Source organism: Salinithrix halophila (assembly GCF_042650125.1).
Classification (GTDB): domain Bacteria; phylum Bacillota; class Bacilli; order Thermoactinomycetales; family DSM-45169; genus Salinithrix; species Salinithrix halophila.
Window position 1 is genome coordinate 514137 of record NZ_JBHSAP010000009.1, and the last position, 229530, is coordinate 743666.

A 229530-nucleotide genomic window follows, 5' to 3' on the forward strand; every position below is an offset into this window, starting at 1 on the left:
TCTCTTCAAAGCGCTCCAACTCGCCCGACAGCAGTTTCCAAACGATGGCCACCGCTGCAGCATCATCTACATAACCCATGACCGGGATAAAGTCCGGCAACACATCACTCGGTATAATGAAATACAAGAGAGCTGCTCCCGCAAACGCTTTTTTTACACGACTGGTCCCAGGGTGTCGAAAATAGTCAAACAGGAGTTTTAATTTGTGGATGATTTGTTGGATGCCTCCTGCTCTCTTCACCTTGGAATTGAATTCGTCAAGGATCTTGCGAGAGCCTTCCGGGGTATCCGCTTTTCTCCCCAAAGGAACGAGCATGTTCTTCACTTTTTTATTCAGATCCTTGGAAGCCATCCTCTCACTCTCCTTTTAAGGGTCTCAACCATAAATCGGTTGCCTGCAATGCGGACAAGCCGACGTCTCTTCCCTCACTTGCTCCTGGCATCGAGGACACAAGAAAATCGCTCGACCCTCCCAGGCATCCCAGGAAGCCTCGTCCTTCTCTGCCGGTTGTTTTTGTCGGGCGTCCACAAGGGTATGTCCTGGCGGGAGGGCGGGGTGGTTGGTTCCATTTGGCCGGGAGGGATCCTGGGAGGTTTCAACCGGGGAAGTAGCCACTTCCTTTTTCAATTCAGTTAATTGTTCTTCTAGTTCCTCTATTTTTTCACGTACTGCCTTGATGTTTAACAAAACGGCACGGGTACGATCCGTAAGTTCTACCTCCCCGGTCTGTGTCCACCGCTGGTAGATCGACCGTCCCAGTTTCGCATACAATTCGTTTTCATTTTCTCTTTTCCCGCGGATCAGAAAGGTCAATCGGCTGATTTCCAGCATCATTTTCGATTTCTGACCCGTCGTTTCTATCCCCTTTTCCAGTTTCTGTTTCAGCCCATTGAAAATGCCCACGGCTATTCGCTCCTTTGGCTGGTTCAGCGCTGGATTTAATCTTATTGTACGGGATTTCCACGTTTTCTTCCACTGGTGTAAAGGCTTGTCCGAATTTTTCAGAGGGGAAAACTCCGAAGAGGAGTTTTCCCCTCCCTCGGGCTTTACCAGACATCGGGATCCGGGCCATAGGGGCCAGGTCCATAACCGTCCTCCCAAGGTCCGTCAAAACCGTCCAAACCAGGGCCTGGGATCGGGCCGGGGCCTGGGGGGGGACCAAAGAAGGGACCTCCAGGTCCGCTAGGTCCGCCAGGTCCGCCAGGTCCGCCAGGTCCGCCAAATCCGAAGGGCCCACCCAGGCAACCGAAGCCCCCACCTTTTCCAAGCCCTTTCTTCCCGAAACCAAACCGCCTCGGCCCAGGTCCGCATCCAAAGGGCCTCCTTCTAAATAAACCCAAAACCAGCACACTCCTTCCTTCATATCCGCGTCTCAGATCCGCCCGGACGCGGTCCTGCCCTATATTCCTATTCCGCATACTGCTGATCTGGCTGGACATCTCCGCCCCGACACCCGCGGAATTTCGCCATGAAAAACCCCCAGTCTGTGACCGGGGGTTAGACAGCAGTAAATCACTGGGCAGACGATATCTTGCGGGATACTGCCGATTTCGTGGTAGAACCTTGTTTAGCCTGGGTCAGACCGGTTTTTAACCACCATGCTCCGATGAACAGCATGATCGCTGTCACCAGGAACAGGCCCCGGATTCCAATGATACCGGACAAGAAACCGCCAGTAATCGGACCCAACATATTTCCCAGAAAAGTAGCACTGGTGCTATAACCGTAGGCCGTGCTTTCCTTTCCTGTTGGCGCGTTTTTCCGGATCAAGGTATGAAGGGAAGGTAATAGACCCCCGACACAGAGACCCAGCAGAAAACGGAAAGCCAGCAACTGCCATACATCGGTAACCATCGCATGGGGAACAAAGAACAAAGCGGCCCCTAACATAGAAAAAAAGAGGACCCGTTCTGCCCCGTGCCGGTCACCAAACCGCCCTAGGAAAGGAGATGCCAGCATATTGGCGATTCCTGTCACCGCCGTTACAAGGCCCGCAAAAAAAGCGATATATCCGCCAGGGGCTCCTAAGTCTGATACAAAGAGGGACATTTGCGGCATGGGAGCCAGCATAGCGAATTGAAGCATAAAGCCGACGGAAAACAGAACCATCAATGGTTTTTGATGCAAAATGAAGGAACCGTCAGCGAAAAAGCCAGCCCGTGGCTTATCGGGATCAGGTTTTACCCCTTCCTTCACCAGAAACAGGACCACACAGGTAGCGAGAAAGATGATTGCGCTGGTAAGGAAGAAGATCGTTCGAAAGTCAACCACTTCCGCCAGCACCCCGCCGATAAAGGGCCCCATGATACTTCCTGCGACACCGCCGGACTGAAGCATTCCTAAGGCATAACCCGACTTCTTCTTCGGGGTGTTGGTTGCCGTAAGGGAGATGGAAGCCGGAATAAATCCTGAGACCGTCCCGTTAAGCAGCCGAAGGAACAATAATTGCAACGGACTGGTTGCCAGGCCTGTTAAAAGGATGACTACAGACATTCCGAAGCCGGAACGGAGAACCATAATTTTGCGGCCTACTTTATCGGCCAAGCTTCCCCACACAGGAGCCACCAAAAAAGCCGAGAGAAAATTGATTCCGAAAATCAGCCCTGCCCAAAGTTGGGTCTTTTCCGGGTCAGTCATCCCCATTTCCCTCAGATAAAGGGGGAGAAATGGGATGATCATACTCATTGCACCCATAACCAAAAATTGAGACACCATCAAAATGTAAAGATTTCGTTTCCAAGTTTCCATAACTCTGTTCGCTTCCCCTCCTAGTTTCTCTATAGCCAAAAATTTCGCTTACCGAAATATAAGACCCAAAAAAACTGCCTTACAGGTTCTGGGCAGCGGCCAAGTATCAACGAGACAATCCCCGCCTAGGTAGTCGGGGATTGTGCCGGTTTATGGAATTCGGTCGCCAGCTCACGACGAAGAGATCGCTCTACCCTGGTTACATAGTGCATCCGTTCAATCCGTCGAATGGTTTGGTCGGCTTTCCGTCCGTCGATATATAGGAACACATATTTTAATCGTTTCGACACGTAATGGATGTTTCCCATGCGTCCTAATGAACGAGCAGCCTTGAGATCCTTCACCCATACAGCCAATCCGAGCCGTTCTGCAATATCCATCGGCATGGAATGTATCTCCTTTACAAAGGGTTCAGCGACTTCCCAAGTGTCTCATAAACGAGTTTTTGCCCGTGCTTTTAAAATACCAAGGACTTCCCGCTCGCAGTCTATAATGGAGGGGATTTCCACTCCCAATTATTGTAGCATGCTTTCCCCTTCAAAGCAAACCGTCGACTTCCGCCCCTTCCAAGCGAAGCCCCATGATACAATGGGTTTCGGAGGTGAAGGATATGGCAGAGACTCTGGACGAACATTTCCTCCGTCAATTAATCTTAGGAGAGGGTTGCCGGGAAGCCTTCCTACGAAACTATGCCGGGGTACAATTTCTTTATATCCTTCCGGCAACCGCCGTAAACCACAAAGAGATCCGTTGCCTGATCGATGAAAAGGCGACGGATCTCACCCGAAACAGTGCTCGGTTTCACGAGTGCCAATATGTGAGGCAATCCCGCGGATGGTTGGTCTTCCGGTTCCGGTTCCGGTTTCCGGATGAAAAGAGTTTTTGCTGCGGTAACCAATGTATCGATTGCGTTCTGTTGCACAGAGGTCGTAAACGTTAACCGCAGCTTTTGCGGCGGCCCCCTTCAACCTTATCCAATTCTTGTGCATCGACCGGTACTTTGATCTCCTCGGAGACGGAACGAGCCAGCGTGCGGCTCACCTCACCCAACAGCCGATCCAGCTTCTCCTCCACCTCGAGGTATTCCCGGATGAGAGGATGTTCCCGCAATCGGCTGCTAAAATCCTCCGCAGCCTCTTTGGCGGCATGGTAATCCGGGTGAAAATGGCCAAATCGCTGGGCCTCCTCAAACCGCTCTTTCTTCTCCTGAAATTGACGGATCAACCGCTGGGCTTCTTCATCTTCGCCCAGCTCCCGTTTTAGATGAATGTAGCGCTTCGCTTCATCGGAATCCGTGATCCGGTCAGCCAGGTTATATGCTTCAGACAGCAATTCTGCCATATCCAGAGAATTCATGTAGATCCCTCCACGTTTATGGTAACACATATTCTTCTTCTCCGCTCAGTAATCGCCCTCCATCCAGGGAAGAAGAACCTGTACACGGCTGATATCGGACAATTTCACATGTTGCGGACGACCTTCCATATCCTGTCCCTCGGCCATCCATACCCCCCCGATGCAGGTTACCCGCCCCGGGATAAAACGCTGGATGCGCTTCCGGTTGTCCGCCCATTTGAGATCCACCTGCAGTTCCGCTGCTTTTCGGAGGATATGCTGCAAAGTGGACGGATGGTAGGAGCGCAGGGAAGAGGTCCACATCTGAGGCAGGCGATTCAACCCTGGAACCGAATCCTCTAGTGAAGGGAAGCGATCCTCAATCGTTAGGGTATGAGCGCTTCTCTTTTCTTCCTCACCGACCGATTCCCGCGAATGGACCTCCCCCTTCCACCAGGGTCTCCCGCTCTCATTTTCCATCGGTTTCATCGCAGAATAACCCAGATCTTTCAGTTGTTCTCGCAAGGTGGAAAGGCTGGAGGGATGGACAAGAAAAGCTGTCGGACCTACCCGTTCCCCGATTTGGTCGGCCAGTTCAGGGACTGCCTCCAGATCGTCGGCCAATCGTTCGTCTCCCGTTCGGAGGAGAAGGGCCTCCTTAAAAACAACCCGGCTGTACTGTTTTGCCCATTGCCATAGGCTGATTCTCACATTTTCCGGCAGAGGGCTCGCAGAGAGTTCTTCCAAGATCCTTTCCATCTCCTCAGCCGATAAACCCCGCTCGACACCGCGTTTTACGGAAGCAGTATTGATTTCATAGGTAATCAGCTGTTCTCCTCCCATGTAATCAGTGAATTGAGCCAATATCCACCGCTTTTTCCAAGGCGTGAAGATAGGGATGAAGATTTCAAAATCTGGCTTTACATAAGCGGGGAGGTCGGGAAGCCCGCGGAAGACCGGAGGAGCCCAGGGAGACCAGGCCCACCATCCCCCTTTTTCCAGGCTGGCAACCACCCATCCCAAGGCGACCAAGGGCTGGAGCCATGCGCCTTCCCATTCCTCCAGCGATACACGTGAGCCAGCAGCCGCCTTCCAGGATAGAAAAGTATCCGTGAGAGCCACTGGGGCGTCCCCTTGGCGTTCCATCCACCACCACAGACTCTCCCACTCCGGACGCTCCTCTAAGAGCCGCCGACGGACAAACCCGAACAATCGCCCTAAAAGGACCGGCCAGGAGCAGGCGGACCAGGCTGCGAGAGCCCCTTCCCGTAACTGAAGGCTTCCTTCTCGTTCTTCAACCAAACCCTCACTTTGAGCTAAGTCGATCAGAAGTCGGAGCTCTCCCGGCGTTTTTCCTTGCCCCCAAAGCGAATCGGTAAATCTGTGATCCTCCACATCCAGATCTAATTCCGCTGCGAGTTTCCGTATCATCCGCCTCTGTACATCCCCCTGTTGTGTCAGGGAGATCCCTTCTCGTTCTACTACGATCAAAAAGTGAAAAAAACGGTTCCACAAACCCGCCGCCATCCTCTCCCCTGCAACAGACACATCCTCCCTGCTGTCCCCTCTCTCTGGCAACCAGACGGCAAGGCAGGCTTGCCGGATTTCCACAGGGCACCAATAGCCGGGCTTTCCCCAGGAACGGCGAACAGCAAAGAGAAATCCCTTCCGCTGCAACATCGTCCATCCCATCCGGGCCTGGGAGGGAGTAAGTTTGGTCTCTCCTTTATGACCGGCATCCGGTGGAATAAGATTGCAACCACAAGTAAAAACCGCATAACGGAGCAAACGGTGCTCAAGCCGATCCGGCTCCCCCTCGGCTACCTGCCGAGCCGCTTTCACCAGCCGTTCTGCCAGTTCCGACAGCTCCACATTTCCATCCCACCCGTGTTCTTCGCAAATGCGGGTATGCACATGGGGGGATAAAGACTCAAGGCACTCCACTAAGGTTTTCATTCGACCTCCTCCCACTGCTCTGCATCCATAATCGTGTACCGATATCCCTGCTCAACGAGGAATAACTGCCGATTGAGGGCATACTCCTGATCCACGGTATCCCGGCTGACAAGATTATAAAAGTGGGCTTTGTTTTCTCCGGCTTTGGGCCGAAGAATCCGTCCCAAACGTTGCGCTTCTTCCTGCCGGGAGCCGAATGTACCGGAGATCTGGACAGCTACCCGGGCATCAGGCAGGTCAACGGCGAAGTTGGCTACCTTGGAAACAACCAGCACCGGTACTTCCCCTCGGCGAAAAGCGTCATAAAGCTCCTCTCGCTTTCGTTGCTGCGTTTTTCCGGTCAGGAGGGGAACTTGGAGCCTGGCTGCAATTTCTTCTAATTGGTGTAGGTACTGGCCGATCACCAGCACTTTTTCTCCCTTGTGTCGTTTGAGAATGTTCTCCAAAACGAGGATCTTGTTTGGATTCTCAGCCGCAATGCGGTACTTCTGCTTTTGTTTCGCATCGGCATATTCTCGGCGTCGTTCTTGATCCATCGGTGTCCGAACTTCGGTGCATGCCGCTTGGGCGATCCATTGCTCTTTCTCTAACTCCTTCCATGGGACATCCACCTTTTTAGGACCGATCAGACTAAACACATCCTCTTCCCGCCCGTCTTCTCTGACTAAGGTGGCTGTCAGACCAAGGCGGCGCTTCGCCTGCAGATCCGCTGTTGCTCGGAAAACTGGGGCCGGGAGAAGGTGAACCTCATCATAAATAATCAATCCCCAATCACGGCGGCTAAACAGATCCAAATGGGGAAACTCCCCCCTTCCACCACGATGGGTCAAGATCTGGTAAGTAGCTACCGTAACCGGCTTCACTTGTTTCCTCTCACCGGTATATTCCCCTACCTGATCCTCAGTCAGTTCTGTCTTGTCGAGAATTTCGCGCACCCATTGACGGACGGAAGTCGTGTTGGGAGTCAGGATGAGGGCAGCCCGACCTACCCGCGCCATGACAGCTAATCCAACCACCGTCTTTCCTGCTCCGCAGGGAAGGACCAACACCCCGTTCCCTCCGTGATTGCTTCCTCTGCGATAAAAGGCCTCAGCTGCCTGTCGCTGGTAGTTCCGCAGCCGGAAAGTTTCCCCCGAATAAGTCTGCTCTCGCAACCGAATGGGAAGAGTTTCCCCCTCGCTGTACCCGGCCAGATCGCGAACAGGCCAACCCAGCTTCATCAACTCTTGTTTTACCAGACCGCGAACCTCTGGAGCGATTCTCCTGCATCCGTTTCTCCCCTTTTGGAGCCATGCTTTTAGCCCAGATGAGCGACCGAGCTCATCCAGTAGAATTGGGTCTGTACAACGAAGGACGAGCATACCTTCCTCCCGAATCAGCTCGATCCGACCGTATCGGGAAATGATTTCATCCATTTCCTTACAAAGAGAATCCGGAAGGTCGAACTTGCTCCGCTCCCGCAAGAATCGGAGGATTTCCGCCGCTTCTACTCCGCTTGCAGCCGCATTCCAGAGGGACAAGGGGGTCATTCGATATGTATGAATATGTTCCGGGCTTTTCACCAGTTCCGCGAAGGCCGACAACTTGTCCCGAACCTCTTCAAATTCTGGATGGCACACCTCTAGAAGGATCGTCCGGTCACTTTGTATAATTAAAGGTTGGTTCGCTTGATATCCCATCGGCAACTCTCCTTTTTTTCCGTTAGTTTTCCATCATAGGCGGGAAAACATGACGAAGAAGTGTGGTCCATGGTAGAATATTCAAGAAGAGGCTCTGTTCGTAAAATTTTTCGCAACCTTCCGTCTTGCGCTGACGTCTAATTCAGTGAAAAAGTCTTTGATGGGAGGATATGCGGATGCGAAATCGGCAGGTGATACGATTCATGTTCGTTTTAACGCTGTGGTTCAGTACCACTGGCTGTGGCAGTTCCTTTTTCGCTTCGGAGGACAGTCGGGGAGACTCTTCCTCCCCTGGTAAGGAACGCATTCTTCCTTTCCGACAGGAGTCGCTGGAAGATCTACCCGGCAACGTGAAAAGCGAAATACAACGCGCCGAAAAACAAGAAGTCCGTGTAGAAACCGGGGAGGACGGTAGGACGTATCTGATCCTTTCCCTTGGGAAACGTCCCACAGGCGGCTGGTCCATCCGAGTAAATCAAGTGGTGCAAAACAACTCCACTGTACGGGTAGACGCTGAAGAAGTTCCTCCGCCATCATCATCGTTCAATACCCAAGTGATCTCCTCCCCAATCACCGTCATCTCGCTAAAACCGGAAGGGGAAGTCAATTATGACCTCAACCTCCAAAAAGCGGAGAAACCGAAAAAAGGAGATTCCCCCAAAGACTCTCCTCCATTGGATGACCCCGGTGGAAAACCTCTTACCTACAAGGTAGAGGTGACCCTTGACCTCCCCGAAACCGTCAAGGCCAAGGCGGGAGAAGTTAAGCGTTCAAAAGGCACCGAAACAAGCATCTCCCAAAAGGATCGAACGTACCTGATTATCGGTCTTGGGGAACGACCAACCGGTGGTTATCGGGTGGATGTGGAAAACATCATCAAGCGGGGAGAAGAAATCCATGTCTACGCCAAGGAAATCGCCCCGACTCCGGGAACGATGGTCACACAGGCGATCACCCATCCCGTTCAAGTGGTTTCCATCCCCCGAACGGATGAATCCCGTGTCCATTTCCACGTAAAGAGCCGCTCTTCCTCTAAGGACGAACCCAAGCGCTTTCAGTAATGGCGCTGGAAAAAGCCTCGCAGTGTTTAGACTGCGGGGCTTTTCCATGAAGAGCGATGATGACTTCCGACGGGAAACTCATAATCCGGCTCAGGCAAATTTCCGTTCATCTTCCCGGTCTTCCCGACGGCGTTTATCCGGGTCCTCTCCCCGATCCGGTTGTTCCGGAGCAGTGGTTAGGGGTTCACGGGGAGTGGTGATCTCCGGTTCACGGCGAGGTGATACTTCAGGGATCCGCATCTTTATCCGTTTCCCTCCTTCCGGTGCCCGCAGGCAATCCTAATTTCCCCCTAATACCGAGAAACTACCCGTATCGGCCTTCACCTCTTTTTCCCTTTTCAAAAAAAGACCTTCCGATAAACGGAAGGATCATGGCAAGGAAGGGAGGAAACCCTTGAAGGGCCCCCATAAATTCCTATGAAAAAGTTACCCCATTCATGCCTCCAATCACCTTATCAACGGTTCACTTTTTCCATCCCGAAGCACACTAAAAGGAAACTCATGAGGTCATTTGTGCGGACAGGCTCGACATAGCAGGAACTGGAATATTTGGTACGAGTCAGAAATTCGGCTCTCGCCCCCGCGTTGGTTCTTATCATCAACCTTACACTCATGCGTCCTCACTTTCATCCTCCGGGTTCATAAACCAAGGGGATTCAGGGGATTCCGGCGATTCCCACAAAGGATTTACCGATTGGGGCCATGCTCGCTTTGCTTGTTTACCCTCAGGAGTCCCTTGGGACATCCTCCCAACCCCTGAAAACGAATCCCCCGGCGGCGGCTGATAGGGACCGCTCCTCTCTGTCATTCCTGCCCGGATAGCGGGATACCCATGATACGGATACCACGCCCCCTCCCCGGGAGGCAATACCGGATACGGTGCCGGCACAAGTGGGGGGGTCGGATCGGTATGCCTCCAAGGGTAGTGGAAAAGCTGGAATGGGTAAGATCGATACATGGGTATCCCTCCGTTCATTAAACGCTGTTCCATTCATTTATATGGCTGCCAGCCCTGTCCTAGTGCTTTTGGCAAAAACGAACGGATCAGAGAAGGTTCTGGGACTACCCTTTCCCTCCGTTTCCAAAGGCACGTCGATTTGTTATGATGATGGAGGTCTTGATTCCCTGGAGAAAGGGGGAAAACCTTGTGGCAGAAACGGAAGAGCGGCGTCACGAAATCGACTTGGACGCCATCCGAATCGCTCTGCAAAAAAGAGAACGAAAATATTTGCGCCCCCTGATCGAAGAATTGCAACCGTATGACCTAGGGCAAATTTTTTTCCGTCTCACCGGTATTTACCGCACACACTTTCTTAACCTTCTCGAAGCGGATGAAATTGCCGATCTCCTAGAAGAGCTGGAATCGGAAGAGCAGCAGGAAATTCTCGTTAACCTCGGACCGGATAAAGCATCTCGGGTACTCAACCAAATGTCTTCCGACGAAGTGGCTGACTTGATGGGGGACCTGGAAGAGAGTAACGTACAGAAGCTTCTTAAATCGATGGAGACGGATGAGGCCGACAAAGTTCGAGCCCTTCTTCACTACCCCGAAGATACCGCTGGCGGTAAGATGACCATGGAGTACGTCAGCGTCTACGACTATTATACAGTCGAAGAGGTGATTCAATATCTGCGGAGGGAGGCGCCGACCGCTGAAACGGTCTACTATGTCTACGTCATCGATGCAGACGACAGGCTGGTGGGAGTCGTCTCCTTGCGGGAGTTGCTGATCGCCCAGCCAGGAACGGCCATCACCGAGATCATGTATGAGCGGATCATCTCCGTTCCCGCTGATATGGACCAGGAAGAAGTGGCCAAACTGATGGAGCGGTACGACTTCCTCGCTATTCCTGTCGTTGACGACGAAGGACGCCTACTGGGAATTATCACCGTCGATGACGTCATCGACGTCCTGATTGAAGAAGCCCAGGAGGATATATCGAAGCTTTCTGCCGTCGGGCAGACGGAAATGGACATCCTCACCCATCCGTTTTCATCTGCGCGACGCCGCATTCCGTGGCTTGTTCTCCTCCTTTGTATCGGTATGATGACTGCAAATTTACTGGGGTTCTTCGAGCACACGATTGAAAAAGTGGCTGTGCTCACCTTCTTCATGCCGATGATCGCAGGTATGACCGGGAATACCGGTACCCAATCCCTCGCCCTTGTCATCCGCGGACTCGCCACCGGCCAGCTGACACGAAGTCAATATTTAAGGATTTTACGGCAGGAAGGTTTTGTCGGGATTATTATCGGTTTAGTCTGCAGCGTGCTGATCTTCGGTCTGGTGACGTTATGGCAGGACAACCTGGTGCTGGGCCTTGTCGTGGGAGGATCTCTCTTGTGCACTCTCATCCTGGGTACACTCGGAGGCACACTGATCCCCTTGCTCCTCCACATGTTGAAAGTGGATCCCACCGTCGCTTCCGGCCCGCTGATCACCACCATCAACGACGTATTTTCCCTTTTGATCTACTTCGGATTCGCCACCATGTTTCTCCATTACCTTTGATACCCCTCCTTGATGGGAGAGGGATTTTTTTATCGCCAAACAGAACTTACCCCGGCCCCGGTAAGAGGGTGAGCTCTATACAGAGACCTGGCTTTCTGATAAGCTTTGAAGTAACTACAAGTATTTCCGACAGGTTCCGCACACCCTATTGGAGCGGACCAAACTTTTTCAGGAGGTCGTTGTTCGCTTGGGAAGTATCATCGAGATCGCCTGGAACCTTTTCCTGGTGGTCTTCCTCGTCTTTCTTAACGGTTTCTTCGTTGCCTCGGAGTTTGCCATCGTCAAGGTCCGGGCCACCCGGATCGCCCAGTTACGTGAAGAGGGGGACCGGCGGGCCAATATGGCAGAGAAGGTAATCCGCCAAATGGACGCCTACCTTTCAGCCACTCAGCTCGGCATCACCCTGGCTTCTCTAGGTCTCGGGTGGATCGGGGAGCCGGCAATCGCCCATTTGATTGTGGAGCCCCTGCTCAAGGCACTTCCCTTGAGTGTACCGGCATGGCTGATTTCAACACTTGCTTTCGCAATTGCCTTCGCTGTCATCACCTTCCTGCACATCGTCCTGGGTGAGATGGCACCAAAATCGCTGGCAATCCGACAGGCAGAAGGAACCACCCTATGGACGGCCACTCCTCTTAATTGGTTTTATCGGATATTCTATCCCTTCATCACTGTGCTGAACGGAGCCGCAAATTGGTTTTTACGGCTGGTAGGTGTGGGTGAAATGATACCGGAACACCAGCAGGGACACACCGAAGATGAAATTCGCATCATGCTGGCACAGAGCCAGAAGAGCGGACATATCGACGAAACGGAACTCTCCCTCTTCGATAACATCTTCGAATTTACCGACCGGGTTTCCCGGGAGGTAATGGTGCCACGGGTAAACATGGTCTGTCTTTACACCACCGACTCCTTCGAGGAAAACCTGGAAATCATAAAAGATGCGCGCCACACTCGTTTTCCTCTTTGCCGTGAGGATAAAGACGACATCGTAGGAATCGTCCATATCCGTCACGTATACGAAAAAATGCTGAACGGAGAGACGCCAAATTTAGAGGAATTAACCCGTCCTGCTGTCATGGTCCCGGAGACGATGGAGCTCAAAGACGTATTACGGGTTCTGCAGAAAAACCGATCCGAAGTCGCCATCGTCGTCGATGAATATGGCGGAACCGCTGGCTTGGTAACCACCGAGGACATCATCGAGGAAATCTTCGGCGAAATTCAGGATGAATTTGACGACGAACGTCCATTTTTCCAGAAAACCGGTGCCGCGACCTCCATCGATGCTCGTCTCCTCATTGAAGAAGTCAATGACTACTTCGGTTCGGAGATCATCGATCCGGACAACGACACGATCGGCGGCTGGGTCTTCTCACGGCTTCAGGAAGTCCCCGAAGTCGGGGATGTCGTCACTTTTGAAAACTTGAAATTCACGGTCCAAGAGATTGATCAGCGAAGTGTCAGCCGTCTTCTGGTCAGTAAGGTGGCAACAATGGAGGATGGCAAAGACACGGACGCTGCAGTCAACGGGCCATAAAAGAGGGATCGTGCCTCGTAACGGGCACGACCCTTTTCTTTCCCGGTACCAGAAAAGTACCGAGATACATACCTATGAAAATGACTAACCATGACCACCGTTTTAAGGAGGAGATTGCCGACATGCGGATATTGGACGGATTGGAACCGGGTACTTTTGACCTGCATCTCCATACCACCGCCTCCGACGGAGCCCTCCCCCCCGCTGATTTAGTAAGAAAAGCGAAAGCAGCCGGTCTCAGCACGATCGCTGTGACAGACCATGACACGTTAGCGGGTGTAGAGGAAGCGATAAAAACCGGGCAGGAGATCGGTGTCCATGTAATCCCCGGGGTTGAACTGAGTACAAGACTACAACGTACCAATATCGACATCCTAGGCTACCATATCCAGGAGCGTCAGCAGCTTCACGACGAACTAGCTGCTTTCCGAGACGATCGGAAAACTCGTGCCATCGCTATCATCGAAAGATTCAATCATCTAGGCATGCCCCTCACGCTAGAGGATGTTCGTTCCTTTAGCGGAGACGGCGTCATTGCCAGACCTCACATCGCCCAGGCTATCGTACAAAAAGGCTACCTACCCAATGTACAAACCGTATTTGACCAGTACCTCGCCGACGGCAAACCGGCTGCTATCGAGAAAAAGGTGCTGACTCCCGAAAATGGTATCCGCATGATCCGCCGGGCTGGTGGGATAGCCGTGCTGGCCCACCCTGCCCTGATCGGAGATGATGGAATCGTAAGGCGGGTACTCGAAGTGGGACTCGATGGTATTGAGGTATGGCATCGAAAACATACGAGAAAAGATGCCCGTCGTTATTTGCGGCTGGCCGCAGAATTCGATCTCCTCGTCACGGGAGGATCGGATTTTCATAACGATGAACACACCCTCGGTGCTCCCATCTGATCAAGAACCCCCGTCAGATACCCCCAGCTTGCCGCTTCATCGCGTTTGCTTATTCATACGAACCTGGAGCACCTGAATCAGCGACCGCAATCGAGCTTCGTAGGTATGATCCTTAAGGGTTCGCTGATAAGCCCTGGCGGCAATCCGCTCCCGCTCTTTGTCATGAGCGAGATAATATTCGATTTTTTGCTTCAAATCCTTGATTCCTTTAAACGCGATCACCTCCTCCCCCAACCGGTAATAACGGCCCAGCTCCTTCCGTTGGGATACCAGTTGAAAGGATCGACAAGCAGCGATGTCGAAGGTACGATTATTCGGCGTGAAGGCGGGAATGCCAAAAGGATTCCCCTTGACGTCATTTTTTGTGCGATGAATATTCAACACAATCTTGGCTCCATTATAATATTTCGCTGTCTCCGAGGATGGGATCGTCTGGTTGATAATTCCATGATTCAATTGCTTATAATGTTTTAACCTCTCCCACCATCGACCGACGATAACAAATTTCTTTTTCCGTAGAAAATCAACCATCTGATCGAAGGTGTGCAGACGGGCAGGCAAAGCGCTTCCGACGAAACAGATATCCGATTGGTACTTCTCAGGTACACGCTCCGGATGGTACGTCGCTTCGTTAACACCCAATGGAAGATGAATACAGGGTTTTTTTCGCTTTCGATAAAACGAGAGGCAGCTGGATTCTTGTGTCACCATAAAAGTATAGGGCGGGACCTGCCTACTGTGATAGCGGAGTAGATAGGGGTCATCCACCACAAATAACCCGACCGGAATGCCCATTTTCCTCAATTGGGTGACCCTCTCCCCAGATATTGCCCCCCGCAAGGATAAAATCACATCGGGGCGAAAGGATTGGACCCGGTTGAACAATGTTGCGATCGGTTCAACCCGTGGCCGATAAAACTGAAAGTGGAAGTCTTTCAGCTTTTTTTCCAATCGACGAAAGGCCTGGATGAGATTTGGGTCCAGTTCTGCGTAAGAAGGACCTCCTGAAGTGATATACAGTAACTTCATGAACGATCTTCCTTTTCATTCATTTCTGTCGTCTGGAAGCCTTATCGCCGCGACGTCGATTTGTCAACAGAAAATGTTCTAGGATCTTAACCAGATGGCGTACCCTTGAATCGTATGTGTGTTGGCGAAGAGTACGATGGTAGGCCCGTGATGCAATACTTTTTCTCTCTGCCTCGTTGGCAAGGTAATAGTCCATTTTTCCCTTTAAATCCTGAGCTCCATTGAAACAGATGATTTCTTCGCCCAGCCGGTAAAATCTACCCAAATCACGTCGTTGGGAGATGAGTTGGAATGAGCGGCATGCGGCAATATCGAATGTACGGTTATTCGGTGTAAAGGCGGGCAAGTTTAAAGGATTTTTCTTAATATCGTTACACGTACGGTGAATGTTCAATACAATTTTGGATCCGTTATAATATTGGACCACTTCCGATGGCGGGATATTTCCATCAATAATATGGGGCTTTAAGCGAGAATACTGTTTCAGGCGCTGCCACCATTTACCGATGAGGATGAATTTTTTTTGCAGCAGAAAAGGAGCCAGCTGATCGATGATATGGAGACGTTCCGGAAAGGCGTTGCCAACAAAGCAAACATCCTTGCTGTAATGTTCTTTCACCTGTAAGGGCAGATATGTTTTAGGATTGACCGCCAAAGGGAGGAAATAGGCCGGTATCTTCCTTTTCCGATAAACAGGGACACAACTGGACTCCTGGGTAAGAACAAATTGGTAAGGCCGTGCAATACGTAAGCTGTCAGACAGGTGATAGGGATCGTCTGCCAACCAAACACCGACTGGGACTCCCAGGGAACAAATCTTGCTTACCAAATCCCTCGGTACAGCGAAACCTCTCATCACTAACGCTACATCCGGCTGGAACAATCGGATTTTTCGAAAGAGGCTTTTTGGCCCCTCCCGCTCAAGATCGAAAGAAATAAAACAAAAAGACTTTTTTTCGTTTTGCATCCGACGGAAAGCTTCAATTACGTTAGGGTTGAGATGAGCCAGGGAGCCCACCCCTTTTGTAAGGAAAAGTAAACGCATAGACACCCGCTCCGTTTGATTTCGGAATCCATCCGGTCAACATGACGAGCAACAAAGTCCAACGGGTGAACTACGGATACCTGCCTAGGAGACGAACACCCACTATTCGTACGAAACGGCGTAGCCGTTCAAGGTACGTATGCTCGCGAACCGTCCGTCGATAAGCCCGAGTAGCGATTCCTTTCCTTTCCCTCTGGTGATTTAGGTAATAGGCAATCTTCTGCCTCATCTCATCCGCTCCTCTGATGGAAACGATCTCCTCTCCCAATCGGTAAAACCGTCCCAGATCCCGGCGGTGGGTAACCAGTTGGAACGATCGGCAAGCGGCGATGTCAAAGGTCCGGTTGTTGGGAGTGAAAGCGGGGATCTCCAAAGGGTTGCGACGGACATCGTTTTTAGAGCGATGGATATTCAACACAATTTTTGCCCCATTGTAATACCGAGCCACTTCCACTGGAGAAATCGTCCGGTTCATAATGCCATGTTTCAACTTTTCGTAATGCTTTAACCGATCCCACCATCGCCCGATGAGGAGGAACCGTTTTTGGAGCAAAAACTCCGCCATCTGATCGATATATTGTCGACGAATCGGTGTGGCGCTGGCTATGAAACAAATATCCGACTTATATCTCTGATTGACTCGAAGCGGATGGTATAACTGCTGGTTCACGGCGAGAGGCAAGTAAAAACACCTTTTATTTTGCCTTCGATAATAGGGTAAACAGGCGAAATCCTGGGTGATCATGAAGCTGTAGGGTTGCATCATCACCGAGTGTTCCGAAAAGGAATACGGATCATCCACGATATACAATCCGATCGGAATTCCCGTTTGACGGACCTGATCGACGACTTGCCGAGGGAGGGCGCCCCGCAGCGAAATAATTACATCTGGCCGGAAAGAATAAATTTTTGAAAACAGGGTGGTGATTGACTCCTTCCCCGGATGAAAGGTTAAAAAGTGGAAATGTTCCTCTTTCTTCTCCAATTCGGTAAATCCGCTTATTAAGTTAGGGTCCAGGTGGGCAAGAGAATGAATTCCCGAAGTAATATAAAGCAGTCGCACATCCATCACCTTTTTTGTCACTTTATATTTTTCAGGACCTGCTTCGCAAAAACCGATGCATGATATGAATGAGTTGGCGCATCCGGACGGTATAAGTGTGATCTCGGAGTGTGCGCCGGTAAGCCCGGCCAGCAATCTCCTCCCTTTGCTTATCGTGAATCAGATAATAGTCGATCTTTTGTTTCAAATCCTTTAGGTTTTTATACGTGATTATCTCTTCTCCCAACCGATACAACCTCCCGAGATCCCGACGCCTGGAGACTAACTGAAACGAGTGACAAGCAGCGATGTCAAAGGTTCGGTTGTTGGGTGTACAGGCGGGCAAATGATAGGGATTTTTGTTGATGTCATTAAGAGGACGGTGAATATTTAAAACGATTTTCGCACCGTTATAATAGCGGGCTGTCTCGGAGGGTGGAATGTTCCGGTTGATCATGCTTTTCTTCAAGCGGGAATAATGCTTTAGCTTCTCCCACCCTTCCCCAACGATAATCACTTTCTTTCCGGAGAGAAGAGGGATCAGATGATCCATGAGACGAATCCGATCCGACCAAGCACTACCGACAAAGCAGACATCCGATTGATAATCCCGCTTCACATTTCCCGGAAAATAGTGGGTAGGATTTACCGCAAGGGGAAGGTGGAAGGCGGGTTTGTTCCTTCGGTCCCTGTAAAACGGCAAACAGCCGGAATCCTGCGTGACCATGAAGTCGTAGTAGGGTACCATCCACTCATAATCCTGGATATGATAGGGATCATTAACCACCCACAACCCAACCGGAACCTTTGGCGCCCATTTTCGTATATCGGAGTTAACCGCATGGGCTTCCTTACAAAAAACCAAGATGATGTGAGGATGAAAAAAGCGGATTCGCTGGAACAGCTTTTCCCTTGATTCCAGTTTTGAATAGTAGGTCTGGATGTGAAAATTGCCTAGGCTTCGCTCTAATCGCCGAAAAGCCCCGATCACATTTTCACCCAAGCGGGACAAAGTTTTCATACCGGAATAGATGAGAAGTAACCGCATTCTTCATTTTCTCCGTTCTTTGCGTACTCGGCTATCACCCTATCTTATTTTTGGTCGGCTCTTGCTGTTCGCCCGATTTTTACGAATGATAAAAACCACACATTTGTACCTTCACTGCCATTCCAGGCTCCTCATAAAGTAAAAAAAGCAACTACCGAGGAGGTTGGAGCTTCATTGGCTACGTCGCCAAAATCCCAAGCAATTTGTGTCCTAGGAATGCACCGCAGCGGTACATCGCTGATTACTCGTGCTGTCAATCTACTGGGCGCGGATGTGGGTCATGCAAATAAATTGCTCCCCCCGCATCAAACAAATCCCACTGGTTTTTGGGAACATTCGGAGATCGTACAAATCCATAATCAAATTCTTAAAACCCTCAACCGATCCTGGGACACAACCAAGCCCCTTCCTCACAAATGGTGGCTTTCTCCCCAGATCCAACCGATGAAAAAGAAATTGAAAGAATTAGTGAAACAAAACTATGCTGGTAAGCCTCTTTGGGTTTGGAAAGATCCACGAACCTGTCTCCTGCTCCCCCTTTGGAAACAGATTCTGAACGAGATGGGTACGGAGTTAAAATGTATCTTGGTGGTTCGCAACCCCTTGGACGTAGCAGTCTCCCTGAAGAAGCGAGACAACTTTTCTCCGAATAAGTCTTTCAAGATGTGGACGCTAAATACATTGAATTCCTTCCTCTGGTCCAAAAATACAAAACGGGCTCTCATCCATTACGACCACTTTCTCAATGACTGGGAGAAGACCCTGGAACGGATGGCAAACCAATTGAACCTCCCATGGCCAAAAGAGAGCAAACCCCTGGCACAGGGGATCACCCGCCTCATCAACCCCGATCTTCGCCACTCCAGTTCTAACCTAGAGGATCTGGCGACAAAAGGAAAAGCCAGCTCTCTGCTAATACGGGCTTACCGGCTATGCCTGATCACTGATCAACACCCGGATCGGCTGAACTCCCCCTGGATCACGAAAAATGTAAGACATCTATATGTAGACTACGCCCAGGGAAAACCGGTCGTTCTCAATCACCAGTACCACCGATATCGAAAAAAAGCCAAGCTCTGACGGGAACATAGCTGAGTGTCGTAAATCATTGATAAAAGAGGGGGAGATTATTTACAATGAAAATCCTCGTCATCGGGGCAACCGGGATGGCTGGTCATATGATCCGTGATTACCTGTTGCGAGAAACCAACCATGAAATTTGGTCCACGGCCCGAGTGAACCGCGAAAAAGCGGATCGTTATTTATTTCTCAATGTGCAGGATGGGCAAGAGGTTACCAAGGTGTTGACAAGAGTTAAACCGGATGTGGTCGTCAACGCCGTCGGGATCCTGAATCGAAACGCAGACCAACATCCGTCCCTAGCGGTGGAGGTAAACGGAAAATTCCCCAAACTTCTGTCCCGACTCGGCCTGGATTTGGGATACCGCCTGATCCACATCAGCACCGATTGCGTTTTTTCCGGAAAGCGGGGAAACTACACAGAAACTGATATCCGAGATGCAACCGGTGCTTACGCGGAAACGAAAAAGATGGGGGAAGAAATCGATTCCCAACACCTGGTGATCCGAACCTCCATCATCGGGCCGGAATTGAAAGAAGGAATCGGTCTGTTTCATTGGTTCATGCAACAAAAAGGCACCATCCGAGGATATCGCCAGGCCTGGTGGAACGGTGTTACCACCCTTGAGTTGGCCAAAGCGGTCAAGTCGGTATTGGAACAGCCAGTGAAGGGACTCGTTCACTTGTGTCACCCCGAAAAAATCTGCAAGCACGACCTGTTACTTCTGATCCAACAGGTTTTCGGACAAACGCAGGCAACTGTCGAACCCGATGACACCTTCCACTGCGATAAAAGTCTCGTCAACACTCGTTCGGATTTTCCTTACGTTCCCCCCAACTACTCTTCCATGTTGGAAGAATTGAGAAATGGGATGAAGAAATCTTCAGAACCTTATAACCAATATGGAATCGGAACGACCAAAGGGTGACCCGGTCACCTGGACCCCTGATGAACGAAAAAACGGTCAGCTCATTGAACCCGGGAGTGTGGTTCAATAGCCGACCGTTTTTCCTTTCAAACCCTCATTGGTTAGCATTGAATAAACCGACTATCTTCCAAAGCACGAACGAGCTTTTCCAATCTAGCTGCATAGGTGTGTTGGCGGAGAGTTCGCCGGTAGGCTCTTTGGGCGACCTGCTGCCTTATTTCATCATGAGCTAGATAATAACGGAGCTTTCGTATCAAATCCCTGGGTCCCCGATAACAGATCATTTCAGAACCCATCCGAAACATCCGGGGAAATCCAGGTCTACGCGTAGCTAGTTGGAAGCTTCCGCAGGCCGCAATTTCAAACGTGCGATTGTTCGGTGTCTGAGCCGGAAGATTCAGGTGATTACGGTTTCTAGCCACCGTTTCATTATGAGAGGCGTGAAGGTTAAGCACAATTTTTGCTCCGTTGTAATACTTAACAGCTTCGCTATGCGGCATCCAACGATTGATGATGTTGGGTTTCAGTTGGTCATAATGTTTTAGCCGATCCCACCATTTGCCCATTAAGAGGACGTTTTTTTTCTGAAGATAAGAAGCGATGGCGTCTATCAGGCGAACTCGGCTTGGAAATGCATTTCCGATAAAACAAATATCGCTCTCGTACTCCTCGGAAAGTCCCGACCCAAGCGGTCGATAGCGGAGAGGATTGACTCCCAGAGGGATATGAAAGCTTGGCTTGTTGAACCTGCGATAAAATGGGAGACAACTGGTCTCCTGTGTAACGACAAAATCATATGGCTGGACCAACCGCTGGGATCGGTACAGATCATAAGGATCGTCGACGACCCATACCCCCGTAGGTACATTGATTTTTCGGAGACGAGGAAGAACCAGTTGAATGATGTGGGAGTTTTTCCCGATGAACACTAAAATCACATCGGGCCGAAAGGCCTGGATTTTCTTCGATAGCTGATTGAATGGGGTTTTCCCCGTCCGGAAAAAACCAAAATGAAAGTTTTTTTTCTTCTTTTGCAACTCCCGAAATCCATCGATCACATCTGGGTCCAGATGCGATAAAAAACTCCCGCTTCCCGACGTAATAAAAAACAGTCGCATAATCCCCGTTCCTCCCACCATGACAACAAGACCTCTACCCATCCGATGGCAAAAAATTTTCAATACCGAGGTGAAGAACCCTATGCCCAGGACCGAAAGATAAACCCGACTTATCCCGCTCCCGGCGCCCGTAACCGTTCTCTTCCTAAACCATCCGATTCGTCATTTTTTTGATAATGAAAGCATCCGTCCAAGTCTTACCCATTTCTATCGCTGTTTCCGTTTGCTTTGAACCAAACCTGCACCATATAACCGGGTCGGTCCCAAAGGGATCGCTCGAAGGATCAAACGCCGTCGGATGGCGTAAGCGGACAAGCCTTGTTGTTTAAAGATAGCCGCCACTCCTGTTACATGAGGAGCCGCCTGAGAGGTACCCGAAAAGATGGCGTAGCGACCACCGGTATAGGTGCTGGTAATATTGACGCCGGGCGCTGAGATATCGAGGGAAGGGCCGGTCGAAGAGAATGAAGCGCGCCGGTTTTTCCTAGTGAGAGCAGCTACAGCCACCACCGAGGGGAGCCGACCAGGAACCTGAACCGTATCCCCGCTACCTGAAGCATTGCCGCTGTTACCAGCGGCCACCACCACCAGAATGCCTCTGTTGGTCGCGGCTTGGATCGCCCGAGCCAAACCAGCCGACACCGTCCGGCCTCCGCTGAGGCTGAGGTTGAGGATATGCATACCGTTGTCGATCCCCCAGTCAATACCGTGGATCAGAGAGGTAAGCGTTCCCATTCCACGCTTATCGAGGACCTTAATCGCATACAAACTGGCGGAGGGAGCGACTCCGACCACACCGAGCCGGTTATCCCGTGCTGCGATAATGCCGGCGATATGGGTTCCGTGTCCATTGTCGTCATGAGGAAGCTTACCGGGAGTAACCAGGTTGATCCCCCCCTTGATATTGGCAGATAGGTCAGGATGGGTCAGATCGATCCCCGTATCGAGCACCCCTATACGCACTCCTTTTCCGCCGCGGGAATACGGGCTTCCCCGCCACACCTGCTTGATATTCCAGGGTAGGATTTGTTGAGTGGACCTCACTCGCTTTCGTCCTGACTTACTCGGGAAGATTTCGATCACCTTTGGTGGAGGAAGAGCAACTTGCTGCTCCGCCTCGGCAAATATCAATTGGGGATCCTCAAGAAGCCGTCTCAGTTCCCGACGAGGAACCATCGCCGATACGATCCCGCTATGACGGCTTTCGTAATAGATAACACCTCCTACCTCCTGAATTCGGCCCTTAAGAGATAGGTCACGGGAGAGGAATGTGTAACACACCAGATCCAAGGGTTTCACTCTCATCACCTCGTATAGACAAACTATGAGAGTGTCAACCTGACTGCTTGGACCCCTGTCCGGAAGCATTGATATTTTTTGAGAGCCAAAAAGGACTAGTAAGAATAGAAGTCCATGAAAAAAGCGAGCAAGTAGGGTACTTGCTCGCTTTTACAATACCTCCGTCGGTGATACATAGATGATCGCATCCCATCGGACATGGTATTTCCGTTCTTCTTTTTCCAGGATCATATGATCCGGATGGATAGAGACGACATCTCCCTCTAACTTGCCGACGTAGGTTTCGACCTGAACCCGTTGACCAACCAATTCGGACATCTGCTGGGCCAGAATTCCCCTGCCTCGACGCCGTAACCTTCCAAAGGGAAGCTTGAATAGCCCCTTTCCCTCTCTACGGCCTCCTTCCGGCTGCATAGGCTGAAAAAAGCCCGGCCCCTCGAACGGTGGCATCATTCCATCCATGAACTCGGGCGACATCGGCATCGATCCCGGGTAACCCGGCATTCCAGGACCACCTCCCGGGTAGCCCGGCATTCCGGGACCGCCTCCCGGGTAGCCCGGCATTCCAGGACCACCTCCCGGGTAGCCCGGCATTCCGGGACCACCTCCCGGGTAGCCCGGCATTCCAGGACCACCTCCCGGGTAGCCCGGCATTCCAGGACCACCTCCCGGGTAGCCCGGCAGGCACTGGAGCGGACGATGGCCAAACTGATTATTCACAGAGCTCCCCCCTCACGGATCTGCACTCCTATACCCTATGCAGATGCCCCAGTTTGGGAACTCAATCATGTGCTTAATCATCGATTACGAAAGGGCTCTAATTCCTCCATCATCGATTGGAAATTTTCAAAGGTCAGAGACTGAGGACCGTCGGAAAGAGCCTCTTCCGGTCGGGGATGAATCTCTACCATCAGGCCGTCTGCTCCCACTGCGAGAGCAGCCCGGGACATTGGAGCTACATAGCGCCAGATTCCCGTTCCATGGCTCGGGTCAACGATGATCGGCAAATGGGACAGATGTTTGACCACCGGTACAGCCGACAGATCCAACGTATTGCGGGTTGCTGTTTCAAAGGTACGAATCCCGCGTTCACATAAAATCACGTTCGGATTGCCTTCGGACAAGATGTATTCTGCCGACATCAACCATTCCTCAATGGTGGCCGAAAGCCCCCGTTTCAACATTACCGGTTTATTTGTACGCCCGATTTTCTTCAGCAGGTGGAAATTCTGCATGTTTCGGGCACCAAGCTGGAGGATATCGACATATTCCGATACCAGTTCAAGATTTTCAGGATCCATCACCTCGGAAATGATCGGCAGCCCCGTCTCTTCCCTCGCTTCAGCCAACAATTGAAGCCCTTCTTCCCCCATCCCCTGGAAGGAGTAGGGAGATGAACGAGGTTTAAAGGCTCCCCCACGCAGGATGTCTGCTCCCGCTTCCTTGGCCACCCGGGCAGTGGTGAGGATCTGCTCCCGACTCTCAACCGAGCAGGGACCGGCCATGATGATGGGTTGATCCCCTCCGATTTCGACATTCCGGACACGAATCCGACTGGGTTCAGGATGAAAAGACCGACCTGCAAGTTTAAAAGGTTCGCTGACATGAACCACTTTCTCCACACCGGCAAATCGTTCAGCGGGCAACTGGCTGAGGGTCTGCTTGTCGCCGATCAGGCCGAGGATCGTTTTATCGACCCCTTTGGAATAATGGACTTTCACCCCCTTATCTTCCAATGTCTTCACGATTCGATCCACTTGTTCCTTGGTTGCTTGCTGTTCCAATACGATAATCATTTGACGCCCTCCCCCTGGAATGTGTAGATAAACAAAAAAACCCCATCCGATAAGGGACGAGGATTCTCGCGGTACCACCCTTTTTGAACTGTTACGGTTCCACTTAGGTGCACAATCAGCGTGCGGTCCGGTTAACGGCGGACAGCCGGATGTCCGTCCCGAAGGACGAACCTCTCTGCTCCAAGGTGTAATTCAGGAAAGGGTCCGATACCGGTTTTCAGCCCCACCGGCTCTCTGAGATCGGAAGATCCATCCCCTACTAATCCTCTTCAACGCGTTTAAGCGTATAAGCAATAAAGTAATTGTTGATAAATTAGCATGAATCTGGTCAGGAGTCAACCGTTTTTTCCATATTAGGCTCTTCCCTTTCCGAGTAAGCCCCGACGAGACGGCAGCTGGTGCACAAATCTTTCCAGACTTGTAACCCTGCCTGTACTCGGGGATCCCGATCCGCACCTGGCCTTTCCAACCAGGAAAATAGCTTAACAGCTACTTCAGCCTGTGCATGGAACAACCGGAGTCGAACCCATTCCATTTCTTCATTGTTGTTTCTCATCGGTTTCTCTCCAACCTGTCGCTTTTCCAATGAAGAGCCGGGTGGTTTTGGTCGAAAAAATGGAGGATCTGTCCGCTTTTCCCTCTCTGTCATGTGTATCCCCTGCCTTTTCGCATATCACAAGATATGGGCTCATCAGCTAAAAGGTGCTTTCTCCCGACAGATCCATGTACAATAGATAGAAAAGGGGGAAATGAGATGGATCGACCTTGGCTCTCTTTTGATCTCGATCATACCTTAATGATCAATCCTTTTCGGCGCTGGGTCTTTCCGGAGATATCATCCTGGCTGGCTCCCTTCCTCGGCCCGGGCGACCAACCGATGGAGCGCTTCATCGCCGAGCGAAAAAAACGGCTGGAGGCACAACAATTGTCTGCTTCCTACGATTGGGACGACATCTTGCTTACCGTCTCTGCTGAACTGGGTGTCCACCCCCCTTTTACCATCGAAAAGCTTGTACGTCAGCATTCTGCAACGGGAAAGATTTGGCTGTTCAGCGATGTTCTCCCCGGACTTAGTTCTCTTCAGACAAAAGGAATTCCCATGGTCGCCGCTACCAACGGCTTCGCAAAGTATCAGCGGCCCGTAACCGATCACCTAGGGCTTACTCCGTATTTCAAAGACTTCCACACTCCCTGCAGTGTAGGCTTTGCCAAACCGGAACCACAATTTTTCCGATTTGCCGAACCCTACTCCCTCATCCACGTCGGAGACCGTTTGGATCAGGATATTCTCGGTGCTAACCGTGCCGGTGCCATTTCCGTATGGATCGATCGTGACCTTCCGGCTGAATGGCACGAGTTATCCCCAAAGGAGCGTTGTTTTCACCCCCTCTTTCGCTCCAGAGTGGAAGAAAAATTGGCACGAGAAGGGTGGCATTCCCCCATAACAGAGGAAAACCTCCCTAATTATCTCATTGTATCGATTAAGGAAGTCCTGACTATTTGGAAGAACCATCACTAAAAAACAGCCGCTTATGGCGAGCCGTTTTTTGTCAGGCCATCGATTCCTGGGGAGAGGGTGTCGGTTCGGGTGGAGGTGATTTCTCCGGAACGGTGGACAGAAACAAACGAGCTAGTTCATCATAACCTTGTTGATTCGGATGGACATCATCGGCAAAATAATCCTTCCGATGAAGAAAGTGTTCAAAAGGATTGACCAACTGCACCTCATATTTCCGACATAATTCGCTGTAACTGAGATTCATCGTTTGAACAGCCCGGGACGCCATGGCCAAGCCGAGTTCATAAGCCGGTATCGGCAAATAAAACCCCAACATTTGAACGTCCCCATCCGGATTGGACTTACGCACAAGGGACAGGATCTTTTCCGCTTGGTTCCTCACCCGCCGCATCGTTTTAACCAATCCCATGAGATTAGCCCCTTCTTCAAACCACTCGATGAAGTCACATCCCCCGGTTGTGATGGTAATATGAGAAACGCGAGGCAACAACTTCATTAATGCGGGAGTCTGAAGCAATTCAAACAGCTCCCTAGAAGTAAGACCCGAAATTCCCCAATTCTGTACCCTGCATTGTTCCGTTTTTCGGAGGTAATCAAAAACCTGGGCAACCAGATGACGATCAGGACCATCGGCTCCGATTCCTTCGGTCAGGGAATCTCCTAAGGCCAGATAGGTAACCGGTTGTTTCAGCCCATTCACCCTTTTTCGCCCCCATTTCCTCCCCCTGGCATTTCCAAGGTGACGGCATGGGCGATACAGGGAATCGATTCCCCTTGCTGGTAGGACACGGGGTTCATCAGCGCCCCCGTCGCCACCACCATCACTTTTGATAAGCGCCCTTGCATCATTTCATCGATGATGTGTCCGTAGGTAACCAGGGCGCTGCTGGCACAACCGCTCCCTCCGGCAAATGCCTGCTGGTCATTTCGAAAGATCATCAATCCACAGTCCTTAAACTCTTCTCCGGTTTTAAAACCTCGCTTCTCAAGCAGGTCCGCGGCGATCGGATGGCCGACACCAGCCAGATCTCCGGTCACGATCAAGTCATATTCCCCCGGTTTTTTTCCGATATCCCGCAAGTGTGCTTCCATGGTGTCAGCCGCTGCCGGCGCCATGGCAGCCCCCATGTCAAAAGGGTTTTTTAACCCCATGTCCACCACTTTACCTAGAGTGGCATAGCGAACCCGTGGGCCCTTCCCCTTCTTACCGAGGACACCGGCTCCGGCTCCAGTTACCGTCCATTGGGCGGTATCCGGTTTCTGGCCGCCATATTCCGTTGGATAGCGGTACTGTCGCTCTGCCGTACTGTTATGACTGCTCGCTGCTGCGACCGTATAGTTACAAAAACCGGCTTCCACCAGTATGGCAGCCGTAGTCAATGTTAACATCGAGGCTGAACATGCTCCGAACATACCCATATACGGGATTTGGTGGGTCCTCGCGGTAAAGGAAGCACTGATGTTCTGATTAAGGAGATCCCCAGCGATAAAAACATCCATCTGATCTGTGGACACTCCGGCCTTTTCCACCGCCAGACTCACGGCGTCCTCCATCATTTTCCGTTCGGCCTTTTCCCAAGAATCCGCCCCGGCATAGTTATCCGGATAAATCCGGTCATAATCCTTCTTGAGCAGTCCTTCCCCTTCTTTTGGCCCGGCCACAGCGGCGGAAGCAACCACTCGTACGCCGCTATTAAATTCAAAGGTCCGCTGTCCGATTCGTTTTTCTGCCACCTTTTTCCCCCCTTACGTCAACATATGGAGCAATGCCCGGACAATCCCGATGATGAAAGCGGCCACCACACCAAAGACAATGACTGAACCAGCCAATTTAAACATGTTGCCACCCACACCCAATACATAGCCTTCGGATTGGTGTTCTAGAGCAGCTGAAGCGATGGAGTTGGCAAACCCTGTTACGGGTACCGCCGTTCCTGCGCCGGCCCATTGGCCAATTTTGTCGTAGACCCCCAAGCCTGTTAGCAGGCAGGAAAGAAAGATCAGGGTCGCTACAGTCGGATCCCCTGCCCGTTCCTGTTGGAAACCGAACACCTGGATGTACAACATCTGCAACAACTGACCCAAGACGCAGATGAGCCCACCAACCAGGAACGCTTTTAGGCAGTTGCCCAAAATTTTGGGTTTCGGCTGGTATTTTTGAGCTAGATCCTGGTATCGTTTTTGTTCCTTCTGCTTTTGTATCTCCTGCCTCGACTTCCCCTTGGATGAAGTCGCCTGGGAGGACTCATTTTCTTGTCCCATTTCACCACTCCCGACAAACACTAATTGCTTTTTTTAGGCTTCGATGAATGGGAAAAGTTTATACACGGATGAAAAGAAGAAAACCCCGCCTCAGCGGGGTCTATTCAATCCTGCATCCCATGCCAGATATAAGGCTTCACCCTTTGGAAAAAAACCTCTTTCGCCTCTTTCAGATCCCTGCATTCCACGAAGTCAATCTCCTCCTGGCCACCGCTTGTTTCCCGGATCCGCTTCACCTGGTATTTACAGGTGTCCGTGACCGGCATCTCCTTAATCGTCACTGTGACCCCCTGATGCCGATCATGATAGCAAAGCAGGAACTCATACACCCCGTCTCTTCCTTTCATGCGGCCTCACCGACCATCTGTTTATTGGTCACAACAGCAAGAAACCGAGACTGATCATCCCCCGGTATGGACCGCCTATTACCCTCCCGACAAACAAAACAAGTTCAACTGGCAGTTAAAACCTGAACAGAAAGAGGGTGAATTCGGCTCCTTTCCCTAAAACCAGAAGTACCATCGCAAAAACGATGTAGGAAGGATTACCGCCAGAATAGGTAAACCTGCTGCAACTTGATCACTATTTCGACCAATTCGGCGTATTTTTACTATTTCCTCTTCCCCTTCGGATTCCTGCTGGAAATGTAAAAAGGAGGGCTTTCTGCGCCCTCCTTTTTACCGGCGAAGGGCTGCATTGAGCCCTCCTAACAGAATATGAGCCAGTCCGAAACTGAAGACCCCCCAGCCCAGGGCCTGGCAAAGCCGACGCCTAGCTATGATCCTTTCTTCCCGAAACAACAGAGACATTCCTGCCAGGGAGATGACCGCCCCCAATAAAAAGGCGACTTTTCCCATCCGCATCGGGATCCCCCCTTTCTGCTTTTAATGTGGCCACCCGGAGACTGATTCTTGAGTGGAAGTTTTACCCGCTATCCAATAGCTGTAGAGCACCTCCTCGCATTCACTCCGAATCCACTCATTCATATAGCGCTGCGTGTAGATAAATCCCCGAAATTTAGCTGTCACTTCCCGACAGTCCTCAAGCTGCCTTACCCGAATAATTTCTCCCCCCGTTTGCCTGAGAAATCGGCGTGTATCCGATAGTTCCGATTGTACCCATTCCAGAGTGTCCCCCAACCAACGGCGCATAAGTCGCCACAACTTCAAACGCGGCTCTTCTAATTGCCTTCCATCCAATCTCAGGACACTTTCCAGCACTTCCAAAAGAATCACCCGTTTCACTTGTCCCGCAAAATCCTGATACTCCTCGGGATAAACAAGCAATTGGCCCTTTCCCCTTCCGTTCAAAAAAGTCTTTACCTCCATTATATGCAAACGTATGTTTCGTTTCTTTTCCTTTTTCTTCATAAAAAAAGCCCCGCCCAAAAACAGGCGAGGCTGGTCTTCCTACATCAGGGTTTGTTGGTCCCCGGGCTCCGGATCAGGAATGTTACTGGAAATGTTACTGAGAGCGACGCCAGCTTCACCGGCGTGTTGCTGCCGTGCCGCTAGATCCCCCAGAGCAACGATACCGACTAGTTGGTTATTTTCCACAATCGGCAATCGGCGAATCTGCCTTTCGGCCATCAGTCGGGAAGCTTCATCCACAGTCATAGTGGGGTCTGCGGTAATGACATCGGTGGTCATCACTTCCGCCACAGTGGCTGCTCCATTATTGTCGGCCACAGAGCGGAGAACCAGATCCCGGTCCGTGACTACCCCCCTCAGCACACCGTTTTCTACCACAGGAATCACACCCACATTGTGCTGCTTCATCAGCCCGGCTGCCTGCTGGATATTATCCTGAGGCGTCACCGTTGCCACCTGGGTCGTCATGATGTCTCGCATTTGGTTCATCGAATAGTTCCCTCCTTTTTCTCCGCTTATGGTTTTTCTTTCCGGTCCATTTTATTCCTTTTCCCCAGGGCTTTTCGTTTCAATGATCCGATAAAAAGCAAAGATATCCTATTGACACCCTTTTTGTATGAGTGTATGATGTCGTTAATACAATATTGTATTAGAGACTTAGTACACCGAGACATAAGGGATAACCATTCATTCCCCTACGAAAGGAGACCGTCAGACCATGCGACCTTTTTCCGCCTTATTGCGCAAGGATGTTCGACAGATCCGATTCTTTGTTCTGATCGGTGTGTTGATCGTCATCCTGGGAGATCTTTTCTTCGCTTGGAAAGCCATGTCCGACTCCGATTGGTTGGGGGCTTCCATCATCTTTCCTACTCTACATCTTTTCTACCTTCCCTTCTTATTTCTTTACAGTTTGATGCAAGAAAAAAACCAGCTCCACTATTGGCTTCACACCCCCCGTCCGGTCTGGCAGCTGACCCTCTCGAAATTGCTCAGTGCGACCGGCGCCTTCATCATCTCGATGTCTGTCAGCGCCGCCCTCCCCTTTTACATGCTGATCACTCAGGCGGAGTGGCCGCACTTAGATGAACAGTTAAGTCAACTGAAGCTTCTCGTCAGCGGAGCAAGCTGGTTCTTTTCGATTTCTTCCTTCTATCTCTGTGCTATGATCCTTCTCATTTGGGCGCTCTACTATTGGCTGCGAACCTTTGCCGGGAAGTGGGTATGGGTACCGGTGGTCCTCCTGGTCTCCGGATTAAACTACGCTTTATCTTACCTCTCCGGGACATCCGCTTACCAAGCTGTCACCCGCTGGGGAGCCTTTGGCTTCGCGTCTGAAGAATTGAGAGTAAACCCAGGGATTCCTGAGTTTGCGAACCTGGGCTTCCTCTACACCGGAGAGTGGATAGCCGGAATCTTGCAGGTAGCTCTTATCTTCTGGCTCGCATGCTGGCTGTTGGATAAAAAGGTGGAACTCTAACAGAAAAAACGTCGCTTTCAGGAGGTTGTGAATGAAAACATGCCATTGGTTGCCTTGATAAAAAAAGACTTCCGTCTCCTGATTCCCTGGTTCATAGCCGCGGCCGGGCTCACTGCTGCCAGAGGGATATGGTTGGGGATCGGCTTGGCTCAGGAGGAGGCACCGGTATCGATGATAACGATCGTTTCTGCTGGCCATTCCTATCTGGCATCTGCCAACCTGTTCTTTACCGGGCTAGTGAATGTTCCTTTCAAGTATCAACATACCATCCCCGACCACCTATTGCAGATCGGGCTTCAGGCTTCCCTCATCCTCTGGGCTACTCTCAACCTCAGTGCCTTCCTCATCTTTCTGAGTAGCTTCTATGGCTGGTTAAAAAGCTACATGGGGATTCCATGGAGCAGGGCAATAAGCGGTATCAGCACCTCGACCGTTATTTTTCTGATCGGGTATCTCCGCACGACTGCCTTTTGGGGGGCTTTGACAAAATGGGGACCCGAACTCCCCTTCCAAGATCCCATCGGGGTAAATGGACACTTTCTACACCTGGGAGCGATGGTCTTCGATCTAATCATCATGGGATTATTCCTTTTCGTATCCATTCAGTTAAACGAAAAACGAGCGGAGGTGTGATGGATGGTCGTCCAATATCAAACATCCAGCCCGATCTACCTCCAGTTGGCCGAAAGGATCCAACGCAGGATTCTCAGGCGGGAGCTGAAGCCGGGGGACAAAATGCCTTCGGTTCGGGAGATGGCTGTACAATCCAATGTAAATCCAAATACCGTACAACGAACCTACAGCGAATTAGAGAGGATGGGGATCGTGGAAACCCGTAGAGGGCAGGGAACTTTCATCACGGAGAACGAGGAACAACTAGACCGCCTCAGACACGAAATGCGAAACGAACAGATACGCTCCTTTGTAAGAGGAATGGAAGAGATGGGGTTTTCGCCACGGGAAATTTTATCGGGACTAAAAAATTACCTGGAAGAACAAAGCGAGAGGGGGGAAGATGAATGATCCGGTTCAACAACGTGACGAAACGTTACCTGAATAAGACTGCACTGATGGATGTGAATTTGGAGCTTCCTAGCGGTAAAATCATCGGGGTCGTTGGGGAGAACGGCAGCGGTAAATCTACGATGCTGAAGCTGATGGCCGGCCTCGTCCGACCCACTCGGGGAACGGTCACCTTCGACGGCCAGCCGGTAACCCGGCAGATCGCAGACCAAGTGGCCTACCTATCGGAATTGGAGAGCTACTATCCCTTTTTCACCGTGCAGGAGACGATCGACTGGCATGCTTCTCAGTTTCCAGACTTTAATCGGGAGACCGCAAAGGAAATCCTAGCATTTATGCGTCTCGATCCTCATGCCAAAGTAAAAAATCTGTCCAAAGGAAATCGAGGGAGGGTCAAAATCCTCACGACGCTCTCCCGAGAAGCCCCCTTGATCCTGATGGACGAGCCCCTCTCCGGGTTGGACCCGATGGTACGGGACTCGATCATCAAAGGGCTGATCTCCTTTATCGATCTCGAGAAACAGACCGTCCTGATCACCACCCATGAAGTGAATGAAATCGAATCTCTCCTCGATACGGTGATCGCCGTCCGAGACGGGGAGATCATTTTGAAGGCTGACGTAGAGGAATTACGTCTAACCGAAGGTAGAGGCATCGCTCAGTGGATGACAGAAGTATACGCAGGCAACGCCTGCCGTTAAATCAAAGGAGGACTGAAAAATGAAAAGAGAACCGGTACTCCGCGTTCGGAGGCTAACCAAACAAATCGGTAAAAAAAAGATTGTGGAGGGGGTGGATCTGGACATCTACCCCGGGGAAGTATTCGGTTTCTTGGGCCCCAATGGTGCCGGGAAAACCACCACCATCCGGATGCTGGTCGGACTGACGAAGATCTCTGAAGGGGACGTTTCCATCTGCGGGATTAACCTGAAAAAGAATTTTGAAGAGGCGATCACCCACGTAGGGGGAATCGTGGAAAACCCGGAAATGTACAAGTTTTTAACCGGGTACCAAAACCTTGTCCACTTCTGGCGCATGTGCAAAAAGGTTCCCAAAAGCCGTATTGATGAAGTGACTCGCCTCGTCGGGCTGGAAAAAGCGATTCATAACAAGGTGAAAACCTATTCCCTGGGAATGCGGCAACGCCTCGGCCTGGCTCAGGCCCTGCTTCACTCCCCTTCTCTTCTCATCTTGGACGAACCGACAAACGGTCTCGACCCAGCCGGTATTCGGGAGATTCGGGAATATTTACGCCGACTTGCTCAGGAAGAAAACCTCGCCGTTATGGTTTCCAGCCACCTTCTCTCCGAGATGGAATTGATGTGTGACCGGATCGGTGTCATCCAGAACGGTCAGGTCATCGAGGTTAAGGATATGCGGGACTTCGTCGATGAAGGGGCCACCCGCAACGTTGTCATCGACGCCCAACCGGTGGCCGAGGCTCAACGGGTGTTGGAGCAATTGCTAGAGGGCGGGATCAGAAAAGAAGCGGATGGGTTGCTCCTCGATCTGGAACGGGATCAAATCCCCTTTATTAACGCCCATCTGGTAAGCGAAGGGATCCGGGTCTATTCGATCCGAACCGTGAACCGCACCCTAGAAGATCGATTCCTTGAAATGACAGGAGGGGACACCATTGGTTAATTTCCTACGTTTGGTTCAAAACGAAAACATGAAGATCTACCGCCGCGTCGGTACCCTCGTGATGATCGGATTGCTCATCCTTGCAGCCGTCGGATTTGCCGCCATGCAAAAAAATTCCGATGCCGGCAGTATTTTCGGTCCCGTTAAGCAGCAAAAAGATTGGAAAGCCGGACAGGAAAAGCAAATTGCCGAAAATAAAAAAATAATGAAAGAAAAAGGATTACCTGAAGACTTTAAAGACAGCCTCAAAGAAGAAAATGCCATCAGACAGCACCGCATCGATCACGATATCCCTCCTAACCACGCTACCTTATGGGGGTTCATGAGCCGCACAGATGGTATCACTCCGCTAGTGACACTGCTTACCGTGATTGTGGGCGCCACGAGTGTCGCCGGGGAATTTTCCTGGGGAACGATTAAGCTTCTCCTGATCCGATCCGCCCGCCGCTCCAAGATCTTGCTGGCCAAGTACATCGCCACTTTGGGTTTTGCCATCGCCATGCTACTGCTGCTTTTCCTCGTTTCCCTGGTAGTCGGCCTGATCCTTTACGGAGCTGACGGTTTGACTTCCCCCTATCTTACCTATACGGACGGCAAAGTCGTCGAGAAAAACATGATCGGGCATATTTTCACCCTCTATGGACTGAAAAGCATCAATCTGCTGATGATGGTCACCTTCGCCTTCATGATCTCCACTGTCTTCCGGTCCAGTTCGGTGGCGATCGGGGCTGCTATCTTCCTGATGTTCGCCGGCACGACCCTCGTGGGGATACTGGCAGCGAATGGACAAGATTGGGCAAAGTACCTTCTGTTCGCCAACACGGACTTAAATCCTTACTTTGACGGGGAACCCCTGTTTAAAGGGATGACCCTCTTCTTCTCCGTCACTGTGTTAGCCGTTTATTTTACGGTCTTCAACGCCATCTCCTGGATCTTCTTCAACAAGCAGGATGTGGCCTCCTAATAGACCATTCCCACGAAGAATCCCCCTCGAGGAGCCGACAGCTCTCGAGGGGGATTCTTTATGAACAGAATCGCTGTGGACAATCAGGACGATGGAGCGGATTCCTTCTCACAGCCTGCGGATAAATAGGCGAGGCTACTCCGGCCCAACAGTTTCGCAGCCACCTTCATCGCCTGTTCGTCAAAATCGAATTGGGGATGGTGATGGGGATAAACAAAGCCTTTCTCTCGGTTGCCCGCCCCCACCAAACAGAAGGCTCCGGGTTTTTGTTGCAGGTAATAGGCGAAATCCTCTCCCGCCATCACCGGAAGGATCCCCCACACCTGTTCATTGCCGAGCAGGCTGCGGGCGACCTCCGCCATGCGATGGGCCTCTGTTCGGTCATTGATCACCGGGGGATAGCCCCACCCGTATTCATAATCACAGCGGGCACCAACCATCAGGCATGTCTGTTCCGCCACTTCACCAATGCGCTCCTGGATATATTGGCGAAGCTTAGGATCAAAGGTTCGAACCGTTCCTTCCAGACTGCAGTGCTCCGCGATGATATTAAAGGTACTGCCCCCTTGAATACGGCCGACAGAGATCACCCCCGATTTAAGCGGGTCTAACTGGCGGCTGACGATCATCTGCAGGTTTACCACCAAGTGAGAGGCGGCAGCGACGGCATCAATCGCTTCATGGGGGAGCCCACCGTGGCCCCCTTTCCCGATGATATCGATATGGAAGGAATCGGCGGCAGCCATCAGAGCTCCCTCTCTCAAACCCACCACCCCAGAAGGAAGCGGCGTCCAAAGGTGTACTCCGTAGACGGTATCCACACCTTCCAGGGCACCGTCCTCAATCATTTGTCGTGCCCCACCGGGAATCACTTCCTCGGCATGTTGAAACAAAAAGACGATTCGCCCCGCAATCGCTTCCCGCATTCCGGTAAGCACCTCCGCCAGTCCCAAGAGGGTCGCCATGTGGCCGTCATGGCCGCAGGCATGCATGACGCCTGGGATGCGGGAGCGATAGGGGCAGGATTTTTCATCTTGGATCGGTAGCGCATCCATGTCGGCCCGCAAGGCCACCGTCTTCCCCGGCTTCGTTCCGTCGAGTACGGCCACCACGCCCCTACCTCCGACCCCCTCCCGCACCTTCATCCCTAACCCCTTGAGAAAGTGGGCGACTCGGGCCGGTGTTTTCTCTTCATGAAAAGAAAGTTCGGGAAATTGGTGAAACTCTCTTCTCCATTGGACCATTTTTGGAAAAACAGCCTCAATCCCTTCGTCCAGTCGTGGTTCGTACTCGTCCATCCGTTCCTCTCCTCCCTTTCTCCTATGATACCAGAAGGGGCAAAACCGGGCATCCTCCCCTATTTGTGCCCAAACTGCCACCGGCGGCAATATTGCGCTTACATAGGGAAAATACTATGATAAATAGGGATCACGATGGGGAGACGCAAAGGAGGAGTGAAACCACATGGTATTGACTGACGCTGGAATCAAAGGAAAGACTGGCTCTTACGGTGAGATGAGAAAAACGATGGAAAAAGTGGGCTTCGTCCGAGGAGGATCCTGGGATTACAACAAAGTCAACTTCGACATGAAATTTTCCGATGAGAACTCGGATTACTACCTCCGAATCCAGGCCTTTGTCACCCAGGGGGTTCTAGAAAATCCGAAGGCGAAGGTAGAACTGGACAACCCTGTCTTTCTACGCCACATCTTCCCTCACGGCCTGAACGGCGATATCGAGATCCCCGAACAATTCCAGGAACGGATTGACAACGTGCTTGCAGAGTTGAAGAATAACCTTTCCTAACACCCTCTAAGGAAACGAAAAAAAAGAGCCGGCGACGACCGGCTCTTTTTCTGTGGAAATCGATAACTCCTATTTAACCAGACGATCCAAGTCGACATGCTCTTCCTTAAAGCCGACCCCTTCCACCTTGACGTTGACCTCTACCACCGACAGGCCCGTCATCGTTTCCACCGCTTCTTTGACATTTTGCTGCAACTCCCTGGACACCTCATGGATTTTGACCCCATAATCCACGATCACTCGGAGATCGATCGCCGTCTCCACCTGTCCCACTTCAACGGACACACCCCGGGTCACGTTCTTGCCGCTGACGCGCTTGGCCCACCCTTCCGTGATCCCACCGGACATACCGGCGATCCCTTTGGTTTTGGTGGCTGCCAAGCCGGCGATGACGGCGACCACATCATCGGCGATGCGAACAGCTCCTTCCGAACTGTATTCGGCCATTTCCATACCTCCCTTTGTTGTCACGAGGACTTACCATGCCCCCGTTCACCAGAAGAGTGGATCCGGTGATATATGTATGGGTTCCGGATACCGAAAATGCGGTGACACGGGTCAATGTCTACACCTGCTAATCAGGGTAGAAGTTGAGCCTTTCACCCGGAATAGGTCGGAGCCTTCGTAATTCGTCCCGAAGCCAGACCGTCGTAGAATTTTATGCCCTTTCCAGTTCTAGAACAAGGACCTTTCCCAGTCCGGGTTTACCCGCGGCGAGACTATGGGGATTGGCTGCTTCTCGTAACACATGGTCGCTTTATTATATCATGATGCCAGGAGCTCCCCAAGTTTGAAAAAACCGTCTTATTCGGCACGGACAGCCGTATAACGTCCACCCTCTACCACACGGTAACCAGCGATTCGCAACACCTTACGCACCTGAGGATGTTCCATATTCACGCGGTACCCATAATAGATATTGGAATCAACCGTGATCTCATAAGGTTCCAGATACTTGCCCTGGACCAGCTTATTGAAGAGGGAAGCCGCCTCCTCCTCATGGAGATTGAACTTTTTCACCATGTCCTTCCTAATCCAACTCGACCCGTAACTTTTTCCGCTGTTGTTGGGATCATCGTACCATTCATAGATCTGAACCAGTGCATCATGAAGCATCCGATCCATCTGAGAAAGATTCTGAAACTGCCGGATGTGAAGAAAATCAAACAGGTTATGTACTTCGTCACAAAAATCCTCCATCCGGGCTGTCTTGGACCAACTCTCATCTTGGAGGCAGAATAACTCGACTCGTTTTCCTCGTGTCCAAAGCCGATCCATCAGTGGAACCATGTCCTGGTCGGCGCTAACAATGACGAAAGTGGAAAGCTCCGGTACTTGATGCAAAAGATCCATCGCATCTAGACATAGCTGAATGTCGGCGGCGTTCTTCCGTTCATCGCCGCCGCGTCCGTTTCCGTAGACCTGATGAATATGGACGCGCTTTTTCTGAAGGCTATGCATGGATATCTCCTTGTTCAATACTTCAAAATCTGCGTAGGCCTCTACCATCCGCACCGCAGTACGTCCGTAATGTTCCAGGAGACGGAGGAACAGATTGTGGCGGGATTCAGGGTGGTCCGGATCTACATGGTATTTTTTTAAACCGTAATACACATTCTCATAGTCGATGAAAATCGCAATTGAACGATCCGGATACGGCATCTAACAGTCCTCCTAAGCGGGCCAAAGACGAGCATAACTCCAATATTCTACATCAAATCCCGTAATCCTTTGGAAAAAGACAAACTTCGACGGCTCTTCTATTCGCTTTCTCCTATAAAAAGCCTCTTCCAGAGAAAGAGCCCAACAGGTCTCGTCCGCCAAAATCAGTCGGTTCTCACTCACCCTTGTCCTTTGCTGCCCAGAGCAACCATCCCCCCACCGCCAAAAATGCCATCGCCATCATCATGGAACCGTGCGATTTACCGCCACGAATGGTACGAGGTTCCGAAGACCGTGCAATAATCCGAAGGGTTTGGCCCCCCATTCCTTCTACTTTGGCCAGATCTCCCAGACCCACGATCCCGGTCAACCGCCCTTTCTCAACAACGGAGAGCCAGGGGTCACCGCATCTTTCCATCAAACGAAGCGCCTTCTCTACAGATGCATCCGGAGAGATCGTCACCGGTCGGCGGTCCATGACCTTTTTGACTGGCTTGCGATAGGTTTTCCCGACAATGCCTGACAACATAATAACCCGAGGAGTGAGTACCCCTTTAAGCCGGTCGTCCTTGCAAACCGGTAAATAATCGATTCCCTGTTCCGCCATCTGGAAGGCCACGGTGCTGATCCGTTCTGAGGGACTGCACACCACCGTCTCTTTACGCATGACGTCTTTTACAAGGGTGGTCATCCCTCACCGCTCCCCTGTCGCCCCGTCTCGTTTGCCGCTATGCTGCCGCTCACTGCACCTAGGATGACTCCCCTACCCTTCATGACTTTCCTTTGCCTCATCATCCATGCCTCCTTATGGATCGATAAAAAATAAAGAAGTGTAGAGCTTCAAACCTTCTATGTGCCCCTGGTTGACGGAAAAGGCATCCTTCCGGGGGAAGAATGCCTTTTCTCTGATGGATTCAACTTTGAAAAAGAGAACCCCAGCCTTTTTTCCGGATTTTTTTGGCCGTCTTTTTACCATTATCCGTCCGCAGATATGCAGCAGCTCCAGCGGCAGCGGAAGCTAAACCCCCGATGGCGATGCCCGTCGTCTTCAGCCAGTTCGTCTCTTTTTTCCTCTTCTGCTTCTTTAACCAATTTTTCCCTTTCATTATATCACTCCCCCATCAATGGTGATCTATTGAAGGGTTACCCGTTCCAGAGGGATCGGAAACACGTTTAGCTCCCCATCAAGGAAGTTCCCTCCCAGCTGGGGCCGCCCTCACTTAGCCCTCCGGATCCACGGATCGCTCTAAGCGTTGGATACGATTTTCCAAGCGACGATTCTCTTCCTGAAGCTGACGGTCGGCCCTGGAACTTAGATAAGGATCGTTCTCCCACCAATCCATTCCCATTTCCTTCGCTTTATCCACGGAAGCAACGATCAGCCGGATCTTGATTTGGAGCAATTCGATGTCAGCGAGGGAAATCTTAATGTCGCCGGCGATGACTACCCCTTTGTCCAGGATCTTTTCCAACACCTCTACCAGATTGTTCGATTGCACCGGATGTTCCATGGACATGACACATCCCCCCTCGGCTTACAATAAGTTTCCGAGAGGCCCCAGATGAATATTGAGGTCCTCATCAGTAAAGCCGAAAATCTCCTTCATCTCCTCCATTTTGTTCTCAAGACTCATTAGGGCCACTCCCAATCGTTCAATCTCCTCGTCCGTCAAACTGCCTCCCTCTACCCGGCGCATGGCGTGCCTCTCCACCAGTTGCCGGATCAGTTCGATCAATGTCAGCACCAACTGAGAAAGACCCTGTTCTACGTTGTCCGGATCCAAGTTGATCCGTCCTTCGCTCCCTCGGTTCACCCGCTCAAGAGAACTGGTTCCGTTTCCCATCATTCACTCTCTCCTTTGTGTGTTTCCCGAGATTGGATCAACGTCTCTACCGATGTGACTAACACCCTGAGATCGAGGTAGACTAAATCGATATCCGCAATAGAGATGACCAATTCCCCTCGAATCGCCACTCCCTTGTCCAGAATCACGTCTAGAATATCCAGGAGAGAAAGCTCCTTATTTTGAAACCGTTCTTTCTCCAGTCCCTGCACCGGCGCCTCCCTCCTTCGGCTGAAGGCTCGCAAAGTGGTAGCTAGGCCAGGGACCGGATGGTTCGATCGACAGGCCGATAGACCGGTACTCCTCCCGGCAGGCCTCCGCTTTTTCCAGGAAGGCGGATCGTTGCTTCGTATCCAACAGATATACGCTGTTCCAATGCATGGCCTCCTTCCTGCCTGACATCTCCCGGTCCCAGTTTCTCTTCACAGCACTCTCAGCGCTCAATTCCTTCAGGCCCTCGTGAATTTCGCCGCACAACCGAGCGATTTCCCGATCCATCTCCTCTTCCACCATCTGGTCCAAACGCTTTTTTTCAAAAAAACGACGGCCAGGGGACAAGCTCTCCAGCTCTTTTCGTTTCTCTTCCACAACCGGATGGTTTTGCGTCACATATTCTCTCAATTGGATCTCATCACAGAAGATCTTGATGTTCCATTCGACCGTTCCCGTCAGTTTGCCGAAGAGTGAAAGAACTCGCTCCCGATTCTCCTCCACGACCTGGGAAAGACGGTCTTCCCCTTGAAAGAGAGTGCAAAATTTCAAGGGGATTACCGTATACTCCTCATTCAACCGAAGGAGGGAATGATGATGATGGAGGGCCTTCTCCTGTAACCAGGACAAGTCGTTCATGCGTTCTTCCAAAGATTTTTCGGAGTAGACGGTAGAATCGACTGGGCAGACGACAGCGGTGATTCCTCCCATCCGTTTGGCGTAAGCCTTCTTCCCATCGATTCCTTCGAAAGACTCAAGGGGCGTGTGTTGCTCTTCCACCTCTGGAATCAGCGCGTACAGATAAAGAAATGATTGATCAGGGCCCACCATTTCCCTCCTCCTCATCTTTCCCATGGATGTAGTCCCAGCGCTCCTGCTGTTCCAGCTCCTTTGCTCGTTCAAAACGACGGATTAGCTCCTCTTCCTTCACCTTGTAGACCTCCTCCCCGATCTCGTTCATTTCAAACCGGATTTGGAGGCTCAACAATTCCTTCTGAATATGGTTCAGGTCATACCATTCTTTGTCCACTTCCTCTTTCACTTTCTCCCCGACCGAAATCACCAGGTTGAGAGGAGCGGTGAATAGCTTGTGGATCATGTCGGCTCCTCCACCTTCAACCGGATGTTCACGAAATTATAAGCCGGCCAAGGACCTGTATATTGAAAGTCCACCCGTTCGCTCCATTGTTCGTACAACTCGTTTACTTTCCGGTCGAAGGCTTCTTCCTGATCTCGGTCGATCAGGAAAGCGGCGTTAAGGAGCATTTTCTCTCCGACCGTTTCATTGAGCTTAGCCGCTTCTGCTTCTTCCACCAAAGGTTGGAAAATTTCTTCTTCCAGCTGTTTGCGGAGTTGCAAGAAAAATTTCTGCGCCATTTCCCCCAGGCGGATGCGGTCATAATAAGCCGCGGCTTCCGATTTTCCTCGCACAGCTTCCTGTACTTTCTCGACCTGAGGATCTTTGCGGATTTCTTCCTCCAACCATTCCTTTTTACCCATGATCTTCAAGCCTACTTCCATCTTGCCATCGATTTTTGGAAACAGTTCTTCAAACTGTTCGGATAAAGCCTTCATCAGAACCTCGAGATCCCCCTCCGAATGGAACACATTCCCGAAGCTGAGGGGGAGTACCGAATACTCTTCCATCACCCGGTTGACCGTATCTTGATGAAACCGGAGGTTTTCCCTGAGAGGGGGGTAGATTTTTAGAGGCGCTTTGGCCACCACCATCGCTGAATTTCCCTGATGAACAGTAAAGAGCTTGCGGGGCTCTCCCTCGATCTCCACTTCTCCAAATTCGCGGGGTTCGGTTTCTCTAATCGCGCAAAAAGCATAAATACCCATTCGGTTCATCCCTTTTTCCCACCTTTCACCTCTTTCCTAATCGCTTCCTGGATATCCCACCTAACCTGTTGTTTTTTCATCCCCTTGCCTCTTCGGTAGACGGATAACCAGACAGCATCAAGACACAAGGCATGGAATGCTTGGTCGGCTGGATCGATGGGGATATCGCTTTCCTTCGCGATTTGTGCGATCATAATCGCTGCCCGTATGCTGGGTCCGCCCCCATCCGCGTTGTCATTTTCCTCCTCTGTATAGAGCTCACGTACCGACTTGACAAGACGGTGAACGATTGCCGCTTTCCTCGGGTCGACTCCGGCTTTCTTCGCAATGATTCCTGTTTCCGTCTCTTCGTCCAAAAAATCCATATCAATGGTAAGCATGCGATCCAAGAGAGCGTCCTGGGATTGATAATTGCCCACATATTCTTCCGGGTTGCTGGTGAAGAGGATAGAGAAATCCGGGTGAGCGCGGACAAAAGTCTCCCCTTCTTTCTTTCCGTAGAGGGGCAGGACGCCTTCTTCTAAAAGCGAGAGGAATAGATTGTTGGTTTCCGGTCGAGAGCGGGTGAATTCGTCATAAACCACGGTATGGCCCTTTCGGACCGCATGGAGGAGCCTTCCGTCCTGCCAATCTTCCCGCATCTCTTCTTCCGCCTTGTAGACTGTCCGGATATAGTTATCCACCATTTTTCGGCGCGTGTACCCTGTAAATCCACCGATCAGGTCTCGGTTGTTCATTTCGTGATTGCCGTGGATGAAGGTAACGGGCCGTTCCCGTTTGCGGGCGACATCGAGGGCTACCGACGTTTTCCCCACTCCCGAGGGCCCGGTGAGATGAACCGGAAAACCGGCGGAAAGGTAATGGAGAGATCGACTGACCACCCCTTTGATGAAAGGAGAAAGGAACAAATCTTTCTTTGGAGGAGAACTCTCTGGGTTCTTTTTGCTCCGACTTCCCCATGACGGTTGGTGTCTCTCTTTTACACGCACCCGCTTCCCTCCTCACTCAGCATCCAAACGTGCGGAAGAGCGGGGACGCAAGCTCTTCCGTTCGAAATGTCTGACCTGAAAATCTTTGTCAAGCTCTACTTCGTATACACCGATCAACTGGTCCTTAGCATAAGCTTTCATGTACTCTTTTTCCTCGATCACTTCCACCACGGCTCTCCATCCCTGCCCTTTTTCTTTAGGTTGAAGGGTGGTCACTTTGTGGGGTGGAACGAGGTATTCGCTGAAGAAATCATGGATTGCTTCTATCGCCTCTTTAATTTTCATCGTTGACAACCTCGATTCCATCTCTCTGAATATAAAGGAAAAAAAGGGAACCAAGGCATCCCATATGCCCTGGTTTCATCCACGCCTCAGGAGGTGACTTCTTCCCTCCGCTTCATATAATCCTCGTCATACCGGGGGATGTCCGGCTCCTCCTGCAGCAACCCTACTGCCTCAGCATAACGAAGCCAAGTGTCAACACTGGCGATCACCACTCGCGCCTCCACCGTGATTAATTCAATCCCAACGACAGATACTTTGGCATACAGGTCGATAACGATCCCTTTGTCAAGAATTCGATCAATCACTTCCGCCAAACTGGAACTATCGGTACTCTTCTGGATAGCAGCCATTTCGGCTCACTCCTTTTGAGTATCGGTATAGTGGGGAATGTCATCCGACTTGGGGATGTCCCGGACGCTTTTCATCCCATGAACCCCTTTGATGTCGTTAACCCCCCGCAGATGGTTGGCTCCTTTCGCTCCTTTTTCCGAATCATCAGACTTTAGCTTCTCTGAAATAGACTCTCCCGCTTCCTTGGCTTTCTTTAATTTTTGTCGGGCTTTTAACAGTCCATCTCGAAGTTTCTGCTCCAACTCCTCCCCTTTGCCATGAGCCGTTCGGGTGGCCTTCTCCTTTGCTGACTGCAAGTTTTCGGCAGCCTGGTCCCCTTTATGGCGGGCCTTCCGCTTCACCTGTTTTCTCCCCTCATCTACAGCTTTTTCCCGGAGCTTTTCCTTTAAGCCTTCCGGACCGCCTCGTAAACGGTACAGAGAGATACCCCCGATAATTGCTCCCCCAAGGGTTAACGCCTGGAACCACTCTGATTGCAGGATCTTCTTCCAGTTAGGAACCCGTTGTTTTCTCCTGAACATGGCCAGCCCACTCACTCATCTTTGAAAACCCCTTCCTGGTTGATGGACTTTCCACCCTATTTCCCGACTCGGTCACGATAAAACTTCCGATTGAGACATCGTCCCCTAGATGGATCAACGCCTGGATTTAAGAGCAAGCCAGACGCCGGTTCCCAAGAGCATCCCGGCAGCCGCCAGACCGAACGAGAGGGAAGTCCCCGGCGGTTGTGAACCCCTGGAAATGCGCCGGTACGCCCGACCGGCTTCCCAAGACAGCGACTTTTCTGCCGCTAAGTCAGCGAGGGTGACCAATCCCACCCACTTGCCGTCCTCGAATACGGGGAGGCAAGAGATTCCATGCTTCTCCATCACCTGAATCGCCTCCCGAGCTTGCCAGTCGAGCTTTCCCACCGCTGGTGCCTTTTGCATCCACTGGGCAACAGGAGAACGAGCAGCCTTTTTTCCACCACTGGCCAGCGCCTCCAAGAGGTCTCGGTCCCTTACCATCCCGACCAGTCTCTCTTTTTTGCAGACCGGCAGATATTCCAGTCGCTTCCTGTTCATTTTTTTCAGCACGCTTTGCGTCTTGTCGGAAGGTTTACAAGGCTCTATGCGGGTATCGATAAACTCCCGTAAACGGAGGTGTTCCCGGTCATTTCGTGAAAAACCCCGGCCTACAGACTTCCCGTTCATTCCGATTCGTCCTTTTTCGCCACCGCTTTTTTCCCATTTCCTTTTGTGGTTTTCTTCTTCTCTGCCTCCTCCTGACCTTCTTCTCCCCCTGTGCTTTCTTTAGCTTCTTTGGTTTCTTTGGACTCCTCTTCCACGTAGGGATCCTTAGGTAAGGCGATCCCCGATTCTTTCAGGGAAGTGACTTTCCCGCAGAGATCTTTCGAAGTGTTTTTCACTTTGTTTCTGATTTCAGGATTAAGGAGCATCGCCGCACCGGTGGCTAAGGTTCCTACAGCCACTCCCAACATGACGCTGTTTCCGTTCACATTCTGCTTTTTTCTCCTCAACATGGTAAATCCTCCTCTATAATGTTGATTTGCTGAATATATACCTTCCTGTAGCAGGATTAAAACACTCTTTGCTTTCCAATAGAAACCAAAATATTGGAGAGACCTCTCCACTGGGGGCTACAAACCCTTCAGCCATTCACGTCAAGTGTTTCAGCCCTTTCCGGATGGGAGGCAATTCCACTCTTCCATTTTTAAATAGCCGCTTGATCATATGCTTTGCGTACCCAGCTGCCTGTGCGTAGGTGATCTTCCCCGGCAACGGTGGCTGATCTTCTATGCAGACATCCACCAGAGCCGGTTTCCCGACAGCAGCTGCCTGCTCCAAAGCGGGGGCAAGCTCGCAGGAATTTTCCACCCGGAAGCCTATACCGCCGCAGAGCTCAGCAAAACGGGCAAAGTCAAACCCTTCGAGCTCCGTGCCGAACTCCAGGTTTCCCATGACCTGTTGCTCATACTGGATCATCCCGATCTTCTCGTTGTTAAGAACCACTACAAGAATCGGCAATTGGTATTTTACGGCAGTTAGAAAATCCTGCATCACCATGGTGAACCCCCCGTCCCCGCAAACGGCCACCGTCTGACGCTCCGGCCAGGCTATCTTACCCGCAAGGGCTCCGGGAAGGCCGCAACCCATGGTGGCCAACCAACTGGAAATCACCCATTTCTGGTCGCTAACCGGGAAATGACGAGTCATCCAAACCGTGACATTCCCTACATCGACCGACAACACCGCGTCGCGGTCCACCACCTTCCGAAGTTGGGCAATCACTTGTGCCGGTCGGATCGGCGACCCTTCTTCTAACGCCTCGTCCTCGGCCAGCCCTTTCCGCCAATCGGCCATCCGCTTCTGGCACTTCTCCAGGAAGTTTCGTTCCTCTTTCCTCTCTAGATGGCCTGTCAACCAACGAAGAGTGGTTCCAGCGTCCCCCACCAAGCCCACCTCGACTGGGTAACGTTTGCCGATCTGAGAGGGGTCGATATCGAGCTGGACTGCCAAAACATCTTCCGGAAGGTATTCCCTGTAAGGGAAGGAGGTTCCCAAAAGGAGCAACAAATCCGTCTCCTCCATCGCCTCGTAAGCAGGTTTTGTACCGATCTGCCCCAACTGACCGAGGTTATAGGGGTGCTCATCGGGAAGGGCCCCCTTCCCGGCCAATGCCAGGATCACCGGAGCCGCCGCTTTTTCTGCGAAGGCGTCCAGTTCCTCCTGGGCACCGAGACACCCTTTTCCAGCCAAAATCAGGGGCTTTTTCGCACTGCGGATCATGCCGAGCGCCTCGGTCAGATCCTCCTCCTGTGGGATGGATACACTTTCGGTGTAAGTAGGAGATGTAGCACGGGGGTTCCGTTTCCCTTTCTTCCCAGGCAGATCATCCGGGATGGTCAAAATCGCCACCCCTTTCTTTGCATACGCGGTCCGGATCGCTTGATTGAGCAGTTCCGGCAGTTCTTCCGCCGCAGCTGCTCGCTCGTTGTAAACTGATACATCGGCGAACATCCGCTCCAGGTGTACTTCCTGAAAGTCATCCCGCCCGAGATGAGGGGTCGATATCTGCCCCGCCAACACCAAAACGGGCGCCCCGTCGGCTTTGGCATCGTACAATCCGTTTAAGAGGTGAATCGCCCCCGGCCCGGCAATGGAGAGGCAGACGCCGACTTTTCCCGTCAGTTTGGCATAAGAAGAAGCCGCCAGAGCGGCTGTTTCCTCATGGCGAACCTGGATGAAGCGGATTCGGTCCTTCTCTTTTCGGAACTCTTCCATCAGATTATTAATGGAATCTCCGGGAAGCCCGTAAATATGATCCACTCCCCAAGCCAATAAATTTTCCACCAATCCTTTTCCTGCTGTTTTGGCAAACATGCCATCTACCTCCTCTCTGATCTATTTTCACTTCCTGATCTCTCTCAAACAAAAGCTATAAAAAAAGACCCCATCCCTGGAGCCTTCCATCAAGCGATATGGTATATGAAAACTTAGATCAGCCCTGCTTCGGGGAGGGAAGAACGAGAGAATAGAGGTGAGCCAATTTTTGCTCCAGTTCACTGATAATCTCCCTACCTTGCGCACGGTTGATCAAACCGGCACGCACTGCGAAGTCGATTTCACGGGAGAGACCGAACATCTGTGTATCCAACACTTCCTCATAAAGAGGACACTTTGGAGCAGTCAGGTTTTCTAGCTGTACCGCAATCAGCTGTTCGATCTTATTGGCGTCCTCCCGGAGAAGCTGTTCGGCTCGCTGGGTCAGGTCGGTTTGAGTAGGCGTAGTCAAGGATACCCCCCCATTCAACAGTTTGGAAGCCAAACTGTTCACATGCATTCAAGGTAAGTGTAACACGACCCTTTTCCATTTGCAAAGACCAGCATTGCCTCTCCCGTCAGAAGATACTTAGTTCCCACTCCCGGCAAAGCTCTTTCAAGAGGCGAACACCGGCAATACTATTTCCTTTTTCGTCCAGGGACGGCCCGAAAACACCAATGCCCATCCGCCGGGGGACGGAAGCCAGAATCCCGCCGGAAACACCACTTTTTGCCGGAATGCCTGCTTGGATGGCGAATTCGCCTGAAGCGTTGTACATCCCGCAAGTGACCATGAATGTCTTAACCAGCCTTGCCAGGGAATGAGGAACCACCTCCTCTCCATTTTCGCTGCGGCCATAGCGGGCAAGGCAGAGGCCGATCCGTGCCAAATCGTCACAAGTAACGGAAATGGCGCAGTGTCGTAGATAAAGTTCCAGGGTGGCATCCACATCCCGGATGCTGCCAAATTCCTTGAGCAAATAGGCCAATGCCCGATTTCGATCCCCGGTAGCCAACTCGGAGTGGTAAACCGCCTCGTCTACTTCGATCTCGGGATTTTCCGCCATATCACGCACCAGCTGAAGAATCCGTTCCATCCGTTCTTCGGCCGACTCTCCCTTAATCATGGAACTTACCACCAGGGCGCCTGCGTTGATCATCGGGTTCAGAGGCTTGCCGGGCTTCGTCGTCTCCAGTTTAAACAAGGAGTTAAATGGATCTCCCGTAGGCTCCATTCCTACCTTGTCAAAAACAAAGTCGGGACCATGGTCCATCAGTGCCAGAATCAAGGTGATCACTTTGGATATGCTCTGAAGCGTAAACGAAACGGGGCAATCTCCAGCGGAGTACACCTTTCCTTCACAGGTGCGGACTGTTACGCCGAGAGCGCGAGGTTCCTGCTCCGTCAATTGGGGGATGTACTCGGCCACATTTCCCTCCACCGTGAGATCCCGGTGTTTCTTCACCAACTCTTCCAAAAATGATTGCAATCGGATTCCTCCTCACAGACTTACGGACACCGTACCTTCTATTTTTCTCATGAAGCCCCTGATGTATAATAGGGGAGAATTAAAACCAGTTCAATTTCGGTGTCCTTCCTGGAGTCCACATCCCCAGGGAGAAAGCTAGTCCTGTGTGGCTGGAAGGAATATCGGAAATGTCAGGAGCGTTATCGATGAGTCCAATCATTCTTATCACCGGCAACGTAACATATCAGATTAACCTGGACCCGACCATCTGGATCGTTGACGAGCGCCGCTTTGACATGGGATCGCGCTTTCCCGGAATCGATGGACTGGGAATCTCCTTCGCCCCTTTTTTAGCGAACGCGGAACCCGCCCCCGATGCAACGCAGGTAATTTTGCACCGGCGGGGTAAAGAGACGGTGACCCTCACCATGGCGGAGGCCAAGGAGGCGATCTTCCAGTTTGCCCGGGAAGGAAAGCCGATTCATCCTGACGGCCCCGCCCTCCTCTTCCTTGCGGACGGCAGCAACCGGGACCAACCCATCGACTTCATCGAAAAAATAGAAGTGGTATAGGTTGCATATAACGAAAAGAACCGGGGATGCGTCCCTGGTTCTTTTTTATACAACCGGTCGATCCTGTCTCTTTCACCGGCTTGAGGCATGAACCGGCCAAGTCTGAATGGAAAAGGTACCGGTGGTAAGAGCAATCAGTGTCCCCCGTTCGTTCTCCACTTGACAGTCAGCCACCGCCAAGGTCTGACCCAGCCGGATCAATCGTGCGGTGGAGATCAGTTCTTTACCCCGGCCCGGTTGGAGGAAGTGTGTTTTCATCTCCACCGTTACGGCAAATTGGCTCTTTGGCAGACTTTTGTTGATGAGGGAACCCATCGTCGAATCCGCCAGGGTAGCTGTAATCCCCCCATGAACGATCCCGCCCCGGTTCAGCATATACGAGGTGATCGGGATGCGGAAGCGGTATTCCCGCTCCCCGATAAACGCACCCGAAAGTCCCAGAAAACCTGAGGGGTATGCGCTTCCCCGTTCCCGTTTTTGCCGGATAGCCTGTAGAGCGAGCCTAAGAACCTCTTTCTCTTCTTCAGTTCCTGTCTCCAAAACATCGAGAAGATCGTTTTTCAGCTGCAAGAAAATCCTCCGTCCATGGAATATTGAAGGGGAAAAATCAAAGCGAATCGGTTTGGATGTATTGGTACAGCAGGCGATAAGTATTGACGAGTGCTTCCGTATGGGTGCGCTCGAAGGCATGGGAAGCATCCACCCCGGGACCGACCAATCCGTGGATGAGTTCATGCCCGGCTCTCACGGCTGCGCTAGCATCGGAATTATAAAACGGATAGATATCTACCTGATAATGAAGGTTCTCCTTCTCGGCAACCTTCGTCAATTTTTTTCGAAGCCCATAGTGATAAGGGCCGCTGGAGTCTTTGGCACAGATAGAAACGCAGTACTCATCGGTGGCCAGTCCCTCTCCGATTGCTCCCATATCGACGGCGAGATATTCTCTCACTCCTTCCGGAATGCTGGAGTTGGCTCCAAAACCCACCTCTTCATAGGTGCTGAAGTAAAAATGAGTGGTAACCGGGAGCGTTATCTCCTTTTTCACCAACTCTTGAATCAGTTCGACAAGGATCGCGGCACTGGCTTTATCATCCATATGCCGTCCTTTGATGAAGCCCGCCTCGGTCACTTCCAGCCGCGGATCGAAAGAGACAAAATCTCCTACGGCGATCCCCAGTTCACGAACATCCTCCGCATTTTCCACCCGGGCATCCAGACGAACCTCCATGTTGGCTTCCTTTCGTTCCTGTTTTGCAGCATCCCTATATACATGAACCGATGTATGAGTGGCCAAAACGGTCCCAGTTACACGGTTTCCGGTACTGGCCTCCACGGAGCAGTATACCCCTTCCACGGAATTCCAGGATAAACCGCCAATGTTGGTAATACGGAGGCGACCGTTGGATTTAATTTCTTTCACCATGCCACCCAAGGTATCCACATGGGCGGTCAATAAGCGTCCACATGTATCATCTTGTCCGGGAAGGGTAGCGATCAATCCTCCTTTGGCTGTCCGTTTTAGACGCAGGTGATTAGCATAAGGAGAAAGCCGCTCTTCCAAGTAGTGAACCGCTTCCCCTGCGTTTCCAGTCGGGCTGGGGATGTTGATCAGTCGTGCTAACGTATTGACGATAGACTCCTGTGGTACGTTCATCATGTTGTTTTCCACTCGCTTTCTCCACTAACTTTCGAGCTTATCCCGTACAAAAAATATAAAAAAGGAAGCCGATCCAGGCTTCCTGAAACAGGCGATTAAGGGACCGAAAAAGGGATGGGGAGTCGAGGCACTTCTATCAGGGGGTGTGGCAATCACTATTCTCTCCCGAAGCTTCTCTGAGGCTGAAAAAATACGGATCCTCAATCGACCATTGGAGGAATCGTTCGATCATCCAAGACACTTCCGGGCTGAATTAAGTACCCTCCATCGCTGAAGCCAGTTCATTCAAGCAATCTTCGCACACATTCCTATTCCGGTACTGGGTCACCTTGTCCACCTGTCCGCAAAAGATGCAGGAAGGACTGTACTTCTTCAGAATTACATTGGATCCGTCTACATATATTTCCAAGGGGTCTCTCACATCGATATCCATCGTACGCCTTAGTTCCACTGGCAAGACAATTCGCCCCAACTCGTCTACTTTCCGTACGATACCCGTCGCTTTCATGTTCCCACCTCCGTTTCGCGGGATTATCCCTTATATACCACGCCCATCCTACGTAAAACCACCCCCGCATCCCCCCTTCCATAATGAACGCAAACAGGAAAAGGATTATCCCCTTTCAACCTCGAATATAGAAAAACGTTCCTATATATCGATATTCGTCTCCTTTTATAATAATTTGGAAAGGTGAGTGCCATGATGATGGATTGGATTAATAAAGTGAACGCGTTCGTCTGGGGTTGGCCCACGCTGATCCTGCTCATCGGGACGGGGATCTACCTGACAGTCCGCCTTCGCTTCCTTCAGTTGTATACCCTGCCCTACGCGCTGAAACTGGCCTTTTCACCCACCCGTCAGGACAAACGCTCTACCGGGGACATCTCTCACTTTCAGTCCCTGATGACGGCCTTAGCAGCCACCATCGGAACCGGGAACATCGTCGGGGTAGCTACAGCTGTCACCACCGGCGGACCGGGCGCTGTCTTCTGGATGTGGATCACGGCTTTGTTCGGAATGGCGACCAAATACGCTGAAGCCATTCTGGCGGTCAAGTATCGCGTCGCCAACAATAAGGGCGAAATGTCCGGCGGTCCGATGTACTACATCGAACGAGGGCTGGGATGGAAGTGGCTGGCTGTATTGTTTGCCCTCTTCGGTTCCATCGCCGCTTTCGGAATCGGTAACATGGTTCAGTCCCACTCTGTCTCCAGCTCTCTGCTGGAACTATCCGGCGGAGCGGTACCCGGCTGGGCCACCGGACTGGTGCTCACCCTTCTGACGGGGATCGTCATCTTGGGCGGAATTCGGTCAATTGGGAAAATCTCCTCTTATCTGGTCCCGTTCATGGCTATCTTCTATATTCTGGGCGGAATAGCGGTAATCCTCCTTCATATCGACAAAATTCCCGCCGCCTTTGCAACGATTTTCTCCGATGCTTTTACCGGTCACGCCCTGGCTGGTGGAGCGCTTGGGGCTGTGATCAAAGCAGGGGTTTCTCGAGGCCTTTTCTCCAACGAAGCCGGCCTCGGGTCAGCACCGATTGCCGCCGCTGCAGCCAAAACCGACCTTCCCGGACGCCAGGCCCTGGTTTCCATGACCGGTACTTTCCTGGATACGATTGTGGTTTGTACCATCACTGGGCTGAGTATTGTTTTGACCGGGGCTTATAAGGAAGGGCTGGAAGGCGCCCCTCTCACAATGGCCGCTTTCAATTCCGCCTTGCCTACGATTGGAGGATGGATCGTCTCATTGGGCTTGATCTTATTTGCCTATTCCACCATCCTTGGTTGGTCTTATTATGGAGAGAAATGCTTTACCTACCTCTTCAGTGACAAGACCAAAATTCTCTATCGGCTTATCTTCGTTCTTGCTGTTTTTGTCGGTTCTCTGCAAGAGATCCAAGTGGTTTGGGGGATATCAGACACGATGAATGCTCTGATGGCCCTGCCTAACCTAGTCGGGCTGATCCTTTTATCCGGAGTGGTCGTATCCGAGACCGATGCTTTCCGAGATCAGATACGATGGGAAAAAATGGGCATTAAAAAACAACAACAGCAAAGCGGCTGATAAAAGGCAAAAACCCCGCAATGGCGGGGCTTCTTTTTATGGGGGCTCCTACCTGGATTCATCTCGGCTCTTCTCAATCCATCCCATGAAGACCCGAATTCCTCCTAGAAAGGCTGAGAAGAGGAACCCTAAAAACGCAAACCAGGCAGTGAAACCGATGACACTCATCCAGTAGAGCCTGGGGGAGACAGGAAGCAGTTCCTCAGTATGATCCGCTCCTCCCTGCCACTGAATCGACGAAGGGGTAATCGCAAGACTGATTACTAGGGCCAACACCACGCTTACCAACGTTCCCGCCCTAATAAATTTCCAAAAGATCCAATACAGGGACCGCCTGCTCATCCTACCCTCCCCCCCTTCCTCAGAAACCTCTTGTACCATCCTATTTTCCTTTTCAGGAAATGATGATGGCTTCTAGAAAAGGGTCTACAGGATTCTTACCCCCGTAGATTCTCCGGATTGAGAGGAACCAGCTCCTCCGTAACGAAGAGACCGTCCTTGCGGATCAGCTCACCATCAAAGTACATTTCGCCCCCGCCGTAATCCGGACGCTGAATGTTGACGATATCCCAATGGATAGCGGATCGGTTACCGTTGTCGCTCTCCTCATAAGCGCGACCCGGAGTAAAGTGGAAGCTCCCATTGATTTTCTCGTCGAAGAGGGTGTCTTTCATTGGATGGTGAATATCCGGGTTAACCCCGATCGCGAACTCCCCGATGTAACGAGCCCCTTCATCCGTATCCAGAATTTCGTTCAGCCGCTCCGTACTGTTGGCGGTGGCGTGAACGATTTTGCCATTTTCAAACTCGAAGCGGATGTTTTCAAAGGTACTGCCCTGATAGACACTGGTTGTATTGTAAGTTAGGACCCCGTTGACGGAGTTTTTGACCGGAGCGGTGAAAACCTCCCCGTCCGGGATATTGCTGATGCCTGCGCAAGGGATAGCCGGCATCCCTTTGATGGAAAAGGTTAGATCGGTACCTGGCCCTTTGATATGCACCTGATCGGTCTGTTCCATCCGATCTACCAGGAGTTTCATCGCCTTATCCATCCGCTGATAGTCGATCGTACAGACATCGAAATAAAAATCCTCGAAAGCTTCCGTACTCATATTGGCCAATTGTGCCATAGAGGAGTTGGGGTATCTCATCACGACCCAGCGGGTGTGGTTGACGCGATGACCATGAACGAGATTTCCATAGTTATCCGAGTAGAGCTTCATCTTGTCCGCCGGCACATCGGCCAGTTCACTAACATTTTCACTCCCACGGATCGCGATATAACAATCCATCTCTTTCATCCGCTCAAACTCGTAGCGGGCGATCCGATCCATATGTTCTTCGGTCATATCCAGCAATTGGGCCCTCAGGAGAGCATGATTGTTCAACTGGATATGAGGGTAGCCCCCCGCCCGGTAAATCTCGGGGATCAGCGCTCGAGCTAGATCATGAGTTTCCCCGAAGATGTCGACCAAGACGTTGTCGTCTTTTTTCACGGAGAGGGAGTGATGGACCAATAACTGAGCCAGCTGAATAATCCGTTGATCACGCATGTTGTCCGCTCCTTTTTGTATGTATTCGACCGAGCGATAAAGCCCGACCGTTCTTCTTTCCATTCTATCACGAGGGCTGGGCCCTGGTCAGGAAGGAGATGGAATCGATTGTATATCTGGTAATTTCCCGATAAAATAAGAACAGCTTGCTGATTCCCGTAAAAGTGATGATGGAGGATGTCCATATGTTACCATTCAAACAGGTGGAAGGAAACAAAGAAGCCCAGTATTCCCTGCTGTTGAACCAGGCAAAGAGCCTTTTTGTACAAGAGCGGGACTGGCTGGCCAACCTAGCCAATGGCGCCTCCCTACTCTACCATTCACTGGACCAGATCAACTGGGCCGGCTTTTATCTGATGCGCGATGGGGAATTGGTTCTGGGCCCCTTTATGGGTATGCCGGCCTGCATCCGCATTCCTATCGGTAAAGGAGTCTGCGGTACGGCTGTCAAGGAAGACTCGACGCAGGTGGTAACCGACGTACTTCAATTTCCCGGACACATCGCCTGTGACGCTACCACCCGGTCGGAAATCGTCATCCCAATACGGATGGACGGGGAAATTGTGGGCGTACTTGATATGGACAGCCCTGTCACAGAACGTTTCGATGCAACGGATAAAAAGCATCTGGAAACCTTCGTCCAAATCTTCCTCGACAACACGGATTGGCCTTCCCTGAGCCGTTAAAAAAACCCCCGTTGGCGGGGGTTTTACTGTTCTTTATTCCATATAGATCCGGTAGGCACGGCGAATTTCCTCTTTCATCCACTCCGGGTAGGGGGCATCCGCCAGTTCACCCACAGGGGTCCAACGGTAAATCTCGTGCTCGGCGCTGAGACGCAGCTGGCCCTGGGGCTGATGGCAGGCGAATTTAATGATAATCAGGTGCTTTTCCTCCTGAAGGTCATCATAGATATAGGCTGGCCCCACCACTCTAATCGACAAACCCGTCTCTTCCTTCACTTCCCGATAGAGAGCCTCCATCAGCGGTTCCGAAGGTTCCAGTCCGCCTCCGGGAAAATCCCAACCGTGGTTATCCCGCGCGCTCCGCTCACCCGGCGATTTCCGAAGGACGAGTACCCGGTCCCGGTCAAAGATAATCGCTTTGGCCGCAATCTTGTAAGGTTTTTTCATTTCTGATCCTCTCCACTTCCGTTGGTGCGAGGACAGTCAGCTCTGGCGGAAAAACGTACTGGATGCCCGTGCGATGAGTTTTCCCTGCTCATCCTTGACTTTGGTCTCCATGACGATGATCGTCCGCCCTTTTTTGATGACCTCCGTATGGGCGGTAAGCCAACCTTCCGACGCCGGCTTCAGAAAACTGACATTCAGGTCGAGGGTGACCGAACGACGATCCTCTCCTACCTCCTGAAAGACGGTGGATCCCATCGCTGTATCGATGAAGGTGGCCGTTACACCGCCATGCAGGATCTGGTAGCGATTTTTCAGCTCATCCGTCACAAGCATCCGGTGCACGTATACACCCGTTTCGGCATCAAACCCCAGAGACTGAAAGTTCATCATCTCTTCGATATAAGCCAGAGGGCTGACCCGCGTCCGCTTCAACGCCTGCACCTGTTTATGGATCGTCTCCACTTCGTTTGGGTTCAAATCTTGCAGTTCTTTCCACAAACCGTCCAACGTCATGATCTCCATTCCTCTTTCCAACATCTTGTTTTTCAGTAATTGCCGATCCACGTACCGGCAGAGCAAGGGTAAAGCTTTCTTTCATAACATAACACAAACCCCTCTCCCAGGAAACAACCGCCCCATGGATGACCCTTGCCCATATACCGTGAAAGGACTCCTGCCTTTTGTAGGAGTCCTTTCACGAGATTTACTTAGCGGTCGACATCCTCTCCCTTCATTAACCATACATACCGGTTCAGTTGTTCAAATTCCACGGCCATCCCCGCGCACCGGAACAGTTCACCGACTTCCGACAGCAGGGGAAAGAACTCTTCATCCAAGTCTCTTACCACTTTATCAAAGCCTTGTTCAAAGGCTTCCAACCGGATCTTCCGCTTTGATGTTGTATCCAAGAAAGCCGTATCCGTGATCACGATCCTCCCTCCAGGGCGAAGAAGATGGCGGATTCCTGTCAGTGCTTCTCCTTTCTCCTTCTCCGTCAAGTGATGAAACGCATAAGTGCTGATCATTCCATCATAGGTCTCCTCCGCCGGAAGCTGAAGAAAATGCCCGTCTCTCAGATCCAGATCAGGGAGTTTCCCCCTCGCAATCCGGCGCATTTCACCGGACGGCTCCACCCCAGTCACACGATAGCCGGTTTCCCTTAACAATTGGGTGAGATTGGCGGTTCCCACCCCGATCTCCAATACCCGGCTCCCCGGTGGCAACCCTAGGGCTAAAACCGACCGCGTCAGAATCTCTCTGTATCCGGCGAAGACCTCCCGGTATTGGGGATCTCTCCCTGCGACCACGCTGTCATAACTGTCCGCCCACTCGTCAAACCTTGGATTAAAGCGCGCCTCGTTCATTTCTTGTTCCTCTATCTCCTTAAAATCAGATATGTTCTATCTGTATTGGTATGGAACAGGAAAAGTTCCCTTGATGGCATAGAAAAGGGGAGATGAATGGGTTCGCACCGAAAAATCTGGGAACTCTACACTTGGAGGAAAACCCGTCCGGCAGGTAAAAGTACGAGCCTTTTCTGTTACGTAGGTGCGTCGTATCCGGTTCCTTGTCATTTTTTTTAGGGAAAAGGGACCCTATCCACATGTTGAATATCAACTATTACCCGGAGAAAGGAAGGGCGTTCATGAAACGGGTCGAATTAATTATGAACCCGGCTGCCGGAAAAGGGCAGCTGTTAGATCTTCTTGACACCATCACCGAACGATTGCAGGAACATATCGAAGACGTGCGCGTATACCAGACCACAAAACCGGGAGATGGAGCCGCACGTGTGAAAGAGATCGGCACCGACACCGACTTGATCATCGCTGCCGGCGGAGACGGAACCGTTCACGAGCTAGTCAACGCTGTCTCCGCCCTGGAAAAACGGCCCGTATTCGCCATCCTGCCAGGTGGCACCTGCAATGATTTTTCACGGGCTTTGGGCCTTTCCCAAGAGCCGTTGGACGCCCTTGATCAGATTCTTGCCATGCGTACCAAGGTTGTGGATGTGGGTTGCAGCAGTCAGGGACGTTATTTCCTCAACTTTTGGGGGATCGGTCTCATCACGCAGGTATCCCTGGATATCACGAGCCAGGACAAGCAGCGATTAGGTAGGCTGGCCTATTATTTCAGCGCAATCCAAAATCTTTGGGAAGCTCGTCCCTTCCATTTGAAAGTGGAGACGGAAGAAGGACCCCTTTTCGACGGGAAAGCCGCTATGATGGTGGTAGGCAATGGTTCCTTCATCGGAGGGGTGCAGGGATTTTTCCCGCAAAGCCGGTTGGATGACGGACATTTCGACCTCCTGATCGTCAAGGAGGCCACCTTGGAAGGGGCCTGGTCCATGCTGGTCTCCAATATGACCAAGGAGTGGCCGGAGAGCGAAAACCTCCTCTATTCCCACGCTGCATCGGTCTCCATTACCGCTTCCCCGCCACAGGAGATCGACTGTGACGGAGAGAAAGGTGAATTCACCCCGGTGGAACTGACCGCCCTGCGGAATCACCTGACGATGGTTGTCGGTCAAATGCCTCCAAATCCTTAAGCTAAAAGGACCCTTTGCCACCAGATGGTCACAAAGGGTCTCTCTTTTACAGGGCCCTTTTTTCCCGCTTTCTTTTATAATGGCGATACCCCTCGCTGACGGCGATGCTCTGAAAGACCATGATCGCCCCTGCCATATACCCGGCAGCCACATCGGTCGGATAGTGGACGCCCAGATAGATTCGGCTCCAACCGATCAGCAGGATCAGCAACACCCAGCCTACGGAAAGCACTCCTTTGATCCGCGGAGCTAACCGGCTCTTGACTGTCAGGTACCATAATAATCCGTAGAAAGCTATCGAGCCCATCGCATGGCCGCTGGGAAAACTGTAGCCATCGACTTGCACCATCGGATTTTCTTCAGGACGCGCCCGGGCATAGGCGTTTTTCAGAACCATGTTCATAGCCGCAGTACCGGCCATCCCTACCATGACGACCATGGCGTAGCGGATTTTCCGCCTCTGAAGCAAAAACACAACCGTCACCACAGTACCGGCTGTCAACCACCAGACAGAACCCAACTCCGTCACCCCTTTCATCAACCCTGTCAAAGCCGGGGTATGCAAAGTTGCCGTCCATTGGATCAGGCTTTGGTCCACCACCCTGCTCTCCCGTTCGGTGACCTCCTCCGCAATTTCCAGAAACCCGTCTACAAAGGTCAGGGTAAGACTGGTCATGAGCACCATACCGATCAGAAGTGGCCACCATTTTTTCATTCTTCCAACCATCCTTTATTTCGAGCCTCCCTTTAGTCTTTTTTCCACTCTACCCTGAGAGAAGGAGTTGTAAGCAGGTGGACAATCTCACCCACGGTCTGCTGGGCTATGCCGTCTATGCTGCCCGGGACAATCGCCGTTGGACGAAAAAAGAGCGGTGGGGATATGCCACCGCAGCAATCGTCGGGGGAGAAATACCCGACATCGAAGGTTTTACCACCTTTATGGGCCAAGCCGTTTACCTTACCTGGCATCGAGGATTTACCCATTCTCTCCTCTTCGCTCCGGTTATGGCCCTTCTAGCTGTGGGTATCGTCTGGCTCTTCAATCGTTCGATCCGTTTAAGGACAGCTTATCCCCTAGCTCTGTGCGGCGTTTTCCTCCACATCTTCACCGACTGGTTCAACACGTGGGGGACTGGCCTCTTGGAGCCCCTCCACAGCGACAGATATTCCCTCGGATTTCTTTTCATCGTAGACATCGTCATCCTTTCGGCCTTTTTGCTCTTTTTTCTATTGCGGAGAAAATACCCCGGACCACGGGTCTTCCGGACCTTATGGGTCTTCCTCTTTCTTTATATGGCTTCTCAGGCAGGCCAGGCTTGGGTACTGCACCATCAGCTGATCGGTGATTATGACAGGGTAACTGTTTCCGCTGACGCGATCCCCACTCGATTCCGCATGGTCGCCCACAAAGGGGATGAATTCCATTTTTACAAGGGGTCTGTCTTTACTCCCCTTAAAAAAACGGGAGAAGCAAAAAACCAGCACCATCCGGTGGTAAAGGAGGCCCTAAAAGATAAAGAGGCCCGAGCACTCGTCCGTTTCCTCCCTTCCTATGGAACAGCGATCGAGGAAACAGCGGAAGCCTACCGGGTTACCATCTATGACCCCCGTTTTCGTAAAGTCCAGCCTTCACTCTTGTCTACCGTGGTGGAAGTCTCCAAGAAAAACGTGGGAAAAGGGGAAGAAAGATAATGCCCATCAAAAGAAAAAGTCCGGAGCCTCGATGGCTCCGGGCTTTTTACAGTGGTTCAGACGGATGGGGTTCTGCCGGAGGGGCTTCCAAGTGAGCGGCACAATTGACTTGTTTTACATGCCAGCCGTGTTTTGGCTGGAAAACCAGATGAGAGACGGCGGTATTACGAATCCGGGTCCGACCCGGACCGTGGACACCCTCACTCACCTCCTCCAAGACGCCGTTGATGGCCCCCCCGTGGCTGACGACAACGATCCGTTCACCAGGATGTCTCACTATCAGCCTCTGTAACTTAGCGATCATCCGATCTTTAACCTCTTCCGTACTCTCTACTCCGTATTTGCCTCCCCGGTGCCAGACTTCTTCCCATTCGCCGGGATGACGCTTTTTCACTTCAGCGATCAGAAGACCTTCCCAGTCACCCATGTATCGTTCACGAAACTCAACCATCCGGCCTACGATAAGAGTTCGGTCTCCAGCAACATACTCCGCGGTTTGGACTGCCCGGGTCAGATCGCTGGAATAAACAGCTGAGATCTCCTGCTTTGAAAACCGTTGACCCAGCCGGCGGGCCTGTTCTTCTCCTGCTGAGGAGAGCGGCATATCCTTGTGCCCTTGTACTCTCTTTTCCTTATTCCATGCGGTTTCTCCATGGCGAATGAGATAGATGTGGGTTTCCATCGGGTCGACTCCTCTCATTTCTCAGATATCAAGTGAAATCGTTGATCGTCGGGATCCCAAGCCAATTCATAAGTTCGTATAAGCTGATCCCTGCCGTCCAACTGATCGACCGTCAAGATCCGCTCCTCCTGGCCGTCTCCGCTCTCTCGGCATGAAAGGATGACTCGGTACCGCAATTCTTTTCCCCGGGGGATTCCTGGGTCGACCAATACCTTCTCATCCCGTACAAGCCCCGCGCTGTTTCCTCTGAACCAAACCTTCCCTTTCCCGTCAAAGAGGATAAAGCGGCTGACGGTTCCACGATAAGGGGTTCCGTCTCGGGTTTGGAGCACATCCGATTCTCCTCGCACGGCCAACAAACTATCCGGTCCTCGAGAAGTCGAATTACCCCAGTAAACGATACGAGCATGGGGACCCAAAAGACGCTCCGTCTGATCCCGCAAATGCGATTCGGACCAGGACGGAGCCAGGGTGGATCGGTCCACCGTATGAACCAGGGGAATCACCTCGCCGTCCTGCCTCTTAGCATAAGCGACAGCCGTCCAACGGCCTTGGGAGCCGGGCAACTCCGTCAACAGCCAACCAGCCCCTATTCGTTCTCCTTCTTCGAGAGGGGTTTGCCAAACATGCCAACGATCCCTTTTTCCTTTTACCGTCAGAGAGACCCCTTTCTCCTGATGATCCAAGACCAACTGCCACTTCCCATCCTTATCTCCGGCAACGCTTCTTTTTAAGGAACTCTTCTGTGGATGGAGGGGGACTTTGATCCGATAGCCCAGGTCCAAGGTTTCCTGACTCAACCGAAGCATCTCCTCAGCGTCGTCCGATTCCCTCTTTCCTTTTTCGCCGCTAATCCGTTCAGATACGGGAGCGTAAACGGCCTCTTCCAGACGGTTTTCTTCTGTATGATAAACGCCGATTCGGTACGCTCCTGCTTTTTTCTCATAGACCACGGTTGCCAGATAAGTGCCATCATAACTGGCACCCAGTATGTAGGGTGCTTTGGAAACGTATTTTCGGAATCCTTTAGTGGACACCAACTCCTTCAGCCGCGGAACGACCACTTCCTGGTATGGATGGAAGGAGGAAGATTTTTTCTCACCGTTCTCTCTCTCCGATGCATGGCTGCGATCCTCCGGCTGACAGGCGGCTAGGGTGAGAGTCAGCATACCACATAAAAAAACGTTCCATTTTTTCGCCATCCCATGCCCCTTCTCGTCTGTTATCCTCTTCTTATCTTACCGGATTCAGGCTAGACCGGCCAACCACATCTTCGCGCATAGCGCCTCTGGTACCGCTGCATCCTAGGGAAAAAGGAAGGAACCCGACGATCCATGTTGACGCTGACTGCCGGTGAAGATCTTTGCCTTATCCTGTTTAAGCAGGAACACGCTCGTCCCCTATTCCGTTTGTTGGAAGAAAACCGGCCTCTCCTTGAGCGCTGGCTGGATTGGATGGTGAAGATCCGAACTTCTGAGCAGATGGAAGCATACATCCTCCGCTCCCTCGCTGCTTTCGCCTCCGGTAGTCAGGCCCATTTCGGCATTTGGTCCAGTGGGGTGTTGGCCGGTTCCGTTACCGTGGAGCGCTTCGATTCCCATACCCGGACGGCTGAAATCGGATACTGGTTGGGGGAGTGTCACAGCGGTCGCGGACTGATGACGCGGGCCGTCCTTTGCACCGCCAACTGGCTGTTTCAGGAACGCGGGGCCAACCGAATTGAAATTCGCTGTGAGGCGGACAACCGTCCAAGCCAAGCCGTTGCCCTCCGAGCTGGGTTCACTTGGGAAGGAACCCTTCGTGAGGCCGGTTTCCGCCAGGGACAATTTGTCGACCATCTTATCTACAGCCTGTTGCACAAGGAATGGGAAGAAACGATTCCTTCGACCGTCAATAGAAAATCCTAAACGCAAAAAGGTTCCTGCGCCCTGCCAGGAACCTTTTTTTGCTGAATTCCTTCTAGTGAGATCTCCATACCCTGACGCTTGGGGGATCGTTTACTCCCCTGGACTTCCGGATCCAACGGGGCGGAACACCCACCAGCCGTCTTTGTTTTTGTCAGCCAGGAAGACGGCAGTATCAGGTGTGAGCGGGGTGGTGACAGGGAGAAAGTCGCCATTTTTTCGCTTGTGTTTGACATGGCGGACCACCTCATCTCCTTGGACAAAAACCAGCAGATTCAGCCCTTCGTCACCCTTCAGGTCCCGGATGACATCGCCCGCTTCCTCCCACTTAAATCCGAGACTTTCGTTGATCGACTTTGCCGTGGAATAAGGGCCGAAAATATACAACTTGTCCCAAGAAAAGTTACCCGCGACATAATTCATGCGGATCAGGCCATTCCCCTGCCCCCCGTCGGCCCCTTCTTTCACTTTTTTAACAGCGGCATTGAGATCTTCTTCAAGGCTGGGCTGAGGGGTACAGGCAGACAACAACAAGAGGCCAGCCGCCACCAGGAGTACCAGCGCTTTCCTTCCATTCATGAGGAGTTCCTCCTTCTCTTCCACAAAGGGGCGCGAACATAGATACGGCCCCGCCTAAAGACTTGATGCCCTCCCATTATACCGGAGAAGAACCAAGGACGGACAGAAGGGTTTTGAACGAACAAAAACAGATTGGATGAGACTGCTGACAAAGTCCTACTGCACTCCGGAGGGAGCAGAGCAGACATCCCCCCACATCTGCGGGAGGAACATCTGGCGCGGACTCGGAAATCCGGCTCTTCACTCCTGCTCCGGGGTTTGTCAATAACCTCATAGATGCTCAATCTGCTTTTGTACCGGTTCACGTCCCTTAGGAAGAAAGGGGGATTGTGCTCTCACGGACAATCAGCGAATGTTCCAAGGTTTCCGCAGTCTGTAACGATTGATTCCCATGGAGCATCTCTGTCAAAAGGGTTGCGGCACGGCGCCCCATCTCAAAGGGGGAATGTCGGATCGTGGTCAGGCGAGGGTGTATAATCGAGGCCAACTCCTCATCATCGAAACCGATCACGGAGACATCCTCCGGCACCTGTAACCCCTGGCCTTCCAAGTAGCGGATGGCTCCAACCGCAATCCGGTCACAGGCACAGAAAACGGCAGTGGGAAGCTCCGGGGCTGAATGGAGGATTTCCATCCCCTTATACCCATCCTCCACAAGAAACCCTTCTCCTTCCGACACCCATTCCTCTCTGCAAGGGAGAGCCCGGCTGGCAAGGGCGTCCCGAAAGCCTTGGTAACGTTCTTGTCCAGAAGCCACATCCCAAAAGGGACCGCCGATCATGCCGATTCTGCGATGGCCCAGTTGAATCAGATAATCCGTCGCTTCAAAGGCGGCTTTCCAGTTGTTGATCACGACAGAGGGGGCTTTCAACCCCTTCACCCGCTGACCGATCACGACACAGGGGATTCCCAGACGGGCGAGGATCTCTTTCTGGTCTTCCTCAAGTCGAGCCGCTGCCAGAATGATCCCTTCCATCTGTCGGGAGCGATAAATCTGCAGAAGTTCCTTCTCCCTCTCCGGATCTTTCTCTGAGACAGATAACATCAGGTGATACTGAAACTCTTTGGATACTGATTCGATTCCTTCAACAAGACCGGAAAAATAGGGGTTGAAAATCTCGGGAATGATCACACCGAACAATCCCGTCCGTTTTTGAATCATGCTGCGGGCAACGGCATTGGGCAGGTATCCGGTCTCCTCTACTGCGTCCATTATCCGCTTCTTCAACTCGTCGCTGACAGGTTTCGACTTATTAAGAACCCGGGAGACCGTGGCAATGGAGACCCCTGCACGTTTTGCCACGTCACGAATCGTCACGATCATGGATTATCACCTGCGTTTCTCTTTCCACAGAGCCCGTTTTTATTCCTTCACTGCCCCGGAAGTCAACCCAGCCACGATCCGCCGCTGGAAGATGAGGACCATGATCACCAGCGGGATGGTGACGATGACGGATGCCGCAGCGATCTCTGCCCAGGGAATGCTGTACTGCCCCCGAAAGAGAGCAATTCCCACCGGTACCGTCCGCATCGATTCTTCGGTGTTAATCGTAAGCGCAAAAAGAAATTCGTTAAAAGAGGCGATAAAGACGAGAATCGCTGTGGTAAAGGTCCCCGGTACCGCTAATGGAAGGATCACCTTCCAGAAGGCCTGCATCGTGGATGCCCCATCCATCTTAGCCGCCTCTTCCAAGTCGAAAGGGATTTTTCGGAAAAAGGTGGTTAGATTCCATAGGGCTAATGGCAGAGCAAAGGTGGTATAGGGGATGATCAGGCCCAGATACGTGTTGGTCAACCCAAAGGTCTGCATAAATAGAAAGATCGGAGAGATTGTGGCGATCTGCGGGAACATCGATACCGCCAATACCACACCCAAGATGATGCTTTTCCCGCGAAATTTCAGGCGGGCGATAGCGTAGGCGGCAATCGCCGCGATAAAGACAGAGTAGAGGGTAGTAGCGCCGGCGACGATAGTGCTGTTGACGAGGTATGTGACGAAAGGCCGCTGAGTAAATACCTTTTCGAAGTTTTCAAAAGTGGGGTTTTGCGGCAGTTTGAACGCACTATCCCCGAAGAGCTCCCCCGGCGGCTTTAAAGCCGTCACGAACTGCCAGAGAAAGGGGAACAAGACGACGATCAGGAAGCCGGTCAAAAAGATGTAAAATAACGGGCCTGCTTTCTTGGACATTTGGTTTCACCTCTCCTCACAGGAAGTGTCCAGTGTCTCAGTTTTTATCACTGATCAGGTCACGTCCGAGCAGTTTGACAAACAGGATACTGATTGCAGCGACACAGAGAAATACGATCACCGACAGGGCGGATCCGGCGCCGAAATTCATCTGGGCGAACATCACTTTGTAAGCATACATGGAAATCGACTCAGTTGCGTTGGCCGGGCCGCCCCCTGTCAGCACAAAGATCAGGTCAAAGACACGGAAGGCATCCAAGGTACGGAACAGGAGAGCAACCAAAATCGTTGTGCGGAGCATCGGCAAGGTGATCTTGATAAACTGCTGTACCTTACCGGCTCCATCCACCTCCGCCGCCTCATACAGGCTCTGGGGGATCGTTTGGAGACCGGCGAGGATCAAGAGCGCCATAAAGGGAGTGGTTTTCCAAACATCAGCAAAGATGACAGCAAACATCGACCAAAACGGCGTGGTCAAAAGCGTCCCCATATTGGATATCAATCCGACCTTCTCGAAGATCATCGCCAGAATCCCATTTTGACCGTCAAAGAGAAATTTCCACATGAGAGCGGCCACCGCTGTCGGCAACGCCCAGGGAATCAGGACGGCCGCCCGAACCGCCCCGCGTCCAAAGAACTCTCGGTTGATAACCATCGCGATCCAGAGGCCGAAAATCAGTTCCAGGGTGACAGAGACGAAGGTGAAAATAAAGGTATTGTTCAGGGAGGACCACATGCGGTTATCGTTGAAATACTGCGTATAGTATTTCAGTCCGATGAAGTTGGGTTCAATAAAGGAGTCCAATGTCCCTCTGGTCAGTCCGATCACCTTTTTGGGGTGAGCCAGCTTCCCTGCTTTATCGAGATTGGTCAGCCGATTTTTGACCTTCACAAGCTTTTCGGAAGCGGAACGGGCTTTCTCTTCATCCACGTCGACGATTTTGATCGCTTCAGGAATCGCCTCACCTTCCAGCAGGATCTCATCCACCTGATCGTAGTTCTTTTTCAAGTCGGGGTCGCTCTCGAGGGCAGCAGTGACTTCCTGTACCTGATCCCTAAGGTGGGTCAGTTCCTCCTGGGTCGTCCCCTTCGCTTTTCCGATTTCCTCTTCGAAGGCAGATGCCAAGAGAGGGGCGTTTTGCGCATAGAGTTCCAGGTTGATCCCGTAACTAGAGTAAGCTTCCTGCTTGGTGGGATCGTTTAGCCGGATATCGTACATGCTGATAAAAAAGGAACGGGCCACAGGATAAATCGCGATAACAAGGATGAGCAACAATGCGGGTAAAACGAGAAGGTAACCCGTTTTCCTATCGGAAAGCCCGTTCTTGTTTCCTCTTCTCACACATTTCACCACTTTTCGCGTTGGAATGAACAGCCTTCCCCCATGAGGAGAAAAAGGCCCCGGCTCGATGAACCGCGGCCCCATACCGGTCAGATAGAACCTTTCTTCCATCCTTTTATCGGATGTTTCTTTTCTTGCCGTGCTTTTATCCCCTTCGGGAAGATGGGCGGTCCTTCCCCGAAAATTTTGTCAGTTTCCCCTTCGCGAGTCGTTACTGAATAATTTCTTTCAACTTCTTGTCCATCTTTTTGATAGCTTCTTTTGGAGATTGCTTGCCCGCCAGCGCCTTGGAGACTTCTACCTGGATCGTATCGGAGATCTTGGGGTACTCCGGAGAAACCGGACGGGAAATAGCCGCTGCGATCCCTTTCACATATTCGTCTTTTTTGAACAAGGGGTTGGCTTTTTTGACATCGCTATCCTTATAAAGAGGGAGGTAGGTGGGGGCCAGGCCGCCATCGACGGCGGAGATTTTCTGCCCTTCTGCTCCAGTCATAAACTTGACGAATTCCCAGGCTTCTTTTTTATGCTTGGAGTTTTTGTTGATCCCGGCCATCCATCCTCCCAAGGTAGCGGCGGTGCCTTTTTCCCCAGCCGGAAGGGAAGAAACACCCACTTTACCTTTCACTTTAGATCCCTCTTCATTCATCTTTGCGTAGTGGTAAGGCCACTGGCGGTCGAAGACAGCTTGTCCCTCCCCATAGATGGCATCCGTTTCCACTTCAGTGATAGCAGTTAGGTTCCCTGGCACATAGTCGGATTTCGCAATCTCTACCATCTTCTTCAGACCCTTGATGGAGCCTTCACTGTCGATGGCCACTTTACCTTGCTTATTCAACACCTGTCCACCGTAGGCACCGATGAACTCAATAAAGTTACAGACTAGTCCTTCATACTGTTTGCCCTGCATTACATACCCGAACTTTGTCCCTTTCTTGCCCTTCAAGTCAGCCGCCTGCTCGGTCAATTCATCCCAAGTTTTGGGCGGCTCCTTCACCAGGTCTTTTCGGTAGTATAAGAGGCCCGCGTCCATGAATTTGGGCATTGCCCATTGTTTCCCGTTGTAGTTGCCCGCATCAACGGCCCCTTCCACATACTGATCCATCTTGATGCCGTCTTTCTGAATAAAACGGTCCAGGGGTAGAATGTAACCCGCTTGGGCAAATTCCGCTGGCCAGATCACGTCCATGTCAAAGACGTCCACTTCGTCGGATTTGGCACTAAACATCGTCACGTATTGGTCATGGCTTTGGCCGGTATCTGAGGGCATCTCCTTGAGCTTCACCTTGATATTCGGGTGTTTCTTCTCAAATGCTTCGATCAGTTTGGTTGTACCTTTGCTTGTATCCTTCCCCCGTGCATAGGTCAGAGTGACCTTGTCTCCTTCTCCTCCCTGCTCATCTCCGCCCTGCCCACAGGCTGCCAGGGTCAATATCATGGAAGACGCCACGCCGATCGATAACCACTTTTTCCAGGTTTTCATTGGATCCTTCCTCCTCGTATGGGATGGGAGAAACACATGACGGACGACAATCCTTTATGTTCGAAATTTTCGGTAGCCACCCCCCTCCATGATTAATTCAGGGTAACCAAGCTCCCTGTGCGGGAGGACTCGTAAATCGCGTCCAGTACGCGGAGGACATCGATTCCGTGTTCCGGGCGGCAAACCGCCTCAGACCGGTCCTCCGCCGCATCGAGGAAATTGCGAATCAGAAGCAACCGCTCGTTTTGCTTGGGAGGATGCAGGATGGAATCCGACGGAACCCCAGCCTCTTCGTGATAAAGGACGAGTTGATGTTGACGGAAATCCAGCGAAGCGCCTCCATCCTCCCCGTATAAGTCGACAAAGGTCCGCTCTTCCCGGATATGGGAAGCCCAACTGGCATCCAGGGAAAGACTGGCTCCGTTTTCAAATCGAATCATAGCGACAGCCAGATCTTCGACGTCGTAGCTCCCCTCAAGGTTGGGAGTTCCCCAGGAAGACAGCCCCTTTTTCCGGGGACCAAACCGGTCATAAGTCTGCCCAAAAACGGAAACCGGACGGGGAAAGCCCATCAACCACAGAGTGAGATCGAGCATATGAACCCCCACATCAATCAGAGGACCACCGCCGGCCTTCTCCCGGCTGGTAAACCAGCTCCCCCAACCAGGAATTCCCGACCGTCTCACCCAACCGGTTTTGGCATGGTAGAGCGCTCCCAACTTTCCCTCTTCAACCAAACGTTTCAAAAGCAGCGTATCGCCATGGAAACGATTGTTCTGAGCGGGCATCAACAAGCGGCCCGCTCTCTGTGCCTTGTCAGCCATCTCTTTTGCCTCGCGGCTGTTCATAGCCAGGGGCTTCTCACACAGGACGTGCTTGTCCGCATCCAGGGCGGCAAACGCCGCTTCTTTATGCAGAAAATTGGGAAGGCAAAGGATGACGGCGTCGATCGTCTCATCGGCGAGCATATCCCGATAGTCGGTGTAAAACGCCTTCACTCCATAAGGGGCCCCCCGTCCCTGGGCCAGCTTTTTGTCAAGGTCGGCAATGGCCTTCACCCGAACACGGGGTTCCAAAGCTGCCGCCTGTAGGTGGGCTTCGGAGATTCCCCCGGCCCCGATGATCCCGATATTCCGTATGGGCTTATCCATCCTTTGCTTTTCCTCCGATCATTCCGGCTGGACTCCGGCAGCAGAACCAACTGGGACGACACGTTTTTCTACCGATGCTTCCAGAGCTGCCAAGATGACGTCGAGGGATCGCATCCCCTCTTCTCCTGGAATGAGAGGATCCACATCACGGAGGATGGCGTCGATGAAAGCTGCGATCACACCAGAGTCTGTCTGGCTGCCTGCCTCATTAGTGGCAATCCCCCCCACCTGATATTTTTCGACGCTGCCGTCGGTCCTCTGTACAATCACTTGATCTTGGGGATCTTCTCCGATCCGCATCAGACCTTTCTCACAGTAGAGAATCGTACTATTGTCCTCTCCTGGTTGATGGGTCCAGCTGGCGGCAAGGGTTCCGATAGCCCCCTTCCCCGTTTTTAGGAGGAGAAGGGCGTTGTCGTCCACATCCGTCCCTTCTTTCTGAAGGGTACCGACGAAAGCACTCACTTCGACTACTTCGTCGTCCAACAACCAGCGAACCAGGTCGGTCTTATGGACTCCCAGGTCTCCCATCGCCCCGATAAAAGCTTTTTCTTTTTGAAAAAACCAACCGCCCGGCCCTTCGACACTCCAACCCTCGGGCCCCCCGTGGCCAAAAGCGGTTCGGAAGGTGAGAACCCGGCCCAGGGTACCCGTCGACAAGATTTCCTTAGCTTTCACATGAGGCGGCATCAAGCGCTGGTTATGACCGATCATCAGCTTCACACCCGATTCTCTCGCCGCCCGAATCATCTCCTCCGCCTCCTCCCGAGAGGTGGCCATCGGCTTTTCGCATAAGACATGTTTACCAGCCCGGGCCGCCGCGATGGAAATTGGGGCGTGGTAGGCGTTCGGGGTACAGACGCTGACTGCATCCAGCTCCTCCAATTTGCACAGCTCTTCGTAATCCGTGAATACACGGCCACCGTATTCCATCGCCGCTGCGGTCGCTCGTTCTCGATCGGTGTCACAGAAAGCGACCAGTTCAACATGGGGGTTGTTGGCGTATTCAGGGATATGACGGTGGATAGCGATACTGCCGCATCCGATCACGCCCACTTTGATTTGAGTCATGCTCGTTCCCTCCTGCATGGGGATGATTGGCGGGTCAGACCCACCACATGTCGGTCAGCTTCTCCTTGGTGATGATGGAAGAAAGGTTCCGAACGGCTTTTTGGAAGCCCTCTTCCACGGACATCAGAGCGTCTTCGTGTTCGATACTGACCACATAGTCGTAACCGACCAATCGCAACGCACTGATCATATCGGTCCACGTCTTCATGTCGTGGCCGTACCCGACTGTACGGAAGAGCCAGGCCCGATCCTGCATATTGGCGTAGGATTGGGCATCAGTGAGACCGTGCATATTGACGTTGTCCGGATCAATATAAGTATCCTTAGCGTGGAAATGGTGGATGGCCCCTACTTTCCCCAGGATCTTGATCGCTGCTACCGGGTCGATCCCCTGCCACCACAGGTGACTCGGGTCCAGGTTGGCCCCCATCACTTCCCCTACTTCCTCTCGCAAGCGAAGCATAGTGGCCGGAGTGTGAACGGAAAATCCTCCGTGTAGCTCTAGCGCTACTTTCACATGATGGTCGGCGGCAAACCGGCCCCACTCTTTCCAGTAGGGAATGATCTTTTCTGTCCATTGCCACTCTAACACTTCCCGATATTCATGAGGCCAGGGTGAGATGGGCCAACTGGGATACTGAGCCCCTTCATGGTCTCCTGGCGTACCGGAGAAGCAATTGACAACGGGGACTTCCAACCTTTCAGCCAGCTCCACGGTCTTGACAAAGGTTTCATGGGAGCGCTTGGCGAAATCCCTATCCGGGGTCAGGGGGTTACCGTGGCAAGAAAGACCACTGATACTCAGTCCCCGGTCTTCCACCGCTTTTTTGAAGGCTTGTAAGCGCCCCTTGTCAGAGAGCAGCCTATCCGGATCACAGTGGGCATTGCCTGGGTAATTGCCGGTGCCCAACTCTACGGCTTCCAGCCCTGCCTCCTTCACATAATCCAGCATATCTTCAAATGACTTTTCGGAGAAAAGGACCGTAAATACACCGAGTTTCAATACCGTGACCTCCTTGGAATATGGATGTGAATCCGCTTTCAATTCAACGGCAGGAGAGAAGTAGCACTGCAAAGGAAAGGAATCTTCAACCAATTTTGAATGCATTTTTTCTGAAGACAAGGAAAACGTTTTCCTATCTATGAGGATAGGCAATTTTGCCTCCCAGCGCAAGACTGAATTATCTTCCATTTCATATCGAGGGAGGTTTTCCTGATTGTACGATAATGCAACCGTTTGCACAAGGGGGTAAAAAGAGGAATATCCCAAGGCCTCTCAAGAGTTCCCTTCTCTCCTGAAAATTGGGATACCGGTGCAAAATCGCCCCCCAGTGAGGGCTTTGTTTCTCCCTTGCCTCTGCAGCTATAATTAGGATGGGCGAAAGCACCCAGCGAAGCCGATTCCGATCAATGAAGGAGATAACCATGCGATTGCGACGCAAGCCCCAAGCCCAACAGATGGTACGGAAGCACCCCAGAGTGATTCTGGATCCTGAACGGGTCCGTGGATACTGGAAAGCTTTTTTCGGAAATAACCACCCCCTTTTCCTGGAACTAGGCACCGGCAAAGGGCAGTTTCTGTCTCGGGCCTGCCAACAACATACGGAAATCAACTGGATTGGTGTAGAACGGATCGAAGAAGTCCTCCTCCATGCCCTTCAGAAAGCCGATGAAACGGGCTGTGGTGGCAATCTTCGTTTCCTTTGGCTCGATGCCAAAAAACTGGACGAGGTCTTTGCCGAAGGAGAGGTAGACCGCATCCATCTCCATTTTAGTGACCCCTGGCCTAAAAAGCGTCATGCCAAACGGCGGCTTACCGATCGCCGCTTCCTTGAGCAATACCGACGTATGCTGAAAAAAGACGGCTTTCTGCAGCTAAAAACAGATAATGAAGACCTTTTCAACTTTTCTCTGGAGGAATTGGCCAAAGGTGGCTTTCAAGTGACAGACAGCACCTCAGATCTGTACGACAGTTCCTTTGACCAAGAGAATATCCCCACAGAGTATGAGGAGAAATTCACCTCTCAGGGTATGCCGATCCACTTTCTTCGAGCCCGACACATGTAAGCCGACTCTCCTATTGACTTTTATTTCAAAACCGCTATAATATAGGTTTGTATGGCTCCACGTGTTCCTTTCTTGGGGGAACGTGAGGATAGCTTAAGCAAAGAACGGTGATGGAATCACCCTCACTGATCCGCCCTGCAGGGGCCGCGGCTGCATTCCCCTGCAGGTGTCCTGCTTTTCGCCGCTATCCGGAAAGTGCGGGCAAGTCGGCGGATCAGCCATACCCTGTTGTTTGCAACCTTCATTTTGCAAATTTGAAAGGAGCAGGTTTACTATGGCACGTTATACCGGACCTCGTTGGAAACTGAGCCGCCGTCTGGGGATCTCCCTCTCCGGCACCGGCAAGGAGCTAAAGCGCCCTTACCCGCCGGGACAACACGGTGCAAACCAACGGCGCAAACTCTCCGAATTCGGCATCCAATTGCAGGAAAAACAAAAATTGCGTTTCATGTACGGCCTGAACGAAAAACAATTCCGTACACTATTTGATAAAGCCGGCAAAATGAAAGGGGTTCATGGTGAAAATTTCATGAAGCTCCTGGAAGCGCGCCTGGACAACGTGGTGTACCGCCTCGGCTTGGCACGTACCCGCTCCCAAGCCCGCCAGTTGGTGGTTCACGGCCACGTCACCGTCAACGGCAAGAAACTGGACCGTCCGTCTTACCATGTGCAGATCGGTGATGTCATCGGCTTGCGGGAGAAGAGCCGCAACCTGGGTATCGTCAAAGAAGCCCTGGAAGAGCGCACCTACATGCCAGAGTACTTGTCTTTTGACGATAACAAAGTAGAAGGTACCTTCTCCCGTCTGCCGGAACGGGATGAACTGCCTGCCGAAGTCAACGAGCGTCTAATCGTTGAATTCTACAGCCGTTAATCGGCTTCCCTTCAACTAAACAAAAAAAACCCCTTCCTGTTGCGGGAAGGGGTTTTTTTATCTGCGCTTCGATGATAAAGGAAACCCGCTTGATGAACGAGTAATGGTGGTTACTTATTAAAACCCAAGGCGGGTGATAAGATCTCTGCTCGTTACTCTCCCCCCAACCTGACGATTCGAAGAGAAGCGTTGACAATTGGGGCACAATCGATGGATTCTACTAACACATCCGTGCTGGTACCACTCTTCTCCCGCTTCTTCAAAAAGCAAAATGACCGCCCTCGAGTTAAAAGCAACGATATCCTAGCGCTATTTTTCAAGAATCCTCCATAGACCACGATTTGTTCACAAAAAAAAGCTGCTTGTTCAGCAGCGTGATAAACCTACTCTTTTATCCCAGCTTTACCTTAGCAAATTTCCGTTTTCCTACCTGGACGACCATCCCGTCGGAAAGTTGGATTTGTGCATCGACATCAGTCACTTTTTCTTCGTCGACTTTGACCGCCCCCTGCTTTACCATGCGGCGAGCTTCTCCATTGGAGGGAACCAGTCCCAATCGAGAGAGAAGATAGACCACCCATAGACGGCCACCCTCCAAGTCAGAAGTGGCGATTTCCACCTCAGGGATATCTTGGGGTAGTGCTCGTTGCTGAAAAACCCGTTTAAAGCCGGCTTCCGCCTCTTCCGCACGTTCTCGGCCGTGGTACATCTCCACCAAACGGCGAGCAAGACCCATCTTCGCATCCCGCGGATGGAGGGTGCCCTTTTTCACCTCGTTCTGAATTTGGTTCAGCTCTTCGATGGGCAGATCTGTCACCAGCTCATAGTACTTCAGCATGAGATCGTCGGGGACTGACATCGCTTTTCCGTATATTTCTCCAGCGGGTTCGTTGATCCCGATGTAGTTGCCCAGGCTTTTAGACATTTTCTTAACACCGTCGAGTCCCTCCAAGAGCGGCATCGTAAGGATCACTTGTTCTTCCATCCCGTATTGGCCTTGAAGCTGGCGCCCCATTAGGAGGTTGAAAGTCTGGTCGGTCCCTCCCAGTTCGATATCGCTCTCTAAGGCGACGGAATCGTAGCCCTGCATCAGAGGATAGAAAAATTCATGGACACTGATCGCCTGACCGCTATGGTAGCGTTTGGAAAAGTCATCCCGCTCCAGCATCCGTGCCACTGTGGTCTTGGCGGCCAGATCCACCACCGCAGCGAAGTCCAGCGGAGAAAGCCAACGGCTGTTAAAGTGGATTTCCGTCTTCTCCCGGTCCAAGATCTTAAACAACTGATCGGCATAGCTTTTGGCGTTTTCCTTCACTTCGTCCTCAGTCAGTTGTTTTCGAGTTTCCGACTTCCCTGTGGGATCGCCGATCCGCCCGGTAAAATCCCCGATCACCAATTGAACGAGGTGGCCCATGTTCTGAAACTGCCGCAATTTGTTGAGTACCACCGTGTGGCCGATATGAATATCCGGAGCAGAGGGATCCAATCCCAGTTTCACTTTCAGAGGTTTTCCCGTCTCCACCGCCCGGCGCACCTTCTTTGCCAGATCCGCCTCCGGGATGATTTCAGCGGCTCCTCGTCGGATCACCTCCAGCTGGTGTTCCACTTCTTTTTGGACTTCTGATGTCATTTCCTGTTCCTTCTCCATCTTACCCACCTCACCTCTTCCTGCTCATTTCCCCTACCTTTAGTAAAAAAAGCGGGAATTCCATAAAATAACCCCGTCCCCAAAAAAGGGACGGGGAAGATTTCACCCGCGGTACCACCCTTGTTGAAAGCTACACGCTTTCCGCTCGTCACATAACGGGAAAGGGCTCCCGTCGTCCACCCACCATGGGGGGAACGAAGCTCCCAGGTTGTAATTCGTCCGTGCGGGGCCGCTGGTTTGCACCGTCCACCAGCTCTCTGTTTGTACCCTTACCCGGCTACTTAGACCTGTTCGTCGCCGTTCGTTCATTTGATTGACCCGGTCCAGCCGGGAACTCGATACTGCGATATCTCCATCTTACCCAATAACCGGGGGGTTATCAAGGCTATGGCTCGTCTTCCTTCGTCCAACAACCATGAATTTTCCCGCCTGCGCCGTTTCTGGCGCGGCCTGTTTCGAGGCGTCCTCCTGTTGTCCATCGTGCTCCCTCTTCTCTTTCTGGCCGGTGTGGGCGGGTTAGCAGGTTATTTCGCATCTCTGGCTAAAAAGGAGCCGGTCCGAAGCCGGTCTCAATTCACCCAACAGCTGGACAACCTCAGTCAGACCAGCCACGCTTTCTTTCGTGACGGTACACCGATCGGAGCACTTCGCTCCGAAGCCGACCGCCGGATGGTCCGGTTAGATGAAATCAGCCCTCACCTCATTCAGGCCTTTTTGGCCGCTGAGGACAAGGACTTTTACCGCCATCCGGGTATATCCCCCCGCGGAATCCTTCGAGCGGCCCGGGACAATCTAAGCCGCCAGCGGGTCGCCAGCGGCGGTAGTACCATCACGCAGCAACTGGTAAAAAACATGGTGCTGCAAAACCGGGAGAAGGTATTGGAACGGAAGCTGAAAGAAGGGTTGATCGCCTTGCGTTTGGAGCGGGTATTCACCAAGGATGAGATCCTCACCTTCTATCTGAACAGCTTATATTTCGGCAAAGGGTCCCACCGGCGCAACATGCTGGGGGTAGAGGCAGCCTCCCGGGGAATCTTCGGGAGGAACACCCGACATCTCACCCTTGCCCAGTCTGCCTATCTGGCCGGAATGATCCAACGACCAGCTGCTTACGACCCTTATCGTTCCGATACATTCGCCGCTGGGAAACGACGGATGAAAACCGTCCTGAACCGGATGTTGAAAAACGGTCAGATCACTCCTGCAACCTATGAGGAAGCGCTGGCCTCCAACCTAGAGGATACTTTAGTCAAGCCCCACCGGGAAAGTGCTTACCACCGGCACCCCTTCCTCATGGCAGCGGTAGAGGAAGAGGCCGCCAAACGGCTGATGGATGCCGACGGACTCAATCCATCGGAACTTTCTGCCCAGGGCCTGTACCGAACCACTCTGGAACAGTACAGAAAACGAATCTTGACCGGCGGCTTGCGGGTCGAAACCACTTTGGACAACCGCTTAGATGCAGCCGTCAACAAAACCGCGGCGAATCCACACCTCTTTGCCAAGCCGATCACCTATACCGTTCGTTACGGCTCAAAGAACCATGTCGTAAAAAATGCCCCAGAAGAAGTAGGAGCAGTCCTACTCGACGTAAAAACCGGGGGAATTCTCGCTTTCGTCGGGGGCCGAAACTTTGAGACTGCCCAGACGAATCACGCCCTATCCGCCCGCCGTCAGCCCGGTTCCACCATCAAGCCCCTTCTTGACTACGGACCGGCCCTGGATCAAGGCATGATCACCCCAGGAACAGTCCTGGTAGACGAACCTCTCACCGTCAAGATCGGAAATGGGGAGACGAAAACCTACAAAAACCAAAACGAAGCATACCAGGGTCCCGTAACCGCCCGTCATGCCCTCAAATGGTCCCTTAACATTCCCTCCATCAAACTTCTGCGGAAACTCGGAAAAAAAGAGGCCTTCCGCTATCTGGAGGCCATGGACTTCCCCATCCATCCCAGGGACGGCGAAGCCTCTGCAATCGGCGGTTTCACCCGTGGTTTCACTGTGGCGGAAATGGTCGGAGGTTATGCCATGCTGGCTCGGGGCGGTATCTGGGAGCCACCGCATCTGGTCGAGAAGATCACCGACGGAAAGGGCCGAGTTTTGTATGAACACCGCCCCTCTCCAAAACGAATCCTTTCTCCAGAAGGGGCTTTTCTTACCGTTGACATGCTGCGGGATGTCATAAAGTCCGGAACTGGCCGCCGGGTGGGTTCACGGATGCCAGGCTATGACCTAGCCGGAAAAACCGGTACCACCCAAAACGGCCATGATCTCTGGTTCATCGGCACCACTCCCCAGGTCGCACTCGGCGTCTGGATCGGTTATGACATCAACCATCCTCTCCCCGATAGCCGGCGGGCCAAGGATGTCTGGTCCCGTCTCTTCCGTTCAACACTCCGGACCCGACCGGAGTTATTCCCGAAGGGAGAAGCCTTCCTCCCCCCCGAGACTCTGGAGCAAGTCGAGCTCTGCACCGTGTCCGGACAAAAGGCGACCGAGAATTGCCGGAAGGCCGGGGAAGGTAAAACGGATTGGGTACGGAAGGGGGAAGAACCGGAAGACCTGTGCTCCCTCCATGCTGTCGCCGACATCGTCCATGGAGGAGATAAGGACTATCTGGCCGACTCCCGCACTCCCGCCGATTTTGTGCTCCAACAGTCGGGGGTCCAGTTCCCACCGGATTCCTCCGAAGCTCGTTGGTATCCCGGAAAACAACTGCCGACAGAAACGGACCCCAGAGAAAGCCAAGGTATTCCCGACCCTCCCCGGGTGTTTGCCACTCCCGCTCCCGACGGCATCCGCCTCACCTGGTTCCATTCCGGAAAGGAATCCCTTGTCGGATTTCGGATTTATCGGGACGGCTCGCATATCCAAAGTATCCCATCTGGACAGCCGACTCGCTGGAATGGGCCGCCGGGAAACTATGCCGTAACCGCTGTCGATGTGGCCGGACTGGAGTCAAAACAGGCCGTCCCGCCTGCAATGACTCCCCTTCCTTCCACTCCCGCCGGACTGACCGTTTCCCATTCAGCAGGCGTGACCCAACTGAGCTGGCATGACGTTGTCGGCACCGATCAGTACCGTATCTATTCCGCTTCCAAACCCGACGGCCCCTATCAACTGATAGGCCAATCCAGCCGTCCGACCGCTGCCTTCTCCACCGGCGATTCTAACCGCTGGTACCGGGTTACCTCCGTTAACCCCCAGGGTGAATCTCCGCCTTCCAAGCCTGCAAGCTAACCAATACCTTAAAGGGTTTACAACGGCGCCCCTTTAAAACTTTCCACTTGTGTGCGGATCGCTTGTTCCGTTGGGAGGCGTTCGATACTCGATGCACCGAAAAATCCGGCAACCCCCTCGGTTTTCTCTAGAATGAGGCGAACATCTTCCGGTTCAGCGATCGGGCCTCCGTGACAGAGGATCAGAATCTTGGGGTTTACCTCTCTGGCTGCATCAGCCATTGCCTGGATGCGGACTGCCGCATCCTCTAGGGTCATCGTCGTTTCGGCACCGATCGAACCTTTCGCTGTCAGTCCCATATGCGGAACCAACACGTCAGCCCCTGCCTGTGCCATCGCCACAGCTTCTTCTTCGTTAAAAACATAGGGGCATGTCAACAGATTTAATTCCCGGGCTTGCCGAATCAATTCCACTTCCTTGTCATACCCCATCCCGGTTTCCTCCAGGTTCTTTCGGAAAAACCCGTCGATCAAACCGACCGTGGGAAAGTTCTGGACGCCTGCGAAGCCCAATTCCTTCAATTGCCGCAGAAAAACCGGCATCTGGCGGAAAGGATCTGTTCCGCATACCCCAGCCAAGACCGGTGTATGCTTCACCACCGGGAGGACTTCCGACGCCATGTCTGTGACAATCGCGTTCGCGTCCCCGTAGGGCATCAATCCGGCCAGAGACCCCCGTCCGGCCATTCGGTAGCGCCCGGAATTATAAATAATAATGAGGTCTGCCCCGCCGGCTTCGGCAAACTTAGCGGAAATACCCGTTCCCGCCCCGCAGCCGATAATCGGGTGTCCTTGTTTCACTGAATCCATCAGTCGGCTTACAATCGCCTTCCTTGCCACCGAGACACCGCCTCCTTTGTATATGGATCGCTATTGGCAACCACCCGGTTTAGATGAAATATGCGATCAGAGGTTACTCGCTGTCCTCCGCGATCAATTCCAATAGTTTATCCGCCATCGCATCGGAGAAAGCCTGGTCATTGATATTCAGATCCAACTCGTAAATCGGCAGGTCCTTTCGGATATGGCGTTTGATACTATCAAACAAAGCCTCATCCGCTTCCGGCCACCAAAATTCTTTACCGGGAGCATCGAGGGCGGAAATGCCCTTTAACGGCAAAAATACAGCAGTCGGGCCGGTGGACCGATTCACCTTTTCCGCAAAAATACGACCCAGCGCCTCGTTCTCCTCGGGAGTGGTACGGATCAAGGTAATATTGGGATTCCACTGATACAAAATCCGGTCCCGCAAATCCTCGGGCACCGTGTCCAATCCCCAAAAATTCACCATATCCAAACATCCCGGGGCAGCCACTTGTGGAATTCCCCATTCAGCGGCTGCATCCATTCGCTGGGGACCTGCAGACAGAACCCCGCCTACCAGCTCATCCGCCAGTTCGGTGGTGGTGATATCCAGCATCCCCGTTATGTATCCTTCTCGAACCAAAGTCTCCATCGTTCGACCACCGGTTCCCGTCGCATGGAATACCAGGACCTCATACCCGTTTTTCTCCAGCGAATCCTTACACTGGTTGACAGAGGTGGTCGTATTCCCGAACATGGAGGCCGTAATTAAGGATTTCCCCACTTTTGGGGGTGGCTCAGTCTCCAGCATACCGACCAGTGCACCGACTGCATTAGCGTAGATCCGGGCGCTGAACATATTGACCCCCGACACGTCAAGAATGGAAGGGAACATCACCACATCGGTAATGCCTACATAGGGTTGGGTATCACCGGAGGCAACCGTGCTGACCATCACTTTCGGGGCCCCCAACGGGAGCTCCCTCAGTGCAGCCGTTCCGATCACGGTTCCGTTGGAACCACCCATGGAGATCCCTGCATCGATCACCCCTTCCTGGTACAGGTCTCTCATGATAAGGGCGATGCCACGGGTCATGACACTCATGGCTAGGGATTTGTCCCCTTTTTCCTTGAGTTCCCTCAATTCAACCCCGCTCGCCTTCGCCACTTCCTCTGCCGAAATGTCAGGCCGAAAATGAGGTTCACCAAGGATGCCCGTATCGATGACAAAAGCCTTGTGCCCCCTCTTCTCAATCTCTTGCTTCACATACGCATAATCCTTCCCCTTTGTATCCAGGGCGCCAATGACAGCCACTGTTTTCGACATCGACTCACCTCTTTTTCAAAGCAATTTTTTCTTTCATGATTGCAACGACATTTTACCATTAATTAACCCTTGTTTTGTCGATTTCTCTCGAAATCAACTCCTCCCCCAGTTGAATCATCCCAGTGCTGCTCACCCAAAACAACGCCCCTCTTTGATCCCCCCACCCTATCCTTGAGCACGGTCGATTCGGAAAGCGAGACCAACACAAAAAAGCCCGGGGCTCTGGACCCCAAGCTTTGTTCGATTCGATTCAATCTTCCATCGTGGACAGGTCCCCCGTCGGCAAATCCAGTTCCCAGGCTTTCAGCACCCGTCGCATGATTTTTCCGGAACGGGTCTTGGGTAGTTTATCCTTGAACTCGATCTCCCTGGGGGCAGCATGGGCAGCCAACCCTTCCTTGACGAAAACGCGGATCTGTTCTTTCAGCTCATCGGAAGGCTCATGCCCTTTGCGCAGAGAGATGAAGGCCTTGATGATCTCACCGCGTACCGGGTCGGGTTTGCCGATAACACCAGCCTCGGCGATGGCTGGGTGTTCCACCAGTTTGCTTTCCACTTCGAAGGGACCGACCCGCTCCCCAGACGTATTGATCACATCATCGATCCGCCCCTGGAACCAGAAATAACCGTCCTCGTCCCTATAGGCAGAATCACCGGAAATGTACCAGCCGGGGATCCGGAAGTATTCGCTGTACTTCGCCTCATTCTTCCAGATCTTCCGCATCATCGACGGCCACGGGGTACGAATGGCCAAGTTGCCCATCCGCATAGGGGGCAGCTCATTTCCCTGATCGTCGATGATCGCCGCCTTTACTCCAGGGAAGGGTTTCCCCATTGAACCGGGTTTCACTTCCATCGCGGGGTAATTGGAAATCAGGATCCCACCGGTCTCCGTCATCCACCAGTTGTCATGAATCCGTTTGCCGTAGGTCTCCAATCCCCAGCGGACCACCTCGGGATTTAGAGGTTCACCCACACTCAACAGGTGGCGAAGCTTGGACAGATCAAACTGTTTCACCACATCGGCTCCGGCGCCCATCAGCATCCGGAAAGCCGTCGGTGCGCTGTACCAAACGGTAACCCCATTCTTTTCCAGCGTCCCGTACCAGTCTTCGGGGCTGAAACGTCCGCCCCGGATCACATTGGTCACACCATTCAGCCAAGGGGCGAAAATACCATAAGAAGTCCCCGTCACCCAGCCCGGGTCTGCCGTGCACCAGTAAATGTCGTCTTCTTTTAGATCCAGTACCCATTTTCCTGTCTGGTAATGTTGGAGCATGGCGTTGTGTACGTGGAAAACCCCTTTCGGTTTCCCTGTCGAACCAGATGTGTAGTGGATCAGCATCCCATCTTCCCGATCCACCCACTCCATCTCCAGTTCCGTCGATGCTTCCGCCATCTCCTTCCTAAAGCTGCAAAAGCCCTCTTCTAACTGGTAGAAGCCCTCATCCAACTCCCCTTCACCGACAAGGATGATATGTTTGAGGGCAGGTAGCTCTTTGTGGGGGACACGAGAGAGGAGTTGAGGTGTAGTCACGAGGGCGACGGCTTCACTGTCCTCCAGGCGATCTCTTATCGCCGCCTCCATAAAAGCTTCAAAGAGAGGACCTGCGATCGCCCCCACTTTCAGGATACCGAGGAAACTAAAATAAAGTTCCGGTGTGCGGGGCATGAAGATGAAGACACGGTCACCCTTCTGAATTCCTAGCTTTTTGAGCACATTGCCAAAACGGTCGGACTGCTCTTTCATCTCTCGGAACGAATACCGCTCTTCCCGTTTCGGATCGGAGTAAAGAAGGGCGGTTTTATCCCCCTTGCCCGAATCGACATGCCGGTCGATCGCTTCGTAAGCTGCATTCACCTTCCCCGTCTCATACCAGGAAAAGGCCTTTTCCATATCTCTCCAATCGAAATTTTCACAGGCTTTTGCGTAGGATTTCATGTTATGGCCTTCAGTCATCACTTTGATCGGTTCCGTTTCCTTCATTTCGGATGCCCTCCTCTGACAGCTTTTCAGCTTATAAATCGGTCCTGCCGTAGGTGGGAAGCCCGGAAATCAGGGGTCCCCCGACTGACTTTTCGGGAAAAAGGCGTTGAAAACGCCTTCATTACCGGCTAAACGATGGACTGACGGCTGGGAAAGGCTCCAATGCCCTCTCCAAAGCATCACGCGTGTCCAAACGGAAATGCGAGTGCCCAAACCTCTCCGACCGTTTTCTTCCGGGTCGAAAAAAGATGCTCCGAATGTTACTGCACTCTTCTGTTTAATTGTAACAAAAAAGCTGCAGGCTTGCGAATCGTTCCGATATTCACCTTATTTTGTCCATTTGCCCCCAAGGGTCCCAGCCGCCTATAATGAGAGAGCAGACAGGAAAGGGTTGGCCCCGAGGGACATCCTTGTCGATGGAGGTGAAAGCAGCCGCATGGAGCATAAGAAGCGGGCTTACAGCGAGACGTTGGAGACAGAGGAAGGCGAATTGGTGGTGGAAGGCCCTGTCCCGCCCGAAACCTTGGAAAGGTACCCCTTTCACCCTGGATTGGTTGCCTTCCGTCCCTCTGAGGACCAACGGGAAGCCATTATCGGCATCTCCCGGCTTCCCGAAGGACGGATTGTAATCGTGCGAACCGAGGATACGATCGTCGGCTACGCCACATACCTTTACCCCGACCCGATGGAGCACTGGTCCAAGGCTCAGATGGACAACCTGCTGGAACTGGGAGCCATCGAGGTCGCTGCTCCCTACCGCAAATACGGAGCTGCCAAGACGTTGTTGCGCGTATCTTTCCGTGATCCCTCCATGGAAAACTACATTGTGATTTCGACCGAATATTATTGGCATTGGGATCTGAGGGGAACAGGCCTCACCGTCTGGCAATATCGGGACGTCATGGAGAAGGTCATGGGCAGTGCGGGGCTGGAGTGGTTTGCCACCGACGATCCGGAAATTACCGCCCACCCGGCCAACTGCCTGATGGCCCGTATCGGGCAAAATGTTTCAACGGCATCTATCGAAAAATTCGATGCCCTCCGCTTCCGTAACCGGTATCTGTACTAGTTCCCGCACTCGTTGGAAGGAAGCGTCGGTGTACGGCTTCGGCCTTTATCCTCCGATGGAGGAGCTCGGACCAGTAGCCGATGCGACGATCTGCCGCGACCGGGTGTCTAATTGAAGGCAAAGGGGGGATTTTTCCATGTTGGTTGAACAAATCATGCATCGGGCTGTCCATACCCTTCCACCTGAGCTGCCGATCAGAGAAGCCATCCAATTGGCACGAGAACACCGGGTTCGTCATCTTCCCGTCGTTGAAGACGGTCGGCTCATCGGACTGGTAAGCGACCAAGATCTCCGGGCTGCTTCCCTATCAGAGCTGGGTCCCTCTGAGGTTTGGGAACGATCGTCTCAACCCGTCTCAACCATAATGGCCCGCAGAGTGATATCCATCCATCCCCTGGACTTCGTGGAGGACGCCGCCCGTCTCCTTTATGAAAATCGAATCGGCTGCCTGCCCGTCTTGCGGGGGAACGAGCTGGTCGGCATCCTCACGGAAACGGATATTTTGTACCGGCTGGTGGAAATCTTTGGAGTCCATCGACCCAGCCAGCACTTCGAAGTGGAAGTAGAGGACAAGATCGGCATCTTAGCCCGGGTATCCCGGATTTTCGGTGATCACCGGATCAATATACACAGCGTATTGGTGGAACGTGGAGACGATCCCCGCCAACTTAAACTGGTCTATCGCGTTCAGGCCAAAGACCTGAGGGGTGTGGTGAAAAGTATGAAAGCAGCCGGATATCGAGTGGTCTGGCCCCATAAGGAGCCTCGATTCAGGGAGAAAGGTCCCCGATGAATGACCGCTCCCTCCTCATCCATAGCGACGATTTCTTAACCTATCGTTTTAGCGACACCCACCCCTTCAACAATCGGCGGTTGGAATTGACACTGGATTTAATCCGTTCCTTGGACCTCCTTTCTGACGAGGAATTGATCGCTCCTCGCCCAGCTAATGACAACGATCTGTCCCTCGTCCATGACCCGGATTTCATCGAAACAGTAAAACAGGCGGATAGCGGAAACCTCCCGATCGAACGATTGGAGTCGTATGGCCTCTCCACCGAGGATAATCCGGTTTTCCCCGGGATCCATGACGCTTCCGCTCTCGTCGTCGGCGGTACCTTGACAGCGGCGAAAGCTGTCATGTCTGGACAGGCCGACCACGCCCTCAACTTATCCGGTGGATTGCACCACGCCCTTCGCGGCAAGGCGTCGGGTTTCTGCATTTATAATGATGCTTCCGTAGCTATTGCCTGGATGCGAAAAGCCTATGACGCTCGGGTGATGTACATCGACACCGATGCCCATCACGGGGATGGCGTCCAATGGTCTTTCTATAATGATCCTAATGTGCTCACGCTGTCGATCCATGAGACAGGCCGCTACCTATTCCCGGGAACCGGCCATGTCTATGAACGGGGCCACGACATCGGCCTCGGCTCTTCCATCAACGTTCCATTGGATGCGTTTACAGAGGACGCTTCCTTTTTAGATACCCTCCACCGTGTGGTACCGGAGGTAGCACGGCACTTTAAGCCTGACGTCATCTTGTCCCAGAACGGCTGCGATGCTCACCACTACGACCCGTTGACCCACCTTTCCGGTACGATGCGGCTATACCGGGAAATCCCGAAATTGGTCCATGAACTGGCCCACGAATGGTGTGATGGCCGCTGGATCGCCGTCGGAGGGGGAGGGTACGATATCTGGCGAGTTGTTCCGAGGGCCTGGACCTATCTCTGGGCAGAGCTCTCCCACCGTCCCCTGGATAAGACCTCCTTACCCAAAGCCTGGCTGGAGCGCTGGAAGAAAGAAAGTCCCGTCGACCTTCCCGCCACCCTCCACGATCCAGACGGTCTCTTTGACCCCATTCCTCGTCGGGAAGAGATTACACAGAAGAACGCCTTAATCGTGAACCAGGTATTGCAATTTTTCGAGTGATCCTTTCTATAAGAAAAAGGCAACGCCCGCCAACATCACGGACGTTGCCTTTTTTTGGAGGGAGGGATGATTGCTATGAGGATTGTTTCCTCCGCCGGCTGTACATATCTAACCAGACAGCAAAAATCAGCACACTTCCCTTGACAATATACTGCCAAAAGCTCTCCATATTCATAATGCTCATCCCATTGTCCAAGGAGGCCATGACCAGGGCTCCGATCACCGCTCCAAAAATCGTGCCCGCTCCTCCCATGAGGCTGGTTCCGCCAATAACACAGGCAGCGATCGCGTCCAATTCATACATGGTCCCCGCCCCGATCGTGGCGGCATTGACACGGGAGGTTAACACAATTCCCGTGATGGAAGCGAGCAGGCCGCTGAGAACAAAAACCCACATAATCCGTTTACGGACATGGATCCCCGATAGTCGGGCTGCATCCTGGTTTCCTCCGATGGCATACACATGCCGGCCAAACCGGGTTTTTTTCGCAATGAATGTGAACAAAACCGCCAGCATCAATACCAAAACGATGGGGAAGGGAATCCCTTTGTAACTGTTCATCACACCGACAAACGTACCAACCAACGCAACCGTCAACAAAACCTTTCCGACATCGAGAGCAAGCGGATCCAGAGCTAACCCGTAACCCTTTCGTGAACGACGCCGATTCCACGTGCTGAAAGCGGCCACCACCGTTACGAGTGCTGCCAATCCCCATCCGATCTCCATGGGAAGGTAAGAAGAACCGATCGATTTGAAGCTGTCGGACAAGGGTGCGATGGTGGACCCTTCGGTGATTCCCATGAGAAGCCCCCGAAACGCCATCATCCCCCCCAGCGTAACAATAAACGCCGGTACTGCTTGGTAAGCGACCCACCATCCCTGAAACAGTCCAATCAACACACCGACGAGCATCGTGACCAACACCGCCGGAACCGTATCCCAGTCATACCATACCTGGAGAATGGCAGCGACACCGCCGGTCAAACCGACGACAGAACCGACGGATAAATCGATATGGCCCGCCACGATAACCAGGAGCACCCCAATCGCCAGAATCGAGGTTACCGACATCTGTAAAAAGAGATTGGAGAGATTGCGCGGAGATAAGAAATATTCATTGGACAGCGAAAAAAGAACCCAAATACCCAACAATGCAGCGATCATCGTATAGGCCCGCAAGTCCATTTTTCCTATCAAGGCCAATCGTGTCTTTTTGACGGGGGTGTGGGAATCGGATTCAACACCCTGATTTTGCACATTGACGTCCATACCCTCAACGACCTCCTGTAGCAGCATGCATGATTTTTTCCTGTGTGGCTTCTTCCCTCGACCACTCGGCGGTGATACGCCCTTCATACATGACGTAAATTCGATCACTCATCCCGAGGATTTCCGGGAGTTCGGAGGAAACCATCAAGATCGAAACACCTTCAGCGGCCAGCCGGTTCATGATCTGATAGATTTCAAATTTGGCCCCGACATCGATCCCCCGAGTCGGTTCATCCAAAATCAACAGTCGCGGATGAGTCATCAGCCATTTACCCAGCACGACTTTTTGCTGGTTTCCTCCACTCAGCGTTCCCACTGTCGTTTCCATGGATGGTGTTTTAACGCGAAGCTCCTCAGAAGATTGTTGCACTCGATGAATCTCTTCATTGTCCCGCAGCACCCCAAACCGGTGCAGATGATCCAAATGAGCCAGGGATGTATTGGTTTTGACATCCATCCCTAGCACCAACCCCGTGCGCTTCCGATCCTCTGTCACGAAAGCCAACCCATGGCGAATCGCATCTTTGGGAGAACGGATCCGTATTTTTTTCCCATCCATCCGGACTTCACCTGTGCTTTTCCCTGGATAGGCACCGAACAGACTTGCGACCAATTCTGTCCTCCCAGCTCCCATCAACCCGGCAATGCCGACAATCTCCCCCCTTCTTACGTCAAGAGAAACATCTCGGATCCTTTCTTTTCCATCCACAGGATTGTAAACCGTATAATCGCGAACGGTTAAAACCTCATCCCCTGGGCTTCTCTTTGTCTCCGGAAAACGGTCGGTCAGTTCCCGCCCCACCATATGGGCAATCACCTGGGCTTCTGACAATTCATGGGCCGGATAGGTTCCAACTGTTTTTCCATCCCGCAATATGGTGATGGAATCCGAAATTTCGAAAACCTCATCCAACTTGTGCGAAATGTAGATACAGGTCACACCCCGCTCCTTCAACTGCTGCAAAAGCCGCATTAAAACCTGCACTTCCGTCTCGGTCAAAGCGGCCGTCGGTTCATCCAAGAGAAGGATATCCGCCTTTTTAGAAATCGCCTTGGCGATCTCGACCAGCTGCTGTTGTCCGATACCGAGGTCACCGACCGTTTCTTCCGGCCCAACCTCTTTCATCCCAACTTCCTGCAACAACCGGTTGGCTTCCCGAAACACACGGTCCCTATCTACCATAGGACCGATCGTCGGCTCAGCGCCGAGGAAAATATTTTCGCCGACGGTCATTCCCTTAACCAATGCTAGCTCTTGGTGGATAATAGCAATTCCCGCCTTTTCGGCATCTCGAATCCCGGAAAACGCTCGCTCCTGACCATTAATCCGAATGGCACCGTCAAAGGTTCCTGCTGGATACAAACCACTCAAAACTTTAATCAACGTGGATTTTCCCGCCCCATTTTCTCCACACAGAGCGTGAATCTCTCCTTTTTTAACACGTAGATTAACACGATCCAAAGCTTTGACACCGGGAAACGTTTTACTGACATCCTTCATTTCCAAAGCGTAAACCATCGCCGGTCCCCCCTCTCTCCGTGAATAAAGCGGGGCAGGTCTTATGGGCCTGCCCCCCCTTTGGTATTATCCTTTTTTCGGCCACTTGCTCTTGGGAACGTTCTTGTACACTTTTTTCATGGGATGATAGCCGTCCTTGATAATCGTGTCGGCCATATTTTCCTTCGTCACGGCGATAGGCTCCAGCAATATCGAGGGAACATCCATTTTCCCGTTATTCACTTTTGCATCCGGCTTCGGCTTTTTCCCTTTCCCCATCTCGACGGCAACTTCAGCCACCTTATCTGCCAGCTTTTTAATCGGCTTATATACGGTCATGGTCTGTGTTCCTTCGACCACCCGCTGACATGCGGCCAATTCAGCGTCTTGTCCGGAGACAGGGACTTTACCGGCTAACCCTTGGGCTGCTAATGCGCGGATAGCCCCACCAGCTGTTCCATCATTGGCAGCCAGTACCGCATCAATGTCGTTCTCATTGGCCGTCAATGCATTTTCCATGTTCTTCAAGGCTACTTCCGGTGTCCATTCTTTGGTCCACTGATCGTAGACAATATCGATTTTTCCTTTCTTTACCATAGGCTTCAACACGTTCATCTGGCCTTTCTTGAAGAGGTGGGCGTTGTTATCCGTATCCGCCCCTTCAATTAGAGCGTATTTTCCTTTGGGTACGATTTTCGTAATCGCTTCCGCTTGCATTTCTCCGACCCGTTCGTTGTCGAAGGAGACGTATAGATCCACGTCAGCATTACGGATCAAACGATCGTACGAAATGACGGGAATGTCTGCTTGGTGGGCTTTGTCCACGATGGCCGCTGCCGCTTCGGCATTATGGGGTACCACCACCAATACATCGACCCCTTGCGTAATCAGGTTTTCTACCTGAGAAAGCTGGACGGCGTCATCACCGTTGGCTGCCTGAACTTTCACTTTGGCACCTAGCTTTTCTGCCTTCTTTACAAGCAGATCACGATCTCGTTGCCATCGCTCCTCTTGCAGGGTATCCATCGAAAAGCCGATGACCACCTCATCATCGGAGCCCTTACTCGCGCCACCTCCGGAGCTGCAAGCAGATGCGATGACACTGAAAAGAAGTGCAATTCCCATTAAAATGGCCCAACGTCTATGTCTTCTCATCGGTATTGCCCCCTTTGTAAAGAGATTTGCAATCGCTTTCAATTAAGAATGTACCATTCCTAAAGGGGTCACCGGCGTGTAAATGCCTTCACTTTTTTTGAAATTGCTTCACTCTTTTGCACTCTCCCCTCCGAATCCTGTATCTCGATAAAGCAACACAGATGGGTAGCACTTTTTTGTTATTCCCTATCCGATCTTGCACATCTTTCGGCGTAGTCCAACCTTACGTGAGAGAATAGCGGCTCGGTGGAACTCCTGTCACCTTTTTGAACACACGGCTGAAATAATTCGGATCATGGTATCCCACCGCAAAACAGATCTCTTTCAGGCTCAATTCTCCCTCTCCAATCAGTTGTTTGGCCTTTTCGATTCGGACATGGGTCAAATAGTCAATAAAGGTGATTCCACATTCTTCTTTCATTAATTTGCTGAAATAATACGGCGTCATCTTCACATGCTCCGCCACGGACTCCAATGTCAGTTGGTCAGGATAATGCTCCCGGATATAGGCCTTTGCCCGTTCCAGTCGTTTCTGTAGCCGGGACCGTCTTTGATTTCGTACACCATGGACCAATGCCAGCAAATACTGGCGGCCCAATTCGCGCAGTTCCCCGATCGTCTCCGAGCTTCGCAGCCGTTCCCACTCCAATCCGTCTGTTCCGGGGCCACTCATTCCCCGGTGCAGGAGGATCAGCAGTTCCATCAACCGGTTGCGGCAATCGTTCACCTTTCCCTTTGTTTCCAAAATGACCTTCTGAAAATACCGATCATACCGGTACAACAATTGTTCGGCATCCGCTTCGCCCACCGCCTCCAGAACTTCTTTCTCAGCATCCAGCAAGGCCGCCCGGCCGGTGGCTACTTCACCGGATAAATCCTCAAACAACGCATACCTCGCAGGTAAGCCAGGGTCCCGGGAAGCCATCAAGGCTTCGAAATAAGACCTCCGCATCCCTTCCACTTTTCCCGAAACCGTTCCCGCACCGATGAACAATTCCTGATTCACCGTCTGTCTCAAGACCTGCACCATATGTCTGACGATACCGAGAATCCGTGCTTTGGCTGAAGGGCCCCCCGATCCCTCCAGTTCTTCCCAAACCACGAATACCGGAATCTGCCTACCCGTCATGGGCCCAACGAAACAACGGGAGTCTTCCTGCTTCACACGATCTTTGATGATCTCACAGGTTTGGCGAAGCTCTTCCATCGATGGATTTTCTTCTTTACCCGGCAAAAGGGAAATAACGAAAGCGAAACCGGCACCGATGCGAACTTGCAACAACCGAGATAATTCCTCCCAACTGATATCGGACACGCGATCCAGCAAGAGGGACGCCACCAATTCCGTCTCCACCAAAGGTTGTACACGCATCCATTTATCCTTTAAATCCAATTCCGTTTCTCGGCGGGACCGTTCCGTTTCGATTTCTCGAATGATTCGTTCGATCGCCTCTGCAACTTCCTTTTTAGACGCGGGCTTCAAAATATATTCCTTCACCCCTAGCCGCATGGCTTCTCGGGCGTACTGAAAATGGTCATAGGCTGTGATCATAATAAAATGAGTGTCCGGCTTTTGACGGCGGATTTCCCGGACGGCCTCGATCCCGTCGATGCCGGGCATTTTGATATCCATCATGACAATATCCGGCTGTTTTTCTTCTGTCTGACGAATGGCAACTCGGCCATTTTCCGCTTCCCCCACTACCTGAACCCGGTTAGGGAGAAGACGTTGAATCATGACCTGCATCGCCTCTCTTTCAATCGGTTCGTCATCCGCTATGAGCAACGAGTACATGGTGATCGCTCCCTTCATCCGGATAAAAAGGCATACGGAGGCGGACGAGCGTTCCCTTCTCCTCCTCTGATTCAATCGTCATCACATCGTCTCGGGAATAAAACAGACAGAGACGCTTCAACACGTTTTGGACCCCCAGCCCGGTTGAATGCCCGGATGGACGAACGTTTCCTTCCGTTGCCGGATGCAATAAGCGGTGGACCGTTTCCGCATCCATCCCTTTCCCATTGTCTTTGATTTCCACCACCACATCTTCATGCTTTCGGTAGATGCGAACACCGATCTCCGCTCCCGATTCACAATCCTCCACCCCGTGTATGAAGGCATTTTCTACCAGTGGTTGCAGGGTAAGAACGGGAAGGATGTGGGAAAGGCACGACTCTTCCACTTCCATGGACATCTGGACCCGATCCCGGAAGCGCGCCTTTTGGATGGCGAAATAATGCTGGACATGCTGAGCATCTTCTCTCAGAGCAACCGGGCGATCCATCCTTCTCAAATTGTAACGGAACATGCGGGAGACCGATTCGATCAGTCCACTTGCCTGTTCCGCCCCCTCCAAGTAGGCCAATTTGGAAATGGTATTAAGCGTGTTAAACAAAAAATGGGGATGGATCTGGCTCTGCAATGCTTTCAGTTCCATTTCTTTCAACAGGTTTTGGACTTCGAGGTTTTTCACCCGCTGTTGTTGTAACGCCTTTTCCAGAGCAGCTTTTTCTTTCATTTCCTGGATCAGTTCTTTCAACCGCTGGCGCATTCGGTTGAAGGTTTCAGCCAGATAATAGATTTCATCCCGACTTTTCACCTGGATGTCCTTACCGTCCAGGTTTCCACGGGAAATCTGTTTAGCCTCTCGGACTAACCGTTCGATCGGACGGGTGATCCCACCCGCAAACCCGTAAGTAAACAATCCCGCTGTCAACAGAATGGAGATAAAAATAGCTGTGCTCATTGACTGCAACTGTCGGTTTCGTTCCACCATCCCGGCATAAAAAGGATAATATTGGGTCAATTCACTATCGATTAGATCCTGTGTCGTCTGAAGAATGAACTGGGAAAGCTGTGCAGCTTGCTCGTAATGATAGGCCGATTGCGCATCATCATTCAGCCCTGAATAGCTCAATGCCAAGTCAGACTCTTTCAAAAAATTACGAATCATGTTGGAGTAATTACCTAACAATATATAATTCTTCTGATGCTGAATTTCCGGCACCAGACGTTCCTGTAGATCCAGCAGTTTTTCTCGGCGAAGTTGGTAGATCGTTCGGGTGTTCGGGGATTTTTCGTTTAGATTGGTGTTCAAAGCCTGTAAAACCTGGTCGGTTTGTTGCGAGACGTCATTCAACAACAAGAAGCGCTTAAAATTCCGGTTATATTCCTCTACGGATTGCTGACTGCTGTCATATAGAACATAAGCCACTCCGTAAAGCAAGAGGATCACACAGAGAAAGAATGCCCACAATTTCGTTCGGAGGCGGATCACGGCGTCTCCTCCTTTTTCCGAAGGTCGTCCGATGTCTGCAACCGGACAGAGGTATGCATGTCTCGGTTCGGTTGCTTTCCTTTCAGGAGAGCCAGCATCGATGTCACGGAGCGATATCCCATTTCATAGGGCTGCTGGACAACAACCACCTCTAACTTCCCTTCTTCCAGGTACCGCAGCGTCTGGGGAAGATCATCGAAGGCCATGATCACGACTTCTCCGATTTTCCCCCTTTCATCGGCCACTTCCACCAGACCGGAAGCATCGGATGCGCTGGTTCCGAAAAAACCCTTTACATCGGGATGAGCGTTGAAAATCTCCCCCGCTTTTTGGGAGGTCTTCTTCAATAAATGGGTCTCTTCCACCGCCACAATCCGAATCTTGGAGTGCTGACGAACGGCATCTTTGAACCCCTCAATCCGTTGTTTCATATTGTTTACTTTCTCACTGCTCGTGACGATCCCAACGTCGCCCTCTCCTCCCATCGCCTCCGCCATCTTTTCTCCTGCCAGATATCCGGCCCGATAGTTGTCCGTACCGACATAGGCGTATCGCTTGCTTCCCTTTATATCCGAATCCACCGTCAGCACTTGGATACCCCGATCCACTGCTTTGTTAATAACGGGAGTAAAATCTTGGTCAGTCAGCCCCTGAGTAATAATGCCATCTACCTGCGAGGCAACAGCCCTTTCGATCAATCCGACATGTTCTTCGATATTGGGACGTGCCGGGGCCTCAAACTCAATGACGACATCGTGGTCTGCGGCCGCTGCCCTCGCTCCTTTCTCCACTTCCTTCCAATAGAGACTGCCCATCTCTTGGGAAATAAACACCAAGTGGAACTCTGGGTGATGGTGGATCGGTTTTCGATCCTGTGGCTTGTCCGCTTGTATGGCTTCTTGTGAAAAATAGACAGCGAAGCCCAAGGATACTGCCAACATCGTGACCGTGAGCACCAACAATCCTCTTCTGACCATGACCCGATCCCCCCGAATGCCAGCTGTGTAGAAATCGCACTTTTTCCAGTATTCCGCTCCTTTAATTATATCCAAACACGCGTGGTCGTCTAAATTGAAACATATTCCAAGGGTGGGAGAACGGGAATAAACACCACTCCCCCTGCCGGTACCCTTCGGCAGGGGGAGTGTATAATCGGATGGCTTAACACCCATAACAAAGCTTTTTTCCCGGACTTCAACCCTCTGCCAATTTGAGAAATTGAAGGTCGGGATTTTCTTCTTCCAGTGTAGACAGGTAGAACTCCGAAGTGAACAAAACCACCAACCGATCACGTGAGTCTTTGACACAACGGGTATGGCCACGGTAGACGAGACGGGAAGGATCCGCCACTTCCCCTTTCAACCAACGGGCGAAGCGGAAGGGCATTCGGTCAAGGATCAAGTCAACCCCATACTCGTTTTTCATTCGATACTCAAATACTTGAAATTGCAATTCCCCGACGGCACCGATATAAATCTCATCCATTCCTTCAAGGAATGTACGGTACCGCTGGATCGCCCCTTCTTCCACCAGTTGAACAAGCCCCTTCTGGAATTGTTTGTAGCGCATGGCGTTTTTGTTGGAAACCCGCAAGAAGTGTTCCGGTGGAAACTGAGGCAGCCGTTCAAAACGGAAGCGCCCCCTTTCGCACAGGGTATCCCCCACCTGAAAGTGGCCCGGGTCAAAGAGGCCAACCACATCACCAGCGTAAGCCTCCTCCACAGCAGAGCGGTCCTGAGCCATAAATTGCTGGGGTAGGGCCAACTTAATCCCTTTTCCCGTTCGCACATGATTCACCGTCATCCCACGCTCATAACGACCGGAACAAATGCGAAGGAAGGCGATTCGGTCACGGTGAGCCGGGTTCATATTGGCTTGAATTTTAAAAACAAACCCGGAAAAACGCTCGTCTTCCGGATTGATAGATCCCTGATCCGAAGAGCGGGGGCCTGGGGAGGGAGCTAGGTCGAGGAACGTATCCAGAAAAGTCTCGACACCAAAGTTCGTGATGGCACTTCCAAAGAAAACGGGTGTCAGCTTCCCGTTTCGTACCGCTTCCATATCAAAAGGGTCACCGGCAATGTCGAGCAGCTCAATCTCTTCCTCCAGCCGGTCAGCGAGAACATCTCCCACTTCCTGGCGGATGCGGCTATCTCCAGCCCCCTCCGTATCGATCTTCCGTGCCTCGGCTCCCCGTTCATAACGGATCAGCCGTCGATTGTCCCGATCATAGACGCCGCAGAAATCAGCTCCCATGCCGACAGGCCAGTTCATCGGGCATGAACGCATACCGAGAACCTCCTCAATCTCTTCCAGGAGCTCAAGGGGATCTTTCCCCTGCCGGTCCAGCTTGTTGACGAAAGTAAAAACCGGAATCCCCCGCATCCGGCAAGCCTCGAAAAGTTTGATCGTCTGAGGTTCCACCCCTTTGGCGCAATCGATTAACATCACGGCGCTATCCGCTGCAGCCAGGGTTCGATAGGTGTCTTCACTAAAATCCTGGTGTCCGGGAGTGTCCAGGATGTTAACATGGCAATCTCGGTAACGGAATTCCAGCACACTGGATGTAACCGAGATTCCCCGTTTTTTTTCAATTTCCATCCAATCGGATGCGGCATGTTTACTCGCCTTTCGTCCTTTCACCGTACCGGCTTCCCGGATTGCTCCACCGAAGAGAAGGAGTTTTTCCGTCAATGTGGTCTTGCCGGCGTCGGGGTGTGAGATGATAGCAAAGGTGCGCCGCCGCCCGACCTGATCCGAATATCGTCCCATGATCCGTTCCTTTCTGTCGCGAAATCTTCCACCACTATACCATACCCGGTCTCCCCCATCACGGTTTCCTTTTCTTAGAAAAGGTTCATTCAAAAAAAGCCCGCACCGACAAACTGCCAGTGCCAGGCTTTTCCTTTCCTTATCAGGTACGGAGCAACTTTCGATACACCCGTAAATAAAGCCATGCAAAACAGAGGGCCAAGATCAGCAGGTCGACCCAAAAAACAAACGGGATCAAAAAAGCAATCTCCACCACTGTCGCTAGGGCAAAAAACTGAAGGTACATCACCCATTTGTTCCCCTTCGTAATCGAACGTCCGGGAATCTCCACCCCTAAACCGATGAGATAAAAACAAACATAGGCGATGATCGCTTCGGAAAGCAATGGTAATTTCCCCGGATCGATAACGACCTGCAACGACAAGACCAATGCGGCCAGTATCCACAGTAGGATCCCATGGGCGATATCGAGACTTAGGCGTTCCAGCAACCGGAGAACGGGGAAATACTCCAGGTGATGACGCTTTGTCAAGGAAAACTCCAAACGGAGATTGTAAAAGCCCAACAAAGAAATGAAGAAAGAAAAGTAGAGAAGGTCGTCTTTTCCGCCCAAATGTTCGGAGGACCCCAGCCAATCCTCTAGAAAAAGGGTGTTGATACTGGAGAAAATAAAGACGATGATCCCCACACCCAGAAGCTTGTTGATGTATTCGGGATCGCGAATCAATCGAACCATTTGCATACGCACTAAAGTAGACAGGCGGCTGGGTGGATTGAAGAGCTTTCCTGTCACGGAAGCAAACCAACCCGTAAAGGGAACATAGGTCGAGGAATTGTGCTCTCTCCCGTCAATCAACATGCCTTTTATCACTACAGGATAAAAGAGGCTTGCAACCAGGCAGCCGGATAGAAGCAAAATATCGAGCACCAGATAAACGTCCCCCACCACAACAGGCCCGATCAAACCGGTTCCCACGAAAATTTGCATCAACATGGCGAAACCAAATATGGAAACGGACCAGGTGACCGCATTGATCTTGACTTTATTCGCAAACGGGATAAAAAGATCGAGAAAAACACGGATAAAATTAATCGCCTGCAGACGGAGATAAAGCATCAAAACCTCCATCCCACTGGCACCATAATGCAAAAGGGTAAGGGAAACAACCCCGATTTCCACAAAAAAAGAAACCGAAATCCCTGAACACAAGAAATGATAGAGAAAGATCTTCCGAACAGTGATCGGTACATGGCGGAGAAAACCCATTATCCGATTAGAGGTTTCGTACAATTGCGTGGTACTAAACAAAAATAACAGGTCCATGATGATATGCAAAGCCAAGTAGACTCCGATCACGGTCCCAGGATCGACATTGAATGTACCTAAAACAAGGGACAGGATCAAAAACAGAACTAAAGCAAACAAAAAGTGCTGAGCAACCTCTTTCCACTGCAGCCCCTTCGGTTCACTTTCGTCCATTGCTTTTCGATAAAGTTTTCGATAGATCGCGAAGTCCATGATCCATTCTATCCCCAATCAAAATCTCTGATTTGCCCGTCCTCCAACACATACCGTTTGCTAGTGGTTTTCATCGCATACTGAGCGATGTGGGTCGTAAACAGGGATGACTGGCCTTCTCTCTGTCGTCGATCGAAAACCGCGATGACGTAATTGACTGCATCGCTGTCCAACCCTTCAAAAATCTCATCACATACGAGAAGCTTCGGCCTGAAGAGCAGAGCACCGATCAGTTGGATTTTCTTTTTTGTACCAAAGGATAGACCTGAGAAAAGCGAATCCATCTCCCTTGACACCTGAAGATCATCGCTCCATTGCTGAATGAGGGCTGTCGCTTCCTCTTTGGGAAGCTGATATATTTCCTGAACGAAGGAGAAGTATTCCCTCGGTGTAAACAGATTTAAAAAATCTTGATGATCAGAAGAAATGAATGCAGAGGTGTTTCGTATATGGATGCGATCCGTCAACGGATGTCCATCAATTCGCACTTCCCCCTGGTCAGCCTGGAGAAAGCCCAGGATACAATTTAAAAAAACGCTTTTTCCCACCCCGTTTTTCCCAAAAAGAACCGCGGTGGTACCTTCATGTAACTCGAAATGCAGATCACGCAACACTATTTTGTTCCCAAAACTTTTCCTCAATTGATTGGCATAAACAAGTGGCAAGTCGTTTGACATGGTGTTACCCTGCCTTTATTATAAAAAGTGGGTAAAGCTAAAGGCGACTTCATGTTTTAGTGAAGTGCTATTTCGTCTTTTTCCCTAGGACTCGTTGACGTTAATCCACGTCGCCCAACGTGTAACAATAACGGTCAGCGAGTCTTTAAATTAAGCCTGCACTTTTAAGTGCATCATAGATGGCGCCCAAAGCGCTCGTGTTCTTAACCAACCACCAGGTCAGGTGGACCCAGCCTTTTGCCTTCGCAGCCATGAAGCTGTCGTAGACGCTTCTTGCCCCTTTTTTGATGGCTGCAATAGCCTTGGGACCATATTTCTTAATGGCGGAAACGACTTTTTTCGCTTTAAAAATCCAGCCCATTTTTCTACCTCCCCCGCCTTTAACTTTACCCAATAAAATCCTATCATTTCGTTCAATCTATCGTCAATAGTAATGGTTTTGCGCTTTTACGCAAGGGTCCTCTATTTTAACAACATAAAATGATCCTCCTATAGAGATTTTCCTCCTGCTTCTGAACGAACACCTTCGCCTTTCTATAAATGATGGACTGCTCTCTGTTGTACCATCGAAGAAAAGCCCGCTGTCAGCGGGCTTTTCTTTGATGGCAGGGGGCTTAGTGGCGAGCACTGGGTAAGAAAACAAGGGCTTCCACAAGTACCCCGCCCGATGTAAATGGCGTCCCTATCGAGCATTGCGCTAGAAACGGACACACTCCTCACTGTTCACGCTACAGTTTCCTCTCCTTTCGCTGTTTTCTGTCGGATAAGGCGTTTGCACTTGGATGATTCCTTTTTGAATCGCACGCATCACGGCTCCTAACCGTGTGGATGTTCCCATTTTTCGCATGATGGTCGTGATATGGTACTCCACCGTTCTTTGGGGCATGCCCAAGAGATCAGCGATTTCTTTATTGGCTTTTTCCTGAGAGATGAGTTCAATGATCTTCGTATCCGTTTCACTCAAAATTTGATTGGTCCTGTTGTTTTCCATACAGACCCTCCTATCTGATCATTGCTCTTCCGAAGACATCATCGCCATAACCAGCCTCCCCAATAACCCGATCGCTACCAGTACGGCAGAAGCGTATAGCAATACCTTCGGCTCTCCATCTAAGGCTAGTTTGGTTAAAAGGTATCCGATAACACCGATTCCGGTTAAAGCTTCAAACACTTTTTTCATTCTCTTTCCACCCCTTGATTAATCGTGAAAACAATACTATTATATAGTAAACTATCCCTTTTATCAAATTAAATTTCTATCGAAAAATAAAATGGGTCTCTATTTAAATAAAAAAAGCCCGTCATCCGATAACCGGACGGACTTTTTTCTCTTCCTTTACTGAGCGCTTTTCGCTTGTCTTCTGTTCAGCATCTCTTGCACAATCCCGTTGGATCGCCGGGCAGAGGCTACGGCAAAGTCGGCGAAGTTGATATCGGCGCTATGATCGGCCCGGTCGGACATGGACCGAATGACCACATAAGGGATGCGATGAAGGTGGCAAACATGGGCGACAGCCGCCCCTTCCATCTCAACACAAACTCCACCCAGGGAGTCTCTTAATGCACGGACCGCATCAGCGTTAGCGATAAACTGATCCCCCGAGAGGATCTTTCCTTTGAGGACTTTACCTCCGGTCCACCCCGCGGCTGCTTCCTCAGCCAGACGAATCCATTTCCGGTCAGCTTTGAAAATCGACGTCTCCTGAAAGGGGATCGTACCTTTCGGCAACCCGAGGGCGGTTGCATCCACGTCATGTTGCTGACAGGCGGTGGAGACGACGATATCCCCGATGTCCAGGGAAGGATCTAGAGCACCCGCTACCCCGGTGAAAATTACCGCCTCCACCCCATACTCCCGGATGAGATTCTGGGTGCAGACAGCAGCGTTTACTTTGCCGACACCGGATTGACAGACCACTACTTCGGTCTCGTTCAACCGTCCCGTCGTATAGGTGATATCGGCAAGCTCTCTGGTCGCTTCTATTTCCATCTCCTCAAGAAAAAGAGCGATCTCTTCCGCCATCGCTCCAATTAAACCGATCGGTCTTTGCATTTCTGTCTCCCCTCATTGGCTCTATCCGGCCTTAAAATTCCTTCAGCCGAGTAGAGTCAGCCAGTTCGAGCCTGTATTGCAGGAGAACCCGGTTGTCTTCAATACTCTCGTCATTCATATACTTGGTCAACAGACGCATCGCCACCGCTCCGATATCGTACATGGGAACAGCAACCGTCGATAAAAGCGGTCGCACTTGGGCAGCCAGAGGAATGTTGTCAAAACCGATCACGGATACATCCTCCGGAATCTTTCGACCCAGGTCCTGGGCAGCGTGAATAACACCGACAGCCATCTCGTCATTGACGGCGAAAATAGCTGTGGGAGGATGGTTGGAGGAGAGGAGTTCCTCTGCAGCCTTTACTCCCGAGTCGTAGCGAAGGTTACCTAGACGTACGAGGTTTTCGTCTATGTTCAGTCCTGCTTCTTCCATTGCCTCTTTATACCCCTGGTAACGAGGGTAACCGATGATCGGATCATCGAGGGGGCCACCGACTAAACCGATCCGGTCATGACCTTCCTTGATCAAGACCTGCGTCGCATCCTTGGCCGCCTGAACTTGGTCAATCGTAACAAAAGGGCGTTCCTCATCGACGTCATCCCTCGTCCCAGCCAAGACGATTGGGACCTGAGCACCAGCAAAGATCTCCCGATGTTCCTCCGTCACTTCCCCCCCAAGAAAAAGAAGCCCGTCCACCTGCTTCTCTAGCAGGGCTTCGATCAATTGAAGTTCTTTATCCTTTTTGAGGTCGGAATTGCACAAGATAATGTTGTAATGATACATATTGGCAATATCTTCAATCCCCCGCGTCAGTTCGGCGAAGAACGCGTACGAGATATCCGGGATTACCACACCCACGGTGGTCGTTTTTTTGCTCGCCAGGCCACGGGCGACAGCATTAGGACGATAACCCATTCGTCGGATCGTTTCCAGCACTTTTTTACGGGTAACGGGTTTTACATTCGGGTTCCCGTTGACAACACGGGATACCGTCGCCATGGACACACCAGCTTCACGAGCGACATCGTAGATCGTAATCGTTTCCTTTTTTTTCCCCATCTTTTCCACACCTAATTTCCGTAGTTCGTTTTTCATAGGGCTGCTACGAGACTGGTTCTTATAAGGATATTACAAACGAAAACCATTTGCAAAGGGATACATAAGCAGCTCCTCAAGGCTTGGGAATCATTGGTGATCTGTTCCAGTACGAATCGTATCCTTCATAGGATATCCACGGAAAACAAAAAAGAACCGGTTTCACCAAACCGGTTCCTTTGATTTCCAAGTTATTCAAACGACAGGTGTTTCTTCGGATTTTTTGAAAAGCCCAGTAGAACGCATCTCGTTCATAAAGGTCTCGAACTGAGGGATATCAATCTGTTGGTTGGCATCCGAAAGGGCCACCGACGGATCAGGGTGGACTTCCAGCATCAGGCCGTCCGCTCCCGCTGCCAGTGCAGCTTTGGCCACAGGCAACTGGATATCCCGCCGCCCCGTGGAATGGGTAATGTCCACGAAAACCGGAAGGTGGCTCTCCTGTTTGAGAAGGGGAACTGCCGAAATATCGAGGGTATTACGCGTCCATTTCTCATAGGTACGAATGCCTCGTTCACACAACATCACTTGGGTGTTTCCTTTGGAAGCGATGTATTCAGCGGCAAAAAGGAACTCTTCCACAGTCGCCGACATTCCCCGTTTGAGAAAAACGGGCAATTTGGCGTCACCGGCGGCTTTCAATAGTTCAAAGTTTTGCATGTTGCGGGCACCGATCTGGACGATATCCACATAGCGGGCAGCCCGTTCCATATCGGCCGGGTTGACAATCTCACTGATCACTTTAAGGCCGTATTTATCCGCCGCCTGGCGCAGGATCGACAGACCGGTTTCACCGAGGCCCTGAAAGTCATAGGGGGAAGTACGCGGTTTGAATGCACCGCCCCTTAATAACTTCAAACCCTGTTCTTTGAGAGAGCGGGCCACCTGGAATACCTGTTCTTCCGTCTCTACCGAGCAAGGGCCCGCAATCAACGTTTTACGACCATCGCCGATGACGACATCTCCTACGTGAACCACTGTATCCTCGGGGTGCCGTTTGCGGCTGACCAGAAGGGCTTTTTTATGATCCTTCTGCTGTAGATCGAGGGAAGCTTTGAAGATCTGTTTGAACAAGTGACGGATCGTATCATTATCAAAGGGACCGGGATTAGCCTCCACAATACGGTCCAGCATATCTCTCTCCCGCACGGGATCAAATCGGTTAACCCCCTGGGCCTTTTTCACATCGCCGATTTGCTGGGCCAGCTCTGCACGGCGGCTCAGGAGTTCCAAGAGCTGGGTGTTGATCCCGTCGACCTGTTCCCGCAGCTTGTTCAATTCCTGACTCATATCTCACAACTCCCCTCTTCCGAAATTTTAACGCTTATTATAACCGAGTTCGATAAACCTGTCACCGTTTTTTTTCGGAAATGGCAAGGGGATGGAAAAAAGATCCAACCTGTTAGAAAAAAGGGGCCCGTTTCCTCTGTGTTGAAACGGGCTCAGTGTATCGCCGGAGTCGCTGCCATTTTGTCAAACCAGCGGGAAATGTTTTTTTCATTATCCGGAAAATCGAAGATTTCCACCCGAGGTTTCTCCCCCGTTGTCAGGATTATGGAAGCGGGAAAAGAACCCTTCTCCACGCCACCCTTCCCTTCGACCTCCAAAGGAATTCCAGCTGATGTTAGCAAGGTGCGGAAAGTTTCGTTGTCAGGTACTTTGACGAAGACCAGCCGCTTGATCTGCTTCACCCAGTCATTTTTTGTTTCGGCCAAGGCGGGGATGGCGCTAGGATAAACCCAGGCGGTATCCATCTCCATCTTTTCTCCAAGATTTCGCGGTCGCATCACTTTGATATAGCCGCTATCCGGAATATGAAGTTTTTCCTTTTGGGTGGCCAGCACCATCACTTCCCGATGAGACGTCCTCGGGTCGACGGGAACCGAAGAGGTACCTTGGGACCCTGCCTGTTCTCCGTCGACGGAGACAGGGCGATGGTCCAACAAAGACGGGCCGAATGTGACGAAAAAGAGGATGGCTGTATAGACAGCCGCCCATTTGATAAGGTTGTTTATTACTGTGGCAGGGCGACCCGGATCTCTGTGACTCCGGATTTCCTCCAGGGACCGAACGAGGGTGATCATCTCGGCTAGGCTCTGTCGGCAGAGATCACACTCAGCCACATGTTTTCGCAAGCGCTCATGCCCCTCGTTGTCGATCTCCTGGTCTACGTAGAGTTGGATCAATCGATCCATATCCCTGCAAGACATTCGCCGATCCCCTTACTTTTTGGAGAGTCGTTCCTTCAGCATCTTCCGAGCACGGAACAGCTGAGTTTTTACCGTCCCCTCAGGGATGTCCAACGCTTCACTGATTTCGGTGTAGGAATATCCACGGAAATGACGGAGGAGGACTACCCGCCGGTAGATATCGGGCAGTTCCTGAATCTCTTCCTTCACCCGTTCCAGCATCAACCGTTGTTCCACCTGTTCTTCAACGGACAGCCTATCCACAGAATGAGGGGGCTCTGATTGTATAAACGCGTCTTCCAGTGCGACCAGTTTCAAGCTTTTTTTCCGTTTTTGATCTCGGAATCGATTCGTCATCATCGTACGGAGCCATGCTTTCAGGGATTTCTCATATACGTATTTATTGGATTTTCGGTGAGCTTGCCAGATCGTTTCTTGCATCAGGTCTTTAGCGTCTTCCGTGTTACCTGTCAGTCGGTAGGCGATGTGGTACAGGTAACGCCGATGCTGTTCCAGACGTGCCAAAAATTCATCCGTCATCGATTTTCGCGGCGTATCTTCCACACTCATATGTACCTCCTGCTCCATCGGCTCGAACCTTTTGTTCGTGCCGAAAATTGTATAGCAAACAAATTCGTTTCACTTCATGTTTTATGGACAGCAATCCTATGTCTCAGGAGAACACGTCCGAAAAAAAAGCACAACCCACCCAATCCTGGATGGATCGTCCCAATGTCCCATATACTCTTGATTCCTTTATAAAATAAACGAATTTGCAGTTAATCGCTAAGAAGAACCACACCGGCCGCTACCATTAGAATCCCAGCCATTTTAGCAAAGGTTACCGACTCACCAAAAATAAACACCGAAAGGATAAAAGCCAATACCGGAAAACTGCCAACTACTGGCATCACCTGGCCTACTTCCCCGAACTGAAGCGCTTTAAAATAAAAATATTGGGCAAATAGGACTCCAAACACCCCGCCAAGCAGAATATAGACAAGGGATTTCCCATCAGGTACCCCCCACCCTGCCCCCCGGGTGCTAAACAGCAGGTAAACCGACACGAGAAGTGCTGTTACCGATGCCCGCAAAAACAGGGCCATTGTCGGTTCCGTCCGGGCAAGACCCAACTTTTCGAAGATGGGAGCAACACCAAAGCTAAAAGCCGCCAGCAATGCATAGATGATTTCCCTGTTCATGCCAGCCTCCCGTCCGATTCCGTAGTTTGTCCCATGTATATGTGACAAGCCCCCTCGATAGACATCAAGGACAAAAAAAGCACCCCGTTCTCGGGGTGCGGTTCGGTCTGGTTAAGACTTCAATTTAGCGGCTGTTCTTTCACTGATTTTTTCCAGCTTCCTGCCCGCTTTCTCTTTTGCTCCTTCCACCGTAGAAGCCACTTCTTTCACGGTGTCAACGGTGGATTCACGGATGTCGATCCATCGGTCAGTTGCAGCGTCTTTCACTTCGACTGCTTTGCGGGAGACCTGTTCGCTCTGGTCACGTAGGTTATCCCGGGCGGTCTCCAAACCCTTGTAAAGGTCCTTACGGGTTTCTCGCCCTGACTTCGGAGCCAACAAGAGGGCGGCTGTAGCACCGATCACTCCACCAATCACCGCTCCGATGAAAAGGTCTTTCCCGTTCACACCGCTATTTTTACCCATCGACCCATCTCCTTTTTTTTATTTTACTCGAGTGACGCTTTTCTTATTAGACCGCTTGTCGGACCGCCATTTTCGGAACATGTCCAAACCGGAGCTGACAAGCGCACTTACGTTGCTAAGGCGTTCCTTCTGGATGACAGCAGTTTTGGTGAGAGTCGATGATAATTCCTGTAGCCCGTGACCCACGCTGTCCACCGTCTGGAACAGAGCATTTGTCTTTTGGCTCTTCGCTTGGAGATCTGCCAGAAGCCGATTGGTTTCGTCAAGGGTGGACTTAGTACGGTTGATCACTTCCTCCACCTGAGGCTTCATCTCCTCCAGCGTTCGATCCACTGAGTCCAACGTATGGTTCACTTTATTTAGGGATCTCACCAGAGCGACCACAAGTGTGACAAATGCGGTAGCGGCTACAGCCGCACTGATTTGGATGACCAAGGGTTCCCCTCCTCCATAGTTTGCCTTTACCCACGCTTCCATGCATTAAAACGCTGGAAAACCTGCATGGAGTTTTAAACCTCTGCCATATTGCTACCTTTCGTCGGCGTACCCCAAGGGGTACATTCCTGGTACACGGACAGGAAGCTTTCCTTCCGCTCGGGCACGGCCGGCAATAACACGGGCAGCAGCCCGCATCGATACCGGTTGGGAACTGTAAAGGGCAAGATAGGTCTTCACCCCGCTGGCCGCCATCAAATCATAAGGTGTATCCAACCCTAGGACGATTAGAGGTTTTCCCGTCTTTTTCAGTTCAGCAGCCAACTTCGCCTGGGCATCATTCACCCGCCACTGGAAAGCTCCTAGTATCACCACGTCAGCGGAAGCGGCATCGTGCACCAGCTGTTGGACCTCTTCAGGCTTCGGTTGCATGGAAATGGATCGGACTCCGGTTTGGAATCCTTCCCCCTTCAGCGCTTTCCCCAGTTCTTCTGCACCGGTGGGAGAGACGGCCAATATCTCCCCCGATAAACGGGGATCCAAGGGTAGGACCCCCCGCTCATTCCGCACGGGGGTAATCGCCATTTGCGCCGCCTGGGCAGCCCATTTCCGATTCTCCGGTGTATTCACCTTCCCGGCCATTTGATCCGTTCGGCTCTTCGGTTGATGCAAAATGGCATGTTCACCCAATTTTTTGGCCTTTAACCGCAGAATTCGCTGTAGGGAGTGGTCAATCCTTTTTTCCGAGATCTCTCCTTTTTTTACAGCATCGATGACAGCGTGAATCGATTGTTGTTGCCGAGTGAGATCGTGACAGACGAGAACAATGTCTGCACCGGCTTTTACCGCCCGTACCGCAGCTTCCGCTGAACCGAAGTTCTCGACAATCGCCCCCATTTCCATATCGTCGGTCATGATGACTCCGTCATAACCCAGCTTCTCTCGCAACAGACCGGTTAACACTTTTTTTGACAAGGTTCCTGGGAGACCTGGCGTATCATCGATGGACGGAAAGGTAATGTGCGCCGACATGACTGCGTCCACCCCCTCCCTGATCGCCGACTTGAAGGGAACCAGTTCAACTCGGTTCAATCGGGAGAAGGGATGATCCACTGTCGGCATATCGACGTGGGAATCCATGGACGTATCGCCGTGTCCGGGGAAATGTTTGATGACAGATAATACATTCCCTTCTCTGTAGCCCCGTAGATTAGCCTTTGCCATAACCGAGGTGAGGGATGGATCTCCAGAAAAAGAACGGACACCGATGATGGGGTTGGCTGGGTTATTATTTACATCCAGAGAAGGAGCTAAATTCATGTTGATCCCCATCGCCCGCAGTTCTTCTCCGATCACTCTACCCGCTTGATAAGCCAATTCCTCGTCGCGAGCAGCTCCTAAAGCCATATTACCCGGAAAGTTTGTCACCCCTTCCCGGATACGGGCCACTTTTCCCCCCTCCTGATCCACAGAGACGAAGAGAGGAATTTGCGGCGAAACAGCCAAAGCCGTGTCCTGTAATTGATTGGTCAAATGCCCCACCTGTCGGGGGGTTCCGATATTACGATCAAATAGAATGATGCCGCCCACATGATCTTTACGGATAAGAATGTTCGCCTGTCGATTCATTTCGCGGGCTGGCCGATCCCCATTCTGGAAACCGACGATAAACATCTGGCCCACCTTTTCCTCGAGCGTCATCTGTTCGATTTTCTGGTCGATCCAATCTTTCCCTTTTACATCCGGCTGGTCCCTTAAGTTTATAACAGCAGGGTCGGATGAAGGCAAACTAACCAGAAAGAGACACAACAAAATCAAAGTCAAACCCTTCCCCGCCGGGAAGTTCTTCAATTCATACCACTCCTTATTTTCTCTCCGAAGAATCATAGCTTTTTCATTATAACGTACAATGACGGTTCATCTTCAGTATAAACGGGGGATTTCAGTAATCGCCAAGGGTTTGTCATATTTTCGAATCTTCAGTCGTGTGGTATGAGCCTTCCCTTCTCGGTATAATGGGGGAGGACAAAAACCCATGAGGTGATTATTTTGGAGGACAAGAAAACGATCGTGGTCCTGGAAGGGGATCAGACCGGCCAGGAGCTCCTGGAAGAATCACTCCGGGTACTCGCACCCGAAGTGATCGGTTTCGATATCGATTTTAAACACTTCGATCTGAGTCTGGAAAATCGGCGCAACACAAAGAACGAAGTGGTCTTTGAAGCTGCCCGTGCCATGAAAGAAGGAGGATACGGACTGAAGGCAGCCACCATCACCCCTGAAGAAAAAGGAGATGTAGGCAGCCCCAACGCTATCCTTCGCAAGGAAATCGACGGGAAAGTGATCATCCGAACCGGCCGCCGGATCCCCGGAGTCGTTCCGATCGCCGGCACCTTCGCCCCCATCTCCGTGATTCGAATGGCAGTTGGTGACGCTTACGGTGCCAAAGAATGGCGAGAGGGGGAAGGGGTCAACGAGGTTTCTTACCGGACGGAAGCGATCGACCGTAAGACTTGCCGTGCCGTCGCCGAATATACCTTTCGACACGCCAAAAAAACCCGCGCCAAGGTCTTTGGCGGACCCAAGTATACCGTAAGCCCGATCTATGAGGGAATGTTGAAAGAAGAGATGGACGAAGCCAGCAAACGTTACCCCGATGTCCCTTATGAACCGCAACTGATCGATGCAACCTATGCGCTCCTTCTCAACAACCACGGTGACCCGCTGGTCATTCCTGCCCTCAATCGGGACGGCGACTGCCTAAGCGACATGGTCCTGCAACTTTTCGGCTCCATCGCCGGTTCCGAGTCCATTCTGATGAGTTTTGACGAAGACTTTAACCCGCAGGTAATTATGGCGGAAGCCCCCCACGGTACAGCACCCGGCCTCTTCGGCAAAAATATCGCCAACCCGATGGCGATGATCCTGGCCAGTGCCTCCCTTCTCTCCCATCTGGAACACCCTCAAGCCCCCGCGGCTTCCCGCGCCATTTACGAAGCGACCATCGAAACGGTGAAGGAAGGGACCCGTACAGCCGACCTGGGCGGAAGCTCAACCACCTCCGATTTCACCAATGAAATCATCGACAAGATCCAGACCAAACTGGAAGTGTGGACGAGCCTGCAGATGTAATAAGTAGGAGAAATCCCGTGCTGCCACGGGGTTTTTTTTTGCAAAAAAGTTTCTGTGTTTTCTTCATGCATATATCAACGGTAAACATTTCCCTGTATAATGTCCCTATTCCAAACCATACATAGGAAGGAGGACCTCTGTGTCTTTCAAAGAGTTGCGACCCTTGGAGAAGATCCTGTACCGAGCTCCCGAGGGATTTCTGCTTGCCGGCCTTACGGGATTAGGCTATTTTGCCGCCTACCTGAGTGAAATCGGTTACAAATCCTATTTTAAGATTCCTTCCATGTTTATCGAAATCAGTATCAACTCAGTCATCTTGGCTGTCTGCCTGCTTATCTTCATGCTGTTGATCGCTTATCTATCCATTTCGATGACGGGATTTCAACGGTATGGGAAAATCATTTTCGCTCTATTAATTCCCGCCGGGGTCGCTGTCATCATCGGGATGAAATTGGGCTTCACCTTTCAGGGAGACCGGCTTTGGCCCTATTTTCTGGCCTTCACAGCCCACGCTCTCCTATTATTTCTCTTTTTTCATTTCGCCCAGAAGAGGACACGCGCTTCCACCAGTACTGCCGTGGTTTTGCTCCTTGTTCTGGTCGTGTCCGTAGCCGTCACCAGCGGGCACATCATTGCGAAAAACCAGTCGTATTTCCTGGTATCGGACGGCCCCAACCCCCTTGTCGTGGTGGATACCTACAAAGACGCCCTGATCGTTGCCCCCTTCAATCCCGAAACCGGTACCATAAAGCCCTCCTATCATTTTCTTCACCTGGAATCCGGGATGAATGAAAAGCTGAAGTTCAAGATGAAAGCAGTTGGCCCCTTAAAAGTGGTGCCTTAAATCTACCCTACTTACGTGACGTCGCCCACGGCTAAACCCGTGGGCTTCTCGGATCATTGGGTACGGCAACCCGCTACCCTCTCCCGAAGGCTCCGCCCGAGCCTAAAAAAGGGAAAGTTCTAACTGTCCCATCGTGGGTTGTGGGGCATAGCCCATCGCTCGATGAAGGATATTTCGCGCCGCGTTGATGTCCCGATCTTCTGTATAGCCACAGCTACAGGAATGAACACGAATCGAAAGATCCTTTTTCACGATCTGACCGCATTCCGAACATGCTTGAGACGTGTTGTAAGGATCGACCAACTTCACTTCTTTACCGGCCCATTCTGCCTTGTAAGTGGTAAAGTCAATCAATTGTCTCCATGCGGCATCCGCAATCTTCTTTGCTAAGGGACGGTTCTTCACCATCCCTTTTACGTTCAGCTTTTCAAACGCGATGAGATCATAGCGATCCACGAGGGAGCGGCTGATTTTGTGAGCAAGATCCTTTCGCTGGTTGGCCACTCGTTCATGTGCCTTCGCTAACCATGCCACCGCTTTCCTTCGACGATGGGACCCTTTTTTCCGACGGGAAACGGTCCGTTGCCACCGTTTGATATCCCGTAGTCCCTTTTCCAAAAAGCGCATCGCCGGGAAGAACTCCCTGTCAGAAGTGATGGCAAAATGTTTCACGCCCAGGTCAATACCCACCTGCTTTCTGCTGAAAGGGATCGGAGAAGGTGCCACCTCACAGGTCACCATCACATAGTAGCGACCATTCTTTCGCTTAATGACCAGTGTTTTGGGACTCCCATTCATATGGCGGTGCATCTTCACCCGGACGTCTCCGATTTTGGGAACCCGAATGAACTTCCCCTGGAACATCGACGCTTTTGCTTGGGGATAGGAAAGGGAGTCGAACCGATTTTTCCCTTGAAAGCGGGGAAACCCTGGCTTTTCTCCTCGTTTTATACGACGGAAAAAATGTTGAAAAGCCAGGTCGAGGCGCTTCGCTACTTGCTGAAGGACCTGGGAGTGAACCTGTTTAAATGCGGGGATTTCCTTTTTCAACGAAGGAAGTTCGGTGGCTTGCTTATGATAGCTCAAGGAGAGACCTCGTCTCTTATAAGCGAAGCGACGTTGTTCCAGCATGGCATTGTATAGCCATCGGCACATGCCCAGACCCCACTCAATCTTCTCCCTTTGCTCGGTGGTGGGCACTAACTTGAATTTATAGGTACGGATCACTGAATCACCTCCTTTTAACCATATTCTACCTTGGAATTGTCGGACTTGCGAGAGGGGGGGCAAGCCCTCCCTCGTCCGACGCTCGCTTTCATCCCAACTCTAAAGGGCTGGGTTTTCCCGCTCGCATTCTATAAAAACCGCCTGCTCCCTTCTGTCCTGGGAACAGGCGGTCTTTCATGCCGGAAGATGCAAGGAGCTTTGTCCATCAACAAGAGGGTAAGGTGCGCCTGCGTAGTTCCTGGCGAAGAAAGGCCAGAAAAAGATCCATGGCCTTGGTCCGGAAAGAGGTGGCCCTAGTTAGTGTGTAGAAATGACGCCGCATCGGAACATCCTGCACCCGGAGGGAGCAGAGAGTGCCGAGGAGCAGCTCTTTCCGGATGGACCAAGAAGAGAGTACCGCGATCCCTAGCCCTGTTTCCACCGATTCTTTGATGACCTGAGTACTGCCGAATTCCAGAATGGTATCCGGTGTGAGTTCAGCACCCCGGAACAGCCGATCCGCAGCTTCTCGGGTTCCGGAACCGGGTTCCCGTAGAATCCACCGTTCCCCTCTCAGCTCACTGGCCTTGACCTCCTTCTGCTCTGCTAGGGGGTGATTGGAAGGAACGACAAGGACCAATTCATCATCCGCAACGGGTTTCATCTCCAGTTGGGGATGGGACAGTTCCCCTTCCACGATGCCGATATCCATCTCCCTGCGAACGACCCCCTCTCCGATTCGTTTCGTATTATGAATGGTCACTTTGGGGTCAATCTGTTCATACCGTGTACAAAACGAGGAGAGGATCCGTGGCAGCACATATTCCCCGAAGGTGTAACTCGCCCCAATGGAGAGAGGGCCGCTGGCGGAATGGGTCAAGTCCTGGATCAATCGCTCCATTCGGGCATATTGGTTCAATATCTCTAACCCCTCACGGAGTAGAATCTCCCCTGCAGGGGTCAATTGGACTGATTTGTTATTCCGTTCCAGCAACCGAGTATGGTACCGGTTTTCCAGGGAGCGGATCTGTTGGCTTACCGCTGGCTGGGTCATATGCAATTCCTCCGCCGCCCGGGAGAAATGACGGGTTTTGGCGACGGTGATGAAAACACGTAGACTCTGTTCCAACGCATACACCTCCCGTGCCGAACCATTATAAGCAATACTAATTGATAGTATAATATAAATCAATTTTCCTTATTTAAAAACCCGGAGTAAACTGGAATCAAAGGGGGTTAACGACCCATGAAGGCACCCTCGGTAAGAATCAGCAGAGGGGAAAAACCGAATTCCTCTCTAACGATTGGTTTACTGCTAACCTTTTCCCTGGCTGGTACCGCTTTTTTATTGGCGGAATTACCAGGTGTCCAAGTAGTGGGCCCCTTAATCACGGCCATTTTTCTGGCCGCTCTCTGGACTCATGCAATGGGATGCCCCGCACAGGCAAAAGCGGGGATTCAATTTTCATCCAAAATACTCTTGCGTACGGCTATCATCCTATACGGGTTCCGACTCGATATGATCCAAGTGCTCACCATGGGACCGGGATTACTCCTGGGAGATATCGCCGTAGTCTTTCTGGGAGTAACCACGGTTTGGGTGTTTGCCCGCTGGCTGAAGGCGGAGCCCACCCTCGCCTTTTTACTGGGTGCTGGAACGGGGATTTGCGGGGCGGCGGCCATCGCTGCCGTCTCCCCGATCATTCAGGCGAAAGATGATGATACGGCTACTGGAGTCGGAATGATCGCCCTGACAGGTACGTTGTTTACACTGGCCTACACCGCTTTACGGCCTTTCCTGCCCTTTTCTTCGGAACAGTACGCCATCTGGGCCGGGCTCAGCCTCCATGAACTGGCACACGTAGCAGCTGCTGCGTCTCCGGCGGGCTCCGGCGGCATGGCCGTTTCCCTCCTGACAAAGATGGGGCGCGTTTTGCTTCTCATTCCTTTCTGCCTTTTCCTCCTCCTGTGGAACAAACTGAGACAAGGTCGAAGAGAGGGGTCATTCCGTGTGGAATTTCCTTGGTTTCTCGTTGGCTTTCTAGCAACCAGCCTCCTCGGGTCCCTATACCCTTTGCCTGAACCTTTCTCCCAAGGGGTAATCCATTTAGGTACCTTTTTGCTGACGGTGGCCATGGCAGGGTTGGGATTTACCATTCACCTTCACTCGCTGAGGAAAAAAGGGCTACGCGCCCTTGGTGCCCTACTGGCCGGCTCCCTTCTCCTCTCTCTGACAGCTGCCTGGTTGGCAACCCTTTAAAAAGGAGCAAAAGGTCCGCCGAACAGCGGGCCTTTTGTTCGGAAAGCGAATGTATAAAGACATCAGACGGAAATCCCGTTAAAATAAAGGGAACATCGACAATTCCCCCGCAAAGCTATCCTGCCTGGGGAATCATGAAGGGTTGAACCAGGTAACAGCATAGGAGAAAGCAGGGGATATCCATGACAGACAACTCAAGGAAGAATGTAGAGTGGATGACAGTGGAAATTCGGGGTTGCCTGGGTCATATCTTATACCTACAGGTAGAAGGAGACTCCGCCGGACCCCTCCGTGCCAAGGTAAAAAAGAGAGGAATGTGGGATTGGGAAATTTACCTAGAATCAGAACTTTCCGCAGGGGGCAGGATGACCAGGGGTTGGATGTTATTCGGAAGGGAAATCTTCAAAGATCGGGCGATCGAAGAGGCGCGTATGCTCCTCCTCCACAGTCTTGAGCGCGGAGACCTGCCTTCCCGGCCCACCGCCCTTAACCGCCGTTACCCATTTGCACGTTTCCGACTTTTCGCCAAAGGAGGCAGATGACCATCGATGTCGACAAGTTGCTGCGAGAGACTTTCGGCCCCAGTACAGATACTCATTCAGCAGTCAAGGTAGAGGATGATGTGGATCAAGTCGTTTGTCTTCACTACCGGGAAGATATCGATGTCACCCAGACTTCCGTCAAACCCACCTTCCAGGAGGAAGAAGTATTTTTAAGGCCTATAGGGAAATCCTCACACCCTGGGATAAGAGCAGGAAAATGCCCGGTCTGCAATAAAGTATATTTTCTTCTGGTCCCATAAAAAAAGCCGGGTTTCCCCGGCCTTTTTCGTGTGCGTATGTAAGCAGGTCAGCGGGCGACCGCCTGTTCACCCTTAGCTTCTTTCCAACCGTTATCGATTCCGATGACCACCTCTTCCAGCGTCATCTGATCTTCCAAATACAACTGAATCAATTCATAGACCACATCTGTCTTCTCTTCCGGATATTCAACAGCTTTCAACATTTCATTAAGGGGATCATAAGACCGGGAAAGGATTTGCACACTGCCGGAATTAAGCACCTCTTCCAATTGGACGGTCTTTTGGTAGACCTCTTTGATAGTACGCAAAACGATCGCCATCAGATTTTTCTTTTGCTCGTCCATGGATTCCATCCTTTCTGGAAAAAGTTGATCAAAAAAATAGTGAAGCCTTTGACACTATGATGAAAATTATGCCATCCATAAATAATGGCAACAAGGTATTTCTATTGTAACCCCTAAACAAAAAAATAGAAAAGCGTTTTTTCACAGAAAAAGGCCCCGAAACTGTCGGCGCTGGGGATCGATAACGAAAAAGGGGGTGATTTCCTCCCATCAAAAAAGAGCCTCCCGGCTCTTAGAAATTATCGCTTGCCCTTTGGCACATTCTTTTTTCCCTGGAGCATATCCATGCCCATTTGAGGATTTTTCTTCACGGAGTCGGCAAAGTTCTCCAACTCCTTCGCATCCACGTCGGCCTGGGTCACCTTCATCAAGTATTGTAATACCGCACTCATTCCGCCGCGCTCATTGGCCCGCTTCGCACCCTCCAGTATTTGGTTGAGTTGTTTCTCTGTCAAGACGTTATGACCCAGGATGTTGTTAATCAGCTGGGTCATCTCCTTCGTTGAAGGCCCTTTGCCCGCCATGTGCACATCCCTCCGGGTTTCGGATCATTCCCTTCAACATATGTTCCCGGCGGATCGACGGGACGGGCAAATGCCCGTTCTTTTTTGATTTGGGCATTTTGGGCCCCGTACCATTTCCTGATCTGGGCCGATACTCAGGCAGGGAATATTTCTTGTGAATAAGCTGAATAGGAAACCATCACGCGGTTGGAAGATTCGTGACGAAAGGATGAAGTGAGTGTTTAAACCCACCTGTCGTTCAGGTGCCCCTGGCCCGTACGAATTCGGTAGTGAACCGGATGAGATGCAGCGGCTCCTCCTGTTTCTTCTCATCATCCCCACGATCTTTTGGTATGCCGGAGCCTTGGATGATATCTAGACGCTTGACCATTTTGCCTGACCGAGATATCCGCCTGTACACTTCAAACGCCCTTAGCATAATTTGTACCAACACATGAGGGAGGGGGCCGAGGCTCGGACAGTTGCGACAGCTCTTCTTGTTGGTACTGTCACACAGTCTCTTTCTGGAGTGCGGTAATCGCAACTCCCTTCCCTGGCGTTTCCTTCCGTCCTCAATCTTGAAAGGGGGGAAAATCATGTCCGGTTATGGCTACGGTTATGGCTTTGGTCTTCGCCGCCTTCTGATCTTCCTATTGGTCATCGCCACCATCTTCGCCCTGATCTGCTAAATCCCTCCGAGGAACCTAAACTTCCAACTGCACCCTTTATTAGGGGGGAATGTTCGACGATCTTCCGGAAACTACCCGAAAGGAGGTGGGATTCATGGGCTACGGTTACGGATATGGTTTCGGCCTTCGCCGCCTTCTGATCTTCCTGTTGGTTATCGCAACCATCTTCGCCCTCGTCTGTTAGTAGAGGGGTCTCCATGACTCCGACTGAAAACTGCAGATTCATTCCGATGTAAAAGCCATATGAATCCGCAGTTTTCCATTCTTTCAACTAAGACCGAAACTTGCCTCCACAATCACCACTTTTTCAACCTAAGGAGGGGTATTCATGAGCTATGGATATGGGTATGGCTTCGGCCTTCGCCGCCTTCTGATCTTCCTGTTGGTTATCGCTACCATCTTTGCTTTGGTCTGCTATTAAGCCCCGACGTGGGCCTTCCCGTCCCTGTTGCCCCGGGAGGGGCTTTTTTTTGGCAAAAGCAACCCTTCCGCTAGGCAGGCTACTACCTACTTCTTCAGGGTGTACGGAGGGCCTCCGCTAAGGCGCTCTTCTTGATGTGCCAATGGGAAGTGTTCCATACCGGTTCCCGGTTTTTAACCAGGATCGTTTGGGGAGACTGGTGCTTCACTCCGAGGTCCTCGGCAATTCGATTGGAGACATCCCGGGACTCGATCACCTTGATCTGTATGTAATCCACCTCTTCACTCGGAGAGTCGGCAGTGTAGGCTTGACATTCTTTCCAAGCATCCGCACTAACCGGGCATCGGGTACTGTGTTTCATGACCAACACCAGACGTTCATTGGATCGTTCCAGGATTTCTTTCCACTCATTCTCGGTCGTAATTTCTTTCCATTGAGCCAACGTTTTCACTCCTTCACTGTTAAAACCCATTAAATGTCTTTTGTAAATCGACAGCCTCCTGGACAGCAGAAGAATTCAACCGAACCGGGAAACAATCGTTACCGTCTCGTATTATCATATCTTATTTTACCCTTCGCTTCAGCCTGAATGACAAAACAAAAACCCCTGAGGGGGTTCAGAGATGCTGCAACCTTGGTTTGGGATTTTTCTTATTCATCAGGCTGACCAAAAGATTGTATTCTTCCAAAAGCATTAGTTCAAAAAATTTCATCTCCTGCCGGAGTTTCCTGTTCTCTCGAAGGAGATCCCCCAATTGGGTCTGCCCCTCCTGAATCGTGTTTTCTAGTTGACGAATCTTTTCTTTCAGAGCCATTTGTTCCTGCTCTAGTTCTAACCACTTTTTTGGCCGTGTTGAGTGAGTCGTCATTTCTTCACGTCGTCCGACTAATCTTTTCCATCGATTTAAACAATCATCCTCACTTCTTACCATTTTGTTCGCGACAAAAGCAAACGTCTGACCTCGCGGGAATCCCTTTTTTTTGCAGGAAGCCACCAGGGAAAGTAGCTTCCTGTCCTCCTCGGTAGTCCAGGCACGGGACAAGCTATGCACCCTCTTCCTGTTGCCGACTGTAAGGTTATTTTATGAATTCGTCTCTTGTTTCGTATCCACCGCTGTCCCGCTTTTCTCATAATCCACTTTCTCCGTACCGAACTCTTCTCCCTCCGGCATTTCCTCTTTCATTGAACGGGCGGTCTCCAACATCTTCACCAGGGTGGAATAACGATCCTTGATTTCTGTCTGGAAATTTTGGAACGCTTCCCATTCCTCTTTCAACCGTCGGTTTTCCTGGGCGATATCACGTAGAGCTCGTTCTTTCGCCTTCCGATCTACTTCCAGACGATGAAGATGCTCCCGGCTCTTCCGATACTCATCCTCGAAGGTTTTCAAATAACGAACCACATCTTTTAGAGAAAAGGGAGGCTCTTGTTTTCGTTTTAGCTGGCTGACCACCCGCTGTTTTTTCGCCATCTGGAATGCTTCCGCTTCTCTCTTTCGTACCACAGCGTTCCAGCGAAAACCGCAGGCCCCGGGAGTTCGACCGATTTTTCGGGACACTTTCTCAAAGGCATCCAGTTGATTGCCTCCCTCACGGACCGCTTGCAGAACCGTCTCGGCCAGCAGCTGATCCTCCTCATCTGTCCAACAACGCCCTTTCATCCCGACCCCTCCTTTAACCCAATCTATCGTGAGATGTGCGGTAATACGAGTAGGTGATGGTCGATCTGCCTTTCGAGGTTATTTTATGGCACAGCCCAGCAAGTGTGCCTGTTATTCACAGATTTGTTTATGCTATGTTCAAAGTCACAGGAACCATAAAGACATTGACTCCTTGGTTTCGACACGCGGTAAGGTGGTATTGGTTCTTCGTACGGAAATAGTTTCCATGCCAATGCGAACGGTTTCCCTATTTCATCATGTCCGATAAAATAGAAGTATCGACCATTGAAATTCGAAAGGAGTTATCCAGTGAACCAATTGAATATTCACGAAATCGGTGAAATCATACGTAAAATCAGAAAAGAACGCGGGTTTCGACTGGAAGATTTAGCAGACGTGAACATTTCCCCCGCTACAATCAGCAATATTGAGCGGGGTGTCGCTCATGTTAAGCAGGATAAGCTGATTTATTTGTTAGAAAAGTTAGACATTTCCATGGACATGCTTCCGCAAATTTTGCAACGGGAACAACAAGAGCAAAAAGACCTCAAATTTCGCCTAACAGCGGCAGAATCTCTGGAGCGAATGGGACAGTCGGAGCAGGCGCTTGTTCTGCTCAACGATATGGAACTGGCCGATAACCATCTTTACGCCCCCACATGGCATTGGTTAAGAGGGGGTTGCTATTTATTTCTGAGAAAACTTCAAAAAGCGGAAAGGGAACTATCCACTGCCGTTCGGCTTTCAAGTCAGAATCAGCCAACCAAAACGGACAACATCGAAGCCTATAGTTTCAGTGACCTAAGTTTGGTCAGCTATTATCAGAATGATTTGCAACAAGCGATCTACTACGTTGAAAGGGGGTTAGAGGCCTATACACCCGAGGGCGGACGAAAGGTCGTGAAATACCTATTGCTTCGGAACAAAGCCATTTATCTGGAGCGCTTGGGGAGGATTGTTGAGGCTCTGACCGTAGTACAGGATGTATGGAACGAGCTGGCACAGATCGAACAGGAGGAGACCGTTCTAACTTTTTATTGGCTGAGAGCCGAATTGCTTAGGAAAAGCGGTTCGTTGGAAGAAGCGATCCAATATGCTCAGGAGGGAATCGATCGAGCCGGTCTTAACTACGATTACAAAATGACCTTTGATTTATGGAGTGTCCTTGGCAGTATTTATACCACTCAGCAGGATTGGGAAAAAGCGGAGACTTGCTTTAACATCGCTATGGGGATCCCCAAAAAATTAGTCAGCGAAAACCGGTTTATCCGAAATTTGATCCACTTAGGGCGTTTATACATGGAGCAAAAAAAATGGGATCAAGCAGAACAACAATTGACCCTGTCCATTCGTGAAGCAGAAAAGTCAGATTCCGCCGCTTACCTGACGGATGCTTTGCTCGCCGCCGGAAAACTCTACTATTTACAGGGAGAGACAGAGAAGGCTATCCCCCACTACCGTCGAGCAGCCGAAATAGCCCAAAGACGTCGATACAAAGAAAAAGAGTATCAAGCATGGTACCACTTAGCCAAATGCTGGAGAGAGAATAACGAACAGGAATTCAGACATTGCACAGAAAATATGTATAGAGTACAAGACGAGAGATATAAAGAAAAAGAAGCGGGTGATTTTCATGAAGGTTGGTAAGCTATTCATCATCACCACCCTGACCCTGTCCATTTTCGGTCTACTGACCGGTATTTGGACCCATACTTCCCCTCAACCTGACACAGTTCATGTCATAGAATTGGCGGATAGTGAGCCAGGACGTTAATCAAATAGACGTTGTTCGATATAAAAAGCCGAGGTTCATGAACGCCCCCCGGCCTAACAACGTTTCATATCACCGCTTTCGGAAGCAGAGTCTACCCATCGACAATTTCAGGCTCTTCGCTTCCGATTTTCATTTTTCAAACCTTCGGCTCCTCAACAAAACTGGGGAAGCGGGCAGATTCCAAGCCCCAATCTTGACACCTTTCCCGGCTCCACTCGAGCAGGCTCCTCGGGCAGTTCCCTCAGACACCCGTGAAGCCATTCAATCACCTTGGCTACATCCACCTCGTCTCTGAGGGGGAGAGAGGGTGTGAGGTAACCGATTGCCGTCACGGCCAATTTACGGGCTCCCCTCACCTTGCCTCGTTCTAATTGATGCATGATCGCAGCCACTTGAATCAGGCCATGGTAGAAATCGTTATGTCGCTCAGTCTGCCATAGCTCTTCCAGCACTTCGTGGGCCTCCCAATATTCTCCCGCATGGTAGCGGCGAAAAAAATCAAGATAGAGAGGCTGGTACTTCCGGTATACGGTCATGACAATTCTCCCCTCCAACACATCCCATACACTTCCCAAATGATTCCCTGACCAGGTAAGTCCCCCGCTTCCTTGGCCCAAGAATGAGGAACCCCGAATCACTCATCCGTCAATAAGCATACGGCTTTTTTTAAAGATAGGTTTGAACCGATGAGATGCCGGGAAAAGTCGAAATACAAACAAAAAAGAAAAGACCAGGCAACTACCTGGCCACATGAAAGAGGGTCAAGATTAAGGAGTTAAGAAGCGTGGTAGCGTGACATGCTCCCGTCTCCAAACGGGAGCTTTTCGCTTCATTGAGCGAACTCTCCACGATGGCTTCGTCAAAGCCTCAGCAAGGAGGTCAACCTCGCTGACAAATTCATTATACCACAATGTTCGAAATTTGTCGATGTATGGCTTTATTTTTTTTGAACATTTGCTTTACATATTTCAACAAGATGCTGGCGGTATTTCATCTTTGATTTCCGCCAGTTACCCCTTGGACCAAACCCGCCGGATCACTTCGGCGAAGGCGGGTTTAGCCCGATTTTCCCGCTTTTGGGCACGCATAGCACGCTTGAACTGATTCCGCGCTCGACTTCCGGCGTTGTTAACCAAAGCTGTCTGCAAATGGTCAGTCTCGATCCCATCTTCGCAGATCCGGGTTACCAATTTGGCAAACAGCTCATAGAACCGGATATCCTCCATGGGGTAGCGAACAGCGATCTCAAGGTGAAGAAGCGCCTGTCGGGCTCGATTCGTCCGAGTGTATATCTCTGCTAGTAGAACATGGGCAAAGGCATCCTGCGGGTTGATCGCTAATCCGTTGAGAAGATGGGTTTCAGCCATGGCCAATTTTTCTTCCTGGAACAGCAGAAAATGGCCGAGCTCCCTGTAGGCCAAGCTACTATCCGGATGCTCCTCCAACGCCCGCATATAAGCAGCTCTGGCTTCCGCCACCTTTCCCATTCTCTTCAGAATCTCTGCATTCAACATTAGGCCTTCCCCGTGGAAGGGATCATGTTCCAACAGTTCTTCAACGGCATTCAAAGCCTCAGCAAATTTCTTTTTTTCGAGCTTATTGCGTACCAATTCATAACATTGCGTCAGATTGGCGTCCATTTCCGCATCCCTGGGATACGGGAGTCGCTTTTCCGGGTATGAGGCTTCCATCTTTTCCACCGTCCCCGATCCGGTCATCTCGATTCCCCCTTCTCTTACTTCCATGCAGGAAAACCTTTGAGGCACCGATCCATCACCGATTTGATTTTATCGTATTCGACATATTTTGTCACGTTTTTTCGACAAGATACGCATGAATAAAGGCGGAGTCAGACACTCCGCCTTTCATCGTTTGTATATCCTCAGCCCGTTACGTAGTACTGATCCGCGGCTTTTGCATACGGATACGGGTAATGTAGTCCGTCTCATAATATTCCAGTTCATCCCTAAGGACTTCGAAGTGCTTAGACAGGCTGAAGGTGATTTTCTTGAGGGAGTCGGGCGGTTCCTGCCGGAATTGAATGGCGTCATGATTGGTGTAGGAGTATCGGCCGTCCTCTTCGTAGACCTCGTTTTTGGGATAGTAGAAATTATGGATACAGGTGTGAACGATCTCATTCAGCACCCTTTCCGCGAAATCTTCGTTGAACTTGGCCCTTCGCAGGACAAGGCTCACCTTTTCATATCCCTGTTCACAAGAGACCAAAAGACGCCTGAGGTCCGACAGATAATCTTTCAGATATTGTTTCTGTCCCTCCCCATTCTCCCCTTCTTCCAACAAATTTTGGATATTCGTGGAATTCAGGAACTCCTCCAACACCTGGTTCGTCTCCGACAGCTTATTCCGGGTCAGTTTACACAGATCTTTCGTTTGCTCATGAGGCATGCCCTTTGAGTACCCCCTTGAATTTACAACCTGGCTCTCGGAAATCCATTGCCAGTATAGCATGCTTCTAGAAAAAGCGTCGACTCCCCCCTGCCTGGATACAGTCCTTCCTATCCTTCTCTTCCCTCTCTTTCTCCAGAACTCTCTTTTATACCGCAGTTCCGATTTTCGCATACCGCTACAATCCCTCGGAAAAAACGGGAAACAGACTCTGTCAAGAATTCCGCTCCCCGTTTCTGGGCCTCCTTTAGAGGGACAGGGCCCGGTACAAGGGTATATACCGCTTGAATTCCCTCCTCTTCCAACCTGTGCGCACCTTCACCGATGAAACCGGTGAAAGCGATGGCGGGTGTTCGGTACCGGACGGCAAGACGACCCACTCCGACAGGGGCTTTACCGCGCAAAGATTGACTGTCAATCTGCCCCTCTCCGGTAATGATCAGGTCGGCTGTGGCAATTTTCTGCTCCAGATGGATCCGATCTGCCAACAGGTTAAAACCGGACTGAAGGAGAGCCCCGCACGCGGCAACCAGCGCTGCTCCCAGTCCACCCGCCGCTCCCCCGCCTGCCTGCGTGCCAACGTCGCTTCCGACCGCCGTCCCCAGGAGACGGGCATAGTTTTCCATTCCTCTCTCCAGCCTCTCTACCATTCCGGGATCAGCCCCTTTCTGGGGCCCAAAAATCCTCGCCGCTCCCGCGGGACCGAGCAGAGGATTGTCTACGTCCACGGCGGCGATGATCCTCGTTTCCCAAAGCCGGGAATCTAAACGAGAGAGATCGATCTGAAAGACTTGTTCCAGGGCCTGTCCTCCAAGGAGAACTTCTCGCCCATCCTTGTCCAAAATACGACCACCAAGAGCCTGGAGAAAACCAATCCCTCCATCCACTACGGCACTCCCCCCCAAACCGATCAGGATTTCCTTCGGTTTCAGATCGAGAGCAGCACGGAGGAGTTCTCCGGTACCCCGGGAAGTGGCTACCCAAGGGTTTCGCTTCTCTTCCGGTATCAGGGGGAGACCCGAGGCAGCAGCCGCTTCCATCACGATGGTTCCACCAGGCAAGACTCCCAAAATCGATTCTACCGGATCCCCCAATGGCCCTGTCACCCTTCGGATTATTTTTTTACCTCCCTGTACAGCTAGGAAGGCATCAACGGTACCCTCCCCTCCATCCGCAAGAGCCACCTGTTCGATTACAGCATGGGGCAAAACCCGCCGAATGCCCTTCTGAATCGCTTGACCCGCTTCGGTGCTCGTCATGCTTCCCTTGAATGAATCGGGGGCCACTAGTATTTTCACGTTTTTCTCTCTCCCTTCCGCACCGGGAATCCTTGGAGGCCGATCCGCTAAAACCATATTGGCCCCGCCGTAGGAAACGGGGGGCCGGTTAAAACCGATTCGGTCAATGATAGGGCGGACGATGATGGTGTTTGATCGCCTGCTCAATAATTTCGCTCAGATCCTCCCGGTTCAACAATCGAATATCCGGGACGATCACTTCAGATTCCAGCTCCTCCTTCCGGAGTAGCTCGTACAGATCAGGGGAGACAGTCAGAACCAGGGTGGAGAGTTTCATCGTTTCCACGGCCATCACCTCTCAGGGAGAGAATGGGATCCGACGTGCAATTTGCGATGTCCCTTTCTTCTTATATTATGATTCGACCACTCCCCCTATTGTCAATCCGAGACACCCAAAAGCAAAAAAGGCGGGGGTTATCGCCCCCCACCCAGCAAGACAGCGTGATCCACTTTGAGACATCGGTCCATAACGACAGTCAACCCAGCTTTCTCCGCAATAGAAGCGGCTTCTTTGTTCACGATTCCCGACTGGAACCAGAGAACCTTGACTCCGGCGGCAACAGCGTCTTCAGCAACGGGAAGACAGTGTTCACTACGTCGAAAGACGTCGACAATATCGACGGGCTCAGGGATGTCCTGCACCGATGCGTAGGGCTCCTCTCCCAGCACCGGGCCCTTCAGAGAAGGGTTGACCGGAAAAATACGATAGCCTGCCTCCTGCAGGGCTTGGGCGATCATGTGGCTGGTGCGATCCTTTTTGTCGGAAAGTCCGACTACCGCAATGTTCTTTGCTTCTTTTAATAGGCGACGGATCTCTTCATGGCTTGGATTTCCGTGCATGGATGTTCACTCCTCTGCGGTAGAGATAAATTTTTATCGATCCCCGACCAGATCTTTAACTGATCGACACGCTCTCCTCCCCAGGGCGAATATCGGAGGGAATGAAAGATCGCAGGACATCTTCCAAGGAATAGACGGCTCCTCTGCCGTCCTTGTATACGACATGGCAGCGGTCAAACTGAACAGGGGACTCCAGCCCTGCCGATGCAGCAATGCGGAAGAGACCCTTCCTTAAGGCGAGAATGTAATTGGTCACCCGAAACTTCTTTTCTTCCACCACTAGGGCCCGTTGCAGCTTGGGATCCGTCGTAGCTACTCCTACGGGGCATTGATTCGTATGGCACCGTAGAGCCTGGATGCACCCGACGCTAATCATGAATCCGCGAGCAATATTGACCAGGTCTGCCCCCATCCCGAGGGCGACTGCGATCCGGTCAGACGTGACCAATTTCCCTGACGCAATTAATTTCACCTGATCTCGCACGCCATACTCCCGTAGCACAGTATCAGTAATCATGAGTGCAGACTTATTAGGCAAACCCACTCCGTCAGCCAAATCTTGGAAGGAGGCACCCGTGCCCCCTTCTGAACCATCCACCGTAATGAAATCAGGGCCCCGGCCCGTTTTTTTCATTTCGTGAGCCAATTCCGCAACCGGCCCCCATCCGCCGACGACAATTTTGATCCCTGTCGGCTTTCCGGTATAATCTCGAATTTTCGAAAGGAAATCCAGCATAGACGGCACGTCATGAAATTCTGAGAACCGGTTAGGACTGTCGATAGTTTCCCATGGTTTCACCTGGCGAATTGAGGCAATTTCAGGGGAGACCTTCTTACCGTCCACGTGACCCCCACGGATCTTAGCCCCTTGTCCCATCTTCAGTTCAAAAGCCCGGACTTGCGGGAGCTGGGCTTTTCGTTTCAGCTCATCCCAATCAAAACGCCCTAAATGATCCCGGACACCGAACAAACCAGGGCCAATTTGCATGATAATCTCCGTATTCCCTTTTAAATGGTAGGGAGTCAGCCCCCCCTCACCAGTGTTCATCCAGGTTCCCCCAGCCTTACCTAGACCCAGAGAGAGCGCGGTCAAGGCATGATCGCCTAATGCTCCGTAGCTCATGGCCGACATCCCGATCAACCCTTTTAACCGCCAGGGCTCCCGACAATTTTCACCCAGGACCACCACATCGGAATCCGCGAGAAGGTATGGATTTTGTTTCTTTTCTTCTCGCTTCTCTTTACGAGAGAAAAGGCCCTCCTGTTGGATTTGGTACCTTTCTGTCGTGACGGGTGAACGATTGTCCATTCGTTGTTCCTGTTCCTGCAGGGGAAGCATGGCATTGGCGATATACCAACCCTCTTCTTCGAAATCCCGCACCGAGCCGTAACCGATCTTATCGGAAAGATATTTCCCCCGCTTCACAACGGATTCATATTCCCGACGAGAAAATGGCATTCCTTCGTTATCATTTAAAAAGAGATACTGACGAAGCTCCGGACCGATCTTCTCCAGAAAATAGCGGACCTTTCCCAACAGCGGAAAATTACGCAGGACAGAGTGCTCCGACTGTTGGCGATCGAACAGATAAAGATAGCCGAAAATAAGCAGGGGAACGATCACGGCGATAACCAAAAAGAGTTCCAATCCAACAGCCACATTCCAAATTTCTTTCACTGGACGGCCTCCTTTGTCGAATCCCCTACTCTCTTTATCTTCCCCTTTTATACATAGACAAACGAGAGCAATGAGTCCTGTTGTATAACCTCCTTCAGGCATTTAAACAACGTGATGTTCATCGTGAGCCAAACGCCCGGGCATAGGGGCGGGGTAAGATAGGGTCATAACCAAGGGCGAGGGCGGCTTCGTTAGCCCAATAAGGGTTCCTCAACATCCCTCGCCCAATGGCGACCATATCCGCCTGCTCGTTACGGATCACCATCTCAGCTACGTTTGGGTCATCCAGCCGACCCACTGCGATCACCGGCACATCGACAGCCATCCGTACCGCTTCGGCAAAAGGAACCTGGTATCCTGGGGAAGAGGATCGGACCGGTGCTGGTGCGGATGGCGTTTCCCCTCCGGAGCTGAGATCAAAGGCATCCACCCCCATCTCCCGGAACAGAAGGGCTCGCTCTATGGTCTCTTCCAAGTCGTAACCTCCATCGGCGTATTCGACGGCAGAAAGGCGCATCAATAGAGGCATCCCCGCTGGAATATTCCTTCGTACCGCCCGGATTACTTCAGCTGCGAACTTATTCGGTTCCCCATATTCATCCGTTCGTTTGTTGGAAAAACGGGAGATGAATTGATGAATCAAATAACCGTGGGCTCCATGAATCTCTACCGTGTCTACCCCCGCAAGTACAGCCCTTTCCGCTCCCCGAACGAAGAGCTCCACCATCGCTTCCACTTCGTCCCGGCTCATCTCATGGGGAACTCTGAACTTTTCACTAAAAGGAACCGCAGACGGCGCTACAGGACAAAGGCTGTCCGATTCCGCCTTGCGTCCGGCATGAGCAAGCTGGATTCCGACAGCGGCGCCGTATTCTTTGCAGCCATTGACGATTCGACGGAAAGACGGGATGTGCTCATCAGACCAAAGGCCCAAGTCCCTGTCGGTGATTCGCCCGTCGGGATGGATATCGGTCATCTCCATCATAATGAGGCCCGTGCCCCCGATGGCGCGAGAAATATAATGGACATAATGCCATTCACCGGGTCGACCGTCCCGTGTCTCCACGCTATACTGGCACATCGGGGACATCATGATCCGGTTTTTTATCGTAAGGTCTCTTAATGTCATCGGTTCAAACAACCCTGGCATTAGTCCATCCTCTCCTATCCTGTTTCTTGGTTTGCCATTCCCCAAACTGCTTCCATGTATTCCATCCGCTAACGACACTTAAACCTGTCGGATTTTTCAAGCTTCAAGCTCCATAAAAAGAACCACTCACCAGATTGGGGAGCGGATCTGAAATCATGCGAGAGTCATCGCTTTCCAGGCTGAAAGAATTGTAGAAAGGTACGACCAAATTCAGCGAGGGAAAACTCCCCTTTTACTTGGTCGTAGTAAGCCCCCTTCACCCTTTCAATTAACCACATGGGAATTCGTCTTCCTTCCAGATAGGGGTAAAACATTCGGTAACCTTGAACCAAGTGGTCCCAGCGTCCATCATCCCCGGGCTTTCCATATTCGGAAACATCAAGAAGCTTGGCACGACCGTCCTGAAGGAGGACATTCTTCAGATGGATATCCCGAGGGTTAAGCCCGATTTTTCGGACATAGCGACGAGCTTCTTCCACTTCCTCGATAATTGTACCGGGGATGACCACCCCTTGAACTAAACAGTCGTAGAGGGTTAATCCCGGTTCATAACTCATAACCAGGAACCGGTCATCCACACCATAACAGGCTGGAAAGTACGGAGAATTACCCAGCTTACGGTAAACATCATATTCATCATCACGGGCTTCCTGGCGACCTTCCGTGTATACCTTGAAAACAATCTGAGGCAGAGAAGGAGAGCGGACGACTACAGCATCCGTTCCTGTCCCCACTACCTCAAGCCCCTCGGGGATGAACTGAACAGTGACCGGCTGGTTGTCGGGTTTGGGTGAAATTTCCACTTGGGAAAGCAATGGCTTAATCGGTTCCCAGAACATCGGGTTCCCCCTCGTGATATAAAAAGACCTTTACCCAGGGCAAAGGCCTGATTCAACCGCAGTACACCCCTCTTTAAACCAAGATACGTCAGAGAGGGGTCCCCAATTCCCCTTCACTATACTTTCGGGTGACCCACTTGTCAATGGACGGGCTTTTTCTCTTTAATCAACCGGCTGCATTTCCAGCCTCCCTGTCACATAACCTCCATAGAAAGCGGGTTATCCGCCTTTTTTTCGGGGAAAGTACATAGAGTCGGAAGGGATCGATGCCCCTTGCATAGAACAAAGATTCCCGTGAGAATCAAAAGGGAGGTATTTTTATGAAGGATTTTGTAAAAAAAGGAATGGCCGCCGGTCTAGGCCTCGCTGTCATCAGCAAGGAACGAGCGGAAAAGGCGGTTAATGAACTAGTTAAACGGGGAGAACTTGCCCCCTCTGCCTCCCGGGAACTGCTGGATAAACTGATCACCCGCGGTGAGCAAGAACGGGAAGAACTAGATTCACTCCTTCGAGAACGAGTAAAAAAAATCCTGGGGGAGATGGAGGTAGCGACACAGGAGGATATCCGCCGCCTGGAGCAGCACATCCGCTTGCTCGAAAATCAACTTTCCGAGACGAAAGTTTCGTCCGCCGGATCTAGCGGAGAGTCAAACTGACTGGAAAGAGAAGCGGCTTGACTTGTTCAAGCCGTTCTTTTTTGCAAAGGAGTGCTCGTCATTGATCGGGAAAAAAATGCGGAACCTAAATCGTTACCGCGAGATCGCTTCCACTTTTGCCAAACACGGCTTCGGTTTTCTCCTCGACGAAATGGGTTTGTTCACCCGCCTCTCTATGCCCCGGGACACGGATAAAGAGGCGATCCATCAGGATCCGGCCTCTATGGGTCGTCATATACGAAAGGCATTGGAAGAGCTGGGTCCTACATTCGTTAAGTTGGGACAGGTGGCCAGTACCCGATCCGACCTGCTGCCGGAGGGTGTAATCAAGGAACTGGAGAAGCTGCACGATCATGTGAAACCCCTCCCCTTCGCTGATGTAAAGGGCGTGTTGGAAAGAGAACTGGGGGAAGTGAGCCGTCACTTCGCCAATATCGAAGAAAAGCCCTTGGCCGCGGCATCGATCGGTCAGGTGCACAAAGCTGTGCTTCATCATGGAGACACGGTCGCCGTCAAGATTCAACGTCCGGGAATTTCATCCGTGATCGAAAAAGACATTAATATCCTGAAGGATTTGGCCGTTATGGCGGAACATCGTCTGGAATGGGCGGAGCGGCATCAGGTGAGCAGCGTAGTAGACGAACTTGCCCGCTCTGTACGGGAAGAGTTAGATTATTCAACCGAGGCTCGCCACACAGATAAGATCCGCAATCAATTCAAGGATGACCCCCATATCCATATCCCTCATATCTACTGGGACCTCACCACTCATAAGGTACTCACTCTGGAGTTCATTCACGGGGTGAAATTGAACCAGCTAGAAATATTGGAAGAGATGGGATTCGACAGGAAGATTCTAGCGGAACGCCTCGTGGAGAGCCTCTTCCGGCAGATCTTGATCGAAGGTTTCTTTCACGGCGACCCCCATCCCGGAAATGTTTTTGCCCAGCCGGGCAACCGGATAGCCTATATCGATTTTGGTATGGTAGGTAGGTTAACCCCCCGCATGCAGGATCACTTTGCCTCGATGGTGATCGCCATGATGCAGCGTAACACGGACGCCATGGTCAGGGCGATCCTTCGTATGGGGCTGGTTCCTGAAGATGTTGATCGACAGCAACTATGGCTGGATATGGATGAATTGAAGGATAAGTATTATGACATCTCCATCTCCGACATCAATCTCGGAGAAGCGGTAAACGACCTCTTCGATGTCGCTTACCGCCACCGGGTGCGTATCCCGACAGATCTAACCCTGCTTGGCAAGACCATGGTCACCTTGGAAAGCCTGGTAAAAAAACTGGACCCCGAAATCAATGTCACCCGAATCACCCAACCTTTCGGGGAAGAACTGATCCGGGAACGCTACAACCCCAAGCGGATGGCCGCCTCCGCATGGACGAGCCTGCTCGACTATAGTGAGACACTGGCAGAACTGCCCCGGCAACTGAAGGAACTGACAGAAAACCTAAAAAAAGGCCGGGTCCAAGTGGATGTCGGCGTTCCCCGGCTTAACGTCTTCCTCAGAAAGCTGGACCAAATCGTCAACCGCCTCTCCTATAGCATCGTTCTCCTTTCTTTCAGCATTATCATGTGCGGCCTGATCATCGGTTCTTCCCTCACACGTCAGAATACCTTACTCTGGAAAGTCCCTGCGATCGAGATCGGGTTTTTCATCGCCTCCTTCATGCTCTTTTGGCTCATCTACTCCATTATCAAATCCGGCAGATTATAAAAAAGCCCCACTTTCAATGAAAAACCGTCCCTTCCTCCAAAGGGCCGGCTTTTTTTTCGAAAAGAAGGCCTTTTTATTAACCCCCGTTCTTTTGGGTAAGATACCCACTAAACGAATTCGGAGGGATGTACGATGCAATGGATATGGCAGGCGATCTCAATCGTATTGGTCGGTACCGTATTATTACGGGTTGCCGGACGCAAAACGATCTCCCAGATGACCCTCTCACAAACCGTCTTAATGATTTCGATCGGAACGCTCCTGATTCAGCCGGTCAGCGGTCATGGACTAGGGGTCACTTTCCTTGTCGCCTCTATCCTGGTGATTTCCCTACTGATCATTGAATATTTACAGCTCAAATCTGATACCACGGAAAGCTTAATTACAGGCAAGGCGGTCATGGTAATCCAAAACGGCCAATTGCAAACGGATAACTTAAAAAAGCTCCGACTGACGGTGGATCAACTGGAAACACGACTAAGACAAAACAGCGTTACAAAATTCACGGATGTCAAGTGGGCTACCCTGGAGCCGAGCGGTCAACTGGGATATGAATTGATGGACCAAGCAAAACCGGCAACCAAAGGGGATTTGAACCAACTTCTCCAAACGATCCAGAGCCAGCTTCAACCCGTTCCTGCTCAGATGAACCCCACTCAGCCCACACCCAACCTTGCCAGTCAAACGAACAACAACCAGACAGGTCATGATATATTTGCCGAAGTAACCCAGAAAAATGACACTGACCATGGAAACTTGCAATAAAAAAACCGACAGGGAACTTCCATCGCCCCTGTCGGCCTTATTCCATAGGAGTGCCATCTTCCCGCAGGTAGTGATCAAACCAGTTCAAAATCTCACGGTCCCGTACTTGAGCCCGGTTGGTTAGGTAGTGGTTGCCGCCGGGAACCAGCACCAACCGGTGTTCATAACCCAGATCGACCATCCTTTCCGCCAACCTTTTTGAGTGTTCCGGCGAGACGGTATGATCATCCAAGCCGTGGAGGATCAAAAGGGGGACACGCAGCTCGTCCGCCCAGTTAATGGCGGAACGGATCTGGTATTCTTTGGAATCCAGGAGCGGATCCCCAACCAGCCTGGAAAGCGGGTTACGGAAAACATCGCCGCTCTGCTCATACAGCAGGCTCAGATCGGCCACCCCGCCCACTGTGGCAGCTGCTTGAACATCCACACCCTCCTTCAGGGCCATATATGTCATCATGCCGCCTCGGGAAAAGCCCAACATCACTTTTTTGTTCTGATCGACATAGGGGAGACGGTCAGCAAGAGGGAACAGATTGAGTACATCTTTCACATCTTCCCCTGCCATGCTAAGATGACCTGCACTTCCGGGAGCTCCTCTGTATTGGGAAGCGATGACTACATACTTGTTGGCTGACAGCTTGGCCAAATATTTCAGCGTCCGAGCGGTGACATGGGCCGTGTCAACAATCCCCCCACGGTTATAAATAATGGCCGGCAACTTCTCAGTGTGATTTTTCGGTTTGCAGAGAAAGCCAGCCACACGGACCCCCTCACTCAGGTAAACGATCCGATATACGTCCACTTGATCCGAATAACGACTTTTCAAATTTAACCGTTCTTTTTCTAGGATCTTCCCGTTTGTGCTGCGAAAAGGGTCGACGACCTTGTCCCGTTGCAACTCGTCGGCAGCCCCCTTCGCCATGTTTTCCGCCTCCCGGGTTTTTCCCTCTCCTTCCGAAAGCGTCACCCATGCCGATATGCCCGCTAACAAGAAGAAGACCAACAATCCGAGTCCTACGCGTTTCAAGTTGCTACCGCCTTCCTTTTTTTCAGTACCGGTTTCCTCCAAGTTCCATCCTGACATAGGTTTTTATATTCTAACATGGTAAACTTCTCATTTTAAAAAAACAACCGACCGGAGGTTATAGGTCCTCTCGGTTATCGAAACCCTGAAAAAGCCGGACACACGGGGTGTCCGGCTCAATTATCGAGTTCTCTTACGAATTGAGATTTATCCGTGAACCTTTAACCGTTGCTCCTCCCGAAGGTGGCGGGCGGCCTCCACCATGTTACGCAAGGCAGGAACCACCTCATCCCGTGTACGCGTCTTCAACCCACAGTCCGGATTAATCCAGAACAGACTAGGTTCAAGAACACGCAGGGCGCGCCGGACAGATTCAGCCATTTCTTCCACCGGGGGGACACGGGGGCTATGGATGTCGTAAACCCCGAGCCCAATTCCTTTATCATAGGTATGGGTTTCAAAGGCTTCAATCAACTCTCCATGACTACGGGAGGTCTCAATCGAGATCACGTCAGCATCCATCTCCCGAATCGCCTCCAAAATATCATGAAAATCACTGTAACACATGTGTGTGTGAACCTGGGTCTCTGCTACCGTTCCCGAAACCGCCAGCCGGAAAGAGGAGATAGCCCAGTCCAGGTAGGTCTTTTGCTCCTCCGACTTCAGGGGCAACCCTTCACGGAGTGCCGGCTCATCCATTTGGATCATGCCGATCCCAGCGGCTTCCAATGCCTTTACTTCCGCCTTTAAGGCAAGAGCCACCTGACGGGCTACCTCCTGGCGCGGGAGATCGTCTCGTACAAACGACCAATTAAGGATCGTCACCGGGCCCGTCAACATCCCCTTTACCGGCCTTGAAGTTAGACTCTGTGCGTAGACGACCTCTTCTACTGTCATCGCTTCCCGGAACTCGACATCGCCAAAGAGGATCGGGGGTTTGACACACCGAGAACCGTAGGATTGGACCCAACCGTAGCGAGTAAAAGCAAAACCGTCTAATTTTTCACCGAAATACTCCACCATGTCCGTACGTTCAAACTCTCCATGTACCAATACATCCAGATCTAGCTCCTCCTGGATATGGATCCAATCGGCGATTTCTTTTTTTACAAATTCCCGGTACCGGGCATCGGACCAATCCCCTCTGCGCCATTTTAGGCGGGCTCCACGAACTTCTCGAGTTTGGGGCAGGCTCCCGATGGTAGTTGTCGGAAACAGAGGGAGACGGAAGCGCTCCTGCTGGATGCGACGTCGTTCCGGGTAGGGGGTGTCTCGCCACGTATCCAATTCGGTAACCTGACGGACAGCCTCCCTCACTTCCGGCCGGGTGCGTAACTCGGATCGGGCCAATCCATGAAGAGCGTCCCGGGCCGCCTGAAGCCCCTCCTCGACCATTTCCTTTCTTTCACAGAGGGCACGGGTGAGAAGGGTCGTTTCCTCTAGTTTTTCTTCCGCAAAAGAGAGCGCCCGTTTCAAAACTGGAGGCAGCTCCTCTTCCTTCCCGACTGAGACCGGGACGTGAATCAAGCTACAGGAAGGCTGAATCCACCATCCGCTACATGCCCCTAGCGAACGAAGTTCCCCTTCCAGGAAGTCTAGCTCCTGGGGCAGATCCCCACGCCAAATGTTACGCCCATCGAGAATGCCGACTCCCATTACCTTGTTCTCTGGAAAGCCGAATCGACGGAGGGAGTGGAGGTTCCCCTCTCTCCCTGCCTGGAAGTCGAGGCCAATCCCCGCTACAGGTAGACGAGCTACATCCTGATAATGCTCAATCGAACCAAAATAGGTTTGAAGCATGATTCGAACCCCCGAAACCGATCGAGCCAACTCCTGATAGACTTCCTCGACGGCTTCCATCTCCCCATGAGGGTGGGTGAGAACCAAGGCGGGTTCATCCACCTGAACCCATTCCACCCCTGCATCCTCTAATTCCCGCAGAACCTTGGCATAAAGAGGTACCAACTTTTTCAGCACTCCTGGAAGATCAGCCGGTTTAAAACCCTTCGACAGTTTGGCAAAGGTGTAAGGGCCGAGCAAGACGGGTTTTCCCTCGATGCCCAGTTCTTCCTTCGCTTCTCTCCAGGCGGTCAGGGGTTTATTCTCGGTAAGAACCGGCTCGGCCTCCCCCCATTCCGGTACGATGTAGTGGTAGTTGGTGTTAAACCATTTCGTCATTTCACAAGCTGCTTTTCCCTCAGCCCCCCGGGCCATCGAAAAATAGGTGTTCAGGGAAACTGGCCCTTCTCGGTGCTGAAATCGCTCAGGGATCAGGCCGAACATCACCGCTGTATCCAACACATGGTCATACAGAGTGAAGTCACCGACCGGAACCCGGTTCACCCCAGCATCGGCCTGTTTTTTTATATGTTCTAGTCGGATTCGCTTCATCGCGGGCAAAAAATCCTTTTCTTCCGTTTTCCCGGCCCAGAAATCCTCCAACACTCTTTTCCATTCACGTTCCGCCCCGATCCGGGGGAAACCCAAATTGCTGCTTTCGATCTTCATAGCGGCCACGCTCCCTCCAAGGAAATAAAAAAGACATCCCACGCCTTTCAACAGACAGGTGGACATGTCTAACCGGGCCGCTTCGTGCGACGAATTCTCCAGTGGATCATTCCAACACCTCCCTATCTACCGTAGGTCAAACAGTGTCGTTGGAACAGGCAGGTCTCCTGGCTCCAGGTTCATCATCTGCTGCCCGCCTTCCCGGCCGTGCTTGGCCAGTGGCTGATGGGCAGCGACTTCCCTGTCACAGTGGCGGGACCGCGCCGGAATCACACCGGCTTCCCTTTTCAACCTCTCCTCAGTGGGAGGGGTACCTGTCCCCGCGATATACAATTGAACCTTTCGGTTATAAAATAACGTTCCCATGGATGGGAGCTCAAGTCAAGATGTTTATTATTGGGGTGGACATTTTTTCGTTCCATTTCGTCAATTTTTGCGTTACCCTAAAAGAGGATCAATCGGAAGCTCCCGCCTCTCCTTTTGGGTCCGGACTCCGATTCGACCGCCCAAGGAGGATGGATGAGTATGGATAACAAACAGTTGCATCAAAAGGTGATCCAAGTGAAGGAAATGCAGGAATCAGGGGTCCTTCGGTTTGAACAACCCAACCCCATCGCCGACTCTCTCTCCCGGGTTCGTTTCGATGAGACTGGTCAGGTCGATCCCAAGACGGTAGATCCGAATGTCAAAGCCCTGCTCACCCTTGTCGAATTATATTAACCGGAGGAAGCCAACGGCATCGACCGACCACCGGAGGCCTCACGGGGCCTCTTCCTTATATGTCCAAAGGTGGACAGAAGGAGCGGATGGATGAAGACAAACCGATACACCTTTATAGGCCTGCTCGTACTTTCCCTCTGTTTGCTAGCTGGCTGTGTAGACGCTGATATGCATATCACAGTCCATGCCGACGGCTCTGGGGTTTACCGGCTAAAAATGCTGACTAACCCCTTGCTGACGGAGAAGCTGCAACCTATCCGGAAAAAGGCAGAGGCCAAAGGATATCAAATCAGGGATCTGAAAAAAGGAAACCAAACCGGTTGGATAGCGGAAAAACGTGTCTCCAACATCGCCGATGACCCACCAGCCAGGGATCTTCTGGAAGAGATTTCTCCCGGAGGAAAAGAAGCAGGCCTTCTTCCCTCTCTTCCTGACAAGAAGCAGGGCCCGCTAAAGGTGGTTAACGGCTTTTTCAACACATCGATCACGTTCAAAGAAAATCTAAATTTGAAACGCCTTTCGACGGATGACCCCTTGGGGAAAAACTTGATCGACCAAATGAACCTCAATCTCAAGCTCACCCTTCCCTTGGAACCCGAAGCACATAATGCCGATAACGTCTCCGCCGATGGCAAGACGTTGACCTGGAACCTGAAACCAGGCGAATCAAACCCGGTCCGTGTTCAAATGCAGGTCCCCAATCCGGTCGGCTGGGGAATCCTCCTCCTCACTCTGCTGATCATCACGGTGATCGCTTTCTGGCTAATACGGCGATCCCGCCGCCGACATGTCCGCTGATGAAGGATCAGCGGCTCCCTTTCCTTTCTCTTCCTTTCCTTTCGTGTTCTTTGGACATGATGAGATAAACCCTCTGAACGTGTCTTCCACCTCTTTGTGGGTGCTGAACCTTTGAGGAAAGGGAATTCGGCTTTACACGTATAAAATTGACCGGAATCCTTCCGGAATATATCATATGTAAAAAAAGAAAACCTGGATACCAAAAAGCGGGGTATGACCTATCAACCAGTCACGAATGACACGAGTGAAGGAAAAGAAGAAAAAGAAACTGTGGCTGCGAATCTTCTTGTCCCTCCTCATCATTGGAGTCCTTGCATCCGGTTATTTTATCTACCAGGTCTTTGGTGCCGTAGACCAATCCTATGATCCTCTCAATCGAAAGAAATCCGACAAAAGGGATAAGGAAGTCACGATGGATGAGCCTTTTACGGTCCTTCTGGTCGGAACTGATGTTAAGTCTGCGAAAGCGAAGAATTGGCGTTCCGACACCATGATCGTCGCTGCCGTGAATCCGAAAAAGAAATCGATCAAGATGGTCAGCGTCCCTAGGGACACCTATGCTGAAATCGCCAACTCTAACGGGGTAAAAACCAAACTGAACGCGGCTCCCTACTATGGAACCCAGAACCGTGTCGGCCCCATGACCAATACAGTGCAAACGTTGGAAAACTATCTCAACATCCCGATCGATTACTACGTAAAAATCAATTTCAGCGGATTCATCCAGGTCGTCGATGCCCTCGGGGGAGTGGACGTAGACGTTCCTTTCAATTTCAACATGCGACTCTTCTACAAATGGTATACGTTTAAGCAAGGCCCTACCCATCTAGACGGTCACGAAGCCTTGGCCTACGTCCGAATGCGGAAATCGGATCCACGGGGAGACGCCGGTCGAAACGAGCGCCAGCGCGAAGTGGTGCAAAACTTGATGAGTCAAGCCGTCAGTCTCAACTCCGTATCCAAGATCGACGATGTCCTGAAGGCTGTCGGAGACAATGTCAGTCACAATATGAAAGTCAGTGAGATGTACAAACTGCAATCCACCTACCGGAGTATCCCTAAAGACCGAACGGAAACCCTGAAAGTCCAGGGATACGATTCCAAGGATAATCCTCAGGGAATCTGGTACCACTATATCAATGACAACGAACGACTGCGGATCAGTCATATTCTCCAAAAAGAACTTGAATTGCCACTTGAAACCCTGGACGGTCAGAAGTTCCAAGGACAAAGCCCGGCGGAAGAAGGAGCCGACCAGACAGAGGGAACTCCCGAAAGGGGAAACGGTACCGGATCCACCCCCCAAAACGGAACTAACAACGGAACCAACAACGGAACCCAAAACGGGACAACAGGGGGATCCTCCGGTTCGCCCGGCTACTGAATCTCACCGCTCCAGAGGAGCGGTTTTTTTCTGGGTTCATATCCGGAGTTTTAAGCCAATACCTACCTATAGGCCTAACAGCCTATCCATATAGCCGAAAAGCCCCTGTTTTAATTTGGGCCTTCGGTTGATTGTGCAGTCAGCATCCGCCGATTAAACTGAAAATAGAACATTTCAGACTCATTTTTCTTTTTTTCTTCTATCCCTTCAATGAATGTCCATCAGGGTTGCCTGAGCAAAAGGAGTGGGAGCATGCGGTTCAAAGTTCGTGTCTGGCGAATACTAAAGACCCATCAGCGGATTCAGGTCCTCCAATACCGGGCCAATACCGCCCGTAGAACGGAAACACCAACCCTACCCTAACCCAAAGGCTTAGGAACACCCATTCGCTGTTCCAGGAAAGCCAGCACGGACACTCGGAACCGCTTTGGCGGTTAACCACCTGTCCACTTCCACCAATAAAAACCGTTTTAAAAACCGGCTGTGAGAGCAGTCGGCTTTTTAATTGCACGTCAAAGAAGCATTGAAGCAACTCAAAATAAGCTCAGTTGGATCGGCGCTTCACTCTGGTGCTCCTTGTCATTAGTGTCCACCGGGTGAACCGCGCCCGCTATCGGAGGAACCCGAGAGAGGAGACCGGCTTTTTCAGCAAGTCTTTTTACTTTTTCTGTTACGTGGCAACGATACTCTTCTGGTGCATAAGCCCCCTCGTACAGGCGGACCAAATGGGGATACAACCGAGGGAAAGCTGGTTGTATCTGGCGGAAAAACCAATCCTTCACCTCGGGTTTCAAGCGCAAGACAGATGGGAGGAGAAAGCCAGCCCCTTGTTTTGCTGCTTCCTGAATAACTTCCTCCAGCTGCTCATCGCTATCGGTAAGAAAGGGCATAATCGGTGCCAGGAAGACCCCGGCAGGGATCCCTGCCTCCGTCAACTCTCGTACCATACGAAGCCGTTGACGGGGATGGGGAGAGGAAGGCTCTGTTTTTTTCCACACCTCTTCATCCAGTGTACTGATGCTGACGTTAATGGAATGAATCCGCATGGTGGATAAGAGATCTCGATCCCGCAAAATCAGAGGGGACCGGGTGGTGATGCCGACCGGAATTCCATATTCCCGCAGGACTTCCAGGAGCGACCGGGTAATCCCCAGTTTCCCCTCTACTTGTTGATACGGATCGGTAGCCGTTCCAATCGCGATACCGCCTCCCTTCCACTTACCGCGTTTCAATTCCGACCGGAGGACTTCCGCTGCATCCCGTTTCACGATGATATTGTTGCGGAAGCTGTCGTCGGTATGAAACCCAAGCCAGGTATGGGTGGCTCTCGCGTAACAGAAATGACATCCGTGACCGCATCCCCGGTAAGGGTTGATCGACCAATCAAAAGGCATCCGTTCTTCCGTCACCCGGTTTAAAACCGATTTTGGTTTGGCGGGGAACCACCGGTCTGGCTGTACCCCGTTCTTCATCCTCCCCACCCCCTCCACCCGGAACATTTGTTCTCTATTCTATCACAGGGAACGGGTGGATACCAGATTTACCTTGCCCTCTGCACCTCCTGATAATACGTATCCAAAAGGGCCCGTGCAGCTAAACTGAGATAACGTTCCTTGAGGTAAACAAAGACTAGTGTACGCGTCGGATGGGAATCGATAGGGAGATACAGGGGCTTAGGCTGAGCATGGTGCCGAACCACCATATTCGGAACTAGGGTGACGCCAAGTCCGTGGGCTACAAGAGATTGTGCCGTTTCAATACTGCTTGTCTCGTAAATGATCTGTGGCTGGAACCCGCTCTCCGCACACAATTCCAATACGACCCGGCGAAAGCCAAACCCTCTTTTCAGCAAAATAAAGGGAGCGCCCGAACAGACTGACAAGGAGAGGTTGCCATCTTCCTGGAGGGGGTGGTCTTGAAAGTGATGGGAAGCAGGCTTCACCAGCTGACGAACCGTCTCCGACATCCATTCCTTCTCCGTCCGCGGTAATGCAAGCAGCAGAGGCTCCGTAAACATCCCTCGGGTCGTCAAGCGGGAATCTTCGATTGGCAAAGATAAAATGGAGAGATCCACCATCCCTCTTGCCGTCAAATCTTCCAACTTATCCGGAGACTCCTCGATCAAGCGCACCCGGACCTGAGGATAACGCACCCCAAATGCCTGGAGAAGAGGCGGTAAAACATGACCGCCAGTGATTGCGGGGGCACCAATCGTTAATTCTCGCCTCATCCCCTCACTTCGCTCATTCATTTCCCGTTCCAGATCATCACGCATTCGCAAAATCTTCTCCGCATGATCCAAAAAACGAACCCCATCCGGCGTCGGAACCACTTCCCCATGTCCTCGGACAAACAAACGGACGCCAAGCTTTCGCTCCAATGATTTAATCTGTTGACTTAAAGAAGGTTGAGCGATATGAAGGCTGGCTGCCGCCTTGGTAAAGCTCTTCTTCCGACAAACTTCCACTGCATACTCCATCAGACGCATCTCCATATACCCCTCACCTCCATAGGTTATACCTATCGACCTTATATATTATATATCTTAGACAAATAAACGGTTATCCGCTACCATAGTCTCATTAGCACGCTTCAACCGATTCGTCCAAAGAGAACATTTGGCAGTAGCGCCGTTCTGAAAGTTTGCTACAATAGGAACAATATATTTTTTTCGCAGCCGCACAATCGGCACCGATATCTGAACGACGAGGTGAGAGAAAAGTGAAACCACGCACCCTGTTTGAAAAAGTATGGGACCGGCACGTGATTGCCCAGGAGGAAGGAAAACCAGCTATTCTCTACATCGATCTGCACCTGATCCACGAAGTAACCTCTCCTCAGGCGTTCGAAGGTCTTCGGCTCCATGGACGCCAAGTCCGCAGGCCCGATTTGACTGTGGCGACGATGGACCATAATGTCCCCACCACCGACCGCTCCCTACCTGTTACTGACGCTACTTCCGCAGCTCAGATGGACACCCTGGCCAAAAATTGTCGAGAATTCGGTATTCAATTGTATGATCTGGATCATCCAGAACAAGGGATTGTTCATGTCATCGGACCCGAGCAGGGGCTTACCCTTCCGGGAAAAACCATCGTCTGTGGGGATAGTCATACCTCTACTCACGGTGCTTTCGGAGCCCTCGCTTTCGGAATCGGGACCTCTGAGGTGGAACACGTGCTAGCCACCCAGTGTCTCCAACAGTTGAAACCCCGAACCATGGAAGTGCGTATCGACGGAAAACTCCGTCCCGGAGTCACTGCTAAAGACGTCATCCTCGCCGTCATCGCTAAAATCGGAACCGACGGGGCAACCGGTACCGTCATCGAGTATACCGGAGAGGCAATCCGCAGTATGTCGATGGAAGAACGGATGACTATCTGCAACATGTCCATTGAAGCAGGAGCCCGTGCCGGGATGGTTGCTCCCGATGAAACCACCTTCGCCTATCTGGAAGGGAAACGGTTTGCCCCTCAGGGAGAAGCCTTTGAACAGGCTAAAGCAGACTGGCGAGAGCTAGCCACTGACGAAGGGGCCGTCTTTGACGAGCAGGTGTTCCTGGACGCTTCTGCAATCGCTCCACAGGTCACTTGGGGCACCAGTCCCGGTATGGGAATCGAAGTAACCGGCCAAATCCCCGATCCTGATGATTTCCAAACCGAAACGGAACGCAAATCAGCCCGACGCGCTCTGGAATACATGGGCCTTACTCCCGGTACGCCGATCACCGATATCGAAGTGGACCGTGTATTCATCGGTTCCTGCACCAACTCCCGCTTGGAAGACCTGCGAGCTGCGGCCAGTGTGGTCCGAAACCGACAGGTATCCCCCCATGTCCGGGCGATGGTCGTCCCGGGTTCTCAGCAAGTGAAACAATCGGCAGAAAAAGAAGGGTTGCACCAGGTATTCATGGATGCTGGCTTTGAGTGGCGAGAATCCGGTTGCAGCATGTGTCTGGCCATGAATGCTGACACCCTCTCGGACAAAGAGCGCTGTGCCTCCACCTCTAACCGTAACTTCGAAGGGCGGCAGGGGCGGGGGGGACGAACCCACCTAGTCAGCCCGATGATGGCCGCTGCCGCCGCTGTAGAAGGCCGCTTCATCGATATCCGCAACTGGAATCTTGAAGACTGAGGAGGATTATAATGGAACCTTTGACCCAGCATACCGGACGTGTCGTTCCCCTGGACCGTGCCAACGTGGATACAGACCAAATCATCCCTAAGCAGTTTCTGAAAAGAATCGAGCGAACAGGATTCGGCCAATTCCTCTTTTACAACTGGCGTTTTGATTCCGAAGGAAACCCTGATCCAAGCTTCGAATTAAATCAGGAACGCTACGTAGGGGCCTCCATTCTTGTGGCCGGGGTCAATTTCGGGTGCGGTTCCTCCCGTGAGCACGCCCCCTGGGCCCTCCTTGACCATGGGATCCGTGTGGTGATCGCCCCTACTTTCGCCGACATCTTTTACAACAACTGTTTTAAAAACGGAATCCTTCCCCTGAAATTACCCCCTGCTACCGTCGATCAACTCTTCGCCCGTATTGCCGAAGGTGCGACGGAAACCCTTACCGTGAATCTGGAGAAATGCCAGGTTCAGGACGGACAGGGCTTCTCCGCCAGCTTCGAAGTAGAACCTTATCGGCGGCACTGTCTCCTGCACGGCCTGGACGACATCGCCATCACTTTGCAGAAAGAGGACCAAATCGCGGATTACGAAGCCAATCGCCCTGCGTATTACCGGACCTCCGTGGAAGCCTGAAAACGGCATTTCCTTCAAACGTGCAAAACCATCTATCGCCGGACCCAGGGGTCCGGCTTTTTTGAGGGAAATGCATTGTCAGATAACCTGACATAAAATTTGTCCTAACCCTTCCCTTTTCTGTATATTGGGAATATACTTGTTCATGGGACCCGTTTCTGAATAGATTGGTATCGTTCCAGTTATTTTAATCAGTACCCCCTTATCGATCACCAGACTCGAAGGACGGAGGTCCGCCCATGATCCGAGATATCGAAACTCCTGCGATGTGCTGGAGCGAGTACGATCCGTTGAAAAGAGTGGTGCTCTGCCCGCCTCGCCATCTCCGAATCGATCAGGTCATCAATGAAGTACAGGCCCGATTCCAAGAAGAGGGCATCAACACCAACCTAGCGGAAGCACAACACCGGAATTTGGTGGAAACCTTGCGCCGTTACGGTATCGATGTGATCCTCCTGGAGCCCGACCCCGCTTTCGCTGACCAAGTGTTTACCCGGGACATCGGCTTCACTCTCGGCTCCCGCCTTTTTGTCTCGAACATGGAAGAGGACATCCGCAAAGGGGAAGAACGGATTTTTACCGATTGGTTAATCCGTTCCCACATCCCATTCCACCTGATTCGCTCCGGTAGCATTGAAGGCGGGGACGTCATGATCGACCGAGAAACGATCTGGGTAGGAGACAGTGGCCGCACCTCCCGCCAAGCGGTGGAGGAACTGAGTAAGGAACTTCCCGGCATGGAGATTATCCCGCTGGCCTTCCCGGCGAAATTCCTTCACCTCGACTGTGTCTTCAACGTCCTTTCTCCTCGAGAAGCCCTTATTTACCCTCAGGCCTTTCAGCCGGAGGATCTAAAGCAGCTTTCCGCTCGGTACGAGTTGATTGAAGTGGAAAGAAAGGAGCAGTTCACCCTAGGGACCAATATTCTCTCCTTGGGCAACCGAACCCTATTAAGCCTACCGATCAATTCCCGTGTCAACGAAACGATGCGGCGTCAGGGCTTCCATGTCGTCGAAGTTGATCTGTCAGAGATCATCAAGTCGGGCGGTGCCTTCCGCTGCTCCACCCTGCCCCTTGTACGGGAAGTCACGGATGAAAGATAACAGAGAGCGCAAAGCGGCCGGTCATTGCCGGCCGCTTTTACTATGGATCAGCTGTCCTTCCCTTTCACCTTCTTCCGTCCGCGTCCGAGTATCCTTCGTGCAGCCACCCATGTCTCTTGTTCGATCATCCCCAGTTGATGAAGTTCATCCAATTCCTCTTCCAACAATTCCAGATCTCCCAAGGTATCCCCCGTATAGATGAAAGTCCCGAACCGGTTCAATAGGGCTCGTACATCTGCCACCGTTCGAATCTCTTTCTCCACATTCTTCCCTCCCGGTCTTCCATTCCTCACTCCGATAGAAAGCCTCCCCCTCCTTATGTTAAAATGAAAAGAACTTTTACACAAAAGGGTGTGACCCATGCCCTACTCCCATTTTATCCCAATCAAAAAGATCGAGGGCGAATTGTTGGTTTCTCAGAAGCGGAACCGACTCGGCTTCACACTAACGACCAAAGAGCTCATTTTCCAAAAACCCCACGTCTCGTATCAAATTTTTCTTTCGGATACCCTGGGGATTGTCCCCTTCAAACTAAAAAAAGATCCCGCCTTGTTGCATATCGCAGCGGATTCCGGAACCCTTCCCCGCTTTTCCAGCCAGTACTACCGAATCTCCGCCAGCCGGGTGTTTGTCGTCAACCGAAGCGGCTCCTATGAACGAGGGGCCACCGATCTCCTGGCGCCCCTCAATGACCGCTTTATCCAGCATATCCAACGACACGCGGATTTCACCGCTATTCCCACTCGATAACCCGTAGGACTCTCCTCGTGATTGACAGCGAATATCTCCATCAGTAAAGGTAGGCAATAGTGAATTATGCCGTTTTACCTGGTTGAATTTTTTTCATTGTTTTTTCTGGAAAAATGAATAATTATATTGACAACGCCAAAGGGCTCTTTTAGTTCATCGGGCTATTACTTTTTTAAGCCATATCAGGTATCTAAGGTTACTCAAGACTCCTCACGTCTCTTCTCTTGAGATATTTCCAATCTTGTTTGAAACATCTCCCAAGTTCATGCTAATTAACCGAAATTATAATTATACCTGACTACCTATTTGATTCCAACATTGATTAATAGACGATAAACGCAATAAACAATGAAAAACGGTCGTAATGGGGTGGAAAAGCCCTAATTAATGAATAGTCCGAATTTGACAAAAATTATTCAAATTCTTATATTTGTGACATGACTTACTCAAGGAGGTGGATTCATCATGATGATCAAAGTGCGTAAAGGAGCTAGCATCGCTGGCGTTTTGGGAGCTCTGCCGGGTTAAGGGATTGTTTAATGGGGGAATCGACATGTCGATTCCCCCAACCATTTTATTTAAGGAGCTATCTTATGAAACCAAAATTTAAAGAGACCATCCCCGTTTTCTGTTGGGGGGATAAGATACAAATCGGTGAAGAAGACGGTGTAGCGGGTATGATTGATGACCCTAACGGTAGTGTCACGCTGATGATTGAAGCCATGAATGGAAAAAACGATTTAGACGAAATTGTAAGAATGGTTCGTGGTCAGTTTCCTGAGATATCAAGGGAAGAGATTATCCATGCCATCCAAGCGTTAAATGAAGAGGGTTATATTGAGGATTCTTCTATAAAACCAGACAAACTCCTGGATTATGATTTGGAACGTTATAAGGCTAACATTAACTTCTTTTCTTTATTTACCTCCGCCAACGAAAGTAAATATGAAATCCAGGAAAGACTGAATAACTGTAAAGTGTCCCTGCTCGGGATCGGCGGATTGGGGAGCCAAATTCTCTATCATTTGGCTGCCTTAGGGTTTCATAACATCAAAGCTCTTGACTTTGATCGGCTTGAATTGAGCAACTTCAATCGCCAATTGCTTTATTCGGAATCTCATATCGGTCAATTAAAAACCGAGATGGCCTTTCAGCGAATCCAACAATTTAACCCGAACGTCCATTTGTCCATCACGAACTGTAAAATTGAAAGCTCCGAAGATGTCTTCCAGCATATTGATGGAACAGAATATGTCATCTGTGTCGCTGATCGCCCTACTCTCCATATTCAAGACTGGGTAAATGAGGCTATAGTCAAGGCTCGGTTACCTATGGTTTCAGGGGGAGTCATGAACACCCGTGGCCGTTTTTACAGTATGATCCCCGGACAAACAGGATGTGTCCAATGTCACGTCGATTCCAAAAAGAAAGCAGATCCTAGTCTAGATAACCACCTGAAATATATGGAGAAAATCGATTTTCAGCGCAAAAACGCAGCGATTAGCCCCAATGTAGCGATATTGGCTGGTTCGATCGTCAATGAGTTATTTAAGTTAGTCACCGGTCTCGACAAACCCCTCGCATTAGGAAAAATGATGGAAATCAATTTCTTTACGTTAGGTGTGAAAGAAATATCTTCTTGGGATAAGCAGCCAAACTGCCCTGTATGCGGGTCGGCTCAAAGAGATTATAAAAAGAGGATTACAGAGAAAGGTAGCGAAAGAATCAGGGTATGAGAAGTACTTGTTGGTATACAAGAACAGAAAGGTGTCATGCTTATGCGATTCCCCGAGGTTTTTAAAAACAAAAATTACGTGAAAGTCTTAATCGCTATGTCCATAAGCAAACTCGGGGATTCCTTTTTTTTAATTGCTTTACCGCTCCTTGTGTATGATTTAACAAAATCACCTGGTTTAATGGCTTTAGCTTTTGTGCTAGAGGTTGCCCCTCAAGTTCTTTTTAGCCTTTTAGGAGGAGCCCTCGCTGATCAGATCAGTAAAAAAAAGATTATGATCTTGGGAGATATGGTTTCCGCCCTGTTGATTGTAAGTATTCCATTGGCGTATCACTTTCAATTCCTTGAAATATGGATGATATACGTGGTGATTTTTTGTTTAGCAAGTGTCAGTGCATTTTATCACCCAAGTTTTGAATCCGTCGTTCCAGAGGTCTTACAGGATAAAAACCTTGTCCAAGGAAATTCCCTTTTTAAGCTTTCAGAGACCCTAACCACTTTTGCCGGGCCATCCATCGCAGGTTTCCTCATCGCAATGATGGGGGTCGCTCATGTATTATATATAGACAGCGTATCTTTCTTTTTATCGGGGATCTGTATCTCCTTTGTTAAATTAAAAGCGATTGAAAAACGAACTAAAATGCCGTCCATCATCAAGCCGATTAAAGAAGGGCTCCGTTATGTATTTAAGACCAAGGTAATCCTCACTGGAACCTTTCTCATTTTCCTGATCAATGTTGGTTATGGAGCTGTCGAAGCGCTGTTTATGTTTTACCTCAAAGATTATCTAAGGTTACAAGCTACAGATATCGGTATTATCTTCTCCTGCCAAACTATCGGCTCTCTTATCGCTGTTTACTTGGCAAATAAGCTCAACTCATATTCCAGAGGAAGGATTATCATATTTGCTGGGGTCATGATTGGTTTAGGTCAGGTTTTGTTAGTAGCCTCTCAATCCTTTATCATCGGACTGGTTATTTGTCGGATGATCATCTTGGGTTCGGTTACTTTATTGGCAATCAACTGGTTTACTCTAAGACAGGAGATTGTACCTCGAAACCTGTTGGGACGTGTGGTCAGTTCCACGCGGATGGTCGCTTTTTTAGCACTCCCTATCAGTGGCTCCATCGCCGGCTCATTAGCTGAGTTCACAAGTGTTTTAACCATCTTCCTTACCGCAGGGATTTTGGTTGTAATCTTTTCTCTCCTGGGCCTGAAGAGTGTCCTAAATACCTACGAAAAGATTACACAACCGGACGCCACGCAAGCCTTGGCGGAGAAAGGATAAAAAAAGGCTTCTGTGTCAGCAGAAGCCCTCATTTTTTCTCCAGCCATTGATTCACTTGTGAATAAGGTATCTGATCAGAAATAGAGGTATAGGTACCGTGATGGTATAACTCTTCTGATATTTTCCGTACATGAGCGAGTACCGCGCGAATCGGTCCCGAGCCCATACTGACTCGTGATACTCCCAATTTTTCTAACTGGGATGTGTCAGGGGATTGAGGCCCTGCTAACAGATTTAAGGGACCGCGAATACCAGTCACAAGCTCCTTAATCATTGATGGCTCGTAAACACCTGGGACAAAAGCACAATCTGCACCTGCTTCGATATAGACATTGGCTCGACGAATCGCTTGATTCAATCGATCCTCCCGATCCCCTATACTCAACCAGTACAAATCGATTCTCGCATTAATAACAAGGGGGAAATTCATCCTATCCGCAAGCCTGCGTATCGCATCAATTTTGTTTGCTTGAACCTGTAAGTCTTCTAGCTTGTTATCCGCCAATCCATCCTCGATGTTAATTCCTACAGCCCCACAATCGATGACCCCCCGCACCGTGTCTAGAATTTGATCGATTCCTGGACCATAACCCCCTACAATATCTGCCGTTACCGGTACCTTCACGCTGTCAACCATTCGTCGGGTATAGGCGAGTAGCTGTTCTCTAGGTATGTATTCACCGTCCGGATATCCTAAGGACGCCGCAATCCCGGCACTTGTGGTGCCAATCGCTGAAAAGCCGGTCTGTTCATAGATGATTGCACTTACAGCATCCCAGGCATTCGGCAGGACCAATATTTCCGGTTGTAAATGAAGATCACGAAAATATCTAGCTTGTTTATGTCTATCCATCGCTTCTTATCCCCCCATGATTGTTATTCCTTTTACAGTGGCATTCAACAAATACGCCGCTTTTTATCGATTTCCTGTTTGGAAACCTCAAGATAACCAGAGCCCCCGCTGGTAACAACGGGGATTTTGGCTTCATATGAAAGATACAAACTTTATTTGATGAAGGACCAGCAATCGTGGGCTTTCCTTTCATAAACATAACGATATCGGGGAATCCCCTACCCATTTTATGGAGGGAGGTTGGAAAGTTGGACAATAATTTTAAAAAGGATCTTCAAAAGTTAAGCATTGATAATTTCCAGGCAGGAAAGGCGACGCCTTGGGAGAATCAAGGCGTCCATGTTTCTGGTGAAGCCCATTGCCACCACTGTCATCATTGCCACAGTTACCACTGTCATCACTGCCATTACCACTGTCATCACTGTCACAGTTACCACTGTCATCATTGCCACAGTTGGCATTGTCATCATTGCCACCATTGCCATGGTTGTTAGCCTGGTCGCATCTGATGTGGTAGGATCAGAAAGCTGTTGATAAGGATCAGGGTTTCTGAGGGGCTACCCCTGTACAGTGAGTTTTTGAGCTGGCAGGGGTTTTCTTAATGAGGAATGAGCAGTAAACATGGGGACATAAGATATCAGAGTGATGGTGTCGTGGGTAAGAAAACTTCTGAAAGGAGGGTCGGATATGGCACGTTTAAACCCCTGGATGCGTCTCAAAGTGAAAGGGGACACCTTTTACTTACCCGATCCAAACGGTGGCGTGTATTTTCGGAACAACTCCGTCTCGTTCCGCATAGAAGGCAGAACGATTCATCAGTGGGTTGAAAAAATGATACCGGTGCTTAACGGGGAATACACGTTGGAGGAATTAACGGAAGGATTGCCGGACCCCTACCGGGATCGAGTGTATGAAATCGCAGAAACGTTGTACGACAACGGATTTGTTCGGGATGTCAGCCAAGATCGTCCGCATCATTTGGCAGATACGGTGCGTAAAAAGTATGCTTCCCAAATGGAATTTTTGGATCATTTCAATGGCTCGGGCGGATACCATTTTCAGTCCTATCGCCAACGCAACATTTTGGCAATCGGCTGCGGCCCTTTTTTTGTCTCATTAGTTGCGGCATTGCTGGAATCCGGATTGCCCCAGTTCCACATGCTCATCACGGATTCGATGCCGACCCATCGGCAACGGTTGGAGGAATTAGTCAACCATGTCCACGAAACGGATCCAGAGGTGGAACTGAAGGAGATTACCCTGAAGAAAAGGAGGCGTCCGTGGCGAGAGGTTGTGCAGCCCTACGATGCGGTATTATATGTCACGCAAGAGGACGATGTCGAAGAATTGCGGGAGCTGCATAAGGCTTGTCGGGATGAAAAGAAGGTTTTTATCCCTGCCCTGTGTCTCCAGCAGGTGGGAATAGCAGGTCCCCTGGTCCATCCCGCCTCTGACGGATGTTGGGAGTCGGCGTGGCGCCGCATCCACCGGTCCGCGCTCTGCAAAGATCCGCAGTTACACACCTTCTCTTCCACAGCGGAAGCGATGTTGGCCAATGTCATGGTGTTTGAATGGTTCAAAACCGCGACAGGCGTGACCCAACCCGAACTAAATAACCGCTTTTTTCTACTCGACTTGGAGACGATGGAAGGTAACTGGCACGCTTTTATGCCCCATCCGCTGGTAACTGGACAGGCAAAAGCCGAATGGGTTGAGGATCTCGACTCTTTATTCAAAGAAGATTTACGCCGACATGAGTCCGATGAATGGCTCTCGACTTTCCACTTGTTAACATCAGAAAAATCAGGAATTTTCCATCTTTGGGAGGAGGGAGATTTAAAGCAACTTCCATTGGCTCAGTGTCGGGTGCAAGTGGCTGACCCGCTGTCAGAGGGGCCAGCCGAGTTGTTATCGGACATTGTTTGTACCGGTCTGACACATGAGGAAGCGCGGCGGGAAGCAGGCTTGACCGGGATTGAAGCGTATATGTCCCGATTAGCCGAGCCATTCTTAGAGGACCGGTTGGCTCAGCCACTAGCGTTTGTTGGTGTCGGAGCAGGGAGAACGATGGCGGGAGGGGTTTGCCGCGGGTTGCAAAAGTGTTTGCTCGAGGAGCTGAGCGAGGAGGCGAATCAGAAGCCTACCGTCTTCCCAGTACAGTTGGGTACGGTGGAGGATGAACGTTGCCGGTTTTATTTGCAGGCATTGACCACGATGCAAGGTGAACCGAAGCTTGGATTGGGAAAGAAAGTATCCGGCTTTCCGGTAGTATGGGTTGGGCTCGGGGACTATTGGTATGGCAATGCGGGTCTAAATACGACTTTGGCGTTACGAAAGGCGTTGCAACAGACACTCTCGATAGTGCAAAACCAAGCGACAGGTCACTCCGTGCGAGCCTTGGAGGTATCAACGGTACTTCTAAAAGAAGAAAGTACGCAAACCCTTGTGATTCCCTCATGCAAAGAGGCAGGTCAATCGGAACTCTTACAAACCGCTCTACAGATCTTGAAACGAAACCAGAAGCGATTGATGGTCTTTGAGCTGGTACAAGAGCCGTTTTTGAAGGAGAAACAGATAGACGTGGTCGGCGTGTTGCTTCGAAGGGAGGAGTCCCAGTGAGCAGCATGGTGGCAGTTGTTGGAGAGGGACTGTTAGCGGACTTCGTGTTTGGAAAACTATCCACCGAGTACCAGGTCATTCGCTGGAACGATTGGACAGCAGTAGAGGCGGAAAAAGCGGACTTGGCTTTGGTACTGCACGATTCCTGGGACCCTTCCGTTCATCACCAGGCGGAAGAGGTGATTCGGGGAGCCGGCATCCCTTGGCTGCGCGGCTTTGTTTCCTTCGGAGAAGGAGTGGTCGGACCGTTGGTTCGTCCAGGAACACCAGGATGCTCCCGATGTGCGGACACTCGACTCCTCGTTGCCGGACCCGACTCACAAAAGAGGTCGCGACTGCAACAGAAACTGGCAGCTCAAGGGGGAATCGTCCGTGATCCATGGTCTTCACGTACGGCTCTTTTACAAATGGCCTACTTACTGGATACAGAAGCACGGAAGGTAATACAAGGCAGTCGGTCCCATTTGGATGAGGGTGTCTTTATCATCCACCTGAAAACCCTTGGGATCTCTCGTCACTTCTTTTTGCCTGACCCGTTGTGTTCAGTTTGCAGCCGACTGCCTGACGATTCTTCAGCTGCATCCAGTATTCACCTGCAACCGAGTCCGAAGGTCAGTCGTAACCGTTACCGCTCTCGCTCCATCAAGGATCTGAAGGACATTCTGGTCAAAGACTATCTAGATCATCGAACCGGCATTTTGAACGGGAAAATGCATGATCTGGCCTCAACCTTCGCCGATGCGGGTGTAAAGTTACCGTTGTTTGCGGGAGATGAAGGAACAGGTGGACGGACTCATTCCTATACAGATAGTGAATGTACGGCTATTTTGGAAGGACTGGAGCGCTACTGCGGTTTAGAACCTCGAGGCAAGCGGATAACGATCCATGATCGTTACCAAAATCTGAGGGATCAAGCGCTAAACCCCCTAAAGGTCGGGGTGCACGCAAAGGAACAATATGACCAACCCCATTTTCCGTTCAAACCCTTTGATCCCGACCGTCCGATCCATTGGGCATGGGGTTATTCATTGTTACAAGAGCGGCCTATTCTGGTTCCAAAATCCCTCGCTTATTTCGGCCCGTGTGGAGGGGAAAGCTTTGTCTTTGAAACTTCCAATGGATGCGCCTTAGGAGGAACGTTGGAGGAAGCCATTTTCTACGGCCTTTTAGAAGTCGTGGAACGCGACTCATTCTTGATGACTTGGTACGCCCAGTTGCCTGTGCCGAGATTGGATCCGGCTTCCGCCGATGACCGGGAACTGCAGTTAATGATCGATCGGTTCCAAACCGTGACAGGGTATCATCTCAGCTTCTTTAATACGACGATGGAAAACAGCATTCCCAGCGTGTGGGTCGTAGCACAAAACCAAACGTTGCAGGGAGCTCACCTTATCTGTGCAGCTGGGGCTCATCTCGACCCTATACGAGCGGTAAAAAGTGCAATCCATGAATTGTCTAGCACGATGGTGATGATAAATAAGCAATATGAGGCAAAGAAGGAAAAAGTGAAGCTCATGTTCCACGATTCGTCCCTCGTTCGGCAGATGGAGGATCATTCCTTACTGTACGGTTTACCGAAAGCCCAGGAGCGTCTGCAATTTTTGCTGGATAAAAACCGCCCGTTGAGAAGGTTTGACGAGGAATTCAAGCGGACAACTCAACATAGGGATCTCACAAAAGATCTCAAGAATATCCTTCAAAGGTTCTATCAGTTGAACCTGGATGTGATTGTGGTAAACCAGACAACGCCGGAAATCCATCGAAACGGTCTCTTTTGCGTGAAAGTGCTGATCCCGGGGATGTTGCCGATGACCTTCGGGCACCACCTGATCCGCTTAGAAGGGCTGGAAAGGGTATTGAGGGTACCGGTGGAACTCGGATATACCAAACAGCCCCTGACCTTGGATCAGCTCAATCCGCATCCGCATCCGTTTCCATAAGCCGTGATCGGGAGGGGACAGGATGAGTCTGGAAGCATTTCTTCACCAGTTGCATTTTGAGATTTCCAAGACCCAACCACCTGACTGGGAGGTGGACTGGGAAGACGCACCTTTGCCGTATAAACTCTACCGGGGATTGCCTGTAATCCCGCTCTCTTCGGAAGTACCGCTGACGCTTAAAGAAAGGGAAACGCCCGTAAAGCCTGCCCTTCGAGAAATCAGTCATTTTCTTTGGTATGTATTTGGGGTTACGCAATGCTTCCAGTCATTCCATCCCCTAAATCCCAGGGAACAAAAGATCCCCATGTACCGACGGTTTGTCCCCTCCGGGGGGGCTCTGTATCCGAATGAACTGTACGTGTATTTGAAAATCGAGGATCTCCCCCACGGGATCTACCACTATGATGGAGCCCATCACCGTTTGGTGTTGATACGCAAAGGTAATTTTGATTCTTATCTGACCCGGACTCTCGGTAATCGGTGTGACGTATCCGCTTGTTTTGCCTTGGCTTTTGTGTCCGTCATGTTTTGGAAAAATTTCTTTAAATACAAATACTTGGCTTACCGTCTGCAAGGGTTAGATACGGGAGTGTTGATCGGACAGTTGCTAGAAGTGGCGAGACGTTTTGGGTTCGCCTCAGGGGTGTACTTCCAATTTCTTGATCGGGCTGTTCATCACTTGCTCGGGCTGACCGAACGGGAGGAAAGCGTGTACGCGATGATTCCACTATCGGCAGAGGAGGGAATCACTTGGTTTGCTGACAGGAATCATCGAGGAGCGGTCTCTGCCACAGAATTATGCGAGGAGATAACTTTAGTCCGGCATGATTATGAGGTTCGCTCGAAGCGGATCAGAGAATATCAGATGTTAACCAGGATAAATGAAGCATCCCTATTTGAATCAACGTCAGCATTTCGAACGGTAAACAGTGAAAAAAACAGAAGCCAAAAAGGCCAGATAGTGGCTCTGCCCCATGTAAACCGGTTGTCGTATGATCTAGCACAAGCCTGCCGAAAACGGATTTCACCGGGTACAGACTTTGTTTTGGAGAAGATGGGCCAAGGACAATTAGCTTCGCTGTTGCGAGAGGCGACGGCTTCCTTCTTGTATCGGAACGATTTGGATGAGGCGCTGGAGGATTCTATGCCCCGTGTCTCATTGGTCGGATGTTTGTATGGAGTGGAAGGCATCCCGGATGGGGCTTATTCCTATGACAGGACCGATCATGCATTGCGGCGAGTCCGTTCCGAGGATCAAAGACCCCGACTTCAGCAGGAAATGTCCCAGCACACTGTAAACCTGTCTCAAGTACCCCTCTGCCTGCATGTAGCAGGGGACCGGAATCACCTTAAAAGGGCATTGGGGTACCGAGGGTATCGCATCCAACAGATGGAGGCTGGGATGCTTGTGCAACGTTTACTCCTGGTAGCGTCCGCCCTTGGGATGGGAGGGCACCCTCTGCTTGACTTTCATACAAATTCCTGTGATGAATTGTACAAAATAGATTCTCAAGGGAAAACCACCCTGATCCAAATCCCCATCGGACCCTATCGTCTTCGCCCGTGGTTGCAGGCGAGTTTACATCGTTAGGGGTACCCCTCAGTGGTCGTAGGAATGACCATCATCATTTATCGGTCTCCTTCCTTCGTTATATAAGCTGGTATATGATTAAACCGAGGTGAATGCTGATGAGGAAATGGGCTTGGAATGCGATAGGTATCGGGCTAATGATGTCGTTGATGGTGGCTGGATGTGCTTCTGGCAAAGATCAAAGTGAGTCACAGAAAAACATAGATCATGGGGAGATGGAGCAGGAAGAGAGCGGACAAAGGTACTCCCCTTTGTGATAAATGTTCAATAGCCGATGTATGAACGTCCAAAAAGCCGACGGGAATCCCGTCGGCTTTTTGCTGTTTATCGGACGACGATACTCACATGCGGGCAGCCGGACCGCGAGATGGAAATAACATACAATTCCAAACGGGGATTTTTCCCTTGTCAAGTCAGCAGAATAGTTATTGACCGATCAAAAACCAGCATGGTGGAGGGATAAAACCTTGGAAAAACAGGAAAAAGAAATGCAGCGAAAAATCCGCGAAGAAGTCTCGCAAGAGGTATCGGTGGAATTATCTTCCCTTCGAAACCAATTGAAATCGTTAGAGGGGCAACTGAGCAGTCTTCAAACCGGCTCCCAGCAGCAGCAAGGAGCATCACAGGCTCAGCAAAACACTCAGCAGGGCCAAATCGGATCCAGTCAGCAGGTGACCAATCAACTTCTTTCACAGATCCAACAATTTAGTAACCAAGCTCAACAACAATATCAACAATCGGATAATCAACTTCGTAGTTCTATTCAACAAGCCCTTCAAGCTTTAAACAAAGCTTCCCAGTATATTCAAACCAACCAAATCGTTAATCAAGTGAATCAAATCGCAAGCCAGACTCAACAGCAACTGCAACAAATGATTCAACAGCAAGGACAACAAGGGCAACAAGGACAACAGGGACAAGGACAAATGATGCAAGGGGGCCAAACTCCCCAACAAATGCAAGGCGTTCAATCTCAGACTCAACCCCAACAAGGAGCACAGCAGGGACAAGCTCCAAATTTCCAACCCACCCAACAAAAGGTTTATTCGAACTAAACCTTAGTGTGGCTTCCAACAAGGCGAGTTTTTGTCCAAGTCAACTCCGATAAAAATCTTATAAGCCTATCGGAAATATTCCGATAGGCTTTTTCCCACGAAAAATCCCCCTAAAGCAGTAACGTTCACAGGAGTTCCCCTATCTGCTTTAAGAGGTGTATATCCGTTGTTTTTTCTTATTCCTCCGCAACCCTGCGCGGACGTATCACCGGATATGCTCGGTACAGGGCCGGAGCTATGGTAGAAGCCACGACGACTTTGGCGAGATCTCCGGGGATAAATGGCAGAACGCCTGTACTAACAGCAGTTCCCCAGCCGAGCCCAGCCATAAAATGGAGCCAGCCTACCCCACAAGCGAAAATGATCACGCTCCCGAAACCCAAGTGGATCGGTATCAGCTTCCAGAACCGGAGGTTTGGGGCTATCCTCTCCGTCATCCAACCGATTAAGAAAGCTGCGATGGGCCAGCTCCAGATAAAACCCGCCGTGGGACCGATCAGTGCTCCCAACCCACCTTTCCAGCCTGAAAGAACTGGGGCACCGACAGCAGCAAGCAGGATTAACAATCCCATACTGGCCGCCCCTTTGCGCGCACCCAACACAGAACCGGCAAGCATCACGATCAGGGTCTGCAGGGTAATCGGTACCATGGGTAGCGGGATGGAGATCTGTCCCGCTACCGCTGTCATGGCAGCGAACAGAGAAACCAACATCATATCACGAACAGATAACGCCTTCCTGGACAATTCCACTCCACCTCTTCCCGTTTCATCAACCGTAACCAGCATAAAAAATCCGGTCAACGATTGTCAACCGAACCCTTTATTTGGTTAACGATATGCCTTCAGGACCCTTCACTTCTTTAGGTCGAGTAGCTTCTTCACATAGACGGGAAGCTTAAAACACCCCTCCAGCACATCCCGGTTTACATAACGGGTATCTCGATCTTGTAGGCGCTCCCCCACGACCGAGGCCATCGGATCAACTTGTTTAGAGGCGAGAGTGAAGCTCCATATCCCTCCTGGATAGGTGGGAACAGTGGCGAGATAGGTTCGTACGAAGGGAAACAGTTCTCTCAGCGAATCATGGACTCTCTTCATCACATCCGGGTGGAAGACGGGAGATTCACTCTGGCACACCATCATCCCGTCCTCTTTTAACGCCCGATGGACAGCCCGATAAAAAGGCTTCTCAAATAATACCGCAGCCGGTCCCACTGGATCGGAAGAGTCAACAGCTATAACATCGTATTGCGACTCCTGGCGTTCCACAAAGGCCGCCCCGTCCTCGTAGTGAAAACGGATGCGTGGATTGGGATCCCCCCCTGAGATTTCCGGCAGGTGTGTGAGACTCACTTCCACCACCTTGGGGTCGATCTCTACCATATCCACCCTTTCGACAGAAGGGTATTTGACCGCTTCCCCAGCAGCCCCGCAATCTCCGCCCCCGATCAGGCATACCTGTTCTGGATGCGGATGAGTTGCCAGGGGAATATGCGTAATCATCTCGTTATAGATAAATGCGTCCCGCTCTGTCGTTTGGACGATTCCATCCAAAACGAGGGCTTTCCCGAATCCATCCGTCTCCACTACTGCGACTTCCTGAAAAGCGGAGGTTTCCCGGTAAAGGATGCGATTTACCTTCCAGTTCGCCCGGAATCCGAAACGATCTTCGGGGTCAGACAACCAGAGAGCCCCATCCCATTCAACCATGCCTTTTCCCGTCGCTTGTCTGTTCATATGTGCCCTCCCCGTTTTTTGTCATTTCATTTTAGCACATCCTCATTTTCATCCGAATACAGGATAGCCCGAACATCGCCGTTTCCCCGCCATACAATGAAACGAACAAGTTGAACACCCACCAGAGGAGGAAAGGTGTATGGACCCTGTGAACCGGGCGGAGGCAACCCTGCACCGCTTCGTATGAGAAAACCCCAAGGGAAACGCGGTGAAGTCCACTCTCTCGCCTCCCTCCATCCTGCCAATAGCTTTGTCCCGATCATCCGCCGCGTCCGGAGCAGCGTGGTCTCGATATCTGCCCTTGAGGACTCCCGAGCCGTCGCCCAGGGTTTCTGGCAGCGGTTTATGTCCGAGATGCAGCCCCCATCACAAGACCCGGCCAACAGGCAATTCGGCTCCGGATTCGTCATCTCTCCCCAAGGACATATCCTGACAAACCAGCACGTCATCCGCCGTGCCTCCAAGATCCGGGTATCCTTCTACGGCGGAAAACGCCCCCTGGTCGGCGATGTCGTCTGGGAGGACCCGCAACGGGATCTCGCCGTCCTGAAAGTAAGGACCTCCTCCCCCCTTAAACCTCTGATGCTCGGTTCCTCACGGACGACGGAAGTGGGGGAATGGGCGATCGCGATCGGCAATCCCCTCGGCTTAAATCATTCGGTCACCCTCGGGGTGATCAGCGGCAAGGACCGTCCCCTGTCCCTGGAAGATCGCTTCTTCGGCCGGGTCATCCAGACCGATGCCGCCATCAACCCGGGGAACAGCGGCGGACCGCTCCTGAATATTTTCGGGCAGGCCATTGGAATCAATACATTAGTTGTTTATCCTTCCCAGAGCATCAGCTTCGCCATCCCCATTGACGAAGTAAAACCCATGATCCGCTCCTTTCTCGAGCGTGGTTAAAAGCCTCTCCTGTGGGGAGCGGCTTTTTTGTGAAAAACCCTTTAAGCGTAGATCGGAGTTACGAGATACGAGTACTAGAAGACCACCGCCTTTTGCATCGATCCCCCATGAATCTCCAAGAAAGCGGATCCGGCTTCTTCTAGAATGGTTTCCAGCTCGTCCTCCGGCTGAAGTGAAAATACCACTTGAAAACAGCGTCGGGTTTTTTCAGTCACCCGGGTTCGTCGAGAGTCGACATAGGGGCTTCCGAAAGGCCCTCGTTCATCCCGAAGCAGCAGTTTTCCCTCCATAGAAACCTCCCGACCGTTAATTCCCTCGTAGCGATCTGTCGCGTTCCCAACAGTGCAGACGATAGGGGAGTGTATTTGATTACCATCATAACTACCGAAGGGAATATGGGTCTTAAGTGAGAAGAAATTATTCTGATCAACAGCACTATTGACGCCGAATAGGTCTTCTCCCTTCAGGATACGACGAAGAAGGGCTTCCGCTGAAGGACGGTAGCGAGTGGGGGAAACCCCCAATTTTTTGAAGGCATCCCGCCAATGTTGAATTTCCGATAGCTGGGATATTTGCGCTACTTCGATCTCCTCTCTCAACTTATCCACCAGACGGATGCATTTTTCACGTAGATCAGGGGAGGAAGTAATGACCGTACAATGATCAAAGGACAACACACCTAGTTTTAACATGGGTAAGCGTTCCTTCAGCACCGGATCCATGGAAATAACGGGAAACAAGTTACTCACACTCCTCCGAAAATTGGCTACAAGGTCAACGTACCATCTGTCGTTACATTCATTTTATCCCGGTAGCACTCTTTTAATATTTATTCGAGACGCTCTTCTGTAGCCTCTTCAGTGGTCCATTATACTCCGATAAGAAGTGGTTGCTTCCACGCTCCACTTATATAGATATTTAGGGAATTTATGTTTTTATTTCAATTCCCTTCTTTTTTAGATTCTCCCCACTTTTCAAAAATAGTATAAGCCACCGCAAAAACATTAGATAAAATCAAAACAGCACCGAAAGTCAACACAATATCATCAATTATATAATCTAATATATAAATATGAATCACCAACAGAAGAAGGCTCAATAAAAAATCCGATATAAACTTCACTTTTTTATTGACTATTTTCTCCGAGAAAATTTCATAAACAACCCCAATTGATAAACCCTCAAATACATAGAAAAGCATCCCAATCCCAAACCAAATCATCCCCCATACCGACTTGACTTCGATACCTGGAACGACCACCTCCACAACGGAAAAGACTCCAATCAATGCAAGGACAGGTATTGAAATAATGATGATTCCCAAAAAAGTAACACCTGCTAGGGCAAACAACCTATCTCCAATTCCTATACTTTTTACCCATCTCATCCACCTCTCATTAATGTTGACTCGATGAACATAATTTATCTTTATAATTATATTTTACCAAAAGGTAAACCTCCAATTTAGCCGAAGATGTTTCTATCTACTTTTTTGAGGTTGACCTGTTTGAACAACATGAAAGTCATGATCTTTATTTTTCTAGCTATAGCCCTAACAACTGGTACGATCCTACATTTCACCAACCAGCCCAATGAAGAGAAAACCACCCCCAAAACAGAGGTTCAAGCAGACAAACCGGACAAACCGAAATTGGCCGACATCGTACAACCTGAGCTGTATGGACCCACTGGAGCCGTTTATGACATCGATGTCACCTACGATATGGAGGGTCACCGGATCAAAGGGGACTTGTCTGTCCGCTTTCTCAATAATACGGAGAAGACCCTCAAGGAGATTCACTTCAATGTGTGGGGGAACGACAAAACCTTCCGCAAAAACGGCGGAGGCGTGATCGTGGATCAGGTAAAGGTGAACCAAGAGTTATCCACTTTCGACATGGAAAAGGAAACGGATCTTGTTATCTCGGGACTCTCTCTAAAACCCAATCGGCAATACTCCGTGGACATGAAATTTACCGTCCACGTTCCCAAACAGCAAAATCGCTTCGGCTGGGATGGAACCACCGTCTCTCTTGGGAACTGGTTCCCCATCCTAGGTGTTTATGAAAAAGGAACGGGCTGGGATATCGATCCCTATTATCAGGAGGGAGACTCCTTCTACTCCCTGAATAGTGACTTCAATGTCACAGTGACCACCGACAAATCCCTGAAAATCGCTACTACCGGCATCTCAGTTGGAGAACCAAAGGTGAATGGGCAAACAGCGGTTCATCAGTTTAAAGCTGAAAATGTCCGTGATTTTGCGATGCAGATGGATCCTACCTATAAGGTGAAAAGTAAAAAAGTGGATGATGTAACGGTTAACCTATACTATTTGGAGAAACATACGCCCTACGTCAATCAACTGCTCTCCGACGGCGTCGGAAGCATGAATTTATTCGAAGAAAAGTTCGGCGACTATCCTTGGCCGGAACTTGACATTGTCACCATGCACGGCTGGTTCGGGGGGATGGAGTACCCGCAGTTAGTGATGATTTCCGTCACTGACAAGACCCAAAATTACCTATCGATGATCACGGCTCACGAAGTCGCCCACCAGTGGTTTTACGGGGTTGTCGGAAATAATCAATATGACGAACCCTGGCTGGATGAATCACCCACTCATTTTGCCGCTCTGCTTTATGAAGAAAAACTAAATCAATTGGACTCGGTGGTACCTGTTCCCAAAGGAAAATATCGACTTAATTCCTCCATCTCTGTTTATGACACCGGTCATCCACAGGCCCCACAGATGTTCCATCACATGATATATATGTACGGGGGACGTACCATCAACGACTTACGCAAGGAGTTAGGGCACAAAACCTTCTATCGCGCCGTGAAGACCTATGTAAAACAATACCGATTCGGTGTGGCCACTACAGAGGATTTCATACAAACCATGGAGAAGGAGAGTGAAAGGGATTTGTCCGTTTTTTTCAAGAATCACCGGGTACTCCCGTCTCACTAAACGAACAGAAAAAAGAGTCAAAGACAACCAAGAAAATGAAAGCTGCTGACAAAAGTTAGCAGTTCGGATACGATCTGCATCGCTGCCGTTCCATTTGCGGCATTCATCATAAAACTCACTCTCCAAGCCAACCAAACCTAAGCTTGAATCCATCGGCCCATTTGATCAATTGCTTTAAAGAGATACAAAATCCAGTCTCCCTATTTTGTATTAAGATAACGGTAAAAGGCAAACCTCACTCAAAAGTAAGTCACCAGTTAAAAGCCGCTCTTGCAGGGAGCGGCTTTTTTTGTCCATATCGAGAATTTGCAGTCCATTACTTCGTCCCTTTTGTCCCGAACTCAACAACATGGGCTTTTACATGAACGTCAATCGGTATGCGGCTGAAGTGTTTGTCCCAGTCTTTTTTTTCTTTCATCCACATCTGGGGATAAGCGATGCTCAGCTGTTTACCAAATCCCGCCACATCCACTTTCAATTGTTTTTGGGTCTTATTCAACGCCTTATCCACCACGAGTTTGATTTGTTTTTCCGTCGCTTTCTCCGCTTTTTTCAGCAACTTCTCAAAGGCATTTCCTGGAACGAGCCAATCCTCTCCCAATCGGCCTTGCGTTTCAATGTTGACAGTAAAACGCAGCTTCCCTCCTTTAATTTCCGGAAGGATTTGGGTCTTGTACGATTGAATTTCGTAATCGATCAGCTCCTTCGATCGTTCTTCTACCCCTTCAATGACCCCTTCTTCTCCCTTTCCTGTCAGCCAGTTGATTCCCTGAATTTCCTCTTCATCGAGCCAGCCGGCTAGCCGTTTCGTCTTTCCCTTGATCACCGCAGCTCCGCTTATTTTCACTTCTCTATGGTCCGGCACCACTTGTTGCAGCAAAAAACTGCTCTCTTCCACCATTTTTTGGGATACATCTTTTAGTTTCATCACGGGAGCCATTCGGAAAGAACGATCGACGTTTTCCGAAAGGTCCGATAGATGAATCGCCGGCAAATCTTCGATGGGGGGGACAATATTGAGAACATCTCGTCCTTTCCCTGTGGCAACCATCACTTTGACTGTTCTCCTCACCGATTGATCCCGCAGAAATAAATTAAGCAGTCGGTGTAGACCAAAGGATCGAGCCGCATCCTCACCAATCACAATCACCTTGATATGCTGACCAAAGGGCGGGCGATCGATTCGCATTGACTGGTAATCCCGGGCGATCATATACAGTGTGTCGCCCTCGCTCGTCTGATTGTAAAAAGCAGATTTTTGTGCCCCTCCCCCTCTTTCCCCGCCACCAATCACCTCTGGAACGATATATTGCTGGGTCAAGGTCACCCGGTGTCTCCTTCCTCCTCGTTGTTCCACCGCTTCTTCTCTGTCCTCCGGGTGATCTGGCTTGTCAATCGCTTCACCCACCAAGATGCCGAGATCTTCGACCTCCACGCGGTCCCAGCACCCCGGGAGGATAGGGAGGAAACAGAGAAGCAGTAATAGGGATACTTTCTTAACGTGCGGAACTTTGTTCACGGATTTTCCTCCTTATAAACACGACGCACCAAAGAATAGCCGGTACGACCCCCGCTAAAAAATAAGCCGCATAACCCAGATAATCCCCAAACGTAAATAACTCCGTTAAATCTTGCGGAAGCATCGCCCCGATATAAATCGCAGGCAACAGTCCGTAGGTCCAATACTGATGGTTTTTCCTTACCAATTGGCCCATCCCTAAAGCTGCAAAATAGTAAAACAGGACAAATGTAGTAAAGATTTCAATTGTCCACATCGTGATAAAGAAAGTCTCAAATCGCTCGAAGAAGGCCGCGGGAAACTCGACAGCTCGGGTCATCTCCATTGTGGGCCACGTCATTGTCCTTAGGTCTTCCGTCCCAAAGGAGCCGATGGCCACCAATACCAGCGCCGTATAGAAGATAAGAGGGATACTGATCCCGATGAAAACGGATCGGGTCGCGAGAACCGGCTTTTTCATAAACGCTGTCAGGAGCAGCATAATTTCAAATCCCGAATAGGAAAGAGCGGTAGCCTTCAATCCCTTGATCAACGGCGTCACGCCACGTCCGAGAACAGGCCTCAAGTTATCCAGCTCAAAATTCTGTAAGCTGAGGACGATCACCAGCACAAAAATAATCATCGTCAGGGGCAGCAGAAACTGAAACAGGCGCACCATCGGATTGATACCGCCGATCACCAAGTAAGTGCTAACGCTCAAAAAGCTGATAATCAGCACTTCGATCGGTGTCTGTTCCAGCAAAAAGACATGGAGCACCTCCGCCAGCGACCGCGCTTGATACCCCGCCTCCCCGACAAAATACAGGATCATAATCCCGCTAAACAACCACCCTAAAAATTTTCCCGCGATTTTTTGATTAAATTGATAAAACGTCTGATCGGGGTATTTCCGTGACAAAGCCGCAAGCATGTATCCGAGGATCAGGGAGATGACTCCACCAAGAATCACATCGATCCAAGCATCTGGTGTTCCCGTTTCATCGGTTGCCACCCGTGCCAATGTCAGGATACCCGTCCCAAAAATCATACTGATGATGGTAACCGTTGCTTGCAACGAGGAAATTCGGTCTTCAGCACGAATCTGCATCCCTTTAGCCCTCCTCTATGGGATCAAGCCGGCTCTTCATGCGGGCCTCCTCTTCCGGATCCAAGAGTTTGGGACGCCTTTTCATCCGAAACAGCGGCATCCGATAGAAAAAATCCTTCCAATCCCGCGGACGATAGGGAGCTAAGGGACTGGTGTAATGGACGCCAAAACTCTTTAATTTGACCAGATGGATACTGACCATGAGGAAAAACAAGATAATTCCGTACAACCCCAGCACAGCAGCCGTAAACATGGCGAGAAAACGCAGCATCCGCAAGGAAATTCCTGCCCCGTATTGGGGGACGGCAAAGGAAGCCACCGCGGTGCTCGCCACCACAATGACCATGACCGGACTGACAATACCTGCTGTTACCGCCGCCTCCCCGATCACCAACCCCCCCACAATCCCGACCGCTTGCCCGATTTGTTTTGGCAAACGGAGACCGGCTTCCCGCAATACCTCGATCATAACTTCCATCATGAATGCTTCGATAAAGGAAGGAAACGGCACTCCTTCCCTGGTTGCAGCGATTGATATCACCAGTTTGGTTGGGATCAGTCCCTGGTGGTAGGAAACGAGAGCAATATAAAGGGCGGGCAAAAATAATGTAATTAACGTTGCACCAAAGCGCATCAGCCGGATCAGCGTACCGATCAGCCACCGCTCATAATAATCTTCCGGCGCTTGAAGCAGCATGGAAAACGTGACCGGGACGATCAATACCGAAGGCGTCCCGTCCAGCAATATGGCCACTCTTCCCTCCATCAGAGCCGCCATGACCCGATCGGGACGCTCTGTATTCTGCACTTGAGGGAAGGGGGATAAATAGTTATCCTCAATCAACTGCTCGATAAAACCCGATTCCTGCAAGTCGTCGATATCGATCCTTTCGACGCGGCGCTTTACTTCGTTGACTAAATCCCCGTTGGCGATTCCTCTGATATAAACCACGCTTAATTGATGCTTGGAGCGGCGCCCAATCTGGTAGTTGACCATGGTGAAATCCGGGTCTTTGATTCGGCGTCGAAGAAGAACGATGTTTTGATTCAGGCTCTCAACAAATCCGTCTCGCGGTCCCCGCACCACGGATTCTGTAATCGGCTCTTCGGGAGTCCGCGTTTTCCAGCCGGGTGTGAGATAAACCAACACCTGCTCGCTTCCTTCGATCAACAGGATGGTATTCCCCGACAAGACCTCCAAGATGCAATCGTCTAAGGTATCGACCTCTTTATCTTTATGGATCCTCACGATGCTTTCCATTTCGTCCTTCAACCTGGAAACGTCCTCAAAATCTTCCGGAACGTCCGTTTCCGTCGATGGAGACATCAGCGGTTTTAACAGGTGTTCCTGCACAGCGGTCGTATCCGATAACCCGCTGACATAAATCACCGCTGCTCGAATCCTCGTCTTTCTTACCATAAATTCGTGGATTACTACATCAGGAGCGTGACCAATCGCCTGACGGATCTCCTGCAGATTATGGCTCAGTTCACTGGTTAATAATCCGTGCTTCTCACCTTGTTTCTCGCCTTTTCCATCGGTTCGGGATCGCTTTCTCTTCGCTTTTCTGTTGTTCCATCGGACCACGTTTCATCTCCACCTTCACTAGCGGATCCAAGCAAAAAATTTTGCGATCCCGTAAGGAATGATCCATGCGACTAAAGCCCCCAGCCAAATATCCCATGTCGGGATATGGGAAAGAATCATCTTCCACATATTTACCTCCGTTCCACTTTAATGTAACCGGTGGGATAATCGCCTATTCTTTCCGGCTGGAACGACATCATTAAAAAAAGACCGCCCCAAATAGGGTCGGCCGGTGACACGAATGGTGTTTTAGTCGTGGTCGTCCAGTTTCGCTTCAGCATTGCATTTATTGTCATTCCACCAAGGCTCCTGGCAACGTAAACGAACCCGATATTTGCCTCCATTATCCGTGATTCCCCGCTTAATCGTTCCTTTATCTTTCACTGTGCCACCTGCAACTTTTTGACCATTACCCCTATACACGTCATAGCCTACATTGAGGTTATTTTTCGTGGTTACCGTCAAAGTCATATGGTTCCCGCCGCTGCCACTGGGATTGAGCCAATTTGAATACACGGGGCCACTACCGGTCAGATAGACCCATACGTGTGCAGCATACGCCGCTCCAGCATAGGAACCCATCAGCACTACACCGAGCACAAGGGCCGTCAGCGTCATCTTCATTCTTTTCACTACTCATACCTCCTTTTCTTGTCTTTACTCACTTCGTTGATAAAATTTAAATTCCTTCAATGATTTCCCTTTTCAGGCAAACAGAATAAATTCCTTCCCTATACCTAAAAACGCCCGGAAAGGGATCCTCTCCAGGCGTTCCTTATTTTTATTTCTGCCTCTATACCGTAGTCGTTTTAATGACCCTCTGGGTTTTCCACCTTATGCCCATAATGTTGTTTGACGTTTTCCACAGAGTCCCCGTCAATGAGATAGTCACCATGGGGTGTGCTGAGGGTAATGAGCCGTTGCTCCAGATCAAAGGTCGTATCCCCTAAATGGATCTCATACATCTCACCAGATGCAGTCGTGATAATTAATTCGCCCCATTGTTTTAATCGTTCTTGCACGGATTCCATTTTCATTTGTAGACACCTCTAGTATAAGGGTTGTTTAAGCCTCCAGCTACAAATGTAGTGTTTCAAGTGCCCCCTTCAATTATTCCAAAGGTGCCCTTTCTTTTACCGGCCATCTACTGATCGTGATTCCACCACCATCTGAAAACCCATTTTTTCGTAATTAGGCGATTACCCCTTACCCCATCGACGAATGTCCCATAAACTATCAGGCATCCGCCAATAAGGAAAGGAGGGTAAAGTGACAACAATGGATTTTTCCATGGATCCTCACTTTGATGCTTGGGATATATCGCAGTACGGTTGCAGAAGGATCTGTCGGTATGTCCCTGTCTGTTATTGGGTCCACTATCCCTACCCCCGACGCGTCTGCCGTTGGACCTTGCGTTGTGCTTGGTATTGCCCACCCAGAAGGCGCCCCTGGGAAAGACCTGGAAGGCCTGTATGGCCTGGAAGGCCCGGAAGACCTGGAAGGCCCGGAAGACCTGGAAGACCTGGAAGGCCCAGTGGAGAGTAACACCTCTGGAAAATATACGCCCCCTTTCCGATCCATCATCAAAGCCACCCTTAGGTGGCTTGATTTGTTTTTACGAACGATGAGCCCTTCTCTTTTTTAAGCGGTTTCCGGCCACCCTTGATTTTCTCCGTTGTTCTCCCTTTCTTTTTCCGGCGCCGTCTTCCTTCGCAAGGACAGGTCATAATCATCTCTCCATTTCTATGGAGCTTTGGATAGGGGACGAATGGTTTGCGGAGTAAAACCGGCTAAAGCCTTGGCGTACCGAAAAGGTCCAGACATGATTTCACCCATGATCTTGGTGTCTCTCATCCGATGTAGACTATACCAGGAGTATTTTTTGTTAATCTCCAATATCCAAACGTTTTTGTTCCGGTCGATTACGAGATCGATCGCTACATCCCCATAATGACCTTGGTAAACGCGATCCAGCGCACCGCATACTTCGCAACAGACCTTGCCGACTTGTCGTTCCAGCACCCCAGCTTGTTCTAAATTGAGCTGGTAGATCTGACTCAGCGCCTTACGGGCATATTGCAATTTTTCCAGATTGGCCAGGTTCGTAATGACACTTCCCTTTTTGGCAAACCTGGCGATCATCCCTTTGCAAATCCACTGCTCCTGGCTGTTCTTCTGCATATACGCCCGAAAATCAACCCTCCTATCCCCATGCTTCATTTCAACTGCCTGCTGGATCAAATAGGTTTTTTGATTTCTCAGCCGGTTTAACAGCTGAATCGCTTGCTCCTTGGGGAGGACCGACGTTTTGTTCTGCCCTCTTAACAAGAACCGATACTTGTCTGCTATTTTTTTGACATGAATGACCCCCCATCCCTGGGAACCCATTGCCGGCTTCAGATAAGCGCTGTTTCCGAAGTGGGTTAAAAAACGATCCAATTGTTGAATCCGACCGTTCAATTCTTCCGTGTGGGGAAGGTGTTTCTTTGCCTCCGGATCCCGTTGCATGATCTTCCATAAATCGAGTTTGTGGAAAAAATGATGATTAAAAATACGGTGCTCTCCGATAACTTTAACCAAATCAACATACGTAGCATTGGGGATGCGGATTCTTTTATAAACGGAGCCCGGATACGGGAAAACGCCTTTCACCCAGCGGGAAAGTCCCGGGGGACGCGAGGGATCGTAGTAGTATCCTTTAATCGTGCGAGTTGCCGTGTTGATCGAATCCGCAGAACAGAGATAGATTAATCCCTGAATGGTCTCATATCCGGAGAGCCGACGGATGAATCGGTTTAACTTCTGGGGAGTCATGCCTTCCCGATTCCGGAATGCGATATAGCCGATTACCGGACCGATATGAATCTCTCGGTCATGGATTCGGACTTCATAGGGAAGATGAGCGGGAATCGTAAACCGATCTTTAAAACTAAGGGGTAAGCCTAGATGATCCATCGCCAGACCCGGGTCCGGCTGGATTCTCATTTCTCGGTTCCACGCACCGAAATGAACGGTGGTCGTCGGGGCCGTCAGGTTATGCTGGTGAATAAATCGGGGATGTAAACGTACCGTATCCGTTCCTTTTCGCCGAGCCCATCGGATCTGCACGGGGGAAGTTCCTCCTTGTTTGCCTGGATCATTTCCCGATTATTTGTATGCAGTTGACCCTGCCCTGCCTTAGTCATTTATCTTGGAAGCCGCAAAAACTAGGTATTTAACTAAAAAAATAGACTGAACCCTATTTTCATCACCCTTTCGCTCACCCCTCATAACGTGTCTTTGAAGAGACCACCCAAAGGGGGAAAGACAAATGGGCAGAGCTGCTGCTTGCTGTCCCTGTCTAGCACTGGCAGGGGAGTTTGTGGGAAGAAGAGTGCAGGTTCGCTCCGTTGGGAACGTTGTTGCAGTGGGAGTGTTGCAACCCATCGCACCCGGAGCCCGCGTAATCACGCTGGTGCAAGGCGGGCGAAGGACAAACATTTGCTGCGATAATATCTTTTCAGTCCGGGCAAATCCGTAAGCAAAGAAATGGGCCTGTCCCACCTTCACCCATAACAAAGCGCGCCCAACCGGGTTGGTTGGGCGCCTTGTTCTATGATCGATGTCCATGCTTTTGCCGCCTGCGTTTTTTCTTCGTCAGGTAAGCGGCATATTGCAAGGGGCGGGAATAGTAGGTTCGAATCAACATGGGATTCTCGGATTCTTCGATCAACTGCGTAGAGGGAAAACCGTTCACCTCGATGATCCATGGCTTTCCTTCTCTGTCGACACCGAAGTCCACCGTTATCTCGCCCAGATGTCCGATCTGCCGTTCTAAATGTGCCGCCGTTTGGGTCCCGACCTTCTGCAACTTCTCGATAATCCCTTCATGGCGGGATTCCTCGAATCCGGATTGTTTTAAAACCTCTGGAATCCTTTCCATGTGGGATAAGTGGTTGGTCAGGTGAACGTCTGGATAGGATACCTTGGCGAACCCACCGGTCCCCCTCCACCGTCCGGTACCGTCTTTTTGTACAAAGAACCGGATCTCCGCAAGCTGCTTTTTCACTGGAAGAAGGGGAATCTCCCGTTGCATGATACAAGGAGCCCCACCTACCAACGAACGCAATTTTGCTTCGAATGAATGTCGGTCTTTGAACGAATACGCAGGCGTATTGGATCCTGTATGAATATGAAATACAGCCGGACCTCGGCTTACTTTGTACACCCGCTTTCCTTTATAGCCGTTGCGCGGTTTGACAAACCAGGAAGAACCCGGATTCAAGAGCGCCCGAAGACGCCTGTTTTCAAGAGGAACCGTAAAGGGCAGATAGGGTCTTACCGGCGAAGCGTGCAGAATTTTATAAACCACCCATTTGTCAAAACGGTTTTTTACATTAAAAACGAAACCCTTTCCAATCTCCCGTTCCAACCTCCGGCAAGCACGGGTTTTTGTTGTGAATCGCTTGTTGATCACACAGGAGGGAAACGGGATGGTTCGCTTCACCCATTTCTTTCCCCTTCGACACAATCCTCGGATCACTTTCCGCTCCCAATCCACTCCCTTGTAAGTAAAAGCAAACAACTTTCCTTCCCGGCCCGGATTGTATTTTAGATATTTTTGCAAATAATTTCTTTGGGATATTCCGCTTTTCACCAGGAAGCCTATAAGATCCGTTGCCATAATCTCACCTCGCCATAGAATATGACGAAGCGTTATTAAGGATTGGACCCTTGCCAGCAGGCAAGTTCAATTGGGTAGATTCTCCCCAAAAACGAAGGGTAGACGCCTGCCGTGCCGGGCCACTTCCGTTGACATAAGGTGTTGGGTAGTTGATCTTAGGAGGGGATATGTATGACATGGTTAGAGTTGTTTGTACTCATTCTGGCATCCTACCGCCTTACCCATTTGTTGGTTTACGATACGATCACCTCAGGGCTTCGTTCCCTTTTTATCGACGTCGAGTATGTGCGGGATTCTTCCGATGAACTGGTTAAAAGTTTTACATTTAAAGGGGAAGGATGGCGGAAAAGAGCAGGGATGATCGTCAGCTGTCATTGGTGTGCAGGAATTTGGAGTTCAGCCGTGATCATCGGCCTTTATTCTTTCTTTCCGGGTACATTTGTGATTTGGTTGATTCTCGCAGTAGCCGGGGCTGCCGCTGTGATGGAAGATTGGATGTCAGAGTAGACACAAAAAACCGGAAGGCACGATCCGATCCTTCCAGTTGGTTTCACCATTCCCTTACTCCTTTTTTTGTTCCCGCATCCCTTCGATCAGCACCCGAACCACTTCCGGGCGAGAAAACTCCGGCGGAGGGGTGATACCCTTTTTTAGCATCCCTCTCACCTTGGTTCCGGATAGGATGACATGCTCTGATTCCGGATGGGGACAGGTCTTGTAGGAGGCCATACCGTTACAGCTCCGGCAGTAGAAGCTATGCTCGAAAAAGAGGGGGACAATCCCCAACTCATCGGGACGGAAGGAACGGAAAATCCGTTGAGCGTCGTAGGTACCGTAATAGTCCCCCACCCCGGCATGGTCTCTTCCGACGATGAAATGGGTACAGCCGTAGTTTTTACGCACCAAGGCGTGGAAAATGGCCTCTCGTGGCCCCGCGTACCGCATCGCTGCAGGAAATACTCCCAAAAAAACACGTTCTTTCGGATAATATCCCGCTAGAATCGCTTCATAGCTCTTCATCCGGACATCTGCGGGGATATCATCCGCCTTTGTCTCCCCCACTAGAGGATGGAGGAACAGACCGTCTACCATTTCCAGGGCGGATTTCTGGATATATTCGTGGGCGCGATGGACAGGATTTCGAGTTTGAAAACCCACCACTTGCTCCCACCCGCGTTCTTCAAAAGCTCGGCGGGTCGCCTGCGGTTCAAAGAGACGGCAGTTAAATTGCCCATGATCCGGGAGTCGAAGCAGACGGACAGGGCCCCCCACAACCAAAGGGGACTCTCTTAACAATCGGGAGACTCCCGGGTGTGCAGCATCCCGTGTCCGAAACACCGCCTCCGCTTCCCTCCCGGGGTCGATCCGATAAAGGCTCTCCACCTCGATTACACCGTAAATAAACCCATCCGGCCCTTTGAGGGCGGCTTCCGTCCCCTCACGGACGGAAGCCGCCAACTCCTTATCCACCGGCAAGGTGATCGGCAGACTCCAGACTGTGCCATCGGCCAGCCTCATCTCGTCCCTAACCGCCAAATAATCCTCCTGGTTCATAAAGCCCGTCAACGGTGAAAAAACCCCCGTCCCGATACATTCCAGATCCGATAAGTTCCGGAGGGAGAGCATCAACGTCGGCAATGTCTCCGCCCGCTTTAATTCTTCCGCCTGCTCCTTTTCACCATATCTCCGGTCGACCAAAACCCCGCCGTGGGGTCGGACAGCCATAGGATACCCTCCCACTTTCAGTGATGAAGAGTCGGAATCAATCTTCCTCCTCCTGTTTGGATGGATGCAACCCACATTCCGTTTTGCCGAATCCAGACCACCGTCCTGCCCGGATATCTTCCCCAGGACGGACAGGGCGGGTACACGGAATACAGCCGATGCTGGGGTACATCCGGTCGTGCAAGGGGTTATGAGGAATGTTCCTCTCCTGAATATACCTCCAGACCTCGTCGGAAGTACGATAGGCTAGCGGATTAATCTTAACCAGCCCGAATTGGTGATCCCACTCCACCACCTCCGCCTTCCCCCGACTGGGAGCCTGTTCACGCCGGATACCTGTAATCCAGGCCGTGCGGCCTTTCAAGAAACGGCGCAAAGGCTCGACCTTCCGTACCAGACAGCAGGAATGAGGCTCTCGCTTCCATAGTTCATCGCCCCACAGTTGGGCCTGACGTTCCAACGTATATGCAGGGGTAACACGGATAAAAGAGACTCCACAGGAACCCGCCAAACGGTCCCGGGTCTCATAGGTCTCCGGAAATAACAGATCCGTATCCAAATAAAAGATCGGGACGGTTTGCTCCGGATCGATCCGGGAGAGACGGTAAACCAGGGAGACATCTTCATAACCGAAGCTGCAAGCCAACGCCATCTCCGATCCGAACTCCCCCACCGCCCACTTCAGGATCGAGTCAGGATCTGCTTCTTTTAGCCGGATTGCCGCTTCGGCTACCTGTTCCCGGCTCCATTCCGCCGCCTTGGCGTCATTTCCGGACTTGGTTTCTTCGAACATCAACGATCCCCCCTCCCCTCCTTCCATATTCTGAAAACGCCCAACCGGTCACCCCGTTTCACAAAAAAGGACGCTGTCAAATCAGTTTATGGTGCTTCTGAACATCTGAGTATACAGACAGGCAAAACCGCCCCTATACAGGGACGGTTTTTTTTAGGCTTCAGACTTGAACCTCAGCAGGTTCTCGCCAAGGGCTGCACCGACTTTCCAAGCGCGTGCCATGGCTTGCTTTAAAATGTCTTCCACCTTGTCGGGATATTGATTCATGCCTTCAACGTGAATCGTCTCCACATCGCTGATACCGAGAAAATTGAGCAAGGTGGTCAGGTAACGACCACTGAAGTCCATCGCGTCAGCGGGCGCCTGGCTGTAAACACCACCGGTCGCATGAATGTGAACAGCTCTTTTTCCCTGAAGCAGTCCTACCGGTCCCGCCTCTGTATATTGGAAGGTCTTTCCGGCGATACAGACGGTGTCAATGTACGCTTTCAGCACCGGAGGAAGGCTGAAGTTCCACATCGGGGAAACGAAGACATAGCGGTCGGCGGAGATAAATTGATCCGTCAATTCTGCGATACGGGAAACCTTTGACCGTTCCTCCCCAGTGAGCGAATCAAAGGAGGCACCAGCCGCCAGCTTTCCCCAGGCCGCCATCACATCAGCATCCAGGAAAGGAATCTCCTCACGGTATAAGTCCAGGTGAGTGATTGGATCCTTCGGATGGTTTTCCCGGTAGGCACGGATCAGTTGGCTCCCTGTTTTCAGACCGTAAGAGTCCGCTTCCGCTTTCGGATTAGCGGTAATATAGAGCAATTTACCCATGAGATCTCACCCTTTTTTCGTATTTGGATTTAACTATACATTATATTGTCGCTTACATATTTAAAGTTAATTCAACCACTTACCTTTGTCAAGTGGTTTTTCTCTGGCCCCAGGTATTTGGTACAATGAGAATGATGGATATTTCCCATTCCACAAAAAAGGAGCCTGGATATGGAATTGGTTGTCTATCTGGCTGGACAGATTCATGACGATTGGCGCCAACAACTGCGGCAAAAAGCGGAAGAGCGAGGTCTTCCACTTATCTTTAAAGGCCCCCAAGAAGATCACGACCGCTCAGACTCCATCGGCGAACGAATCAAAGGAGAACAGCCAAATAAGGAATATCGGGATCACACAGCATCCGAGGTGAACAACCTTCGCACCCGAATTTGGATGGAAAAAGCCGATGTCGTCCTCGCCTTGTTTGGGGATCAATACCGTCAGTGGAATACCGCCCTGGACGCCGGTGCTGCCATTCAGGCAGGAAAACCCCTGATCTTGGTTCGTCCCGCGGAACTGATCCACCCCCTGAAAGAACTTGCCCAGCGGGCTCAGGTGGTGGTAGAATCTCCTGAACAGGCCCTAGATGCCCTTGCTTATGTTTTGGAGTAATTCCCTATATACAAAAAGGCCGCCGGATCCTCTACGAGTCCGGCGGCCTGTCCTTTTCCCATCAAAAAAACGCGGCATCTCCTAGAGCCGCGCTCTCACTCCTCGTGACCTAAGGTGGCGGGTTGATTATCGAAAACGATATAATCAACGTCGAGATTATAGAGAACGGTATCCTTCCCAGTCTGTTGATCCCGCACCAGCATAAAATCTCTTCCCACCTGCCGTAGAACACCGGTAAATACCTTGGCATTCCACTGAGGGTTATTTTCGAAAGTCATGTAGACCGTGATCAACTTGCCGATGTTTCTCGACATCAGATCCTCACTGTAATACCTCGTTCGCTGCTGCTGGGACGTAAACCCGCCGTAGGCGGCCATTCCCGGCTGGTTCCAGTACAATTCAACCCCTCCTTAATAGACTCTGGGACATTCTCCTGGCGATGGGTGATAAAAGCAGTGGCTTTTGTAACGTCCACTGTGCGTCTGGTTAAACCAGGTAGCCGGGCAATTCCCTGGCGGCCTGAAGAACCAGAGAGAATACCGACCTGGGTCAAAACGGGCTCCATCAACCACTCGCTGAGCTAGGCGAATCTCCCGACTCCGTGCCTGTTTGTAGAAATAGGGGCGCTGCACCGCCTCAAACCCGCCCGGGGATTGGAAAATCATGTCCCGCAGTGAACGTAGGGCATCAAAATCGAGGCAATCAGAACGAACTCGGTTCACCCCCACATTTCCCACGAGCAACATCCCCAGTTCGCCGTCCCCTTCCGCCTCCGCCCTCATCAACCTCGCCAGGAGCTTAATATCTTTGCTGTTCGTCTTAATGACGGCCATCGAACCACCTCGCAGGATAAACTTATTCACCTACCAGGTAAAAAAGAAGCAATAAAAAAACCGGCAGGTCGCCGGTAAAGAGCATCTGTCAGACCCGGTACGCGACCCGTCCGTTGACAATAGTCATGACCGCGCGGGCTTCCAAGAGGGTATCCGGTTCCCCGCTGAGAAGATCCCGATCAAAAACGGAAAGGTCTGCCCATTTACCCGGACCAACCGTACCCCGTTCCCTCTCTTCCCCAACACTGCGGGCACCTCCTACGGTAAAGAGACGGAGTGCTTCCAGGAGGGTGATCTTTTGCTCCGGGAGCCAGCCGGGATGCTCCGGATCCGATGGATCCCGGCGGGTGACGGCGGCGTGGATTCCCAGCAAGGGATCGATCGGCTCAATCGGGGCATCGCTTCCGCCTCCGCAAGGAATCCCCGCTTCCAACAGAGTACGCCAAGCGTAAGCGAAGGAAAGCCGCTCATTCCCCACCCGTTCGGTGATCCAAGGAAAATCGCTGACCACGAATCGGGGCTGGATATCGAGGACCATTGGTAACCGTTGCAGGCGCTCCATCAAGCCCCGGTTAAGAATCTGAGCGTGGATCAGCCGATCAGGCATAAACCGGCCTGAAAGAGGGATGGCCTCCAGCGCCCGAACCACCTGTTCCGCTGCCCCGTCCCCAATGGCATGAACCGCGACAGGCATCCCGTGTTCTCGGGCTTCTCGCACCAGCCCATTCATTTCCTCCCCCGTGTGGATAGCCATCCCGCAAGTGGAAGGGTCATCGGTATACGGCTCAGCCAACCACGCGGTCCGACCACCGATGGAACCGTCGGCAAAGATCTTCGCGGCACCGATTCGAAACCATTCATCCCCATCCCCGGCGGTTAGGCCGGCATCCCTCAATTCTTCCAAGAAGGGATGGTAAATTAAATGGTGGGTGCGAAGAAGGGTCCCCTCCTGAGTCAACTCCCGATATATTCGGGTTAAGTCCCTTACACTTCCTGCATCCCTCAGGTCTTCAGTGTGCACGGCGGTCAGCCCTCTGGCCAGAGCCCCCGATGCAGCTGTGCGGGCCAGCTCCTTTTTCTCCGCAAACGTGAGGGGCGGAAGAGCTTCCCGGAAAGGCAAGGAAGCATTCTCATAGACAAGACCGTTCAGCTGACCCCGAGCATCCCGGCCGAAAGCTCCTTCAGCGGGATCTGGTGCATCCAGTGTAAGGCCCGCCGCCTCGATCGCCCGGGAATTGACCGCCTGGACATGGTAACAAACCCGGGTCAGCATCACCGGGTGACCGGGGGCGACCCGATCCAGTTCCTCCCGCGTCAGAGGCGTCCCTTCCATCATCCTGTTTTCGTCCCAGTTTAACCCCAGCACCCATTGGCCCGACGGTGTTCTCTCCACCCGTTCCCGTAAAGCCTGAAGCACCCCTTCCTTGGAAGTAAGACCCGTAAAGTCCAACAGAGACAGTTTCATGCCATAAGCCATCAAGTGGAGGTGATTATCCGTCAGCCCCGGGCAAGCAAATCCTCCTTCCAGATCGATGATTTCCACTGCTGGACGACCAAACTGAAGGAGGATCTCTTTGGTCGACCCTAGACCCCGAATCCGTCCCCCCTCGGTGTAAACGGCTTCCACGAAAGGTCTCTCCTTCTCCAGCGTAACAATACGGCCATTGGCAAAAATCCGTTTCTCCATGGCTGAACCCTTTCTGCTCTCAAAATTGTGGTGATTGGATTGGATACCAGCTTTCCCCCATCGTATTCTTCCTCTCCGCCGGAAACAACCCTCTCTTCCGAAGCCCCACCGCTACTGGATCATCCAGTAGGTGGTAAAATCATTATTCGATGTTTTAGCCTAGCGATGTTGGTGGTACATAAAGAGTAGGTTTTATTAAATCGATGTTTAGGAGGGCTTTCCCATTTTCCAACAAACAGATGTAATGAATCAACTAGTGATCCCGATGGCGGCCGATTTTCTCCTATTTGTCTTAAAAGCCGGGGTGATCACCCTCTTGGCCACCTGGTTTTTCAAAAAAACCATCGTTCCGTTACTGAATAAAAGAGAAACGCAAACCACACCCGAATAAGCGATAAACCCCCTCATCGGAGGGGGTTTTCCCTTTTTACTGGTTCTTCCGTTCCAGTAAGGTAACACTTTCTACCTGAGAGGTTTGGGGAAACATGTCCACCGGCTGAACGGAACGGATGGCATATCCGCCTCTTGCCAGTCGGTTACAGTCTTTTGCCAGCGTAGAAGGATTGCAGGAAACATAGACGAACCGGGGCACTTCCGCTCGGAGCAGAGCGTCCATAAAATCCTCTCCAAGCCCGGTACGTGGCGGGTCTGCTACGACCACATCCGGTCGAAAGCCTTGATCCGCCCAACGGGGCAGAAGTTCTTCCGCGGCTCCCAGAACATATTCCGCATGGTCGATCCTGTTCATAGCGGCATTCTCCCGTGCATCAGTGATCGCTTCCGGCACGATATCCATCCCGATGACGCGTGCCGCATGGCCTGCCAGCCATAGACCGATCGTTCCCGCACCGCAATAGGCATCGACTACCGTCTCCCTACCGCTCAGTCCTGCGACGTTCAACACCGTATCATAGAGGCGTACGGTCTGGGACGGATTCAATTGGAAGAAGGCGGGAGCCGACAAACGGAAGGTAAGCTTTCCTAGCCCTTCGGTAATCTTTTCTTCTCCCCATAAAACACGGCTTTTTTCCCCAAAGACCAGCGAGGTACGATGAGGGTTGTGGTTAACGATGAAACTGGACACCCCTGGCAACCGTCGGTGCAGTTCTTTGACCAGTGCATCTTCTTTAGGCAACGGATCCTCCCGGCTAATCAAGACCAGTTGCGCCTCCTTCGTAGCTATACCGACCCTTACTACTAGATGGCGGACGGCCCCCCTGTGCTTTTTCTCGTTGTATAAGGGAATAGACAGATCTTGCAGCACTTGCCGAACGATATCCAGTATCCGGTCCGTTTCCGGATGTTGAACCAAACACCCCTTCATATCCACGAGATGATGGGATCCGGGGGTATACATCCCCATCACCACTCCACCCGCCTGACGACGTACGGGCAATTGAGCCTTGTTGCGGTAAGTCCAAGGTTCTTCCATGCCGATGGTCTCCCGGATCGTCGGCATTTCCTGCTTTGCATATCGGGAGAAGGCCTCCTCCACCAGTTCTCGTTTCAACCTCAGTTGCATGGGATAGTCGATATGCTGAAGCTGGCACCCGCCACATTGTTGGTAGATGGGGCAGGGGGGCTTTACCCGATGAGAGGAAGGCTTCTTGAGTCGAAGGATCTCCCCCCGAGCATATTTCTTTTGAACCTCGGTAATACGGGTGGTTACATACTCTCCTGGGATCGCTCCATCGACGAATACAACCTGCTTCCGGTAAAATCCCACTCCCTCCCCGTTGATTCCGAGGCGGCGGATCGGCAAGCCGATCACTTCTCCCTTTTTTAGTTGCATTGGGCTCATGAGTCATCCTCTTCTTATCGTTAAAAGTCGCTTGTCCTATTGTACCTGAAGAGAAGAGGATTCCCAAATGCGCTTTTAGAGCAGGAGTTTTAGCGAAAAAAAACGAAAGGGAGTGGGATGAGAGAGGAGGACGATGATGGCTGGTGAAACTCGACAACACGAATCCATGATCGCCACGGAAGTCCTGGAGACGATCGCCGCCGTGGCAGCCATGGAAACGAAAGGTGTAACCGGAATGAGTGGCGGGCTAGTCGACGGCGTAACCCGGCGGTTCAGTCGGGGGGATCACCCCATGGGAGTCGAAGTACGCAGCGACGAAGGGAAAGTGACCCTTCACTTGCGGGTGACCGTAGCCTATGGGGAAAATATTCCCGAAGTAGGGAACCGCGCCATATATAGAGTGTCAGAGGCAATCCGCGACATGACCGGCATCCGGCCGGATGATATCCGCCTTCGTGTTGAAGGAGTGACTCTTCCAGAGGAACAGGAAGAGTCGACGGAGAATGAGGAATAACATCCGACGGAGACGGGTATAAAACCTATACCGTTGCGCTAGTCCCCCCATATAAACCCGGCCAGGCCGGGTTCTTTTTTATAATCGGGCGCTTATACCGCGCTCCCCGCTTCCAGCCTCACCGCTTCCTCCACGGTCGAGCTGCCGTGAACGGGACGGTCAGTGAGACAGGAAACCTCCAGACCCAACTCCGCCAGTAGAACACCCCGATAGAGGGGATCCCAACGGCGTAGGATGAAGGCAACACCACTCCCATCGGTGACGCGGGAGATGCCGGTTTCTCCGACGGGGAGCCCAATGGCCTGCAGACGGCGTTTCAACCCTTCAGCATCTCCCTCATCCAAATGCTGTGCCGTCTCCAAATAGATGAAGCGGCTACCACCTGAATGTTGGGAGGGAAGAAGCAGCGTTTCTTCAGAAGGGATGAATTTGGATGGCGGCAAACAGTAAAGATTACACAAATCCTCCACGACTGCACTCGCAGTCGGCTCTTCCCCCGCTCCTTGACCGACAAGCGTGATATCCTGAACCACATCCGCCTCCAAATGGATCGCATTGTAGATGCCGTCCACCGAGGATAGGGAATGGGTGAGAGGAAGGAGGGCCGGGCCCACTGCGAGAGAGACGGGCCCTTTTTCTCCGTACTGCTCCCCTCGGGCCAAAAGCTTAACAGCGTAGCCCAACCGTCGAGCGAGAACCAGCTCCCCAGGGGTGATCTCTCGAATACCTTCTCGGGGTATCTCGGTGACAGGTACTTCCGCATCAAAGGAGAGGCGGGCAAGGATAGCCAGTTTATAGGCCGCATCAAAGCCGTCGACATCGGAGGTGGGGTCTGCTTCCGCGTATCCGAGTTTCTGTGCCTCCGCCAGCACTTCATCGAAGGGAGTACCCTTCGATGCCATCTCGGTCAGGATGTAGTTCGTGGTCCCGTTCAAGATACCGGTGATGCGGTGGATCCGGTTGGATTTCAGTAAATGCCGCATTGTGCCTAACACGGGAATACCGCCCCCCACACTGGCTTCGTAGAGAAGCTGGACTCCTCGGCTTCTGGCTAGCCGTTCCAGCTCGCTCCCATGCTTGGCGAGTAATTCTTTGTTGGCGGTGACCACATGGCACCCCGCCTCAAAGGCACGCTCAATAAAGCTGCGTGCTGGTTCTAAGCCACCAATCGCCTCCACCACTACCTGAATCCCAGCCTCCAGCACCTGTTGAAAATCGGTTGTGAGCAGCGATTGGGCATCCTCCGCCTGCCTTTTTTTGTCCGGATCCTGGACGAGTATTTTTTTCACTTCGAACAAGGTATCCGTCCGTTTTAGGATGACATCCTGGTTGCTCTTCAGTGCCTTGAAGACACCTGTTCCGACGGTCCCCATGCCCAATAGGCCCACACCGATCCGTTCCACTTCCATTCCCCCTTCTGATAATAAAAAAAGCCCCCTCGGATAAGGAGGGGACTGTCCGTTTACCGGCTAAGCCGGGTTCCCGCTCCTTATCTCTCAGCGCTTACACGCTGCAGGATTTGGCACCATGTCTACAGACGTCACTCAATGACCTGCAGACGGGTTGCCGGGTTTCATCGGGCCAGTCCCTCCACCACTCTGGATAAGAAATCGCATATATCCATCCGTTTTCAATTGTAATTAGTCAATATTATGGTACAGGGTGAACCTTTCTGTCAAATGGTTTTTTTTCCTAAACCGGCAGCGGGCGAACGTTCAGCCACGCGGTTTCTCAGTACACCCAAACCGTCGATGGACAACTCCACCGTATCTCCTGGCTCCAACCACGGGTGAACCTTCGTCCCCAGTTCTAGGATGCATCCGGTCCCTACTGTCCCCGAGCCGATCAGATCCCCCGGGTATAGCGTACAATCCCGCGAAGCCCGCTCTACCATGTCAGCGAAGGAGAATGTCAGGTCGACGGTATTGCCCCGGGACAACTCCCGTCCGTTGACACGGGCAGTCATGGTCAGGTCCCAACGGTCATTCTGGCGCCGGCTTTCCAGCTCATCCTTCGTTACCAGCCAGGGGCCGACAGACGTAGCGAAATCCTTCCCTTTAGCAGGTCCCAGGCCCACTTTCATCTCTCGGGCCTGCAGGTCCCTGGCGCTCCAGTCGTTCAGGATCATAAAACCGATGATATAGTCCCCCGCTTTCTCCGCCGGGATATCCCGCCCTTCCCGGCCAATTACACAAGCTATTTCCAGCTCATAGTCGAGAGCACGGGTGTCACGGGGCCGAACAACCTCCTCGTCCGGCCCGAGGATCGAATGGGGGTTGGAAAAGTAAAAGGCCGGAAATTCATACCACTCGGGAACCATATCCAGCCCCCTCCGGGCCCGGGCCGTTTTTACATGTTGCTCAAAAGCGTAGAAATCCCGAAAAGAGCGCGGATTGGGCAGAGGAGCCGCTAACCGGACTTCGGCAAGAGATAAGGCGACTGGTTCCCCTTCCACCTTCAATGCTGCTGGATCCCTGCCAGATACCGCATCGACCGTCCGGCTCAATTCAGACATCCCTTCTTCCCCCGCCTCCAGTAGTTCCCTCATCGACAAAGGAAGAACGCGAGAAATAGGCACACCCTGCTCCAGGGCTGCCCACTCCTGGGCAAACCCGATATCCACAACGTAGTCCCCTTCGATCCATCCCACCCGTCCCCCGGCTGGTTCACCGAAGGTACTGACGGTCAGTTCCGTATCTTTGATGATATAGGTCACTAATTTCATCCCATGCCTCCTTAAAGCCTGGCTTGGGTGGCAAACCCCCACGCCGGTGATTCTTAAGGTTTACATTCGCCGGTATTTAGAGCCAACCCTTTTTCCCATACTAAAAAGCCCTCCCGTATGGAAGGGATTTTGGGACTACAAGACGGAGTCCAGGACAGCCTCACGGCGAATCCGCAGGCTTTCATGGACGATTCGGTCCGCCGCTTCCGGGGAGGCCAATTCCTCCAAGCGGCGTGCCATCGTCCTCCGTTCCTCCGGGTGAGCCAGTAAAGCGGCTGCCTCTTTACAAACCGTTTCTGGACGGACAGTGAGGGCACCTCCATTCCGGATTAGATAATCCCGGTTGGCCTCTTCTTGGCCGGGTAGCGCATCGAAAAGCAGCATGGGTAAGCCCTTGTTCATCGCCTCCGTCACAGTCAAACCACCCGGCTTAGTGACCAAAAGATCAGCCGCGTCCATCAGCAAAGGCATATCGTCTCGATATCGAAGAATATGGATACCGTTTTCCCCGTCAAATCGGGCCGTAAGTTCCCTGTAGAGCTTCTCATTCTTCCCGGTAAGTACCCAGATCCGGGCCGGTGGTTTTAAACGGGAAAGTTCGTCTACCAAACGCGGCAACGGTCCATATCCCAACCCGCCTCCCATCACCAGCACCATGGGCTCATCCTTAGAAACCCCAGCTTGAATACGTGCCCGGATCTGAGAATTTCGCTTATGAAAGGCCGAGGCACTGGGGATACCTGCCTCCAGGATGCGACAGCCGGTTTGCCACATCAGGCGCTTTTGTTCCCGTTCATTCACCAGACGACGAGGGATACACAAAAGATCAGGTGCTTGGGCGAACCACATCGCATGAACTTCATAATCCGTCACCACACCGGTAGTAGGCAGCCCTCTCCAACAAGCTGGGAGCATTAAAAATCCGAAAGGATGAGTACTGATAATCCGGGTGGGGTGAAAGCGTTCCAGAAGGTGATTCAACTTTTTGCGGATCATCCAACCCGTTTTCTCGATAAACTCGGAGGAAACATACCGAATAAAACGGGAATGAGACGTACGGTCATATAAAAAGGTGTACAAGGACGGAAATCTCATCATCATCCGGATGTATCCAGACTGGAGGAAAGGATGAAAGGTACCCGGAACCAATTCCAACAAATCAACAGCCAGCGCCTCTGTGTCTGGCATATTCCTACAACGAGACACCAACGCGTGGGCCGCGGCGTTATGCCCCGTTCCGAAGCCCATCGTCAGAATCAAAACGCGTTCCAATTTGATCCCTCCCGCCTTACTGTCTTTTCATTATGACGGATTTAAACGGAAAAAACCCACAGGACTTCACACGATTTAACAAAAAATTAACCCTGCATAGGGCCCATATTCCATTTTTCCCCCAATCCATCCCATGTAGCATTGAAGCCAATTGGAAATATATACCTTTCCGAAATAGGACAGAGGAAAGGCCCCAAAAAACAGGGCCTGAAGGTTAAAACGCCGTTTATTTTCGGCGGGCCAATTCCTCTTCGGCCATCCGGATCATTTCCTTTACCATTTGTCCCCCGACAGGTCCGCCTAAACGGCCCGCCTCCTCCGTTGTCAGATCCCCATTATACCCCGTTTGATAAGGAATTCCCGCTTCACGGGCCATTTCCACTTTCATCGTTTCGGGATCTTGGGGAGCCATCCCCGATTGCTGGCTCATCACTTGCTTCTTCAGACGTTCTACCCCGTCCCGCGCTTCGGGAACCAGCAACTGTCGGCGTCGTCTCCTCGCCATTCCCATTCACCCCCTCTAAGATATCATTCCCAGAGGACTCGGTCACTGTTCCGCCAAAAAAAGGAGCATACGATTATTCGCATGCTCCGGTGTTTCACTTGATTTAATTGGTAAAGATGTGGTTCCCGATTTTGGTGATTTGCGGGCGGGTCCAGATCCATTTGCTGGTGGCGGTATCTGGATTGAAGTAGAACATCGCCCCTTGAGAAGGATCCCATCCTTTAACCGCAGCTTTAGCAGCTTTATAGGACTCCGATTTCGGATTCAACCAGATCTGCCCGTCATCCACTGCGGTGAAGGCGCCTTTTTCCATGATGACACCTTTAGCGGTATTCGGGTACTTGGAAGATTCCATCCGGTTCAAAATGACAGATGCAACAGCCACTTTCCCTTTAAAGGATTCGCCGCGGGCTTCACCATGTACAGCACGGGCAATCCAATTCACGTCCTGCTGACTGACAGAAGCTTTTTTGGATGCCCCGGATTTAGCCGGCTTCGCTTTCCCCGTTGCCTTCTTCAACTGACTCCAGGTTTGCGGACCCGAAATCCCGTCAATGCGAAGGTCGTTTGCTTTTTGGTATTGAATCACGGCTTTTTCAGTCTCCAGACCGTAAATGCCGTCCAATTTAATTTGGTAACCCAGCTTGATCAGCCGGTTTTGCAGATCCCAGACATCACCATTTTGACTCCCATAGTGAATCTGGGTCGGTGCCGCCGCTTCCGCTTGCTGGGAGCCAAAAGGAAGCACGGAACCAATTGCTGCCACAGCAAAAGCAGCACTTAAAGCCAATACTTGCTTTTTCATGGCACATCCTCCTTAGAGCCTCCGAGGTTAGTTGTCGGGTTCGGGCTAAGGATCCCGGCTGCGGCAGCAGCTTCACCCCTCTATCTGATTATCCCCCGTACCTGTAAGTCATTTTTTTACAGGATTCGGCTAATTTCACAATGTCCATTATATATAGGTCTTCCGACCTACCTCAACACTCAATGATTGTAACTTAAGGAAAACAATTCCTAATCCAAAACAAAAAAACGCAACGACTGAAAGCCGCTGCGTCGGATGAATCATTACTTGGCAGATTGGTAACGCTTGTTGACTTCATCCCAATTGACCACGTTCCAGAAAGCTTTGATGTATTCAGGACGTTTGTTTTGGTATTTCAGGTAGTAAGCGTGCTCCCACACATCCAGGCCCAAGATCGGTGTATGTCCGTCTGTGAGAGGGCTGTCTTGGTTCAAGGTGTTGGTGATGGCGAGGCCGCCTTCTTTTTTGACTACCAACCAAGCCCAGCCGCTACCAAAACGACCGACGGCTTCGTTGGAGAACTGTTCCTTGAACTTCTCAAAACTTCCGAAGGTATCGTTGATTGCTGAGGCCAGTTCGCCGGTGGGTTCACCGCCGCCGTTCGGACTGAGGATTTGCCAAAAGAGCGAGTGGTTTACGTGGCCTCCCCCATTGTTCCGAACCGCAGTTCGGATTTCCTCGGGAACTTGGTTCAAACCAGCGATCAAGTTATCCACGGACTTGCTTTGTAGCTCCGCATGACCCTCCAGAGCAGCGTTCAGTTTATCCACATACGTTTTGTGGTGACGTCCGTGGTGAATTTCCATCGTTTGGGCATCAATATGAGGTTCCAGAGCGTCCGTCGGATAAGGGAGTGCGGGCAGTTCAAATTTTGCCATCAAAAAACCCTCCTCGAGTATGTAGGTGCTGGGAGATGACGGCTTTCCAATCTAATAGAAAGCCCGTCTCCCATGCGTTTCCCGTTTTTATTATGCAGAAAACATCCAGGAATATCAATAAAGCTGTTAAAAAGATTGCCGCTCTTTACGATTGAGAAGCACCAGGCTCCGGTTGTCCTTCGGTTTGCTCTTCCTCCCGGCGGCGCTCCTCTTCTTCCAACGCATCGATGACACCGGTCAGCTCCGTCACATCATTCAGGATATAATCAGCATTGAGCTGTTCAAATTTCGCTCGGGCTTTTTCCCCGGTAAGGCCAGTAAGCGTTACAGCGAAATCACATCCCATATCCCGGGCAGCCAACAGGTCAGCAACTGAATCCCCGACGACCAGCACTCGGTCCCCATCAGGGAGGGGCAGACGAGCAGCGACACTTTTAGCGTCGGAAGCATCCCGTCCATAGAAAGCTTTCAAATAAGTAAATGGCTTGGGTTTCCCTAAAGGAGCGTAATCCTGGTAAACCTCCTCCGCCTGCTGAACGTCACTCGCTGTCACGATCCGATTGGAATCAAACGCGGACCAAAGGTCGAGCGCAGCTAGCGGAACCTCTGTCTCCACCGCCGGTCGGCCGGTACCGATGCCCAGAGCAATGCCGCGGCTGGCGAGATTATCCAGCACTTCCCGGATGGCTGAGGGTTCTGCGAGGGGGATCTCCTGCTCGAGAAAACCCTTTTTTTCCGGGAAGAGAGCCGCTTTTCTCTCCACTTTTTCAAATAGTTCCCGTCCCAAATACCATTCCTGGTACACTTCTCTGCCTAACTTCCAGAGTGTTCCTCCGTGGGAGAAGGAAGTGGTGCGTACTTCTGACCACCGGTAGGCCAGTTGATCCAAACTTTCCAGAAGGTCCGCTTCTTCTTCTAGATCTTGCAGAGATTTGACGATTCCGCCAAAATCCGGTTCGTAAGCAATTCCTTCGCTTCGCACCATCTCACCGATTTGAACAAGTGCTTTCCGACCGAGGGGGCGCTGCAAAATCTCCTCCACCGTGGCGGACTGTTTTTCGTGCAAGAGGTACAAGAGACGCTGGAGCTGGTAGCCAAATAGGAGGCTGACCATATCCCAGTTGGAATTCATCCCACGGGATTTGAGCCACTCGAGGACCTGGTCTTCATCCATCACGGTTTGCCGAATACGAAGGATTTCCTCTTCCGGAGGGTTCGGATTAAACGATTCTCCAGCCAGTCCGAGGCCCCCTTCGCTGTACAGCAATTCCCATACGGAGAGCGTTGTTGTGTCAAAGCAGCGTTTCTCACTCAAAAGCACCCCGTCCACATCGAACAAGATCACCTGATACATCTTCCTGTACCTCCCCCGTTTGTTTCTTCCTAAAAGAATAAGGACATTACCCTATTACTTTATCAGAGGATGGGGGAAAGCCCAAACGGATCAACGAACAGGGAAAAACAGGAATTTAGCAAAAGACATACAAACAGCCGGATTTGAGAGGTTAATGTCCGATAAACCCTCCCTTCCGGCTGTTTTCCAGTGATTTCGTTTTCTGATCACGCGGGTGCCCCGCCACCAGCTCCCCACAATATCTCGCGCAACCGCTGTACCCGATATTCCCAATCCCCTTTCCAGCCTTCTTCCCGGGCTAATTTAGCCAGGTAGAGGGCCTCCTCATACTGGCCTTCCTCTTCCCTGATCGATACCAGATAATCGTACCCCAGGTGTTCCGGTAATTCTCCGGTAAAGGGGTCATTCTGATAGGCCCTGAGTGCTACCGGTACATATTGGATCTGGAGCTGACAATACTCAACCACCCGGTCTAACGCCTGGATATCCATTTCGCGGAAACTGTAGAATTTCCGGATTTGTTCACCGAAATGTTCATGGAGGCTGAGGAATTTTTGCGCTTTGAAATGCCGGTGCATCATGGGGTCCGGGTGTGCCCGTTTGGCTTTCTCATATTCCGTCTTCGCATTTTGGTAAATATCCGCCTCTTGGGCTGTCAGGCACATTTCGAACCGGCAATTTTCATCTTCATAGTTGAATTTGGCCACATAGGGCAGATGAGTCGGGTCTTCGGTGTTCTCCCACGCCCGGGTGATCACGATTTTTTCTTTTTTCCGGGGCGGAATTTTGGGCAAATCCAACATCTTCTCATGTCCCCCCAACGACTAGAATCGATCATGACAAGTTCTTGGGAGACTTTTTCCCTGTCGAACCCTTCTTCTAAACGATACCGGGAACGGAACAAAATGAACAGACCTACCACGGGCAGAAGTTCAACCAGTGGTCCGAATCTCGATGCAAAGAGCCGAAATATCGTCCCTGCGGCACTCAGACTGGGAAAGGTCCTGGAGCCAATTTACCGTTCTATCAAAATTGGACGAAAATCTTTTCATAGGAGAGGGGAGAAGATCGAAAAGACCGTCGCTAAAGAAAAAGAATGAATCCCCCTGTTTGAAGGGGATTTCCCCTTGTTGGAAGGACGTTCCTTCAAAGACCCCCAAAAACATTCCCGGGGCACTCACCAGGCCGTTATGCTTCAAGGTCGATGCGAGAAAATAGTTGATTCCCCCCGCTGAATAAGTAAGAACCTTCCTCCTGAAATCCAACTCAAATGCGATCGCAGCGATAAAATACTCATCAGCCAAATACGGCAGGCAGGCATTGTTTACCCAACCCAATTTCTCTGCTAGGGTGAGATTCTTTTTCGAGGCCTGCTCAAATAACACCCGCAGAGCGGAAGATTGCAAAGCCGTGGCTACACCATGCCCCATGATATCGTAGAGGTACCCGGACAACACGCTTTGCTCCTCATCCCAGTAAAAATCGTAGCTATCGCCGCTAATGAAAGCGTAGGGAATGTAGAGCGGTTCGATTCGAAACCGTTCATTGTCTATGCGGGAAGGAAGCATCGCCCGCTGCACTTTGGCAGCTAAGGCCATATCCTGCTTGGCCTGCACGCGGAGGGTCACATCTGTCTGGAGGCCGATATAGTAAACGAGATCTCCTTTTTCATCGGTAACGGGGTTAATCTTCAGTTCGTTCCAAAAAAGGGATCCGTTTTTACGGCGGTTGAGAAGAATCGTCGTGATCGATTGCCCGTTATGGATCGCTTCCCGGAGTTTATGGACAGCTTGCCGATCGGTGTTTTCACTTTGCAGGAATCGACAATTCTTTCCGATCACATCTTCGGGTGTGTATCCGGTCAATTCCGTGAAACCAGGATTAACATACACAATCGGATTATCTGGTAGGCGTGGATCCGTTATACAAACACCGGCGGACATGTTCTCGATCGCCAAGGCAAATTGGTTGTCCAGGAGCAGTTCCAATCCCGACACCTTCTTCCCGTGCCCGCTTGCGGGATGATTGTAAGACAATTCAATTCCTTCAGATAAAAAATCCTTTTTTATGGCCTGCCGCCATCCCGATCCAGCTTTGTCTTTATCATACCACATTTTTCGCGCCTTCCCCGGCTCCCAAACGCAAAAATCAACAAAAAACAAGGACAAAAATAAACGAGAATGACCCTTCTCCGGGTTTCCGTTTGCTTCAGTTGCCCGCGCTTTTTCCCCTATTTAAGAAGGAACCGCGCCCGCTTGGGAGAAAAGGTATAGAACAAAGATTTCTTATAGGAAAGGGGCGCGACCCAATGCCGTTTCAACAACACGATGGTGACAAGCACACCCCGGAAGAAACGGAAACACTATACACCCTGAAAGAAGCGGCCCGAATGCTCCATGTGAGCGAACAGGCTCTCCGCCAGGCCATCGAGGAAGGAATCTTCCGAGGAGTGGAGAAAAACGGGAAAGACTTGCTCCCCGAAACAGAGTTGGACCGAGCTAGACAACTTCTTGAACAGAACCACTTGGCCCAGACCGTCGAAGAAATGGTTGAACCCGAACCGGAGGAAGCTTCTTTCACAAAAGTAGATACGACCCAGCGGGAAAAAGAAGCTCAGGACATTCATGAGATCATCCCCCTGGACCCCCAGGAAGGCCGAAAGGATACATCCGATTGGAACCAGAAATGGAGAGCCGCCTTTGAGCGAATTACTGAACAGATTCGAAAGATCCGGATAAAGAAGCCTCTATCCCGCACCCGGGTGAACGAATGGGTGGAAGGATTCTTCCGCCTGATCGAATCCAAGAAAAAGAAAGAAGTACAGGAGGAGTTTGAAAAACGGGAAGTCAGCCTAAAACTGGGCTTTATAACAGGGAAGAACGAAATGTTCTGCGATTTTTGCGAAGTGAACGACCACTTTTACCCCGGGGCTATTTTCGCCGACATCTATGTAGATGGCGCCCTTAAGTGGATGATGTGCCCCAATTGCCTCAACTATTGTCGGCAACAGGCTAATGGCTCGATGGAACATAATGTACGTGCGCGGTTTAACCAACTGGCCCACCGATTGGAACGGGAAGCCCGCCGTGCACGGCAGCTTGCTGCTGCGGAGGATTTCCGGGTCCCTCATCCCCATGAATGGGAGGCCTGGGAAACCGCATCCCTCGCCATGCAGGAAGTAGCCACTTCTCATTATCCTATCGATGGATTCGGGGAAGAAAACTCCGACTCTGATAGCGACGAGATGGTTGACGAGACGGAACAGGAGGGCCCTTCGAAATAGGCACGGGAAATAACGAAACGCAAAAGAAGAGAGCGACTTCCTAAAGGAAGACGCTCTCTTCTTTCATCGATCGATCCCCCTCAAACTACTTGGTTAATTCCACCCGGCTATAATCATTAGGGCCAACCTTGTGTCGAATGAGTTGTTTCACTTCAGGTTTCTCCAAAACAAGGGTGTTGTAGTAGTAGACAGGAAAGATCGGCATTTCGTCAAAAAGGATTTTTTCCGCTTTTGCTAAATACGCCGTCCGTTTGGCGTCGTCCCCTTCTCGAAAGGCCATTTGTAAGAGCTTATCGTATTCCTCGTTACTCCAGTTGGTCCGGTTGACAGGATGATCGGTCTGAAAACTCTCCAGATAGTTGTAAGGATCGTTATAATCCGCTAAAAAGCTGGAACGGGAGAACTGATAATTTTTCGAACGTTGGTTTTCGAAAAAGACTTTAGATTCCTGGCTCCGCAATTGGATGGAAACCCCCAGATGTTTCCGATACATCTCCTGTAGGGCTTCCGCCTCTGCTTTGTTCTTGTCGTTGTTACTGAAGAGGAGGGTCACCTTCGGAAGCTCGTCCCACCCTTCTTCTTTCATCCCCTCTTTTAAGAGCTTCTTAGCCTCATCGAACTGGGCGTCCTCCATCCGGTCCCCCGCCATAGCCCGGAAATCTCCCTGCCGGGTTTCCGTCCCGGGCACGACAAAGGCCAAAGCCGCTTTTTCCTTTCCCTGGATCACCTGATCTACGATTGCCTGCCGCTCGACGGCAAGCCCGAAGGCTTGGCGAATCTTTCGGTTGGTAAAGGGCTTCTTTTCGATATTAAAACGGAAGAATTCCAGCCCTGAACCTGGAATCACTCTTACTTCTCCTTTTCTGAGCAGATCCCCCTTTAATTCCGGCGGGATCGAGGTGTCATACAGCATATGGAAATCCCCGGACCGATACTGTTGGTAAGCGGTCGCTGCGTCGCCGGACATGGCCCAGTCGATTCCGTCCAACTTTACCGTGCTCGCGTTCCAGTAATGGTCGTTCTTAGCCACTCTTATCGTGTTGTCGTGTTTCCACTCCTTCATCTTGAAAGGCCCATTGGAAATATAGGTCTTAGCATCTCCGTACAGATTCTTCTCCTTCTTCGCCCCCTCTTTATAAACAGGGAAATAAACTGTGTAGCAAACCAGCTGTTCAAAGAAGGGGGTGGGCTGTCCCAGCTTCACCTCCAGAGTCCGGTCATCTACCGCCGTCACTCCCACCTCATCGGCGTCTGCTTTTCCCACATTATAAGCTTCGGCATTTTTAATGAAATAAAGAAGAAAAGAGGCCGGAGACCCCGTCTTTGGATCGAGTACCCGCTTCCAGGCATACTCGAAATCCCCGGCAGTCACCGGGTCACCATTGGACCATTTCAATCCTTCTCGCAGGATGAATGTATAGGTTGTTTTATCGGGAGATACCTTCACTTTCTCCGCTGCGGCCGGTTGAGGTTTGTTGTTTTCATCCAGGCGAAGGAGCCCTTCAAACAAGGAATTGGTCACGTCCATCGAATTGAACTCGAAAGCCAACGCCGGATCCAGAGAACTGGGTTCCCTTTCGACATTCAATTTCAGCACCTTTCTTTGGACGTTGGCTGCATCCTCCCCCCCTCCGGTGCAGGCTGTGACAATCAGAACCAAAGCCAGCAAAAATACGGTACCCATCCGGAAACCATTCTTCATCCTTCATCCCTCCCAGCAAGGTGAACAGATGAAAGAGATTTCCATGAGCGCAGAGTAAATTCCTCTCTTCAAATGGCGAGAACCCTTTAAAGACAATAAAAGGACGCCAAAGGGAGCGGGATGATTCATTTTCGCTCCCGTCATCTCCCCCTGCTTGAATCGGATTGAAGATATTCTTCAAAGGTCAGTCCGCTGTCGGTGACAGCCCGCGCCCATTCTTCCCCGAGATAGCGAAGATGCCAAGGCTCGTAGATGTACCCGGTAATCGCTTCCTTCCCCTGTGGGTAACGGATGATAAAACCGAAGTCGGGGGCGTGCCGGGCTACCCACCGGCCCTCTGGCGTTTCACCGAAATCCTGGAGAAGGTGGCAACCGACGGAGCGGCTGGTCACATCCATTGCCAACCCTGTCTGATGTTCGCTTTTCCCCGGTCGTGCACTCTCCCGATTGGCCTCTGCTTCCCCCACCCGATTCACATGGGCAAGAAAGATTTTTTCCTGGGTTTCATAAGAGCGATATCCCGACAAAGCAAACAGTTCCAATCCTTTTGCATCCGCTGCCGCGAAAAGCCGCTCTAATGCCTCAGCCGCCTCCCGCCGCAACTTTTTTTTCGGGTGATCCCCCTCAAATGAAAACCGGACCGACGGAACCGTCAACCCCTGGGGGATGAAGCCCTCAGGCAACGGGTTCTGCTTGTTCACCAACACCTGTAGGCTATGCCAATCGGTCATCGATTCTCCCTCCCTCCTTCTCGAAACGGTCTTCTTCTCCCGCATCAATATGCCCTTCCTCAACTGTGTGGTTGTCACGTCTGTATCCCTTTTTCGTGTCATTACGGGCGATTCCTCCAAGCTCCCGAAGAGACATAAACCTGAAGCAACAAACTGCACAACAAAAGGGCCTTCACAAAAAGGCCCCACAAGAGAGATCATTAGCAGTCGTAGCCATAGCCACAACCGCCGCCGCCATAACCGTTATCGACCAAAGCGAAGATGGTGGCGATCACCAACAGGAACAGCAGCAGACGGCGCAAACCAAACCCGTAACCTCCACTCATTTATTATCATTCCTCCCTTTTGCTGTTTTCCTTAACTAGCATACGATTGACAAGTTATTTTGGACAGGTACCGATATCATGCAACGGACGCCTGTTTTAACCACAAAAAAAGCCATGGCACAGAGCCATCGCTTACCCATTATTCACCCTTATCTTCCTTGTCAGGGCGTTCTCTCACCACGAGCTCTAGAAGATCCCTTACCGGCCGCAAATAAGCCTCCGACAGAGGCACCCCGTCCCAATGAAGTTCCCCTTCATCCATCAACGTTCTTAAATTCCTACCGTTCCCCCTGGGCATCACCGCATCCGTCCGCCCCAGCAGGTAATCCACTGAGACATCCAGTACATCAGCCAGCCGGGTAAGCATATCATTGGACGGGGTACTGTATCCATTCTCGTAATTGGAAATCGTGCCGGTCGTGGTATTGCATTGTTCCGCCAGGCGCTTTTGCGACATTCTTTTTCCCTTCCTCGCCGAACGGAGTCGTTCGGAAAGCATAAAAACAGCCCCCCAACCACACAAGTACAAATATGTTGTACCTATAGTGTAATACAGAATCGGTTCAAATGGGAGAGAGGCCGATAAATTACAAGATATTCATATTTTCCTGTTGAATTGCAAATGATTTGATCGTATAGTAGGAATAGGAAATATGAGATTCTTGTAATTTAGAGAGAGGTGACCACCATGATGGACAGACCCCTTCGCCACGTTCGTAAGAAAAAAGGGTACACCCAGGCTGAAGTCGCTCGCATGCTCGGCCTCAAAAGTATTCAACGAATTTCCAACTGGGAAAACAGCGTCTCTGATCCTCCTTTGAAACTGGCCGTCCAGCTGTTAAAAATCCTAGGCGAGGATGTCCACTACCTGTTCTTCGGCGACCAACCCGACCCCGGGCTTTCCGGGGAAAACCGACGGCATGTTCGGCGGATGAACCATTTTTAACCGAAAAGGAGGCAGCATCTCATGAAAGTAAAGGTCCTCGACTGGTTGATGAAGGATAAGACCCGCCGCCTGCTCATCTTGATTCTAAAAAGCAACCCGAAAGCCCGGCAACCGAAATCCTCCCCATAAAAAACCCGTCAGGCGGGTATCAACCGTATCCGGCGTTATCTTTCACTCCTATTTTTCCGCTCCGATTTCAGAATTAGCCGGCTGAAAGCCCACGGTTTCAATCGTGGATGAAAGGCGTCGTTGCTCGATACCCCCTGCTTTTAGGGGGTGAACGCGAAAGTGAAAGGAGTGACATCCCGACGGTTGCGTCAGGAATTTCCTCATATCCGCCATTTGCAGAGTCTTTGGACTCGCTCTTTTTTGTCAGTAAAAGGTTTCCAGTGACACAATCAAGCGTTATGTGGAGGAGCAAAACACAAGGGGGTGATGAAATGCCCACTATCACACTGCGGCTAGAGCTGTTTAAGCCAACGGAAGCGAAACAAACCATGTATCAGCAAATGACTGCGATCAATACCGAATTTGCCAATTGGCTCCTCCTACATCCCGAGGTCAACCAGGCAACCAGCAAGATTTTTAAAAATTTCTCCATGAAGCGCTTCCCGTCTGCGGTGGTGAATCAAACGATTCGCGAAGTGAAGTCCCAGAAGAAAAAGCAACGAGCGAAAGCATTTCGCAAGATGTGGTGTGGCTTCAATAATCAAAATGTCAAGGTAGAAAAAAGCGGAGCTTTCTATACGGGGTCCTTTCCTACACTCGAAATAAGGATTGGCGTCCCTGTGGTCACACGTCCCTTTCAGCAAGCGTGGTTAGAGAAGATCGTGAATGGGTCGGTGAAATTGGAGCGGCAAAGCTCTATCAAAAGAAGCGGAAATGGTATATGGCTCTCCCCATCACATGGGAAGTGGAAGCGACTGCAAAGAAAAAAGTAATGGGGATTGATTTAGGACTTCGCTACCTCGCTGTCAGTAGCGTGGGGACAAAATCACTGTTTTTCAAAGGAAGTCCTTGTGCCTTTGTTCGGCGCTCCTTTTTCTCGCGAAGGAGAAAACTCGGAAAGAACAAGAAGCTACAAGCAATCCATCAATCCAAGAACAAAGAATTCCGCTGGATGAAGAACCTGAATCATCAAATCAGCCGTCAGTTGGTCAACTTTGCGATCACCCACGGTGTGGGAACGATCCGCATGGAAGACCTGACGGATATCCGTAACCGAGCCAAGTCAAAAAAAGATCCCGGAAGAAGCCTGCATTCATGGGCATTCTATCAACTGAAATCGTTTATTCAATATAAGGCGGAAATGGCGGGAATCCGCTTTGAAGAAGTGAATCCCGAATACACGAGCCAGACCTGTAAATGTGGACACAGGGAGAAGCGGAACCGACAGGGTCTTGGTTTTCAGTGTAGGAAATGCGGCTACGATTGCCATGCCGATCTAAACGGAGCCATGAATATTGGAAAAGCGATATCGGGCCTTGCTTCCTAGCGTACTGGTAACAGGTACGCCGCCCATGTGGGTACACTTCTAACTGCATGGGACGGGCTGATGAGACAGCCCTCAACTTGGGAGTTGTTCGAAGCAGAAATGGACTGAGAACGCTAACTACCCAAGAATCCCACGCCTTCAGGCGTGTGGAGTCTCAAACCCTGTAGGGGGATTCCTCCTACTTTTTTCTTTTTTTCCTGAAGAGGTCCAGATGATGTTCAAAGAAGGCAAGGCAGCGATTGTAGCATTCGAGTATCCATTGACAAAAACCAGAATGGGGACGGATCATCGTTTGCTACCCCTTTTCCCAGATCGGTTCTCCATAAAAACCCACCTCTGTTTCTATTAATCTATGCGAGGGCAGCTAAAAGGGTGTGGGGCGATGAAGATCAAAATACCCGGATTCGACAAAAAACAGGTGCTCCAATGGAACACCTGTCTCATAAGGGGGTGACACCCCTTATTTAATCCCCTGCTTGATCAGGTCACTCGAAATGTTCGTGATTCTCTCTTCTTTTTGGTCATCGATCGCTTTTCGCAGCTCGCTGTCATATTCGACAACGCCCCTGATATGCTCATCTGTGGGTTCGAAAATATCCATTTCCACTATTTTATGTTTAAACGGCCGGTTGGTCTGGTGGGGATGATTATTCCCATCCCACAGCTTATATTTCACCTTATAATGTTTGAAACGGGCAAAGTTCGTCAAAGCCGCTAGCTTGTACTCTGCCATATTCTTGTTATGAATCTTTTCAATTTTCCCTGGTAGAAGGGTTTCAATACCTTCGGAGCTCGTGGTTTTTTCCGTGTACTCCCCGACAAATTTGAGATTGATGACATCTTTGACGTTGAAACCTGCCTCGCCGCCGGTTTTCCAAGCCATCTCAGCTGTGGTTGTTTTGGTAATTTTATATTCTTTCGCTCGTTGGAACTCAGACAAGTACTCTGTAAAGCGAAAAACATCATTCACATAGGTTCTTTCCATCATCCGGGCGCAATTGGTGAAATAATTTTCCTTCGCACTTTGATCCCCCTGGAGAGTGGAGCTGTCACAATTTCCTCTGCCATAAAACCATCCCAGCTCGGGATCATTGGCAGGCGTATCATTGGGGTCGGATATCCACCCATCCGCCGCATACACAGACACAGGCGTGAATAAAAACACCGATACGAGACAAAGCACCAACGCCGTTGAAAAAAGCACACCTTTCTTTCTCATGGCTCTTTCCTTTTTTATATATTTTCAATTTATAGTAATTTAGATTTGGCAAAAAACAGGTGCCCATACTGAACACCTGTTTTAACTTCTTATTTAATCCCCTGCTTGATCAGATTACTGGAAATGTTCGTGATTCTACCTTCTTTTTGGTCATCGATCGCTTTTCGCAGCTCGCTGTCATACTCGACAACACCCCTAATATGTTCATCCGTGGGCTCGAAAATATCCATTTCCACAATTTTATGTTTAAACGGTCGGTTGGTCTGGTGGGGATGATTATTCCCATCCCACAGTTTATATTTCACCTTATAATGTTTGAAACGGGCAAAGTTAGTCAAGGCCGCTAGCTTGTATTCCGCCATATTTAGGTTATGAATCTTTTCTATTTTCCCTGGCAAAGTCGTTTCTATACTTTCAGAAATTGTTGTTTTTTCTGTATACTCCCCGACAAATTTGAGATTAATGACATCTTTGATGTTTAAGCCTGCCTCGCCGCCGGTTTTCCACGCCATCTCAGCAGTAGTTGATTTGGTAATTTTATATTCTTTCGCTCGTTGGAACTCGGACATATATTCCGTAAAACGAAAAACATCATTCACATAGGTTCTTTCCATCATCCGGGCGCAATTGGTGAAATAGTTTTCCTTCGCACTTTGATCCCCTTGGAGAGCAGAGCTGTCACAATTTCCCCTGCCAAAGAAAAAACCTAAGTCAGGATCATTGGCAGGCGTGTCATTGGGATCGGATATCCATCCATCCGCCGCATACGTAGACGCAGGGGTGAATAAAAACATCGATACGAGACAAAGTACCAACGCCGTTGAAAATAGCACACCTTGCTTTCTCATGGCTCTCTCCTTTGTTTTGTCATAGAAAGTGTACTCATTAAGCCGATATACCCTTTGATCGCCCTTCTTGTTTGCCTCCCCCCATTCTTCATTTTAGTAGACTTTCTATTTAAAACAATTGCATAATAATCCACCCAAATCAATGGATTTTTCCTTACACCTACCTTACATTTGCGTAAGGTTTAAAGGGGTCGGTGGAGGCGCTCGATACGGATACCCATCCGTAAAGGCTTCCTAAACTAAACCCGCCTTTTTAAATAACCGTATTTCCTTGGACAAAGAGTGGAGTGTATAATGGCTTCATCTGCAAAGAAATGAGGAATGAATAAGTGGTCTTAAAGGAGATTCGGCGATCAGCAAGGGAATCACTGGTTGGAAAATGGGGATCAGCAATCGGCAGTGTACTGATCGTATTTGCCTTAGCTTTTTTCCTCCCCGGGATATTCTTTTACGAGGATACCCCGAGAAATGATGCGTTGATGACGATTTGGTTGATTTTGGTCTATAGCCCCTTCGTTTTGGGATTAGCGCGGGTTTTCTTGCATATCGCGCGGAATCAAACGCCAAAGGGTGCCCTTTTTTCCTACTTGACCAATGGGCAACGGTATCTCAAAAGTGTTTGGTTCTATGTCTTGCAGTCGATTTATCTGTTTTTGTGGACCTTACTGCTGGTGATCCCCGGGATTATCAAAGGGTACTCTTATGCGATGACCAGTTATATTCTAGTGGACCATCCGGAGTACTCCGTGAATCAGGCGATTACCAAAAGTCGTGAGCTCATGAACGGGTACAAATGGAAACTGTTTCTCCTTCAACTGAGCTTTATCGGCTGGTTCTTTTTATCTCTCCTCACTTTCGGGATCGGGTTTATTTGGCTGGCCCCCTACTATCAGGCGGCAGGCGCCCAATTCTACTTGACGATTACGGGAAAGAGGGAGACAGCCTAGGGCTGACACAGCTCGCAACTGATAAAAACACAGGCCTCAACCGGTGAATCGGTTGAGGCCTGTGTTTTTTGTGATGGGAGGTGGTTGAATACGAATAGATGGGGCTTAAACTGCTATAATGACTGGAGTGTTCCAACTCTTTAAAAATCAAAAAAGCCAGGTGATCCTCCTTGCGTCGTTCATTAACTATGTGGATAGCAATCCTAACCTTCCTATTCATCCTCGGTTTTTTGGAGTTCACGGGGGTGATATGGCACAACGATTGGTTTGCTCGAAAGTATGAAATTAAAGGGCTGGATGTTTCTCATCATCAAGGTGAGATTGATTAGAAAACGGTTCAAGAAACCAACGACTTCCCCTTTGTGTACATGAAAGCGACCGAGGGGCACGATTTCGTGGATCACCGCTTTGAAACCAACTGGAGAGAAGCACAAGCAGAGGGTTTCCTCACTGGGGCTTATCATTTCTTTTCGATGAGAAGTTCAGGGAACGAACAAGCAGAAAACTTTATTCAAACCGTACCGAAACAGCTAGACATCCTACCGCCGGTCATCGACATTGAGATCCATTTAAATCATGATCCAAAGCAAGTCAGACAGGAATTGCGGAAACTCGCTCTAAAAATGGAAGAATATTATGAGAAGAAACCCATCCTCTACGTGACGTATGATACCTATGAACGCTATGTAAAAGGTCATTTCACGAAATATGATCTCTGGATCCGAGACATCTATAAGCCTCCAACCTTGGAGAACCGTAGTTGGCTACTTTGGCAATACAGTAACCGCGGGAGAATCGACGGAATTGATGGCTATGTCGATATCAACGCCTTCTACGGAAATAGAGAAGCTTTCAATCGAAAATTTCACAGGGATCACTGACTACAACCAAACGAAGGGGCTACATCATTGGAACCAAAGCATAGCCACCCATGGAAGTTAAACGAATCGGAAGCGATAAGGCTTCAGAAAGAATGGGCCTCTAAAGTGATCAAGGAAGACCAACTAAACGATGTACAGTACGTGGCCGGTGTCGATGTTGCTTATGATCCGCATTCGGAGAAACTATGTGCTGCGGTGGTCGTCCTCGATACCGAATCCCTTCAAATTGTCGAAACCGCAATCGCAGATGATCAGGGACACTTTCCTTATATCCCCGGTCTGTTTTCATTCCGGGAAATCCCACCTATCACGCAAGCTTTAAAGAAGCTCAACACCACCCCTGATCTCATCGTTTGCGATGGCCAAGGGATCGCACATCCAAGGCGATTTGGCTTAGCCAGCCACTTAGGTGTGTTGTTTGATGTGCCGACGATTGGCTGTGGAAAAACCAAGCTCATTGGCGAAGCAAAGGAACCCGGAAAAACCAGGGGCGACTATGCACCCCTGGTCGATGACGGTGAAGTGATCGGCAACGTCTTGCGAACGCAGGACCGCGTCAAACCGATCTACATTTCCATCGGTCATCGCATATCCTTATCAACAGCTTGTGATTGGATAATCAAGCTGTCTCCCCGCTACCGCTTGCCTGAGACCACCCGGCAAGTAGATCAAGTGGTCCGCAGAGCTTTGGCCGGTTTACGGTAAAGGCTTTTTGTCTTCAAATATCAAACGACCCTCCAGCTCACGTTCAGCTTCTTCGAATAATTGTTTGAATTTCTCAGCATACTCCCCTAAGGTGTCTTTTGATTCGCTGAAATTTACCCATTCGATTTTTAACGGTAAGTCGACACAGCCATAAAGCGTCTAGGTTTCTACCATAGTAATCTGGTAGCTGCAACTCTCTAGTCAATATGTCATGCAATTGCTCGACACCCTTTATCTCTCTTCCATCCAACAACAATCTTTTCATTGACAAACACTCCAACATTTATAGTCTACCAATGGACGCTGAAAACACATGTTTTTTCCTCATATTAGAAGGTTACTTTCTAGGTGGCCCAATCCTTTCCCAAGTACGATTTGATTCTTGTGTAGGTGGTAAACGATCATCTCCTGGCTCTATGGTTACCTGTCGAGGGTTCAAAATCTTTTCCCCTCCGGGGCCTCTCTCTTCGTATTCGCCTGGATGGTTCGGTTTTTCTCCGGGCTTTTGGCTCATACGGATACCTCCTTTTAAAAGATGTCCTACCTTGTTGTTCGTTCGTTGGCAACATATATTTTTGTCCCTATCCAAGGCGAAAATCCGCTCCCACAAAAGGAGCGGATTTTTCATGGCTTTATATAGACGATTTGTTCTGAGTGATCCACTTTGTAAACGGGTCGATATGTACCGATTCGGAAGAAGTTCATTGAATGAATGGCATTCCTTTATCAGGCAATTCATCAATATACCTTTCCATTTTTCGAAATATCATTTGTGAAGAGACATGTTAATTAATCCCGGCATACAAGTTACCATCTTTTCGATCTTTTGGCCGGAAAGAGGCTTCGATGTCGTTCTATAGTGATTATTGCTAGTAGGAATTTAAAAGTGATAATTTTCCAAGACATCAATTTTGTTTGCATTCAGTACATCAGCTACATAAATAACTGTTTCAACTGTGTAAGGGTGGCCATGAACTTGTAATTCAAGGTATAAAATGTTATTCTCTACCCAATAACTCCACCAATTCCATGGACGGTTATCCATTGCGTATAACCAGGAATCTAACTCCCAAACATCCTCCGAGTAATTAATATTAGAATCAGAAAACTGAACAAACCATTTTGGCAAAGTAACCTTCCAAAATTCTAGAGTTAAATCACCTTCGCTAATTTTCCCCTTTTTCACCTTATCATTGACTTGAAAGTATCTATCAAACAAACTTAAAAAACGTTTTTTCCTTTCTTCAAATACACATTTGTCAAACTCCAACTTTATTGTTATTCCCATCTTTGCTTGACTCTTTACGTTTTGGTTTTCATGAAAGCTTCTATAGTCATCTATAAGTTAACCCCCCAAGAAAACTAGTTATTTTGACAACAAATACCCTTCTGTTTAATGAGCAAAAGTTGCATTGGTTAATTCGTTGTGTATCACTCCTTAAACTAATCCATCGAGTTTTTTCCTAACTTCTTGGTCAATGAGATCAGAAACAAAAGCATGGCCGCCCAGAACAGAAGGTCCATCATCCATTCAAACACGAAATACATCCAATCCTTTTCATAAAGAAGTCGAAGTAAATTAGATCGCGGGGACATGAGGTGTGCCCAAACCAGTATTATATATTTGATTCCAAATAAGAAAGTACTGGAGGTCAGAGCCCAGAATCCAATGTTCGTTAATGACGACACCTTCTCTTCCGAACGAAATAGGAACATAAGAGCCAATACAAAATAGAGTAATATTACGAATTGAAAACCCAGTAAAGTATTGAATTCAATGGGGATAAATGCAAGCCTTATATCAAATTCATACGGAGGTTCCGATTTTGAATACAGGAACACCAAAGACAAAGAGTAAATCCCAAGCAGATAAATGGATAATGACAGAAAACCAAATCCAAGCGTTCGTCGGTTCACGTTTATCCTCTTTTCTTTTTTAAGATATCCTTCTCCAAAAAATTCGTTGAAATAATCCCTACCGTTAACAACCCAATATCTTTCAGCTTCAGGAACCTCTCTTAAAAAATTATTCTCTATTCCTAACCAACCTTCTGGTACATAATGTTCAAAGGAAGCAGGCTCAGTAAACATGGATATTAACCTTTTTGTGTCAAAGTCTACAAATAGCGAAGGGCTTAAATCCATCATTTCTTCTAAATCATTTGTTGTCTCACAAACCTCTTTTACCATTTTTGACATACTATGAGTATCAACTTGATGTTTTCCTATATAATTCAAAAAAACACCCGCTGTTTCTTCATTTACAATGCCTATGTTAAACCGACCAGAGAAATCATAAAGATCAATTTTATGGCCCTTTTTTATAAATTCTTCCCCTAGCTTAATCTGATCTAAAAACCAATAACCTTTATCAGTTATATACCAGCTCCATCTTTTTTTATATGTTACTCCAACAATAATTTCTTGAGGAAACACTGGCTTTTCCATAATACTCATCCTTTCTTTATGAAAAGGGGTCTATCCTTTTCTAAGAAAAGTAGACCCCTTTTTGCGATTTATCTTATTCTTCCATTAACACTATATTATTCTATCCACTTAGCCCAAGGTGGTGGTAATTCAAATGATTCCCCAGGTGTCGTTTCGTCAACTATTTTAGGTGCTGCTCCACCTTGATTCAATGGATTAGTTTTGGAATTTCCTTGCGGAATAGCATACTCTCTAATCATATCATCAAACCACTTAGGAATATCCCATTCAAAAATCTGATCATTTCCACCACGTTTAGCCTTAAAGTACTCAGCATGTTCAGTGGTACCAGTACTGATATTTAGATTCGCCTTTTCGATGTAGTGCCCATCCACCTCAACACCAGATATGGGGTTCCCACCAGCAAACGCATACCGGTTCATGGGTCCATGGACAGGTTCATATCCGCCAGAGCCCCGTTGTACATATCCCGGGTCAGGAAGCGGTTGTTGCCGGGGTCATAGTCCCTAAAGCCCATGTCGTACTTCCCGGTGGATGGATCCCAGCGTTTGCTGTTGAACTGGTAGACGTTGTAGGGCTCTTTCGTCGGGTCCTGGGCGTCGGGCTTATCCACCCCGGTGAACTCGTCCTCATCGTTCTTCCCATAGGCGGTGTAGCCGTAGGTGGCACGGCTGTCGCCATTTTCGTCGGTGAGGACTTCCACGTCGGTGTGGGGATTGTAGCCGTAGTGAGTCTTCCTTCGTCCCGTCGCTGTTGTGTTTCACCATCGACAGGCGTTCGCCCCAGGGGCTGTAGTGGTAAGACTTCTGGATCTCGCCGGCTACATCCTAACGGTTCCGATCATAGTTGGAGATAAGGCGTTATAAAAAAGGCGGTTACCTTTTTAATCATCAGATAACCGTCCACTTAAAACTATGTTATTTTTCCGATTTTATATCTTTAACGTAGTCAATCGCTTTTTTTAAAAAACTCCGGATCAACCTTTTTTCCCCACCCCCCACAATCGGTGACTGGGGATTTTAAAAATGGAGATATATCGGGCACTGGAATATTGTTTTTCGTTAATATCTTCCCTACTTCCAGCGTAGGTTCCAGCGTTAATTCAGAAATAAAAGCCCCCGCATCATTCCATATTCCAATATGAATAACTTCATCTAGTAATGTTGTTAAGTCCTCTTGCTGCGATAAAGGAAGATAGCTGTACCCGAAATGTTTGGCATTTAGGGTGGGGTCATCATCGTCTGGTAACAGGTTTGTAACCCTTACGTCCCAATCGCTATTATCTTTCATGAATGTCCACAATTCTTGGATAAAGTGATCCATTACATCGTTTTTAACCTTCCATTCCTCGCAAACCTTTTCTAAACAAGTGATGCCGAACGCCACACGCCCTCGAATCGATACAGTTGATAAAACTTTTGCGTAATCCATGTTTCCCCTCCATTATTAAAGAAAAGCGGTTACCTAAGCAGATAACCGCTTTTTTCTTTTTTATTACTCAGAAATAATATTGAATCTGGATGAAGGTACTGTAACTTGACAGTTGGCACACCTTGGAAATGGCGTAGGAGAAGGTTTTCTAAATACTTCGGTATACACATCCAGATTAACTGAGTTTGCTCCATCCAATAACGCAGCATTACAAGCCCTAAATTCTGCACAGTTACTAGGCGGTTTCCCGTGATCCGCACCAGGAGCTAAGTTAATTCTTTCAGCCAGACTAGAATGAATTTCATCAGGTTCGTCAAGGTATCTTCCACTTACTTTAGTCCAATATTGACCTGTTGTTCGATCTACTGCCGTTGATACAGCTCCTATCTTGCTATATTTCCGTTTAGACAGCTCCCCTTTTAACTGTTCTCTTTTAGCCTGGTTTGCCCTAATTGCAATGGCTCTACTATCCCCATTACCCCTAGCAAAAAATTGCAAATCCATTTTAAGGGATCCGCTATATTTGCTTTCCTTGGCTACGGCAGAAGAACCACGAATAGCTGATTTGGCTCCGCTAACACCCGCTTTGATCCCTTTTCCGGCAAGCCCTAAGATCTTCCCGCCGAAAACATCCAATGCGGTCCAAGCAACCGCCTCAGCATACTCTCCTCCCGATACCTCTTCACCCGAACTATAGTCCTCTCCAGTAAGGGTGGTATAAATATCTCCAAATAAGGTGCTAAATTCTTGCTCGGCAGATTCGGTCGTACTTTGTTGTTCCGTTTGTGAATTCCAATGCCCATCCAACTCTACCATGGAAATCGGATTCCCGCCAGCAAAGGCATACCGGTTCATGGTCCAGGGGTTCGTCCCCAGATTCATATCCGCCATCGCCCCGTTGTACATATCCCGGGTCAGGAAGCGGTTGTTACCGGGGTCATAGTCCCTAAAGCCCATGTCGTACTTCCCGGTGGATGGATCCCAGCGTTTGCTGTTGAACCGGTAGACGTTGTAGGGCTCTTTCGTCGGGTCCTGGGCGTCGGGCTTATCCACCCCGGTGAACTCGTCCTCGTCGTTCTTTCCGTAGGCAGTGTAGCCGTAGGTGGCACGACTGTCGCCGTTCTCGTCGGTGAGGACTTCCACGTCGGTGTGGGGGTTGTAGCCGTAGTAGGAGTCTTCCTTCGTCCCGTCGCTGTTGTGTTTTACCATCGACAGGCGCTCGCCCCAGGGGCTGTAGTGGTAAGACTTCTGGATTTCTCCGGCTACATCCTCGGAGATTACTTCTCCACTGAGACCGAGGTAGTTCAGGTTCGTGGTTTTGGTGCCTTCGGTGCGGCTGGTGGTGCGGTCCATCGGGTCGTAGGTGTAGCTGGTTTTCTTCGTCGACCCATCGTCTTGCAGTTTACTGTGTTCCGTCACCCGGTCGAAGCCGTCGTAGGTGTACTTCTCGATCTGCTTCCCGGCGGCGGTAACGCTGTTCAGGCGACCGAAAGGATCGTAGTTGTAGGTGGCCGTGGTGCTCCCAGTAGTGGCGGTCAGGAGACGGTTCCGGTCGTAATTGTACGTGGTCGTCGTACCCTCTACCGTCTGCTGGATCACGTTGCCGTTGGCGTCGTGTTCGTAGGTTTCGATCTTGGCGTTGTCGCCGGTTTTCTCGTATTTCGTCACCCGGTCCCGAGGGTCATAGGTGTAGGTCAGGGTGCTGTTGATCAGGGCCTGGGTGTCGGCGTTCCGTTGTTGCAGGACGTCCTTGACCCGGTGGCCGTTCGCGTTGTAATCGATCGTGTGCTCGTTGATGAGCGTGCCGTTGGACTTTTTCTCCACCTGGTGCTTTAAGAGACCATCCAGGTAGTAGGTGTAGTCGACGGTGTTGCCGTTCTCCTTGGTTTCCTTCAGTTTCTGTCCCCTCGGGGTGTAGGTGAAGGAGGTGGTCTTCGGATTGGCATCCGTCGGGGACTCTTTGTTGATCACCTGGCTCACCAAGCCCCGCACGTTGTAGGTGTATTCGCTCACCTCATCGTCGTGGGTGCGGGCTTTCGGGTTCCCGTTGGCGTTGTTAAAGAATAACACTCTTTCCTTGACCGGAAACAATACCACAATGCTATAATAAAGATAAAAGAAGTAAGCCGTAGGAGGTTATTTCATGTTAACTGGTACAGATCCAAATAGCAAAAAAGCACTAGAGATTCTATCTAAAGGAGGAGCGCTTAAAGATATACTACAGTTAAATATTGAAATGCACCATGCAAAAATGCTTATACGTTATTTTGAACATATGAAAAATATTCAACACCTTCCTATAGAAATGCAGGAAAAATTTAAAGATTTGGGGTTTAAATCTCTGTTGTTAGGACATTTAATCGACCAAAAAAATTGGGATGATCTTAAATTAATACTAAACGATATTGAACCGGATATAGAAAGATCAGAGTTATACAAGATAGTTAAACGATAAAAAGAAAACCGGCTACTAAAACAGTAGCCGGTTTTTGTAATCATTTTAAATCAAATGTTCTATCAAAAGTCATTCCAGGATTTACAGAAGTAGAATTTGACGCTCTCTGATAACTTATCCTCAAACTACTAAAGCCTTGATTTTTTGCATCTTGTCTAGCCATGCGGATTAACTGTAGAAATTCGTTCTGCCCAACTTGGTTTTTCACATAGTCTCCTTTGGGATATAATGCTACATCTTTCAACCACAATTGATTTCCTTTAATTTTCACTTCTGACATTGCTTCAAGGGGGATTTCTTTTCCACTTTTTGTTATGTTATATTCATGATAAAAAATGTCGCCATCAAGCTTTCTAAAATCAGCGAGTTTAGCAGAATACTTGGCCCCTCTTCCAGCACCAGAAGCAAATCCAAGGACACCATCACCTTTGGGGCCAGGAGCAAGCATCTCTAAAGCAAAAGCAAGAGAAAAAGCGAACTGTTTATATTCAGAGGGATGTACCAGTCCATCTTTATGACCCGTTCCAACCAAAGTATTGTACGTAAAATGATCGGGAACGTCGTTCGAAGCCGGTGCATTATTTACTTTTTCCCTAAATTCAGGCTCTCTCTCATACTTCAGGGCAAACATCTTTTCGGGCTCTACTTCTTTTCCTCGGCCCTCAGTTGTGTAGTAATGCTCCGTTGCGTACATGTAGTCTTCTACTGGTTCACTACTACTCCCATATACCCCATCCTTATCCGGAACATGCCCATCCAACTCTACCATGGAAATCGGATTCCCGCCAGCAAAGGCATACCGGTTCATTGTCCAGGGGTTCGTCCCCAGATTCATATCCGCCAGAGCCCCGTTGTACATATCCCGGGTCAGGAAGCGGTTATTCCCTGGGTCATAATCTCGGAAGCCCATGTCGTACTTCCCGGTGGACGGATCCCAGCGCTTGCTGTTGAACCGGTAGACGTTGTAGGGTTCTTGATCCGGCGTCTGCTGATCTGGCTTGTCCACACCGGTAAACTCATCCTCATCATTCTTCCCGTAAGCGGTGTAGCCGTAAGTAGCGCGGCTGTCACCGTTCTCGTCGGTAAGGACTTCCACGTCGGTGTGGGGGTTGTAGCCGTAGTAGGAGTCTTCCTTCGTCCCGTCGCTGTTGTGCTTCACCATCGACAGGCGTTCGCCCCAGGGGCTGTAGTGATAAGACTTCTGGATCTCGCCTGCTACATCCTCGGAGATCACTTCCCCACTCAGACCCAAATAGTTCAGGTCCGTGGTTTTGGTTCCTTCGGTGCGGCTGGTGGTGCGGTCCATTGGGTCGTAGGTGTAGCTGGTTTTCTTCGTCGACCCGTCGTCCTGCAGCTTGCTGTGTTCCGTCACCCGATCGAAGCCGTCGTAGGTGTACTTCTCGATCTGCTCCCCGGCGGCGGTAACGGTATTCAGGCGACCGAAGGGATCGTAGTTGTAGGTGGCCGTGGTCCCTCCAGTAGTGGCGGTCAGGAGACGGTTCCGGTCGTAGTTGTACGTGGTCGTGGTCCCTTCCACCGTCTGCTGGATCACGTTGCCGTTGGCGTCGTGTTCGTAGGTTTCGGTCTTGGCGTTGTCACCGGTTTTCTCGTATTTCGTCACCCGGTCCCGCGGGTCGTAGGTGTAGGTCAGGGTGCTGTTGATCAGGGCCTGGGTGTCGGCGTTCCGTTGTTGCAGGACGTCCTTGACCCGGTGGCCGTTGGCGTTGTAATCGATGGTGTGCTCGTTGATGAGCGTGCCGTTGGACTTTTTCTCCACCTGGTGCTTGAGGAGGCCGTCCAGGTAGTAGGTGTAGTCGACGGTGTTGCCGTTGTCCTTGGTTTCCTTCAGCTTCTGCCCGTTTTTGGTGTAGGTGAAGGTGGTCTCCTTCGGAGTGGCATCCGTCGGGGTCTCTTTGTTGATCACCTGGCTCACCAAGTCCCGCACGTTGTAGGTGTATTCGCTCACCTCATCGTCGTGGGTGCGGGCTTTCGGGTTGCCGTTGGCATCGTAGGTGAAGGAGGTGGTGTTCTGGACGGTGCCGTTCAGTTTTTCCTCCACCTTGGCCACTTGGTTCAGCCCGTTGTAGGTGATGGCGTAGGTGTCCGACTGGGCCCCGGAGCTGGCGTCAGTCATTTTTACCAGGTTGCCGTTGGCGTCGTATTCGTAGCCGAAGTCTTTCGCTTCGGTGTCGGTCTCGGTGCTGTTGTCCCGCACCAGCTTCACCGCGTCAGCGACCACGATCCCGTCGGCGTCGTCCTTCAGGGTGACCTTGTGAGTGTTCCCGGCTTTGAAGGCGTAGGTGCCGAGGTTTTTCCACTCGGTCTCTGAACCGGAAGCGACGTTTTGGTTCACTTCCACGGTGGTCGAGCCGCCGTCATAGTCGATGGTGTAGGGAGCGTTGGTGGCCCGATCCTTGTATTTCTGGTAGCTGACCCATACTTCGTAATCCCCGTCTTTCGGGACGTTCAGCTTCCAGGTGAAATAGTGATTGTCCGTGTCGGTGGTCGGGTAGCCCGTGTCTTTATAGTCGTACTGGTAGCTGTACCCTTGATGCCCCTCCACGTTGTTGGAGGATTTCCAGGATCTGGCGGACTCGACGTTCTGGCTGTCGGAGTTGTCCACCAGGACGACGTCTTTGCCCACGGGGATCCCGTCGTCGGATTTGGCTTTCAGTTTCCCGTCGGGGTAGTAGCTCCAGCCCATGGTCCGGCTGTTGGAACCGCCCGCACTGGTGAGGGTCCGACTCGTCTGTTTCCCCAGGGCGTTGTAATCGTAGGTGGTGGCGATGTTCCAGGGATCGACGCTCTTCTTCACCCATCCGTTGTCGAAGTAGGTGTAGGTCGTCTCGTTGCGCAGGTCGCCTCCGTCGGGGTCCTTCTGCCCTTGGGAGGGCGGAGCGCTCACTTTGACCCGGTTGCCCACTTCGTCGTAGGTGTAGATCATCTTGTCCGCTTGCCCGTACTGGGTGTCACCGGGGATGTAGGGGAAGATCGTCTCTTTGACGCGGTTCAGCTCGTCATAGACGGTCTCCTGGACGTAGTCGCCCTCCGTAGCGGTCTCCACGCCCCGAGGGGTGATGACCTGGGTCCGGTTGCCCACTTCGTCATACCGGTACTGGGTCCTGCGGTAGGTGATGGTGCCGGTGCCGTCGTCTTTGTGCGGCACTTTCGTCTCTTTGACCATCCCCCGCTCATCGTAGATGATCTCGGTTTTTGCGCCTTCTTTGTCGGTGACGGAAACCTTGTTGCCGTCGAGGTCATAGGCCGTCTGGGTGGAATAACTTTTGGCGTCGGTTTCCTTGATCACCTGGTGATTCTTATTATAGGTGATTTTGGTGGTGTAGTCCGTGGTGTCCGTGGTTTTGTTCTTTCTCGGGTCGACCACGGTAACCACGTTGCCCACGTCATCGTATTCGTAGGTAATCTTGTCCCCGTTCGCATTGGTCACGGAGGTCAGCTGATAAATGTCGTCATACCCGTAGGTGGTGACAAAGTCGTTGGGGTCGGAGGTTGTCAGGTTCCCCTTGGGCTCCGTCTGCTTCAGCAGGTTCCCCACCAGATCATAGGTGTAGGTGGTCTTCCGTTCCGGCCCGGTTGCGGTGTCTTTAGGCGCGGTGGTGGAGACCATCTGGTCGGCTTTGTCATAGGTATAGGTGGTCACCGCACCGTTGGGGGCGGTCGCCTTCGTCACGTTGTCGTTTTTGTCGTAGACCGGAGCCGGGGTGGTGATAAACGTACCCGCATCCTGGTCCTTGGGCACTTTTTGCTCCAGGGGACGACCAAAGACATCATAGGTGGTGGTGCTCTTCTTGCCTTTGGCGTCGGTGACGGAAAGGACATTACCCCGCTCGTCATAGGCGGTGGTCGTGGCATGGTTCAGGGCATCGGTGATCGTCTTGGGATACCCCGTCGGGTGGTAATCCCCGTAAGTCGTCTTGTGCCCGTTGGCATCCGTAGCCGTCAAGAGCTGCCCTGTGGCGTCATAGGTGTAGGTGGTCATGTAGTCGCCGGCCACGGTAGTGGTGGCATTGCCCATCGGGTCGGTGACGTCGGTCAGGTTGCCCGTAGCATCGTACCCGAAGGTCCACTCCCGGCCTTCCGGGGTTTGCTTCTTGATGAGATCGGCTACATAGCCTTCCAGATCCGTCTGGTAATACAACGTGGTAGCCGCCGTGCCGTTCGCATTGGCTTCCGCATCCTTCACCGTGAGCGGATAGCCGGTCTTTTTATGGTAGGTCCACGTGGTGACGGCGCCGTTGTTTTCCTTCAGTTGGGTAACGTTGTGGTCGGTGTCCCAGGTGAGCTCGGTCGTTTCTCCCTTGGCGTTAGTGGTTAACACGGGATTGCCGAATTCATTCATCCGATACCGGGTCGCCTTGTTGTTAGCGTCGGTGACGGTGGATTCGATCTCCCAGTTGCCAATGGTGGCTGAATCCGTATTTTTGACATAGTCGAAAGCGGTGTCCCCGCCCAATCGGTCCGTCAGGGTCTGGAGCCGCCATTTGTTGAGCTGGGTGGTCTCCGTGTCCGACGGCATGTAGTAGTCGAGATTGGTTGCGTTCCCACGGGGGTCGGTGATTTTCACCAACTTGGTGTTTTTGTTGGTGTTGGTGGCGTCATAGGTGAAGCCGAAGGTTTTGGCTTCTGCGGTACCGGCCCCGTCCACCATTTCCATCATCAGGCCCTTGTCACTGTAGGTGAAAGTGATTTTTCGGCCCGAGATGTCGGTGATCGACTTCATCTGATCGATGATCTTGGGGTTGGTGAGGTTGGTCCCCTGGGTTTTGGTACTGCCGTCAAAGTAGGTGTAGTCCTGCCCCTTTTCATAGTAATCCAGGGTCAGGGTCTGGCGTTTCGCCGGGTCGGTGATGTACTTCAGGAATTTAGTCGGTTTGTTTCTGGACTTGCGCTCTTCGTAGGTAAAGAGCATTTCATTGCCGTTTTTATCGACGATGGCGGACAGGAAGCCTTCCTCGTCGAAAAAGAACTGGGTCCGGTCCGGGCGGGTCATCACCCATTGACGGGTAAGATCCGTACTGCCGGTTTTTTGGAAATACAGATGAACGCCAGCGGCACTCTCATAATACTGAATGGAAGGATCGTTGGGGTCCGTCTTCAGTTCAAAGAGGTGGCTGGTCCCGTCTCCGTCGGTGAGGGTGACTTGTGTCGGGTAGTCCTGCCCTTTCGGATGCAGATCCAAGGGTGTCCCCAAGCGCATCAGGCTGGTGGCGGACATCGACCAGCCGTATCCCATGGCGGAGTCGGAGGTGTCCAAGCTGTTGTAGGTCATCCGGAGAAAGGTGGCCAGCCCCCGGCTCGGGTTGGAGAAGGCATCATAGCTGAACACCGTGTTGCCGGCATACTGGTTCACCATCACGGTGGAACCAGCACCGGTGTTTTTCCCCACATATTGGAAGAATTTTTCCAGCCCCAGCTCGTTGGACGTGGGGTCCTCCACGGTCACGTTCTGTTCCAGCCTCTCCAGATCATCCGTGGTGGATTGATCCGAAACCCATTGACCGGTGGTTTGGTTCAACATATCCCACTTCAGGACGAAGGCTTCCCGTTTGTTCCCATTATCGCTCTGGATCGGGGTTTTCACCTGAGCCTGGACAGTCACCGTCTCCCCGGGTGCGAGATCTTGAGGCAAGGCCGTCTCCAAGCGGTTCCCCGAGGTGGTTTTGTCCGTGCCGTCGGGCAAGGCCCATTTGTAGGACAATACATAATCAGTGGCACTCCAGGTGATATCCGTGGTGTTGGTCAGTGTCACCTCGACGGTGTACTGACTACCCGGTTTCATGCGGGAGGGCGTTTTTGGCGCATAGTAGGTATTGGCCGTCGTGGGATCGATGTAGGTGACCACCAGCTTGGGCCGCATCAAAGCTTCTCCTGCCGGATGGTCGGCGTCCCCGGACTCACTGCTTAGGAATAGGGCGCTGCTTCCGGATCCTTCTGTCCCGGGCTTGAGGAGGAAGCCATGGTTGGTCTTGGTCCCGGCTACCCAATCCTGCACGATATTGCCGACGCTCCAGGTGCGCCACTTTAAGTCGTTGGTGAAGCTGGAACCAGCCACGGTGTCGGTTACCGTCGTATTGTAATCCCCGCCGGCGGTTGTCCAAGCGGTGGCAGAGGAAGCATGGTTCCAGGTCGCTTCCGTCTCGACAAAGGAGCGGTCCAAGGCATGGACATTCACGTCACCGGGACCGGAGCCGTTGACCAACCACTCCCACAGATCCAGATCCGCCTCCAGGACGTCGGCGTCGGAGGGAATGCTGGAAAGGTCAAATTTCAGCACGGGCCGGGTCTTGCCGTAGGTCCCGCTTTGACCTACCTGCAACCACGGGTCCTTGAAACCGGGGTTATTGTAGGTATTGAGGTTGGTATCCGGTTTGGAACTGGACAGCGTGGTGTCCTCTGCTCCCCGAATGATCTCTTTGGTCCGACCGGCCTTCGGCAGCCGGGTGATGATGCTGTTGGACTGGAGCTCATCCTGGGAGGTTTTCACTACGATCCGGTAGTAGTAGGCGTTCCCCTCCGGATCCGGGTCATCTGCCGGGGTGGGTTCCGCCGTGGTGTCCGTGTAGGAAACGGTATTTTTGTCACGGATCGGCGCCACTAACGTGGATGTCGTCGGAGTGAAGTCTTGGTAGACACTCCGGTGCACCTGATATTCCACGAAGTCGGAGCCGGTATAGGTACTCCACTTCAGTTCAGCCCCGGTGGCATGAATTTTCGTCGGTTCCTCCAGGGTCACCCCCGGATCGCCGTAGGTCACCACCAGCTTGGGCCGGATGTGGGTCTCATCGTACCGCTCGCTAGCATAGTAGCGAGGTCCGCCCCGTTGGGTGGAGTCAGCTGGGTTCTCCGTTTTTGCCTTGAGCATCATCCCGAAGTTTTTCGTCGGGTCGTTCACCCATTCTTGGGCCAGGTTGCGGACACTGTAGGAGTGCCACGCGTGGTTAACACCCGCTTTTTTCGTCGCCCGGGCGTATTTGGTCCATCGAACAGCATCGGCGATAACCGCCTTATCGCTGACATCTCCCAACACGACTTTTTGCGTGGTTCCCGCGATAAAGGGAAGCGTGTCCAGGGTCTTCCAGACGCCCTCAGTACCTGCTGTCTGATCGACGGGGACGGTTTTTTGTCCCCCATCGTAATGAACCGTATACGGTGCGTTGGTCGCCCGATCCGATGCCGGAACATAGTGGGCTTCCACCTTGTAATCGCCGTCTTCCGTCAGGCGGGGAATCCATGTATACGTCGCACCGGTGGTGGTGTTGTTGTTGTATTGATAATCATTGTCCACCGCATATTGCGTGAGGGTGCTGCTGGATTCATACCACGTTCCGTATTCCGCCGTTTTCCCGGCTTCACCGTTGTCCACCATCTCCCGGTTATGGGCCACCTCGGAGTCGATGTCGCCTCCGGGTTGGCTCCAGCTCACCCCTGTCTGGGCGCTATCCCAGGTGACGGTGTTTTCGTCCCAAGCCTTGTTCAGGCCGTAGGCTTCCAGCTCCACATCGTTCCCATTGGTGGTGTGGGTTTGGTCGTAGTACATCTTCAGGACGGCGGAATCGAGAGCCGTGCCTGCCGGGATGCTGGAAAGATCAAACTCCACCAGCCCACGCACTTTTTGCGTGCTGGTATTCCCCACAGAAACGTAGGGCTGATCGCCAAAGTTGGAAGTGGAGCCACTGACGATATAGGCATCCTTGGCATCCGTCGGCGTGGGTTGGATGGCGATCGTAGGATCGATGGTAACGGGATATTTCCGTTTCCCACTGTGCAGCCAATCTTTGTCCGCCTTCACCGTCACGGTGATTTTGGACCCTTTCTGTTCCACGCTTTGGGTCACTTTGTTGCTGTAGACCTTCCCGTAAGGGGACTCCGGATCCTTCTTGCTGTCCGTCATGAACGGCTTCGGGATCACGAACACTACATGGCCGGTCCCTTTGGCCATAAAGGCGATGGAGCCGTTTTTCCGCTTTTTCGCCTCGACTCCACCCAGTTTCAGGGTGAAGCGATAGGTCGGATCTTTCGGTTTCTTTTTCAGGATGATCTCTTCTTTGAGAGATTCGGGAGTTATCGTATATTTCAGGTCCGTATTATCCCAGACCTCCGAAAAGGTCAAGCGATTCTTCTCTTGATCCGGGGTGAACGACTTGGCCTTCGCCCCTTCCACCCCCAGTGTAAGGTGACGTTTCTCCAACTGGAATTTGACCAGCTTATCTGCTTTCTTTCCGAAGAAACTTTGGAAGGTGTTTTTCTCGTTTTTATAGGTGAACCCGGGTTGATCTGCCCTTTCAATCCGGGTATCAATGGAATGCCAGTCGCCCTCTTTGTCCTGGTAGTTTATCGGGCTGCTGGTGATCTCTGCTTGGACGCGTCCATCTTCCAGTTCATAGAACTTGGTGTGGGCCGTCCTTTTTTTCTTGAGTTCCTTGACCCGCTTAGGCTTAGCAATCTTCTTCCCCTTAGGGACTTTATCTTTTCGGGGGAGGACATCGGTAGCTAGGGCTTCTCCCTTTTCTTCCGAGGGATCGTCCATCCCCAGGTACCCCTTCACTTTGTCCCAAAAGCCCTGTTCACCTTTCTGGGCTGGTTGCAGTTGGGGGCCTTCTGGGGTAAAAAAGTCGACGACTCGGTCAGTCCAGCTGGGTCCATCAGCCTGAGCCGGAATGGGATGCCACGTTTTTATGGCTTCTGCTGCATACAAGGGGGCAGGCTGAAGGCCGCCCATAAGGAAAATAAAGGATAAAAACAGGATACTGATCTTTCTAGTGATTCGACGATTTCGCAAACGAGCATCTCCTTTTTCTTTGTCGTAAATCTAGCTGCGAACCCTTCCGAGAAAAGAAAATCGGGTGAACCCACCGGAAAGGGAACGAAAAAACAATCGCACCAATTCCTCCCTTCGAACTAGGTATAAGGTCATACGGGAAACGAGATTCGACAAAAACCCCTAACCTCCTTCTCTTTTTTTAAATTTATTTGGATGAAAAAATCCTTAATCTATGGGTAAGAAGTTTTTATTTAGGAGTATATGGAAACATAAATAAGCCGCTTCCTTTTACCCTTCAATAAGCCCTCTATTTTCCCCTTATAATTTCCATGGTTTTGTTTTATTTAGTGATCGAATCCTTCTGGTGCTCCTGTTCGTTGAACGAGGTAAAATTATACAACCCCGTGATATAGAAAGTTTATGAGAGGCAGCCCACCAAGATCGGTCAGGTCTGGATGAAGTCGGAATCCCAACTTCACACCAAAAGGAAACCCCGGAACCCATTGATTGGGATTCCGGGGTTTCTTTTCCCGGGAAACGATCAGGCCTTTGGCGGTGGGGGTATCCCTACTCCTTACTGTCCGCCGAATCCTGTTCTTTCCCGGCTTTCTTGTCTGTTTTCTTCGCGTCTTTGCTCGTTTCTTCCTTCGGCTTCGAGCCGGAGGGCTTCTCCGTCGGTGGTGGAACCTTCAACGCTTCCCGGTCAGGAAGGGCTTTCTTCAATGCTTCGTCTTCATAGGCGTAGAAAGTGAGGCGAATTCGGATATTACCAGTAGCGGATGGGCCCTCTGCAAATTCCCAGCTTTGGACGGTAACGACCCGTTCCAGCTGGTTCAACTCCGTGAAGAGAGTGGAAAGTTTGTGGTAATCCGCCCGGATATAAAGATCCGCCCAGTACTGCTTTAAAGGCTGGTTTTCCAGATGGGGCGGCTCCTCCTTGTCCCCCGTTTTTTTGGGGTCGGGCTTTTCTGGGGTCTTCTCTCCTTTTACCTTGCCCTCGTCCAGAGGCTTCAGCTGGGAGGCGCTGTCCGCGGTACGCAGCTCCACCCATTCGGCCTGGGATTTATCCACAGCCCCCCGAAGTTTCAGGAGAAGGCGGGCCGGGTCCATATCCGTCGGCACCCGTTCCTGTAAACTTTTCAACTCCTCCTGAGTCGGTTTGGTGGGAGGCTCTGCATCAGGGGCCAGGATCTCCCGGTGTTCCGCCTGATAGGCTTTGGCGGAAGCGATCTCCTGTTTTTGGGCCACCAGATCCAAGTGTGCAGGATAGAGGAACGCCAGGGCGATGAGGCACACGGTGAGGGTACCACCTCCCCAGATCGCGAACAGGGTCCTGCCGGATTTATACCAGCCTACCGGTCGAATCTTCTTATGGCCCATCGCTGTCCCCTCCTCCATCCGTGGCGTCCTCGGCTTCAGTCCCCTGCAAGACAAAATGGAAATGGAGGAGTTGGGCTTCCTTTCCCGCTTTCTTCAAAGGGGCTTTCTCCGCACAGTTCCGTCCCAGACAGTCCAGGTATGCCTGTTCCACCCGAGGTTCTTTGTTTAAAGCCTCCAGAAAGGTCGCTGCCTCCCCCGCTGTGGGGAAAACAGCCCAACCGTCGAAACGCCGTCCCTCGGCTTTCGCCTGAAAGAGCTTCACTCCGGTAGGCAAGGCTTTCTCGATGACCTCCAGGGCCTCCGTCCAGGTAACCCGGTCCTTTGTCAGTTTTTCTACGGTATCCCGATAACGGATGGTAGGGCCGTACTGTTCCATGAAAGCTTGGCGTTCCTTCACTTTTTTCTGGGCTTCCAAATGTCCGACCATCGCTTCTTTGGCCGACTGTTCCAAGCGGTCCACCGTCTGGGCCTGCTCCATCCATAACCAGGCGGTAAAGGCAGCCAGGTGAAGGAGCCATAAGATGATAATCACAAGTCCAAAACGGAAATAACGTCGCCCCGGCGACTCCGGGGGCATCAGGTTCACCGGCTTGCCACCCCCTTCAGGGCCGCCCCCAGAGGAGCAGACAAGGCATTTCCCAGCCAGCGGGAGGAATGCAGCAGGTGTTTCTCATTCAGCAGGGCGTCAGCGCCCGGCCCTTGCCGGATCGTCACCGCTACGCGGGTTTGGAGGAAGGGGATCAGGGTAGAGAGATCCACCCCTTCCCCGGAAACCATCCATACCCGGGAGGGCTTCCAGAGTTCCCGAACAAGCCACTCAGGCTCTGCCTCCTTCAGTTTTTCGATCAGGGCCTCCCCGTAGGATTCCACCTGGGATGTCTCCGTAAGCACCGGGGCCAGCGGGTCCATGTCGGGCCGGGCTGGGTGCCCATTCAGATGGTCCTGAAGAGACAACGAAAGATAAAATCCGCCCTGCAACACCCCCTGATAGAAAAGGCTGACCTCCACCCCCATCCGGGACAGGTGGAGGACGGCGAGATGATTCAGGGTGGAATCATCCGCAAAATCCACCCACCGATAGAGGTTCATGGAAGACAGTCCCAAAGAGACGGGCTCCAGCCCGCACCAGCGGATCAGATCCACCAATTCTTCCGCATACGCCCGGGAGGTGGCTGCAACCACCACCTCTTGCTGGTCCCCATCCTGCCAGACATGGCCGAGGGGTTCGAAATCAAAGATCGGATCGTCAAAGGGAAGATCCCATTCCGGGAATACTTTTTTTTCGATCCAGCGCCGCATCCGCGCCATCCGCATCTCTGGAATCTTCCAAATTCCCGTCACTACATGCCGGTTTCCCAGGGACACGTGAACGCGGCGGGTATGCAACGGACGCCCCGCCAGGGCATCCCGAATCGAATAGATCATCTCCTCCTGCTCAACCAACTCCCTTTTCCCCGTCCAAGCCGGGAGAAGAGGGTGGGTCACTGCCTGAGTGAGCCGGACCCGGCGGAATCCCTTACGGATCTCCACCAATTTAAACAGGGAATCGGACAGTTCCATTCCCAGGGCATATCGCCGAAATAAAGGCATGAACGACTCTCCTCCACTAGGGATACAGGCATTCATCTTAAATTAAAGTTGGATGCCGGGTGAAAAAATCCTGTTAAGGAATTTCAACATTTCGCGTCCACATGAAAAATAGGTCCTTTCCCGTAGACCGAAAGACTCGGATACCGCCCCCCTATATACACCTGGGTAATTGGTGGGTTTTTCCGGGAAAAACGATACGAAAAGTCGAATCCTTTTGTGTTAACATAACTTAGGGAGTTGTCAGTCGTCCAGTCCCTCAAGCTATCACCAGGTCTAGGACTTCCCAAGCCATTTTGAAAGGAGCATGATATCAAACCCCTATCCCGCAACGTTCTAGTCATCCCTAGGGGGCATTGCCGCCAAAGAAGCTTTCGAACAAAGTGAAAGCGGATTTTTGAAGGGACCTTTCCCAGCTCAATTCATTCAACCACAGCCAATTTCCTAATAATTGCAAAGATTCGGATCCCCGAGTGAACGGGACGAAAAGAATGACGCCCCTAACATCCTGGACGTCCTCTCGCCATCGTTTCTTGGTTCCCGTTTTTTGGATCAAGGCGGATTACGATCGTTCTCGTGTACTCTATTTTCCGGAAAACCAAATCCTACATAATCGCCTTACCATTGCTGATCGACTAAAAAATCCGCACGGCTGATATTGCCGCGCGAAATCATCAAGATCCCTTTTGTTCGCTTAAGAAATTTCAACATTCACGAACACAGGAAAATTAGGTCTTATTCCATAGGCCGAAAGTCTCATAGAATGACAAACCCCTATATACGACTGGGTAATTAGGGGCTTTTTTCACAAAAACGACTTGAAAAGTCGAAACTTCTTCGAATAACATAACGTAGGGAATTGTCAGTCATACCAGCCCCTCAAGCTGACGCTGGGCCCGGACTTTCCCAAGCCATGTCGAAAGGAGCACGATATGCAATCTTTATCTCGCACGACTCTCATCACTCTTTTAGGAATCATTACCTTTCTTTTGATCTTATCCCTCCCCATTGTTCCAGCCTCTTGGGCTAAACCCTCCGCCGTGAAAGTCATGGCGGATGAAGTGAGCCACAATACCCCTTCCAAGATGAAAAAAGGGAAAATGAAAAACCTGAAGTTGAAGGAGAAAGGATCCCAGGGCATTCTTTCTATGAAAGACGAGAAGAAGCCTTCCGAGTATGTCTCCCCGGTAATCCAATCGGACTTTCCCTTCACAGATGCCGGTATTCACTGGAAAGAAGGAAACCGCAACGTCCAAGGATCTTCGGAAGAAGACTGGCTCCACTTCCAAGTTCGAACCTCGAAAGATAACAAGAAATGGAGCAAGTGGGAAACCGTTGAGGCGGATCCCAATGAATGGCGCGACAATCAGGAAACTTCGGAATTATTTAGTAACTTAATCGTCGCCGACCATGCCAACTACCTGCAATATAAAACGACCTTCCGCCCCGGTACCGATACCGACGCGGCCCTGCAGAATATCCAAGTCACCTTCCTTAACTCGGAAGACGGGGAGAAAGTGGCCGCTAAGGGATCCGTCTCTCTCGGTTCCCTGGTGACGGACAAAGCCATGGCCGCAATCGGCCGGCCTCCGGTAGTCAGCCGTGCCGAATGGGGGGCGGACGAATCGCTGCGCTATATCGACGGCGAGGAGGATTGGCCCCGGGAATACGTATCCAATGTCACCCACATGATTGTCCACCATACCGATTCCCCTAACGACGATCCCGATCCTGCCGCCCGGGTGCGGTCGATCTACTACTACCATGCTAAAACTCGGGGTTATGGAGACATTGGCTACAATGCCATCGTCGGCAGCGACGGCCGCATCTACGAGGGCCGGAAAGGGAAGGACGGGGATGTCCTAACCCCCGGCGTCGTAGGGGGTCATGCCTACTCGTTCAACTACGGCACCTTCGGCATCTCCCTGATGGGGGACTACAGCCAGAAGGAACTACCTGCCGACATGCATAAAGCCTTGATCGACATGCTGTCTTATCAGGCGGATCTCCATGGCATCGATCCGACCGCCAAACAGGATTTCGTGCGTAACTACGAGTACGACAATCCAGATATCCCGAAAACGGACCCCGACCTCGAAACCCTCACAGGTCACGGGCTGTTGCCCCGAGCCAGCACCACCTGTCCTGGGGATTACGTGAGGAACAACCTGCCCAGCATCCGTACAGAGGTTAGCAAACGCCTGGCAACGGACGACGGATCGATTGTCCTGGATAACATGGATTCCGCCCATGTGGCTGAGGGCGACTGGGTGAAGTCGACCAATGTTTCCGGATACTATGGATCCAACTACCAGGCCAATGACGAAGCCGTCTTCGGTATCGATCCGGATACCTTCACCTGGAATTTCAATCTTCCCGAAGCGGCGACCTACCAAGTGTCCGTCTACTATACCGCTGCATCCGACAGGGCCACCAACGCCCCCTACATCATCCACACAAAAAATGGTGAAGTGACGAAAACCGTCAACCAGCAGGAAAACGGCGGACAATGGGTGGATATCGGAACCTATGAATTTAACGCCGGTGCCAATAAGATTGTCCAGACCGACGACGCCGACGGGTATGTGATCGCTGACGGGATCAAGCTAAAAAAGCTGGATTCCAACCCGCAACCTTCTAAGGTGATCGTGGATAATGAGGATACCGGGTCCACTTCCTACGTCGGTACGTGGCCAAAGTCAACCAGCGTTTCCGGATACTACGGGGCCAACTATCAGCCCAATGGTCAAGGAACGGGGAGCGCTTCTTTCACCTGGAACTTCTCTCCCCCGGAAACCGGCATCTACCGTGTATCTGTCCGTTACACCTCAGCTTCCGACCGAGCCAGTGACGCCCCTTACACTGTCACTTATGCCAACGGTTCCTATACCCATGACGTGAACCAGCGTTCCGGCGGGGGCAACTGGGTGGAACTGGGCGTTTATCCCTTCGAACAGGGAAAAGCTGCTCAAGTAAAACTGACGGATGATGCCAACGGATATGTAATCGCCGACGCTGTCCAGTTTGAAAAAGTGGATGGAATGAAGGTCATCGACAACAATGACGCCAGCGCCACCCATACCGGCACCTGGAAAAGCTCCACCGCCCAGAAGACCTTCTACGGATCCAACTACCTGTACAACTACAAAGGAACCGGGGCCGACACCTTCACCTGGAACCTAAATGCTCCAGAAACCGGTTCCTATAAAATCTACGCCCGGTGGCAGCCTTACACCGACCGGGCGACGAATGCCCCCTTTACCATTCATCACAAGAGTGGACAATCCGTCAAAAAGATGGATCAACGGGACTACTCCAAGAAGGGCCAATGGATGGAACTAGGAACCTACAACTTTGATGCGGGCACCGGCAAAGTGGTCCTTTCCGACAATGCCGACGGCATCGTTGTTGCGGACGCCATCCTGATGGAACGCGTTCCCGATCAAATCGTGAGTGATAACGCCGATACCGGCAATGAGGGCATCGGCGCCTGGAAGAATTCCTCCAACTTGCCCGGCTACGAGGGAACCAACTACCAGTACGACTACAAAGGTACCGGTGACCACACCTTTACCTGGAACTTTGAGGTCGCTAAAGCAGGCTCCTACAAGGTGTACGCCAAGTACCTCTCTTACACCGACCGGGCCACCAACGCTCCCTACACCATCCATCACAGGGACGGCCAATCCGTAAAACGGGTGAATCAGCGTTCCGGTGGCGGAGAATGGGTCGAGCTGGGAACCTATAACTTTGATGCAGGCCCTGGCAAGGTGGTACTCTCCGATGATGCCGACGGTATCGTCGTCGCGGACGCCATCAAGTTGGAGCCGGCCCCGGTCACCGTCACCAGTGACAATACCGATACCGGCAATGAAGGCATCGGTGCCTGGAAGACCTCCTCCAACCTGCCCGGCTACGAGGGAACCAACTACCAGTATGATTACAAAGGCACGGGTGACCACACCTTCACCTGGAACCTGTCCATTCCCGAAGCAGGTTCCTACAAGGTGTACGTCAAGTATCTCTCTTACACCGACCGGGCCACTAATGCCCCCTACACCGTCTATCACCAAGACGGACAATCGGTAAAAGAGGTGAACCAACGATCCGGCGGAGGACAGTGGACTTACCTCGGTACCTGGAACTTTGCCCAGGGTGCTGGGAGCAAAGTGGTCCTTTCCGACAACGCCGACGGTATCGTCGTGGCCGACTCGGTCAAACTGGTCAAAGAATAATCCTGATAGACAAAAAGGCACTGCCCTCCATCGGGCAGTGCCTTTTTTGTCTTTTCTCTGAATCCGTTTTCCTATATCTTCCCCTATTCGAGACATTCGTTTTACCGCTATGATGAAGATAGTGATGTGTGTGGGCTTTTTGACTGACATGAGAGGGTCTTCGTTTCAGAAAAAAGGGAGGAGAAGGATGATTTTGAAAAAGGGGAAAAGATGGTTGACCTCTCTGTTAGTGCTGGCCCTATCCTTCGGAATGGGTGTGGTCGTACCGGAGCAGGCAGATGCCGCCTCCGCTTTCCGGGTGGAGATCAACAAAACGACTAACCAGTTGACCCTGTATAAGAACGGGGTGGTCCGAAGAACTTACCCTGTGGCCACGGGGCGAACTCCCGACCGAACACCAGAGGGAACCTTTAGGATCATCGTCAAGTTCAACAAGCCCGGCTGGAAAGGCATCCCTGGAGGTAAACCCAATAATCCGCTGGGTGCGCGATGGCTCGGCCTGCAAGTGAATGGGGACAAAGGGCGGACTTATGGGATCCATGGAACCAACCGACCGGAGTCGATCGGCTCCCACGCCTCCAACGGCTGCATCCGGATGTACAACAAAGACGTGATCGCGTTGTACAACACTGTTCCCACAGGTACCCAAGTGACAATCCGCAGATGGAGCGGCCAGCCCGGCGTGAAACCGGTCACAGGCAAGGTCATAATCACGGCGACCCGAGCCAATATCCGCTCGAAACCTTCCATGGCCGGTTCCGTGGTTGCTCAGGCGAACAAAGGGACGGTGATCCCCCTATCCGGTAAAGTGGGTAACTGGTACCAGGTGAAACTCTCCAGCGGCAAGACTGCCTACGTCCACGATTCCGTTGCTCGGAAAGCCGATTCACCGCCAACCAACCGTCGTCTAACGGTCACCGCAGAGCTGGCTAACATCCGGGAAAAACCGTCGATGGCGGGCAAGGTTCTGGAACTCGCCCCCAAGGGAACGGTTCTTAACAGCACCGGATTCAGCGGCCACTGGCACCGGATCAAGCTAAAAAGCGGTCGCACGGCCTATATTCATCAAAACGTTGTCCGATGACAGACCCTCACATCCCGCTCCCTGCCGAAAACGGTGGGGATTTTCTTTTCCTTCTCCCTCGACTCGTGTACATTGTTATTGAGACTCCACACGGCTGAAGCCGTGGGATTCTTGGGTAGTTAGCGCCCTCAGTCCATTTCTGTTTCGGACAACTCCCAAGTTCAGGGCTGTCTCATCAGCCCATCCCATGCAGTTAGAGTGTACCCACATGGGCGGAACGCCTGTTACCAGCGTTCTAGTTCCTGATCGCTCACTCTTATGGTTTTACCCAGCGGGAGAGATTCGTTCGCCGCTGGAACCCCATACCATAACGTTTTCAAGGAACCATCCACTACCAGTGGGATGAGCACCGCTCATATGTTCGATTATACTAGGAATTGGTTTATCTTGCCACCCCCAAAGGGGGTTCCGATCAACGCCGTCTTTCATCCCACGATTGAAACCGTGGGCTTTCAAACGGCAACTTACTGTAAGTGAGTAAATAGAGCTTCACCAAATTCCTAGTAGACCGCTAAGGGGATGGGATCCGATACGCTCCAACGACCAAACTCCGGCAACCTTCGAATGGATATCAAAAAAGCGTTAAAGGGGGCTTCATATGTGTAGCAATGGGGCAGACCCCCAAAACATAATCAACCGCCCCGTTAAGGAGCGGTTGAGGTTTATCCTTTATAGATATCGCCACGGTTTCCAATGGTATGAACGATCACTTGTTTTTGTTCATTATTCAATGAGAATAAGGCCCTATATGTCCCCATTCGCAGTCGAAAGATTGGCTCTCCTTTAAGCTTTTTAACATCTCCCTCAGGAGGAACCTTTCGAAGCCCTTCCAAAGCTTTAAGAACACGGATTTGCGTTTTTTTATCCTGCTTTTTGATGAATTTGGTTGCCGGCTGCTTCAAAACAAGTTCATATGTTAAGCTCACGCTTCAAGTCCTCCAAGGAGATACCCTTATCGTCCTCTTTAGATCTGGCCAGCTCTCTTTTCTCTTCTTCGGTTAAAGGCTCGTCAACTTCTTCAATCTCGTCCCACACTTTTTTAGTCGCCCGCTCCGCGAGATACTCCATGTAATCCAGCAAACTCTTTTTTTCAGAGTCAGGAATCTGCTGAAAAAGACGGTCAAATTGCTCTTTAGGAAGTGCCACAATCTCGCCTCCTTCATGTCCGCTAAGTGAAATTAGCGGCTTTCGTCCGTTAAAACCCCGGTCTTGGTAACCACTAACGTTTATATAGGCTCAGAATATCATGTCCATTAAGGTTGGTCAAATTTGTAAAAAGAAGTGTGAATAAGCCGATCCCTTTCGGTTTCCGATACGGAACATGCAACGGGAGGTCCCACTCAAAGTTACCATTCGCAACTCTGACGGGGATTTACTTTTCCCCCTCGACGGGTAGACCTGTGCGAGGTAAATTGATCATGAGCCATAAAATCATGATGCGCAACGAAATGACCGATCTCTTTTAGGGAGGGAATACGGAATGAGCGTTTACTCTTATTCAGCTGTGGCCATCAACGGGGAGGAAAAGTCCCTGTCTGATTATGAAGGGCGCGTTCTCCTGATCGTCAATACCGCCAGCAAGTGCGGGTTTACCCCGCAATATAAGGAACTGCAGGAACTCTATGAACAATACCGGGAACAGGGGTTGGAAGTGCTGGGGTTTCCGAGCAACCAATTCAGGGAGCAGGAGCCCGGCTCCCGGGAAGAGATCCAGGAATTCTGCCAGTTGAACTACGGCGTCACCTTTCCCCTGTTCGCCAAAATTGATGTAAAGGGTGAACAAGCCCACCCGCTCTTTCGCTACCTCACCCAAAACGCTCCCGGCCTTCTCACCAAAGAGGTGAAATGGAACTTCACCAAATTCCTGGTCAACCGCCAGGGGGAAGTGATCCGGCGATACGCTCCAACGACCAAACCCCGGCACATTCGAAAGGATATCGAACAAGTGTTGAAGGGGTAGGCACAAGGGTAGCTAGCCCTAAAGATGAAAAGCCGGGCTCACGATATCTTAGATTCTATGAAACAGCCGGTTTCCTGACAATAGGGGAAACCGGCTGTTTCATGGCGAGTTACTTTTTGCCGTTGGTAATCACCGCTCATCGATCAGAGACTGGACCAGACCATGAAGGTGATCCAGTTTGTCGGGAGGAAGTGTTTCCTCTTCGCCGTTTTCTTCGTCAAAGGTTTCCTTGATTAGGTCTTCCGTTAGGTTTTTCAGGCGGTACAGGATATCCCGCTGCACTTTGGGGTCGTTCATTGACAGCCTCCCTCCTTTTCCCCCTTCATTCTTTCCATCTGCTGTGGAAAAAAACGACCGCCGACGAGGCGGTCGAGGTTATTGACATACACTGGACGGGGTGCGGAAGAACTTTGTCAGCAGTCTCGACCTCCGAACGGGCGGTCGTAGAATGAACGGGTTACACGATGGACAGCATCCGGTCGAGAGCCGTTTTGGACCACTTCGTCGTCTCCGGGTCGACGGACACTTGGTTGACCACGTGGCCTTCCGCCAGGCTCTCCAGCGTCCACAGGAGGTGGGGACGGTCAATCCGGTTCATCGTCAGACAGGGGCACATCGTTTGGCTAAGCAGTTGGATGTGCTGTTCGGGATGGGTTTCGGCCAGGCGCTGAACCAGATTGACTTCGGTGCCGACGGCCCATTTGCTCCCAGCAGGGGCGTTTTCAATCGTCTTGATGATAAAACTGGTGGAGCCGTCCAGATCGGAAGCTTGCACCACATCAAAGGTGCATTCGGGGTGGACGATCACCTTCGTCTCCGGATCACGTTCCCGAAGGCGTTTGATCTGGTCGACTGTGAACTTGGTATGGACGGAGCAATGTCCTTTCCAGAGCAAGACCCTAAGGTCTTCCATCGGGCCTTTGACATCCTCCCATTCGCCGTCCACCTGGTTCCAGACGGCCATCTCTTCCAGCGGAACTCCCATGGCATAGGCGGTATTGCGTCCCAAGTGTTGATCCGGCAGGAAGAGGATCCGCTTTTTGCGGGAAAAAGCCCAATCTAGCACGCCCTTCGCATTGCTAGAGGTACAGGTGGTGCCGCCGTGACGGCCAACAAATGCCTTGATAGCGGCAGTGGAGTTGACATAGGTGACTGGGATCACGGTATCCCCCAAGTCCTCTTGGATGACCTCCCATGCCTCTTCCAGCTCATCGATATCCGCCATGTCCGCCATCGAGCAACCCGCCTTCATGTCCGGCAGGATGACCACCTGGTCATCTCTGGTCAGGATGTCCGCCGATTCGGCCATAAAATGAACGCCGCAAAAGATGATGGCTTTCGCCTGTTCCTGGCGGGCCGCGATCCGGGCCAATTCCAGGGAATCACCGGTGAAGTCGGCATAGCGGATCACATCGTCCCGTTGGTAGTGGTGGCCCATGATCACTAGATCGGTTCCCAATTGGTCTTTCGCCCGCCGAATTCTCTCGTCATATTCCTTGTCCGTCAGGTTGCGGTAGATCTCCGGCAACTGTGGGTTTTTGGTTAACAATCCCTCAGCGATCATTTATGCTTCCCCCTTATCTTTTAGGTCCAAGCTGATATCCAGGGCCGGTGCAGAATGGGTAAGCCAACCCAAAGAGATACCGTTCACCCCGGTCTGTGCCGCCGCACGAGCCGATTCCGGGGTAATGCCCCCCGATGCCTCCGTCCAGATGCGGCCATCAATCCGGCGCACTGCTTCCCTTAGTTCGCAGGGGTCCATATTGTCCAGCAAGATCGCATCCACATCCAGGGTCAAGGCTTCTTCCACCTGTTCCAAGGTATCGGCTTCCATCTCCACCTGGACCATGTGGCCCAGTTGCTCCCGAACCTTCTCCACCGCTTGGGTAAGTCCCCCTGCTGCTGCGATGTGATTGTCCTTGATCATCACGCCGTGTCCTAAACCAAAGCGGTGATTGGTACCCCCTCCTGCCCGAACAGCGGCCTTTTCCAACAGGCGTAGGCCTGGTGTCGTCTTGCGTGTGTCCAGCACCCGGCAGGAAAGGCCCTCCAGCTCATCCACCACCTGCCGGGTGACGGAAGCGATACCTGACAGGCGTTGCAGGAAATTGAGGGCCACCCGCTCCCCGGTGAGCAGGGTTCGAGTCTTGCCTGTCACCCGGGCAATGATCGTCCCTGGCGTCACCCGCTCTCCGTCAGAACAAAGTCGTTCCACCCGGACCGAGGGGTCCAGCTGCCGGTAAACCTCTTCCACGACGTCCAAACCGGCGATAACACCTTCCCCTTTGACGATAAAGAGAGCCTCTCCCTCCGCTGCTTCCGGAATCAGGGCTTCCGTGGTTAAATCTCCCTGTCCCAGGTCCTCGTTCAAAGCATCACGTATGATATCCTGAAGCCATAACGGGTTCATCCTGTCTCCCCCTTTGTGCCATTCTCCGTCTGTTTTCCCACTCCACCAGGGTTTCCGGGCAATCGGAGCGATAGTGCCCACCCCTGCTCTCCCGACGCCACAGCGCCGACTCCATCACCATTTGTGAAACAGCAATCATATTATGACATTCAACAAAGGGTTCGGGAATTTTCCGCGCCAAGGCTGATAATGCACGTAATCCATGGGCCAAACCCTGTTCGTTCCGAATGATCCCCGCATGTTCCCACATGATTCGGCGAACTTCCTCTTTCCAAGCCGCATCGTTGCACGGGTCCGTAGATAGAGCGGGAAACCTCGAAGAAGAAGGAGAACGCACCAGTTCCGGCAGGGAAGCGGCGTCTTTCGCCACCCGTCGGGCATAGACCGCCCCTTCAAGGAGCGAATTGCTGGCCAGACGGTTGGCTCCGTGAACACCGGTACATGCCGTCTCCCCCACTGCAAACAGGCGCGAAAGGCTGGTCCGACCGTAGGTGTCGGTCCATACCCCACCCATGACGAAATGGGCTGCCGGCGTAACCGGAATCCAGTCACAGGCCGGGTCGATTCCCGCCTCGCGACAGCGGCGGTAGATGGTGGGAAAACGCTTGGCAAATCCCTCTCCCAGAGAGGTGGCATTCAGGAAAACCCGTCTTCCTTCCCGCATTTCCCGATCAATCGCGCGGGATACCACATCTCGAGGAGCCAGATCCCTCCACTCATGGTACCGGGCCATGAATGCCTCCCCCCGCTCGTTGACCAACAGAGCCCCTTCGCCTCGTACCGCCTCCGAAATGAGGAACATCGGGTTGGCTTCTACCGCCAAAGCCGTGGGATGAAATTGAATAAATTCCATATCCGCCAGAGCTGCTCCTGCACGCCAAGCCATGGCCAACCCGTCTCCGGTCACAGCTGGGTCATTGGTCGTATACCGGTAGATCTGACCACAGCCCCCGGTAGCCAGCACTACCGCCCGTGCCAAGTGGAGCACTGCTCCCTTCGTCCCCGCTGCTAAAACTCCGAGACACTCCCCGTCTTCCACGACCAAATCAACAGCCTGGGTGTGGGTGACGAGGCGAATCCGGGGATGCTCTTTTATCCGACGGAGTAGCGGTCCCATGATAGCCGCGCCCGTTGCATCTCCCGCCGCATGGAGGATACGGTTGACACTGTGGGATCCTTCCCGCCCGAGTGTCCAGCCTTTCTCCCCCCGGTCAAAGGGAGTTCCCAACTGGGCCAGCCGATCTACGGCTTCCGGTCCGCCCTCCACCAGGACATCCACAGATTCTCTCCGGCATAAACCGACACCGGTACGCAACGTATCTTCTCTATGAAGAGAGGGCGAGTCCCCTTCTCCCACAGCCGCGGCGATCCCTCCCTGGGCTCGGGAAGAGTTGCCGGCTTCCGCTCGGCTCTTGGTCAGAACCGTCACCTCTCCGTTTTCCGCTAAGGTTAGAGCGGTCATCAGACCGGCGATCCCGCTCCCCACCACCACAAAGTCGGTCTCTATCCGCTTCATATATTGTGATTCCTTTCACAAAGTATTCACAAGTAAATCACTATTATTTTCTCAGCTTACAGCCATTTGTCAACTGAAATGTTTTCCTTCTGATATTTTTTTCACAAAGTTTGCCCTGAACCTCCAATTCTCGGCTATAATGGTTGTGAGAGAGATAGGAGGTGGCACGATTTGGAACACCTATATTTTGACCATGGAGCCACGACCCTGCTACGCCGTGAGGTGAAGGAGGCCATGATTTATTCCATGGACCTTTTCGGTAATCCGAGCAGCCTCCATGATGAAGGGATGCGGGCCAAGGACGAAATGGAGGCGGCCCGGGAACGGGTTGCCGGGGCCCTCGGTGCTTCCCCGCGGGAGATCCTCTTCACAGGCAGCGGGACGGAGTCCAATAACCTAGCAATCCTCGGAGTCGCCCGCCGCCACCGCAACCGGGGAAACCATATTATCACCACCCAGGTGGAACACCCGTCGGTGTTGGAAACCTGCCGGTTTCTTGAGAAAGAGGGATTCCGCATCACCCGCCTTCCTGTCGACGATTACGGAATCATCGATCCGATAGAATTAGAAAAATCCCTCACCCCGCATACCATCTTGGTCAGCGTGATGGCGGGTAACAACGAAGTGGGAAGTCTGATGCCGATTCCGGCTATTGCCTCCCTCCTTCGAGAGAAAGGGATCTTGTTTCACACGGACGCTGTCCAGTACTTTGGCAAAGTTCCCCTAGACGTCGCAAATTGGGGGGTTGATCTTCTCTCCATCGGTGGACACAAAATTAACGGGCCAAAAGGAGTGGGGGCCCTGTTTGTGCGAAAAGGGGTCCGTCTCGACCCAGTCTTCTTTGGCGGTGGACATGAGCGCGGTCTCCGTCCTGGCACCCATAACCTGTCCGGCATTATCGGCCTGGGTGTCGCGGTTCAACTAGCAGCGAAAGAAGCCGCGGAAACGGAAACACGGCTCACCCGCCTGCGTGGAAGATTATGGGATCAGATCTCTCGGGAGATCGACGGCACCCACCTGAATGGACATCCTGTAAAACGACTTCCCCACAACCTGAACATCCGATTCGAACGGGTGGAAGGACAAGCGGTCATGCTGGAACTCAACCGGGTAGGAATCGCTGTCTCCAGTGGATCCGCCTGTAGTTCCGGCAAAGGTGCTCCTTCCCATGTATTAAAGGCAATGGGGCAATCTGACGAGGAAGCCTACCAAAGTCTCCGCATCACCCTCGGGCGGGAAACCACTGAAAAAGACATCGATATCCTCACGTACCGGTTGCAGAAGATCCTTGTCGCCCTCCGCTCCCGGATCCGCTCCTGACATGGAGACCGACTGCCAACGATGGCGGTCGTTTTTTTTCGGATTTTTCCAGCTAAACCTAGGCAGAAAATCGGGGCGGATTACAGACAATCTGTTTCATCTTTGTTACACTGGACTAGATGAAGAAATATGTCGCCAGCTCGGAAAGAAAGGAGGATTGCCGAATGAAAATCACGCAGAACCCCTTTCGTCGCATGTCCCGTACACGCAAGGTAGTCATGTTCAGCCTGGCTGGAGGATTGGTATTGACCGGGTTCGTCACACCCCCGACCGTCCAAGCTCCCCAAGGCCACGAGGTGGACAGCCTCGCTGAAAATGATCAGCCCTCTGCCAAAACGGCCTCCGACAACGAGAAATCCAAGGTCTGTCTGGCCTCGGAAAAAGGCGAAGAGAACCGGGATGTCAAAGACCAAGCCCTCGATCAGCCAAAGCAACACGCAACGCAAACCGATTACCGAGTCTCTGAGAACGAATCGGCCCAGCCGCAGCCCATTCACAGTACATACTCCACCCAAAAGCTGGCCAGTCTTCCTCGGAAATCTGGTGAAAGCTCCAAGAAAACCACAGAGCCTGTGAACAAGCCCGATGATCCGCCCACGAAGGGGGAAGAGCCCTCCTCCCCGAATGACGGGAACGAGGAACCCGGTACAGAGCCGGATGACGGACAAACCGGGACCGACCCCGATCAGGGAGAGAATCCCGATAAAGGAGAAACCCCTGATCAACCGGACGAGGGGGAAATTCCCGATCAGCCGGACGAGGAAAAACCAACTCCTCAAGACCCTGAGGAAGGAGAAAACCCCGATGGCGGGACGGATGATGGCAGTAACGACAGCCAACAAGAAGAGGAACAATCCCCCGATGAGGAAGGGAACCAGCAGAGCGGCCTAAACGACCTCATCGGCGATGTCCTCACCCAATGATTTAACCCATTTTCCCCGCAAGCCGACACCGGTGAGCGGGATTTTTTCATGGGATTCCGGTAAAATAGACTTATATAAGCGAGATATCGGATCTCCACTGCTCATCCATTCACGAGGAGGCTCGACCCATTTGCCGCAAACCAAGGCTTTTCGTTTCGGTTACGCGATTCTGCTTATCTTTCTGATTATCTTTCTAGGCACCAAGATCGACTTTATCTTCCAGCCTCTCGTCGTGCTGGTGCAGACACTCTTTTTTCCTTTCCTGTTTGCCGGTATTCTTTATTATCTTTTCCGTCCGGTGGTTAACGCCCTGGAAAGGCGGAAAGTCCCTCGGGTTCTTTCGATTCTGCTGATCTATCTCCTGTTCATCGGATTGGTCACCTTGGCTGTCTTTCTTGGAGGGCCTCCGCTTTCCAAACAGGTCACCGAGCTGGTGGAAAAAGTGCCCGACTTGATCGATAATCTGAAAGTCCAACTACAGAACCTGCAAAAAAACCCCTATGTCAACAATTATCAGGAACAGTTCAGTTTGGAGAAGACGACCTCACAATTTACCCAGTACTTAAGTGACAGCTTTACTTCCATCGTGACCAACATCGCCAACTTCATCGGGATCA

The 229530-nt window shown here is 51.2% G+C and carries 231 protein-coding genes, 3 pseudogenes, 3 riboswitches and 2 other annotated features (2 of these 239 running past the window's edge); of the genes and pseudogenes, 70 read left to right on the forward strand and 164 right to left on the reverse strand.

What is annotated here, in order from left to right; translation table 11 throughout:
* The 4 genes from ACFOUO_RS08760 to ACFOUO_RS08775 form a co-directional block, all read right to left on the reverse strand.
* Positions 1-352: the 5' portion of a YkvA family protein gene (locus tag ACFOUO_RS08760; RefSeq protein ID WP_380704274.1), read on the reverse strand. Its footprint begins 41 nt before the window's first position; the window shows 352 of its 393 coding nt (coding positions 1-352); its start codon is at positions 350-352; its stop codon lies beyond the left edge, outside the window.
* A gap of 24 nt (positions 353-376) precedes the next feature.
* On the reverse strand, positions 377-904 hold the full coding sequence (locus ACFOUO_RS08765) for an RING finger protein (protein ID WP_380704276.1): 528 nt from the start codon (positions 902-904) through the stop codon (positions 377-379).
* 609 nt (positions 905-1513) lie between these two features.
* Entirely contained in the window at positions 1514-2680 is a 1167-nt protein-coding gene (locus tag ACFOUO_RS08770) for an MFS transporter (protein ID WP_380704278.1), read from the reverse strand.
* Positions 2681-2874: 194 nt separating this feature from the next.
* Positions 2875-3135 (reverse strand): YlbG family protein, encoded by a 261-nt coding sequence (locus ACFOUO_RS08775; protein ID WP_380704280.1) that lies wholly within the window; start codon positions 3133-3135, stop codon positions 2875-2877.
* A 224-nt stretch (positions 3136-3359) separates the two neighbouring features.
* On the opposite strand from ACFOUO_RS08775, the gene ACFOUO_RS08780 reads away from it, so the two are divergent.
* Entirely contained in the window at positions 3360-3689 is a 330-nt protein-coding gene (locus ACFOUO_RS08780) for a hypothetical protein (protein WP_380704282.1), read from the forward strand.
* On the opposite strand, the gene ACFOUO_RS08785 is transcribed toward ACFOUO_RS08780, so the two are convergent.
* Genes ACFOUO_RS08785 through ACFOUO_RS08795 form a run of 3 tightly spaced genes read right to left on the reverse strand, consistent with a single transcriptional unit; the run spans position 3686 to position 7719 of the window.
* Positions 3686-4105: a YlbF family regulator gene (locus tag ACFOUO_RS08785; RefSeq protein WP_380704284.1), complete on the reverse strand. Its 420-nt coding sequence runs from the start codon at positions 4103-4105 to the stop codon at positions 3686-3688. The two genes, ACFOUO_RS08780 and ACFOUO_RS08785, sit on opposite strands and share 4 nt — an antisense overlap.
* A 45-nt stretch (positions 4106-4150) precedes the next feature.
* A complete protein-coding gene (locus ACFOUO_RS08790; protein WP_380704286.1) occupies positions 4151-6040 on the reverse strand; it encodes a helicase-associated domain-containing protein in 1890 nt (629 codons plus the stop codon).
* A complete protein-coding gene (locus tag ACFOUO_RS08795; RefSeq protein ID WP_380704288.1) occupies positions 6037-7719 on the reverse strand; it encodes a DNA repair helicase XPB in 1683 nt (560 codons plus the stop codon). Before ACFOUO_RS08795 ends, ACFOUO_RS08790 begins: the two co-directional genes overlap by 4 nt.
* Before the next feature lie 176 nt (positions 7720-7895).
* On the opposite strand from ACFOUO_RS08795, the gene ACFOUO_RS08800 reads away from it, so the two are divergent.
* Complete coding sequence (locus ACFOUO_RS08800) at positions 7896-8780, forward strand: protease complex subunit PrcB family protein (RefSeq protein WP_380704290.1); 885 nt, start codon at positions 7896-7898, stop codon at positions 8778-8780.
* A 90-nt stretch (positions 8781-8870) separates the two neighbouring features.
* Here the strand turns inward: ACFOUO_RS08800 and ACFOUO_RS08805 are convergent, their stop codons facing one another.
* Positions 8871-9020, reverse strand: a complete 150-nt coding sequence (locus tag ACFOUO_RS08805; RefSeq protein WP_380704292.1) for a hypothetical protein — start codon at positions 9018-9020, stop codon at positions 8871-8873.
* 907 nt (positions 9021-9927) lie between these two features.
* Between ACFOUO_RS08805 and mgtE the strand changes: the two genes are divergently transcribed.
* The 3 genes from mgtE (at position 9928) to ACFOUO_RS08820 (ending at position 13743) form a co-directional block, all read left to right on the forward strand.
* Positions 9928-11292, forward strand: coding sequence for a magnesium transporter (gene mgtE, locus ACFOUO_RS08810; protein ID WP_380704294.1), 1365 nt, complete (start codon positions 9928-9930; stop codon positions 11290-11292).
* A gap of 187 nt (positions 11293-11479) precedes the next feature.
* Positions 11480-12835 (forward strand): hemolysin family protein, encoded by a 1356-nt coding sequence (locus ACFOUO_RS08815; protein ID WP_380704296.1) that lies wholly within the window; start codon positions 11480-11482, stop codon positions 12833-12835.
* 122 nt (positions 12836-12957) lie between these two features.
* Positions 12958-13743 carry a PHP domain-containing protein gene (locus ACFOUO_RS08820; RefSeq protein ID WP_380704298.1) on the forward strand — a complete coding sequence of 262 codons (786 nt, stop codon included), beginning with the start codon at positions 12958-12960 and terminating at the stop codon, positions 13741-13743.
* 36 nt (positions 13744-13779) lie between these two features.
* Here the strand turns inward: ACFOUO_RS08820 and ACFOUO_RS08825 are convergent, their stop codons facing one another.
* From ACFOUO_RS08825 to ACFOUO_RS08840, 4 genes are all read right to left on the reverse strand, one after another.
* Positions 13780-14772: a CgeB family protein gene (locus tag ACFOUO_RS08825; RefSeq protein WP_380704300.1), complete on the reverse strand. Its 993-nt coding sequence runs from the start codon at positions 14770-14772 to the stop codon at positions 13780-13782.
* Between the two features lie 19 nt (positions 14773-14791).
* On the reverse strand, positions 14792-15817 hold the full coding sequence (locus ACFOUO_RS08830) for a CgeB family protein (RefSeq protein ID WP_380704302.1): 1026 nt from the start codon (positions 15815-15817) through the stop codon (positions 14792-14794).
* 70 nt (positions 15818-15887) lie between these two features.
* Positions 15888-16886 (reverse strand): CgeB family protein, encoded by a 999-nt coding sequence (locus tag ACFOUO_RS08835; RefSeq protein WP_380704812.1) that lies wholly within the window; start codon positions 16884-16886, stop codon positions 15888-15890.
* A gap of 25 nt (positions 16887-16911) precedes the next feature.
* A complete protein-coding gene (locus tag ACFOUO_RS08840) occupies positions 16912-17907 on the reverse strand; it encodes a CgeB family protein (RefSeq protein WP_380704304.1) in 996 nt (331 codons plus the stop codon).
* A 174-nt stretch (positions 17908-18081) separates the two neighbouring features.
* Between ACFOUO_RS08840 and ACFOUO_RS08845 the strand changes: the two genes are divergently transcribed.
* Entirely contained in the window at positions 18082-18987 is a 906-nt protein-coding gene (locus tag ACFOUO_RS08845; protein ID WP_380704306.1) for a sulfotransferase family protein, read from the forward strand.
* 56 nt (positions 18988-19043) lie between these two features.
* Positions 19044-19916 carry a dTDP-4-dehydrorhamnose reductase family protein gene (locus tag ACFOUO_RS08850; RefSeq protein ID WP_380704308.1) on the forward strand — a complete coding sequence of 291 codons (873 nt, stop codon included), beginning with the start codon at positions 19044-19046 and terminating at the stop codon, positions 19914-19916.
* Between the two features lie 101 nt (positions 19917-20017).
* Here the strand turns inward: ACFOUO_RS08850 and ACFOUO_RS08855 are convergent, their stop codons facing one another.
* The 6 genes from ACFOUO_RS08855 to ACFOUO_RS08880 form a co-directional block, all read right to left on the reverse strand.
* Positions 20018-21034, reverse strand: coding sequence for a CgeB family protein (locus tag ACFOUO_RS08855; RefSeq protein ID WP_380704310.1), 1017 nt, complete (start codon positions 21032-21034; stop codon positions 20018-20020).
* Positions 21035-21241: 207 nt separating this feature from the next.
* Positions 21242-22333: a S8 family peptidase gene (locus ACFOUO_RS08860; RefSeq protein WP_380704312.1), complete on the reverse strand. Its 1092-nt coding sequence runs from the start codon at positions 22331-22333 to the stop codon at positions 21242-21244.
* A 150-nt stretch (positions 22334-22483) separates the two neighbouring features.
* Entirely contained in the window at positions 22484-22783 is a 300-nt protein-coding gene (locus tag ACFOUO_RS08865) for a DUF2642 domain-containing protein (RefSeq protein ID WP_380704314.1), read from the reverse strand.
* Positions 22783-23040, reverse strand: coding sequence for a hypothetical protein (locus ACFOUO_RS08870; protein WP_380704316.1), 258 nt, complete (start codon positions 23038-23040; stop codon positions 22783-22785). The genes ACFOUO_RS08865 and ACFOUO_RS08870 overlap by 1 nt, the downstream gene beginning before the upstream one ends.
* Before the next feature lie 90 nt (positions 23041-23130).
* On the reverse strand, positions 23131-24129 hold the full coding sequence (aroF, locus tag ACFOUO_RS08875; RefSeq protein WP_380704318.1) for a 3-deoxy-7-phosphoheptulonate synthase: 999 nt from the start codon (positions 24127-24129) through the stop codon (positions 23131-23133).
* A gap of 49 nt (positions 24130-24178) precedes the next feature.
* Positions 24179-24411, reverse strand: a binding site (T-box leader).
* Between the two features lie 46 nt (positions 24412-24457).
* Complete coding sequence (locus ACFOUO_RS08880) at positions 24458-24685, reverse strand: hypothetical protein (protein WP_380704320.1); 228 nt, start codon at positions 24683-24685, stop codon at positions 24458-24460.
* Between the two features lie 198 nt (positions 24686-24883).
* Here ACFOUO_RS08880 and ACFOUO_RS08885 point away from each other — a divergent pair, with 198 nt between their 5' ends.
* Positions 24884-25648 carry an HAD family hydrolase gene (locus ACFOUO_RS08885; protein ID WP_380704322.1) on the forward strand — a complete coding sequence of 255 codons (765 nt, stop codon included), beginning with the start codon at positions 24884-24886 and terminating at the stop codon, positions 25646-25648.
* Positions 25649-25679: 31 nt separating this feature from the next.
* Here the strand turns inward: ACFOUO_RS08885 and ACFOUO_RS08890 are convergent, their stop codons facing one another.
* From ACFOUO_RS08890 to ACFOUO_RS08920, 7 genes are all read right to left on the reverse strand, one after another.
* On the reverse strand, positions 25680-26348 hold the full coding sequence (locus ACFOUO_RS08890; RefSeq protein ID WP_380704324.1) for an SGNH/GDSL hydrolase family protein: 669 nt from the start codon (positions 26346-26348) through the stop codon (positions 25680-25682).
* A complete protein-coding gene (spoVAD, locus tag ACFOUO_RS08895; protein WP_380704326.1) occupies positions 26345-27382 on the reverse strand; it encodes a stage V sporulation protein AD in 1038 nt (345 codons plus the stop codon). The genes ACFOUO_RS08890 and spoVAD overlap by 4 nt, the downstream gene beginning before the upstream one ends.
* Positions 27383-27394: 12 nt before the next feature.
* On the reverse strand, positions 27395-27910 hold the full coding sequence (gene spoVAC, locus ACFOUO_RS08900) for a stage V sporulation protein AC (RefSeq protein ID WP_380704328.1): 516 nt from the start codon (positions 27908-27910) through the stop codon (positions 27395-27397).
* Positions 27911-28014: 104 nt separating this feature from the next.
* On the reverse strand, positions 28015-28239 hold the full coding sequence (locus tag ACFOUO_RS08905; RefSeq protein ID WP_380704330.1) for a hypothetical protein: 225 nt from the start codon (positions 28237-28239) through the stop codon (positions 28015-28017).
* Positions 28240-28587: 348 nt separating this feature from the next.
* Entirely contained in the window at positions 28588-28773 is a 186-nt protein-coding gene (locus tag ACFOUO_RS08910) for a hypothetical protein (RefSeq protein ID WP_380704332.1), read from the reverse strand.
* Between the two features lie 21 nt (positions 28774-28794).
* Entirely contained in the window at positions 28795-29196 is a 402-nt protein-coding gene (locus tag ACFOUO_RS08915; protein ID WP_380704333.1) for a hypothetical protein, read from the reverse strand.
* Between the two features lie 123 nt (positions 29197-29319).
* Positions 29320-29769, reverse strand: coding sequence for a CBS domain-containing protein (locus ACFOUO_RS08920; protein WP_380704335.1), 450 nt, complete (start codon positions 29767-29769; stop codon positions 29320-29322).
* 229 nt (positions 29770-29998) lie between these two features.
* Here ACFOUO_RS08920 and ACFOUO_RS08925 point away from each other — a divergent pair, with 229 nt between their 5' ends.
* Genes ACFOUO_RS08925 through ACFOUO_RS08950 form a run of 6 tightly spaced genes read left to right on the forward strand, consistent with a single transcriptional unit; the run spans position 29999 to position 34391 of the window.
* Complete coding sequence (locus tag ACFOUO_RS08925; protein WP_380704337.1) at positions 29999-30760, forward strand: hypothetical protein; 762 nt, start codon at positions 29999-30001, stop codon at positions 30758-30760.
* 27 nt (positions 30761-30787) lie between these two features.
* A complete protein-coding gene (locus ACFOUO_RS08930) occupies positions 30788-31393 on the forward strand; it encodes a hypothetical protein (RefSeq protein WP_380704339.1) in 606 nt (201 codons plus the stop codon).
* A gap of 3 nt (positions 31394-31396) precedes the next feature.
* Positions 31397-31783, forward strand: coding sequence for a GntR family transcriptional regulator (locus ACFOUO_RS08935; RefSeq protein WP_380704341.1), 387 nt, complete (start codon positions 31397-31399; stop codon positions 31781-31783).
* Positions 31780-32484 (forward strand): ABC transporter ATP-binding protein, encoded by a 705-nt coding sequence (locus ACFOUO_RS08940; RefSeq protein ID WP_380704343.1) that lies wholly within the window; start codon positions 31780-31782, stop codon positions 32482-32484. The genes ACFOUO_RS08935 and ACFOUO_RS08940 overlap by 4 nt, the downstream gene beginning before the upstream one ends.
* A gap of 19 nt (positions 32485-32503) precedes the next feature.
* Positions 32504-33427, forward strand: coding sequence for an ABC transporter ATP-binding protein (locus tag ACFOUO_RS08945; protein ID WP_380704346.1), 924 nt, complete (start codon positions 32504-32506; stop codon positions 33425-33427).
* Positions 33420-34391 carry an ABC transporter permease gene (locus tag ACFOUO_RS08950; protein ID WP_380704348.1) on the forward strand — a complete coding sequence of 324 codons (972 nt, stop codon included), beginning with the start codon at positions 33420-33422 and terminating at the stop codon, positions 34389-34391. Before ACFOUO_RS08945 ends, ACFOUO_RS08950 begins: the two co-directional genes overlap by 8 nt.
* 83 nt (positions 34392-34474) lie before the next feature.
* Here the strand turns inward: ACFOUO_RS08950 and ACFOUO_RS08955 are convergent, their stop codons facing one another.
* Positions 34475-35689 carry a M20 metallopeptidase family protein gene (locus tag ACFOUO_RS08955; protein ID WP_380704350.1) on the reverse strand — a complete coding sequence of 405 codons (1215 nt, stop codon included), beginning with the start codon at positions 35687-35689 and terminating at the stop codon, positions 34475-34477.
* Positions 35690-35855: 166 nt separating this feature from the next.
* Here ACFOUO_RS08955 and ACFOUO_RS08960 point away from each other — a divergent pair, with 166 nt between their 5' ends.
* Positions 35856-36197 (forward strand): YugN family protein, encoded by a 342-nt coding sequence (locus tag ACFOUO_RS08960; RefSeq protein WP_380704352.1) that lies wholly within the window; start codon positions 35856-35858, stop codon positions 36195-36197.
* A 69-nt stretch (positions 36198-36266) separates the two neighbouring features.
* Here the strand turns inward: ACFOUO_RS08960 and ACFOUO_RS08965 are convergent, their stop codons facing one another.
* From ACFOUO_RS08965 to glsA, 19 genes are all read right to left on the reverse strand, one after another.
* Entirely contained in the window at positions 36267-36644 is a 378-nt protein-coding gene (locus tag ACFOUO_RS08965; RefSeq protein ID WP_380704354.1) for an Asp23/Gls24 family envelope stress response protein, read from the reverse strand.
* Between the two features lie 357 nt (positions 36645-37001).
* Positions 37002-37859, reverse strand: a complete 858-nt coding sequence (locus tag ACFOUO_RS08970) for an NYN domain-containing protein (protein ID WP_380704356.1) — start codon at positions 37857-37859, stop codon at positions 37002-37004.
* Positions 37860-38034: 175 nt separating this feature from the next.
* Positions 38035-38550, reverse strand: coding sequence for a CBS domain-containing protein (locus ACFOUO_RS08975; RefSeq protein ID WP_380704358.1), 516 nt, complete (start codon positions 38548-38550; stop codon positions 38035-38037).
* Between the two features lie 223 nt (positions 38551-38773).
* Positions 38774-38965, reverse strand: a complete 192-nt coding sequence (locus tag ACFOUO_RS08980) for a hypothetical protein (RefSeq protein WP_380704360.1) — start codon at positions 38963-38965, stop codon at positions 38774-38776.
* A 114-nt stretch (positions 38966-39079) separates the two neighbouring features.
* Positions 39080-39376 (reverse strand): gas vesicle protein, encoded by a 297-nt coding sequence (locus ACFOUO_RS08985; protein WP_380704362.1) that lies wholly within the window; start codon positions 39374-39376, stop codon positions 39080-39082.
* A gap of 18 nt (positions 39377-39394) precedes the next feature.
* On the reverse strand, positions 39395-39706 hold the full coding sequence (locus ACFOUO_RS08990) for a gas vesicle protein K (protein ID WP_380704364.1): 312 nt from the start codon (positions 39704-39706) through the stop codon (positions 39395-39397).
* Complete coding sequence (locus tag ACFOUO_RS08995; protein WP_380704814.1) at positions 39703-39906, reverse strand: gas vesicle protein; 204 nt, start codon at positions 39904-39906, stop codon at positions 39703-39705. The genes ACFOUO_RS08990 and ACFOUO_RS08995 overlap by 4 nt, the downstream gene beginning before the upstream one ends.
* Complete coding sequence (locus ACFOUO_RS09000) at positions 39881-40741, reverse strand: GvpL/GvpF family gas vesicle protein (protein ID WP_380704366.1); 861 nt, start codon at positions 40739-40741, stop codon at positions 39881-39883. Before ACFOUO_RS09000 ends, ACFOUO_RS08995 begins: the two co-directional genes overlap by 26 nt.
* The gene (locus ACFOUO_RS09005; RefSeq protein WP_380704368.1) at positions 40731-41012 is read right to left on the reverse strand and encodes a gas vesicle protein GvpG; all 282 of its coding nucleotides are present in this window, start codon (positions 41010-41012) and stop codon (positions 40731-40733) included. The genes ACFOUO_RS09000 and ACFOUO_RS09005 overlap by 11 nt, the downstream gene beginning before the upstream one ends.
* Positions 41009-41767, reverse strand: a complete 759-nt coding sequence (locus ACFOUO_RS09010) for a GvpL/GvpF family gas vesicle protein (protein ID WP_380704370.1) — start codon at positions 41765-41767, stop codon at positions 41009-41011. Before ACFOUO_RS09010 ends, ACFOUO_RS09005 begins: the two co-directional genes overlap by 4 nt.
* Positions 41764-42747, reverse strand: a complete 984-nt coding sequence (gene gvpN, locus ACFOUO_RS09015; RefSeq protein WP_380704372.1) for a gas vesicle protein GvpN — start codon at positions 42745-42747, stop codon at positions 41764-41766. The genes ACFOUO_RS09010 and gvpN overlap by 4 nt, the downstream gene beginning before the upstream one ends.
* 12 nt (positions 42748-42759) lie before the next feature.
* Positions 42760-43032, reverse strand: a complete 273-nt coding sequence (gene gvpO, locus ACFOUO_RS09020) for a gas vesicle protein GvpO (RefSeq protein ID WP_380704374.1) — start codon at positions 43030-43032, stop codon at positions 42760-42762.
* Between the two features lie 86 nt (positions 43033-43118).
* Positions 43119-43382 carry a gas vesicle structural protein GvpA gene (gene gvpA, locus ACFOUO_RS09025; RefSeq protein ID WP_380704376.1) on the reverse strand — a complete coding sequence of 88 codons (264 nt, stop codon included), beginning with the start codon at positions 43380-43382 and terminating at the stop codon, positions 43119-43121.
* Positions 43383-43388: 6 nt separating this feature from the next.
* A complete protein-coding gene (locus ACFOUO_RS09030) occupies positions 43389-43904 on the reverse strand; it encodes a hypothetical protein (RefSeq protein WP_380704378.1) in 516 nt (171 codons plus the stop codon).
* Between the two features lie 114 nt (positions 43905-44018).
* Positions 44019-44576, reverse strand: coding sequence for a CBS domain-containing protein (locus tag ACFOUO_RS09035; RefSeq protein WP_380704380.1), 558 nt, complete (start codon positions 44574-44576; stop codon positions 44019-44021).
* A complete protein-coding gene (locus ACFOUO_RS09040) occupies positions 44573-44905 on the reverse strand; it encodes a hypothetical protein (protein ID WP_380704382.1) in 333 nt (110 codons plus the stop codon). The genes ACFOUO_RS09035 and ACFOUO_RS09040 overlap by 4 nt, the downstream gene beginning before the upstream one ends.
* Positions 44906-45041: 136 nt before the next feature.
* Positions 45042-46766 (reverse strand): pyruvate oxidase, encoded by a 1725-nt coding sequence (locus tag ACFOUO_RS09045; protein WP_380704384.1) that lies wholly within the window; start codon positions 46764-46766, stop codon positions 45042-45044.
* Positions 46767-46884: 118 nt separating this feature from the next.
* Complete coding sequence (locus tag ACFOUO_RS09050; RefSeq protein ID WP_380704386.1) at positions 46885-47178, reverse strand: DUF1507 family protein; 294 nt, start codon at positions 47176-47178, stop codon at positions 46885-46887.
* Positions 47179-47284: 106 nt separating this feature from the next.
* On the reverse strand, positions 47285-48202 hold the full coding sequence (gene glsA, locus ACFOUO_RS09055) for a glutaminase A (protein WP_380704816.1): 918 nt from the start codon (positions 48200-48202) through the stop codon (positions 47285-47287).
* Between the two features lie 179 nt (positions 48203-48381).
* Between glsA and ACFOUO_RS09060 the strand changes: the two genes are divergently transcribed.
* Positions 48382-48747, forward strand: coding sequence for a hypothetical protein (locus ACFOUO_RS09060; protein WP_380704388.1), 366 nt, complete (start codon positions 48382-48384; stop codon positions 48745-48747).
* A gap of 72 nt (positions 48748-48819) precedes the next feature.
* Here ACFOUO_RS09060 and ACFOUO_RS09065 read toward each other — a convergent pair whose 3' ends face one another.
* From ACFOUO_RS09065 to ACFOUO_RS09075, 3 genes are all read right to left on the reverse strand, one after another.
* Positions 48820-49311: a PaaI family thioesterase gene (locus ACFOUO_RS09065; protein ID WP_380704818.1), complete on the reverse strand. Its 492-nt coding sequence runs from the start codon at positions 49309-49311 to the stop codon at positions 48820-48822.
* Between the two features lie 43 nt (positions 49312-49354).
* Positions 49355-50404, reverse strand: a complete 1050-nt coding sequence (locus ACFOUO_RS09070) for a M42 family metallopeptidase (protein ID WP_380704820.1) — start codon at positions 50402-50404, stop codon at positions 49355-49357.
* Between the two features lie 256 nt (positions 50405-50660).
* Positions 50661-50915, reverse strand: coding sequence for an AbrB/MazE/SpoVT family DNA-binding domain-containing protein (locus ACFOUO_RS09075; protein ID WP_380704390.1), 255 nt, complete (start codon positions 50913-50915; stop codon positions 50661-50663).
* Between the two features lie 195 nt (positions 50916-51110).
* On the opposite strand from ACFOUO_RS09075, the gene ACFOUO_RS09080 reads away from it, so the two are divergent.
* Positions 51111-52478 carry an alanine/glycine:cation symporter family protein gene (locus tag ACFOUO_RS09080; protein ID WP_380704392.1) on the forward strand — a complete coding sequence of 456 codons (1368 nt, stop codon included), beginning with the start codon at positions 51111-51113 and terminating at the stop codon, positions 52476-52478.
* A 48-nt stretch (positions 52479-52526) separates the two neighbouring features.
* Here ACFOUO_RS09080 and ACFOUO_RS09085 read toward each other — a convergent pair whose 3' ends face one another.
* Complete coding sequence (locus ACFOUO_RS09085) at positions 52527-52820, reverse strand: hypothetical protein (RefSeq protein ID WP_380704394.1); 294 nt, start codon at positions 52818-52820, stop codon at positions 52527-52529.
* Positions 52821-52915: 95 nt separating this feature from the next.
* A complete protein-coding gene (locus tag ACFOUO_RS09090) occupies positions 52916-54031 on the reverse strand; it encodes an aminopeptidase (RefSeq protein ID WP_380704396.1) in 1116 nt (371 codons plus the stop codon).
* Between the two features lie 185 nt (positions 54032-54216).
* Between ACFOUO_RS09090 and ACFOUO_RS09095 the strand changes: the two genes are divergently transcribed.
* Entirely contained in the window at positions 54217-54717 is a 501-nt protein-coding gene (locus tag ACFOUO_RS09095) for a GAF domain-containing protein (RefSeq protein ID WP_380704398.1), read from the forward strand.
* 33 nt (positions 54718-54750) lie between these two features.
* Here ACFOUO_RS09095 and ACFOUO_RS09100 read toward each other — a convergent pair whose 3' ends face one another.
* The 3 genes from ACFOUO_RS09100 to ACFOUO_RS09110 all read right to left on the reverse strand — a co-directional run bounded on the left by ACFOUO_RS09100 (position 54751) and on the right by ACFOUO_RS09110 (position 56528).
* Positions 54751-55164, reverse strand: coding sequence for an NUDIX hydrolase (locus ACFOUO_RS09100; protein ID WP_380704400.1), 414 nt, complete (start codon positions 55162-55164; stop codon positions 54751-54753).
* Positions 55165-55200: 36 nt separating this feature from the next.
* A complete protein-coding gene (locus ACFOUO_RS09105) occupies positions 55201-55677 on the reverse strand; it encodes a PaaI family thioesterase (RefSeq protein WP_380704402.1) in 477 nt (158 codons plus the stop codon).
* 194 nt (positions 55678-55871) lie between these two features.
* On the reverse strand, positions 55872-56528 hold the full coding sequence (locus ACFOUO_RS09110; protein WP_380704404.1) for a class I SAM-dependent methyltransferase: 657 nt from the start codon (positions 56526-56528) through the stop codon (positions 55872-55874).
* 281 nt (positions 56529-56809) lie between these two features.
* Between ACFOUO_RS09110 and ACFOUO_RS09115 the strand changes: the two genes are divergently transcribed.
* Positions 56810-57712: a diacylglycerol/lipid kinase family protein gene (locus ACFOUO_RS09115; RefSeq protein WP_380704406.1), complete on the forward strand. Its 903-nt coding sequence runs from the start codon at positions 56810-56812 to the stop codon at positions 57710-57712.
* A gap of 46 nt (positions 57713-57758) precedes the next feature.
* On the opposite strand, the gene ACFOUO_RS09120 is transcribed toward ACFOUO_RS09115, so the two are convergent.
* Positions 57759-58427 carry a phosphatase PAP2 family protein gene (locus tag ACFOUO_RS09120; protein ID WP_380704408.1) on the reverse strand — a complete coding sequence of 223 codons (669 nt, stop codon included), beginning with the start codon at positions 58425-58427 and terminating at the stop codon, positions 57759-57761.
* 77 nt (positions 58428-58504) lie between these two features.
* Here ACFOUO_RS09120 and ACFOUO_RS09125 point away from each other — a divergent pair, with 77 nt between their 5' ends.
* On the forward strand, positions 58505-59404 hold the full coding sequence (locus tag ACFOUO_RS09125; protein ID WP_380704410.1) for a metal-dependent hydrolase: 900 nt from the start codon (positions 58505-58507) through the stop codon (positions 59402-59404).
* Positions 59405-59450: 46 nt separating this feature from the next.
* On the opposite strand, the gene ACFOUO_RS09130 is transcribed toward ACFOUO_RS09125, so the two are convergent.
* The gene (locus tag ACFOUO_RS09130) at positions 59451-60086 is read right to left on the reverse strand and encodes a histidine phosphatase family protein (RefSeq protein WP_380704412.1); all 636 of its coding nucleotides are present in this window, start codon (positions 60084-60086) and stop codon (positions 59451-59453) included.
* A gap of 14 nt (positions 60087-60100) precedes the next feature.
* On the reverse strand, positions 60101-61288 hold the full coding sequence (locus ACFOUO_RS09135) for a hypothetical protein (RefSeq protein WP_380704414.1): 1188 nt from the start codon (positions 61286-61288) through the stop codon (positions 60101-60103).
* 132 nt (positions 61289-61420) lie between these two features.
* Between ACFOUO_RS09135 and ACFOUO_RS09140 the strand changes: the two genes are divergently transcribed.
* Positions 61421-61993 carry a GNAT family N-acetyltransferase gene (locus tag ACFOUO_RS09140; RefSeq protein WP_380704416.1) on the forward strand — a complete coding sequence of 191 codons (573 nt, stop codon included), beginning with the start codon at positions 61421-61423 and terminating at the stop codon, positions 61991-61993.
* Between the two features lie 90 nt (positions 61994-62083).
* Here the strand turns inward: ACFOUO_RS09140 and ACFOUO_RS09145 are convergent, their stop codons facing one another.
* The 8 genes from ACFOUO_RS09145 to ACFOUO_RS09180 all read right to left on the reverse strand — a co-directional run bounded on the left by ACFOUO_RS09145 (position 62084) and on the right by ACFOUO_RS09180 (position 70807).
* Positions 62084-62569, reverse strand: a complete 486-nt coding sequence (locus ACFOUO_RS09145; protein WP_380704419.1) for a hypothetical protein — start codon at positions 62567-62569, stop codon at positions 62084-62086.
* 310 nt (positions 62570-62879) lie between these two features.
* Positions 62880-63893 carry a LacI family DNA-binding transcriptional regulator gene (locus tag ACFOUO_RS09150; protein ID WP_380704421.1) on the reverse strand — a complete coding sequence of 338 codons (1014 nt, stop codon included), beginning with the start codon at positions 63891-63893 and terminating at the stop codon, positions 62880-62882.
* Between the two features lie 39 nt (positions 63894-63932).
* Positions 63933-64757 carry a carbohydrate ABC transporter permease gene (locus ACFOUO_RS09155; protein WP_380704423.1) on the reverse strand — a complete coding sequence of 275 codons (825 nt, stop codon included), beginning with the start codon at positions 64755-64757 and terminating at the stop codon, positions 63933-63935.
* Positions 64758-64794: 37 nt separating this feature from the next.
* Positions 64795-66099 (reverse strand): ABC transporter permease subunit, encoded by a 1305-nt coding sequence (locus tag ACFOUO_RS09160; RefSeq protein WP_380704425.1) that lies wholly within the window; start codon positions 66097-66099, stop codon positions 64795-64797.
* A 211-nt stretch (positions 66100-66310) separates the two neighbouring features.
* On the reverse strand, positions 66311-67582 hold the full coding sequence (locus ACFOUO_RS09165) for an ABC transporter substrate-binding protein (protein WP_380704427.1): 1272 nt from the start codon (positions 67580-67582) through the stop codon (positions 66311-66313).
* 92 nt (positions 67583-67674) lie between these two features.
* Positions 67675-68733, reverse strand: coding sequence for a Gfo/Idh/MocA family protein (locus tag ACFOUO_RS09170; protein WP_380704429.1), 1059 nt, complete (start codon positions 68731-68733; stop codon positions 67675-67677).
* A gap of 18 nt (positions 68734-68751) precedes the next feature.
* Positions 68752-69804: a Gfo/Idh/MocA family protein gene (locus ACFOUO_RS09175; RefSeq protein ID WP_380704431.1), complete on the reverse strand. Its 1053-nt coding sequence runs from the start codon at positions 69802-69804 to the stop codon at positions 68752-68754.
* A 34-nt stretch (positions 69805-69838) separates the two neighbouring features.
* Positions 69839-70807 carry a sugar phosphate isomerase/epimerase family protein gene (locus tag ACFOUO_RS09180; RefSeq protein ID WP_380704433.1) on the reverse strand — a complete coding sequence of 323 codons (969 nt, stop codon included), beginning with the start codon at positions 70805-70807 and terminating at the stop codon, positions 69839-69841.
* Between the two features lie 422 nt (positions 70808-71229).
* Here ACFOUO_RS09180 and trmB point away from each other — a divergent pair, with 422 nt between their 5' ends.
* A complete protein-coding gene (gene trmB / locus ACFOUO_RS09185) occupies positions 71230-71871 on the forward strand; it encodes a tRNA (guanosine(46)-N7)-methyltransferase TrmB (RefSeq protein ID WP_380704435.1) in 642 nt (213 codons plus the stop codon).
* Positions 71872-72145: 274 nt separating this feature from the next.
* Complete coding sequence (rpsD, locus tag ACFOUO_RS09190; RefSeq protein ID WP_380704437.1) at positions 72146-72745, forward strand: 30S ribosomal protein S4; 600 nt, start codon at positions 72146-72148, stop codon at positions 72743-72745.
* Positions 72746-73136: 391 nt separating this feature from the next.
* On the opposite strand, the gene tyrS is transcribed toward rpsD, so the two are convergent.
* Positions 73137-74393 (reverse strand): tyrosine--tRNA ligase, encoded by a 1257-nt coding sequence (tyrS, locus tag ACFOUO_RS09195; protein ID WP_380704439.1) that lies wholly within the window; start codon positions 74391-74393, stop codon positions 73137-73139.
* An 83-nt stretch (positions 74394-74476) separates the two neighbouring features.
* Positions 74477-74697 (reverse strand) — a binding site (T-box leader).
* Between the two features lie 83 nt (positions 74698-74780).
* Between tyrS and ACFOUO_RS09200 the strand changes: the two genes are divergently transcribed.
* Positions 74781-77636, forward strand: a complete 2856-nt coding sequence (locus ACFOUO_RS09200; RefSeq protein WP_380704441.1) for a transglycosylase domain-containing protein — start codon at positions 74781-74783, stop codon at positions 77634-77636.
* A gap of 17 nt (positions 77637-77653) precedes the next feature.
* Here ACFOUO_RS09200 and ACFOUO_RS09205 read toward each other — a convergent pair whose 3' ends face one another.
* The 3 genes from ACFOUO_RS09205 to acsA all read right to left on the reverse strand — a co-directional run bounded on the left by ACFOUO_RS09205 (position 77654) and on the right by acsA (position 81753).
* The gene (locus tag ACFOUO_RS09205; protein ID WP_380704822.1) at positions 77654-78460 is read right to left on the reverse strand and encodes a phosphoenolpyruvate hydrolase family protein; all 807 of its coding nucleotides are present in this window, start codon (positions 78458-78460) and stop codon (positions 77654-77656) included.
* 88 nt (positions 78461-78548) lie between these two features.
* Positions 78549-79766 carry a Tm-1-like ATP-binding domain-containing protein gene (locus ACFOUO_RS09210; protein WP_380704443.1) on the reverse strand — a complete coding sequence of 406 codons (1218 nt, stop codon included), beginning with the start codon at positions 79764-79766 and terminating at the stop codon, positions 78549-78551.
* A gap of 250 nt (positions 79767-80016) precedes the next feature.
* Positions 80017-81753, reverse strand: coding sequence for an acetate--CoA ligase (gene acsA, locus ACFOUO_RS09215; RefSeq protein ID WP_380704445.1), 1737 nt, complete (start codon positions 81751-81753; stop codon positions 80017-80019).
* Positions 81754-82189: 436 nt separating this feature from the next.
* On the opposite strand from acsA, the gene ACFOUO_RS09220 reads away from it, so the two are divergent.
* The 3 genes from ACFOUO_RS09220 (at position 82190) to ACFOUO_RS09230 (ending at position 84760) form a co-directional block, all read left to right on the forward strand.
* The gene (locus tag ACFOUO_RS09220; protein WP_380704447.1) at positions 82190-82822 is read left to right on the forward strand and encodes a GNAT family N-acetyltransferase; all 633 of its coding nucleotides are present in this window, start codon (positions 82190-82192) and stop codon (positions 82820-82822) included.
* 136 nt (positions 82823-82958) lie between these two features.
* The gene (locus ACFOUO_RS09225; protein ID WP_380704449.1) at positions 82959-83615 is read left to right on the forward strand and encodes a CBS and ACT domain-containing protein; all 657 of its coding nucleotides are present in this window, start codon (positions 82959-82961) and stop codon (positions 83613-83615) included.
* Complete coding sequence (locus ACFOUO_RS09230) at positions 83612-84760, forward strand: acetoin utilization protein AcuC (protein ID WP_380704451.1); 1149 nt, start codon at positions 83612-83614, stop codon at positions 84758-84760. Before ACFOUO_RS09225 ends, ACFOUO_RS09230 begins: the two co-directional genes overlap by 4 nt.
* A 73-nt stretch (positions 84761-84833) precedes the next feature.
* Here ACFOUO_RS09230 and ACFOUO_RS09235 read toward each other — a convergent pair whose 3' ends face one another.
* From ACFOUO_RS09235 to nagZ, 21 genes are all read right to left on the reverse strand, one after another.
* The gene (locus tag ACFOUO_RS09235; RefSeq protein WP_380704824.1) at positions 84834-85949 is read right to left on the reverse strand and encodes a sugar ABC transporter permease; all 1116 of its coding nucleotides are present in this window, start codon (positions 85947-85949) and stop codon (positions 84834-84836) included.
* Between the two features lie 88 nt (positions 85950-86037).
* Positions 86038-87552, reverse strand: a complete 1515-nt coding sequence (locus tag ACFOUO_RS09240; protein WP_380704453.1) for a xylose ABC transporter ATP-binding protein — start codon at positions 87550-87552, stop codon at positions 86038-86040.
* 66 nt (positions 87553-87618) lie between these two features.
* Complete coding sequence (gene xylF / locus ACFOUO_RS09245) at positions 87619-88686, reverse strand: D-xylose ABC transporter substrate-binding protein (protein WP_380704455.1); 1068 nt, start codon at positions 88684-88686, stop codon at positions 87619-87621.
* Between the two features lie 223 nt (positions 88687-88909).
* Positions 88910-90481, reverse strand: coding sequence for a response regulator transcription factor (locus ACFOUO_RS09250; RefSeq protein WP_380704457.1), 1572 nt, complete (start codon positions 90479-90481; stop codon positions 88910-88912).
* Entirely contained in the window at positions 90456-91964 is a 1509-nt protein-coding gene (locus tag ACFOUO_RS09255; RefSeq protein ID WP_380704459.1) for a sensor histidine kinase, read from the reverse strand. The genes ACFOUO_RS09250 and ACFOUO_RS09255 overlap by 26 nt, the downstream gene beginning before the upstream one ends.
* Positions 91961-92941, reverse strand: a complete 981-nt coding sequence (locus ACFOUO_RS09260) for a sugar-binding protein (protein WP_380704461.1) — start codon at positions 92939-92941, stop codon at positions 91961-91963. The genes ACFOUO_RS09255 and ACFOUO_RS09260 overlap by 4 nt, the downstream gene beginning before the upstream one ends.
* 217 nt (positions 92942-93158) lie before the next feature.
* On the reverse strand, positions 93159-94736 hold the full coding sequence (locus ACFOUO_RS09265) for a peptide chain release factor 3 (RefSeq protein ID WP_380704463.1): 1578 nt from the start codon (positions 94734-94736) through the stop codon (positions 93159-93161).
* Between the two features lie 142 nt (positions 94737-94878).
* Positions 94879-96255, reverse strand: a complete 1377-nt coding sequence (locus tag ACFOUO_RS09270) for a hypothetical protein (RefSeq protein ID WP_380704465.1) — start codon at positions 96253-96255, stop codon at positions 94879-94881.
* 8 nt (positions 96256-96263) lie between these two features.
* On the reverse strand, positions 96264-96932 hold the full coding sequence (locus ACFOUO_RS09275; protein ID WP_380704467.1) for an ATP-binding cassette domain-containing protein: 669 nt from the start codon (positions 96930-96932) through the stop codon (positions 96264-96266).
* Between the two features lie 145 nt (positions 96933-97077).
* Complete coding sequence (locus ACFOUO_RS09280) at positions 97078-97293, reverse strand: hypothetical protein (protein ID WP_380704469.1); 216 nt, start codon at positions 97291-97293, stop codon at positions 97078-97080.
* Positions 97294-97629: 336 nt separating this feature from the next.
* Positions 97630-97923: a response regulator transcription factor gene (locus ACFOUO_RS09285; protein ID WP_380704471.1), complete on the reverse strand. Its 294-nt coding sequence runs from the start codon at positions 97921-97923 to the stop codon at positions 97630-97632.
* Positions 97924-97941: 18 nt separating this feature from the next.
* On the reverse strand, positions 97942-98112 hold the full coding sequence (locus ACFOUO_RS09290; protein WP_380704473.1) for a hypothetical protein: 171 nt from the start codon (positions 98110-98112) through the stop codon (positions 97942-97944).
* 156 nt (positions 98113-98268) lie between these two features.
* Positions 98269-98985 carry a 5'-methylthioadenosine/adenosylhomocysteine nucleosidase gene (locus ACFOUO_RS09295; protein ID WP_380704475.1) on the reverse strand — a complete coding sequence of 239 codons (717 nt, stop codon included), beginning with the start codon at positions 98983-98985 and terminating at the stop codon, positions 98269-98271.
* 31 nt (positions 98986-99016) lie between these two features.
* Positions 99017-100045 (reverse strand): catabolite control protein A, encoded by a 1029-nt coding sequence (gene ccpA / locus ACFOUO_RS09300; RefSeq protein WP_380704477.1) that lies wholly within the window; start codon positions 100043-100045, stop codon positions 99017-99019.
* 231 nt (positions 100046-100276) lie between these two features.
* A complete protein-coding gene (locus ACFOUO_RS09305) occupies positions 100277-101371 on the reverse strand; it encodes a bifunctional 3-deoxy-7-phosphoheptulonate synthase/chorismate mutase (RefSeq protein WP_380704480.1) in 1095 nt (364 codons plus the stop codon).
* A gap of 152 nt (positions 101372-101523) precedes the next feature.
* Positions 101524-102291, reverse strand: a complete 768-nt coding sequence (locus ACFOUO_RS09310) for an anti-sigma factor family protein (protein WP_380704482.1) — start codon at positions 102289-102291, stop codon at positions 101524-101526.
* 12 nt (positions 102292-102303) lie between these two features.
* Positions 102304-102840, reverse strand: a complete 537-nt coding sequence (locus tag ACFOUO_RS09315; RefSeq protein ID WP_380704484.1) for an RNA polymerase sigma factor — start codon at positions 102838-102840, stop codon at positions 102304-102306.
* A gap of 209 nt (positions 102841-103049) precedes the next feature.
* Positions 103050-103472 (reverse strand): EamA family transporter, encoded by a 423-nt coding sequence (locus tag ACFOUO_RS09320; protein WP_380704486.1) that lies wholly within the window; start codon positions 103470-103472, stop codon positions 103050-103052.
* Between the two features lie 111 nt (positions 103473-103583).
* Positions 103584-103937 (reverse strand): YtxH domain-containing protein, encoded by a 354-nt coding sequence (locus tag ACFOUO_RS09325; RefSeq protein ID WP_380704488.1) that lies wholly within the window; start codon positions 103935-103937, stop codon positions 103584-103586.
* Between the two features lie 18 nt (positions 103938-103955).
* The gene (locus tag ACFOUO_RS09330) at positions 103956-104372 is read right to left on the reverse strand and encodes a DUF948 domain-containing protein (RefSeq protein ID WP_380704490.1); all 417 of its coding nucleotides are present in this window, start codon (positions 104370-104372) and stop codon (positions 103956-103958) included.
* A 93-nt stretch (positions 104373-104465) separates the two neighbouring features.
* Positions 104466-106223 (reverse strand): beta-N-acetylhexosaminidase, encoded by a 1758-nt coding sequence (nagZ, locus tag ACFOUO_RS09335; RefSeq protein WP_380704492.1) that lies wholly within the window; start codon positions 106221-106223, stop codon positions 104466-104468.
* A gap of 198 nt (positions 106224-106421) precedes the next feature.
* Here nagZ and ACFOUO_RS09340 point away from each other — a divergent pair, with 198 nt between their 5' ends.
* On the forward strand, positions 106422-107504 hold the full coding sequence (locus tag ACFOUO_RS09340; RefSeq protein WP_380704494.1) for an isocitrate/isopropylmalate family dehydrogenase: 1083 nt from the start codon (positions 106422-106424) through the stop codon (positions 107502-107504).
* Positions 107505-107643: 139 nt separating this feature from the next.
* Complete coding sequence (locus ACFOUO_RS09345) at positions 107644-108348, forward strand: hypothetical protein (protein WP_380704496.1); 705 nt, start codon at positions 107644-107646, stop codon at positions 108346-108348.
* Positions 108349-108450: 102 nt separating this feature from the next.
* Here ACFOUO_RS09345 and ACFOUO_RS09350 read toward each other — a convergent pair whose 3' ends face one another.
* The gene (locus ACFOUO_RS09350; protein WP_380704498.1) at positions 108451-109575 is read right to left on the reverse strand and encodes an RNA-guided endonuclease InsQ/TnpB family protein; all 1125 of its coding nucleotides are present in this window, start codon (positions 109573-109575) and stop codon (positions 108451-108453) included.
* A 205-nt stretch (positions 109576-109780) separates the two neighbouring features.
* Positions 109781-110683 (reverse strand): LysR family transcriptional regulator, encoded by a 903-nt coding sequence (locus tag ACFOUO_RS09355; protein WP_380704500.1) that lies wholly within the window; start codon positions 110681-110683, stop codon positions 109781-109783.
* 117 nt (positions 110684-110800) lie between these two features.
* On the opposite strand from ACFOUO_RS09355, the gene ACFOUO_RS09360 reads away from it, so the two are divergent.
* The 3 genes from ACFOUO_RS09360 (at position 110801) to ACFOUO_RS09370 (ending at position 112616) form a co-directional block, all read left to right on the forward strand.
* Positions 110801-111814: a YeiH family protein gene (locus tag ACFOUO_RS09360; protein ID WP_380704501.1), complete on the forward strand. Its 1014-nt coding sequence runs from the start codon at positions 110801-110803 to the stop codon at positions 111812-111814.
* A gap of 182 nt (positions 111815-111996) precedes the next feature.
* Positions 111997-112356 carry a hypothetical protein gene (locus tag ACFOUO_RS09365; protein ID WP_380704503.1) on the forward strand — a complete coding sequence of 120 codons (360 nt, stop codon included), beginning with the start codon at positions 111997-111999 and terminating at the stop codon, positions 112354-112356.
* Entirely contained in the window at positions 112353-112616 is a 264-nt protein-coding gene (locus tag ACFOUO_RS09370) for a hypothetical protein (RefSeq protein ID WP_380704505.1), read from the forward strand. Before ACFOUO_RS09365 ends, ACFOUO_RS09370 begins: the two co-directional genes overlap by 4 nt.
* A 47-nt stretch (positions 112617-112663) precedes the next feature.
* Here ACFOUO_RS09370 and ACFOUO_RS09375 read toward each other — a convergent pair whose 3' ends face one another.
* Entirely contained in the window at positions 112664-112960 is a 297-nt protein-coding gene (locus ACFOUO_RS09375; RefSeq protein ID WP_380704507.1) for a hypothetical protein, read from the reverse strand.
* A 239-nt stretch (positions 112961-113199) separates the two neighbouring features.
* The gene (locus tag ACFOUO_RS09380) at positions 113200-113484 is read right to left on the reverse strand and encodes a hypothetical protein (RefSeq protein ID WP_380704509.1); all 285 of its coding nucleotides are present in this window, start codon (positions 113482-113484) and stop codon (positions 113200-113202) included.
* A 217-nt stretch (positions 113485-113701) separates the two neighbouring features.
* On the opposite strand from ACFOUO_RS09380, the gene ACFOUO_RS09385 reads away from it, so the two are divergent.
* Complete coding sequence (locus ACFOUO_RS09385) at positions 113702-113842, forward strand: hypothetical protein (protein ID WP_380704511.1); 141 nt, start codon at positions 113702-113704, stop codon at positions 113840-113842.
* An 825-nt stretch (positions 113843-114667) separates the two neighbouring features.
* On the opposite strand, the gene ytxJ is transcribed toward ACFOUO_RS09385, so the two are convergent.
* The 4 genes and pseudogenes from ytxJ to ACFOUO_RS09405 all read right to left on the reverse strand — a co-directional run bounded on the left by ytxJ (position 114668) and on the right by ACFOUO_RS09405 (position 116234).
* Positions 114668-115015, reverse strand: coding sequence for a bacillithiol system redox-active protein YtxJ (gene ytxJ / locus ACFOUO_RS09390; protein ID WP_380704513.1), 348 nt, complete (start codon positions 115013-115015; stop codon positions 114668-114670).
* Between the two features lie 175 nt (positions 115016-115190).
* Entirely contained in the window at positions 115191-115388 is a 198-nt protein-coding gene (locus tag ACFOUO_RS09395; protein WP_380704837.1) for a hypothetical protein, read from the reverse strand.
* Positions 115389-115475: 87 nt separating this feature from the next.
* Positions 115476-115625, reverse strand: a pseudogene (locus ACFOUO_RS09400) (SANT/Myb-like DNA-binding domain-containing protein); the annotation flags it as partial.
* 30 nt (positions 115626-115655) lie between these two features.
* Complete coding sequence (locus ACFOUO_RS09405) at positions 115656-116234, reverse strand: RsfA family transcriptional regulator (RefSeq protein WP_380704515.1); 579 nt, start codon at positions 116232-116234, stop codon at positions 115656-115658.
* Positions 116235-116543: 309 nt separating this feature from the next.
* Between ACFOUO_RS09405 and ACFOUO_RS09410 the strand changes: the two genes are divergently transcribed.
* Positions 116544-117881, forward strand: a complete 1338-nt coding sequence (locus ACFOUO_RS09410) for a tetratricopeptide repeat protein (protein WP_380704517.1) — start codon at positions 116544-116546, stop codon at positions 117879-117881.
* Between the two features lie 279 nt (positions 117882-118160).
* Here ACFOUO_RS09410 and ACFOUO_RS09415 read toward each other — a convergent pair whose 3' ends face one another.
* The 9 genes from ACFOUO_RS09415 to ACFOUO_RS09455 form a co-directional block, all read right to left on the reverse strand.
* On the reverse strand, positions 118161-118544 hold the full coding sequence (locus ACFOUO_RS09415; RefSeq protein WP_380704519.1) for a DUF309 domain-containing protein: 384 nt from the start codon (positions 118542-118544) through the stop codon (positions 118161-118163).
* A 474-nt stretch (positions 118545-119018) separates the two neighbouring features.
* Complete coding sequence (locus tag ACFOUO_RS09420) at positions 119019-119726, reverse strand: tetratricopeptide repeat protein (protein ID WP_380704521.1); 708 nt, start codon at positions 119724-119726, stop codon at positions 119019-119021.
* 172 nt (positions 119727-119898) lie between these two features.
* A complete protein-coding gene (locus ACFOUO_RS09425; RefSeq protein WP_380704523.1) occupies positions 119899-120414 on the reverse strand; it encodes a DUF3907 family protein in 516 nt (171 codons plus the stop codon).
* Between the two features lie 110 nt (positions 120415-120524).
* Complete coding sequence (locus ACFOUO_RS09430) at positions 120525-121712, reverse strand: glycerate kinase family protein (protein ID WP_380704525.1); 1188 nt, start codon at positions 121710-121712, stop codon at positions 120525-120527.
* A gap of 103 nt (positions 121713-121815) precedes the next feature.
* Positions 121816-121998, reverse strand: coding sequence for a hypothetical protein (locus ACFOUO_RS09435; RefSeq protein ID WP_380704527.1), 183 nt, complete (start codon positions 121996-121998; stop codon positions 121816-121818).
* Positions 121999-122126: 128 nt separating this feature from the next.
* A complete protein-coding gene (locus ACFOUO_RS09440; RefSeq protein ID WP_380704529.1) occupies positions 122127-122552 on the reverse strand; it encodes a CoA-binding protein in 426 nt (141 codons plus the stop codon).
* Between the two features lie 55 nt (positions 122553-122607).
* Entirely contained in the window at positions 122608-124230 is a 1623-nt protein-coding gene (locus ACFOUO_RS09445; protein WP_380704531.1) for an FMN-binding glutamate synthase family protein, read from the reverse strand.
* A gap of 118 nt (positions 124231-124348) precedes the next feature.
* Positions 124349-125380: an NADH:flavin oxidoreductase/NADH oxidase gene (locus tag ACFOUO_RS09450; protein WP_380704533.1), complete on the reverse strand. Its 1032-nt coding sequence runs from the start codon at positions 125378-125380 to the stop codon at positions 124349-124351.
* 164 nt (positions 125381-125544) lie between these two features.
* Entirely contained in the window at positions 125545-126219 is a 675-nt protein-coding gene (locus ACFOUO_RS09455) for a serine/threonine protein kinase (protein WP_380704535.1), read from the reverse strand.
* A gap of 320 nt (positions 126220-126539) precedes the next feature.
* On the opposite strand from ACFOUO_RS09455, the gene ACFOUO_RS09460 reads away from it, so the two are divergent.
* The 3 genes from ACFOUO_RS09460 (at position 126540) to ACFOUO_RS09470 (ending at position 129375) form a co-directional block, all read left to right on the forward strand.
* A complete protein-coding gene (locus tag ACFOUO_RS09460; protein ID WP_380704537.1) occupies positions 126540-126875 on the forward strand; it encodes a phasin family protein in 336 nt (111 codons plus the stop codon).
* A 61-nt stretch (positions 126876-126936) separates the two neighbouring features.
* Positions 126937-128610: an ABC1 kinase family protein gene (locus ACFOUO_RS09465; protein WP_380704539.1), complete on the forward strand. Its 1674-nt coding sequence runs from the start codon at positions 126937-126939 to the stop codon at positions 128608-128610.
* Between the two features lie 132 nt (positions 128611-128742).
* A complete protein-coding gene (locus ACFOUO_RS09470; RefSeq protein WP_380704540.1) occupies positions 128743-129375 on the forward strand; it encodes a DUF421 domain-containing protein in 633 nt (210 codons plus the stop codon).
* A 37-nt stretch (positions 129376-129412) separates the two neighbouring features.
* On the opposite strand, the gene ACFOUO_RS09475 is transcribed toward ACFOUO_RS09470, so the two are convergent.
* Both ACFOUO_RS09475 and metE read right to left on the reverse strand, forming a co-directional pair.
* Complete coding sequence (locus ACFOUO_RS09475; protein ID WP_380704542.1) at positions 129413-130402, reverse strand: alpha/beta hydrolase family protein; 990 nt, start codon at positions 130400-130402, stop codon at positions 129413-129415.
* Between the two features lie 204 nt (positions 130403-130606).
* The gene (gene metE / locus ACFOUO_RS09480; RefSeq protein ID WP_380704544.1) at positions 130607-132907 is read right to left on the reverse strand and encodes a 5-methyltetrahydropteroyltriglutamate--homocysteine S-methyltransferase; all 2301 of its coding nucleotides are present in this window, start codon (positions 132905-132907) and stop codon (positions 130607-130609) included.
* A gap of 140 nt (positions 132908-133047) precedes the next feature.
* A riboswitch (cobalamin riboswitch) is annotated at positions 133048-133240 on the reverse strand.
* 192 nt (positions 133241-133432) lie between these two features.
* Between metE and ACFOUO_RS09485 the strand changes: the two genes are divergently transcribed.
* The 3 genes from ACFOUO_RS09485 to ACFOUO_RS09495 all read left to right on the forward strand — a co-directional run bounded on the left by ACFOUO_RS09485 (position 133433) and on the right by ACFOUO_RS09495 (position 135809).
* A complete protein-coding gene (locus tag ACFOUO_RS09485) occupies positions 133433-133627 on the forward strand; it encodes a hypothetical protein (RefSeq protein ID WP_380704546.1) in 195 nt (64 codons plus the stop codon).
* Positions 133628-133717: 90 nt separating this feature from the next.
* Complete coding sequence (locus tag ACFOUO_RS09490) at positions 133718-134425, forward strand: DUF3153 domain-containing protein (RefSeq protein WP_380704549.1); 708 nt, start codon at positions 133718-133720, stop codon at positions 134423-134425.
* A 235-nt stretch (positions 134426-134660) separates the two neighbouring features.
* Entirely contained in the window at positions 134661-135809 is a 1149-nt protein-coding gene (locus tag ACFOUO_RS09495) for an LCP family protein (protein WP_380704551.1), read from the forward strand.
* A 533-nt stretch (positions 135810-136342) separates the two neighbouring features.
* On the opposite strand, the gene ACFOUO_RS09500 is transcribed toward ACFOUO_RS09495, so the two are convergent.
* A complete protein-coding gene (locus ACFOUO_RS09500) occupies positions 136343-137281 on the reverse strand; it encodes an SPL family radical SAM protein (RefSeq protein ID WP_380704553.1) in 939 nt (312 codons plus the stop codon).
* Between the two features lie 68 nt (positions 137282-137349).
* A complete protein-coding gene (locus ACFOUO_RS09505; RefSeq protein ID WP_380704555.1) occupies positions 137350-138303 on the reverse strand; it encodes a LysR family transcriptional regulator in 954 nt (317 codons plus the stop codon).
* Between the two features lie 227 nt (positions 138304-138530).
* On the opposite strand from ACFOUO_RS09505, the gene leuC reads away from it, so the two are divergent.
* The 3 genes from leuC to ACFOUO_RS09520 all read left to right on the forward strand — a co-directional run bounded on the left by leuC (position 138531) and on the right by ACFOUO_RS09520 (position 141672).
* Complete coding sequence (gene leuC, locus ACFOUO_RS09510) at positions 138531-139943, forward strand: 3-isopropylmalate dehydratase large subunit (RefSeq protein ID WP_380704557.1); 1413 nt, start codon at positions 138531-138533, stop codon at positions 139941-139943.
* Between the two features lie 11 nt (positions 139944-139954).
* Positions 139955-140569, forward strand: coding sequence for a 3-isopropylmalate dehydratase small subunit (gene leuD / locus ACFOUO_RS09515; RefSeq protein WP_380704559.1), 615 nt, complete (start codon positions 139955-139957; stop codon positions 140567-140569).
* Positions 140570-140808: 239 nt separating this feature from the next.
* Positions 140809-141672 carry a dimethylarginine dimethylaminohydrolase family protein gene (locus tag ACFOUO_RS09520; RefSeq protein WP_380704561.1) on the forward strand — a complete coding sequence of 288 codons (864 nt, stop codon included), beginning with the start codon at positions 140809-140811 and terminating at the stop codon, positions 141670-141672.
* A 47-nt stretch (positions 141673-141719) separates the two neighbouring features.
* Here the strand turns inward: ACFOUO_RS09520 and ACFOUO_RS09525 are convergent, their stop codons facing one another.
* Positions 141720-141935: a YqgQ family protein gene (locus ACFOUO_RS09525; protein ID WP_380704562.1), complete on the reverse strand. Its 216-nt coding sequence runs from the start codon at positions 141933-141935 to the stop codon at positions 141720-141722.
* 97 nt (positions 141936-142032) lie between these two features.
* On the opposite strand from ACFOUO_RS09525, the gene ACFOUO_RS09530 reads away from it, so the two are divergent.
* The 3 genes from ACFOUO_RS09530 to ACFOUO_RS09540 all read left to right on the forward strand — a co-directional run bounded on the left by ACFOUO_RS09530 (position 142033) and on the right by ACFOUO_RS09540 (position 145445).
* Positions 142033-142422, forward strand: coding sequence for a hypothetical protein (locus ACFOUO_RS09530; protein WP_380704564.1), 390 nt, complete (start codon positions 142033-142035; stop codon positions 142420-142422).
* A 593-nt stretch (positions 142423-143015) separates the two neighbouring features.
* Positions 143016-144158: a HesA/MoeB/ThiF family protein gene (locus ACFOUO_RS09535; protein ID WP_380704566.1), complete on the forward strand. Its 1143-nt coding sequence runs from the start codon at positions 143016-143018 to the stop codon at positions 144156-144158.
* Between the two features lie 42 nt (positions 144159-144200).
* Entirely contained in the window at positions 144201-145445 is a 1245-nt protein-coding gene (locus ACFOUO_RS09540; RefSeq protein WP_380704568.1) for an MFS transporter, read from the forward strand.
* A gap of 28 nt (positions 145446-145473) precedes the next feature.
* On the opposite strand, the gene ACFOUO_RS09545 is transcribed toward ACFOUO_RS09540, so the two are convergent.
* Both ACFOUO_RS09545 and ACFOUO_RS09550 read right to left on the reverse strand, forming a co-directional pair.
* Complete coding sequence (locus tag ACFOUO_RS09545) at positions 145474-146298, reverse strand: isocitrate lyase/PEP mutase family protein (protein WP_380704570.1); 825 nt, start codon at positions 146296-146298, stop codon at positions 145474-145476.
* A 281-nt stretch (positions 146299-146579) separates the two neighbouring features.
* Entirely contained in the window at positions 146580-146765 is a 186-nt protein-coding gene (locus tag ACFOUO_RS09550; RefSeq protein ID WP_380704572.1) for a hypothetical protein, read from the reverse strand.
* Between the two features lie 220 nt (positions 146766-146985).
* Here ACFOUO_RS09550 and ACFOUO_RS09555 point away from each other — a divergent pair, with 220 nt between their 5' ends.
* From ACFOUO_RS09555 to ACFOUO_RS09570, 4 genes are all read left to right on the forward strand, one after another.
* Positions 146986-148917 carry a putative thiazole-containing bacteriocin maturation protein gene (locus ACFOUO_RS09555; protein WP_380704574.1) on the forward strand — a complete coding sequence of 644 codons (1932 nt, stop codon included), beginning with the start codon at positions 146986-146988 and terminating at the stop codon, positions 148915-148917.
* 5 nt (positions 148918-148922) lie between these two features.
* Positions 148923-150857, forward strand: a complete 1935-nt coding sequence (locus tag ACFOUO_RS09560; protein WP_380704826.1) for a TOMM precursor leader peptide-binding protein — start codon at positions 148923-148925, stop codon at positions 150855-150857.
* Between the two features lie 22 nt (positions 150858-150879).
* The gene (locus tag ACFOUO_RS09565) at positions 150880-152448 is read left to right on the forward strand and encodes a SagB family peptide dehydrogenase (protein ID WP_380704576.1); all 1569 of its coding nucleotides are present in this window, start codon (positions 150880-150882) and stop codon (positions 152446-152448) included.
* A 467-nt stretch (positions 152449-152915) separates the two neighbouring features.
* Complete coding sequence (locus tag ACFOUO_RS09570) at positions 152916-153503, forward strand: hypothetical protein (RefSeq protein WP_380704578.1); 588 nt, start codon at positions 152916-152918, stop codon at positions 153501-153503.
* Positions 153504-153679: 176 nt separating this feature from the next.
* Here ACFOUO_RS09570 and ACFOUO_RS09575 read toward each other — a convergent pair whose 3' ends face one another.
* Complete coding sequence (locus ACFOUO_RS09575) at positions 153680-154306, reverse strand: biotin transporter BioY (RefSeq protein WP_380704580.1); 627 nt, start codon at positions 154304-154306, stop codon at positions 153680-153682.
* Between the two features lie 51 nt (positions 154307-154357).
* Positions 154358-155242: a polyamine aminopropyltransferase gene (gene speE / locus ACFOUO_RS09580; protein WP_380704582.1), complete on the reverse strand. Its 885-nt coding sequence runs from the start codon at positions 155240-155242 to the stop codon at positions 154358-154360.
* Positions 155243-155377: 135 nt separating this feature from the next.
* Between speE and ACFOUO_RS09585 the strand changes: the two genes are divergently transcribed.
* Positions 155378-156145, forward strand: coding sequence for a S1C family serine protease (locus ACFOUO_RS09585; RefSeq protein ID WP_380704584.1), 768 nt, complete (start codon positions 155378-155380; stop codon positions 156143-156145).
* A 74-nt stretch (positions 156146-156219) separates the two neighbouring features.
* Here ACFOUO_RS09585 and ACFOUO_RS09590 read toward each other — a convergent pair whose 3' ends face one another.
* Both ACFOUO_RS09590 and ACFOUO_RS09595 read right to left on the reverse strand, forming a co-directional pair.
* Positions 156220-156885, reverse strand: a complete 666-nt coding sequence (locus tag ACFOUO_RS09590; protein WP_380704586.1) for a B3/B4 domain-containing protein — start codon at positions 156883-156885, stop codon at positions 156220-156222.
* Positions 156886-157085: 200 nt separating this feature from the next.
* Positions 157086-157532: a hypothetical protein gene (locus ACFOUO_RS09595; protein ID WP_380704588.1), complete on the reverse strand. Its 447-nt coding sequence runs from the start codon at positions 157530-157532 to the stop codon at positions 157086-157088.
* Positions 157533-157661: 129 nt separating this feature from the next.
* Between ACFOUO_RS09595 and ACFOUO_RS09600 the strand changes: the two genes are divergently transcribed.
* Positions 157662-159116, forward strand: a complete 1455-nt coding sequence (locus tag ACFOUO_RS09600; RefSeq protein WP_380704829.1) for a M1 family metallopeptidase — start codon at positions 157662-157664, stop codon at positions 159114-159116.
* Between the two features lie 316 nt (positions 159117-159432).
* Here the strand turns inward: ACFOUO_RS09600 and ACFOUO_RS09605 are convergent, their stop codons facing one another.
* The 5 genes from ACFOUO_RS09605 to ACFOUO_RS09625 all read right to left on the reverse strand — a co-directional run bounded on the left by ACFOUO_RS09605 (position 159433) and on the right by ACFOUO_RS09625 (position 164347).
* Complete coding sequence (locus ACFOUO_RS09605) at positions 159433-160635, reverse strand: Ger(x)C family spore germination protein (protein WP_380704590.1); 1203 nt, start codon at positions 160633-160635, stop codon at positions 159433-159435.
* Entirely contained in the window at positions 160613-161722 is a 1110-nt protein-coding gene (locus tag ACFOUO_RS09610) for a GerAB/ArcD/ProY family transporter (protein WP_380704592.1), read from the reverse strand. Before ACFOUO_RS09610 ends, ACFOUO_RS09605 begins: the two co-directional genes overlap by 23 nt.
* A gap of 4 nt (positions 161723-161726) precedes the next feature.
* Positions 161727-163310 carry a spore germination protein gene (locus tag ACFOUO_RS09615; protein ID WP_380704594.1) on the reverse strand — a complete coding sequence of 528 codons (1584 nt, stop codon included), beginning with the start codon at positions 163308-163310 and terminating at the stop codon, positions 161727-161729.
* A 249-nt stretch (positions 163311-163559) separates the two neighbouring features.
* On the reverse strand, positions 163560-163943 hold the full coding sequence (locus ACFOUO_RS09620) for a hypothetical protein (RefSeq protein ID WP_380704596.1): 384 nt from the start codon (positions 163941-163943) through the stop codon (positions 163560-163562).
* A 176-nt stretch (positions 163944-164119) separates the two neighbouring features.
* Positions 164120-164347 (reverse strand): hypothetical protein, encoded by a 228-nt coding sequence (locus ACFOUO_RS09625; protein ID WP_380704598.1) that lies wholly within the window; start codon positions 164345-164347, stop codon positions 164120-164122.
* Between the two features lie 269 nt (positions 164348-164616).
* Here ACFOUO_RS09625 and ACFOUO_RS09630 point away from each other — a divergent pair, with 269 nt between their 5' ends.
* Positions 164617-164955: a hypothetical protein gene (locus ACFOUO_RS09630; protein ID WP_380704600.1), complete on the forward strand. Its 339-nt coding sequence runs from the start codon at positions 164617-164619 to the stop codon at positions 164953-164955.
* Between the two features lie 98 nt (positions 164956-165053).
* Here ACFOUO_RS09630 and ACFOUO_RS09635 read toward each other — a convergent pair whose 3' ends face one another.
* Together ACFOUO_RS09635 and ACFOUO_RS09640 are read right to left on the reverse strand one after the other, a co-directional pair.
* Positions 165054-166418, reverse strand: coding sequence for a YheC/YheD family endospore coat-associated protein (locus tag ACFOUO_RS09635; RefSeq protein WP_380704602.1), 1365 nt, complete (start codon positions 166416-166418; stop codon positions 165054-165056).
* Between the two features lie 484 nt (positions 166419-166902).
* Positions 166903-167973, reverse strand: a complete 1071-nt coding sequence (locus tag ACFOUO_RS09640) for a YheC/YheD family protein (protein ID WP_380704604.1) — start codon at positions 167971-167973, stop codon at positions 166903-166905.
* Positions 167974-168144: 171 nt separating this feature from the next.
* Here ACFOUO_RS09640 and ACFOUO_RS09645 point away from each other — a divergent pair, with 171 nt between their 5' ends.
* Complete coding sequence (locus tag ACFOUO_RS09645; protein ID WP_380704606.1) at positions 168145-168480, forward strand: DUF1360 domain-containing protein; 336 nt, start codon at positions 168145-168147, stop codon at positions 168478-168480.
* 54 nt (positions 168481-168534) lie between these two features.
* Here the strand turns inward: ACFOUO_RS09645 and sat are convergent, their stop codons facing one another.
* From sat to ACFOUO_RS09660, 3 genes are all read right to left on the reverse strand, one after another.
* The gene (sat, locus tag ACFOUO_RS09650; RefSeq protein ID WP_380704608.1) at positions 168535-169698 is read right to left on the reverse strand and encodes a sulfate adenylyltransferase; all 1164 of its coding nucleotides are present in this window, start codon (positions 169696-169698) and stop codon (positions 168535-168537) included.
* A gap of 37 nt (positions 169699-169735) precedes the next feature.
* Positions 169736-170491: a phosphoadenylyl-sulfate reductase gene (locus ACFOUO_RS09655; protein ID WP_380704610.1), complete on the reverse strand. Its 756-nt coding sequence runs from the start codon at positions 170489-170491 to the stop codon at positions 169736-169738.
* A gap of 153 nt (positions 170492-170644) precedes the next feature.
* Positions 170645-171313, reverse strand: a complete 669-nt coding sequence (locus ACFOUO_RS09660; protein WP_380704612.1) for an FMN-dependent NADH-azoreductase — start codon at positions 171311-171313, stop codon at positions 170645-170647.
* A 171-nt stretch (positions 171314-171484) separates the two neighbouring features.
* On the opposite strand from ACFOUO_RS09660, the gene ACFOUO_RS09665 reads away from it, so the two are divergent.
* A complete protein-coding gene (locus ACFOUO_RS09665) occupies positions 171485-171925 on the forward strand; it encodes a YtoQ family protein (protein WP_380704614.1) in 441 nt (146 codons plus the stop codon).
* 95 nt (positions 171926-172020) lie between these two features.
* On the opposite strand, the gene ACFOUO_RS09670 is transcribed toward ACFOUO_RS09665, so the two are convergent.
* The 4 genes from ACFOUO_RS09670 to rlmD form a co-directional block, all read right to left on the reverse strand.
* Entirely contained in the window at positions 172021-172323 is a 303-nt protein-coding gene (locus tag ACFOUO_RS09670; protein ID WP_380704615.1) for a spore coat protein GerQ, read from the reverse strand.
* A gap of 12 nt (positions 172324-172335) precedes the next feature.
* Positions 172336-172758, reverse strand: a complete 423-nt coding sequence (locus ACFOUO_RS09675; RefSeq protein WP_380704617.1) for a cell wall hydrolase — start codon at positions 172756-172758, stop codon at positions 172336-172338.
* Between the two features lie 88 nt (positions 172759-172846).
* Complete coding sequence (locus tag ACFOUO_RS09680; RefSeq protein WP_380704619.1) at positions 172847-174445, reverse strand: amidohydrolase; 1599 nt, start codon at positions 174443-174445, stop codon at positions 172847-172849.
* Between the two features lie 427 nt (positions 174446-174872).
* Positions 174873-176246 (reverse strand): 23S rRNA (uracil(1939)-C(5))-methyltransferase RlmD, encoded by a 1374-nt coding sequence (gene rlmD / locus ACFOUO_RS09685; protein WP_380704620.1) that lies wholly within the window; start codon positions 176244-176246, stop codon positions 174873-174875.
* A 136-nt stretch (positions 176247-176382) separates the two neighbouring features.
* On the opposite strand from rlmD, the gene ACFOUO_RS09690 reads away from it, so the two are divergent.
* Positions 176383-176760 (forward strand): Asp23/Gls24 family envelope stress response protein, encoded by a 378-nt coding sequence (locus ACFOUO_RS09690; RefSeq protein ID WP_380704622.1) that lies wholly within the window; start codon positions 176383-176385, stop codon positions 176758-176760.
* A gap of 92 nt (positions 176761-176852) precedes the next feature.
* Here the strand turns inward: ACFOUO_RS09690 and ACFOUO_RS09695 are convergent, their stop codons facing one another.
* From ACFOUO_RS09695 to ACFOUO_RS09735, 9 genes are all read right to left on the reverse strand, one after another.
* Positions 176853-178163: a homoserine dehydrogenase gene (locus ACFOUO_RS09695; protein ID WP_380704624.1), complete on the reverse strand. Its 1311-nt coding sequence runs from the start codon at positions 178161-178163 to the stop codon at positions 176853-176855.
* An 83-nt stretch (positions 178164-178246) separates the two neighbouring features.
* Positions 178247-178369, reverse strand: a riboswitch (SAM riboswitch).
* 66 nt (positions 178370-178435) lie between these two features.
* On the reverse strand, positions 178436-179485 hold the full coding sequence (locus tag ACFOUO_RS09700; RefSeq protein WP_380704626.1) for a fumarylacetoacetate hydrolase family protein: 1050 nt from the start codon (positions 179483-179485) through the stop codon (positions 178436-178438).
* Positions 179486-179620: 135 nt separating this feature from the next.
* Positions 179621-180757: an MGDG synthase family glycosyltransferase gene (locus tag ACFOUO_RS09705; protein ID WP_380704628.1), complete on the reverse strand. Its 1137-nt coding sequence runs from the start codon at positions 180755-180757 to the stop codon at positions 179621-179623.
* 226 nt (positions 180758-180983) lie between these two features.
* Positions 180984-181262, reverse strand: a complete 279-nt coding sequence (locus ACFOUO_RS09710; protein WP_380704630.1) for a small, acid-soluble spore protein, alpha/beta type — start codon at positions 181260-181262, stop codon at positions 180984-180986.
* A gap of 103 nt (positions 181263-181365) precedes the next feature.
* Positions 181366-182067 (reverse strand): spore cortex-lytic enzyme, encoded by a 702-nt coding sequence (gene sleB / locus ACFOUO_RS09715; RefSeq protein WP_380704632.1) that lies wholly within the window; start codon positions 182065-182067, stop codon positions 181366-181368.
* A gap of 1 nt (position 182068) precedes the next feature.
* Positions 182069-182208, reverse strand: a riboswitch (cyclic di-AMP (ydaO/yuaA leader).
* Positions 182209-182330: 122 nt separating this feature from the next.
* Positions 182331-182945 (reverse strand): superoxide dismutase, encoded by a 615-nt coding sequence (locus ACFOUO_RS09720; protein WP_380704634.1) that lies wholly within the window; start codon positions 182943-182945, stop codon positions 182331-182333.
* Positions 182946-183090: 145 nt separating this feature from the next.
* Positions 183091-184299, reverse strand: a complete 1209-nt coding sequence (locus ACFOUO_RS09725; protein WP_380704636.1) for an HAD family hydrolase — start codon at positions 184297-184299, stop codon at positions 183091-183093.
* Between the two features lie 206 nt (positions 184300-184505).
* Complete coding sequence (locus ACFOUO_RS09730; protein WP_380704638.1) at positions 184506-185102, reverse strand: hypothetical protein; 597 nt, start codon at positions 185100-185102, stop codon at positions 184506-184508.
* Positions 185103-185231: 129 nt separating this feature from the next.
* Positions 185232-186413 carry a PAS domain-containing protein gene (locus ACFOUO_RS09735; protein WP_380704640.1) on the reverse strand — a complete coding sequence of 394 codons (1182 nt, stop codon included), beginning with the start codon at positions 186411-186413 and terminating at the stop codon, positions 185232-185234.
* 194 nt (positions 186414-186607) lie between these two features.
* Between ACFOUO_RS09735 and ACFOUO_RS09740 the strand changes: the two genes are divergently transcribed.
* On the forward strand, positions 186608-187582 hold the full coding sequence (locus tag ACFOUO_RS09740; RefSeq protein ID WP_380704642.1) for a helix-turn-helix domain-containing protein: 975 nt from the start codon (positions 186608-186610) through the stop codon (positions 187580-187582).
* 85 nt (positions 187583-187667) lie between these two features.
* On the opposite strand, the gene ACFOUO_RS09745 is transcribed toward ACFOUO_RS09740, so the two are convergent.
* The 4 genes from ACFOUO_RS09745 to ACFOUO_RS09760 form a co-directional block, all read right to left on the reverse strand.
* The gene (locus ACFOUO_RS09745; RefSeq protein WP_380704644.1) at positions 187668-189284 is read right to left on the reverse strand and encodes a peptide ABC transporter substrate-binding protein; all 1617 of its coding nucleotides are present in this window, start codon (positions 189282-189284) and stop codon (positions 187668-187670) included.
* Between the two features lie 140 nt (positions 189285-189424).
* The gene (locus ACFOUO_RS09750; RefSeq protein ID WP_380704646.1) at positions 189425-190015 is read right to left on the reverse strand and encodes a M15 family metallopeptidase; all 591 of its coding nucleotides are present in this window, start codon (positions 190013-190015) and stop codon (positions 189425-189427) included.
* A gap of 200 nt (positions 190016-190215) precedes the next feature.
* Entirely contained in the window at positions 190216-190341 is a 126-nt protein-coding gene (locus ACFOUO_RS09755; protein ID WP_380704648.1) for a hypothetical protein, read from the reverse strand.
* 139 nt (positions 190342-190480) lie between these two features.
* Complete coding sequence (locus tag ACFOUO_RS09760; RefSeq protein WP_380704650.1) at positions 190481-190840, reverse strand: helix-turn-helix domain-containing protein; 360 nt, start codon at positions 190838-190840, stop codon at positions 190481-190483.
* A 189-nt stretch (positions 190841-191029) separates the two neighbouring features.
* Here ACFOUO_RS09760 and ACFOUO_RS09765 point away from each other — a divergent pair, with 189 nt between their 5' ends.
* From ACFOUO_RS09765 to ACFOUO_RS09775, 3 genes and pseudogenes are all read left to right on the forward strand, one after another.
* The gene (locus ACFOUO_RS09765; RefSeq protein WP_380704652.1) at positions 191030-191287 is read left to right on the forward strand and encodes a helix-turn-helix transcriptional regulator; all 258 of its coding nucleotides are present in this window, start codon (positions 191030-191032) and stop codon (positions 191285-191287) included.
* A 282-nt stretch (positions 191288-191569) separates the two neighbouring features.
* Positions 191570-191723 (forward strand): annotated as a pseudogene (locus ACFOUO_RS09770) (transposase); the annotation flags it as partial.
* 4 nt (positions 191724-191727) lie between these two features.
* Positions 191728-192782: pseudogene (locus ACFOUO_RS09775) on the forward strand (RNA-guided endonuclease TnpB family protein).
* Positions 192783-193242: 460 nt separating this feature from the next.
* Here the strand turns inward: ACFOUO_RS09775 and ACFOUO_RS09780 are convergent.
* On the reverse strand, positions 193243-194001 hold the full coding sequence (locus ACFOUO_RS09780; protein WP_380704654.1) for a hypothetical protein: 759 nt from the start codon (positions 193999-194001) through the stop codon (positions 193243-193245).
* Between the two features lie 89 nt (positions 194002-194090).
* A complete protein-coding gene (locus tag ACFOUO_RS09785; RefSeq protein ID WP_380704656.1) occupies positions 194091-194849 on the reverse strand; it encodes a hypothetical protein in 759 nt (252 codons plus the stop codon).
* Positions 194850-195178: 329 nt separating this feature from the next.
* Here ACFOUO_RS09785 and ACFOUO_RS09790 point away from each other — a divergent pair, with 329 nt between their 5' ends.
* From ACFOUO_RS09790 to nfi, 3 genes are all read left to right on the forward strand, one after another.
* Positions 195179-195796 (forward strand): DUF975 family protein, encoded by a 618-nt coding sequence (locus ACFOUO_RS09790; RefSeq protein WP_380704658.1) that lies wholly within the window; start codon positions 195179-195181, stop codon positions 195794-195796.
* 368 nt (positions 195797-196164) lie between these two features.
* The gene (locus tag ACFOUO_RS09795; protein WP_380704831.1) at positions 196165-196677 is read left to right on the forward strand and encodes a GH25 family lysozyme; all 513 of its coding nucleotides are present in this window, start codon (positions 196165-196167) and stop codon (positions 196675-196677) included.
* Between the two features lie 27 nt (positions 196678-196704).
* Entirely contained in the window at positions 196705-197382 is a 678-nt protein-coding gene (nfi, locus tag ACFOUO_RS09800) for a deoxyribonuclease V (protein ID WP_380704660.1), read from the forward strand.
* Positions 197383-197455: 73 nt separating this feature from the next.
* On the opposite strand, the gene ACFOUO_RS09805 is transcribed toward nfi, so the two are convergent.
* The 8 genes from ACFOUO_RS09805 to ACFOUO_RS09840 all read right to left on the reverse strand — a co-directional run bounded on the left by ACFOUO_RS09805 (position 197456) and on the right by ACFOUO_RS09840 (position 203331).
* Positions 197456-197665, reverse strand: coding sequence for a barstar family protein (locus ACFOUO_RS09805; RefSeq protein WP_380704662.1), 210 nt, complete (start codon positions 197663-197665; stop codon positions 197456-197458).
* Between the two features lie 54 nt (positions 197666-197719).
* Positions 197720-198121, reverse strand: a complete 402-nt coding sequence (locus ACFOUO_RS09810; protein WP_380704833.1) for a YjzC family protein — start codon at positions 198119-198121, stop codon at positions 197720-197722.
* A gap of 141 nt (positions 198122-198262) precedes the next feature.
* Complete coding sequence (locus tag ACFOUO_RS09815) at positions 198263-198670, reverse strand: hypothetical protein (RefSeq protein ID WP_380704664.1); 408 nt, start codon at positions 198668-198670, stop codon at positions 198263-198265.
* A gap of 155 nt (positions 198671-198825) precedes the next feature.
* Positions 198826-199830, reverse strand: coding sequence for a hypothetical protein (locus ACFOUO_RS09820; protein ID WP_380704666.1), 1005 nt, complete (start codon positions 199828-199830; stop codon positions 198826-198828).
* A 95-nt stretch (positions 199831-199925) separates the two neighbouring features.
* The gene (locus ACFOUO_RS09825; protein WP_380704668.1) at positions 199926-200252 is read right to left on the reverse strand and encodes a hypothetical protein; all 327 of its coding nucleotides are present in this window, start codon (positions 200250-200252) and stop codon (positions 199926-199928) included.
* A complete protein-coding gene (locus ACFOUO_RS09830; RefSeq protein ID WP_380704669.1) occupies positions 200249-200533 on the reverse strand; it encodes an RHS repeat-associated core domain-containing protein in 285 nt (94 codons plus the stop codon). The genes ACFOUO_RS09825 and ACFOUO_RS09830 overlap by 4 nt, the downstream gene beginning before the upstream one ends.
* A 245-nt stretch (positions 200534-200778) precedes the next feature.
* Positions 200779-201261, reverse strand: coding sequence for a hypothetical protein (locus ACFOUO_RS09835; protein ID WP_380704671.1), 483 nt, complete (start codon positions 201259-201261; stop codon positions 200779-200781).
* A 63-nt stretch (positions 201262-201324) separates the two neighbouring features.
* Complete coding sequence (locus ACFOUO_RS09840; protein ID WP_380704673.1) at positions 201325-203331, reverse strand: RHS repeat-associated core domain-containing protein; 2007 nt, start codon at positions 203329-203331, stop codon at positions 201325-201327.
* Between the two features lie 73 nt (positions 203332-203404).
* Between ACFOUO_RS09840 and ACFOUO_RS09845 the strand changes: the two genes are divergently transcribed.
* Positions 203405-203716 carry a hypothetical protein gene (locus ACFOUO_RS09845; protein WP_380704675.1) on the forward strand — a complete coding sequence of 104 codons (312 nt, stop codon included), beginning with the start codon at positions 203405-203407 and terminating at the stop codon, positions 203714-203716.
* A gap of 40 nt (positions 203717-203756) precedes the next feature.
* On the opposite strand, the gene ACFOUO_RS09850 is transcribed toward ACFOUO_RS09845, so the two are convergent.
* The 4 genes from ACFOUO_RS09850 to pilM form a co-directional block, all read right to left on the reverse strand.
* Entirely contained in the window at positions 203757-212516 is an 8760-nt protein-coding gene (locus ACFOUO_RS09850; protein WP_380704677.1) for a golvesin C-terminal-like domain-containing protein, read from the reverse strand.
* Between the two features lie 549 nt (positions 212517-213065).
* On the reverse strand, positions 213066-213878 hold the full coding sequence (locus tag ACFOUO_RS09855) for a hypothetical protein (protein ID WP_380704679.1): 813 nt from the start codon (positions 213876-213878) through the stop codon (positions 213066-213068).
* Positions 213868-214464, reverse strand: a complete 597-nt coding sequence (locus ACFOUO_RS09860; protein ID WP_380704681.1) for a hypothetical protein — start codon at positions 214462-214464, stop codon at positions 213868-213870. Before ACFOUO_RS09860 ends, ACFOUO_RS09855 begins: the two co-directional genes overlap by 11 nt.
* Entirely contained in the window at positions 214461-215468 is a 1008-nt protein-coding gene (pilM, locus tag ACFOUO_RS09865; protein ID WP_380704683.1) for a type IV pilus biogenesis protein PilM, read from the reverse strand. Before pilM ends, ACFOUO_RS09860 begins: the two co-directional genes overlap by 4 nt.
* Before the next feature lie 929 nt (positions 215469-216397).
* Between pilM and ACFOUO_RS09870 the strand changes: the two genes are divergently transcribed.
* Both ACFOUO_RS09870 and ACFOUO_RS09875 read left to right on the forward strand, forming a co-directional pair.
* Positions 216398-219700 (forward strand): golvesin C-terminal-like domain-containing protein, encoded by a 3303-nt coding sequence (locus tag ACFOUO_RS09870; protein WP_380704685.1) that lies wholly within the window; start codon positions 216398-216400, stop codon positions 219698-219700.
* A 187-nt stretch (positions 219701-219887) separates the two neighbouring features.
* The gene (locus tag ACFOUO_RS09875; RefSeq protein WP_380704687.1) at positions 219888-220784 is read left to right on the forward strand and encodes a L,D-transpeptidase family protein; all 897 of its coding nucleotides are present in this window, start codon (positions 219888-219890) and stop codon (positions 220782-220784) included.
* A 662-nt stretch (positions 220785-221446) separates the two neighbouring features.
* Here ACFOUO_RS09875 and ACFOUO_RS09880 read toward each other — a convergent pair.
* Both ACFOUO_RS09880 and ACFOUO_RS09885 read right to left on the reverse strand, forming a co-directional pair.
* Positions 221447-221710 carry a type II toxin-antitoxin system RelE family toxin gene (locus ACFOUO_RS09880; protein ID WP_380704689.1) on the reverse strand — a complete coding sequence of 88 codons (264 nt, stop codon included), beginning with the start codon at positions 221708-221710 and terminating at the stop codon, positions 221447-221449.
* Complete coding sequence (locus ACFOUO_RS09885) at positions 221694-221930, reverse strand: hypothetical protein (RefSeq protein WP_380704691.1); 237 nt, start codon at positions 221928-221930, stop codon at positions 221694-221696. Before ACFOUO_RS09885 ends, ACFOUO_RS09880 begins: the two co-directional genes overlap by 17 nt.
* 334 nt (positions 221931-222264) lie before the next feature.
* Here ACFOUO_RS09885 and ACFOUO_RS09890 point away from each other — a divergent pair, with 334 nt between their 5' ends.
* Positions 222265-222744 carry a glutathione peroxidase gene (locus ACFOUO_RS09890; RefSeq protein WP_380704693.1) on the forward strand — a complete coding sequence of 160 codons (480 nt, stop codon included), beginning with the start codon at positions 222265-222267 and terminating at the stop codon, positions 222742-222744.
* A 129-nt stretch (positions 222745-222873) separates the two neighbouring features.
* Here ACFOUO_RS09890 and ACFOUO_RS09895 read toward each other — a convergent pair whose 3' ends face one another.
* The 4 genes from ACFOUO_RS09895 to ACFOUO_RS09910 form a co-directional block, all read right to left on the reverse strand.
* The gene (locus ACFOUO_RS09895; RefSeq protein WP_380704695.1) at positions 222874-223041 is read right to left on the reverse strand and encodes a hypothetical protein; all 168 of its coding nucleotides are present in this window, start codon (positions 223039-223041) and stop codon (positions 222874-222876) included.
* 160 nt (positions 223042-223201) lie between these two features.
* On the reverse strand, positions 223202-224308 hold the full coding sequence (gene nadA / locus ACFOUO_RS09900) for a quinolinate synthase NadA (RefSeq protein ID WP_380704697.1): 1107 nt from the start codon (positions 224306-224308) through the stop codon (positions 223202-223204).
* Positions 224309-225154 (reverse strand): carboxylating nicotinate-nucleotide diphosphorylase, encoded by an 846-nt coding sequence (nadC, locus tag ACFOUO_RS09905; protein WP_380704699.1) that lies wholly within the window; start codon positions 225152-225154, stop codon positions 224309-224311.
* Entirely contained in the window at positions 225120-226670 is a 1551-nt protein-coding gene (locus tag ACFOUO_RS09910) for an L-aspartate oxidase (RefSeq protein ID WP_380704701.1), read from the reverse strand. The genes nadC and ACFOUO_RS09910 overlap by 35 nt, the downstream gene beginning before the upstream one ends.
* 171 nt (positions 226671-226841) lie before the next feature.
* Between ACFOUO_RS09910 and ACFOUO_RS09915 the strand changes: the two genes are divergently transcribed.
* From ACFOUO_RS09915 to ACFOUO_RS09925, 3 genes are all read left to right on the forward strand, one after another.
* Positions 226842-227990 carry a cysteine desulfurase family protein gene (locus ACFOUO_RS09915; RefSeq protein ID WP_380704703.1) on the forward strand — a complete coding sequence of 383 codons (1149 nt, stop codon included), beginning with the start codon at positions 226842-226844 and terminating at the stop codon, positions 227988-227990.
* A gap of 164 nt (positions 227991-228154) precedes the next feature.
* Entirely contained in the window at positions 228155-228913 is a 759-nt protein-coding gene (locus ACFOUO_RS09920; RefSeq protein WP_380704705.1) for a hypothetical protein, read from the forward strand.
* A 130-nt stretch (positions 228914-229043) separates the two neighbouring features.
* Positions 229044-229530 carry the beginning of an AI-2E family transporter gene (locus ACFOUO_RS09925; RefSeq protein WP_380704706.1) on the forward strand. Its footprint extends 617 nt past the window's final position, so only the first 487 of its 1104 coding nucleotides appear in the window; it begins with the start codon at positions 229044-229046; its stop codon lies off the right edge, out of view.

Coding starts and splice junctions, on each gene's coding strand:
- ACFOUO_RS09040 (WP_380704382.1), bottom strand. CDS start 44,905: ATGTTGAGGAGAAAAAAGCAGAATGTGAACGGAAACAGCGTCATGTTG.
- ACFOUO_RS09520 (WP_380704561.1), top strand. CDS start 140,809: ATGATCCGAGATATCGAAACTCCTGCGATGTGCTGGAGCGAGTACGAT.
- ACFOUO_RS09820 (WP_380704666.1), bottom strand. CDS start 199,830: ATGGAAAAGCCAGTGTTTCCTCAAGAAATTATTGTTGGAGTAACATAT.
- ACFOUO_RS09765 (WP_380704652.1), top strand. CDS start 191,030: ATGATGGACAGACCCCTTCGCCACGTTCGTAAGAAAAAAGGGTACACC.
- ACFOUO_RS09740 (WP_380704642.1), top strand. CDS start 186,608: ATGCCGTTTCAACAACACGATGGTGACAAGCACACCCCGGAAGAAACG.
- ACFOUO_RS08805 (WP_380704292.1), bottom strand. CDS start 9,020: ATGCGGATCCCTGAAGTATCACCTCGCCGTGAACCGGAGATCACCACT.
- ACFOUO_RS09210 (WP_380704443.1), bottom strand. CDS start 79,766: ATGTCGAAAACAGTGGCTGTCATTGGCGCCCTGGATACAAAGGGGAAG.
- ACFOUO_RS08850 (WP_380704308.1), top strand. CDS start 19,044: ATGAAAATCCTCGTCATCGGGGCAACCGGGATGGCTGGTCATATGATC.
- speE (WP_380704582.1), bottom strand. CDS start 155,242: ATGAACAGACAAGCGACGGGAAAAGGCATGGTTGAATGGGATGGGGCT.
- ACFOUO_RS09890 (WP_380704693.1), top strand. CDS start 222,265: ATGAGCGTTTACTCTTATTCAGCTGTGGCCATCAACGGGGAGGAAAAG.
- ACFOUO_RS09640 (WP_380704604.1), bottom strand. CDS start 167,973: ATGGCAACGGATCTTATAGGCTTCCTGGTGAAAAGCGGAATATCCCAA.
- ACFOUO_RS09655 (WP_380704610.1), bottom strand. CDS start 170,491: ATGTTCGAAGAAACCAAGTCCGGAAATGACGCCAAGGCGGCGGAATGG.
- ACFOUO_RS08970 (WP_380704356.1), bottom strand. CDS start 37,859: ATGCCGTATCCGGATCGTTCAATTGCGATTTTCATCGACTATGAGAAT.
- ACFOUO_RS09780 (WP_380704654.1), bottom strand. CDS start 194,001: ATGAGAAAGAAAGGTGTGCTTTTTTCAACGGCGTTGGTGCTTTGTCTC.
- ACFOUO_RS09420 (WP_380704521.1), bottom strand. CDS start 119,726: ATGACCGGATCGGGGACGGTGGAAAAGATGGAAGCCTCATACCCGGAA.
- sat (WP_380704608.1), bottom strand. CDS start 169,698: ATGGCTGTCCGACCCCACGGCGGGGTTTTGGTCGACCGGAGATATGGT.
- ACFOUO_RS09270 (WP_380704465.1), bottom strand. CDS start 96,255: ATGGACTTCGCGATCTATCGAAAACTTTATCGAAAAGCAATGGACGAA.
- ACFOUO_RS08770 (WP_380704278.1), bottom strand. CDS start 2,680: ATGATCATCCCATTTCTCCCCCTTTATCTGAGGGAAATGGGGATGACT.
- ACFOUO_RS09250 (WP_380704457.1), bottom strand. CDS start 90,481: ATGTACTCGTTGCTCATAGCGGATGACGAACCGATTGAAAGAGAGGCG.
- ACFOUO_RS09280 (WP_380704469.1), bottom strand. CDS start 97,293: ATGGGCTGGATTTTTAAAGCGAAAAAAGTCGTTTCCGCCATTAAGAAA.
- ACFOUO_RS09710 (WP_380704630.1), bottom strand. CDS start 181,262: ATGGCGAGGAGACGACGCCGACAGTTGCTGGTTCCCGAAGCGCGGGAC.
- ACFOUO_RS08855 (WP_380704310.1), bottom strand. CDS start 21,034: ATGCGACTGTTTTTTATTACGTCGGGAAGCGGGAGTTTTTTATCGCAT.
- metE (WP_380704544.1), bottom strand. CDS start 132,907: ATGAAGATCGAAAGCAGCAATTTGGGTTTCCCCCGGATCGGGGCGGAA.
- ACFOUO_RS09045 (WP_380704384.1), bottom strand. CDS start 46,766: ATGTTTGCCAAAACAGCAGGAAAAGGATTGGTGGAAAATTTATTGGCT.
- ACFOUO_RS09835 (WP_380704671.1), bottom strand. CDS start 201,261: ATGGATTACGCAAAAGTTTTATCAACTGTATCGATTCGAGGGCGTGTG.
- ACFOUO_RS08910 (WP_380704332.1), bottom strand. CDS start 28,773: ATGCGGATGGGAAAAGTCGCCTTTTTATTGGGGGCGGTCATCTCCCTG.
- ACFOUO_RS09550 (WP_380704572.1), bottom strand. CDS start 146,765: ATGACAATGCCAACTGTGGCAATGATGACAGTGGTAACTGTGACAGTG.
- gvpO (WP_380704374.1), bottom strand. CDS start 43,032: ATGAAAATTAAAGAGGCGATAGAAGCAATCCATGATTTCTTCAGCGAA.
- ACFOUO_RS09115 (WP_380704406.1), top strand. CDS start 56,810: ATGAAACGGGTCGAATTAATTATGAACCCGGCTGCCGGAAAAGGGCAG.
- ACFOUO_RS08825 (WP_380704300.1), bottom strand. CDS start 14,772: ATGAAGTTACTGTATATCACTTCAGGAGGTCCTTCTTACGCAGAACTG.
- ACFOUO_RS09415 (WP_380704519.1), bottom strand. CDS start 118,544: ATGACCGTATACCGGAAGTACCAGCCTCTCTATCTTGATTTTTTTCGC.
- ACFOUO_RS08790 (WP_380704286.1), bottom strand. CDS start 6,040: ATGAAAACCTTAGTGGAGTGCCTTGAGTCTTTATCCCCCCATGTGCAT.
- ACFOUO_RS09085 (WP_380704394.1), bottom strand. CDS start 52,820: ATGAGCAGGCGGTCCCTGTATTGGATCTTTTGGAAATTTATTAGGGCG.
- ACFOUO_RS09530 (WP_380704564.1), top strand. CDS start 142,033: ATGCCCTACTCCCATTTTATCCCAATCAAAAAGATCGAGGGCGAATTG.
- ACFOUO_RS09760 (WP_380704650.1), bottom strand. CDS start 190,840: ATGCTTTCCGAACGACTCCGTTCGGCGAGGAAGGGAAAAAGAATGTCG.
- ACFOUO_RS09370 (WP_380704505.1), top strand. CDS start 112,353: ATGACCATCGATGTCGACAAGTTGCTGCGAGAGACTTTCGGCCCCAGT.
- ACFOUO_RS09295 (WP_380704475.1), bottom strand. CDS start 98,985: ATGCAAAGACCGATCGGTTTAATTGGAGCGATGGCGGAAGAGATCGCT.
- ACFOUO_RS09220 (WP_380704447.1), top strand. CDS start 82,190: ATGGAGCATAAGAAGCGGGCTTACAGCGAGACGTTGGAGACAGAGGAA.
- rpsD (WP_380704437.1), top strand. CDS start 72,146: ATGGCACGTTATACCGGACCTCGTTGGAAACTGAGCCGCCGTCTGGGG.
- ACFOUO_RS09805 (WP_380704662.1), bottom strand. CDS start 197,665: ATGTTGGAGTGTTTGTCAATGAAAAGATTGTTGTTGGATGGAAGAGAG.
- acsA (WP_380704445.1), bottom strand. CDS start 81,753: ATGAAGGAAACGGAACCGATCAAAGTGATGACTGAAGGCCATAACATG.
- ACFOUO_RS09170 (WP_380704429.1), bottom strand. CDS start 68,733: ATGGATAAGCCCATACGGAATATCGGGATCATCGGGGCCGGGGGAATC.
- ACFOUO_RS09260 (WP_380704461.1), bottom strand. CDS start 92,941: ATGGTCAGAAGAGGATTGTTGGTGCTCACGGTCACGATGTTGGCAGTA.
- ACFOUO_RS09875 (WP_380704687.1), top strand. CDS start 219,888: ATGATTTTGAAAAAGGGGAAAAGATGGTTGACCTCTCTGTTAGTGCTG.
- ACFOUO_RS09320 (WP_380704486.1), bottom strand. CDS start 103,472: ATGAACAGGGAAATCATCTATGCATTGCTGGCGGCTTTTAGCTTTGGT.
- pilM (WP_380704683.1), bottom strand. CDS start 215,468: ATGCCTTTATTTCGGCGATATGCCCTGGGAATGGAACTGTCCGATTCC.
- ACFOUO_RS08985 (WP_380704362.1), bottom strand. CDS start 39,376: ATGTCCATGGAACATCCGGTGCAATCGAACAATCTGGTAGAGGTGTTG.
- ACFOUO_RS09305 (WP_380704480.1), bottom strand. CDS start 101,371: ATGAGTCAGGAATTGAACAAGCTGCGGGAACAGGTCGACGGGATCAAC.
- ACFOUO_RS09310 (WP_380704482.1), bottom strand. CDS start 102,291: ATGTCTTGCAGGGATATGGATCGATTGATCCAACTCTACGTAGACCAG.
- ACFOUO_RS08835 (WP_380704812.1), bottom strand. CDS start 16,886: ATGGATGTGCGACTGCTTTATATTACTTCGGGAATTCATTCTCTTGCC.
- ACFOUO_RS08990 (WP_380704364.1), bottom strand. CDS start 39,706: ATGATGGGAAACGGAACCAGTTCTCTTGAGCGGGTGAACCGAGGGAGC.
- ACFOUO_RS09810 (WP_380704833.1), bottom strand. CDS start 198,121: ATGAATTGCCTGATAAAGGAATGCCATTCATTCAATGAACTTCTTCCG.
- ACFOUO_RS08840 (WP_380704304.1), bottom strand. CDS start 17,907: ATGCGGTTACTTCTCATCTATTCCGGTATGAAAACTTTGTCCCGCTTG.
- ACFOUO_RS09405 (WP_380704515.1), bottom strand. CDS start 116,234: ATGAAAGGGCGTTGTTGGACAGATGAGGAGGATCAGCTGCTGGCCGAG.
- ACFOUO_RS09505 (WP_380704555.1), bottom strand. CDS start 138,303: ATGGAGATGCGTCTGATGGAGTATGCAGTGGAAGTTTGTCGGAAGAAG.
- aroF (WP_380704318.1), bottom strand. CDS start 24,129: ATGATTATCGTATTGGAACAGCAAGCAACCAAGGAACAAGTGGATCGA.
- nadA (WP_380704697.1), bottom strand. CDS start 224,308: ATGATCGCTGAGGGATTGTTAACCAAAAACCCACAGTTGCCGGAGATC.
- ACFOUO_RS08820 (WP_380704298.1), top strand. CDS start 12,958: ATGCGGATATTGGACGGATTGGAACCGGGTACTTTTGACCTGCATCTC.
- ACFOUO_RS08940 (WP_380704343.1), top strand. CDS start 31,780: ATGATCCGGTTCAACAACGTGACGAAACGTTACCTGAATAAGACTGCA.
- ACFOUO_RS09545 (WP_380704570.1), bottom strand. CDS start 146,298: ATGGATAGACATAAACAAGCTAGATATTTTCGTGATCTTCATTTACAA.
- ACFOUO_RS09075 (WP_380704390.1), bottom strand. CDS start 50,915: ATGAAAGCGACGGGTATCGTACGGAAAGTAGACGAGTTGGGGCGAATT.
- ACFOUO_RS09225 (WP_380704449.1), top strand. CDS start 82,959: ATGTTGGTTGAACAAATCATGCATCGGGCTGTCCATACCCTTCCACCT.
- ACFOUO_RS08920 (WP_380704335.1), bottom strand. CDS start 29,769: ATGAACCAAATGCGAGACATCATGACGACCCAGGTGGCAACGGTGACG.
- ACFOUO_RS09425 (WP_380704523.1), bottom strand. CDS start 120,414: ATGCCTCATGAGCAAACGAAAGATCTGTGTAAACTGACCCGGAATAAG.
- ACFOUO_RS09095 (WP_380704398.1), top strand. CDS start 54,217: ATGTTACCATTCAAACAGGTGGAAGGAAACAAAGAAGCCCAGTATTCC.
- ACFOUO_RS09555 (WP_380704574.1), top strand. CDS start 146,986: ATGGCACGTTTAAACCCCTGGATGCGTCTCAAAGTGAAAGGGGACACC.
- ACFOUO_RS09290 (WP_380704473.1), bottom strand. CDS start 98,112: ATGAAAAAAGTGTTTGAAGCTTTAACCGGAATCGGTGTTATCGGATAC.
- ACFOUO_RS09105 (WP_380704402.1), bottom strand. CDS start 55,677: ATGACGTTGGACGGTTTGTGGAAAGAACTGCAAGATTTGAACCCAAAC.
- ACFOUO_RS09285 (WP_380704471.1), bottom strand. CDS start 97,923: ATGGAAAACAACAGGACCAATCAAATTTTGAGTGAAACGGATACGAAG.
- ACFOUO_RS09380 (WP_380704509.1), bottom strand. CDS start 113,484: ATGGCGGGCAAAGGGCCTTCAACGAAGGAGATGACCCAGCTGATTAAC.
- ACFOUO_RS09660 (WP_380704612.1), bottom strand. CDS start 171,313: ATGGGTAAATTGCTCTATATTACCGCTAATCCGAAAGCGGAAGCGGAC.
- xylF (WP_380704455.1), bottom strand. CDS start 88,686: ATGAGAAGACATAGACGTTGGGCCATTTTAATGGGAATTGCACTTCTT.
- ACFOUO_RS09610 (WP_380704592.1), bottom strand. CDS start 161,722: ATGCAGATTCGTGCTGAAGACCGAATTTCCTCGTTGCAAGCAACGGTT.
- ACFOUO_RS09495 (WP_380704551.1), top strand. CDS start 134,661: ATGACACGAGTGAAGGAAAAGAAGAAAAAGAAACTGTGGCTGCGAATC.
- ACFOUO_RS09675 (WP_380704617.1), bottom strand. CDS start 172,758: ATGGCCGTCATTAAGACGAACAGCAAAGATATTAAGCTCCTGGCGAGG.
- ACFOUO_RS09690 (WP_380704622.1), top strand. CDS start 176,383: ATGGCTGGTGAAACTCGACAACACGAATCCATGATCGCCACGGAAGTC.
- ACFOUO_RS09855 (WP_380704679.1), bottom strand. CDS start 213,878: ATGGGCCATAAGAAGATTCGACCGGTAGGCTGGTATAAATCCGGCAGG.
- ACFOUO_RS09265 (WP_380704463.1), bottom strand. CDS start 94,736: ATGGGACGATATTCGGATCAGGTCGGGCGGCGGCGCACCTTTGCTATC.
- ACFOUO_RS09910 (WP_380704701.1), bottom strand. CDS start 226,670: ATGAAGCGGATAGAGACCGACTTTGTGGTGGTGGGGAGCGGGATCGCC.
- ACFOUO_RS08935 (WP_380704341.1), top strand. CDS start 31,397: ATGGTCGTCCAATATCAAACATCCAGCCCGATCTACCTCCAGTTGGCC.
- nadC (WP_380704699.1), bottom strand. CDS start 225,154: ATGAACCCGTTATGGCTTCAGGATATCATACGTGATGCTTTGAACGAG.
- ACFOUO_RS08830 (WP_380704302.1), bottom strand. CDS start 15,817: ATGCGTTTACTTTTCCTTACAAAAGGGGTGGGCTCCCTGGCTCATCTC.
- ACFOUO_RS09455 (WP_380704535.1), bottom strand. CDS start 126,219: ATGTTCTGGGAACCGATTAAGCCATTGCTTTCCCAAGTGGAAATTTCA.
- trmB (WP_380704435.1), top strand. CDS start 71,230: ATGCGATTGCGACGCAAGCCCCAAGCCCAACAGATGGTACGGAAGCAC.
- ACFOUO_RS09700 (WP_380704626.1), bottom strand. CDS start 179,485: ATGAAATTAGTGACCTATATCATCAAAGATACGGAACTGACCGTCAGT.
- ACFOUO_RS09165 (WP_380704427.1), bottom strand. CDS start 67,582: ATGAAAACCTGGAAAAAGTGGTTATCGATCGGCGTGGCGTCTTCCATG.
- ACFOUO_RS08965 (WP_380704354.1), bottom strand. CDS start 36,644: ATGGCCGAATACAGTTCGGAAGGAGCTGTTCGCATCGCCGATGATGTG.
- rlmD (WP_380704620.1), bottom strand. CDS start 176,246: ATGAGCCCAATGCAACTAAAAAAGGGAGAAGTGATCGGCTTGCCGATC.
- ACFOUO_RS09625 (WP_380704598.1), bottom strand. CDS start 164,347: ATGAAAATGGAATCCGTGCAAGAACGATTAAAACAATGGGGCGAATTA.
- ACFOUO_RS09030 (WP_380704378.1), bottom strand. CDS start 43,904: ATGTTCAGGAGAAAACAACGGGTTCCTAACTGGAAGAAGATCCTGCAA.
- ACFOUO_RS08800 (WP_380704290.1), top strand. CDS start 7,896: ATGCGAAATCGGCAGGTGATACGATTCATGTTCGTTTTAACGCTGTGG.
- ACFOUO_RS09785 (WP_380704656.1), bottom strand. CDS start 194,849: ATGAGAAAGCAAGGTGTGCTATTTTCAACGGCGTTGGTACTTTGTCTC.
- tyrS (WP_380704439.1), bottom strand. CDS start 74,393: ATGGAGAAGGAACAGGAAATGACATCAGAAGTCCAAAAAGAAGTGGAA.
- ACFOUO_RS08960 (WP_380704352.1), top strand. CDS start 35,856: ATGGTATTGACTGACGCTGGAATCAAAGGAAAGACTGGCTCTTACGGT.
- ACFOUO_RS09450 (WP_380704533.1), bottom strand. CDS start 125,380: ATGCCAGGGTTGTTTGAACCGATGACATTAAGAGACCTTACGATAAAA.
- ACFOUO_RS09140 (WP_380704416.1), top strand. CDS start 61,421: ATGTTGACGCTGACTGCCGGTGAAGATCTTTGCCTTATCCTGTTTAAG.
- ACFOUO_RS08865 (WP_380704314.1), bottom strand. CDS start 22,783: ATGCCACCGTTCGAGGGGCCGGGCTTTTTTCAGCCTATGCAGCCGGAA.
- ACFOUO_RS09360 (WP_380704501.1), top strand. CDS start 110,801: ATGAAGGCACCCTCGGTAAGAATCAGCAGAGGGGAAAAACCGAATTCC.
- ACFOUO_RS09600 (WP_380704829.1), top strand. CDS start 157,662: ATGAAAGTCATGATCTTTATTTTTCTAGCTATAGCCCTAACAACTGGT.
- ACFOUO_RS09485 (WP_380704546.1), top strand. CDS start 133,433: ATGGATAACAAACAGTTGCATCAAAAGGTGATCCAAGTGAAGGAAATG.
- ACFOUO_RS09735 (WP_380704640.1), bottom strand. CDS start 186,413: ATGTGGTATGATAAAGACAAAGCTGGATCGGGATGGCGGCAGGCCATA.
- ACFOUO_RS09680 (WP_380704619.1), bottom strand. CDS start 174,445: ATGGAGAAACGGATTTTTGCCAATGGCCGTATTGTTACGCTGGAGAAG.
- ACFOUO_RS09730 (WP_380704638.1), bottom strand. CDS start 185,102: ATGTTGGATTTGCCCAAAATTCCGCCCCGGAAAAAAGAAAAAATCGTG.
- ACFOUO_RS08880 (WP_380704320.1), bottom strand. CDS start 24,685: ATGAGAAACAACAATGAAGAAATGGAATGGGTTCGACTCCGGTTGTTC.
- ACFOUO_RS09560 (WP_380704826.1), top strand. CDS start 148,923: ATGGTGGCAGTTGTTGGAGAGGGACTGTTAGCGGACTTCGTGTTTGGA.
- ACFOUO_RS09365 (WP_380704503.1), top strand. CDS start 111,997: ATGACAGACAACTCAAGGAAGAATGTAGAGTGGATGACAGTGGAAATT.
- ACFOUO_RS09745 (WP_380704644.1), bottom strand. CDS start 189,284: ATGAAGAATGGTTTCCGGATGGGTACCGTATTTTTGCTGGCTTTGGTT.
- sleB (WP_380704632.1), bottom strand. CDS start 182,067: ATGAAAAAGCAAGTATTGGCTTTAAGTGCTGCTTTTGCTGTGGCAGCA.
- ACFOUO_RS09470 (WP_380704540.1), top strand. CDS start 128,743: ATGCAATGGATATGGCAGGCGATCTCAATCGTATTGGTCGGTACCGTA.
- ACFOUO_RS09155 (WP_380704423.1), bottom strand. CDS start 64,757: ATGTCCAAGAAAGCAGGCCCGTTATTTTACATCTTTTTGACCGGCTTC.
- leuD (WP_380704559.1), top strand. CDS start 139,955: ATGGAACCTTTGACCCAGCATACCGGACGTGTCGTTCCCCTGGACCGT.
- ACFOUO_RS09395 (WP_380704837.1), bottom strand. CDS start 115,388: ATGGCTCTGAAAGAAAAGATTCGTCAACTAGAAAACACGATTCAGGAG.
- ACFOUO_RS09815 (WP_380704664.1), bottom strand. CDS start 198,670: ATGGGAATAACAATAAAGTTGGAGTTTGACAAATGTGTATTTGAAGAA.
- ACFOUO_RS09135 (WP_380704414.1), bottom strand. CDS start 61,288: ATGGCGAAAAAATGGAACGTTTTTTTATGTGGTATGCTGACTCTCACC.
- ACFOUO_RS09240 (WP_380704453.1), bottom strand. CDS start 87,552: ATGGTTTACGCTTTGGAAATGAAGGATGTCAGTAAAACGTTTCCCGGT.
- ACFOUO_RS09275 (WP_380704467.1), bottom strand. CDS start 96,932: ATGTCAAACGACTTGCCACTTGTTTATGCCAATCAATTGAGGAAAAGT.
- ACFOUO_RS09895 (WP_380704695.1), bottom strand. CDS start 223,041: ATGAACGACCCCAAAGTGCAGCGGGATATCCTGTACCGCCTGAAAAAC.
- spoVAC (WP_380704328.1), bottom strand. CDS start 27,910: ATGGGACAAGAAAATGAGTCCTCCCAGGCGACTTCATCCAAGGGGAAG.
- ACFOUO_RS08925 (WP_380704337.1), top strand. CDS start 29,999: ATGCGACCTTTTTCCGCCTTATTGCGCAAGGATGTTCGACAGATCCGA.
- ACFOUO_RS09920 (WP_380704705.1), top strand. CDS start 228,155: ATGAAAATCACGCAGAACCCCTTTCGTCGCATGTCCCGTACACGCAAG.
- ACFOUO_RS09375 (WP_380704507.1), bottom strand. CDS start 112,960: ATGGACGAGCAAAAGAAAAATCTGATGGCGATCGTTTTGCGTACTATC.
- ACFOUO_RS09060 (WP_380704388.1), top strand. CDS start 48,382: ATGAGTCCAATCATTCTTATCACCGGCAACGTAACATATCAGATTAAC.
- ACFOUO_RS09725 (WP_380704636.1), bottom strand. CDS start 184,299: ATGTATCAGGTGATCTTGTTCGATGTGGACGGGGTGCTTTTGAGTGAG.
- ACFOUO_RS09500 (WP_380704553.1), bottom strand. CDS start 137,281: ATGAAGAACGGGGTACAGCCAGACCGGTGGTTCCCCGCCAAACCAAAA.
- ACFOUO_RS09235 (WP_380704824.1), bottom strand. CDS start 85,949: ATGGACTTGCGGGCCTATACGATGATCGCTGCATTGTTGGGTATTTGG.
- ACFOUO_RS08795 (WP_380704288.1), bottom strand. CDS start 7,719: ATGGGATATCAAGCGAACCAACCTTTAATTATACAAAGTGACCGGACG.
- ACFOUO_RS09540 (WP_380704568.1), top strand. CDS start 144,201: ATGCGATTCCCCGAGGTTTTTAAAAACAAAAATTACGTGAAAGTCTTA.
- ACFOUO_RS09005 (WP_380704368.1), bottom strand. CDS start 41,012: ATGATCCACAAGCTATTCACCGCTCCTCTCAACCTGGTGATTTCGGTC.
- ACFOUO_RS09120 (WP_380704408.1), bottom strand. CDS start 58,427: ATGAAAAAATGGTGGCCACTTCTGATCGGTATGGTGCTCATGACCAGT.
- ACFOUO_RS09110 (WP_380704404.1), bottom strand. CDS start 56,528: ATGAACGAGGCGCGCTTTAATCCAAGGTTTGACGAGTGGGCGGACAGT.
- ACFOUO_RS09870 (WP_380704685.1), top strand. CDS start 216,398: ATGCAATCTTTATCTCGCACGACTCTCATCACTCTTTTAGGAATCATT.
- ACFOUO_RS09090 (WP_380704396.1), bottom strand. CDS start 54,031: ATGCGTGATCAACGGATTATTCAGCTGGCTCAGTTATTGGTCCATCAC.
- ACFOUO_RS09100 (WP_380704400.1), bottom strand. CDS start 55,164: ATGAAAAAACCTTACAAGATTGCGGCCAAAGCGATTATCTTTGACCGG.
- ACFOUO_RS08955 (WP_380704350.1), bottom strand. CDS start 35,689: ATGGACGAGTACGAACCACGACTGGACGAAGGGATTGAGGCTGTTTTT.
- gvpA (WP_380704376.1), bottom strand. CDS start 43,382: ATGGCTGCTATCCAGAAGAGTACCGATAGTTCCAGTTTGGCGGAAGTG.
- ACFOUO_RS09440 (WP_380704529.1), bottom strand. CDS start 122,552: ATGCACGGAAATCCAAGCCATGAAGAGATCCGTCGCCTATTAAAAGAA.
- ACFOUO_RS09490 (WP_380704549.1), top strand. CDS start 133,718: ATGAAGACAAACCGATACACCTTTATAGGCCTGCTCGTACTTTCCCTC.
- ACFOUO_RS09035 (WP_380704380.1), bottom strand. CDS start 44,576: ATGAACGGGAAGTCTGTAGGCCGGGGTTTTTCACGAAATGACCGGGAA.
- ACFOUO_RS08885 (WP_380704322.1), top strand. CDS start 24,884: ATGGATCGACCTTGGCTCTCTTTTGATCTCGATCATACCTTAATGATC.
- ACFOUO_RS09665 (WP_380704614.1), top strand. CDS start 171,485: ATGGAATTGGTTGTCTATCTGGCTGGACAGATTCATGACGATTGGCGC.
- ACFOUO_RS09645 (WP_380704606.1), top strand. CDS start 168,145: ATGACATGGTTAGAGTTGTTTGTACTCATTCTGGCATCCTACCGCCTT.
- ACFOUO_RS09010 (WP_380704370.1), bottom strand. CDS start 41,767: ATGAACCGAATGGGTATTTATGCTTTTTGCGCGATTAGAGAAACCGAA.
- ACFOUO_RS08785 (WP_380704284.1), bottom strand. CDS start 4,105: ATGAATTCTCTGGATATGGCAGAATTGCTGTCTGAAGCATATAACCTG.
- ACFOUO_RS08975 (WP_380704358.1), bottom strand. CDS start 38,550: ATGACCACCCTTGTAAAAGACGTCATGCGTAAAGAGACGGTGGTGTGC.
- ACFOUO_RS09720 (WP_380704634.1), bottom strand. CDS start 182,945: ATGGCAAAATTTGAACTGCCCGCACTCCCTTATCCGACGGACGCTCTG.
- ACFOUO_RS09200 (WP_380704441.1), top strand. CDS start 74,781: ATGGCTCGTCTTCCTTCGTCCAACAACCATGAATTTTCCCGCCTGCGC.
- ACFOUO_RS09755 (WP_380704648.1), bottom strand. CDS start 190,341: ATGAGTGGAGGTTACGGGTTTGGTTTGCGCCGTCTGCTGCTGTTCCTG.
- ACFOUO_RS09150 (WP_380704421.1), bottom strand. CDS start 63,893: ATGATCGTGACGATTCGTGACGTGGCAAAACGTGCAGGGGTCTCCATT.
- ACFOUO_RS08945 (WP_380704346.1), top strand. CDS start 32,504: ATGAAAAGAGAACCGGTACTCCGCGTTCGGAGGCTAACCAAACAAATC.
- ACFOUO_RS09130 (WP_380704412.1), bottom strand. CDS start 60,086: ATGGAAACCCACATCTATCTCATTCGCCATGGAGAAACCGCATGGAAT.
- ACFOUO_RS09315 (WP_380704484.1), bottom strand. CDS start 102,840: ATGAGTGTGGAAGATACGCCGCGAAAATCGATGACGGATGAATTTTTG.
- ACFOUO_RS09795 (WP_380704831.1), top strand. CDS start 196,165: ATGAAAGCGACCGAGGGGCACGATTTCGTGGATCACCGCTTTGAAACC.
- ACFOUO_RS09145 (WP_380704419.1), bottom strand. CDS start 62,569: ATGAATGGAAGGAAAGCGCTGGTACTCCTGGTGGCGGCTGGCCTCTTG.
- ACFOUO_RS09325 (WP_380704488.1), bottom strand. CDS start 103,937: ATGGGTAAAAATAGCGGTGTGAACGGGAAAGACCTTTTCATCGGAGCG.
- ACFOUO_RS08775 (WP_380704280.1), bottom strand. CDS start 3,135: ATGCCGATGGATATTGCAGAACGGCTCGGATTGGCTGTATGGGTGAAG.
- ACFOUO_RS09230 (WP_380704451.1), top strand. CDS start 83,612: ATGAATGACCGCTCCCTCCTCATCCATAGCGACGATTTCTTAACCTAT.
- ACFOUO_RS09070 (WP_380704820.1), bottom strand. CDS start 50,404: ATGAACGTACCACAGGAGTCTATCGTCAATACGTTAGCACGACTGATC.
- ACFOUO_RS09535 (WP_380704566.1), top strand. CDS start 143,016: ATGAAACCAAAATTTAAAGAGACCATCCCCGTTTTCTGTTGGGGGGAT.
- ACFOUO_RS09750 (WP_380704646.1), bottom strand. CDS start 190,015: ATGACCGATTGGCATAGCCTACAGGTGTTGGTGAACAAGCAGAACCCG.
- ACFOUO_RS09595 (WP_380704588.1), bottom strand. CDS start 157,532: ATGAGATGGGTAAAAAGTATAGGAATTGGAGATAGGTTGTTTGCCCTA.
- ACFOUO_RS09565 (WP_380704576.1), top strand. CDS start 150,880: ATGAGTCTGGAAGCATTTCTTCACCAGTTGCATTTTGAGATTTCCAAG.
- ACFOUO_RS08780 (WP_380704282.1), top strand. CDS start 3,360: ATGGCAGAGACTCTGGACGAACATTTCCTCCGTCAATTAATCTTAGGA.
- ACFOUO_RS09175 (WP_380704431.1), bottom strand. CDS start 69,804: ATGACTCAAATCAAAGTGGGCGTGATCGGATGCGGCAGTATCGCTATC.
- ACFOUO_RS09630 (WP_380704600.1), top strand. CDS start 164,617: ATGCTTGGGATATATCGCAGTACGGTTGCAGAAGGATCTGTCGGTATG.
- ACFOUO_RS09825 (WP_380704668.1), bottom strand. CDS start 200,252: ATGAACCGGTATGCGTTTGCTGGTGGGAACCCCATATCTGGTGTTGAG.
- ACFOUO_RS09080 (WP_380704392.1), top strand. CDS start 51,111: ATGATGGATTGGATTAATAAAGTGAACGCGTTCGTCTGGGGTTGGCCC.
- ccpA (WP_380704477.1), bottom strand. CDS start 100,045: ATGGGGAAAAAAAAGGAAACGATTACGATCTACGATGTCGCTCGTGAA.
- ACFOUO_RS09460 (WP_380704537.1), top strand. CDS start 126,540: ATGAAGGATTTTGTAAAAAAAGGAATGGCCGCCGGTCTAGGCCTCGCT.
- ACFOUO_RS08980 (WP_380704360.1), bottom strand. CDS start 38,965: ATGAAAGGGAAAAATTGGTTAAAGAAGCAGAAGAGGAAAAAAGAGACG.
- ACFOUO_RS09845 (WP_380704675.1), top strand. CDS start 203,405: ATGTTAACTGGTACAGATCCAAATAGCAAAAAAGCACTAGAGATTCTA.